The following is a 227473-nucleotide window of genomic DNA, read 5'->3' on the forward strand; positions in this document are numbered from 1 at the left end:
CTGCCTTGCCAATGCCATCGAGCCCTTCCGTGCGGCCAACACTATCTCCCGGCAGCGGCTCTATTCCTGGCAGCATGTGAGCCTCGACGGCGGCACGATAGCCTCCTCCAGCGGCCTGCCGGTTGCGACTTCCTCCTGGGCCGAAGCAGGTCCGCGGGGAGACTATCTTTTTGTCATGCCGAGCTACGGTTTCCAGGACTATGCCAGCGCAAGGATGCTGAGGGTTTTGCGGGCAGCGCGGCAGCGGTTCCAAACGCTCGTGGGTATGGATACGGGCGCGTGGCTGCTGGCTGCAGCAGGCCTTCTGGATGGCCGCAGGGCCACCATTCACTGGGACGAATTCACCGGGTTTGCCGAGAGGTTCCCGGACGTCCATGCGCTGGAAGACAGGTTCGTCCTCGACGGATCCATCTGCACCTGCGGCGGGGCGTCGACGACCTTCGAACTGGCGCTGGAGCTGATCAAGCGGCACCACAGTCCGATGTTTGCGCTGGAGGTGGCGGCGCTTTTCATGCATGGCGACAAGCTGGACATGCATGACCCCTATCAACGGCTCTCGGCCGACGCCCTGGTGCGCAGTGCGACGGCGCTGATGCGGCGGACGATCGAGACGCCGATGGCGATCAGCGATCTTGCCGACCGGCTGAAAGTGGACCAGCGATCGCTGGAAAAGAAGTTTCGTACCGAGATGGGGATGACGCCGCTCGCCGTTTACAAGGCCATCCGGCTCAGGGAAGCGCGGCGGCTGGTGGAGCTGACGACTCTTGGAATCGCGGAAATCGCCGAGCGCTGCGGGTACCAGAATGCGAGTGCCATGACCCGTGCTTACAGACAGGAATTCGGCCAGACGCCCCGGGCGCACAGGATGCGGCCGTAAGGCTCAAAAATGCGGAGCAACCGGCCGTCAGCGCTTGATCTGCAAAAGGTCCACCGTTCAGGCCGCTACCCTGGCCTCGACACCCGCAAGCCGGGCGTCGAGACGCTCGCCGCGGTAGTCCGACCAGTCCTCGTGTCCGTGAATTACTTCCTGGTCGGGAAAAGCCGCCGCTAGGACTTCGCTTGTCACGTCGTTGCACCAGCCTTCGGCGGGATTGAATTCCAGCACCGCCAGGACCTTTTCAAGCTGTCCGGCCTGAAGGTCCTCGACGATCCGGGCGAGGTTCATCTCCGCCAGATCGGTCTCCGGGGTGTAGAAGCAGCTTCCAAGATCGCAAATTACCGAAAAGAACGACATATCCAGGTTCAATGCCATAAACGCCTCCATATAATACGCACATAGGGTATACGCATAATGCGTATGCGTCAATCGATGCGTATGGATTCGAATGCTGGGTGCGTATATTTGGACAAGCTGCCGCCGACACGGAGACCCGGGTGTAAAGGGGCCCCTATCCGAGGCAAATAGTTCCGCCTCGAGGCCAGAACATTGCGCGGGCGACGGGTGGACGGGGCGTGATTTCAGTCAATCGGCCGGATGACACTCAGGATCTTTGAAATAATGCGAACCTCCGTCGCTTCCTCGTCATGTTCGGTGAAGATGACGGGGTCCTGAAAGCGGGGGTCGTTCGATTCCGGACGAAGCTCGATATCGCCGTTCCGGCGCACGATCCGCTTGGCGGTCCGTTCGATCGTGTGGCCGCCGTCACGGGAGCGTTCGACAACAACCAGGTCGCCGGACTTGATCTCGATCCCGGCGTCCAGATAGTCGAGGCAGAGGATCAGATCACCGTTTCTGGCAATGCGATTGAGGCTTTCGCCGTTGATTTGCAAAAGATATTGGTATTCACCCGGATAGCGCAGATCGCCGGCGATGGTCGATTGGCTGACGGTGTCCGTTTCAAAAAGCCCGGCTTCCATCCAGAGCCCGGCTGCCACCTGTCCCTTGATTTCAAGAGGTGCCGCCGCCCGCAAGGGCGCGCTCGCAGCTTCAAGGTCGGTGATGGACTCGGGCGCAAGCGCAAGAACTTCCTCACGGGTGATCGGCTGCTCGCCGGCGCCAACGAGGACGGGCAACAGCTTGGCGACGAAATCCGCGGGCAGGGCCGGTTTCGAATAGTCGTGGCTGAAATAGCGCTGGATGGACGAGGCGTTCTGATAACCCATGGCGCGGGCAATCGCACGGATCGACAGCCCGCTGCGATCCTTCAGATCCGCAAGCTGGCGCGAGACTGCAGATTGCTCGCCCGGTTCCATGATGCCGTTCACCTCAAATGTACGATTTCATACGTATTAGCAGAAATTTCGTATGTAGTCTACGTTGACTAACGTACGCAAAAAGCGTACGAACTTTATGTGTCAATTGTGAAGGTGTAGGAGTGACGATGACAACCGACGCAGCCCCCGCCCGGGGACGAGAATGCCGGAATCGCAACGATGCCGGCATGCGGATGGCCAAGCACACATGCCGGTTCCTCGCTGGCCGAAAAATCGCAAAAGCTCAGGAAGGCGTTCGAGAAACGACCTTCAGCCGGGAGGAGCTGTCTTGAAAGACTTCAGGGAAGAAATCGAGGAAGCCCGCGCAAAGGTCGCCCATCTGAGGATCCGGGCCGAGCGGCCGGGGTCGCGGCTGGAAGACGAGTTTGCGCTGGAAAAGGCAAGGACACGACTGCTGACCCTTGAACTGCGGCAATTGCGGCAGGGGCCGGAACAGCGCCGCGTCACGGACGCTGCTCGTTCCCAGCCCACTGCTCTGGTTTCGCGCCGGGTTGGATTGCGAGAAGGAATTAGAACAAAACATGAACATATGCCGAAATCCGCCCGAGAGCGTGCGGAGGAGGCGTTTTCCTCCCTGCAGCGGCAAAAGGCGGTCAAAAAGGAGCAGGGCTGATGGCGTCGGGCGGACTTGTGGACAGGATTGCCGGTGAGTTCGGTGTGCACTTCATCGCTCATACAAGGCGCACCGAAGGCCGGCACCAGTCCAAGGCCCGGCGCACCTGCCAGACCCTCTTGAAGAAACACGGGGAGGCGCATTTGCGGCTGGTTTTCGGGCTGATCAACACTGCTGGGAACAGGGGCAACTGGTCGGCGCCGTGTTTAACCGCCGTCTCCTGGCTGGTGCTGAACAAAGCGGACTGGGTCGAGCGACAGGGGTTTCTCGATCATTTCGACAGCATCGATCTCGGAGAATTGCTTGCACGAGCCAAACACATCAATCCGGCAGCACCGACTCTGACCATGGCGGTGCTGCTGTCCTACGAACTGGACAGGCGGCTGGAGGAGGTGCGGCTGGTGGAGGCAGCTTGACCCTGGGCAAAGGTTATCAGGCCGACAGAGCCTCAGGAGCGTTGCCCGGCACCCGGCCGGGCATTGCCGAAGGGCAAACCGTATCTTGCAACACGAAATCAGGAGCCCCAATGGCGTCGGAAATTCAGAACACTCACAACGCCGTCATGGCCCGGTTGATCGAGGCCGTCGAGGTGATCGCTGCAACAGGCAAAGGGGATGGCCCCAGCACGGTTCTGGCCAGTTGGCCGGAATATCGCCGCAAGATCGGAAAACGCCGGCGCTGTTTTCCGCCTCAGGCAGTCAGCCGGGCGGAAGAGGCGATTACCTGGTTTTCGCTCATCGACGATACGGACGCCCGACGCGCGCTGCAATTCGAGGTCATGTGCAAGGCGGGGGGAGGAAAGTTCAGCCGGGTTTGTGAGAAATACGGCTGGAAGCGGACCACCGTAACCAGCCGCAACAGGGCTGTTCTGAAAATGATGGCTGGAAAGGTTGAACGGGCAAGGCGAGGGCTGGACTAGCGCTTTCTCGGAATTGTTGATTGGAGACGGCGCGTTCCGGCGCGTCGCTCGACGCCAATGTACCGCATTCCGGCGTCCGGCATTTCCAGCGCCGGACTTTGCGCTTGTTTATCAATGCAAAAGCCCTTTGCGGTTGACGGTCAACTGAACTACAACTTTTTGCATTGATCTGGGTCCGGCCGGCAAACGGGAGATTTTCATGACCGACATGCAGATGCTGACTGCGCAGGATTTCGAGAAGTTGGTGGAAACGTCGTTCGAGGTCCGGTCGGTCGCGGCGGAGTTGCAGTTGTCCGTTGTCGAAGTGAAGCGGCTTGGGTCAGGCGAACGCGAAGGTGGAGCTTTTTCCGTGCTTTGGCAGGGGCCGAGCGAGCCGTTTCTGGAGCAGTCGATCTATAGGCTTTACCAGGAAGATCTCGGCGAGCAGGAGGTCTTTCTGGTGCCGGTGGCGGAGAAGGACGCCGGCATCCAGTACGAGGCCGTTTTCACCTGAGACCTAGTGGAGCGAATTTGACATTTGAGTCCCGCTCGCGGCTAGGCTGATGCTCAAATGTCAAATTCAAAAGCTCCACTAGAATCATATGTTTATTTAGTGGTTCTTATGATTCTGACATTTGCTCCAGCGCTAGCAGCAGGGGGATGCAAATGTCAGAATCGAACCACTAGATCAGCGGACGCACAACCGGAATCGGTTGAGCGTCCAAAAGCTGATCGATCTTAAAGTGGTAGAGCATCGTGCATTCTCCTGAACGCACAAAAGATGCTCTAGGCCTTTGTCGTACAGGGGTGACTCAGCAGGTCGTAGACACCCTTGTCTTCGCGCGTCTGGAAGCCGAGGCGCTTGTAGAGCCGCATGGCGGGATTGGCTTTTTCAACGTGAATGCCGAGCGACTTGCCGGCATCGCCTGCCTCGTTGATCAGGTCTGCCAGGATAGCTCCGCCGATGCCTTGTCCGCGGGCTTGTGGCATCAAGGCAATGTCGATGATGCGGTGCTCCCTGTTCCAGCGTTCCAGGTAGAGCCGGCCGACGGGCGTGTCATGCGCTTCGATGATCAGCCACAGGGCATCCGGATAATGGGTCCGGTAATGTGTGTGCTGGGCCTCGAACTGCATGGAGATGAAGGCGTGTTTTTCGGCTTCGCCCCAGGGTGTGCGGGCCAGTTCCTCTTCCCGGGTCGAGCGGTAGAGCGCGAGCAGGAACGGGAAGTCGTCCCGGCGAAGTTCGCGGTAGGCAATGGCATGCGCCGCCGCGCGTGCGCGCAGCGGCAAGGTGTTGGCCCCTGGTGGCGGGGGCAGGTCCAGCGCGGCCAGATCCATTCCGGTCGATCCCGTCAGGTGGCCGTGTTGGGTGTGATGTCCTGGGTCAGGTCGATCGCCGAGAGAGAGCTGCCAAGCGGTGTCCAGGTCGCTGCCCAGTGGTTCATCGAAGCCTGCTTCAGATAGGCGGCGTTGCCGCTGGAGGTTTCCAGGGCAAACAGGCTGAGAAGCGTATCGGCATTCGGTTGCAGGGCAAGTGAACTGTCCGCATCCACATGTGCGATGATCTGAGGCGCCGACCAGTTCTGGTCCGATCCGCCGGTCTGATGGCTGGCATAGACCGGGCTGTCGCTGCCCGAACCGACCTGGGCGACGAAATAGAGCCCGTCATTGGCCGACACGCCGATCGCCATGGACGCCACCGGAGCGCCGAATGAGGCGAAGAGGACCCAGTCGGTATAGGTTTCGCCGCCGACTTCCGTCTGCACCTTCATGTAGACCTTGCTGCCGATGCGGGCAAAGATGTGGACGAGAGCATTGCCGTCGAGACCGCAAAGCAGCTCCTCGAAGCCGGAGAGCGTGCCGCTGATGTCCTGCCAGCCCAGCCAGCCTTCCGGCAGGAGCGGACGGTCACTGGACTGCATGTTGAGATAAGGCGCGCCGGAACTGTTGATACCGGCCAGTATGATCCGGCCATCCGCATTCTGCGTTGACGTCAGGCTGCAGAGGCTGCCGTCGATCTGCTGCCAGTCCGCCCAGGGCTGGCTCGGCGGAACTTCAACGGGAACGGTGATCTCGACCGGCGTGTCGGTGCCGGGCGGGACCGTCGTGATGGTTTCCAGCTTGACCGTGTTGGTGTTCTGGAATTTCCACCAGATTGTGTTGCCGGCGGCCGAACTGGTGAGAAAGACATTCTGCCGGCCGGTAATGCCGTTCGTCAGCACCGTGTCGATGACATCGGGGACGCCGTCCGGCAGGCCGAGATCCAGCGGGTCCGCGAACCGGTCTGGCGCATCTTCGTGACGGCTTTCGCGGATATAGATCAGATGCTTCGATTGGCTGTCCTGTGCCAGCAGGGAAACAAAACCTTCCTGCGTTACAGAGGTGTTCAGTCGGCCGGCTGAAAAGTTTGCCTGTGAAAGCCGGGTGAAAGAGGCGCTGAAAGTCCCGTTCTCGGAGGTCTGGTCCTTGTATTCAAGGTCTCCCGCTTGCGAGACAGCGGCAAAAAAGATGCGGAAGTAGCTCGGCGCGGCCGCTACAATTCCTTCGAATTCCTCAGGAGCAGCTTCTTCGACTGACATGGTGCGTTTCCTTTGGCTGATCTGGGAGACGCGACGCATCGGGGCTGCGCCGGTGCCATCCTGTAATTGTTAGCTGCGAGAAGGGTAGAGACCCTGAAGCGCTATGATGAAATTCAGTGCCAGGTACGGCTGGACATTGTCGTGCGCCTGACCGCCTCCAGTAGTGGACAGGGTCTGCGAAGCCATGTCTCTCAGGTTTTGCGTCGTATCGGTCTGATAAAGGTTATCGAAACCGGTAGCCGCGATCGACGCAGTGTTACTGGGTGTGGTGGTGTTGCCGCTGCTGGTGTCTGCTCTCGCGGTATGGGTATGGGACGGGATCTGCGCCTCCGTCAGGGTGACGGTCTCCACGCCGACCTTTTCACCGAGCCGGCGGGATGTGAGGCCAGGGCCCCGGCCGGGATGCATCGGCGCACGTCCTTGCAGGTCGGGCAGCGCGGTTGTGGTGCGGCCGTCTCCGCCATAGGTCGTTCCGATGAGCGAGAAGAGTGCGGTGTTCTGTGAAATCGGCAGCAACTGGCCGTCACAAAACGCCCAGCTGCGAGGGGCAAAGTTGCCGGCGAAGATGCGGATCTCTGCAATGAATGGTTCAGACATGAACGCCTCCTAGTGCCGGCTCGGGTAAATACCGAACAGTGCGACAATGAAGTTCACACAAAGCGTCGGCATCAGGTTGGTGTGCGGCTGGCTGCCTCCGGTATTCGCAATCATCGAAAACGCCATGCTGGTGTTCTGATCCTGAAGTACGTACGCGGAAATGCCGACGCCCTGGGCCATGACCTGACCTTCGACGGTGGCACCCGTTGCAGGTTGGGTGTTGGCGTTGAAATCGTGACTGTGGCTGGCAAGCTGGTTGGTTGTCAGCGTTTCCTTTTCCGCCCCGCCCTTGGAACCAAGGCGGCGGGGACTGAGACCGGGACCGGTGCCGGCATGCAGCGGAATGCGGCCACGCATGTCCGGCAGCCCAAACGTGGTGCGGCCGTCACCGCCATAGATCGTCCCGAACAGGGAAAACAGGGCGTCGTTCTGGGAAACGGCCAGTAGCTGGCCATCGCAAAAGGCCCAGCCGCGCGGTGCGAAATTTCCGGCGAACATGCGGATTTCGCCAACAAATGGTTCTGACATCCTTTGTCCTCCGGAGGATCAATTGCGTGAGGGGAACAAGCCCTGCAAGGCAATGCAGAAGTTCAAGGTGGTGTATGGCTGCATGTTGTTATGTGCCTGCCCGCCGCCAGCATTGGTGATCGTACCGCTGCGCAGAGCCGTCATGTTTCCGGCTTCGGGCATCCGGTAGGCCAGGTCACTAGCAGGTGCGGCTCCCAGCAGGTGTTCTTGTGGCGACCTGTTGTTTCCGGCCGTGAATGAACCCTTGACGGCATGGGTATGTGCGGCAATCTGCGCAGCCGTCAGAGTGACTGTTTCGGCGCCGCCCTTTTGCCCCAGCTGATACCCGTCACCCTCGTGGATCGGAGTCCGGCTTCGGAGATCCGGCAGGGCGAATGATGTGCGTCCGTCCCCGCCATAGGTAGTGCCCAGGAGCGAATAGAGCGACTGGTTCTGGTTGATCGGCAGGATTTGTCCGTCGGTGAAGGCCCATCCCCGCGGTGCGAAGTTAAACCCGACAATGCGAATTTCGGCAAGAAACGGCTCTGACATGCCTCCCCCTTTTCCTCCAGCGTACCCGGGATGCATTTCTGATCACCGAACTGCCGGAACCAACCTGGTCTGAGCATGATTACGATCAAAAATAGAATCCATAGGTGTGACAATCTATAAGAGTCATTTTCGATACAAAATTATATGTCAGACAATTTTTCAAATAAAAAATTTTCAGTAAATAATATAAATATCTGAAATATTATCTAGAAGACTAAAATCAATCAAATTCATTCAGAATTTTGATTTTATTTATAGCAATATAGAAAAAGACTAGAATACTTATTTCCAATATTTGCACACTTTTGCGTATTTTTTTCGGCTATATTTTCGTCTAATGGTTTATTTTTTTTAGTGTCACAATTAAAAGTATGCATTTGCTGCAAATGTCAGATTTGGTCAGAATGCTGGAAATCTGGGAGTAGTTTGTCACTTTCTACCAGAATTACGCGTTCCGAAAACAAAAAACTCTTTTTGCGGGTGTTGCTGATTGGTGACGGGTTTCGAGAATTGTGTGCAACTATAGCGATATGTTTTGAATATAGTTGCCGCCGAGGTGCAAAGTGGTAAGTGTACCTGCGGTCATGCTGAGTGCAACGCCTGGATGGTGTTGATACTTGCAGATGAGGGAGCTGCAGGATGTTCCTTTGTCAGAATAACATCAATTTCTGATGGGATATTCTGATCTAATCGGAATTAAATTTGTCCTTCTTAGGAAAAGGGGAGACGTTTTGAGGGAGGTCGTCTTAAAATATCTCGCATTTTTGTTAATTTTGATGCCTTTGGCTGCATTTTCATCAGGCGATGCATCGGCATTTACTTGCGCGTTTTCCACGGTTCCTGCAACCGGTACCGATACTGCCAGTATCGGACTTGATTCCGGCGATTGCGCCACACCTTTCGATGGGGCTGACGAAATCCTCTTCATCAATGATCTGGATCAGGTTCCGAGTGAAGTCTTCATGCAGTTCCAGAACATCACTTCCGTTACGATTTCCGGTTCGCTTGCGCAGGATGGGGTCTACGGCAATGGGAATGTGGCGCCTCAGTGCGACACCTCAGCTGGTTGCGTTCTGTCCTTTTCCGGTACGGATGACGATGGTGATGCGTTTAGTTTCACTCTAACCAATGCGGCAGGGGCTGGAGATGAGGATCTCACCATTTCGACCGTGACGGTCGGAACACCCGAGATCAACGTCCAGGGCAACGGCATCGACATCGCCAGCGGGGATGACACGCCGTCTGCGACCGATGACACGGACTTCGGCAATGTCGACGTTTCGAGTGGTACTAACCCCAACACGTTCACGATCCAGAACACAGGGACGGGGCCATTGACGCTGACGAGCGTCTCGTCCGACAACACGCAGTTTGCGGTTAGCGGCACGACCAGCGGGACGATCAACGCGTCATCCTCCGCAACGTTCACGGTTACGTTCGACCCCTCATCAGTGGGGACACAGACGGCGACGATCACGATCGAATCCGACGATGGGGATGAAGGTACCTATACCTTTGACGTTCAGGGTATAGGTACGACCGAACCGACCTTCAGCAAGGCGTTTGCGCCCGATACCATCGTGGCAGGCGGCACGTCGACGCTCACCTTCACTATCGACAACACCGCAAACACGGTTTCCGCCACCTCGCTCGACTTTACCGACAACCTGCCGGCGGGCGTTACGGTCGCCTCGACGCCGAATGCGTCCACTACTTGTACCGGCGGAACGCTGACGGCGACCGGCGGCGCCTCGTCGATAAGCTATACCAGCGGGTCGGTCAGCGCTGCTGCAAGCTGTACCGTCAGCGCGGACGTTACGGCCGCCAGCGACGGCAGCTTTGTCAATACGACCGGCGACTTGACCTCGAGCCTCGGCAATTCCGGAACTGCGTCCGACACGCTGACGGTTGCCTCACCCGAGATCAATGTCCAGGGTAACGGCACCAGTATTGTCAACGGGGACAATACGCCGTCCGCGACGGATGACACGGACTTCGGCAACGTCGACGTTTCGGGTGGTACTAACCCCAACACGTTCACGATCCAGAACACAGGGACGGGGCCATTGACGCTGACGAGCGTCTCGTCCGACAACACGCAGTTTGCGGTCAGCGGCACGACCAGCGGGACGATCAACGCGTCGTCTTCGGCTACGTTCACCGTCACCTTCGACCCCTCATCGGTGGGGACGCAGACGGCGACGATCACGATCGTCTCCGACGATGGCGATGAAGGCACCTACACCTTCGACGTCCAGGGTGTCGGAACCAGCACGCCCGGATTCAGCAAGGCGTTTGCGCCCGATACCATCGTGGCAGGCGGCACGTCGACGCTCACCTTCACTATCGACAACACCGCAAACACGGTTTCCGCCACCTCGCTCGACTTTACCGACAACCTGCCGGCGGGCGTTACGGTCGCCTCGACGCCGAATGCGTCCACTACTTGTACCGGCGGAACGCTGACGGCGACCGGCGGCGCCTCGTCGATAAGCTATACCAGCGGGTCGGTCAGCGCTGCTGCAAGCTGTACCGTCAGCGCGGACGTTACGGCCGCCAGCGACGGCAGCTTTGTCAATACGACCGGCGACTTGACCTCGAGCCTCGGCAATTCCGGAACTGCGTCCGATACGCTGACGGTTGCCTCACCCGAGATCAATGTCCAGGGTAACGGCACCAGTATTGTCAACGGGGACAATACGCCGTCCGCGACAGACGATACGGACTTCGGCAGTGTAGCCGTCTCCAGCGGTTCGAATGCCAACACGTTCACGATCCAGAACACCGGGACCGGAGCCTTGACGCTGACGAGCGTCACATCCTCGGACAACACGCAGTTTGCTGTCAGCGGCACGACCAGCGGGACGATCAACGCGTCATCTTCGGCAACCTTCACGGTTACCTTCGATCCGACATCGGTCGGGACGCAGACGGCGACGATCACGATCGTCTCCGACGATGGCGATGAAGGCACCTACACCTTCGACGTCCAGGGTGTCGGAACCAGCACGCCCGGATTCAGCAAGGCGTTTGCGCCCGATACAATCGTGGCAGGCGGCACGTCGACACTCACCTTCACTATCGACAACACCGCAAACACGGTTTCCGCCACCTCGCTCGACTTTACCGACAATCTGCCGGCAGGCGTTACGGTCGCCTCGACGCCGAATGCGTCCACCACTTGTACCGGCGGAACGCTGACGGCGACCGGCGGTGCCTCGTCGATCAGTTACACCAGCGGGTCGGTCAGCGCCGCTGCAAGCTGTACCGTCAGCGCGGACGTTACGGCCGCCAGCGACGGATCCTATGCAAATACCTCCGGTGATCTTACCTCTAGTCTCGGCAATTCCGGAACTGCGACCGACACGCTGACGGTTGCCTCACCCGAGATCAATGTCCAGGGTAACGGCACCAGTATTGTCAACGGGGACAATACGCCGTCCGCGACAGACGATACGGACTTCGGCAGTGTAGCTGTCTCCAGCGGTTCGAATGCCAATACCTTCACGATCCAGAACACCGGGACCGGAGCCTTGACGCTGACGAGCGTCACCTCCTCGGACAACACGCAATTCGCTGTCAGCGGCACGACGAGCGGGACGATCAACGCGTCATCTTCGGCAACCTTCACCGTCACCTTCGACCCCTCATCGGTAGGGACGCAGACTGCGACGATCACGATCGTCTCCGACGATGGCGATGAAGGCACCTACACCTTTGACGTCCAGGGTGTCGGAACCAGCACGCCCGGCTTCAGCAAGGCATTTGCACCGTCCACAATTCTGAAGGACGGCACGTCGACCCTTACCTTCACCATCGACAATTCGGCCAACGGATCCGCTGCGACGTCGCTCGATTTCACCGACAATCTGCCGTCCGGCGTTACGGTCGCCTCTACGCCGAATGCGTCCACGACCTGCACCGGCGGGACGTTGACGGCGGCCGGCGGTGCCTCGTCGATCAGCTACAGCGGTGGGACCGCCGCAGCGAATGCGACCTGCACAGTCAGCGTGGATGTCACGTCAGCGAGCGACGGATCCTACGCCAATACGTCGGGTGACCTGACCTCGAGTTTCGGCAATTCCGGGACCGCGTCTGCTACGCTGACGGTGACTTCCCCGGAGATCGATGTGCAGCGGCCCGCGGCGACATCTATTTCAGATGGCGGTACGGATGCCCAGGGTAGCGTGACGGCCGGCGTGCAGCAGACCTTGACCTACACCATCGCAAACACCGGCTCGGCGACACTGACTATCACCGGGACACCGACCAGTGCATCGGCAACGAATGTCACCGTCGATGCCATCTCCGCTCCCGGATCAAGTTCCCTTGCAGGCGCGGCCACGACGACGTTTACAGTTCAATACACGCCGACAATCGCAGGCGCATTCTCGTTCGAACTGGACATTGCCAGCGACGATGCGGATGAAGCCGATTACGATATCACGGTAAGCGGAACGGCGACCGGCAACGCGGAAATCGACGTGAGTTCCTCTGCCAGCGGAGCAATTGCAGACGGTGGTACGGACACGGTGCCGGGAACCGCAACAGCCGGAACGGCGGCTGTCATTACCTATACAATCACGAATACCGGTACCGATACCCTGAACCTGACGACGCCGACGGTCGGCGGCAACGTCAGTGGGGCGAGCAACGTCACGGTCAACAGCTTTGCGCTGAGTTCCAACACCGTGGCAAGCTCCGGCGGTACGGCAACGCTGCAGGTCTCCTATACGCCGGCATCGTCAGGCGGATACAGCTTCGATTTCAATTTCGCCAATGACGATGCAGATGAGAATCCCTTCGACATTTCGGTCAGCGGCACCGCCAGCGGCGCTCCCGAGATCGGTGTCACTTCGTCCGAGAGCGGCGCGATCGCCGATGGCGGAACGGACACGGTTGCCAGTTCCGGTTCCCCTGGAACATCAGCGACCATCATCTACACGATCACCAACAGCGGTACGGACACACTTAACCTGACGACGCCAACTGTCGGCGGCAATGTCACCAGCACGACAAATGCAACCGTGGACAGTTTCTCCTTGAGTTCCACCTCGGTGAGCAGTGGCGGTGGCACGGCGACGCTCCAGGTGACTTATACGCCCACCGCCGCGGGTGCTTTCGGGTTCGACTTCAACTTTGCCAGTGACGATGCGGATGAAAATCCCTTCGACATTACAGTCAGCGGTACGGCTGCCGGCGGGGCAGCGGGTCTGAGCGTCACATCCGGCTCCGGCCAGTCAACTGAAGTCGGCACCCAGTTCGGGTCGGTTCTCGTTGCGACTGTTACCGATTCTTCCAGCAACGGCGTTTCGGGTGTCAGCGTGACCTTTACGGCGCCTGCTTCCGATGCCTCGCTGACCTTTGCCAGCACGGGCACGAATACGGAAACGGTCACGACGGCGGCCGACGGGACTGCGACCAGCTCGGCGATGACAGCGAATTCGACCGCTTCGACATATGGCGGCGGAGGCAGCCTGTCGGCCTACTCGGTTGTCGCAAGTGCCACGGGGCTGACCAGTGTCAGCTTCTCGCTCACAAACGACCGGAATTCGGAAGCCGATGTCCGCAAGACCCAGGAGGTCATCGCCTCTTTTGTCACCAACCGGGCCAATACGATCGTTTCAGGCCAGCCGGATATCGTCTCGCGGCTTACCAGCGGGCCGTTCGGCAACCAGTCCGGTCGCAATGGCTTCAACTTCAATGTGACACCCTATACCCGGTCGGGAAGCTTCCAGTTTTCGGCACGGGCTTTCGCCGAATCCTTGCAAAAGGGCAGAGCAGGGCACCACGGGGCGGCGGGCCAGGGGGCGGATCGATCCCAGGCGGGTTTGACCGCTCCAGCGGACCCTGACCGTTACGCGGTGTTCGACAAATTCAGTTCATCCGGGACCATGAGCTATACGGCTGCAGTGCCGGCGGTTGCGGAAGAAGACACGCTGGCGATCTTGAGCGGCACCAATGGCAGCGGCGCCACGGGCGGCGAGGGCGAATTCAGCCCGCAGTCCGGCTGGGATTTCTGGGCCGAGGGCACATTTGCCATCACCAACAACAACGAGAGTGACAGCCACACGGGACTGTTCTTCGCAGGGGTCGATTACCGTTACAAGGACAGAGCCGTATTCGGTCTGATGGGGCAGCTCGACATGACCGAGGAAACCAATGGATCCGCTGGATCTTCCGCCGACGGTGTCGGCTGGATGGCAGGTCCCTATGCGGTCTTGCGTGTGCACCAGAACTTTTATCTCGACGGGATCGCGACCTACGGCCAGTCCTATAACAGCGTCAACGCGCTTGGTCTTTTCGAGGACGACTTCCGTACGCAGCGCTTCCTGTTGCAAGGCGGGCTGACCGGAGATTTCAAGCTCACCGAGACAACACGGGTGAGCCCGTTTGCACGCATCACCTACTATTACGAAGAGCAGGAAAGCTACACAGACACGCTCGGACGCTTTATCCCCTCGCAGGACTTCGACCTTGGACGCCTTGAATTCGGGCCGAAGGTCTCCTGGGAAATGATGCTGGACGACCGGATCCTGTTCTCGCCCTATCTGTCTCTCTCCGGCATCTACGATTTCAACAAGCTTCAGGACGACACGCCGACCGATGCAACGCTTGCTTCGGCAGACGAGGACTTCCGCGCCCGTCTGGAAGCCGGTGCAGGTCTGCTCATCCCTGGACGAAACATCCGCATCTCCGGCGAGGGCTTCTATGACGGTATCGGCACGTCCGACTTCCGCTCTTACGGTGCGACGGTGAACGTCTCGATACCGTTCTGAGCCGTGGCGGTTCCACACCGCCACGGGATTATCGGTAGGTCACGGCGGTATGGACTGTGAGAACGGTCCATCAGGAACCTGCATTGACCTGGATGCAGCGTCAATCCCGGGACGCGACGCCGGTGATCATGGCGATGATCTCGTTCTTGTCCGTCTCGCTGGTCTTCCGGACGCCGATCTGCTGACCGCGGCGCAGGACGCAGATGCGGTCGGAGAGACGGAAGACCTGGTCGAGGCTGTGGCTGATGATCAGGATGGCAAGATTGCGCTGCTTCAGCGAGGCAACCAGCTCCTCGACCTTGGCCGTTTCGGCGACGCCGAGTGCGGCCGTCGGTTCGTCGAGAAGAACAAGCTTGCTGGCCCAGTGGGTGGCGCGGGCGATGGCGATGCCCTGGCGCTGGCCGCCGCTGAGGTCGCGGATGGTCGAGCCGGCGGAGGGAATGCGCACATCCAGCTCGTCCACCAGTTCCTGACACTCCCGGCGCATGCGTTTCTTGTCGAGGAGGCCGAAGGGCGGCTTGGTGAGTTCCCTACCGAGAAACATGTTCATATAGACCGGTTGCTGGTCGGCAAGGGCGAGGTCCTGGTAAACGACCTCGATGCCGAGACTGCGGGCCGAACTGGCGTCGGAAAAGCTGGCAGGCGACCCGTCCAGGCGAATTTCGCCGGAGGTCGGTTTGTGGACGCCGGAGATGATCTTGATCAGCGTCGACTTGCCCGCGCCGTTGTCGCCGACAAGGGCGACGATCTCACCGGCCTGAAGATCGAGCGAAAAGTCCTCGATGGCAACGACGCCGCCAAAGGCCTTGTGGATGTTCTTCAGGGAAAGAACGGGATTGGCTGTGCTCATTGCTGGTAGGCCCCCGGCCAGGCAACGGCATCGCCAAAACCGTTCTCGATGGTGGTTACGCTCGGAGTGCCGGTGCTGACACCGGTGATGCCGACGACGAGAGCCCGGGTGACAAAGGCCTGGCCACGGAAGCCGAAGACGACGGTGTCGCCTGCCTTCGGGGACTTCGGACCGGTTGCGTCGATCATGGCGTAATAGTCGATGGCCGAATAATCGGGGATCTCGACGTCAAGCAGGTCGGACCGGCTGGAGGTCGGAGCCGATGAGACGAGCGCCCGGACCTGATATTTCGGGAAGACGGGATCGATATAGAGCCCGCCGCCAAAGCAATAGGCCTTGCCGCCGTGATGGTGCGAAACCTCAGAGAGGTAGAGCACGGCCGGATCTTCCGGCAAATCCTCGACTGCATGAAGCGGCGTGGTGCCGTGAAGGCCGTTGCCCGGCTCGCACTGGGTTGCTCCCGCTTCCGCCAGCGCGCCGAGGACTGCGGAGGAGGTCGTGCCGGGGGCGTTGATCTCGATGCCGCTGCGGCCTGTTTTTGCCAGCGCCTCGGCGGCGCGGGCAAGGGTGGTCAGGTTCGGTGTCGGCTTGACCTTGCGGGTTTCGAGGTCGAAGAGAAGCGCCGGGAAGGTGGTGATGCCGGCAAAGGCAGCGCCATTCAGTGCGTCGAGCCGATCGGCGACGGCAACGATATCTTCGGCATCGAAACCGCCCTCGTGGCCGCGATAGAAGGTGTCGCCTGCGGCCTGGATGCGGGCGAGCAGGTTCTGGGTCCGGCCCGCCGCCTTGGCCGCTTCCGCTGCTTCAGCGGCCTTGGTATCGGAAAAGACCGTCCAGTAGTCCGGCTGCAGTTTTGCGGCGGCAAAGGCGGCTTCCCGCTTCGGCACCTGAACGAGATGGCCGAGATGGCCGGTTTTCAGGCCCGCGCGGTCGCAGGCAAGGGCACAGGCCATGTCGACGGCGACGGAGCGGTCGATGCCGCCGCGTTGAACCGCCTGGCAGAAACCGGAATGGCGGCCGACCTGTTTGGTCATGGCGAAGGTCTTGAGGCCGTGCCTGTCTGCTTCGCCCTTGAAGAGGCGGGCGTTGCGTTCGACGGCATCGAGATCGAGCACATAGGCGTTGGCCGGGATTTTTCCTGCCTGGTGCAGGGCCATCGCGGCTTCGATGAAGGCCGGATTGCGGCGGATGAGAACGTCGAGAAACATCAGTCTTCTCCGGGTTACCGGCTGGTGTCGCGCAAGGACACGGCGACGGCGATCAGGATGATGAGGCCGCGGACGATCATCTGGTCAGAGACATCGAGCCCCATCAGGATCAGGCCGTTGTTGAGCATGCCCATCAGGAGCGAACCCAGCAGGGCGCCAACGATGGAGCCTCTGCCGCCGCTCAAGGCCGTGCCGCCGACGATGACGGCGGCGATCACCGTCATCAGGTCGCTTTCGCCGAGCGTGTATTTGGCGGCCTGCAGACGGCCCGCATAAAGCAGACCCGCAAGGCCCGCCATGGTGCCGCAGAGGGTGAGGACGCCGAGACGGATCCGCGGCACCTTGATGCCGGAAACCTGTGCAGCGCGGGCATTGTCGCCGGTTGCCAGCACATGCGCGCCGAAGCGGGTGTTGCGATAGACGATATGGCCGATGACGACAGCGGCGATCGTCCAGAGCACGAGCGAGGGAATGGAGAAGAGGCTGCCGGAACCGAAGAAGCCGGTGAAGGTCTCGTTCAGCACCGGGATGGATCTGAGATCCGTCATGGAGCGGGCGATGCCGGCGAAGAGGCCCATGGTGGCAAGCGTCACCAGGAAGGACGGCAGGCGCAGATAGGCGACAAGAACACCGTTCATGGCGCCGATCAGCGCGCCGGCGCCAAGGCCCGCGACGACGCCGACCACCATCGGATAGGTCTGCATGACGACGGCGGCGGTGAGGGCCGCAACCGCAACGACGGAGCCGAAGGAGAGGTCGATCTCACCGGCGGACAGGGCAAAGACCAGGCCGATGGCCATGATGGTCGCGGGCGCTGTCTGCAGCACGATGTTGGTGAGGTTCCGGCTGGTCAGGAAGCCGTCATCGTAAAGCGTGACCGCAAAGAACAGGAAGATCGCCAGAAAGCCCAGATATATAACGGACTGCTGCAGATCGAGGCGCCGCAGGAGCGCTGCGTTGGGGGTCATCTCAGTCTCTTCGTTCCAGGAAAGGAGCCGGCGGACGGCTCAGACCATCCGCCGGGTGCCGGATCAATTCGCGGAGGTCACGCTTGCCGGCGCATCGATGTTGAGGGACTTCTTCCAGCCCTCGGCAACATTGTCCGCCGTCACGGTGATGGCCGGGGCTGCAACGAAGGCCGGAACGTCCTTGCCGGCAAGGCGCAGCGCAGCGGCAGCGGCCATGGCGCGGCCGAGCTCATAGGCTTCGTCGGCAACGATGGCGGCAACGTTGCCGCCGCGAACCATGTCGACGGCGACGGGCTCGGAAAGATCCAACGTCACGATCTTGGTGGTCTTGTTGCCGTTGGCGCGCAGTGCCGCGAGGACGCCTTCCGCGGGACCTGCCCAGGTAACATAGATGCCGCCGAGATCCGGGTTCTTCAACAGCATGGCATTGGCGATTTCTTCGGCGCGGGCCGGGTCGCTGATGCCCTGTTCGGCGACGATCTCGATATCCGGATAGTCGGTCTCGATGGTGGTCTTGAAGGCGTTGTCGCGCTGGTTTGTCACGTAATAATCGGCATCATGATAGATCCAGCCGACGGTGCCCTTGCCGCCCATTGCCGAGGCGAGTGCGTCGGCCGCCTGCTTGCCCATCTGGAAGAGATCGTCGGTGACGATGGCCGCATAGTCGCGCGGATGCTCATAACCGGCGGGCAGATTGGAGAGAAAGACGAGCGAAACGCCGCCGTCGCGCGCTTCCTTGAAGGCGGCGGCCGACGTGACCGGATCGAGCGGCAGCGACAGGATGATGTTGGGTTCCTTGGCCAGCGAGGTCTCGATGTCGCTGCGCTGCTTGGCGGCGTCGAAGCCCGCGCTCGTGGTGGCGACAACTTCGATGCCGAGGCGCTTGAACTCGTCCATTGCGCCTGCACTGACCGCATTCACGAAGTCTGACTGGTCGTGCCAGAGGAGGGCGGCCTTGTAGTTGGCTGCCTGGATAGCGGCGACGCTGTCGTCCGGAACGGTGACATCCGCAGAAAGGGTCGCGGTTTCGCCGTTCGGGCCTACGGTCTGGGCCATCGCGGAGACGGACATCAGCCCGAGAAGGGCGGAAGTAGCCAGTTTTTTGATAAGCAGTTTCATGTCTTACCCTCTGTTTGTTTGGTTCAGTCTGCTTTGTCTTCCAGGCCGCAATAGGCGGCGACGAAAAGCGCAAAAGCCCTGACGGCTGCCAGATAGCTTTCCACCTCGATGCGCTCTTCGAATGTGTGCGCCACGCTGATATCTCCAGGCGCGCAATAGACGGCGGGGCAGCCGATCTCGTTGACGAGAAACGGTGATTCCGACCAGTAGGGCGCGCCGCCGATGGCGCCGCCCGTCAGGTCCCTGCCGCCTTTTGCTTCGGCGACGCAGCCGGCAAGCTGCAACGCCGCAGGGGTGTCACGGGCAATTTCGACCGGCGAACCGCCGAAGCGGTGATCGCGGCCCGCGGGATAGGCAATGTTGATGGTTATGCCGTCCTCAATCGGAGCCCCGTGAACGGTCGCTTCGAAGGCGGCTACTGCCTCGTCCAGGCTTTCGCCCGGGCGCAGCTTGCGTATCAGGGAGAGTTTACACTCGCCCGGAACCGCGATGTAGCCGCCGCCACCGATATGGGTGACGAGAATGGAGGAGGCCCCGACAAGGTCGTGCTCAGGCCCGGTGGCGAGCTCAGCCTCATGTTCCCAGAGCTTGCCGAGAATGGCGTGAGTGGCCTTGAGTGCGTCGACCCCGAGCTCCGGTGTGCCGAAATAGGCGGATTTGCCCGTGATGGTGATGTCGGCGATGAAGAAGCCGATCTGGGCCGTATAGACATCGAGTTTTGTCGGTTCGACATAGACTGCGAAATCCGGTCTGGAGATTGTGCCGTCCTTGACGCGTCTGACCAGATCATGCGCACCGGCGCTGACGCCGGTACCGGGTTCGCCGCTTTCCTCGTCGCCGATGAAAGCAAAGGAAAGCGTGCCGGCCGGGCGGTATCCGGCCCTTTGCAAGAGCCGCAATCCGCCAAGCGCCGCGCAGATGCCGCACTTGAGGTCACAGGCGCCGCGGCCCCAGATCTCACCGTCGATCAGGGCACCGGCGAAGGGGCTCTCCTGAGCTGCACCGCGCCAATTCTCTTCCCAACCGCGGACATGGACCGTGTCTGTGTGACCGACGAACATCAGGCTGGGGCCAGACCCGGAAGCGTTGCGGCTTTCGCCCCAGACATTGAGGCGGCCGGGCAGGAATTCGCCGGAGCCGGTTACAAGGCCAAGCTCGTCCATCCGGTCTTGCAGGAAGCTTGCGAAATTGGTCTCGTTGCCGGTGACGCTTTCCCGGCCGATGGCGTCCCGCAGCAGTTTCTGGTCTGCTTCCCGGTCCTGCGCGGCGAGGAGCTTCTGGTGGAGATCGCCGGTCATCAGGCGGCTCCCTTCCGGAAAGTCTCGATGGAAGGCGGCGGCACGGCGATCTCGACGCCTTTCAGGCCCTCGGTGAAAAGGGAAAGATGCAGGCGGGAAAGGGCGACCGAGGCACCGCCGGCAAGGGCCGCATGATTGCCGAGGGTCGATTTCTCGATCATGACCGGGCGCGGGAAGCAGCGGGACATGAAGCCCTGAACCCGCACGAACAACTCGTCGCGGGTACCGATGGAGCCGCCGATGACGATGCAGGAGGGATCCATGACGGCGGCGAGGGCTGCCATGACCCGGGCAACCTGCCGGGCGGTTTCATCAAGGGTGTCTCCGGCTGCAATATCACCCTGGTTGGCGGCATCGAATATATCCGGAACGTCCAGGATCTTGCCGGTCTTGCGAGCATAAAGATCGGTGATGGCGTGGGTCGCCGCGACGCGTTCGAGGGCGCCGATCTTCAGGCTTTCCGGCTCGAACGGATCGGCGCCGAAGGGCAGGTAGCCGATTTCACCGGCGGCGCCGTTGAGGCCGCGATGCAACTGGCCGCCGATGACGATGCCGGCGCCAATGCCCGTACCGATGGAGACATAAATCAGATCGTCCCGGTCGCCGCGCTTCGTCAGCCAGTGTTCGCCAAGGGCGGCAAGGTTGACGTCGTTTTCGACGAAGATCTCGATACCGAGGGCTTCGCGCCAGAGAGCAGGCGCATCGATCTCGGAAATGCCGGGAATGTTCGGCGCCATGCGGATACGGCCGGTCGCCGGGTCCGGTGCGCCGGGAACGCCGATGACGGCAACGCGCGGAAGCTTCAACGATGCGCTGGCCTTTACGGCCGCGCGGCGGATCAGATCGGCAACCTGGTTGACAACGGCAACACCACCGGCCTTGTCGGTCGGCTCGACCAGTTCGCTGACGACGGCGCCGGTGAGGTTGCAGATGGCAACGCGGATCTTGGTACCGCCGAGGTCGACACTGGCAACCGAGGCCGCATCCGGAACGATCTCGTAGACGACGGCGCGGCGGCCGACATGGCCTTCGGTCTGGCCGACGGTCCGCACCCAGCCTTCTTCCTCCAGATTGCCGACGATTTCCGACACGGTCTGCTTGGAGAGCCCGGTGATCTTGGAAACGCTTGCCCGGGAAATCGGGCTGTAGCTGGCAATCGCCTGAACGATGGCGCTCAAGGACATGCGTCTGGAGATGTTCGAGGGATCCGCCAAGGCTACGCTCCATTAGTTCGTTCTATGACCGAACTAATTAGATTTCGAGGCGGGAGTCAAGGGGGAAGTGGGGAACGGGGGAAGCGGGGAGGGGGAAGCGGGGAGGGGGATACGTGCGATGGGGTGGGGAAGAAAGGGGAAGAGGATGAGGAAGTGAGGAAGTGAGGAAGAAGGGGGGCCGGGGCAAGCTTGCACGAGGAGGCTTGAGATGGAGACAGGAAGTGAGAACGGAGTGGGAAGACTCTTTGCGGGTGATGTGGGGCGTCGGGATGTGATGAGAACTGGGTGGGGAGGAGCTTCGCGGGCGGAGTTGCGACCTTGGGAGACGGGATGGGAAAGCGGCGGGAGGTGGGAGAGACAGAGGAGATGGAGCGGGGGAAAAGCGCTGAAAGCACAAAAGTTCATTGCCGATCTCTCAACGCGTCAGCCCGGCCAAGCGCAGCGCGAGCCGGATCCGGGGAGCCAAAAGCTTCTCAATTCTTGAAAGTGTCAACTCGACAGCCCTTGCCTCCCCTGTCCCGGATCTCCGCTGCGCTTCGTCCAGGATGACGAACCGAGGGGGTGTTCTTGTTTTTTTCGAATTTTTCGCTGAGGGCGCGCAATGCCGGCAGGAGAAAGAGGCCTGAGAAGTCATCGGGTTGACGGTAAACCCTGTCTAAACAAGGCCTTCAGGCAAGACGGCCTTCTAGGCAGGTTCGTCAAAACCGGATAAAAAGAGCCTCAGTCGATTTAGATTGGCGCAGTGCGGCCGGACATCCGGCAGTCATTTTCAGAACCAGAATTTCTCTTTGCCCGGGAGCGATTCTCAGGGCACGTTTCTCCGGGCGTGCTATCCCGCAGATCTTCGCATCCGGACCGGCGGGTTGCCCCTGCCGGCAGCCATTTAAACGCTTCCACCCACCTTGAAAATCGAAACGAGGCATGATGTTGCCTGACGACAAAGCACCCGCGCGCAAATTTGCGACGCGGACGGCGCGGCAGAAGCTGTGTGACGACTTCTGCGCCCATATTGCCGCCGGTTTCTCCATCGAGAGCTTTCCGGACGCGGACCGAAAGACGATCCGCTACCACGCCGAACAATTTCCCGAAGATTTCCCGCCGGAAAAGCTGGAGGAGGCGGCAAGGCGCGGGCTGCTGGAATGGGAAAAGATCGGCAAGGACGGCGCCAAAGGCGATCTGGCGAAGTTCAATGCCAGTGCATGGACCTTCACCATGAAGAACCGTGCCGGCTGGCGGGACCGGACGGAGCTGGAAAGCTGGACGCTTCTCGGCGGCATCGAGGATGCCGCCAGGATCGAGAGTTTCAAGCCGAGAAGTTCCGAGGAAATTGCCCTTGGCGTCATGGCGCTACTCACCGGGAAGGACAGAAGGACGGATGGCGACAGCCCTCAAGACACTGATTGACCATATTGACGGGATGCCGGCGCCAGAGCGGGTCGCCCTGCAGAAGCAGCTGGACGAAGCCGGGGTGCTGGACCAGTTTGCGGTGTGGCGGCCGCAACCGGGGCCGCAGACAGACGGCTATTTTTCCGAAGCGGACCTGACGCTTTACGGTGGGGCGGCTGGCGGTGGCAAGACGGACCTGATCGCGGGGCTTGCGCTCTTTGCCCACCACAAGGCGGTTATCTTCCGGCAGTCGCTGAAATCGCTGAAAGGCCTGATCGAGCGCATGAATGCGCTGATGCGCCAGGCGGGGCTGGGCAAGATCACCGGTGCACCGCCGCGCTGGGTCGGGCCGGACGAGCGCATCATCGAATTCGGCCATCTTGGCCTGCCGGGCTCGGAAGAAGACTGGCAGGGGCGGGACCATGACCTGAAGGCCTTTGACGAAGGTGCGCAGATGGACCCGCGCAAGATCATCTTCGTGCTCGGCTGGTTGCGTTCGACGCGGCCAGGCCAGCGCTGCCGCGGGCTGATTGCGACCAACCCGCCGCTTGGCGGGCAGGGGGATTTCCTTTCTGACTGGTTTGCGCCCTGGCTCGACCCGCTGCACTCGCTTTATGGCAAGGTGAAGCCCGGCGAGCTGCTCTGGGCGGTTTTCATCGACGACGGCGATGCCATCCGCACCGTCTGGGTGGACGGGCCGGAGCCGGTGGAGATCGAGGGCGAGATCCGCACGCCCAAGAGCCGGACTTTCATCCCTGCCCGCCGTCAGGACAACCGCTATCTCGGCGCAGATTATGACGCCCAGCTGGACCAGATGCCGGAACCGATGCGCACTGCGCTGAAGACCGGCGATTTCCTGGCCGCGCGGCAGGATCATGACTGGCAGGTGATCCCGTCCGACTGGGTGGATCTTGCCTTTCAGCGCTTTGACGAAGGTATCGACAGGGATGCGCCGATGTCGGTGCTGGGGGTGGATGTCGCCCAGGGCGGCAAGGACAGGACGGTGCTGCAGCCGCTGCATGGCAGGCGGTTCGAGCAAAGCATCGTCGTCAGGGGATCGGACACCAGGGACGGGGCGGATGTGGGCTCGCTGATCATTCGCGAACGGCGAGACAATGCGCTGATCGTGGTGGATTGCACCGGCGGCTGGGGCGGCGACACGGTGGGCTTTCTTTCGCGCGAAAACGGCATTCCGGCGGAAAAATGCATCTTTTCCGCCCAGTCCGGCGCCTGCGCCAGGGACAGCAAGATCCCGTTCTACAACCTCCGGGCCGAGCTTTTTTGGCGGTTCCGAGAAGCGCTGCATCCGAAGAGCGGACTTGGCCTCGCCATCAAGCGCTCGGCGACGGTAAAGGCGCAGTTGACGGCCCATCGCTGGAAGATGAAAGGCGGGCGAATCCTGATCGAGAGCAAGGAAGAGATACGGGAACGGCTGGGGTCGTCTCCGGATGAAGCGGATGCAATGGTCGAGGCACTTGGATGGAAAGACAGGGCGGAACTGAAAAAGGCGGTGCAGGCGACAAAGGGCAGCCGGATGATGGCGCTCGGCGATCCGCTCAACGACTTCTGATCAGGGAGCTGTGCGTGCGCGACGCCAGTTTCATCGCAGCCAACATGCGCGGTGAGGATTTTCGCGAGATCGCCTGCCTCTGGGAGGACTGGGACACGCGGGCGCTTGGGGTCTGCGCGCTGGAAACGGCGGTGCCGGGCATGGTCTGGTCGGTCTGGTATGACGGCCAGCCGGCGGCGGCCTATGGTTTCAGCCATGCTTCGGCCTTCGACCCGGATCACTGGCAGGCCTGGGCTTTCGGCACGGACAGATTTCGCCGCTGCGTGCCGCTGATCACGCGTCATCTGAGAGACTTGAGGCCGGTGCTCGAACGGGACTGCCGGCGGCTGCAGGTGATCTCCCAGAAAGACCACGACATCGCGCACCGGTGGATCCGGACCCTTGGCGGGGCGCTGGAAGGCGTGCTCAAGTCCTATGGCCGCGGGGGCGAGGACTTTTGTCTGTATGCCTGGACGCGGCCCGCGCGGCGGGATCAAGCCGCAGGATAGCGGAACTGGGCGCGATAGTCGGTCGGGCGGATGCCGACCTTCCTGCGGAAGTGATGGCGCAGGGCATGGGCGCTGCCGAAACCGACACGGACGGCGACACCTTCCATATCTTCCTGCCCCTGGCTGAGGAGCGACTTGGCCGCTTCGACGCGCTCCTGGACCAGCCAGTCACCGGGGGCAAGGCCGGTTGCCTCGGCGAAGCGGCGCTGGAAGGTGCGCGCGCTCATGCGGCAGGCCGCGGCCATCCTGCCGATTGTCCAATCCTCCGCGAGGCGGGTTTTGACCTGATCCAGCAGGGGCGCGATCTCGTGGCCGGGGCGCTGCGCGACGGGGCGCTCGAGAAACTGGGCCTGGTCGCCATTGCGATGGGCGGCGACCACCAGGCGCCGTGCGACAGAGTTTGCCTTTTCGGCCCCGTAGTCCTGGCGAATTATTTCCAGCATCAGGTCGATGCCGGCGGCACTGCCCGCGGACGTGCAGATCCTGTCTTCCAGGCGATAGAGCGAAGCTTCGTCGACGGTGATGGTGGGGTGCTTTTCGCGGAGCTTTTCCGCGTAACGCCAATGGGTCGTGGCAGACCGGCCGTCCAGAAGGCCGGTTGCGGCCAGTACAAAAGCGCCGGAGCAGATCGAGACGAGGCGGGCGCCGCGTTCATGGATCCGGCGGAGCCTTTCGGCGAGCGGCGGCGGGACGGCGCAGTCAGCGCCCTTCCAGCCCGGGACGACGATGATGTCGGCCGCGTCGATGAGATCCGGGCCGTTTTCCGGCGTAAAGGTGAGGCCGCCATGGGCGCGCAAGGGGCCCTCGTCTATGGCAGCGCTTTGAAAGTGGTACCAGTCGTTGCCGAATTCCGGCCGCGCCAGCCCGAAGATTTCGGCGGTGATGCCGAACTCGAAGGTGCAGAGGCCATCATAGACGAGGGCAACGACGAGCGGACCGGTGAGGGATGCGGAAGCTTCGGAGGGCGATGGGGGCAAGTTTGTCATGATCTTTACGTATAGTGTCATTCGCGCCAATTGCCAACAGGCCCTCCTTGCAGCGACAAAGGCAGGGAAAGGAGACCTTCATGACCAACAATGTGACCGCCGTTCCCGCCGCTCCGAGCGATCTTGCCAGAGAGCACTTTGCCGCCGAATTCACCTTCGAGGCCGATTGCTGGGATGTGCACGACGCGTTGCAGGCAGAGCCCGGCTTTGTGCTTCTGGACGTGCGCAGCCCGGCCCTGTTCGAAAGGGGCCACGTGCCGGGGGCGATCAACATGCCGCATGGCAAGATCATCCGCTCCAAGATGGCAAAATGGCCGGAGGACACCCTGTTCGTTACCTATTGCGCCGGCCCGCATTGCAACGGAGCGGCCCGGGGCGCTCTACGGCTGGCGGAACTCGGCCGCCCGGTGAAGATCATGGCTGGCGGGGTGACCGGCTGGATCGACGAGGGTTTCGACCTGGCGACCGGCCCGGAGTGAGCTGATCTGTTGGATGGATCCTGCCTGCCCCAATGGGGCAGGCGCATAAACGAGCCCACTCCGTCGCCGAAACCCTTGTGGTTTCATCTTCTCCGTGCGGCGGTGCGTACCCGGGGGAACGTCCGGCGCCTGAGGCTCAAAAAACGCATCTTGAGCGCTCAACGGCGGTTTGCCGGAAAGCTTTCAACGGACTGAGCTTTTCTGATTTTCCGGTCTGAAGACAGTTTTCAGACCGGGTGGCTTGCTGGACACGTCGTCAAAACAAGCCTAAAAACAGAGACATAACGTTACCTTGGAAATTTGCGCCTGCAGCCAGCCGGTCTGAAATCGATCGGGCCGGGAATGCGCGTTCTGTCGGGCGGCAATAGCAACAACGCTTTCGCTGGTTGTAGAACTGCGTTAGAACATTTCATGAACATTTTTGGTAAATTGAAAGCGGAACCGATGGCGGATTTTGATGACATTACCGGCTGGCGGGAAGAGCTGGCTGCCTATGAGGCGACGGAAGAGGGCAGGGCCTTTTTCGACAAATACAGTTCGTGGGATCGAACAAGACCCCGGGCGCCCAAATTGCCCTATGAAACAATCCTTCATTTCGCCGGGTTGCACCTCAGACACCCGGAAATTCTTGAGGCAATGAAGAAGTCAGAAGCATGGCTCGATTATCTGAATGCCAATCCGGACTTCGGCCGGGATGACGAGGGCTTTGATGAGCTTTGTCCCTGGGCCGACAACGAAACCGTGTACGACTTCGAGCGCTGGTATGCGATGAAAACGCAGATCCCCTATGACGACAACCTACTTCCTGGCCGCCGCTTAGCCTACAAGGTTGCGATCGGAGAGCTTCCGTCCCTGACGTCCCCAGAGACCCGGGCCTACGCGGAAAAAGAGTATTCGACGGATATCGCCTTTCCGGACAAGGGGGCGAAATGAGAGAGAAAATCATTCTTCTCGACGCTTCCGAACTTCTGGCTTTAGCTAACTTGCCTGTAATCGATCAGGTTGGGAAAGTGCGCTCTATCGGGCGGCAGTTGCAGTAACGCTTTCGCTGGTTGTAGAACTGCGTTAGAACATTTCATGAACATTTTTGGGAAATTGAAAGCGGAACCAATGGCGGATTTTGATGACATTACCGGCTGGCGGGAAGAGCTGGCGGCCTATGAGGCGACGGAAGAGGGCAGGGCCTTTTTCTACAAATACAGTTCGTGGAGCCCGGCAAGACCCCGGGCACCCAAATTGCCTTATGAAACAATCCTTCATTTCGCCGGATTGCACCTCAGACACCCGGAAATTCTTGAGGCACTGAAGAAGTCAGGTGCGTGGTTTGAATACCTTAACGCCAATCCGGATTTCGACCGGGATGACGAGGGCTTTGATGAGCTTTGCCCCTGGGTAGACAACGAAACCGTCTACGATTTCGAACGCTGGTATGCGATGAAAACGCAGATCCCCTATGACGATAACCTCCGTCCTGGCCGCCGCTTGGCCTACAAGGTTGCGAGCAGGCAATTTACATCCCTGACGGCGCCGGAAACTAGGGCGTACGCAGAAAAGGAATATTCAAAGTACATTGTCTTTTCAGACAAGGGGGCGAAATGAGAGAGAAGGTCATCCTCCTCGATGCCTCCGAATTTCTGACATTTCTAGGAAGAACGGGGTCTGGAGAGTATCCGGTTCAGGGGCTGAATGCGATCGCGAACCGGGGAGACAAGTTTTTCTTCAGCAAAGATTTTCGAGCTGAGCTGATTAAGTCTGAAGAGTGGGACAGTCCCAGCGGTAGGATTCTGCAGCAATGGCTTGAAGACAATGCCCACCGCATTGTGAAGGTCGATCCGGTCAGTGGAATTGACACGGAAACAGGCAGGCAAGAGGCGGATCTGTTCGACCCGGAGGGAAAGCGGCACAAGAGCGGCGGGGAAATCGCCGATATGTCGATCCGCAAGTTCATGTGGCAGAACAGGGACAAGTATGATTTTGAAGTTATCAGCCGCGACATCGGTCTGCTGGACAATAATTTTGGCGATAGCCACCCGTTGCGCCAACTGACATTTGACCGTTTGAGCACGCGATCCGCCCTGACGTGGCTGAGCGGCCAATCTCGTGGGCATTTTTCCCGTGAAGCCGCTTGACCGGAAAACTGACCGAGCAAATTGTTGCTGAGAACATAAATAGAACAAATTTGGATTTCATCTGAATGATGCAGATCAGATCGGGGAGAGCGAATTGAGTAAAGGCAAAATTGCAATTCTTTGCATATTCGACTTGTCGGTCATTCTACTTTTTCAGGTGTTGCTGTTCTGGTCGACGACAGCCAAAAATTATTGTGGTTCCGTCGAGTATACGAACTGTTTTTCGAATACCTCAGCGCTGTTTTTGATTGTGTCTGTATTTTTTGCGATTTTTTATGTGGTTTTCAGAAGTTTTAATAAGATAATTTCCTGGAAATTGGCCTCTCTGTTGATTTTGTCATCCATATATTTCGGATTTATTTTGTAGTTCTCCAAGTTCGATCCTGAGTTTATTAGAAAATACGGACGGCAGAGCACGGTGAAATATGTGTGCTGTTGCCTGCGCGCACGATGCAGCCCTAAGAAGCCAAGACTGGCATCCGCCTGTCCGTGGCCGAAGATCATCTGAAGATCTTGAAGACGGCAGCATCCCGGGAAATCAAAGACAAGACCGACGTGTCATTTTTCCCGCTAAAGGAGGCTGGCGAGCGCCACTCAATACGGGTTCGGCAAACGCCTGCGTTAGGACATTGCCCTTGGGCGGTTTCAAGGGTTGCTGCGATGGTGACTCCGATTCCGTTCGAAACTCACCACTCTCGTGTGCGAAACCATTTGATTGGTGCAATAGTCAGTATTCGCCTCATGCGATCTCCTGCCGCTCGCGATCTCCACTCGGCACCAGCTCTCCATCTTCATCGGAAGTGACTGACGTTCGACGGCATAGCGGTATTGCGCGTGGCCGTTCATCTCGCTTGCGGTGATTTTGGGCTCGGTTCTTTCGTTCGGAAGAAAGAACTTCATATCGAATACTTCGATTCCGAGAGCCGGATGATCGAAAACTCCGAGATGTAGTCCTGGATTCGCCGGAAACTGCGGCAGAGACAACGTTCTCTTTCTTCAAATCACAGAACAACTTCCGCGCCTTGGATTCTCAAGCTGCGCGTCGATCAGCCTTTCCCTCGAAAAATCGAGCAATTACGTATGGAGTGCTACCTTGGCAGATCTGCAAGATCATCACTTGATTCCACAAATATTATGGCCTGATGGAAAAGGAAATCACCACAAAATATTCGATATTCCGAACTTGCTTGACGAAATTCAGAGGGATAATCGCAAGTATAATATTATGGGTTTGCCTGAAGAATTTAATCCAATATTCCAAAAACACGTAGGGCGTCATGACAAATATACAGAGGTTATTGAAAAAAAAGTTAGATTGGATCCTCGCAAACAGTAATAACGATCCAAAAATAGCGAAAAGTTATTTGATTGGCCTAACAAATGTCTTGAAAGTAAATTTCGCAAATCCAAACTTTGCCGTACCGCTCAACAAAGATAATGCTGAGATAATACTCGAAGGATGGTCAAATGCGACTCAACTAGAAGACTATGTTAAAAAAAATACTCCCATCGTCAAATATGATCCTGCCAATCCGCAAGCATACATCGACAATCAGAACAAGCTCGCGAGCCAAACAGCCTTTCTTACCGGAAGCGAAATGGGACTTGCGTTCAGTGTAGCGCAGAATAAGGGTTTCGGCAGTGAGTTTGTCGATGAAGGATCGATCTTTTATACGATCGGGTACGAGTCTATCAGCCCAATGGAACAGGACGCGAAGCTGAAAAAGCTTGTCAGTGACATCGAGTTCGTGCGTGAGCTTTTTAATGGGGTTGAATATGATCCGACAAATATCCAACACCGAGAGAAACTCGCCGAAATTGTCAATGACACGATTTCTGACCAATTCGACCTTGAGGCCGTCAAGAGAAAAGTAGCATTGTTTCCCAACTTCCCAAGCGGCAGTCCAGATGAAATTGACACGACTGACCGTGCTACCACTTCTCGCAAGCCGACTGTGCTTCCCAGCGTTGCGCTAGCCGGATCGTCATTGGGTCTGGTTTCCGAACACTTCGTTGACGTTAAGCCCCCAGAATTCATCGGGCATTTCACGGACTTATTCAGCAACGGAGCGGATGCCACCTTGCTCGGTATTGCGGCAGTGCCTGTATTGATCAAGGTACACGAGCATTCGGAGAAGCGGAAAATTTCCTTCGGGCAGGCCGCGCGTGAATTGGGGCTGGAGTTCACCGAGGACTTTCTGAAGTCCATGGCAGCAGAAGTCGGCGTCGATCTTGCAGTTTCTCTGACGCCTGTCGGGGCGCTGAAGAAGGCCTGGAACATTCTCGGCAATCTCGACGACGTCATTGCCGTGACGCAGCTTTATGGAGAGGCCTTTCCGGACAACGAGATCATCCAGCAAATGGCCGCAATCGCCAGGGATGTGGAGCAGTCGGAAGCTTTTGGGGCCTATGTCTATGGCCGGGACGCGCTGACGGGGGCGATTGGAAGCGCCTTCGACTGGGCGTTCGGCGGCGAGGACGAGGCGGAAGTTGCCGCGCGGTTGGCGGGCGTGCGCGGGGCGCTCTCCGGTGAAGACGGCGCGGCCGCCAAGGTGGTGCGCGAGGGCGGAACCGCCGCGGAGCTAACGGATGCACTGATTTCCGAGGCGACGGCGGGGCTGGAAAGCGGGTTCGTGCCGCTCTCCAACAAGCAGATGATCCCCGGCGCCGCGCCTATCCTCGACCCCGGGTTCTCGCCGGCGAACGGCGGCCGTCCGGGTGAGGTGATGAGCGATGCGGCTGGTGCCGGCGGCCCGGCTCTGCCCGCCGAACCGGGCATCGGGCCGGAGGCGGCATCCGGCCAGGACGCAGGACAGATCCTGGAGGTGGTGCCCGCCGGATCAGCGGCTTCCATGCTGGGACAGGGTCCGGCAGGGGCGGCCGCCGTGGAGCGCAAGACGTCCTACGACCGGTTCCTCCGGCTTGGCACCACGCCGGAAGAAGAGGCGCAGGCGAAGCAGGATTACATGGACCTGCGTGAACGGAGCTATGTGGACATGAACGGCGACGAGGAAGCAGCGGATCTGCTGGCGACCGAGCGGTTTGTCGTCACATACGGGACGTCGAAATATTCCCCGTACGCAGAGGGAACGGTCTTCAAGTATCCGGCCGAAAACGTCTACCTGGATCTCCACGGTGACGGCCATGCCTATATCCGCGAGGACGCGGAAGCGCTTTTGAAGGAGCGAGGCATCAAGACCGGAAACTGGTATCTGTCGCCGAACGCCAGGACGGGTAGCGACTGGGAGCAGGGCTGGGCGGATGACGAGGGCTATGGCCCCCGCATGACGCTTTCCTATGACGACGAGGCGGGGAACCGCCGCACGCTGACCGAAAGCTTCCAGGCGGATGTGAAGACGGCGGCGGGCAGGAAGCCCGGCAGGCAGGCCGCAGGTCCGCGCGCCGAGGCGGCTGAGAGGGTGAGCGCGGAGAAGCCTCTGTCTGGACAGGTGTCTGCGAAAGCACCACAGAATGCTCCTGTCCCCGGGGCAAAATCCTTGCCGACGGCGCGAACGGCTGCTGCTGGCACCGGGCTAGTGGAGCGAATTTGACATTTGAGTCCCGCTCGCGGCTAGGCTGATGCTCAAATGTCAAATTCAAAAGCTCCACTAGAATCATATATTTATCTAGTGGTTCTTATGATTCTGACATTTGCTCCAGCGCTAGCAGCAGGGGGATGCAAATGTCAGAATCGAACCACTAGAAACGCCGTTCCGGACACCGCCGGTGCCACGGGAACGGCCCGCTGCCGGGCTTTGAAGAAAATCGCCCTCCGGGCGCTCAACGGCGGTCGGCGGCAAGGCTTTCAACGGACAGCGCTTTTTGGAAACACCGGTCTGAAGACGTGTTTCAGACGGGGAGGCTCGCTGGACACGTCGTCAAAACGGGCCTAAAAACAGAGACATAACGTTACCTTGGAAATCTGTGCCCGCCGCCAGCCTGCCTGAAAGCGATCAGCCGGCAAGGTGCAGCTGTGTCAGGTCTTCCATTGAGTGACGAGGACCGGTGCCATGGTCTTGCGCGAAGGCTCTGGTGGGTGTCCATCAGCCCGTTCCTCGCATCAAGAGCCGGTCCGTCAATTTCAAAAAAAGCATTTTTTGACGCGGGTGCGCAGCGCCCGCGTTCAAGCTGCCATTCACCGCAGAAAAGCAATTTCAAGTCAGTCGGGGGCCTCTTGCGATCAGGAGAACGCGGGAGGCCCTAATTCTTTGAGATCGATCAACTTTCGGGCGTTCGACTGGAACCGGTCGATCACCCTTTGATCCAGCCATCGCAGAAAGGAGCCGCCCATGTGCATGTTTGGTGGGGGCAAACAACCCGAGCCGGAACCGGCACCGCCGCCGCCGCGCGCACCAGACCCGCAGCGGCAGGCGCGAAACCTGCAGGAGAACAACCGGCGCCGCCGGGCCGCGGCCTATGGCACGCGCGCAACCAACATGACCAGTCCATTGGGCGTTTCCGATTTCGGTAGTGCCTCCCGGCCTGGCGTAACGCTGCTGGGGCGGGCTTGAGCCAATGGGAATTGTCGAGGATCTGAAATCGGAACTGCAGTCGGCCAAGGCCGAGCGGCAGTGGTACGAGGCGGACTGGCAGGACTATGTCACCTATACCGCGCCGGACATGGAGCGGGCCTTCAACCGGCCGGGCGGGGTTGCCGCCCCGGACGGGATGAGCGTCTTCAAGAACTCAGCGGCGCGGGAGCGCTCGCGCAAGCTCTTCGATCCGACGGCGGTGTGGCTGCTGGATCGGCTAGCCTCAGGCGTCGGCTCGCTGACGATGCCCGAAGGCTTTCCCTGGCACGGGGTCGGTTTCGGCGATCCGTTCGCGCCGCCGCCTGCGCAAGAGGACGAGGAGTTCTTCGAGCTCTTCCGCGATCATCTCTTCCGCGTGCGCTATTCCGGCCGCTCCGGATTTGCGCTGGCCAACCGCTCGCGCATCCTGTCGACGGTAAAGCTCGGGACGGGGGTGCTGTTTCCGCTGGAGAACGAGGACAATCTCGCCGATATCCGCACGCCGGTTCACTATCGCTATGTGCCGCTCTATGAGGTCTATCTGGTCGTCGACGCGCAGGGAAACGATTGCGGTTTCTTCCGCGTGCGCCGTCTGAAGGCCTGGCAGGCGGTGCGCGAATATGCCGGAAAGGTTTCGGAACGCGTTAAAGAAGATGCGGAGGACCCGAAGCGGCGGAACACGGAGCATGTCTTCGTGCATGCCTGCACGCTGCGCGAGGGCGGGCATGGCGGCGCGACGGACACCGGCAAATCGCTCTATGAAAGCCTTCATTTTGAAGAGGAAAGCGGGCATATCTGCCGCCGGGGCGGGTTCTTCGAATATCCGCTGGTGATCAGCCGCTGGGACCGGGACGGGCTGTCGCCCTATGGCTCGCCGCCGCAGGCCAAGCTGATGAGCGACATCAAGAGCCTGCAAAGCCTTGCCCGGGACGCGCTGATCGCAAGTTCGCAAGCCGTGCGCCCGCCGATCGCGACCCACCGGGAGGAACGTCAGCTCGATCTCAATCCCGGCCGGATCAACCCGGGCCTGATCGACGAGCAGGGCCGGCCGCTGTTCCGGCCGATGATCGACACCGTCAATCCAGGTGCCGCCGACCGGCAGATCGAGAATATCCGCGAGAAGCTGCGGGTCGGGCTCTATGGCGATCTGTGGCAGACGCTGCTGGAAGGCAACGGACGCACGGCGACTGAGGTCAATATCCGCCGCAAGGAAATGGCCGACATGATCGGCCCGTTCTCGACCAACATCATGGCCGGCAACGAAGCCCTTTTCGAACGGGAAGTCGGCATTCTCGGCCGGCGTGGGGCCTTTGTTTCAGGCTCACCGCTGGCGCCGCCCGAAAGCGTGTTGCGTGGTGATATCACCCTGACCTCGACCGCGCCGATCGACCAGATGCGTGAGGCAGGCCACTTCGAAGCGATCATGGGCTTCCAGGACTATCTCGGCATCGCAGCGGCAAGCGACCCGGCGATCCTGGATCTGCATGACCGGGAAGCGGAATACGACCTCACGCGGCGTTCGCTTGGCCTGCCGGCGAAGCTGAAACGCCGGCCGGAGGAAGTGGAGGCGCTGCGCGGCGAGCGCGAGGCGAAAGCCCAGCAGCAGGAACAGCTTATGGCCGGAGAAAGCATGGCGAAGATGGCACGGGACGGGGCGCCGGTGCTGAAAGCGCTGGGGGACCAGGGGGCGTTGGGAGACCTGAGCGCGCTCGTTGGGCAGGGAGCGCTCACCGGTCAGGGGGAGATAGATGGTCTGGCATAGCCTGAAGCGCATCGCCCGGCGGCGCAAGGACCGGGCGGCGGCACTGGAGCGGGCCTATCGGTCCGTTTTTTTGTGTGCCGAGGGCGAGGCGGTGCTGGCGGATCTGGCGGCCGAATGCGGGATCTACCGGGCGCCGCCGCCTTCGCTCGGGGCCCGCGAAAGCGGGTATCTGGACGGACGCAAGGCGCTTTATGCGCGCATTCTCTCCATGATCCGCATCCCGCCGGAAGAACACGCCGCGCTGCAGGAAGCCGCGCGGCTGGAAGTGCTGCCCGATTTTGACAAGGATAACGACTTTTGATGACGGACGATGGGTACGATCAGACCGGCGATGCCGGTGGCTTTCCGGAAAGCGGCAGCGGCGAGAACGGGTTCCTGGCGGCTTTAAGCGAAGGCAACCGCGAGTTTGCGGCGGCCAATGGCTGGGAAAGTGCGGACGGCGTATTCGACAGTTACCGGAGCCTTCAGAACAGCCTTTCAAGCTCGCTCAGGCTTCCGGATGAAGAGGCCAGCGCGGAAGACCGGGCGGCGTTTTATGCCGATGTCTCCAAAAGCTGGACGCCGAAGGACGGCTACCGGTTCAAGCTGCCCGAGACCCTTCCCGAAACCTTTCCCTATGACCAGGCTTTTGCCAGCGAGGCAGGGGAGTGGTTCCGGGAAGCGGGACTTCCGCCGGAAGCGGCGCAGCTTCTGCACGACAAATGGGTGGGCAAGATGGCCGGCCAGTTTGCCGAATATCAGGACGCAGCGCACGAGGCCGCGCAGCAGCAGGCCGAGGCCGCCGAAACCGCGCACCGGGCCCTCATCCGCGAATATGGCGATCCGGACAGTGACGGTTATCAGAATGCGGTCGCCAAGGCGGACCGGGCTTTGAGCACGCTGAAGACAGCCGGTGTCGATCTGACCGGCTGGTTCGCGGAAAAGGGCGCGTTGACGAAGGCGGACGGCAAGGGCCTGCAGCAGGTGGTCGATCCGGTTGCGGTCAAGCTGCTCGCCTTCATCCACGACAGCGCCTTTGCGGAAGACGGCATGCGCGGCTTCGGCACGGGAGACGAGGGCGGCAATCCCTTCGAAACCGGCAATTCGGATCTCAGGCAGCAGTCGCAGCTTCTGGAGAACAATCCCTTGCGGGCGCGGCAGATGATTGTCGCGGCGGGGCGGGACCCGACGCTGTTCGGGCTTTGAAGTCGTGGCGCCGTCGCAGATGCAAGGCGACAGGTGATTGCTCTCGTGAAAATTGCGTCACATTGAACCACATCCCGGTCGCAGGGTTAAACGCAGGAGAAAGTAATTTGGATCGCAATATTTCCGGAAATGGTGCCGAGTCTGGAGAAACTGAGAAACAGATCGCCGCTGAGCTGTCACAACTTCAGAAACATTTGATGCAAATTTACGGAGACCAAGGCCTCTGGAACAAAGAACTTCATGATGAATTGAGAGAGCTAGGTCGCAGGAAGGGCGATTACAAAGATGCCGAGTTGCTCCTGATGGGAATGGTAATGCGCAATGCAATTATGGCCAAGGATCCCAAAGACCAGGAGTTTGTCGATGGAGCCGTTACGGAAGGTGCGTTTACCGCAAATGCCGTGGCAAGTATGGGGAACACACAAGCTGCGCGCAGAAAGGCAAGGGAGTTTCTGGGGTTGGCGAAGCCAGTATTTACCGAGAAAGCCGAACCTTCAGCGCTACCCGGCATACCTGGCTCGCAACCTGCACTCGCCTCAAATTTATCTCCAGCGTCAAGTCAGCAACGACGTGAACCCGGGGCTCCAGTTCCAGCGGATTCCAAAGGACGATCTCATTCGAAAGCGGGTCAAAGGCCTAACAAAGTCAAGAACGGAGCGTCCGCAGCCCCAGCTTCAGCCAATCCCTTCTTTCTTGAAAACTCCGATCTCAAGCGGCAGGCAATTCTGATTGAGCGGAACCCGGGCCTGGCGCAGCAATTGATTCTGGCGGCCGGACGTGACCCGAAGCAATTTGGATTTGTCTGACATGAATGAACTTGAGCATGTTCAGGAGAGGCAGCAAATCTGCGATGGTTGGGAGTCGCGAGGGAGTTCCCAGAAATCCTGACCGCAAGCTGCGGGCGTGTTGAGGATGCCATGAAACGAAGAGGCAGCAACCTCGGGCTTTGATGCAATCATTGATTGATTTGGAACAAAAAATGAACATATTGTAGCCAGTTAGATGGGACCTGACAGTCCGCGGTTTTTTTAGCAAGGGTACAGTATGTCGGATTTTCTCAGCCGTATCTTCCAGGGAGCCTGTTCAATCTTCGCAATGGTCTATGTCGGCTTGATGCCTTGTATTGTCTCAGCAGAGGACAACTCGCTTGGTTCTGGAAAAGATGAGACCTTTGTTTTGAAAGAGGCAATCAAAGACTATGTGAATTTCAGATCTGAATATTGGAAGTCAGAGGCTAGGGTGGGTAGAGAAATACGAGTACTCTATCTAGGTTTTACTGAGGCTGAAATATCTGAGAATGCCAGGGCGTTTCCAGTCGTGCCGGAAGTGAAGTTTTTACATCTTCCATATGGGCGCACGGAGTATTACGAAACGCCGATCAATCTCGTTGACTACCAGAAAACGGATACAATTGTTGCACTCAATCTGGACCTCTCAAGAAAGGTTACGGATTGGGAGGCGACACCGGACCGGGAAAACGACGACATTGCCGGTTTACTCGATCCAAAAGGACGATTGATCCATAACTTGGCGATGGGAGTATTTCACTCCACCTTGAAGTTCCCGCGGGGCACTGCCGTTGAATTGGGCGCGCCTTTGGGCGATCTCAAAAATGAAGACGTGGTTTATAGAGAACACCTCTTCGAAGGAACGTGTTCAGCCGGGATTGAATACAATGCAGCCTATGACGATCGTCCTCAGCGCAATACGATGTCTGTCTATTCAAGTGCCGCGCCCGGTTCCAACGAACAAGTCGATTGCCTGGTTACACAGGCGATGATTTTTGTTCGACCTGAAGCTGTTCCCTACCGATCCATAGGCGACCTTCGTCCAGAATAGTGCCTTATCCGAAGATGGCATACGCGGCTTCAGCGGCGGGGAGGGCAATCCGTTCGAGTGCGGCATCCGGATCACAGGAGTCAGACTTTCCTTCTGGAAAGCAATCCCTTACGGGCACGGCAGATGATCTTTGCGGCAGGGAGGGGTCCGAGGCTCATCGGGCTCTGACGATGATGTGGCGCAACACAAAATCCCGGCTGATGCGAAGCAGAAGATAAAAGGTAGTAATGGACAAATATTGGGAAAAGAAACTCAAAGAAAATTTTATTGGGTCTCGGATCGAGGGGGCTTTCGACCGTTCAAAGCGAGCTTCTTTGAACGAAAAATACCCTGGCTACAGGCGTGATGATGAAAAGCCTCAAAATACGCTGTCCAAGATATTGAGGGAAAACGAAGAGTTCAGTCAAAAACAAGAGAGCCTCGCGGAAATCAGAGACTACCTGCACGAACAATACGGCTCGAGTGCCGTTGGAAACGAAGAACTGCAGGGTGTGCTTGACGAACTTGGGGACAAGGGTGGAGACCATATTCTCGCAAAAAGAATAATTGAGGCGCTGCTGGCATCCAATTCCGGGCGTACGGATCGCTGGTACAGTCAGATGATGAGCGGAAAATTCGGTCCGGGTGAGCAAGTAGGCCTTGCCCTTGCCGAGATATTCGCTGACGAGAAGTCCTTGCCGCTTGCGCGTGAATTTTTAGGCCTGAAGCAGGAACCTGCGAGCAAAGGGCAGGTTCTCGCGAAGTCGAATTTGCAAAAAAGCAAGCCCACAAACGTGAATTCCGAAAGGTTGGAACCTCGTCAGCCACTAAACCAGAACGGGCGTTTGCCGGTATCTGTCCTACATCAGGCCGAACTAAATGAGCCATACGCCAGCAATCCTTTTAACCTGAAGACCACCGATCTGAAACTGCAGGCAACGCTTCTGGAGCGGTCTCCCGCGCTTGCGCAGCAGTTGATCCTGGCTGCCGGACGGGAGCCGAGATTGTTCGGACTTTGATGCGGCAGCGCCATTACACAGGTAACGTCGGGAAGCTTTGCAATCGAAAGTTGACTAGGAACAAAAAATGAACATATGAATGAGGCGACAAGACTTCCAGATTTGCGGATCAAGACCAGATTGGGCATGGTATGACGGCTTTCTCCAAGCAGTATTTCAAACACATTTTTTCAGGCCTTTTTCTGGCTGGCATGAGCGTTTCTGTTGCTATCGCCTTCGCGGAAGATGGTCAGAAAGTTCCCTGGGAAGAGCAGCCGTTGGTTCTCAACAAGGCGGTCGATGATTATTTGAATTCGAGACCCGATGTTTCGAAATCGAAAATCAAAATCGGGAACGAAATTCGTATTTTGTATTTGGGCTTTTCTAAAGAAGAGATCGCGAAGAATGCTGAAAGCTTTCCGGAAGTTCCTGGATACAAATTTGTCCATTTGCCATACGGCAGAAAAAAATATTATGCAATTCAGATAGATGTAAGCGATTTTTTGCTGGGGGATACGGTTGTTGCCCTCAATCTTGATTTAGAAAGAGAGATTAGGGACTGGAGTGAGGGGCTGGACCCAACAAATGTTGAGCTCACAGAGATTCTTGATCCAAGAGGACAGTATATCCACAATCTAGCGCTGGCTTTGTACACGTTTAATGTGAAAAAATCTGCTGGAAATCGGGAAACCGTCATCGAACTTGGCGCTCCGCTCGACGATTTGAAAGATGCAGATCATGCCTACCGGAAAAGCAGGTTTGAAACGTCCTGTTCTTCTTCAATCGAATTCGTCGAATTTGAAGATGAGCGTCCTCAAATCAACGACATGTTTGTTTATTCGAGCGCTGAACCCGGTTCTGCAGAACAAATCGATTGTCTGGTAACGCAGACGATGATCTTCGTCAGACCTGAATCTGTGCCTTACCGCTCCATTTCTGTAGGCAAATGAGAAACCGGTAGTTCATATATCAGGCGGCCGTCTCAGGTTCTGGAAAGCAATCCCCTGCGAGCGCGGCAGATGATCGGCGCGACAAGGCGCGATCCTCGCTTGTTCGGCCTTTGATGAACCAAGGTATCTCCTTTTGAAACCTCAATTTAATTCGGCACCCGAGCCTTGATCCAGGGTTGGTGAATTGACCTTGTCACCAAAGCCTAGCACCAAATTTCTCTGACCGTTTCTCATCGAAACCGTGGTTTCAACTCCAGTAGCAAGCCGCCCGGCCTCTCGCCCGGCGGCTTTTTGCGTTTGTCCGGCGGTTCGTTGCAACCCAAACCGGCCGTACCCAACCGATTTCCGGTCCGGCCGAAGTAATTCTCCAAAACTCCAACAACAGGACTATCCATGACATCTCAGATTTCAGACATCGTCGTACCGCGCGTGTTCACCCCCTATATGGCGGAGAACAAGCCGGCGAAACTGATCCTTCTGGAAAAATCAGGCATTCTGGCCGCTCCGGCGCCCGAGATCGCCAAGCGTTTCAAGGCCGGTGGCAACCAGATCGAGGTGCCCTACTGGGAGGATCTCGACGATGCCGAACCGACCGTGATCGACGACAGCGACAACAAGATCAGTGCCGCCAAGATCACCGCCAGCGACATGAAGGCCTATAAGCACCGGCTGGCGAAGAAATACGGCGCCAAGACGGTCGCGAGCTATGCCGCGACGGGCCGGGGCGACAGTGCTATGAACCGGGTTGCCGAGCGGATCGGCGCCTATTGGGGCCGCCGCAAGGAAGAACGGATCATCGCGACAGCCGAAGGCGTGATTGCCGATAATGTCGCCAATGACGGTGGCGACATGGTCTATTCGATCTATTCCGACGTCGGCTCGCCGACGGCGGCCAATCGCATCAGCTACCAGGCCATCAACCGGGCACGGCTGACCATGGGCGAAAACCTGGACGACCTCCGCGTGATCGCCATGCACAGTTTCGTCTACGGCACACTTCTGGACGACGAAAAGATCGAATTCAAGAAGCCGTCCGAGGCTCCCTTCGAGGTGCCCTATTATGCCGGCATGATGGTGGTGCATTCCGAAATGATGCCGGTGACGGCCGGCAGCAATTCGGACGAATATTCCTGCTTCCTGTTCGCTCCGGGTGCGTTCATGCATATCGATGAAGTGCCGAACCGGTCGACAATCTACGGCAACGAGGGCACCGAAATCACCCGCGATCCGGATATCGGCGATGGCGGCGGTGCCGACTACCTGACCACCCGCCGTTTCGAACTGATCCATCCGGCCGGCATAGATTTCACCGCAAGCGCGCTCGGCAAAAGCCAGGGGGCCAGTCTCTCCGAACTTCGCAATGCGGCCAACTGGGACCGGAAATACCAGCGCAAAAACGTCAAGCTCGCCTGCCTGAAGGTAAACATCTGACAAGGCGAACAATCCGGCTTGCTTCGATCGACCAAGGGCGGCCGCAACCGCCCTTTTTCTTTTCATGAAAGGCTCAGACATGGACGAGATCATCATGCGCCGCTTGCGGCATCTACAGAGGCTGGAAGAAAACCACGCTCGCGTTTTCGAGGAACGATCCGCGAAAACGCGAGACGGCGGCAATCGGGCTTCGGAAGAGATCGCCGATACGTTGTCGGCCGACTGGAACTTGAAGCAACGGGCAGAACGGCGCGCAGCGGCAAAAAAACCGCTGCCGACCGGTTGGCGCAACGAACACTGGAAGACCCAGCAGGCGATCGCAACCGACTACGCCGGTGTGCAGGTGGCAAACAAGGCGGAAGCTGTCAGTGCGCTCGAAGCTTACGAAGAAACGCTGACGTTTTCGCCCGCAGCCTAACAAGAGAAAGGCGTAGCCTTGTCCGGCACCGTTCATACCGCAGTCGATATGGCCAACCTGGCGCTGTCTCATTTGAAAGAAGCGCCCATCCGCGATTTCGACTATTCCTCCGTCGCCTCCCGCTGGTTCCGCAATCATTATGCGGCTCATCGCAACGCCTACCTTGCCATGCATGACTGGGATTTTGCGACCGCCCTGGTGCGACTTCCGGCGGAAGTGGAAAAGCCACCCTTTCGCTGGGCTTATCAATACCGCAAGCCTTCGGATTGCCTGCGTCTGCCGCAGCAGAGCGTGAATGGCGCGCCAGATGGACGGCTGATCGCGTTTGAAATTGCGGGAGACCGGATCATGACCAATCAGGCACCGCCGTTTCCCCTGCGATACATCAGGAGGATCACGCGCGAAGCGGAGTTTCCGCCGCTCTTCGTTCAGGGTTTCGCGCTGTTCCTGGCTGCCGGTTGTGCCCATGTAATCACGGGCAAGAACAGCCGTGCGGAAGCCTTGAGAGAGGCAGCCCTGGAAGCCTTCGACAGGGCAGGGACTTTTGACGCTGCGCAGGGAACGCCCCTGCCGATGATCGACCTCGACATAATCACGGACCGATGACCTATCATTTACAAGCAACGTTCAGCCGCGGCGAGCTCGACCCGGAGCTGATCTACCGGTCTGACCTGGAACTCTTCCGGTCTTCACTGGCGGACTGCGAGAATTTCATCACGCTGAAACGCGGCGGCCTACGCCGGCGCGGCGGCACAAGATTTGTCGGCGAGTTGAAGGACAGCTCCAAAGTTGGCTGGCTTATCCCCTTCGAATTCGGCAACGGCCAGTCCTACATGCTGGAATTCGGCGACGAATATTTTCGTGTTCATACCAGTCAGGGTCGGGTCGGCACAGTCGAGGTCGCGACGCCTTATCCGGTCGAGGTCCTGAAAGACCTGAAATTCGTCCAATCGACGGACACCCTGTTTCTGACCGGAGGCGGGTTCCCACCGCAGGCACTGCAACGTCTTGGCGAAGAACAGTGGACGATGGAGCCGATCGCTTTCAAGGACGGGCCCTTTCTGGACGTCAACATCACGCCCACGAACCTGAAGCCTACCAGCACAGGCAATCCGGTGCCGCAGATGACTTCGAACGCAGCACCGAGCGGAACGGTCAGCGCCTCCAACGGCAGTGCAAATGCCTGGCAGGTCTTCAACAGGTCCGAGGGCAGGGTTGTGCTTTCGGGCGGAGCCAGCGGCTGGGTGCAATATGCGTTTCCAGGTGCGGTCGTTATCGACGGCTACATGCTGCAGGCGCCGAGCGACAACAGCCTGAACGACGACATGCCCTGGCAGTGGAATATCGAAGCCTCGAATGACGGTGCGACCTGGACCATCCTCGATACCCAGGACGGGCAGGATACCTGGGCTTCGAACGAGTGGCGGCAATATGAATTTCACAACGAGACGGCATTCTCCCACTACCGCCTGAGTTTTACCCAAGGCGGAGGAACAGCCTCTGACAACTCGGCAATTGGCCAGATTCTCTTTCATCAGGCTGGTGACAATCAGGTTCCGTTCAGCCTGACAGCATCCAGCAAAGAGGGGATCAATGGTGGTGAAGGGTTCAAAGCAGAGGATGTCGGCCGACATATCCGGTTCCGCGGATCGGACGGTTATTGGCGCTGGTTCAAGATCGCCAGCATCACTTCTGACATAGAGGTCAAGGTTCAGGTCCACGGGCAATCGTTGCCGGATACAAAGGCTCAGAGTCTTTGGCGGCTTGGGGCGTGGTCAGGCGAAACAGGTTGGCCCTCCACGGTCGGCTGGCACAAGAACCGGCTGGCATTCGCTGGCACCGACGAGGAGCCGCAAAAGATCTGGGAAAGCCAGACGGACGACTTCACAAATTTTTCCGTCTCGCATGTCTTGGAGGCGTCCGATGCTGTGACTGCCGGTATCCTTTCCGGCCAGGTGAACCGCATTCAGTGGCTCGTCGACGACAACGACCTGATTGTCGGAACCTCACGCGCCGTGAGGGCCGTCGGCAAGGCGACCGATCAGGATCCGTTCGGTCCGGAGAATGTGGACCAGAGGCCGGAAACCAATTTCGGCACCAACAGCATCAGTCCGATCAAGGTCGGCTCGGTTCTGCTCTATTTCGGTGCTTATGGCACCGACATGCGGGAGATGGCCTATGATTTCGCCGCCGATGGCCGCGCGTCGCAATCCGTCAGCGAATTCCAGTCCCATCTCTTTCGCACCGGCATTTCGGGTGCCTGTTACCAGCAGTATCCCGATAGCATTCTCTGGTTATGGGACAGGACCGGACGCTGCGTCGGCTTTACCTATGAGCGCCAGCAGCAGATCTACGGCATGCATCGTCATGATTTCGGCGGTGCAGTGGAATGCCTGGCGGATCTTTCCGGCGAGCGGTCGGATGAAGTCTGGCTGATCGTCAAACGGACGATCAACGGCCAAGAGAAACGCTATATCGAAATCATGCAGGAACCATTTTCCGGCGGCGCCGCGGAAGACGCCTGGCATCTCGACTGCGCCTGCAGATACACGGGGGTAGCGGTCAATACAGTCTCCGGTCTCGCCTATCTTGAAGGCGAGGACGTCGTTCTTCACGCCGATGGCAGCGATTACCGCACGAGGGTCAGTGAGGGCAGTGTCAGGCTGCCCAATGGCCAGACCGCCGGTAAAATTCTCGTTGGGCTGGATGTGACGGCGCGTGCCAGGACTTTGCCTTATCCGGTGAACGCCCAGGACGGAGCTGCGACCGGGCGGAAAATGAAAGTCGACAGCTGCCGGATTGCCGTTCTGGAAACAGGCACCCTGCAAGCCGGTTCCGATGAAACCTATCTGGACGAATTGATCCACTATCGGGCTGGTGACCTCTCTGGGGCGCCGGCTCCTTTGCGTTCCGGCGTATTGGACCGGACCATCGATACCAGGTGGGAAGATGGCGGCCAGCTGACGCTGGAAGCCGGCGGCGGCAAACCCTCAACCATTCTGGCCGTGAATTTCGGCCGAGATCTGGAGCCTTGATCCATGTGCCACCCAGCCGTTGTCGCGGCCATTTCCGTAGCGGGTTCGCTTGCGGGGGCTGCTGTGCAATCGAATGGTCTCCGGCAGCAAGCCGAGGCCAACGCCAAGGCGGAAGAACGAAGAGCCGAACTCGCCAACCGTCAGAAGGAAGTCAATCAGACCCAGACCTCTTTCGAGCGCCGCCGTACAATGGAGCGCCATCAGCAGATCCTGGCCAGCAACCGGGCCGTGGGGGCTGAGCGGGGCCTGTCCCCGACCGGTTCCCTGGTCGATGCCATGGACGACACTTCCAATGAAGCGGCGCAGAACATTGAAGCAATCCGCTACCGGGTGGAAGGCGAGCGGGACAATCTCACCTTTAAAGCCAAAACAGCCCTCCAACGGGCGCAATCTCACCGGCAGGCCGGCAAGTATGCCGTCGCCAGCACAATGCTTGGCGGCTTCACAAACGCCGCAACGACGCTTGGCGGCGCCATTTACAAAAGCATCGCGTGACCAACTGACGAACCCCGGAGATTGACTTGGCACGATTGGAAAAGTTCAGCGGCACTCAGACACTTCCCGGCACCCGCCAGCCGCAGGTTGTCGCGGACACTGCCGTCGGCGAAGCGACTGAAGGCTTCGGCGCACAGATCCAGAAAAGCGCGGGGGCTGCTGCGGGCCTCGCCGAGCTGATGCAAAAGCATCGAGACCAGGTGGCAAACCTCGAAGCTGAGCGCACGAAACAGCAGATCGTGGCCGCGCAAAAGCAAAGAGAAAGTGACGCCCGGAAAAATCTCGCACCGGGCGCGATGAATTTGACCGAAGCCATGCTGGCGAGTTTTGATGAGGCGGGCAAACTTTTGCTGAAGGACCAGCCGCCCTCTCTGAAGGATAGGCTCGCAGTGTTCCTTTCAGATAAACGATCGGAAGAAGTTCAGCGATATGCGGAAATGGAATATGACGAACGCCAATCCTATTTCCGAACGGAAGTTTCAAATGTTTTCCAAAGCCTGATTACCGGAGTTCGGGAAGAGCCAGGAAAATTCCAGAACGCTTATGCGACGATGGAAAACCTGGTTGCAGACACGCCATTGCCGGGGGCAGAAAAACGCTCTCTTCTTGCCTCCGGTGCTGAAGGACTGAGGGAAGCCTGGTTCAAATCCCTGCCGCCGGCTGAACAGCTGCAGCAATTCGCTGACTTGAATGGGACCTCTGAAAGTGATTCAGCGTTCGCCGAGAGAGACCTGCGGAAAAGAGAACCCATCGCAGACCGATCAGATTCCTCTGTCTCTGCACAAAGCGGAACGCAAGGTGAGGCCAAGATAGAGGCACGTGGTCTGTTAGCGGCATTGCCGCAAAATACCCGTGTCAGGCTGGAAGCCGAGGCACGCGAAGAAATGGCGCTAGCGGCTGTTGAAGAAAGCGCTCGCATAGCTGAAAGACTAGAAACTGACCATCGGCTGCTTGATCCTCTGGATATCCAAGAGAGCCAAAGGATCAGCAAAGCACAAAAAGCAGGGCTTCTGGATGTTCTGGAGAAAAGAGCCCGAGACGACCAAGCCAGTTTGGCTGCCTTAAACTCGATTTACCTTTCGGATGCATCCAACCCGTTTTCAAACCTAACCAGCCGGCAGATCGAGCAGGCTTATGCGCATCTAACCTCAAGAGGCGCAGATCCATACATCACTGCGCGAGAAATTTACCGGAGCTGCAAACAGGTGCCTGTAGGTTTTGCAGTCGGGCTTCGAAAAAGCCTGCGGAGTATGGACCAGTCACAAGTAGGTACTGGCTTTAAGAACCTGGCTGCGCTGGCGCGCATCGATCCGAATGGAGTTCGTTGCGGAAAAGGCGGGCGCGGCTTGAACGATGCGATGACGAAATGGCGCGTGTTGACTGAAATGGGGGGAGCTTCCGATTTGGAAGCTGCGAAGTTGCTGGCCCATGCCAACGATCCTGAGCGACGAAGCCAACTTGTTCTGGAAGCGAGAACGCAGAAGCAGATCGCCGGGGCTTCTTCAGGCTACGGCAACATTCTGGCTCGTCTCGCCGGTCGTTCAACTTGAGTTTGTGCTCTGAACAGCGTGGCGACATTGCCCTACCGTCGCGCGCCCAGTTTCGCGAATGACAAAACGATAATCCAGAACGCATTTTACCAAAGGTATTCCCATGACAATAGCAGCCTTGACCGAAGGCCGCGTCCAGATACTGGGCGACGGCGTGACGGATCGTGTCGACTTGCCCTTTCAGTTTGTCGACGAAAACAACCTTCAGGTAGTCCACACCGCGGCGGATGGGCAAACGACAGTTTGGATCTACCAGCAAAGCCCGGGCAACTGGACTTTTACGGGCGGCAACTTCACTGCCGGGACGGTGTTCTTTGACGCGGCTGCCTTGCTGCCTGGCGACACGCTCTCTGTGCAGCTCGTAAGCGCCTATGACCAGCCCTATAGCCTGGCTGGAGGGGAGATTGACCCTGCCGTCATGGAAAGGGCAATGGACCGCACCGCGATCAACATGCAGTCGGTAGCCTCCCGTGCGCTCATGGAAAAGGACGGCGGTTTTGACCTCGGCGGGCGGCGGGTTGTGAACGGCATTGAAGCCGCGACAAATACCGACATTCCGACGCTTCAACAGGTGCTTGAAATCGCGTCTCTCCCCGGCGCGCAGGGGCCAAAGGGGCCGACCGGCGATCAAGGACCGATTGGGCCGGTGGGTGCTCAAGGCCCTCAGGGTTTGCAAGGTCCGCAAGGTGAGCGCGGCCCGGTAGGATATCAGGGGCCGATGGGGCCGGTTGGAATTCAAGGCCCGGAAGGTCCGCGCGGCCCTGAAGGCCCGACGGGGGCACAGGGGCCGCAAGGCATTGTCGGACCACAAGGGCCGCAAGGTTTGCCCGGTGTGCAAGGTGTGCAGGGGGCAGCCGGCCCAACCGGCGCGCAAGGGCCGCAGGGCATTCAAGGTCCTCAGGGCGAGGAAGGGCCGGTAGGCAAGTCCTTTGATCCGGATGCGTCGGGCTTGACTGCCGACCGGGCAACCTGGGGCGCGGAGCCCGAGGGATTTTCCTTTCTCGATACCGAGCTTGGTATCATCTATTGGAAGCTCTCAAACACGGTCGATCACTGGTCGAGCGGCGTAAACTTCGGCCGAGGGCCGCAGGGCGTTCAAGGTCCGATTGGATCGCAGGGCGAACAGGGGCCGTTGGGGCCGGAAGGGCCGCAGGGCATTGATGGACCCGAGGGACCGCAGGGCGTTCAGGGTCCGCAGGGTATCCAAGGTCCGGCCGGGATAGAGCCGAAGGGCGGCTGGAACTCTGCAACCGCCTATCAGCCCCGGGACGCCGTTCACTATCAGGGCTCGTACTACATCTGTGTGCAGGCACACACGAACGTTGTGCCCAACGATGCTTCCAGCCAATGGGATATCATCGCCACCAAAGGCGAACAGGGTTTGCAGGGGCAGCAGGGTATCCAAGGGGCGACCGGTCCGCAGGGCATCCAAGGCCCAGAGGGTGTGCAGGGCATCAAGGGTGATACGGGGGCACAAGGCCCGACCGGCGCTCAGGGGCCGCAAGGGCCAGCGGGTGACCCGGGATTGGTTTACAAAGGCACGTGGAGTTCCAGCTCCGCGTACGTTGCAGATGACGTGGTTGTTTACAACGGGACTTCCTATGTCGCGCTGCTGAGCGGTACGAACAAGAACCCGTCAACCCAGACGACCTATTGGGGTTTGTTGGCCTCCAAGGGCGCGACCGGTGCCGCAGGGGCAACTGGTCCGGAAGGCCCGTCCGCTGCGCAAGACACTGCCGCCACGGCAAACACTTTGGTAAAACGCGATGGCAATGCGGATATCCTTGGCCGGTACGTCAAGGGCCAGTACATGAACATGTCCCATGGAGCGACCACCCGAAACAGCGACACGGTCTTCTTCTCGTCCTCCGACGATTACATCAGGAAGAACACCAAGGCGGGCTTCAGGGCTAGCTTGGGGGTCGACTGGACTTACGTTACTCCGCAGACCACCACATCTGGAACCGAGTTCGATTTCACTGGCATCCCTTCGGGAACCTCAGAAATTGAAATTGTTCTTGAGGATGTTTCAGTTGCTGGAGGTGAGGATATCCTAATTCAACTGGGTGATGCAGGGGGGCTTGAGACTACCGGATACGAGGCCGGGGCCGGTGAGATCGGGCCAGGTGCCTATAATGCTCAAACCTCAACCAATGGGTTTCGTGTCTCGTCTGGGGCCGTGGCAAGGACACACGCCAGAGTGAGCTTCAAAACCTTTGACGCCGGGGGGACGCACTGGACTTGCTCATTCGCCGGTATGCTATCAGATGTCAATTACGCGATTTACGGAGGTGGCACTAAGACTCTTTCGGCTCAATTAGATTGGCTGCGTATCACCAGAACCGGTTCATCTAATTTTGACGCAGGTCAAGTACATTTGAGGTATCGCTGATGACCTATCTCGCCATCGTTGCGGTTGCGGATAACCGCGTCTCCAAGTTTCAACCATTCGTCTACGAGTGGGACGCTGACACGCATGTTGCCGAATACGGTGGTTTTGTCTTTAATAACGAAGACGACCACCCGGCACATTTGCTTCATGTCGAGGGACAGAGCGTCACGAAGCTTGAACCGCCAGCGCCCGAGTTGCCGTCTCTGACCGCCCGACAATTCCGCCTAGGTCTTCTCGATGCGGGCAGAACGTTCGCCCAAGTCGGGTCTGCAATTGCTGCCATTGAAGATGAGGCAGACCGGGCAGAGGCAGAGGTTGAATGGGAATATGCGGCGACGTTCGACCGGACGCACCCGCTAGTTGTTTCGCTTTCGGCCGCACTCGGCTTCATCCCGGATGAGGTGGATGCGCTTTGGCAAGCCGCCCTGCAACTATAACCCGCCACACAGCACGCAATTTGCACCGCCCTTGAGGCGGTTTTTTGTGCCGGAAGGGACACTCATGCACCTGGCTCCAAATTGGCGCGCAGTCCTGCAAAGGGCTTGGAGCGTGCGCCTCATGCTGCTTGCTGCGCTGCTCTCTGGCGCGGAAGTGGCGCTGCCCTTCATGGGCGACTTCATTGCGCCGGGGCGGCTTGCGTTGCTCTCGGCTCTTGCAACTGCGGGTGCGTTCGTCGCTCGCATTCTCGCACAAAGGAACATGAACGATGGGACGTAAAACCCGCCTGGTCGGGACCGTCGGCGCGGCAGCAATCGCGCTTGTCGGTACCTGGGAAGGTCTGCGCCTGACTGCCTATCGCGACGTGGTCGGTGTGCCGACCGTCTGTTATGGCGAAACGTTCGGGGTGAAGCTCGGGGACACGCACACGAAGGCTGAATGTGACGCAATGCTCTTGGCCTCGCTGCAGAAGCATGAAGCCGGAATGCGGAAGTGCTTGAAGGCTCCGGACGCCATTCCGGCAAAGTCCTATGTCGCCTTCGTGAGCCTCACTTACAACATTGGGGTAGGGGGCTTTTGCCGGTCCACTGCACGCAAGCGGCTTGACCGGGGAGACCTTAAGGGCGCCTGTGACGCCGCGACATGGTTCAACAAGGCTGGTGGCCGGAAGATCCCGGGGCTCGCAAACCGCCGTGCGGCTGAGCATAGCTTGTGCCTGGAAGGGCTGAAGTGATGCCGGTAGTCGCCTGGATACTTCAAAGCCGCACCGCTTGTTCCGCCCTCGCTATTGCCGCCGTCCTGGGCGGCCTTTTTGTGTGGCATTGGGCCGACAAGTCGAGCGCGGTTCGAAGGGCTGTTGTCGAATATGTGGCCGACACGGAATTGACGGCCGCCCGGGTCCAGCTTGAAGAACTGAAACGGCGCAAGGTCGTTACGGATCGCGCCAACCGCCGGTTTCTTTCTCTCATTGATCAGGCCAACGCGGAAGCCGAGGCCGCAGCACAGGAGTTGGAACACTATGTTTCGACCGTGGAAGACGGTTGCACTGTGCAGCCTGGGCTTATTGACCGCCTGCGCAACCGCTGAAGACCGGTTGAGAATAGCTGCTTCGGCATCAGCGCAAATCGAAGCTGGGCGGCAGTTGCCGGACTATCCGGACGACTGCCGCCAAAAAGAAACATCCGGTGTCCGGATCGGTGAGCCGCTGGACGTGGCGCTTATCCGGACTGACCAGGCTCTAGGCCGGGCGAATGCTCGCGTCTTGCGATGCGGCCAGTGGTATGACCATGTCACCACGGGGATAAAAGGGGAAAGGCGTGACTGAAGAGGAACTCTTTGAATTATCGCGAAAAAGCGGCCGGGAAGGTGGGCGCGAAGCGGCTTGGGAGGTACTGCGAGCCCTTGGTGTCGATACGGAACACCCACTTGAAGCCCAAAAGGACATGCATTTCCTGCGAGATTTGCGCAAGGGGACGTCCAGCGTGAAAGGCAAGATAGTCAATACGATCGTTGGCGCATTGGCACTTGCAGGCCTCTACAAGTTGTTGTCCGGTGTCCGGTGGGGACCGTGAAACATTGGGTTTGGCCAATTCAATTGGCTCTGAAAGCGACATGCTATTCACAAAATAGAATCTAGTTGGAGCTTTTTTGAAAATTACCCCTGATGCGTGAGAAGCGAACCAAGGTTCGGTTGTGACTGTTTGGAGAGTACGATGTCAAAGTCGATCAAATCCATACTGCAGATCAACGCATCGGTACGCAAAGCCGGTTCCGTAACGCGGGAGCTAAGTGAAGCTCTGGTGACGTGTCTCTTGGACTAATATCCTTGAGCGAAGGTGATCGATCGGGATGTTTCCATGGGTTGCGGTTTCTTGACGAGGAATGGGTTGGTGCAACCTTCAACGAGCCGTCTGTAAGGTCAGCGGAACAGTGCGCAAAACTGGCACTTTCAGAAATGCTCGTCAGTGAACTGAAGGCAGCGGACACACTGGTAATTGCAACGCCCGTCTACAACTTCTCCGCCCCAGCAAACCTAAAGGCTTGGATTGACCAGATCGCCAGGGCAAGCGAGTCTTTCCAATACACGGAAAACGGTCCCGTCGAGCTCCTGGACGGCAAGAAGCCTCTGTCATTGTGGCTTCGGGCCGCACCAAGATCGGTTCGGAGATCGACTTTGCCGGTTCATATCTCAAACATGTTTTGGGCTTTGTCGGAAAAAGCGGTCTGACATTTGTGATTGCCGATCTGCTGATGAAGGACCCGACATTGTGGGGTGCTGCTCTGGTCGAGGCACCCAAGTTGGCGGCATAAGGTCTGCTCTGGTAAGACACGATAGGAGTTTTTTCAAACGCTAGCTTGACGTTAGGAATTAGGGCAGCCGGAACGATCTTCAGGCTGCCTGCCAACATTGTAGCGTCTTCCGTAAAACGGGTATCAGTTGCAATCAAAAATTGCGTCGGGCATTCCGAGGCGTGGCCAATATCTATGGACCGCAAAACGAGATGGCTGCCGGGTGGAATCAAGCGGGCAGCTGATAAGCTTGCACACGATCAAACCCAGCGTTCCGCCAAATCAAGAAGACTGGCGGAGCTGAATTTTCAAAGTTATTCTTGTTGTTGAATTGTCTAATCGCTGCGAATTCAGCGTGTTCCGGTCTTCGCCGTTGCCGTTGATCAGATAACGCCGACCACAATTGCAGCCAAAAAGACAAAAGCCGCAAAGAAGGCAATCATGTTCAGGTTCCGTACAAGGGTCATATGTCCGCTCCCGATTACCTCTGTTTGACAGGGCGATACTAAGTCAGCCTTTCGAGGAAGCGAAGCGAAAAAGTTGCTGCAGCGCAGCGATAGACTGCAGTCAAGGGTTGCAATAATTGAGGAATTGTTAATTAAGGCCTTGATCAGAAACACAAGACGCGTGACATGCGAAAATTAACTTTTTTCACAGCTAAGAAGACGAACTCGATCTCGAACGGTTTGTGAAGCGATCTCGAGCCTCGTCAACATGCTCTTTCGCGACGGCAAAGTTTAGCCTGAGTAGGCTAATGTTAAGAGCCTGATGCTAACTTTTGCAGCAACGCGATGCGGCGCGTCGGAGTGTCGATGATCAATCTGGCAAAACTTGCAGATCTGGCGAGGGATCCTAGCGCTTCAGGCCGTAAAAGCCTGATCGGGGTTCTGACGGATCTGTTTGTAGGCTCCGGCGACGATCGAGACGAACAGATCAGTCTTCTTTTTGGTGACATCGTCCTGAAGGTGTTGGGGCAATTGGAGGAAGAGACCAAGATCATCCTGTCCAAACGGGTTTGTCGGGAGAAAGATGCACCGCGCGAACTGATGGTAAAATTGGCGCAGGATGCTTTCCCGGTAGCTGAACCTGTTCTGGAACACTCTCCTGCTCTGACGTCCGAAGATCTTGTGGCGATCGCGTCGTCCGCTTCCATGGAGCATTTGGGTGCGATTGCGGGCCGTGAAACGGTCGACAAGGCGGTAACGACGGTTTTGGTCGATAGGGGTGATTCCGCCGTTCTGAGTAAAGTGGCCGAAAACAAGGGTGCGGAATTCGCCGACGCTTCGTTTCTGAAATTGGTAGAAAAAGCACGGTCGAACGAAACCATTCAGGCTGCTCTCATAAATCGCCGAGATTTGCCGGAGGAAGCTGCCGCGGCCCTTTTGCCGTTTTTGACAGAGGAGCTGAAAGAGCGTGTAAGTGCGCTTGGAGCGGACAGTACACTTGTGCAGCTTCTTGCAGAACGTGCTGCGACCGAAGTGGCAGCACGTGCTCACAAGCTCGAGGAAGCGCGTGAGCAGTCGAATGCCTTGATACGGGATGTTGTCAGCAAAAAGACAAAAATTGACGACGCCGTGACCTTGTTTGCACGTGCAGACAGGACTGCTGAGCTTGGTATGCTTCTGGCAAAGGTTAGCAATCTGCCGCCTGCTGCAGTTTCCCAACTTTTATTCAGCGCCAGCGACAAGCCGCTTATCATTCTCTGTAAGGCCAATGATGTCACATCCGAAGCCTATAAGGATATTCTGACCATGCGCGCCCGGCGGCTTCGGACTGGTGGTCTGGAGCTCAATGCTGCCATTCAGCGCTACGCGGCTCTAAGTGCTGACGGGGCCCGTCGATCACTTGAAACGCTGAAACAATCTGGCGCGAGCTTTGGCTTAAAGTCATCAGGTGGTAGCTCTACCGAGGACGAGACGCAGGTCAAGAAAAAGGATATTCCTTTCGCGTCTAGCAGGTCTTCGACCTGACCGGCTTATTGTTCATGCCGCAGATCTTTGCAAAGACGCAGTCATTGCCGCGGCAGAGATCAAAAAAACCCCACCGACCCTATTGATCAGGCGCAGCAGCGAGGGACTGCGCAGCTTTCGGCCTATGGCTGCCGCGGCGAGCGCATAAACTGCGGCATTGACAATCCCCAAAACCACAAAGGTTGTTCCCAAAAGCGTCAATTGAGGTACGACAGGTGCACTTGGGGCAATGAAATGGGGAAGGAAAGCGATGAAAAAAACGATGCCCTTGGGGTTCAGAGCCGTTACGACATAGGCATGCCAAAAAATCTTTGTTGCCGGAATATTGGGCATTGAATGAGGACTGAGCGACGAAGGGTGGCTACGCCACATTTTGATACCCAGCCAAACGAGATAGGCAGCACCGACCCATTTAAGCACGGCAAACGCTGTGGCCGAGGCTGCGAGGATCGCACCAAGCCCCATCAGTGAAGCCGTGGCTGCCGTGGCATCGCCAAGGCCAACTCCCAAGACGCTCGCAAACGCGGATTTCCTGCCCTGGGTCAGAGCATAGCTCACGACCAGCATGATTGTCGGGCCCGGAATCGCGAGCACGATCAGTGTTGCGATGACATAGGCAGAAAAGAGTTCGAGTGTCATACGAATGTTCCGAATTAGCCTTCCGGAACCATAGACGCGACAAGCGGGTTGTTCAATCATACTCCATGAAGTGGTCGCGACGGCACGGGGAACTGAATGCGCAAACTCCTGATACTCTTTTGCCTTACCCCCTTCGCTATCCAGAGTAACGCGACTGGTAAGCCGGTAGAGCCGCCACAAGCCAAACCTTTGCACCCGCAAATCCGTAGTGGTTTTGTTGAAGGGATCGACGTGCCGCCCTCAAAGCCCGGAGCTTCGTCTCAATCAGGTCTGCCAGTTGACGCGAAAGGAGAACAAATTCGAGAAGAGGTCCAACAGGATTGCCAAATCGAAGGAGCTGACTTCGAGAATCTCGAACCTCTATTCGACGAACCTAGCCAGGAAAAAGAGAACGTTTGCGGCATTGCCAATCCGGTGAAGCTGACAGGTCTGAGGCGGGGAAAGGAGATTCTTTCAATTTCAGGCCCCGTGATCATATCCTGCGACTTTGCCAAAATGCTGGCTCAATGGCTGCGCAATGACGTGACGCCAAGTGCTCGCAACCTTTTCGGTCAACCAGTCGCCACGATAACGACTGGACCGGGATATCAGTGCCGGCGGCGGAACAATCTGCCGGATGGCAAGCTGTCCGAGCATGCCTTGGGTAAGGCGATCGACATTCTGGGTATCCAGTTGCGCGACGGTACTCAGATTTCAGTCGAGGAACACTGGGGTGCCGAAGCGCAGCAAGGACAGTTTCTAACTGCAATTCATACCTCTGCCTGCAAACGGTTCACGACGGTGCTGGGACCAGCTGCCGATTTGAGCCATCAATCTCATATTCATCTCGATACCGGCTGTCATGGCAAGGACTGCACCTACATAATTTGCCAATGAGTCAATCCCGGTCTTGCAAAACACATTCAGGCTTGTTCCTTTAAGGCGTTGACTCCTAACGCCGGAACAGCTGATGGACCTTTACAAAACTGCCGTTGACGCCGCCCTTGAGCTCCGTCCAGATCAACCAGTCTATTGCTTTAGACCAGAAGTGCTGCGGGAGGACGCCAAGCAATTTCAGGCACTGTTTCCGGGTAAGACCGCTTACGCGGTCAAGACGAACGGCGAGCCGTTTGTTTTGGAGGAACTGGCGAAAGCAGGTATCGATTGTTTTGACGTTGCCTCGCCCGCGGAGTTCGCGGCGGTAAGACAGGCCGCGCCCAAGGCTGAAATGCTCTACATGCATCCGATCAAGGCTCAGTCCGATATCAGGCTGGCGCTTGAGACCTATGGAATCCGGACGCTTTCTCTCGATCACGAAGACGAAGTCGCAAAAATTCTGCGGATCGTCAGGGCACTTGATATCGATCCTGGTACAATAACACTGTTCGTGCGGATCGCCACGAAAGGTCACGCCGCTTACGAGCTTTCAAAGAAATTCGGTGCGGCTCCGGGGCACGCAGTGGAACTTCTTCAGCGCATTGATCGTATCGGTTTCAAATGCGGCCTGTGTTTTCATGTCGGGAGCCAAATCGAGGAACCGGAGACCTATGAGCGGGCGCTCGCGTCCGCTGACTGGATTCGTTCCCGTGCCGGAGTGCCGATCGTAGAACTTGATGTTGGAGGTGGCTTCCCGGCTGTCTATGGCCACGATCCGCGCCGCAAGGTTCCCGAAATGCCGTCGCTGGAGGAACTGATGGGGCAGCTCAAAGCGGATATTTCCGACTGGCAGTTCGATAATCTGCCACTTGTTGCCGAACCAGGCCGGGTCATTGTCGCCCGTTCCATTTCGCTGATTGTACGCGTGTTGCTCAAAAAAGGCCGACGCCTCTATATCAATGACGGCATCTGGGCCTCACTGTCGGACAGTTGGACAGGTAAAATCACCTTGCCTGCACGGTTTATCCCGGATCCTGCGCGCAAGACACGGGCCGGGCAGCCGGACAAGATTGTGCCGTTCAAGGTTTGCGGTGCGACTTGTGACAGTGTCGATATTCTGTCACGCCCATTCTGGCTGCCGGAAACCGTCGATACGGGCGACTGGATCGAGATAGGACATATCGGCGCCTACAGCCTGTCTTTGCGAACCCGCTTCAACGGTTTCTATCCGGATAAGGTAATTGCCGTGGAGACGCCATTCGATGCGGGTGACGCGCCGGAAGGATTTGCATCAATCGAGACAATGGCTGACTAGAAAAATCGGCAACGGGCGGTTGGCCAGTTCAGCTGACCTGTCGCTCGTTGCCCAAAGTTTACGTGCTTAGTTCAAAAGAGGCGGGGCCTGATGGCGCTAAGGCTATTGGCAGAAACGCTGTTCACCCTGGTATGTGGTGTAGGTTCCCGTCGACGGGTTGAATGAACGGTAGCGTGCCGAGCAGTATTGGTACCAGGCCGGACTCCAAGGCTGATAGCCAACGGTTTGGCTGACGCGCCCGGGATAGGGCGCCGGCGGATACGCATTGGCTGGCGGGTAGTAGTTCGCCGGGGGCGGGCCCGCGTAGCTCGGCTGGCTGGTGGCGCCAAGAAGGATTGCGCCTGCAGCAAGGCCGATAACACCCGCAGCGACAGCCGCTCCGAGATTGTCGTTGTTTTTGCGATGCTTCTTGTTGCCTTGATGGTGTTGGTGATGATGACCACCGCGATTGTCGCGCCAACCATGGCGCTGGCCGGCTTCTGCGGCTGCAACGGTCGGGAGAAGAAGTGCGCCCGTGAGGGCAGCGGCAACAAGACGTTTACTCATGGACTTCATCGGTTCTCTCCAAGGGCCTGCGCCTGTCTGGTTTGGCGCCGTAGCTGATGATGAGAAATTTGCACGAGTGCCCTGAACCGGTTCTGAGATGGCTGTTCATCTGGCGTTCAGATTTCGGATAGTCATTTCGGGGGAGGATCGGTTTTTGTCGGAAAATATTTCGTAATGCATTTAAAACGTTACACTTTTTGGGATTTCTTCCGAACGGAAAAAAGCCCTCAGGTTTGAACAAATATTGCTAAGATCGCCACATCTAAAGTGCAAAAAAGTTGGTGAGGCTGCGTGAGCGATCAGAACATGTCGGAGAAAGAGCCTAAATCGGTTATCCGGCCCACAGACGATCAGGCCCGGCGAGCCGGAAAGGAGCTGGTCCGCATTGCGAGATTCGGCTCACTCGCGGTTCTGGAGGCCGGTACGGGGCATCCGCTTGCGAGCCGTGTGGCGCTTGCGACCGACCTGGATGGCACCCCAGTCATTCTGACGAGCATGCTTTCAGGACACACAACAGCCATTCTCGCGAACCCTTCCTGCAGCTTGCTAGTTGGCGAGCCGGGGAAGGGCGACCCGCTTGCCCATCCGAGGATTTCGCTTTTTTGTACGGCAATCCAGGTGAAAAAAGGATCTGCTGACCACAATCGGTTGCGGAGGCGATACCTTGCGCGCCATCCCAAGGCCGAGCTTTATGTCGATTTCGGTGACTTCTCGTTCTTCCGGCTTGAATTGAAGCGAGCGAGCCTCAATGCCGGTTTCGGTAGAGCTTTTGAGTTGAGCCGGATCGATTTGGTCCCTGATGTTGTTCAGCAGGATCAATGGTCCGCGATGGAAGAAAGCGCCGTCGCCCACATGAACGAGGACCACAGGGAAGCCGTCAAGCTTTATGCCGAAACCCTGCTCAAGGGCAAGAATGCCAATTGGCGGCTTGCTTGCCTGGATCCCGAAGGCTTGGATCTCGTCGCCGGAGACGATTGTCTGCGCCTCTGGTTTTCGGCTCCTTTAGCAGATCCAGCGGACTTGCGACCGGCGCTTGTTGCCTTGGCCTTGCAGGCACGCAACAGTCAGATTGAAATCCAATAGGTTAGAGTAGGGACAGCTGTTTTGCAGCTTGCCTGATGACCGGGGGCTCGCTATGCAGGGTCGTCTTTTTCAATCTGGACGATTGTTTTGCCTACGTTCTAACCGGTCTACGATCCCGCCTTGCATTCAAACGAGTGCGCCTTATTGCTTGTTCGTCCAGGCGGCGGATCGGGACCGGTGTGGCTTGGCCCTCCGTATCTGATTTTCCGGTACGACGTTTTTTCTCAACTCTCCCAGCCAGACTGCGCGCCTGTGGTTGACACATTCAGGCCGGCCCGACTGCCCGTCGACGGACTTCCATTCCAGGGAAGACCGACGGAATGCTTTTTCCAACTGAATTTGAATGGACTATCACCACATCTGACCTGCCCAAGATCAATCGTCCCTGCGGCCGCTGCAGAGCAGTCAGGGCGTTCAGCTCAACCGGAAAATTTCGATTGAATGCCAACGGCTCCCGCCTGGATGCCTGGTTGATCTATTCCTGTACTTCCTGCGGCAAACGCTGGAACCAGACAGTCTTTGAACGAAGACCGGTCAGCAGTTTGACCGACGACTATCTTCAGGCCCTGCAGCAGAACGATGAGCATCTTGCCGAACGGATCGCCCGTGAAAATGCGAGAATATCTTCGGATGGCGAAACCACCAGCTTTCGCCTGGAACGGCGTGTCCACCGATTGCGCGGTGGGATGCCGGGAGACGTTACGTTAAAGATCCTTAATCCCCAGAGACTTCTGGTGAGATTGGATCAGGTCTTGGCAAAAGGTTTGTCCGTGCCGCGGCGAAGGGTGCTGCAGTTAATCGACCGGGATGTCTTGCTTCTGACGGCGACATCTTCCAAAGCGTTGCGGCGGAGAACTCCTGACAGCATTCACATTCAGATAAGACCAAATTTACTCTGCTCGGAGCAAGAATTTCGGGGCTTACTGCTCGGAGGCTATATTTCTGGCAGCGACTGATCAACGTTGCTCGCGGAGTTGATGGTGGGAGTCGACCGGTGCAAATAAACTGATATGGCTTCAATCCACTGCAACGCGTCGGGTGTCAGCGAATACCACATTGTTTCGGCCTGCCCGCTTGGCAGCATACATCGCAGCGTCGGCGGCGTTGATAGCCTCACCGACGTCTGCACCGTCATCGATTGGAGCAACAACAAAGGAGGCAGTCACAGAAAATGTGGTTGCAGCTTGCGCTTCAAACTGAAAATCCGCAATCGCTTGCCTTAGCCGTTCAGCCACACGGGCAATTGTTGCTTTGCCCACGTCGCTGACACAAAGCAGAAACTCTTCGCCGCCATAGCGGAAAAACAGATCGTCCGTACGAATGTGATCCCGGACAACCGACGCAAATCCCTTTAACACCTTATCGCCGAGTTCGTGTCCAAAGCGGTCGTTGATCGACTTGAAGTGGTCGAGATCGATCATCAAGAGCCAGGTACGGAGACCAGCCCTGATTGCCTCCTGACGCCGCTCTCTCAACTGCGCATCCATCAGGGATCTGTTTTCCGCGCCAGTTAGGGGATCAGTTGCGTTAATTGACGCAACAATTGCATCGTAGCTGGCTTCGATAAGTCCCGATAAATCTTGCGAGGATGCCAGAAAACTGTCGTAGATCTGTTCCTCGATTTTGCCACCAGACTGAATGGTAATTGCAAGATCGCGTGCCAGATCGTGAACTTTCTTGTGCCGCCGGGTCAGATCCTTGAGGGTCACCGGATCCAGGTCGAGCTCCAAAGCGCGTTCTTCAAGCCAGTTGCCAAGAGTGCAATGCGTATGGGCGTCACGCGCAATAATGACGTCCGCCGGTGGCAGGCCGCAGATAAGTGTCTTGTTGAGTTGGTACACCCAATCCCGATGGCTTTCGAGCATTGCATCAAGCTCCTGGGCCGTCTCGGTTTGTTTCTTTGTTTGCAGATGTGTCATCAGTTCGCCAGCACGTTTTGACGTGTCCTCGGGTTGAAAGCCGTCTGGACTTGTCGACCATCCTGTTTCTGTCAGGCTTTATTTGTCTGTAGAAACGTTAAATCCGCACTGAGGACAGCATTGTCTTTCCGCGCAAGCATGTTTCATAAAGATTTATTAATCGTTCAACAACTGGTCTTGTGGTTTTGGTTGGTTTTTCAAAAATACACCTATTGGTAAATGATGTATCCTAGTGTTCGTGCAGTTTATGCGCGAGTTGTCGTGTTTATTCCTTGGAGAAAGGTCTCGAAAGCCAATTCTAGACCCTTGCTGGCCGTCTATTTATAGCGCGTCGCGCCTAATCGGCATCGCTTTTCGCCGCTTGAATTCAAGGATTTCAACGCAAAAGCGATGCATGACTTTCCAGATGAACACGGCACGCTAGAGGTGAAACCAAGGGCTGGCGCTGGGCAAGATGAACCTGAGACAATAGTGGTCTCACTCGGTCCCATTGCCGCGTCGATAGAGACGAACCAGACGGGAGGCGTCTAGCATGCAGACGCCGCAGCCGGTTTGGGAAGAGACCGGAACATAGCTTCTGGTCCAGAAGCCTAGGCGGCGCGCAAGTGACCGAGAAAATCGCCCAATCCGTCGCGAATGGTCGAAATTTGCGAAGAAATATCCTGAATTCTGCTAACGACGTCCCCAACCTGATCACCGGAGAGTTGTGCAGCCCGGTTCACTTCGGAGATGTTCAAGGTAATATCGGCGCTGCCCATGGCAACGTCGCTGGCGTTTTTCGCGATTTCCGAGGTGACAGCATTCTGTTCCTCAATTGCAGAGGCAATGCCAGAAATCTGCTCGCGGATTTCAGCCATGGAACCGATTACGGCCATGATTGCCTCCGAACACGACGAAGCTCCTGACTGGACACCACTTAGCTGCAATCCAATCTGCTCGGTCGCGCCTCCAGTCTGGGTTGCGAGTGCCTTCACCTCGGACGCGACGACCGCAAAGCCCTTGCCTGCCTCACCAGCACGTGCTGCTTCGATGGTAGCGTTCAAGGCGAGCAGATTTGTTTGCGCCGCAATGTCGCTTATGAGCTTCAATACTTCCGTGATTTCTTCCGCTGACGCGGAGAGGGTGCCAACCGTGTCACCTGAACTGGATGCCTGCCGTGATGTCCTGCTGGTCGTGTCGTTTGCCAGTGTAACCTGACGGCTGATTTCCTGGATGGAACCAGCGAGCTCTTCGGAAGCCGATGCAACCGATTGCACACTGGCTGTCGCCTGTTCTGCAGCCGCGGCAACCGTGTTCGAACGCTCGATCGTTTCCTGGCTGTTTTGGGCAAGCCGGTCCGCGCCGGCCGTCAAATCCTCCAGCGCGCTGACCGCCGTGTCGCAGCTCGTCATGAGCAGCTTTTCCAGCTCATCTGCAAGACGCAACCTGGTTTCGCGCCGGTCTTCTTCCGCTTGAAGCTCTTCTTCACGGGCCTGTTCCTGCAGCCTCTTCATTTCAATCGTATTGGCACGAAAGGTTTCGAACGCACGGGCAACCTGGCCGATCTCATCTTTCGACCGCACATGAACTTCCACATCGGTGTTGCCGCCGGCAAGGGCCTGAAGTCCGGCTGTCACCTGGTGAAGCGGATTGGAAATCAATAACTTTGCGAACAGAACAGCCCCTAAGACACAAACGATCAGTGTGAAGGCCGACGTGAACGTGATTTGCCGGAAAGCCTGCTGCTCGTGATGTTCGGCCGCAAGGGCTGCTTCACTCGTGAAACGCTGGATCTCACCGAGCAATGCCAGAAGCTCATGATCAAGCTGTTGCTGATCGGCTTCTAGTTGAACAAGCAGCGAGGCTGCCGTGTCCAAGTCATTCTTCTCGACATGTTCCAATATGGATTGGACTTCCGAAACATATCGGTCGTATTCGTCATGGATGCGTTTCAGCTGCTGAAGCGCCGACGTGAACTCCGTCCGCTCTTCGTCCGAAGCCGCATTTGCAAGTGCTTTGCTGGCGAGACCTTCTGCCTTGGTGATTTCCTCTGCAACCTGTACTTCAAGTACTTTGAGAGTGTCTTTCAGGTTTGCAACAACATTGGCGTCTTCTCCTGTCTTCAGGCCAGCAAGGCGCATGATCCGTTCGACAAGCACGGCTTGTTCCAGCTGGTGGCTGGTGACGAGGCTGATGGCGTCGGTAAGCGGAATGTCTTTCTCCGCAATATTTTGGAGTTCTCTGCCGATCTGGCTCATTTGCAGGATTGCCACTGTCGCGACAATCAGCAGGCCAAGACTAAGAAATGCAACCAAAGAGAGGATCTTTGCTGCGACGGTGGTTCTCAGAAAGTTTGCTGCAATCATTTGGGAAGCCCAGCCTTAGCAATACGTCGCCGAATGAGTTGAAATTTAGACGCGCTCTGGTTGAAAAAACTGTAAACTTTGAACCGAAAAAGCAAAAAAACTCACGCATAAGTAGAAATCGCGAGGGCGTTTCCGCCGAGATGGGTTGTTGATTATCCTGGCCGGAACGGTATCGCCGGCAACGAGGCCGCATCGCAGAGAAAACCAATCTTCTAGCACCTGCGAGGAACGTGTTGCTGCAAGACGAGGACCGATTCTGACTTTGCCAACCCGATCCTGATCTCTCCTAACGTAGCGCCCGAAAAAATTGTACCTAAGGTGCGAATTGCCCCGCTGCAGTGAGGCCGAGCATCACAGAATAGAGAAAAACCGCAGAAATGTTCCAGAAGGACCATCGCGAATTATACTCGACATGCATCAGCCTGTTGTTGCGGTTAACCGCAAAAACCGCAGGCAGGAAACACAGTCCGGTGAGTAAGGGTATCGCTACATAAGCAGCAATGTCGGCTGGAAAGGTCTCAATGCCGGATAGAGCGGTGCTCGAGAGCTGCAGGATCAGACAGAAAGCAGCTGAAAATGCGCCAAGCCAGACGGGGAGCGGTCTTTTTTCCCGTTCAGACAGACGGTTATTGGCTCTTCGGAATGCAGGAAACAGCCAAAAATATGCGAACAGCGATCGCCAGACCGGCCAGATCCCAGCTTGCTCATAGTTGCGTGACCAAAACCAGAATTTCAAGCTCCAGAAAAGAGGGTAAAGCCCTAGAGTTACAACTGTCATCCCCAGGAACTTGAAAGCGGAAACCGGAAAATAGACCGCAACATCGCGATACTCCCGGTCCGCGATCAGGCCATGCCGGAGGGCGAAGACGACATAGGCCGCGAAGGCCACGAACATCAGGCCGATCAGGAAAAGGCCGAGATTTTCCTCCAGCTCAGGCGAGACCTCAACGGTTTCCTGTGTCACTTCTGCCTTTGCCGTCAGATCGCTGAAATATTTGCTGAAATCGTAGACCAGGTAGCTTTCGTCCGCAGCCTTCCTCTCGTCGGTCAGGTAGTTTTCGATCTGGTCCACAGCGATGGAGCGCCGTTTGATATCCAGCTGCCAGCGGATCCATAAAATTGGCCCTGTGCGTGGGGTGGTGCGGTGATAGGAAAAGGCGTCATTGTCGATATTGATCTCTTCCAGCGCTGCAAAACCGCGTAGCGGGTCAAAAATGTAAATGTCGTGCTCGTAAGAGATCGGCCCATCAAGTTTGAGAGGTGCTTTCCTCTGGTATCCGGACGGTGAGGGAAGCTTGTCGAGGACGGCATCGGCCCGGATCCGAAAGTCGGTCAACATGTTTCCTTTGGAAAAATCCTCAAGTTTAAGCTGGTAGGATTCGTAGATGCGGATTTCGTTGAGTTCGAAATTGTCGACGATGCGAAGATCTTCGCTTGGTCTCATGCCCGGATAGCGTTCTGCATAATAGGAGGCGTATCGCCTTGCCAGATCCGCTTTGCCTGACTGGGCCAGCGACTGGCGCATATAGTCCGCCTCGCGATCAGTGAAGACGGTTTTCACTTCGAAACGGACGGGCTGATCCGGGTTTGCAGGCAGCCGGTAGTCTTCCGATATCTTCACTTCCGGTCCGCCGGGCTGCCAAGGAGCCATGCGTTCGAGACCGTTAGCCCCTTCCGACAGCACAAGCGCGTAGCCGTAATCCGGTTGAACGATTTTTTTGCCGCGTCCGCCCCGATGAGTCCAGGTCGGGTCTAGCCAGAATGTTTCATCACCAATCTCCGCTCGCACAATGGCGTGGTCAAACCGGAACGGCGAAGGCAGACGATCAGGCAAGCCGTAGCCGGCGTTCGAGTTTACGAGAGCTACATCGGCGCCGATCCCAAGGTCGCGCAGGATCGCAGTCAGAAGCAGAGCCTTGTCCTTGCAATCGCCATAGCCCCTTTCGACAACAATGGCTGGCTGCCGTGGCACGTAGCCACCTGCACCAATTTCAATTCCGACATAGCGGATGTCGTTCTGGACAAGCTGAAGCGCTTCGCTCATCTGGAGCGGCTGGGAGGTATACTTGCTCCTGATGTCGTCAACCTTCGGGCTGTAGCTCGGCGGAAGCGTCTCCTGAATGTGGTAGCTGTCCAGCAGAGCGTCACGGACAGCGTTCCAGTCTTCCCAGCTTGAGACTTCCAGGTAGCTGAATAGCGGAAATTCCGAAGGCCGGTTTTCTTCGCTCGGGACAGGGCTAACGTTCCTTTCCTGCCATACATAAACGTCATGCGTGCCAGTCCTGAGGATGTCAGGACTTCGGTTGCTCCCGTGGACGGCATATTTCATTTCCGTTCCGGCGGGAACACGCAGTTTTATGCGACTGTCTACAACTGGAAACGTATAATTGAGATGATCGGTCAGACTGAGACTGTTCTCAAAAAATGGTCTAGAATCTGTCCAACTCCTGGAGATCTCGACGATATCGCCGACCTGGACGCCAGCGATATTGGCGTGAACCGTCAGTTCTCCATCCAAGATGCCATTATCGAGATCTTCCTCGCGTCGCAGGACTTCCAGCTTGATCTCTTCCGTCACATCGAGAGTTGCCCCGTCACGGTGAATGATCACCCGGTGCAGCGCCCAATCCTGTGTCTCTGGATCGAAGTTGGCTTCCAGAGTGGCCGCTGCTTCCAGACCTTGCCGGCTCAGAATTTTCAGTGCGCTGTGGTAATAGGCAACACGCGTCTCGCCGTCCCAGTCATATTGTATGTCGTCGAGAAGCCATGCGAGACCATTCTTGTGACGATCGTCGCGGCCTGCTTCCTCCACCGGGATCTGAACGTCCTCGACCCATGCCGGAATTGGCGTCTTCTGAACGGTTTGCGCACTTGTGTGTGTCGGCAAGTTTAAGACGATCAGGCCGAAAAGAATAACGAACAACCTGGTTCTCATCGAGGCGGATACCTGAATCATCTGGTCGGCAACCGGAAAACAGTCCCGGTGCGGACGGGTGGGATTTTTGAAATGTGTCTGTATTCCTCCTGTAATATCTATCAGGGGTAGATGAAGCAAAAAGATTGCCTCATTAGAAAACACATGCGCCAAGTTGCAAAAAAGCCGCATCCTTAGATGCGGCTTCTTCACATGAGTGCATGGATGATCTGGTGCAGTTCAGGCCTGTCCCCAGCCACCCGCTGTCGGTGTGATCACGGTAACCGCTTCTCCGGCTTCCAGGATCGTCTGGTCGCAGCCCTCGAGTTGCTGCACCGTTCCGTCGAGGCGCCTGACTTCTGTGCGCCCAAGTTCGCCGTCGCCGCCGCCTTCAAGGCCTTTCGGCGGATAGGTCCGGTGGGAGGCCAGGATGGCACAGTCCATTTTCTCCAGGAAGCGCAACGTCCGTCTGGTACCGTCACCCGCCGACCATTTGCCCTTGCCACCCGAGCCCTTGCGGATGTGGAAATCTTCCAGCAGGACGGGGAACCGGAATTCCAGCACTTCCGGGTCAGTGAGGCGGGAGTTCGTCATGTGCGTATGGACACCATCTGTGCCGTTGAAACCGGGACCAGCAGGAGAGCCGGAGCAGATGGTTTCATAATACTGGTAGGTGTCGTTGCCGAAGGTGAGGTTGTTCATCGTTCCTTGGGCATTGGCCATGGCGCCGAGCGCGGCGAAAACCGCGTTGGTGACATGCTGGGACGTTTCCACGTTGCCGGCCACGACCGCTGCAGGATAGGACGGCCGCAGCATGCAGTCGTCCGGAACGATGATGTTGATCGGCTTCAGGCAGCCGGCATTCATCGGAATATCGCCGTCCACCATCACGCGAAAACAGTAGAGGATGGCGGCGCGGGTGACAGGCTCCGGAGCGTTGAAGTTGTTCGGTTTCACGCCGGAAGTTCCGGTGAAATCGACCGTTGCCTCGCGCTGCTGCTTATCGACCGTGATCTTGACCTTGATCACCGATCCCTGGTCCGTCGGATATTCGTATTCGGAGTCCTTCAGAGCCTCGATCACGCGCCGGACGCTTTCTTCGGCATTGTCCTGCACGTGGCCCATATAGGCCTGGACAACCTCCAGCCCGAAATGCGCGACCATTTTCCTGAGTTCCTGGATACCCTTCTCGTTGGCAGCGATCTGGGCGGAGAGGTCGGCGACGTTCTGGTGCGGGTTTCTTGCCGGATAACGGTGATTGGTCAGGAGTTCGACCAGTTCCTGTTCGCAGAACCGGCCTTCATCGACGATCTTGAAATTGTCGAAGAGAACGCCTTCCTCATCCACATTGGTCGCCCGCGGGGTCATGGAGCCCGGAGCCGAGCCGCCGACATCGGCATGGTGGCCGCGGGAGGCCGACCAGAACAGGATTTCCTTGCCGTCATCGTCGAAGACCGGTGAAACCACCGTGATGTCCGGCAGGTGGGTGCCGCCGTTATAGGGCGCATTGAGAGCGAAGACGTCGCCCGGCTTGATCTTGCCCTGGTTGAGCTTGATCACTGTTTCGACCGAGCGGTCCATGGATCCCAGATGCACCGGCATGTGCGGCGCATTGGCGACCAGGGCGCCGTTGGCGTCGAACACGGCACAAGAGAAGTCGAGCCGTTCCTTGATGTTGACGGAATAAGCCGTGTTCTGCAGCGTCACACCCATCTGATCGGCAATCGACATGAAAAGGTTGTTGAACACTTCCAGCATCACCGGATCGGCATGAGTGCCGATGGCTTCCGCTCGCTTCAACGGCACGATGCGGCGCAGGATGACGTGATCCTTGGTGTTGATCTCCGCCTGCCAGCCATCCTCGACGGCGATGGTGGCATGCGGTTCGATGATCACCGCCGGGCCCATCACCTTCATGCCCGGCTTCAGGATTTCTCGCTTGAAGATACCTGCCTTGTGCCAGCTTCCATCCGAGTAAAGGCTGGAGGAACTTGCCGGATGCGGCTCGTCCGAGGAAAGCGACAGGTCGGGTTCGGTGAGCCCGGCGCCGCCGCCGGCCGTTTCGACTTCGAGGGCCTCCACGACAACCGGCTTGTTCTCATAGGCAAAACCGAACTGCTTCTTGTGAGCGTCCTCGAAGGCAGCCCGCATCTCCGTGACCGAACCAAGCGGGACAGGCAGCGGCGTGTCGGTGCCGTCATAGCGCAGATGTACGGTTGCGGTTGTCCTGCGGTCGGCAGCACCGATGTTTTGCCGGTCGAGTTCGGCCTCCGTCTGGCCTGCAAGCTGGTCGCGCAACGTTCCGAGTTCACCGAGCAGCTCTTTGGTGAGGGTCTTGACGACAGCCTGCTGCCGATCGGCGCGAATGTCCGCAAGTCCCATGCCGTAGGCCGAAAGGATGCCGGAGAAGGGGTGCAGGATAACGGTTTTCATCCCGAGGCTGTCGGCAACCCGGCAACCGGTCTGGCCGCCCGCGCCACCGAAACAGGTGAGGGCGTATTCTGTTACGTCATAGCCGCGCTGCACCGAGATTTTCTTGATGGCGTTGGCCATGTTCTCAACGGCGATCTTCAGGAAGCCGTCAGCGACCTCTTCCGGTGTGCGGCCGTCGCCGATGCGCATGGCAAGATCAGTGAAGCGTTTGCGTACGACATCGCCGTCCAGCGGTTGGTCCTGGTTGGGGCCGAAGATTTTCGGGAAGAATTCGGGTGCCAGCTTGCCTGTCATCAGGTTTGCGTCGGTGACGGTCAGCGGTCCGCCGCGTCGGTAACAGGCCGGGCCTGGATTTGCACCCGCAGAGTCCGGCCCGACCTGGAAGCGGCCGTCGGCATAATGCAGGATCGAGCCGCCACCTGCGGCAACCGTATGGATCATCATCATCGGAGCACGCATGCGTACGCCGGCAACTTCGGTTTCGAAGGCACGCTCGTAGTCGCCGTCATAGTGGCAGACATCGGTGGACGTCCCGCCCATGTCGAAGCCGATGATCTTGTCGAAGCCGGCCATGCGGGAGGTTTCGACTGCGCCGACGACACCGCCGGCCGGGCCCGATAGAATAGCGTCCTTGCCCTGAAAGAGGTCCGCCGCGGTCAGGCCGCCGGAGGACTGCATGAACATCAGCCGAGGGCCTTCACCGAGCTCGCTCTGCACCTGGTTTACATAACGGCGCAGGATCGGCGACAGATAGGCATCCACCACGGTGGTATCACCGCGTCCGACGAGCTTCATCAATGGCGAGACTTCATGCGAGACCGAGATTTGCGGGAAGCCGAGGTCTTCTGCAATCTTCCTCAGGATCTGCTCGTGCGCCGGGAAGGCGTAGGCATGCATCAGCACGATGGCGATGGAGCGGATGCCGTCGTCCCAGGCAGCCTGCATTTCACGGCGGGCTTCAGCTTCATCGAGTGGCCTTTCCAGCGTGCCGTCGGCGCGCACGCGCTCGGTAATCTCATAGACGCTCTCGTAGAGCAGTTCCGGCTTGATGATTTCCTTGGCGAAAATATGCGGGCGCGCCTGGTAGCCGATTTCCAGTGCGTCGCGGAACCCTTTCGTGATGAAGAGCGCGGTGCGTTCGCCCTTGCGCTCCAGCAGCGCATTGGTGGCGACCGTGGTGCCCATTTTCACCGTTGAAATCTTGTCCGACGGGATCGCGGCACCTTTCTCGACACCAAGCAATTCGCGGATGCCCTGGATCGCGGCGTCGCGGTAGGCTTCCGGGTTCTCGGAAAGCACCTTGTGCGGGTACAGGGTTCCGTCCGGTGCCCGGCCGACGATATCGGTGAAAGTGCCGCCCCGGTCGATCCAGAAATCCCACTTGGTCGTCATGATCTTCCCTCTGATGCTGCCGGCTTCCGGGATACGCATTTCCCTGCCGGTGATTAGCGTTTTTGATAGCAAGTGATTTTATGCTGACATTTTATCGATAAAATGTCGATGAAAAAATGTGAATGGGATGCCATTCAGGCTTTTTATCGAGCTTGCAGTCCCCATATGCATTTGAAGGGAAAGGGGAAAATCAAAAGTGAGGAACAATTTCAATGTCAGAGGAGAGTGACAACCGGGACCGCGAGCCGTCGTTCTATAAGGTTGTCGACTTTTTGGACACCGTCTTAAGCTTTCTCTTTGGCGATGTTTTGACCGCAGTTTTGATTTTGGTTGCTGTTGTTGCAGTAGCGGCCCTTGCAGCCGGCTTGGTGGTGGAGTTTGCGATCGGTCTGGCAATCATTGCGACCGGTGCCGCTGCAGTCAGGTTCTTGTCCGATTGGGCCTAGGCGTGATTACAGTTTTTCTGCTGACCGCTTCAGCAGCCGCAACCCACTGGTCCCCCAACCGAAGCGCTGGGCTACTATGACCTCTTCGTTGACGCCAAAGGCCTCCATGGCTTCTCGTGTTTCCATCTCGCTGCCGTGAACCAGCAGCAGCCAGCAGTTGCCTGTGGTGCAGTCTTCCGACAGACGTTTCAGGTCTGCCAGCGTCTCTGCTGGGGCAAATGCTTCAGTTCCACGTAGGTAATAGGCAAGGGCAGGGGCGGCAAAACCCTTATAGAGAACAAGCCGGTCACCGGCTTCCCGCCGTGCCTCATAGGCTTCTGCGATGCTGCGCCATTCCGGCCTGATCTTGTGCTGCAGCGTAAAGCGGAGTTCGGGGAGCGCCAGTATCAGCGCAACGGCGAAAAGTAGAAGTGGCACAATCCGCAATGGCAAACGGCACACTGCGCTTGAGGCGAGCAACAAAAGGCCGGGCCAGGCCGCGATCAGGTACCTGTCGAACAGGATCGGCTGTACCAGGACGGAATAGAGATACGCCAGCAAAGGCGGGCCTGCCGTATAAGCGATGCAGATGAGTTGCTCACGTCCCGTTTTAGTGCCTGTTCGGTCTCCGCACGCAGCGACGACAGTCATGCCAACGCCGACAAGTGCGAGGCCCGCCAGCAGCCAGAAGAGAACCAGCGAGCCGGCCATGCTGAAAGCGACTGTTCGCAGGAACGGCAAGTCGGGATAGGCGATCCAGAAGCCAGCCTCGGCGACGGAACGTGCGCGTCCTGCGAGAATGAGCAACCAGGGCAGAAACGCAAGAGCGCTTGCGCCCATGGCAAGGCAGGCTGCAAGGGCATTCGACATCCGCAAGTGTCCCGCCCTGGCGGTGTCGATCAAGACCAAGACCGCACATGCAAGACCAACCGCTCCAAAGCCGAGCAGCGCATAGAAGTGGCTGTAGAGAAAAAGTGCTCCACTCAGGGCGAGCGCGACGGCCCAATTTACCTTAGGTCTTTCCAGAACCTTCATCGCGGACAACAGGAACGCCAGGCCGGTCGTGGCAAGAAGCGCATACATCCGGGCTTCCGTCGAATACCAGATGTGAAAGGGAGAAACCGCAAGGAGGGCGGCGGCCAAAAGTCCGGCGGACCGGCCTGCCGTCTGTTTTCCAGCGAAGTAGCACAGCCAGACGGCAATGACCCCGAGCACTGCCGAAGGCAGGCGCAACGCGGTTTCGCTGTCTCCGATGACCGGCGTGGTCAGCCATAGAAGGATGTTGTGCAGCGGTGGATAATTGTCCGCCGCCACCAAGCCGAGCAGGTTGTCAAACGATCCTTGTGACTGGCTCCAACTGACGGCTTCGTCATACCAGATACTCGTGCGATCAAGCCAAGGCAGGCGCAGCGCCGCGGCGACGATCAATATTAGGGTCAGGGTCAGGCGGCTGGCATTCTCGCCGGTCAGATATCGTCCTGTGATCTGCTGCAAGAATGCGTATCCCCAAAAGCGTTGTGCAAACGCTAGTCAATCGTGCGCCAAGAGGGAAGGAGAATGCAGGTTCGGATCTGATAATAACAATTTATCGATAAAATGTTGATGTTTTCAAATTTTGAGTCTACTCTGGTTTCAGATGCGCTCTCCAAGGTGTTCGAAGAATGCACCGGAAGCAGCATCCCGACGGGCATGGCCCGCTTCCAAGAGGAGAAGAAAATGCTGCAATCTCGTTTCCTGACTCGCGCCGGTGTTCACCTGGCCGCCGCTGCCGCCTTCACCCTGGCTGGCTTCACCGCTGCTTCCGCCGAAACCAAGTGGGACATGCCGACGCCGTATGGCGACGGCAACTTCCACACCCAGAATATCGCTGCCTTCGCCGATGAAGTTAAGGACAAGACCGGTGGTTCGCTGGTCATCCAGATCCATTCCGCCGGGTCGCTGTTCAAGCATCCGGAAATCAAGAACGCCGTGCGCAAGGGCCTTGCCCCGATCGGCGAAATCCTGGTGTCGCGCCTTTCCAACGAAGACCCGGTCTTCGGTGTCGATTCCGTTCCCTTCCTCGCTCCGTCCTATGATCAGGCCTGGAAGCTCTACCAAGCCTCCAAGCCTGCCATGGAAGAAAAGCTCGGCGAACAGGGGTTGCAGCTGCTCTTCTCGGTGCCGTGGCCGCCCCAGGGCATTTATGCCCAGAAGGAAGTCACCAAGCTCGAGGACCTGAGCGGCCTCAAGATCCGTGCCTACAATGCCGCGACCGAACGCCTGGCCATTCTGGCAGGTGGCGTGACGGCACAGATCGAGGCGCCGGACATTCCGACGGCCTTCTCGACCGGCCGCGTCGATGCCATGATCACCTCTCCCTCCACCGGTGCCAACTCAAAGGCCTGGGACTTCGTCAGCCACTACCACGACACGCAGGCCTGGCTGCCGAAGAACATGGTCTTCGTGAACAAGGCGGCCTTCGATGCATTGAGTGATGAAGAAAAGGCCATTGTACTCGAAGCTGCCGACCTTGCCGAAAAGCGCGGCTGGGAAGCTTCCAAGGTGGAAACCAAGACGCAGACCCAGGTTCTGGCTGACAATGGCGTCACCGTCGTCCAGCCGTCCAGCGAGCTGATCGAGGAACTTGCCGCCATTGGCGAGACCATGGCAACCGAATGGCAGGCCGAAGCCGGCGACACCGGCGCGGAAATCCTCAAAGCCTACAAGAACTGACACAACGACGCCGGGCCAAGTGCCCGGCGTCTTTCTATCAGCAGCGCAGAGCAAGCATGCTTTGATTGAGCTGTTTGACGGTGGAGTTCGGATCACTCGCTTGAATAATGCCCAGGGGTGCTCTCCGCCACTCCCTGAATGAAGGGCTGTCACAGGCACTGTGCAAGCGACCAGTGGTGTACGGCAGGAAATGCCTCGCCCAAAGCCCGCGCAATTGCGATCCGGTCAAACGATCAACTACAAATAAAACTTGCTCTTACCGGTGGGGGAAGCCGATGCGAAAGGCTTTGAATACGCTTTACAAGACCTCGACGGCACTGGCCGCGTGTTGTCTGGTGACCATCGCCACTCTCGTGGCGCTTCAAGTGATTGGCCGCATTGCCGACTGGGCTTTAAAAGCAGCCGGATTAGAACCGCTGCAGTTCCAGGTGCCCTCGTTGGCGGAAATTGCCGGTTTCCTGCTTGTCGGGGCGTCGTTTCTTGCGCTCGCCGGCACGCTCCGCAACAACGATCACATCCGCGTCTCGATGCTGCTTCAGGCTGTGCCTGCCGGGGCTGCGCGCCTGCTCAACATCTGGGTAATCGCCGTCGCTTTGGCACTGGCCGTTTTCTTCACCTGGAATGCAGGGCTGCTCGCACTCGACAGCTACAAATACCATGAGACGTCCTTTGGCATCATTCCGATCCCGCTGGTCTTTCCACAAGGTGTGATGACTTTGGGTCTCGCGGTCTTTTCCATTTCTCTGCTGGACGACCTCATCCTGTCGCTGACCGGCGGAGCGCCGAGCTTTGAAACCGCTGTCAAAGCCGATCCGATCGAGGGGAAAGAATAATGGACCTCTCTCTCGTTGCATTTCTTCTCGGCCTCGGCATGCTGGCGGCGCTCGCCACCGGCATCTGGGTGGCCGTGGCGCTTTTCTCAGTTGCCCTTGCCGCGATGATGTTCCTGGTCTCCGCGCCCGCCGGTCCCGTCATGGCGACCACCGTCTGGGGTGCCGCCAACTCCTGGGATCTGACGGCCCTTCCCATGTTCATCTGGATGGGAGAGATCCTGTTCCGCTCGCGCCTGTCGGAAGACATGTTCACGGGCCTCTCGCCGTGGATGCGCAATCTTCCGGGCCGGCTGCTTCATGTGAACATTCTCGGCTGCGGCATCTTTGCCGCGGTCTCCGGGTCATCAGCGGCAACCACAGCCACCATCGGGCGCATGTCCCTGCCGGAACTGAAGCAACGCGGCTACGATGAGCACATGGCCATCGGTACGCTCGCCGGATCCGGCACGCTGGGCCTGCTCATTCCACCGTCGATCATCCTCATCGTCTATGGAGCGGCCACCGAGCAGTCCATCGCCCGCCTGTTCATGGCAGGTGTCCTGCCCGGCGTCATGCTCTGCGTTCTCTTCATGGGGTATGTTGCGATCTGGTCTGTGATGAACCGCCAGAAGATGCCCGGCAAGGAAGAGGCCGTTCCCTTCATGCAGCGGCTGGTGGCAACGCAGCGGCTGTTCCCGGTGATCGGGCTGATCGTTGGCGTTATCGGGTCCATCTATGCCGGTATCGCTTCGCCGACCGAAGCAGCCGCCATCGGCGTGATGCTGTCTCTTGTGCTGTCCTGGGCGAGCGGTACGCTCAACCGGGAGAGTTTTGTAGGCGCCCTCATGGGGGCGACGCGCACTTCCTGCATGATCGCCTTCATTCTGGCGGGGGCAGCCTTCCTGACGGTCGCCATGGGCTACACGGGCATTCCGCGGGAGCTCGCGTCCTGGATCGGCTCCCTGAACCTGTCGCCGCACGCGTTGCTCATCGCCCTGACGTTGTTCTTCGTGGTGCTGGGCTGCTTCCTCGACGGGATCTCCGTCGTCGTGCTCACGACGTCCGTGATCCTACCCATGGTGGAACAGGCCGGGATGGATCTCATCTGGTTCGGCATCTACCTGGTTCTGGTGGTGGAAATGAGCCAGATCACGCCGCCGGTAGGCTTCAACCTGTTCGTTCTGCAGTCCATGACCGGGCACAACATCTTCAAGGTCGCCCGCATGGCGCTGCCGTTCTTCCTGCTGATGATCCTGGCGATCGTTCTGCTCGTGGCTTTTCCGGGCCTGGCACTCTGGTTGCCACAGGCCATGTAAATCCGCAGGCAAAAGGAAGGCACAGGCGTACTCGGAAGACCCCGGGGCAACTTGCGTTCTTTTCGTTCGCAGACTAAGTGCACTAGAACCAATAAACGGCCGGGCGCCTGCAATCGCCTTGATTGCAGGCGCCGGGTTTTGCGACAATCGTTCCGGAGACTGGATGTGAGCGACAAGACCGATCCGAATGCCGAACTGCCCATCGGCCCCGTCGTCTCGGCCGCACATCTTGCTTCCGGCGCGATGCCGGCTCTGTCCGAGATCGAATTCGCCGTCACGATGATGGTCAATGCCTATCACCGCTGGATGGCGCGCTGCATGGCAGCCAGCGGCTCGGAAGGGCTGGGGCCTCTCGACGTCCTGGTGTTGCATTCGGTCAATCACCGCGGCCGTGCCAAAACGCTGTCCGACATCTGCCTGGTGCTGAATATTGAGGACACCCATACGGTGACCTACGCCCTGAAGAAGCTCGAGAAGGCCGGGTTGATCGCCTCGGGCCGCCGGGGCAAGGAAAAGACAGCCCAGATCACGGCGTCCGGCGAGGCGGCGTGCCTCGAGTACCGGCGTCTGCGCGAGGCTCTGCTGGTCAAGCCGATGAAGGCGCTGGGCCTTGATGAAAACGAACTTTCCCGCCTTGCCGCCACCCTGCGGCTCGTCTCCGGCAATTACGACCAGGCCGCCCGCGCCGCTGCAGCCATGTGAAGCTGCGGCAGAAGGTCCATCTACGGCTTACCTCGTTGTATATTCCAAAATTTCTTGTAGTATCGAAATATGGAAGATCAGGAAGCCATATCCGCGCTAGGTGCCTTGGCCCAGGAAGACCGTCTGGCGGCCTTTCGCCTGCTTATGGCAGAGGGACCGGCAGGGCTGCCTTCAGGCAGCGTTGCCGATCGCCTCGACATTCAGCCGACACGGATGTCGTTTCATCTGACAACGCTGGAACGGGTCGGCCTGCTGACGGCACGGCGGGACGGCCGGCATATCCACTATGCAGTGGACTATGCGCGGATGCGGGGGCTTCTGGCCTTCCTGATGGACGATTGCTGCGGCGGCAACCCGGCTGTTTGCTGTCTTCCCTCCAACAAGAATTCAACAGAGCCAGAGCTCAAAGGCGCTTGACAGGATTTTCGCCAATATGACCATCACCATCTATCACAATCCGGCTTGCGGTACGTCCCGCAACACGCTGGAAATGATCCGCAAATCCGGAGTAGAGCCCGAGATTGTCGAATATCTGAAGACACCGCCGAGCCGGGAAGTGTTGGTGGATCTCATTGCCCGGATGGCGATTCCGCCGCGCGACCTCTTGCGCCAGAAGGGCACTCCCTATGACGAACTTGGTCTTGGCGAAGACAAATGGACAGACGACGAGCTGATTGACTTCATGATGGCGCATCCGATCCTAATCAACCGGCCGATCGTGGTCTCGGACAAGGGCGTGCGGCTCTGCCGTCCCTCGGAGCTGGTGCTCGATCTGTTGCCGTCGGACATTGGCAGCTTCACGAAGGAAGACGGCGAAGTCGTATCTACAGGCAGCTCCGGTGTCTGACCTGGATATTGCCGGGACCGGCCTTCTGAACGTGTCCGGCGAGGATCTTGCCCCGGTCAGTCGCGAGATGTTGTTTGCACCTGACGCCTTGACCCACCCGCCACGGATATTGCTGCTTTACGGATCTCTAAGGTCACGCTCCTACAGCCGTTTTCTGGTGCTGGAGGCGCAGCGGTTGCTTGAAACCCTAGGTGCCGAGACGAAGATCTTTGATCCTTCAGGTCTGCCGTTGCCGGACGATGCAGGCGCCGACCATCCGAAGGTCGCCGAGCTCAGGGAATTATGCGCCTGGTCGGAAGGGCAGGTCTGGTGTTCGCCTGAGCGGCACGGCGCCATGACAGGTGTCATGAAATCCCAGATCGACTGGATCCCGCTCAGTGTCGGCGCCATCCGGCCGACCCAGGGCAAGACCCTTGCCCTGATGCAGGTCTCCGGCGGTTCCCAGTCCTTCAACGCGGTAAACCAGATGAGGGTGCTTGGGCGCTGGATGCGCATGGTCACCATTCCCAACCAGTCTTCGGTACCCAAGGCCTATCTCGAATTCGACGACGAGGGACGGATGAAGCCGTCGCCGCTCTACGACCGGGTCGTGGACGTGATGGAAGAACTCATGAAGTTCACACTGCTGGTGCGCGGCCGTTCCGATTACCTTGTCGACCGTTATTCGGAGCGCAAGGCTGAGAGGGAAAAACGGTCAGCGGCGGCCGAGGCCGCTGTTGGAGCCGTGCGTTGAAGACCGTTTTCAGCCCGTCGATTTAAGCGGCAGCACTGCTGCATCCGGCGTCTGGGATGGCTGTCCGGTCGCAGGGGCTGAAACGGCCTTCGCGCTCTGCGCCAATTTCGGAGCCAGGCGGATCTTCGGCGAAGCGGGCATGCTTCTGTGCTGCTGCTGCGGGAACCAGCGGCCGCCTGAAGTGTTCAGCGGGAAGATCGGATATTCGCCTTCATGCTTGGCAACCGTATCCGGCTTGCCGAACATATAGCCCTGAACCAGATCGCAGCCGGCAGCGCAGAGCAGGATCGCCTGATCCTCCGTCTCCACCCCTTCTGCGGTAATGGTGACGTCGAGCGAGCGGCCGAGACCGACAATCGAGGTCACGATGGCGTCCGTGCTGGCATCCTTGCCGAGATTGGCGATGAAGGCCTTGTCGATCTTGATCTTGTCGAATGGGAACAGGCTCAGGTAGCTGAGCGACGAATAGCCTGTGCCGAAGTCGTCCATGGCAATGGAAACCCCCATGTCGCGGATCTGGCGCAGGGTCTCGATGACGGCGTCGGTATTGGAGATCAGCAGGCTTTCGGTGATTTCGATTTCCAGACGCCTGGGGTCAAGTCGGGAATTCTGCAAGGCCTGGGCGACCCGTTTCTGCGTCTCGCCGGCGATGAACTGTGCCGGAGAGACATTCACTGCGACCCGGCGGCTCTGGTTGGGCCAAAGGGCCGCCTCGTGGCAGGCATGGTTCAGAACCCAGGTGCCGATCTCCTCGATCAGTCCGGTGTCCTCGGCGATCGGAATGAAAATGTCGGGCCGGATGGTGCCCTTTGACGGATGGTCCCAGCGGATCAGGGCTTCATAACCCTTCAGGGAACCGTCCTTCAACGCGTATTGGGGCTGATAGAGCAGCTTGAACTGGTCGAACTTCAAGGCTTTCACCAGTCCTTCCTCGATTTCCTTGCGCTTTTGCGCTTCGGCATCGAGCCCTGGCGTATACCAGGAGAAGGTAGACCGGCCGCTATGCTTGGCCCTGTAGAGCGCAAGGTCGGCGCAGTGCAAGAGGCGGGAAGCGCGCCAGGAGCCGTCAGTCGCCCGCGCCAGACCGATTGACAGCGAGATCTTGATTTCCTTGCCGTCGATCACGCAGGGCACTTCGGTCGCGGAAAGCATGTCGGCAGCCAGGCGCGTCATGCGGGCCGGGTCCGAAACTGAGGTCAGCATGACCGCGAATTCGTCGCCGGAAAGCCGTGCGACCAGGTGATTGCCGAACACGGCTTTCAGTCGCTCGCCGACAATCTGGAGGAAGACGTCACCGATGCCGTGGCCGTAGGTGTCATTGATTTCCTTGAACTTGTCGACATCGACCAGCATGACGCCGATATTCGACGCCTTCGCCTGGGCCAGGCGCAGCGCTTCCGTCAGCCGGGCGTTGAAGACGGCCCGGTTGGGCAATCCCGTCAGCGTGTCGTGGTGCGCAAGATACTGGATGTCCCGGTTGGTGCGCACCTGATCGTAGAACCGCATCCACAAAAGGATGCCCGCAAAGACGAAGGACGCGAGGCAAAGACCTCCGATTGCGGCGCTAATCGACCAGATCAGCGGCGACAGGCTTGCGAGTATGTCCGACTGGGTCACAAGCAGCAGCAAGCCCGGATAGTCCGGCTGAACATTGTTTGGACGGAACGCCACCAGCGCGTTTGCCCCGAACTTGCCCTGCCAGTTCATGTCCGGGATTGCGACGAGTTCCTTGTCGCTGTTAAAGGCGATTTTGGCAGTCGACAAGGTGTCCGAAGACAGGAGAAGTCCGTCGCTGTACCAGGGGATCTGGGCAAAACTTGTTGCCGGTTGCCCGTTCTCCGCCGGAGAAACCGGAAAGACGAGCGCGGCGTTAACGACAACGGAGATCCCGCCTTCGCGTTGGACGAGACCCCTCAGATACTCCAGGTCCGCGCTGCTCATATCGAATCCGGGTTGTTTGGCTTCGGAAAGCCGAAGGCCGGAAACCTCATGTGCGGCAGCCTTCGCATCGTTCAGCGCGAGGGTTTGCAGGGTGCCGCTAAGAGCTTGTTCTTGAGGAAGAAATGCCTGTTCCAGGCCGCGTACGACAAGCCAATGTGTCAACAGGCGGTTGCTCGCAAAAACTCCCAGCGCTAGTGTCAGCACCAGCGACATGGATATAAAGAAAATGACAATGTTGCTTCTTACCAGGGGAACGGCCATCCGGTGAGGCACCATCTTGCGAACGCGTGTCGTGAAAGCCTAGGCGGAATTCCTTTAACCATCATGAATCGTTGGCATCTGTCCCGTGTTAACAGGCCGGAGGGCACACGGGGCTGCGGCGTTGGGCCGTGCTGGCCAAATTCATTTCAGGCCGATATGAGTGGGGGCAGGATTGATTCACCCGGCTGGTCAAACAACCCGCCGGCCTATTCTCGTCTCCACGGGAGCTGATGTGTGAGTGTCTGGAGCAGCCTCGGCGCTATTGTAAGTTCGATCGGTAGCGGCAGCGCCCAGATCGTCGACCGGCTGGTCCAGCTCGTCCTGGCCCGGCCGGAAGGGACGAACAGCGTCGGTTTCACGGTCGCCATGATCGCGCTTTCCGCGAAGATGGCCAAGGCCGACGGCGTCGTGACAACGGACGAGATCCTGGCCTTCCGCGAGTTGTTCGACGTGCCTGCGGGCGAGGAGCGCAACGTGGAGCGGTTGTTCAACCTGGCGCAGGAAGACATCGCCGGGTTTGACGTCTATGCCAAGAAGCTGGCAGATCTCTTCCCCTATGATCGCAAGACACTGCTCGACATTCTGGATGGGCTTTTTCACATTGCGAAAGCTGACGGCGTCGTCCACGAGAGCGAAATAGGCTACCTTTCCCGGGTGGCTGAGGTTTTCGGAATCGATGACCGAGAATTTTCGAAGATTTTCGCCAGACATGTGCGCAACGACGGCAATCCCTATGAGGTGCTCGGACTGGGTCCCGAGGCGAGCGACGCGGATTTGAAGGCGCATTATCGCCGCGAGGTGCAGGAAACGCATCCCGATCGGCTTATCGCCCGCGGTGTTCCCGAGGAATTCGTGCGAATCGCCAACGACCGTCTCGCCGCACTGAACGATGCGTGGGCGAAGATCTGTGCGGAAAGAGGTCTATGAGCGTTGCGACTGATACCGGGGTAAAAGCGAGAATTCACCCTTCGCCCAACCATGGCCAGCGGGCCCAGGGGGCACCGATCGACATGGTGGTGCTGCACTACACCGGAATGCCGACCGCCGAAGAGGCCCTGCAGCGCCTGTGCGATCCCCGGTCCGAAGTGTCTGCGCATTATCTTGTCGATGAGAACGGCTCGATCCTGCAATGCGTCCCGGAGGCTCGCAGGGCCTGGCATGCGGGGCGCAGCTTCTGGAAGGGCGAGACGGATATCAATTCCAGGTCCATCGGCATCGAGATCGTCAATCCGGGCCACGAGCATGGCTACCGGCCGTTTCCGGAAACCCAGGTTGCCGCCGTTATCGCACTGGTACGCGATGTCTGCCTCCGGCACGGTATCCATCCCTGGATGGTACTGGCCCATTCCGACATCGCGCCGGACCGCAAGGAAGATCCGGGCGAGTTGTTCCCCTGGGACCGGCTGGCAGAACAAGGCCTCGGGCTATATGTCGGCCATCAACCCCAGGGCGGTGGCGTGCTCATGCAGGAAGGGGACAGCGGCCAGCCAGTAGAGGCCTTGCAGTCGATGCTGGCACTCTACGGCTACGAGGTCGATATCACGGGAGACTTCGATCAGAAGACACGGCAGGTCGTCACGGCCTTTCAGCGCCATTTCCGGCAGGAGAAGGTGGATGGTGTCGTGGACCTGTCGACGATCGAAACCCTTGACGCCTTGCTGCGCAAGCTGCCGTCGCTGAGGGGGTGACAGCAGGACGTTCGGCTGCGACGCGTGCCAGCGTGACATGTCAGCACGCAATACGTCGCCGCTTCCAGCAAAGTTCCTGCTATCCAGCCGGACTGAACGCGCAGGCGTCGAAAAAGTTTCCGCGCTGCAGCATTTTTTACCGGACAGACGGGCGGGGCGTCACAGAATTTCTCCTGAGGGTCCCCTAATCGACAAATTCCATGCTTATTGTCGCCATATTCTACCTGATCTGACAAGAATTCGCATGAATTATCTGTAATATTCAGTAACAATTTGAAATAATTCGTGATGGGAAAGCGCCCATTTTCGTCCCATACGTCCTTCATTTCTCCGCCCCGATTTCAACGCAACGAAAACCAAAAGGGTTGGACGAATGTTACGGTCATTCAAAACTCTGACTGGGGCGCTTTGCCTTTTCGCCTACGCAACTACTCTTGCTGCTCCCTCCGCAATGGCATCCAGCGTCGGATCCGGGTCAGACCCGATCCTGCATGTCATCGATCCGGAAAAAGCACGCGCGGCTGCCGAAACTAAGCCGTCTGTTGGTTCGGGCAACAAGCCGATCCTGCATGTCATAGAAGCGGACACGCAGGACAAGTCGGCCAAGACCACCAAGACCACCAAAACCACCAAGAACACCAAGGCCATCAAGACCGCCAGCGTGAAGCGTGCGACGTCGCCGAAGCGGGCGAGTGCGCCGGTTGCTGCGAAGATCAGCAAGGACAAATACGCGACCCTGATCCGCAAGGCGGCCGCAAAGCATGGCGTGCCGGTGCAGATCGCCAAGGCCGTTGTCCAGGTGGAAAGCAATTTCAATCCGCGCGCACGCGGCAGTGCCGGCGAAGTCGGGCTGATGCAGATCAAGCCGGCCACCGCACGCGGTATCGGCTATCGCGGTTCGACAACGGCCCTTTACGATCCGGAAACCAATCTGGAGTGGGGCATGAAGTATCTCGCCGGTGCACACAAGAAAGCTGGTGGCGATGTCTGTGGCACGATCCTGCGCTACAACGCCGGACACTTTGCGAAGCGCATGAACCCTGTCAGCAAGCGCTACTGCTCCAAGGTCAAGCAGATCCTGGCATCCAGCTGACCGGGAACTCTGTTGCCTGCAGGCTCTGTCGTGGGCCTGAAGACCCTGCCGGGAAACCGGCGGGGTCTTTTGCTTCAGGGGTGTTCAGGCGAATTTCTTGCGGGCAGCCGGAACGGACGCGGGTACGGGCACCTGGGCGGAAACGTCCGCTGCAGCCAACGGCTGACCAAGCGCGGTGACGACCGGCACGACGCCTGCCCAGATGTCGAGACCAAGATCCTCCTTGTCGTCGACCGGGCCGCCGGTGCGCACCTTGGTGCTGACATGTTCGATATCGAGCACCAGGACACCGGTCGCCTTGTGTTCCTTCGCCATCATTTCCCGGCACTCGTCCCAGCGGCCAGGCAGAAGATGATCGGTGATCGCCGCTAGAGCAGTGATCTGTTCGGCCTCGTCCTCAACAAGCCGGGCTATGCCATGAACAATGGCGCAGCGGTAGTTCATCGAGTGGTGAAAGGCCGAGCGGGCGACCACAAGACCGTCCACAAGTGTCACGGTTACACTGGCCGGCACACCGCCGGCATTACTCTTGATGATGCGCGTGGTGCTGGCGCCATGGATATAGAGCTTGTCGCCGATGCGCGCATAGGCCATCGGGATCACCATCGGACGGTCTTCGTGGATAAAGCCGCAATGGGCCACCAGTCCCGCGTCCAGGATCTCGTAGGCGAGGGTCCGGTCATACGCGCCCCGGTTCATCTGGCGGATCTTCGCATACCGGGGCAGATCGGCGCCGCTGCGTTTTTCCAGCGTGGACATGTGCGGTCTCCCTTTATCCGTCCATCTTGTGTTTTGCTGTTTGCCGGATAAATTGGACCTATGAAAGGTCCGGTTTTCAAAAAATGGCAGAACCAGTTTTTCCAGAAGGCATCCTGACGCTTGACCGGTCGGGTGCGGTCCCGTTGTCCGAGCAGATCTATCGCGGACTTCGGGACGCCGTGCGCGCGGGATTGCTGCAATCGGGCAGCCGGCTGCCGTCGACCCGGCGTCTCGCGTCGATGCTTGCGGTCGCCCGCAACACGGTCAACTCGGCTTATGAGCTGCTTCAGGCCGAAGGCGTCATAATTCTGCGCACAGGTGCTGCTCCCCGCGTCACCGAGGGCCTCGTTCTGGAAGGCAAGGGAGTGCAAAAAACCATGCCTGCCGATGGTCCGGAACTTTCCCGGCGTGGCGAGCTGCTGAGTGCCAGCACACGCGGCGACGGCTGGGCATTCCGCCCCGGGGCCTTACAGCCCGGATCTCCCGCACTCGACTGCTTTCCTTTCGAGGAATGGGCACGCACCTTGCGGCGGGCAGCCAGGCTCGAACGCAGCACGGACCTGCACTATCAGAATTTCTGCGGGCTGGAAGAGCTGAAGCGGCAGCTCGCCCGGCATCTTGCGGCTGAACGAGGGGTCCGGGCGGAGCCTGAGCAGATCCTGATCACCGGGTCCACCCAAGCCTCCCTGACCCTTCTGACACAGATCCTGACCGACCCGGGTGACACGGTGTGGCTGGAAGACCCCGGATATCTGGGCGCCAGGACTGCCTTTTACGGCGCAGGGCTGACGATCCGTCCGCTGCCGACGGACGAAGAGGGCGCGGATGTGTCGAAGATGACGGGGGAAAATACATCGCCGCGGATGATCTACGTCACCCCCTCGCACCATTATCCGCTCGGTGCACGCATGCCTCTCGCCAGGCGTCTGTCGCTTCTGGAGGCCGCATCGGCTGCCGGTGCGACAATACTTGAAGACGATTACGACAGCGAGTTCCTGTTCGAGGGGCGTCCCGTTGCCGCCCTTCATGGCCTCGCGGAAGCTGGTCGGGTGATCTATCTCGGCACCTTTGCGAAGAGCCTGCTGCCGGGCCTCAGGATTGCCTATTGCGTTGTGCCACCGGCTTTGGTGGAACCGGTCTCGCAGACCATGCGCAACACCGGCACCGCAGCGAATGTGCAGGCCCAGGCGGCCTTGGCCCGGTTCATGGAAAGCGGCGCCTACCTGAAACATTTGCGGCAGATCCGCCAGATCTATCGCGAGCGTGGCAACCTGCTCTTTGAAACTCTCACACGGCGGCTTGGCAACCGGGTGGAAGTTGCGCCGCCGACAGGAAATGTCCAGCTCGCCGTCCGGTTTCGGGAGCCCGTCGACGACATCGCATTGGCGCTTGCCATGCAGGCGCGCGGGTTCGCCGTTTCACCGCTCAGCAATTGTTATCTCGGGCCGGACAAACGTGCAGGGCTCATCATCGGGTTTGCCGGAGCCACTATGGCCCAGATCGACGGCGGCGTGGCAGCGCTTGGTGACCTGCTGCGGGCAGAACCCCCTCCTGTGTAAGTGCGCAAGATCCAGGCGGCTCAGGCCGCCCGGACTTTACTCAAGAACTCCTGCATGGCCTGGCGCAAGGTGTTGGACTGGTCATGCAATTCACTGACTGCACCGTTCATCTCCGAGCTCAACCGAGCCGTTTCTCCGGCCGCGCCACTGACTTCCGAAATGGACCGGGACACGCCTTCCGTTCCCTGGGCAGCTTCCGTGACGCTGCTTGCGATTTCCGTTGTCGCAAGGTTTTGCTCCTCCGCGGCACCGGACATGGCGAGCGTGTTTTCCGAGATCTTCCGGACCATGCCGGCGACAGACCCCGTCGCCTCGGTCGAAGCGTCCGCTGCCTGGCGCATTTCCGTGATCTGGCGGTCGATTTCTTCCGTTGCCTTGGAGGTCTGTTCCGCCAGCGCCTTGACCTCGGAGGCGACGACGGCAAAGCCTTTGCCGGCTTCACCCGCACGCGCCGCCTCGATCGTGGCGTTGAGAGCAAGCAGGTTGGTCTGTTCAGCGATGTCCGTGATGAGTTTGGTCACATCGCCAATTCGCGAGACAACCTGTTGCACGGTGGTCACGGCCTGGTTGGACCGGTCCACTTCCGTTTCCGCGGCCTGGGCAATTTCAGATGACGAGCGGACCTGATCGGTGATCGCCCTGATCGAGGCGGAGAGCTCTTCCGTGGCACTGGCGACCGTGTTCACATTCGTCGTCGCCTGTTCGGCCGCGGCCGAAACCGCGAGAGCCTGCTCCGTCGTCGTATTGGCAATCGCTGACAGGGATCCGGCAGACCCGTGCAGTTCATCCAGCCTGGCGATCATGATGTTGCAGATTTCCAGAACCGTGCTTTCGAATTCGCTCGCCACCCGCTCCATTTCCTCGCGTTTGGTCCATTCGGCGTTTCTGCGTTCTTCCTCGGCCGCTTCTTCCAGATCCCGCGTACGGATAAGGTTTTCCCTGAAGACGCCCAGGGCGCGGCCCAGAAGCCCGATTTCGTCCCCGCGCTCGCCGATGTCGACGGTTTGTGAGGTGTCGCCCGTGGAAAGCTTTTCGGTAACCGCGGACAGGCGTGAGAGGGGGGCGGAGACAAAGACATGGTTGATGAAACCCAGCACCATGGCGAGAACCGTGAGGGCGAGAGCGCTTGCAATGGCAACGATCTGGACAGTGTTGAGGGCGCTGTTCTGGGCGATGACGGATTTCTGCCGTTCTTCGCCTACTGCTTGCGTCAGTTTCCAGCTTTCCTGCTGTACGGCTGCCAGAAGACCGGCGCTTTCCGGCGTCAGATCGATGGCCCTCGCCATGTCAACGGTTTCAGGCGAGCGCATGTAGTCAATCTGCCGCTTTGCAATCTCGGAATACCATGTCTCCCAGCTCGACTTCAGGCCTTCAATGCCGTCATGGAACTCGGGCAGGGAGGTGTCGATCGACATTCCTACTTGTGAAAACCGGTCCGTGATCTCACGGTTCAGCTCTTCCGATCTTGCAAGCAGGTCGCGGTTTCCGGTGAGCAGGAACGATTTGACGGCGAGTGCCTGTGCCGCAATCTTTTCCGTCAACTGAGCGGTCTGGGTATTCAGGTCCGCAAGGTCGTTTGCGGATTTCACTTCCCCGAGGGCCGCGTGGGTTCGATAGGCGCTCATGCCGCCGGCAACAGCTCCGATGAGGGCAAGCGTGAGGAAGCCTGCGGCGATTTTCTTGCTGACTGAGAGATTGTTGAACATCGGTCCGGTTCGCTTATGAGTTCTTGTCCTGGCGGCGAATGAGTTCAGTCAAGTTGAACTCGACTGTGGCAGCGCCAATGGCCTTGCCGGAAGACGGGTCTTTGACCGTTAGATTGAGCTGTGCGCGCCAGATCTTGCTGTCCTCGTCCCATTCGGGGGCATCGATGAAGACGGCTTCCGGGCCGTTCGGAAATGTTTTCTGGAACTTGTCCTCGTCCCCCTGCCAATAGTCGCTGGTGATGGAGCTCTGGCCGACATTCAGGCCGTTTGCATCCATGACGAAGATTTCAGGATAAAGTCCCAGCGATCCTGCTTGAACCCGCAAGAGGTAGATCGAGAGTGGGGCCGACAGCGTTTCAGAGATCAGGGGTTTGTCCTCGGCCTCCCGTTCCTGCCGCCATTGTTTGTCGAGCGCGTCGATATCGGACTGAGTAAGGGAACCACGCACATTGTTCTGGGCGTTGATCGACAATGCGACGATCGGATTGGACAGCCAGGTACCGACATTCTCAATGACGGCCGGCGTGATGAGAGCCTTTGGGTCCGGTGGTGTTTCGTCTGCCACGGCGGAGGAAGCGGCCAGGACAGCCGGCACCAGGATGCGCCAGATGTGCATTTTGTTCTCCAGTTCGAATATGGGTAAATTACAATTTAATTTACTTAAAATCGTATGAATAATTGTTGATGTTTCAAAGTATTATTTATTGTAAAATATAACATTGTAATATCTTTTATTTGATATCTAGATAAATAAATCAGATATCGAAATATGAGTTCGGGCAAGAAAATTCATTGTTTCGAAGTATTGAATTAAGGTGGCGTGCCTGGAAGCGAAGTGCGATTTGAGCTCAGGGCGCCGGTCTGAGACTGCCTTCGCTTGAGAAACTGACCGGACCGCTTGCAAAACGCGCCAGGTGAGGAAACCAAAAAGGTTGTTCACTGATTGAGGTTCGGTCGACTGACGGTGTCTTGAAGTCAACGCCGTCCTGCGGGCGTTGCCAATTGCAGATGGCGAGCCATCTTGGCAGGGCAGCGTTTCTTTGTTCTGAAGTTCTTTACGGAACTCCATGAGGCCACTCTCTCAGCAGGGTCTGGATGTAGCGTTCCGCCTTTCCGTTGGTCTTTGACGTTGAACGGGGAAGGGGCGGGACGAAATCCGGCTGTTGCCGGATCTCGCCTACCGGATTCTGAAGCCGGCCCGATTGCCTGTGCAATCGGCCATCCTGCGCATCGGCTTTGCTTGACCTTGGACCCAAACCCTCTTAAGTCCCATGCGCCAGTCGGCCGGACAGCCGCTGCCGCAAGTGCCGAAAGGCCGCGGGGGAGGAAAGTCCGGGCTCCATGGGAACACGGTGCCGGGTAACGCCCGGCGAGGGCGACCTCAGGGAAAGTGCCACAGAAAGCAAACCGCCCCGGCCAAATCGAAAGATCTGCCCGGGGTAAGGGTGAAAGGGTGGGGTAAGAGCCCACCGCGCACCTGGCAACAGGGGCGGCACGGTAAACCCCACCGGGAGCAAAACCGAATAGGGACAGCACGGACCGGAGCAATCCGGTCCAGGCCGGTTTCCAGGCCGGCTGTCCGGGTTGGTTGCGATAGGCGCCTGGCAACAGGCGTCACAGATGAATGGCTGTCACGTCCGTGAAAACGGGCCATACAGAACCCGGCTTACAGGCCGGCTGGCTCCAAACCTCCCTATCCGGCCGCATAGTGCGGCGTGCTTTGAAGAAACGTTCCGTAGGAATCGGCATCCGGATAGGAGAACTGCTCGGCGAGCGGGTTGGCACGCTTGCGTCTTGCTGCCCCCATGTCGGCCAGCAATTCATCGAAATGCCGGAAGTGGAACGGAGCCGAGCACAGGCCGCCATAGACCTTTGCCGCCGGACGCTCCTGCCGCCGCCAGCGCAGGTTCTCTTCGATATCCCGCCGCATGGTCTCTTCGCTCGGCTGCTTGGCAAGCCGGCCGTCCGCATAGCGTACCAGCCAGTTGGCGATCATTTCGGCGGAAAGCACCGTGCAGAAACTGGAATTGAAGCCGACGAAGCCCATGTCGGGCAGGTCCGGGTTCACCGACAACCGGTAAACGCGGTATTGCCCGTCCGGCTCGATCAGCTTGTCCCGGTATTCCTTCGCAAGATAAGGAACACCCAGCTTCCAGCCGACGGCGAGCACCGCCAGATCGCAGGGCAGTTGCTCCCCCGTCGACAGCACCGCCTTGCCCGCTTCATATCTGTCGAAGGTCCCCCGGACCGGCCGGATGGAGCCATTCTCGAAGCCTTCGAAGAGACCGGGGGTCACGATCGGAAGAGAACACGAGGCGTCCTTTTCGATCGGAACTTCCGGCACCATGTCCCATTTCTTCAATTTCAGCTGAAACTTGAGCAGGGTTTCGAGGCCGCGGAAATTTGCCCAGATCAACGGCTTGAAGAGCGTGTAGAGCGCCTTTCCGGCCGGCGACCTGCCCCAGGAATTGAACTGCTGTTCCTGGGCGCGCATGTAGAGCAGGCGCTTGAAGTTGATCCCGCCGACAAAATACGGCACCCGCCAGACCGGTTCACGATAGACCAGCGTCACGGACCTGGCCCCGTTCCGGGCGGCATTGACGACAAGATCCGTCGCCGATTTCGAGCCGCCCAGAACAACGACATGTTTGCCTTCGGCGAGCTTGCTGTCCGTGTAGTCGGAGCTGTGCAGGACAGTGCCCCCGGCGGCTTCGAAAGCTTCCTGACCCGGATGCGAGATGATGTTCTTGTCGGAGAACTGGCCGGTGCAGATGGCGACGAAATCGACATCCTCGCACCAGGTCCTGCCGGCGGCTTCCAGCGTCAGCGTCCAGCCGGGCTTGCCGTCCTGCCGCCGCTCCATGGAAACCACGCTCGTGTTCAACCGGAACAGGCGTGCCAGTTTGTGCTTGCGGGCATAGGCGTGCAGATAGGCATGCACCTGAGGGCCCTTGGGCCATTCCGGATAGTCGTCCGGCATGGCCATGTCGGTAAAGCGGTATAGGTCCTTGGGCGACTGGGTCTGCACGTCCGGATAGGAGCGCGACAGTTCCCAGACACCGCCGAAATCGTGGCTGCGTTCAATGCCGAGCACCCGGTGGCCGCGCGCGTCGAAGGCTTTTGCGGCCGCAAGTCCGCTCACGCCGCCGCCGATCACGGCGACAGTCTTGCGTTTCGTCATGCTGTTGTCCTCCTGCCTTTCGGGTGCAGGCTCAGGCCTGATCGGGCGGGGGCAGGAAGTCGACCTCGTGCAGGGCCGACAGCCGGACGAGTTCCGCCGGATCGCTGACGCCGTTGAGCGCACCGAAGAGATCGAACAGCTTCCGGGTTGGCGCGACGCCGAAGACGCAAGTCGCGGTCTTGCCCGAGCGGTTGAAGATGCCGTGTGCCTCGCCCATCGGCATGCGGATCGTGTCGCCGGCCCCGGCCTTGTGGGTCTTGCCGCCCATCTCGACCTCCAGTTCCCCCTCCAGCATGACGATCCACTCGTCCTGGGTTGGATGGATGTGCGGCGGCACGAAAGTCTCTGCGGGAATGACCGCGTGCCAGATGAAAGCGTTGCCGCTCAAGAGTTTGGGCGTATAGATGTGCCCGACGACATTCCAGCTGATCCCGTCCAGTCCCGCGCCGGCCGCGGTGATGCCTGATCCGTTGTGCATGATTGTTCCCCTCCATGCGTTGGTCTTTCGACGGGAAAAGGCTAAGCCCGCGGGGCGGAAATGTTTTATCCGGAAAACGAAAATTCCTTGCCCGGTGCTGTAAAATGCCGCATCGGCTGTAGCCTCGCCCTTGATCGGATCGGCAGACAACGGCAAGCTTCTGTCATGATGGCAGAGGGAAACCGCAGACAGCCGCTCAACCGCTTCCGCAGCTTCGCGACGACCGACGTCGACGAAGCAAGAGAGATCGTTGCCCGGCATTTCTGCAATCATCGCCTCGGTCGCTTTTCCGCCGGCGACAGCTTCGACGCCTGCCAGAACCGTGTTGCCGGACACGGCCTATCGTTGAATTATCTGCGCTACGGCGCTGATGTTTCGATCGATCCGGGCGAGCTCTCGGGCTTCTATCTCATCCAGATCCCGCTTGCCGGTGCCGCATCGGTACGAAACGGCAGCCAGTGCGTGCAATCGACCCCGAAGGTCGGGTCCATCCTCAATCCGGACCGCGGAACGACCATGCGCTGGCATGCAGGCTGCGAGCAGGTTCTGCTGCAGGTTGATCGGAAGTTCCTGCAGCAGGTGGCGGAACGGATTGCCGGCATGCAGGTCGGGCCGGTTCGCTTTCAGGCTGCGTTCGATCTCCAGGGTACGCCGGGCTCCCTCTGGCGCCGCCGCCTGTGCGGGGCATTCGCGGCCGCGGAAGAAGGACAGGCCTTTCAGGGAAACGACCTCCATGCCGGGAAGCATCTGGAAGAAGGTCTCGTGATCTCTCTTCTTTACGCGCAGCCCAGCACGGTGACGCCGCTGTTGCAGCGCAGGGACAGTGGCAGCGTGCCGGCCATCTTGAAGCGGGCCGTCAGTCTGATCAACGAGCGCTATCCGGAAGACCTGGGGCTGCTGGACCTCAGCGCCGAGGCCCGCACCACGCCTCGCAATCTGCAAATCCTCTTCAAGCGGGAATATGGCGTCTCGCCGCTGCGCTATCTCCAGGAGGTCCGGCTCAACGTTGCAAGGCACCTGCTTTTGAGCGAAGGTGCGCATCTGTCGATCGCCGACATTGCCGACCGGTCAGGGCACCGGCATCCGGGGCGCTTTGCCCAGGCCTACAAGGCCCGGTTCGGTGAAGCACCCCGTGAGACGAGGCAATGTTTGCCTTTCGAATAAATTTCTTGTTCTTGAGGAAGAAAACGCTTCCTAAAGTGTTCATTTGAAATTCAATTTACAGCTTCAGAAATTCGGCAAAATTGCGGTCTGAAGTCACGGTATTATCTTGAAAATTTAATCTGACGTCCATCTTTCCGAACTTCGCTCCGCCTAGCCTTCGAGTGTTCTACTCAAAACAGGCGGGTAAAAAGATGGAAGGTACGTTCGAAGACTTCATGTCGGCTCTTCTGGCCTTTGAATCGGGTTGGGATCGGGAGCGTTACAATGCGGGCATCATTCAGGATTGGCAGCTCGACCAATGGGCAGGCGGTCCGGTGGGAGACTATTATCCGGGCTATTCCAGCTGGTCCGATCTGAGCGACGCCGAGTGGCAGACGATGGCCTACAGGTCGATGAATTCCCTCGGCTTTGTCGGGTTCCAGTTCGGTGAGGCGCTGCTGATCGACCTCGGCTATTACGACGACACGGTGTTCTACGGCAACGGGGCGGCCTCCAACACCTGGGATGGCACATGGACCGGCAAGAACGGCGTCAATTCCCTGGAAGACTTCATGACGGCGGAGGCGCAGACCGTCGCGATCCAGGAAGCCTTCGGCTACAATCTGCAGGTCCTGGAGACACAGCTTGCGGCCGGGGGCAAGTCGCTGGGAGACTTCATCGGCCAGACAGCCAGCTATGTACAGAACGGCCAGACGGTGTCGGTTGAGCTGTCGTTGACCGGCATTCTCGCCGCCGCCCATCTGCGCGGTGCCTGGGGAACCGCAACGCTTCTCCTCAGTGGCTCCGTCAGTACGGATGAATACGGCACGTCGATCCTGCAATATGTCGACCAGTTCGGCGGCTATGACGCGCCGTCTGTTGCCGACCTGATCTCCTATTTCGAGGAGCGGCTGACGGGCGATGAAGGCCTCGGCACGCCCGGTGGGGGAGCGCCTGGCACAGGCGGGAATGGCGGCGGCAATGGGGCTGCCGGTGTCGGGGAAGGCGATGCCGATGTGGTGATCACCTGGTCCTGGGGCCAGAACGAGGTCGTCAACGGCTTCGACCCGGCGACGGACACGATCTTCATCGACTGGATCGGCGCTGCTGATCTTGACGTAACGCAGACGGCGGCGGGTGTGGTCTTTGAAGTTCCTTCCAACAACCAGACAACCACCCTGGCAGGCATTCAGCTTTCCGACCTGAGCGACGCCAATTTCACCATTCTGGACGGCGGTGCGGCCGCTGAAGTTCTCGGGTTGATCGGCGGCAGTGCTCCGGACACGCCCGATGTGCCCGATACGCCGGATGTACCCGATACGCCAGATGAGCCGGATACGCCCGACGAACCGGATACACCGGACATGCCGCCGGTCTCGCCCGGCAGCTGGAACGGGACCGCCGGTGTCACGGCGGCGACCGCGAGTGTGGTGATCACCTGGGCCTGGGGTACCAACCGGACGATCACGGATTTCGATCCCGCCAGCGATACGATCTTCATCGACTGGTTCGGGCCGGACGCGATCGATGTCGCGGAAGTCAATGGCGACACGGTCTTCACCATGGCCTCCAATAACCAGACACTGACCCTGGCCGGAATTGGCCTTGGCGACCTGTCGCATGCCAATTTCACAATTCAGAGCGTGGACACCGGCCAGGAAATCCTGTCTCAGGTCGGATCCGTACCCACGCTGCCAGTTGAACCACCTGTACCCGAGACCCCCGATACGCCTGACGGCCCGCAGATGGTCATGATCACGCCGGACAGTCCTACGAGGGTCATCCTCGATTTCAACCCGGCGACGGACATGGTTCATCTGGAGGCCGGGGTGACTGCCGCGCGGCTGGAATTCGGTGACTTCCCGCTCACTGTCGCCGATGTTGACGCGGGGCTCTCCATCAGGGTCCTGGGTCTTTCGGGCGATATTGTCAGTGAAACGGTTCTGGTCGGAGTTACGGCGTCAGAGCTCTCCATGAACAATTTCATGGTCGCGGAGCAATCTGCCCTGAATGAAGTGGCGACACTTCTGGGAACGTCCGTGGTTACCCCGGACACTGGCGGCTTCGACATCATCTACGACACGGACGGGTCCAATCCGCCGGTCCCCACCGGACCGAGCGATCTTGGCGGCGTCAACTGGGCAGCCGATTTCGGATCGGATGACATTGTCGGCTTCAACCCGGCCACCGACACCCTCGACTTCGGCAATGCCTCCGTCCACGGCCTGATCCTGAGCATGACACCGGCCGGCGAGCCGGTGATCGACAATCCGTGGGGGCCGGACATGCAGATCCTGCAAGGCGTGCAGCTCTCGGAACTGTCCATCGAAAGCTTTGGAATTGTCGGCAACGAGCACCTTCGCCAGGATCTGGGCGGCATCCTCTCGTGGGAGAAGGGCATCGGGCCACGGGCGGCGGACACGGTCTATATCCGCTCGCATGAATACGGCGCTTCGCAGGTGATCGACGGCTTCGATGCGGCCACGCAGAAGATCAGTTTCCTCTATTTCGGCACGCGTGAGCGTCTCAGTGTCGAGGACACTCCAAACGGCATGGTGATCAGCTCGCTGCCGAGCGGCCAGAGTTTCACCTTTGCCGGCGTTTCCAAGGCGGATCTCATCGCCGGCAATCTTGAGTTCCATCATGATCAGGTCATGGAGGACAACCTCGAAACCCCCTTCGGCTTTGATCAGAACGACGTGTCGCTGGTTTCACGGGAACAGCTTCTGACGCCCGAAGCCCCTCCGGGCGAGACCACGGACGGTTTCCAGGTGCGTGAGGGGGCGGGCGTGTCGCCCGATCCGGACACTCCGGGGACACCCGAAACACCGGGTACGCCGGACGATCCCGTCGTGCCGCCGGCAACGTCCGATGCGATCGTGCTGCAGCCGGGAGCGGACACGGTGCAGCTCACTTGGGCCTGGGGCCGCGTCTATGCGGTGCAGAATTTCGATGTGAGCGAGGACGTGCTGAACTTTGGCAGCCTCTCCGCGCAGGACGTCTCGATCGAGGAGGTGGGCTCCGATCTCCTGATCACGATCGAGAACAATGGCGGCCACGCCTATGTGCTGGAAGGATTGCAGGCCGAGGACCTGTCGATCGCCAACCTGACCGCTGCGGGCTGGAATGGTGTCGTGACCGGGACCGGCGGCATCGCGGAGCAGCTTGAGGCGCTAGGCAATGCCGATCTGCTGATGTGAGCCGCTCCACACGAAGCGGATCCGGAACAGGATAATTTCCGCCCCGAACGGGGTGATGCAGAGCAGACAGCGCCGCGCTTTTGCGCGGCGTTTTCATTCTCCACAAGTCTTTCAGGATAGGCAGAAATTGCCGGGTTTCCGCAGGCTTGAGGGCAAAACCTCCGTATTCCTGCGAATCCGATTCTACATTTGTGTCAAGGCTTCATTAAGCATGTTCGGCGTAACCTCTCCCGACGGGGTCGTGTGCGATCAAATCGAGCCGGAATCCAAGAGATTCCATTGACCGCCCATGAAATCCCATGGTATCCCATAATTACCCAGAACGGGGAGTGCGGGCCCATTTCAGCAGGGTCATGGACATCGCCTTTACGGTCCGGCAAGGGCCGGTTTCGCAAATTGCATGTCCTGGCAGGTGCCGGCCTTCTTTCCAGTCATGGGTGATCAAGGGATCAGAACGGGTGGGGACCCGTTTCGAGGGGATGAATGGCCGGCTTTGTTTCTCACTTTACCAACCGGCTGGATGCCAAGGGTCGCGTGTCGATCCCGGCGCCCTTCCGTGCGGTATTGGCGAGAGATGGATTTGAAGGTCTTTATTGCATTGCTTCTTCCCATTGTGCGGCGGTTGACGCTGGCGGCGACGACCTGCTGGCCGAGATCAACAAGCGCTCGGAAGCCTTCGCAAAACTCTCTCCCGATCATGACGCACTGGCCATTGCCCTCTTCGGGGCCAGCGAGAACCCGCGGATCGACGGGGATGGCCGCATGACCATTTCAGACATGATCCGCGAGCACACGGGGTTGACCGACGAGGTCACCTTCGTCGGCATGAATTACAAGTTCCAGATCTGGGAACCGCAGAAGTTTCGCGAGTATCGCGCAGAGGCCCAACGGCGTGCGCTCGCGATGCTGTCGGGGCAAGTCCCCGCACCCTCTCAGGGAGAACCGGCATGATGGCGCTCGGCGACAGAGATCTATCTGCTGCCGCTGGCGGGCCCGATCGCCACGTGCCGGTTCTCCTGACGGAGGTGCTGGAATGGCTCGCTCCGCAGCCAGATGAGGTTGTTGTCGACGGCACATTCGGTGCCGGCGGCTATTCCCGCGCCCTTCTGGAGCGCGGTGCCCGTGTGATCGGTATCGACCGGGATCCGGACGCAATCGCCGGCGGGCAGGAGCTGGTCAAGGAATCCGATGGGCGGCTGACGCTCGTGCCGGGCCAGTTCGCGGATCTTGAGACCCATGCCCGTGACAGCGGTTTTGACGGTGTCGACGGCGTGGTGCTCGATCTTGGTGTGTCATCCATGCAGCTCGACGAAGCTGATCGCGGCTTTTCCTTCATGCGTGACGGACCTCTCGACATGCGCATGGAGCAGGCAGGGCCTTCCGCCGCCGATGTCGTCAACGAGTTGCCGGTAAGGGACCTCATCCGGATCATCGGTCTTCTGGGGGAAGAAAAACGGGCGACGTCCGTGGCGCATGCCATCGACAATGCCCGCAAGGAAAAGCCCTTCAGCCGGACGGTCGAACTGGCGAACCTGATCGAGAAGGTGCTCGGCCGGTCTCCCAAGAAGGCCCAGATCCATCCCGCGACCCGCACCTTCCAGGCGCTCCGCATCTATGTGAATGGCGAATTGCATCAGGCGGCAAGGGCGCTGGGCGCGGCAGAGCGCATCCTGAAGCCGGGCGGGCGCCTGGTTCTGGTGAGTTTCCATTCCCTGGAAGACCGGATCGTCAAGCGGTTCTTCCAGGATCGTACAAAGACCCGTGGTGGCGGGTCGCGTCACATGCCGGAGGAAGAGGTTCCGCCGGCAACTTTCGAATTGCTCACGCGCAAGGCGGTCGAGGCCGCTGCTGCTGAGACAAACAACAATCCGCGGGCGCGGTCCGCAAAGCTTCGGGCCGGGCGGCGGACCGAAGCGGCGGCGCGCGAACTGGACATCCATCAGGCGGGTGTGCCGCGTCTTGCGGATTTTCACGGACTAGGGGGCTGAAATGGTTCGAACACTGAACATCCTCTTCATCCTGGCGGTCGTGATCGGCGCCGCGACTGTCTATGACATGAAGCTGGCCGCGACGAAATCCGCGGAGAAGGTTGCCGAGCTGCAGCAGCAGATCGACGAAGAGCGCGACGCCATCCGGCACCTCAAGGCCGAATGGAGCCTTCTCAACAAGCCGGACCGGCTGCAGACCCTGGTCGAACGCTACAATGATTATCTCCTGCTGGAGCCTTTGGACGTGAAACAGATCGTGACACCGGAAGATCTGCCGGCCCGGCCGGTGATGCTGGAGCCGATCGGCGGAAATCAGATAGGCGGCTATGCCGGCGCCCCGTCGGTCATTCAGTGAGGAACCGGTCATGACCTTGGCAAGTGAACCGGCAAGCTTCCTTCAGGTGCGGCGTGCGCAGCCGCGGGTCTCCCGCAGCTCCGTCTCCTCCAGCGCGGTAAAGTCCCGCGTCTATGTGGCGATGCTTGCCTTCGCCTTTGTCTATGTCGCCATTGCCGGCCGGCTGGTGATGCTGGCGCAGATGGAAGAGGAGCCCTCGCGTGCCTGGATTTCGGCGCAGGATTCCGTGTCGGCTTCGCGCCCGGACCTGCTCGACCGCAACGGCGAGATCCTCGCCACCGATATCAAGACCGCCTCGCTCTACGCGGAGCCGCGCAAGATCATCGACGTCGACGAGGCCGTGGAAGGCCTGATCCGGATCGTGCCGGATCTCGACCGGAGCCTCGTTCGCCGCCGCCTGGAAAGCGGTGCCGGTTTCGTCTGGCTGAAGCGCGAAATGACGCCTCAGCAGGCCGAACGGGTTCATAATCTCGGACTGCCGGGCGTCGGCTTCCTGTCGGAAAACCAGCGGTTCTATCCGGGTGGGCCGACGGCGGGCCACATCGTCGGCTCGGTCAATGTCGACAATCAGGGTTTGGCCGGGATCGAGAAATACATCGACGATGCCTGGCTGTCGGATCTGCGCAATCTCGGCTTTACGGCTGACCGCACCATGGAGCCGGTCCGGCTTTCCCTCGATCTGCGCGTTCAGCATGTCGTGCGCGATGAACTCGTCAAGGCGATGGAGCGCTATCGCGCTATTGCCGCTGCCGGCATCGTTCTGGACGCAAAGACCGGTGAAGTCGTCGCCATGTCGTCGCTGCCCGACTACGATCCCAACGACCGCGCCCAGGCGCTGGAAAAGGACCGTCTCAACCGGGCGACCGGCGGCGTCTTCGAAATGGGTTCGGTGTTCAAGACCTTTACCACCGCCATGGCGCTGGATTCGGGCGCCGTGTCCATCAACGACAGCTTCGATGCCACGCGGCCGATTCGGGCAGGCGGGCGCACGATTTCGGATTTCCACGGCAAACACCGGATTCTTTCCGTGCCGGAAATCTTCATCTATTCTTCGAACATCGGCACGGCGAAGATGATGCTCGCGACCGGCATCGCCCGTCAGCAGGACTTCATGAAGCGCCTGCACCTGACCGATCGCCTGGTGACGGAACTGCCGGAGAACGCTGCGCCGCTGCTGCCGCAGAAATGGAATGAGCTGGCGGCAATGACCATCTCCTTCGGCCACGGCATTTCGGTGACACCGATGCAGACTGCCGTCGCTACCGCTGCACTTGTCAACGGTGGCATGCTTCTGCCGCCGACCTTTCTGCCGCGCAGTCAGGAAGATGTGCAAAGCCTTGGAAAACAGGTCGTTTCACCGGAAACCAGCCGCATGATGCGCTATCTCTTCCGGCTGAATGTTCTGTCCGGCTCCGGCCGCCGCGCAGACGTGCCGGGCTACACGGTCGGCGGCAAGACCGGTACGGCGGAAAAGATCGAGAACGGCCGCTATGTCAGCAACAAGCGCCGCAATTCGTTCCTGTCCGCGTTCCCGATGGACGATCCGCGCTATGTGGTTCTGGTGGTTCTGGACGAACCGAAGTCGGAAAAGGAAGGCGTCGGTGCAACGGCCGGTCTCAACGCCGCTCCCGTTGTCGGATCGATCGTTCGCCGGTCCGCTCCGATGCTCGGTGTCATGCCGCGTTTCGGCAAAGGGGATGAACCGATCGAGATTTCCTATTAAGGAGAGAGATTCGAAGCCTTGAGCACCGGCGGGGTCGCAGCCGAAATCCGGGTTCAAACAAGCTTCAGGAATGACGACGCACAACCGGATGATCGGGTGAAATGGATCTTGAATACATTGCCGCCGGCCTAGACCTGCCAGATGCGGCCAAGGGGCTCAAAATATCGGGGCTGACCGCGGACAGCCGCAAGGTACAGCCAGGATATCTCTTTGCCGCCTTCAAGGGCGCTTCCGTCGACGGGACACAGTTTGCCCCGGGCGCAACAGCGGCCGGGGCCGTTGCCATTCTATGTGCCGATGACGCGGTTGAAGCCGTGCGCGCTGCCTGTCCCGAAAAGGTCGCGGTGATCGGGGCTCATGAGCCGCGCCAGGCTTTCTCCTTCATGGCCGCAAGGTTTTACGGCGCCCAGCCGGACACGATTGTTGCCGTCACCGGAACGGCAGGCAAGACGTCCGTCGCCCATTTTACCCGCCAGATCTTTCAGGCGGCCGGCCACCCGGCTGCAAGCCTCGGTACGCTTGGCGTGGTCAAGCCGGACGGATCCAGCTACGGCGGCCTGACGACGCCGGACCCGGTCGCTCTGCACAAGCTGCTCGCCGGGCTCGAAGAAGAAGGCATCAATCACGCCGCCATGGAGGCGTCCTCACACGGTCTCGATCAGTACCGGCTCGACGGGGTGCGCCTGACGGCTGCTGCCTTCACCAATCTCGGCCGCGACCACATGGACTATCATCCGACGATCGAGGACTACCTGCGCGCCAAGCTGCGGCTCTTCGCCGTGCTGCTGCCGGCCGGCGGCACCGTGGTCTACGACCCGGGTGAAAAATATACCGATCATGTCTTGGCCGTCGCTCAGGAACGCCGTCTGCCGGTGCTGACAGTCGGCGAAACCGGCCGCGACCTGACGCTGACCGGATTGAAGCCTGTCGGCGCCGGTCAGGAGCTGACGATCCAGACCAAGCGCGGCGAATACAGGGTTACCCTGCCGCTGATCGGACGCTTCCAGGTGTCCAACGCTCTCATCGCGGCAGGTCTTGCCATAGCCGCCGGCATCGATACGGGAACGGCGCTCAGGGCCCTTGAGAACCTGAAAGGTGCTCCGGGCCGGCTGGAGCTGGCCGGCAAGACGCCGAAGGGCGGTCTGGTCTTTGTCGACTATGCCCATAAGCCGGATGCGCTCGACAATGCGCTGGCGGCTCTGAAACCCTTTGCAAGCGGCAAGCTCTCCGTCGTCATCGGAGCGGGCGGCGACCGGGACCCGGGAAAGCGCGAGTTGATGGGGGCCGCTGCCGCCCGGCATGCGGATCTGGTCATCGTCACCGACGACAATCCGCGCTCGGAAGACCCGGCGACCATCCGCAAGGCCGTTTTGAGCGGTGCGCCGGACGCGCTTGAGATCGGTGACCGCTATGATGCGATTGCCGAGGGTGTCCGCCGCCTCGGCCACGGCGATATCCTGTGTGTAGCCGGAAAAGGCCACGAAACGGGCCAGATTGTTGGCGACACAGTGATTCCCTTTTCCGATCACGAAGCCGTTAAGCGCGCGATCAGCCTTGAAGGAAACACATGAGCGAGCCGCTTTGGACCCTGGACGCCTTTGTGGAAGCTGCCGGTGGCAGCTCCAAAGGCGACGTTGGCGCTGAGGTCACCGGAATATCGATCGACAGCCGCAGCCTGGAGCCTGGCGATGCCTTCATCGCCATCAAGGGTGACCGGCTGGATGGGCATGATTATGTCGCTGCCGCGCTCCAAGCCGGTGCCTCGCTTGCCCTTGTTGCCGGGGATCGCCTGGCGAATCTGCCCGAAGACGGACGCTACGTGGTTGTCGACGACCCGCTGGAAGCCATGCGCAGGCTTGGCATTGCCGCGCGGGCGCGGACGAATGCCCGCATCGTCGCGGTTACGGGGTCCGTCGGCAAGACCGGCACCAAGGAAGCGCTGCGGTTGTCACTGGCGCCATCGGGCAAGGTGCATGCCTCTGTTGCTTCCTTCAACAACCACTGGGGCGTGCCGCTGACGCTGGCGCGCATGCCGGCGGATACGGATTACGGTGTCTTTGAAATCGGCATGAACCATGCCGGCGAGATCTCGCCGCTTGTGAAGATGGTGCGCCCGCATGCGGCCATCATCACCACCGTGCAACCGGTGCATCTGGAATTCTTCGACAGCGTCGAACAGATCGCCAAGGCCAAGGCGGAGATCTTCGACGGGCTGGAGCCAGGCGGCGTCGCTATCCTCAACAAGGACAATCTCCAGTTCGACCTCCTGAAGTTCCTGGCCGCGACCGCCGGTGTATCGAAGATCCACACCTTCGGGGAAGATCCGACCGCGGACAGTCACGTCGAGAAAGCCGTAAGCTATCCGGCCGGCTCCAGTGTCGATGCTGTCATTCTGGGTCAGGAGATGACCTACAAGATCGGGGCTGCGGGCAAGCATCAGGTAAAGAACAGCCTCGCGGTTCTGACCGCTGTCGTTGTTCTCGGTGCGGATCTCGCCAAGGCGGGCCTCGCGCTCGACACGATGCGCGCGCCCAGGGGCCGCGGCGAGGTAACTCGGCTGCCCATGCAGAAGGGTGAGCTCAACCTGATCGATGAAAGCTACAACGCCAATCCGGCCTCCATGCGGGCGGCGCTCTCGGTCCTTGGCGAAGCACCGGTTACGCGTCCGGGCCGCCGCGTCGCCGTGATCGGCGACATGCGGGAACTTGGAACCGATGCCGACCGGTTGCACGCGGAACTCATAAAGCCGATCACCGAGGCCGATATCGATGCGGTCTATTGTGCCGGCCCGCATATGCACGCGCTGTGGAAGCAGCTTCCGCACGATCTGCGCGGCCATTACTGCGAAGACGCAAAAGATCTGGAAGACGTGCTTTTGGGCGACGTACGGGCCGGCGATGTTGTTATGATCAAGGGATCGCTCGGAACCCGTATGGGCCCGCTTGTCGAGGCCTTGAAAAGAGAATATCCGCCTGCGGACGACACCGCGGCGGCATAAGGGGCATTGTATGTTTTACTTTTTGGGGCAATTCGCGGAGCAGATTTCGGCACTGAACGTGTTCCGCTACATCACGTTCCGGACGGGCGGTGCGATCATGACCGCGCTGTTTTTTGTTTTCCTGTTCGGGCCGAAGATCATCGCCAGCTTGCGCATCCGCCAGGGGCACGGCCAGCCGATCCGCGCAGACGGCCCGGAAAGTCATCTGCTCAAAAAGGGCACTCCCACAATGGGCGGCCTGATGATCCTCTCCGGTGCGCTCGTCGCGGCGCTGCTGTGGTCGGATCTCTCCAATCCTTACGTCTGGGTGGTCATTGGCGTCACGCTCGGGTTTGGCGGCATCGGCTTTTATGATGACTATCTGAAGGTGACCAAGTCCTCGCACAAAGGCTTCGGCGGCAAGGCCCGGCTCGGTCTGGAATTCCTGATCGCCGCCACAGCCGCTTTTGCCGTCACCCTGCTGGACGGGTCTGCCTCCTCCGAAGCGATCACCTTTCCCTTCATCAAGGATTTCACACTCAATCTCGGCCTGGTGTTCATTCCGTTTGCCGCCTTCGTCATGGTGGGTGCTGGCAATGCGGTGAACCTGACCGACGGTCTCGACGGTCTTGCCATCGTTCCGGTGATGATCGCCTGCGCTTCCTTCGGCCTGATCGCCTATCTTTCCGGCAACGCGGTCTTTGCCAGCTACCTGCAGATCCATCATGTCGCCGGCACGGGCGAACTGGCCGTTATCTGCGGCGCGGTGATCGGTGCAGGTCTCGGTTTCCTCTGGTTCAATGCCCCGCCTGCCGCCATTTTCATGGGCGACACCGGCTCGCTTGCCCTTGGTGGCATGATCGGTGCCATCGCGGTCGCCACCAAGCATGAGATCGTACTTGCCATTATCGGCGGTCTCTTCGTGCTCGAAGCCGTCTCCGTGATCGTGCAGGTCTTTTCCTACAAGCTTACCGGCAAGCGCGTCTTCCGAATGGCGCCGATCCACCACCATTTCGAGATCATGGGCTGGACGGAAAGTCAGGTCGTGATCCGCTTCTGGATCATTTCCGTCGTTCTCGCCCTTCTCGGCCTCGCCACGCTGAAGCTGAGGTGAGTGCATGATCCCTGTCACCACATTCGAGAACAGGAGGGTCGCGCTCTTTGGCCTTGGCGGGTCGGGGATGGCGACCGCGCGCGCGCTGAAAGCAGGCGGCGCCGATGTGGTGTGTTTCGACGATAGCGAAGCGCGGGTCTCGCAGGCCGAAAGCGAAGGCCTCAGGACGCAGAACCTGCGCGAGCTCGACTGGTCCGACGTTGCTGCCCTGGTGCTGGCGCCCGGCGTGCCGCTGACCCATCCGGTGCCGCACTGGTCGGTGGATCTGGCCCGCGACGCCGGTGTCGAGATCGTCGGTGATGTCGAGCTCTTCTGCCGCGAACGGCGCAAGCAGTGCTCTGCGGCGCCTCTGATCGCGATCACTGGCACAAACGGCAAATCGACCACAACGGCGCTTATCGCTCATCTCCTGAAGGAGCTTGGTCGCGACGTCCAGATGGGCGGCAATATCGGCACGCCGGTTCTGGAACTGGAGCCGCTGCAGCCCGGCCGCCACTATGTGGTGGAATGCTCCTCCTACCAGATCGACCTGGCACCGACGCTCGATGCGACCGTCGGCATACACATGAACCTCTCGCCCGATCATCTCGACCGGCATGGGTCGATGGAAAACTACGCCGCCATCAAGGAACGGCTGGTGGCCGGGGCCAAGGTTGCCGTCGTCGGGGTCGACGACCGCCTGTCCTCTGCCATGGCCGACCGGCTGGAACTGGCGCGCAAGCCCGTCTGCCGGATCGCGGGCGAAAAGGAACTCACCAACGGCATCTATGCCCGCCATGGCCACTTGATCGAAGCCCGCGATGGGGCGCAGGCCGAGGTGGCCCTGCTTGGCGGCATCGACAGCCTGCGCGGCGATCACAACGGCCAGAATGCGGCCGCCGCTTTTGCCGCCCTCCGGGCGCTGGAACTGCCGGTGGCGAAGATCGCAGCGGCTATGAAAACCTTCCCGGGCCTGCATCACCGCATGGAAGTGGTGGCCAAGCAGGGGCGGGTGCTTTTCATCAACGATTCCAAGGCGACCAACGCGGATGCCGCCGCGCGGGCCCTCGCCAGCTTCGAGCGGATCTACTGGATTGCCGGGGGCCGGGCCAAGGCGGGCGGAATTTCCTCGCTGGACGAATATTTCCCGAAGATCGCCAAAACCTTCCTGATCGGCGAAGCCGCCCAGGAGTTTTCCAAGACGCTGGAAAACCGCGTGCCCTTCAAGATAAGCGGCACCTTGGTGCAGGCGGTCAAGGATGCTGCGGCGGAGGCGGCCGAAGACGGGGCCGAGGAAATCGCCATCCTGCTCTCGCCAGCCTGTGCAAGCTTCGATCAATTCCCGAACTTTGAACTGCGGGGCGCTGCTTTTGTAGATGCGGTGCGTGCCTTGCCTGATGCTGAAAACACTCAGGAGGAGGTAGCGTAAGATGGTATCGCGCGCCGATCGCAGCCGCTTTGCCGAATGGCTCTGGACCGTGGACCACTATCTTTTGGCCGCCTTCAGCCTGCTGATGGTCGGCGGCGTGGTCCTGTCTTTCGCGGCGAGCCCTCCGGTGGCCGAGCGTATCGGCGTCGAGACCTTCTACTTTGTCAAGCGTCAGGCCATGTTCCTGATACCGGCGCTCGCCATCATGCTGGCGGGATCGCTGATGACGCCGCGCATGGTGCGCCGGGCCGCGCTGATCGTCTTCGTCGTCGCACTGTTACTGATGGTCGCGACACTCTTCGTCGGCTTTGAGGCCAAGGGCGCACGGCGCTGGATTTATCTCGCTGGTTTCTCGATGCAGCCTTCGGAATTCCTGAAACCCGCCTTCGTCGTTCTGATCGCGTTCCTGCTGTCGGAAAGCGGCCGCCGGCGCGAGGTTCCGGGCGTCCTTTTTTCCTTCGTCCTCTTTTCCATCTGTGCCGCGCTGCTCGTCGCCCAGCCTGACTTCGGCCAGACGATGCTTCTGGGGCTGGTCTGGGCGGGACTGTTCTTCCTGAACGGCATTTCCTGGCTCATCATCATGGCGCTCGGACTGATCGGCATTGTCGGCCTCTTTGCCGCCTATGCCTTCCTGCCCCACGTGACAAACCGCGTCGACAGGTTCCTGGATCCGAGTTCCGGCGACACCTTCCAGATCGACACCGCCAAGGATTCGTTTCTGGCCGGCGGCTGGCTGGGACGCGGTCCGGGCGAGGGGACCGTGAAGCGCATCCTGCCTGACAGCCACACCGACTTCATCTTTGCGGTGGTCGGCGAGGAATTCGGCGTTATTGCCTGCCTGCTGCTGGTGTCGGTCTTCGCCTTCATCGTGCTGCGTGGCCTGCGCCACGCCGGGCGCGACCAGGATGCCTTCAGCCGCCTGGCGACCGCCGGTCTGACTGTGCTCTTCGGCCTGCAGGCGACGATCAATCTCGCCGTGAACCTGCATCTGATGCCGTCCAAGGGCATGACGCTGCCCTTCATTTCCTATGGCGGCTCATCGCTGCTTTCTTCCGCCATGACGGCCGGCGCTATCCTGGCGCTCACCCGCAGGCGGCCCCAGCCGTCGCGCGGTGACGTGGTCACCGTCAGCCGGTTGTCACCCTCTTCGTTGATGTAAGGCCAAAAGCCGATCCATGAGCAAAACAGTTCTTTTGACGGCCGGCGGTACAGGCGGCCACCTATTTCCCGCACAGGCACTTGCCAGCGAATTGAACCGTCGCGGCTGGACCGTGGAGCTGGCAACGGACGAGCGCGCCGACAAATACGGCACCGCCTTTCCGGCCCGCAAGGTGCACATCATTGCGTCGGAAACCATCCGCGGCCGCAATCCGCTGCTGCTCGCCAAGACCGCGCTCCGGCTGTTTTTCGGCACACTGCAGGCGCGCAAGGTCATCAAGACCCTGAAGCCGGACGTGGTCGCGGGCTTTGGCGGCTACCCGACCTTTCCGCCAATGTTCGCCGCCCGCCTGACCGGCACGCCGTCGGTCCTGCACGAGGCCAACGGCGTCATGGGCCGTGCGAACCGGATGCTGGCCAAGGGCGTCACCGCCATTGCCACCAGCGTGCCCATTGAAGGCCTGCCGGATGACTTCACAGCGAAGCTGACCGAGACCGGCAATCCGGTCCGGGATGCAGTGCTTGAGGCCGCGGAACTGCCCTACGACGCGCCCCGCGCCGGTGGTGACTTTCGGCTGCTGGTCTTCGGCGGGTCCCAGGGGGCCAGGTTCTTTTCCGATCTCGTGCCGCCGGCTGTCGAAAAACTGCCCACCGAGATCCGAGTACGTCTGCGCATCGTTCAGCAGTGCCGGCCGGAAGACATGGAACGGGTGCAGGAAATCTACAAGGGCCTCGGTGTTCAGGCTGAATGCGCCCCCTTCTTCCAGGACATGCCCCAGCGCATCGCCCAGGCTCACCTGGTGTTCTGCCGCTCGGGCGCGTCCTCCGTCAGCGAACTCAGCGTGCTCGGACGCCCGTCGATCCTGGTGCCGCTTCCGGGCGCTATTGACCAGGACCAGGCGGCAAATGCCAAGGTTCTGGAAAAGGTTGGCGGAGCCTGGCCGATCCGCCAGGTGGATATGCATCCGGAGCGGCTCGCCAAGGAAATCACAAGGTTCATGAACGCACCGGAGATGCTCGGTGAAGCGGCGCACAATGCGCGCAGCGTCGCCCGGCCGGACGCGGTGAAAAGACTTGCCGACCTCGTCGAGAAGGTCGCTTTGAAACAAGGAGAACGGCCATGAAGATGCCGCAGGATATCGGCCCGGTTCATTTCGTCGGCATCGGCGGCATCGGCATGAGCGGTATTGCCGAAGTGCTGAAGACCCTCGGCTACACGGTTCAGGGCTCGGACATGGCGGAGAATGCCAACGTGCAGCGCCTGCGCGACAACGGGATCAAGGTCACGGTCGGTCATGCGGCCGAAAACCTGGGCGATGCCGAGGTTCTGGTGGTCTCGTCCGCGATCAAGAAGGACAATCCGGAGCTGGTCGCCGCGCGAGAGAAGCTGATCCCGGTGGTGCGCCGGGCGGAGATGCTGGCCGAGCTGATGCGCTTCAAGCAGGCGATTGCGATTGGCGGGACCCACGGCAAGACAACCACCACCTCCATGGTGGCGGCCCTACTGGATGCCGGCGGCCTTGATCCCACGGTCATCAACGGCGGTATCATCAACGCCTATGGTACCAATGCCCGCATGGGCGAGGGCGACTGGATGGTGGTGGAAGCCGACGAGAGCGATGGCACCTTCGTCAAGCTTCCGGCGGATATCGCCATCGTCACCAACATCGATCCGGAACATCTCGACCATTACGGCGACTTCAACGGCGTCCGCGCCGCCTTCCGCCAGTTCGTGGAGAACGTGCCCTTCTACGGTTTTGCCGTGATGTGCCTTGACCATCCGGAAGTGCAGACCATGATCGGCACCATCGAGGACCGGCGCGTCATCAGCTACGGCGCCAACCCGCAGGCCGATGTGCGCTTTACCGATGTCTCCATGGACGGTGGCAAATCGATCTTTTCCGTCACGCTGCGCGACCGGCGCAGTCAGGAGGTGATCGAGCTCAAGGATCTTGTGCTGCCGATGCCTGGACTGCACAATGTTTCCAACGCAACGGCTGCCATCGCGGTTGCCTCGCAGCTCGGCGTCGAACCGGAGGCGCTGCGCAAGGGGCTTGCTGCCTTCGGCGGCGTCAAGCGGCGCTTCACCCACACCGGCACGGTGAACGGCGTGCAGGTCTTCGACGACTACGGTCATCACCCGGTGGAGATCAAGGCGGTGCTGCATGCCGCGCGCGAATCCACCAAGGGCAAGGTGATCGCCGTGATGCAGCCGCACCGCTACACGCGCCTGCATAGCCTCTTCGACGATTTCTCCAACTGTTTCAACGATGCCGATGCGGTGATCATCGCGCCGGTCTATGCGGCGGGCGAACAGCCGATCGAGGGCGCAAGCCATGGCGATCTCGTCTCGGGCATGAAGACCCGCGGTCACCGGAACGTACGCACGATTGAGGGACCGGAAGAGCTTCCGGCAATCGTCAAGGAGCTGGCCGAACCGGGCGATTTCGTCGTCTGCTTGGGCGCCGGCAACATCACGCAGTGGGCTTACGCCCTGCCGAAGCAGCTCGAAGAACTTTAAGGGGAGGTCGCATGGAGTTCCCCGATCTGCTGGAGACGCATCCGGAGCTGAAGGACGGCATCCGCGGCAAGCTGACGGTCAACCAGCCGCTATCGGCGGTGACCTGGTTCCGTACCGGCGGCCCGGCGCAGCTGATGTACCAGCCTGCGGACGAAGACGACCTGTCGGCCTTCCTGAAGAAGCTGCCGAAGGACATTCCCGTTCTTCCCGTCGGCCTCGGCTCCAACCTCCTGATCCGCGATGGCGGTCTGGAAGGTGTCGTCGTGCGTCTCAGTGCCAAGGGCTTCAGCGCCATCGAGGAAATCGGAGGCAACCGCTTGAAGGCAGGGGCTGCGGTGCCGGACAAGCGCCTGGCAGAGGCAGCCGCCAATGCCGGCCTTGGCGGCTTTGCGTTCTACACAGGCATTCCCGGCGGCCTTGGCGGGGCCCTGCGCATGAATGCGGGCGCCCATGGCACGGAAACCCGCGAGCGCATGGTGGAGCTCACCGCAATCGACCGGGACGGCAACCGCCATGTCCTCGCCAATGCCGACATGGACTATGCCTACCGCCACTCGGGCGCTTCCAGGGATCTGATCTTTACCTCCGCGGTGTTTGAGGGCGTGCCACAGGACGAGGCTTCCATACGCCAGGAAATGGCCGATGTGGTTGCGCACCGGGAGAAGGCTCAACCGATTCGCGAAAAGACGGGCGGTTCGACGTTCAAGAACCCGTCCGGCACCTCCGCCTGGAAGGAAGTCGATGCGGCCGGTTGCCGAGGCCTGACCGTCGGCGGGGCGCAGATGTCGGAAATGCACTGCAATTTCATGATCAACACCGGTACGGCCACAGGGCACGACCTGGAGCTGCTGGGCGAGACCGTGCGGGCACGGGTGCTCGCCCATAGCGGCATCCGTCTGGAATGGGAAATCAAGCGCCTCGGCCGCTTCGGCGCAGAGGGAGCGGTCGCGCCGTTTCTGGGGCAAGCAGGGGAGGCCGCTTAATATGGCTGCAAAACATGTCGCCGTCCTGATGGGTGGATGGGTGAACGAACGTCCTGTCAGCCTTGCCAGCGGCAAGGGCTGCGCGGATGCGCTGGAAGAAGCCGGTTATCGGGTGAGTCGCGTCGATGTCGACCGCGACATCTCGGCTGTTCTTAAGAACCTGAAGCCGGATGTGGTCTTCAACGCCCTGCACGGTCCCTTCGGCGAGGATGGTTGCGTTCAGGGAATTTTAGAAGTTCTTAACATTCCTTACACCCACTCCGGCGTCATGGCATCAAGCCTTGCCATGAATAAAGTGAAGGCAAAAGCGGTGATGGCGGCAGCCGGAATTCCGGTTGCCGAGCACCTGATCGTTAACCGCCACGAGATCGGGCGGGATCATCCGATGGCGCCGCCCTACGTGCTCAAGCCCATCAACGAGGGGTCGAGCTTCGGGGTGCTGATTGTCAAGGAAGATCAAGAGTTTCCGCCTCAGGAACTGGGCCGGGCCGACTGGCCGTACCCGGACGTTCTCATGTGCGAAAAGTTTATTCGCGGGCGCGAACTCACCTGCGGCGTCATGAACGACACCGCCCTTGGGGTCATCGACATCGTGCCGTTGGGTCATGGCTTTTACGATTACGATGCAAAATATGCACAAGGCGGTTCAAAACACATTCTTCCTGCAAAAATTTCACCGATTGTTTACCAAACCGTAGAGACACTAGCGGTTAAGGCGCATCAGGCTTTGGGTTGCCGCGGTGTTTCGCGGGCTGACTTCCGATTCGACGAGAAAGAAGACGGAACCGGAACCCTGATTTGCCTAGAAGTGAACACGCAGCCAGGCATGACGCCGACTTCCCTTGTGCCCGAAATGGCGGCTCACAAGGGGATGAGTTTCAAGGACCTGGTCAGTTGGATGGTTGAGGACGCGAGTTGCTGTCGTTAGGTCGCAAACACTTTCGGGACGCTTTGACCCCGTTGGAAGCCGAGCTGGCTCCGCGCGGGCGCGGCGTATCGCGTTTGCACCGCCAGCCCGTCTGGCGCAAGGCGGGCCGCCTTGCCGAACTTCCCCAGTGGGCAGGCTCAGCTGCAGCGCTGGGTTTCTTAACCTTAACGATTGGTTATGGAATAGTCATAGGGGGGCATGGCCGTCTCGTTGCCGACAGCCTTCTTTCCGCAGCCGGCTTCGGCATCGAAGCCGTCAAGCTTTCCGGCCAGCGTGAAATCGACGAATTCCAGATCCTCGAGGCGCTCGAGATCCATGAGGGATCTTCGCTGGCGTTGTTCGACGTTGAAAGTGCCCGCGAACGCCTCAACCAGATGGCCTGGGTGAAGAATGCGTCCGTGATGAAGCTCTATCCGAGCACGCTGCAGATCAACATCGAGGAGCGGGTGCCTTACGTGCTCTGGCAGCGCGGCGATCTGGTCTCGATCGTCAACGAAGCCGGTGACGTGATCACCGATGAGGTCGACGGGCGCTACGCCAACCTGCTGCTGGTCGTGAACCATGGCGCGCATCGCCGGGCATCGGAAATCAACACGGCGCTGGAAAAGGTTCCGGCTCTGCGCCCGCGCGTGCGCGCCGCGTTCCTCATCAGCGACCGCCGCTGGGACCTGCAGCTTGAAAACGGCATTTCCGTGCGCCTGCCTGAAGAAAATATCGACGCGGCTCTGGCCGACCTGGTGAAAATGGATGAAGACAACGGGCTCCTGTCCCGGGATATCGTGGCGATCGACATGCGGCTGGGGGACCGGGTGACCGTGCGCCTTACCGATGAAGCCACCGAGCAACGCAAGGTGATGACCGGCGGCAAGGGTTCCTCGGCCAAGAAGGAGCGCGATACATGAGCCGCTCCGACAAAAGCCTTTACCTGCCGAAGATGCGGCCGCTGCCGAGCCGCCGCGCGGTCATCATGTCGGTGCTCGACGTCGGCTCGACCAAGGTCTGCTGCCTGATCGCCAAGCTGGTGCCGCAGGAAGAGAAGTCGATCCTCTCCAGCCGCTCCCACAAGGTGGAAGTTCTCGGCTACGGCTACCAGCGCTCGCGCGGTATCAAGTCCGGCGTCGTCGTCGACATGGACGCGGCCGAGCAGGCGATCCGCCTGGCCGTCGACAGCGCCGAGCGCATGGCCGGCGTGACGGTGGAATCCCTGATTGCCAACATCAGCTGTGGCCGTCTGCAGAGCGAGATCTACAGCGCCGGTGTGCCGCTGGCCGGCGACAGCGTTTCGGAAGCCGATATCCAGCGGGTTCTTTCCGCCGGATCCAGCCACTCCGTTACCGAGGGCCGGGCCGTCACCCATGCCCTGCCGATCTCCTATTCGCTGGACGGAAGCCGCGGCATTCGCGATCCGCGCGGCATGATGGGCCACAAGCTCGGTGTCGACATGCAGGTGGTGACCGCGGAAATTCCGCCGGTGCGCAACCTCGAACTCTGCATCAACCGCGGACACCTCCATGTGGAGACCATGGTGGCGACACCCTTCGCCAGCGGCCTGTCGACGATCGTCGACGATGAAGCCGAGCTGGGCGTTGCCTGCATCGACATGGGCGGCGGCACCACGACGCTGTCGGTCTTTGTCGACGGCAACATGGTGCATCTCGATGCGATCGCGGTTGGTGGCAATCACGTCACCACCGATATCGCCCGCGCATTCGCGACCCGTCTGCAGGACGCGGAGCGCCTGAAAACCCTTTACGGCTCGCCGCTGGCTTCCAGCGCGGACGATCGTGATCTTCTCACGGTGCCGCCGCTGGAAAGCGACAGCGACCTGCCGAACCAGATTCCGCGCTCGGCGCTGACCCGGGTCATCCGGCCGCGCGTGGAAGAAATCCTTGAACTTGTGAGAGATCGGCTGACGGCGTCCGGCTTTGCCGGGCGTGTAGGCAAGCAGATCGTTCTGACCGGGGGTGCAAGTCAGCTCACGGGTTTGGGAGAAGTTGCGCGTCACATCCTGGGGCGCAACGTCCGTCTTGGCCGGCCTCTGGGTGTCGCCGGTCTTCCCGAGGCCGCCAAAGGTCCGGCTTTTGCCGCCGCTGTCGGTCTCTTGATTTATCCGCAGGTCGCGCAGATCGAGCAGTTCGAGCACAAGAACCGGAGATCTGGGTGGGGCGGGCAATCTGGTTACCTGGCCCGTGTGGGCCAGTGGATCAGGGAAAGCTTCTGACGACATGAGCCAAGAAGACGACAGACAGGAATTGGAGCTGCCAGCGATGGCAGAGGAACTTAGGGAAGAAGAGGGCGCTCCCGTAGCGGGGGCACCAGTGGGTCGCGAGGAAAATATGACCATCAACCTGAAGATGCCCGACATTCAGGAGCTGAAGCCGCGCATTACGGTCTTCGGCGTCGGCGGCGCGGGCGGAAACGCCGTCAATAACATGATCACTGCAGGCCTCCAGGGGTGCGACTTCGTTTGCGCCAACACGGATGCCCAGGCTCTTGCCATGAACCATTCCGACAGGCTCATCCAGATGGGTGTGGCCGTGACGGAAGGTCTCGGCGCGGGCTCCCAGCCGGAAGTAGGCTCTGCCGCGGCTGAGGAAGTGATCGACGAAATCAACGATCACCTGTCCGGATCGCACATGGTGTTCATCACCGCCGGCATGGGCGGTGGCACCGGCACGGGCGCTGCCCCGGTTATTGCCCGGGCCGCGCGCGAGCAGGGTATACTGACGGTAGGTGTGGTGACCAAACCGTTCCAGTTCGAAGGCGCCCGGCGCATGCGCATCGCAGAATCCGGCATTGAGGAACTGCAGCGCAATGTCGATACGCTGATCGTCATTCCGAACCAGAACCTGTTCCGGATCGCAAATGCCCAGACCACCTTCGCCGATGCCTTCGCAATGGCCGACCAGGTGCTCTATTCCGGTGTTGCCTGCATCACCGACCTGATGGTGAAGGAAGGTCTCATCAACCTCGACTTTGCCGACGTGCGCTCCGTGATGCGCGGTATGGGCAAGGCGATGATGGGCACCGGCGAAGCCAGCGGCGAAAAGCGTGCGCAGCAGGCTGCGGAAGCGGCGATTGCCAATCCGCTGCTCGACGAATCCTCCATGAAGGGTGCCAAGGGCCTGCTGATCTCGATCACCGGCGGCAACGATCTGACATTGTTCGAGGTGGACGAAGCGGCGACCCGCATCCGCGAGGAAGTCGATGCCGACGCCAACATCATTCTGGGCGCGACGTTCGACGAGACCCTCGACGGCCTCATCCGCGTCTCCGTGGTTGCCACCGGCATTGACAGGGAGGAAGCCCTTGCGGCCAACACGTTTCCCGGCCATGCAGCACAGCCTCTGAAGGCCGCAGCACCGGTGGCTCCGGCCCGTACGCCGGAAATCACCACCAGCCGCCCGGCAGCGCTGACCGAAAAGGCCAACGCCGAAGACGCCGCCGCCAAGGCCGTTGCCAACCTGGAGCGGGAACTGGCCATTCCGGACCCGCAGCCGGTGTCTGTGGCCAGCGATCCGGCCGTCGAGATCAAGCGCGTGCAGCCGTCCACCGGCTCGCTTGCCGCCAAGGCTCCGATGATGGATCTGGAAGATGACACGCCTGCTTCGGTCGTTGATGAGGCACCTGTCAGCCAGCCCTACATCCCGCCGGTCGCCGCTGAACACAATCCGGCACCGCGCATGCCGCGCGTTGAGGATTTCCCGCCGATCGCTCAGCGTGAGATCCAGGCCCGCCAGCAGGCCGCAGCCACGGCTCAGCCGCAGGCGGCCGCTCCGAAACCGGCTGCGCCGATGCCGTCCTATGACGAGCACGGTGAAGACGACCGGCGCCCGATGGGTCTGCTGCGCCGTCTGGCCAGCGGCCTGAGCCGCCGGGAAGAGGACGACGAGCACGAACTGGAGGCACCGGTCGCCCGCGCACCGCAGATGCAGCCTGCCCCGCAGGCCGCTCCCCGCGCACCGCAGCAGCGTCCGGCAGCCCATGGTGCGGCCGGTCAGCTGGACAATACCGGCCGTGCAATGCCCAAGCCGGTGAGCGTCACCGAAGATGAACAGTTGGAGATCCCGGCGTTTCTCCGCCGCCAGGCCAACTGATTCCCAACGCGATCTTCTTCCCTGATCGCAGCAGCCCGGAGCGCACGCTCCGGGCTGTTTCCGTTGCGGAATGATTTCCCATGACAATTCAGTGTCTTGTGGGGCTGTGGATCGTTACAAAGCGTAATAAAGCTTTATTTCGCTCCTGCCGGTAACAGGACTATGTTCCCAGCCAACGTGAGATCGTTAAAAGTCCGTATCCAAACTTGGGCAAATCCCGGGCTTTTAGCGGTAGGAATCCGGAAGGGCAGGGGTTATGACCGCACATGTTGACCGACAGACGACTCTGGCCGATCAGGTAACCCTGACCGGTATCGGCGTCCATTCGGGCAAACCCGCCTCGATCACCCTTGTACCCGCCGAAGCTGGTGTGGGGATTGTGTTCACCCGGACCGACCAGGAAAATAGCGCAGAAGTCCCAGCTCTCTGGAACAAGGTGTCGGCAACGGCGCTCTGCACCGTACTCGGCGATCCCTCCAAAGAAGGCGTTGCCACGGTCGAGCACCTGATGGCGGCCCTATTCGGCATGGGCGTCGACAACTTGATCGTAGAGATCGACGGACCGGAAATGCCGGTGATGGACGGCAGCAGCGCGCCGTTCGTGGAAGCAATCGAGCAGGTCGGCCTGAAGCGCCTGGATCGCGGTCGCCGCTATCTGAAGGTCAAGAAGCCGGTGCGCGTCGACACCGGGTCGGCCTGGTGCGAGCTGCACCCCTACAACGGCACCCGGTTCGACATCACCATCGATTTCGACACGCCGCTTATCGGCCGTCAGAAATTCGACTCGGAAATTACCCCGTCTGTGTTCCGCGATGAACTCTCCCGCGCCCGCACCTTCGGCTATGTGAAGGATGTCGAGCAGCTTTGGAAGATGGGTTTTGCACTCGGCTCTTCGCTGGAAAACTCCGTGGCGATTTCAGAAGACAAGGTTCTCAATCCGGAAGGCACCCGCTGGCCGGATGAATTCGCCCGCCACAAGGCGCTCGATGCGGTTGGCGATCTGGCTCTTGCCGGCCTGCCGATCCTGGGTCTCTACCGTTCCTACAAGGGCGGTCACAAGATGAACCATGCGATCCTGGTGAAGCTGTTCGAAGATCCGAGCTCCTTTGAAATTGTCGAATCCCCGGCCTTCCGTCAGGTTGGCCAGGTCGACAAGGGCGGACTTGCCGCTGCGGCAGCTTTCGGGCCGGACGTTTCCTGATATTCTCCGCATCTGGCCGCCGCCTCAGGCGGCCGTTTTGTTTCGGCGGAAATCGGCCTTCTTTTGACCTCGTTGCCATAAAATTGCTCAAAAAAACCGGCAGATGGCGCATGAAGACGTGACGGGGACCGGTGATATCCGCTAAACACTCCTGTCGAAAAAATTAAGAGGCCGCCGGATGTCGGCCTGATGGGCCGCAAGGTCCGGGAGTATAGGCGTGAACGGAATGGATACCGGTTCTGAAACAAGCAGAACCCACCGTATGAAGAACCTTCTGATGCTTGCCGTTCTGGCCGTGCCGCTTGCTCTTGGTGCCTGCAGCAAGAAGGACGATCTGGACGATTTCGCCCTGAACGACACTCCGCCGGAAGTTCTGTTCAACGAAGGGCTGGCCCTTCGCGCGCAAGGCAAGTTGCGCGACTCGACCGAAAAGTTCGAGGAACTCGACAAGCTTTATCCCTATTCGGAATATTCCAAGAAATCCCTGGTCAACCTGGCGTTCCTGAACTACTCGCGCGGCAAGTACACCGAAACGGTGACGGCGGCAAAGCGCTTCGTGACGCTTTATCCGGGCGACGAAGACAGTGCCTACATGCTCTATCTGGCCGGCCAGTCCTATTTCCGCCAAATGCCGGACATCACCCGCGACCAGGCCGTGACGCGCAAGGCCGCAGGGGCTTTCAACGAGTTGATCCAGCGCTACCCGGAAAGCGAATACGTGCCGGATGCGGAGCAGAAACTGCGTATCGTGCATGATCAGCTTGGCGGCAAGGAGATGCAGGTTGGCCGCTACTATCTGGAACGGCGCAATTATGTCGCCGGCATCAATCGCTTCAAGACCGTCGTGATCGACTTTCAGACGACCCGCCACGTGGAAGAAGCCCTATTCCGTCTGACGGAAGCCTACTATGCGCTCGGCGTCGTCAACGAAGCCCAGACCGCGGCAGCGGTTCTCGGTCACAACTATCCGGACAGCCAGTGGTACAAGGATGCCTTCTCGCTCCTGAACAAAGGCGGCTATTCGCCGTCCGAAGACCGGGGCAGCTGGATCAGCCGCGCGTTCAAGCGCGCCTGACGGTCCGGCCGTTCGCCCGGCCTTGCAAATATGAGGTGGACGGCCGAAACAGGCCCTTTCAAGACGGTTCGCTCCTCCTATATTGTGGGCCGCGCCGAACTTTAAGGAGCTTGCCTGCATGCTGGTCGCGCTGTCTATCCGTGACATCGTTCTGATCGACCGTCTTGACCTTGAATTTGCTTCCGGAATGTCGGTTCTGACCGGCGAAACCGGGGCGGGCAAATCCATTCTTCTGGACTCTCTTTCCCTGGCGCTTGGCGCCCGCGGCGATGCGGATCTCGTCCGGCACGGCGAGGCTCAGGGACAGGTGACCGCCGTCTTCGATGTTGCGGCCGATCACCCGGTCCGTGCTTTCCTGAAAGAAAACGATGTCGACGACGACGGCGACATCATCCTGCGCCGTATCCAGACGTCGGATGGCCGCACACGGGCGTTTGTCAACGACCAGCCGGTCAGTGCCGGTCTCCTGCGCCAGGCCGGCGCTTTGCTGGTGGAAATCCATGGCCAGCACGACGACCGTGCTCTCGTCGATCCGGAAAGCCACCGGGCGCTGATCGACGTCTTCGGCGGACTGACGCCGGAGGCCGAGGCCATCGCCCAGGCTTATTCGGCCTACAAGGCGGCCGAGAAGGCCGTGAGCGATCACGAGCGGCGCATCGAGGCGGCCCGCAACGAGGCGGATTTCCTGCGCGCCGCCGTCGACGAACTGTCGCAGCTGAAGCCGCAGGCCGGCGAAGAAGAGCAGCTTGCCGCGCGCCGGACCGACATGATGGCGGTGGAAAAGATTGCGGGCGATCTCAACGAAGCCTTCGAGACCCTCAACGGCTCCACATCGCCGATCCCCGAACTTGCCAGTCTTCTGCGCCGCCTGGAACGCAAGGCCGATCAGGTTCCGGCTCTTCTTGGCCAACCGGTGCGCAGCCTGGCTGAGGCCCTGGACCTCCTTGAAGAAACCCGCGGCGGACTGGAAAGTGCTCTGCGCCAGACCGAATACGATCCGCGCGAACTGGAAACCGTCGAGGAGCGCCTGTTTGCCCTGCGCGCCGCCTCGCGGAAATATTCCGTGCCGGTTGATGACCTTGCCGCGCTTTGCGCCAACATGAGCGGCGACCTTGCCGATCTCGATGCCGGAGAAGACAAGCTTGCCGCCCTCGTTTCGGCGGCAGCAAAGGCGCGCGCAGACTATGACCGCAGGGCCGCAATCCTCTCCGACAAACGCCGCAAAACGGCAAAGGCGCTGGAAAAGGCGGTCGAAGCGGAACTGCCGGATCTGAAGCTGGAGCGGGCGAAGTTCATCGTCGAGCTTCAGAGCGATCCGGAAAGCCGAAGCCGCTCCGGCATCGACCAGCTGGAATTCCACGTGCAGACGAACCCGGGCACCAGGCCGGGACCGATGATGAAGGTTGCCTCCGGCGGCGAACTCTCCCGTTTCCTGCTGGCCTTGAAGGTGTCGCTTGCCGACAAGGGCTCGGCGCCGACGCTGGTTTTCGATGAAATCGACACCGGGGTCGGAGGAGCCGTGGCCGAAGCCATCGGCCTGCGTCTTTCCCGGCTAGCGGGCAGCGTCCAGGTGCTCACCGTCACCCATGCGCCGCAAGTGGCGGCCCGGGCGGAAGGTCACTTCCTGATCGCCAAGGAGGCGACGAAAAAAGACCGCGTTGCCACCCGCGTCCAGCGTATCGACGAGGATCACCGCAGCGAGGAAATCGCGCGGATGCTTGCGGGCAGCGTCATTACCGAGGAAGCAAGGGCTGCTGCGCGCAGGCTTTTGACGGCGGCGGAATAATCTCTCTTCAAACTGCAAAAAGGTGGAGCGCCCTCGGCACTCCACCCTTTTGGTCTGGACCTGTGGCCAGTATCAGTTGCCGGGTTCCGGAACCAGCGGGGCCGGCGCCTTTTCAAGGTTCACGTCAGGCACCTTCAATTCGATGCTGACATTGTCGTCCTGGGTGAAATAGCCGTTTGAATAGAGCAGGCCGCCTGCGATCAACGCGACGACCAGGCCACCGGCGATGAACCAGCCGGCACTGCTGCCGGATGACTTTTCGACATAGTGCGTTTCACGATCCTGATAGGCCATTTTGGTCTCCTGAAAGTCTCATACGTTCCAGCGTCATGAAAGCCGCCGGGATGTGCTATGAACGCTTGAGCACTTGATTTGGTTCCGCTATCCGGTTCGAACCGGTATTCAATCCGGCTCAGCCCGCCGTTTCATTTCGTGAAGACACCATGACCGACATTTCCGCAGCCTCGACCGATATTGCCAGCCTCACCCAGGAGGAAGCGCAGGCAGAACTCAAGCGCCTGGCAGCGGAAATCGCCGAGCACGACCGGCGCTATCACCAGGAAGATGCGCCGACGATCTCCGATGCCGATTACGATGCCCTGCGCCGGCGCAACGCGGAAATCGAGGCACGGTTTCCGAATCTCATTCTGGAGGAAAGCCCGTCCAACCAGGTTGGCGCGGCTCCGGCTTCCGGTTTCGGCAAGATCACCCACCGGGTGCCGATGCTGTCTCTGGACAATGCCTTTGCCGATGACGATGTGCGCGACTTTGTCGGCCGGGTGCGGCGGTTCCTCAAATTCGATCCATTGATGGGCGCATTGGCGGTGACCGCCGAGCCGAAGATCGACGGCCTCTCGCTGTCGCTGCGCTACGAGGACGGCACTCTTGTCTATGCCGCGACCCGCGGCGACGGCACGACGGGTGAAAACGTCACGGAGAACGCCAGGACCATTAGAGACATTCCGGCAAAGCTGTCAGGCGAGGTGCCCGATGTCGTCGAGGTGCGCGGCGAGGTCTACATGGCGCACAAGGATTTCCAGGCGTTGAACGAGCGCATGGCGGCCAATGGCGGCAAGATCTTCGCCAATCCGCGCAATGCCGCAGCCGGTTCCCTGCGCCAGCTCAAATCTGAAATCACCGCCTCCAGGCCACTGCGTTTCTTCGCCTATGCCTGGGGCGAGATGAGTGCGATGCCGCAGGACACCCAGTTCGGCATGGTGAAACAGCTGGAAGCGTGGGGGTTCCAGATCAATCCGCTGATGCAGCGCTGCGAGAGCGTGGAAGAACTGCTCGGCGTCTATCACGGCATCGAGGAAAGCCGCGCCCAGCTCGGCTACGATATCGACGGCGTCGTCTACAAGGTCGACCGGCTCGACCTGCAGGAGCGGCTCGGGTTCGTCTCCAGATCTCCCCGCTGGGCGATCGCGCACAAATTTCCGGCCGAGCAGGCCTTTACGATCCTCAACGACATCGAGATCCAGGTCGGCCGCACCGGGGCGCTGACGCCGGTTGCCAAGCTCGAGCCGATTACGGTCGGCGGTGTCGTCGTCTCCAACGCGACGCTGCACAACGAGGACTATATCAAGGGCATCGGCCAGGACGGGGAACCGATCCGTGGCGGCAAGGACCTGCGCGTCGGCGATACGGTCAAGATCCAGCGCGCCGGCGACGTTATCCCGCAAATCGTCGATATCGACCTGGAAAAACGTCCCACCGGCGCCCGGCCGTATGAGTTCCCGACCGTCTGTCCCGCTTGCGGCAGCCATGCCGTGCGCGAGGAAAACGAGAAGACCGGGCGGGTCGATGCCATACGCCGATGCACGGGCGGGCTGATCTGCCCGGCGCAGGCGACCGAGAAGCTGAAGCACTTCGTCTCCCGCAATGCCTTCGACATAGAGGGCTTCGGCGACAAGCAGGTCGACGCCTTCTACAGGGACGGCATGGTGATGGCCCCGGCCGATATCTTCACGCTGGAGGAACGTGACAAGCGCTCGCTCACCAAGCTGCGCAACCGCGAGGGCTGGGGGGCGGTTTCTGCCAAGAACCTCTTCGAGGCCATCGACGCCCGCCGCCAGATCGACCTCCACCGCTTCATCTTCGCCCTCGGCATCCGCCATGTGGGCGAGGGCAACGCCAAACTGCTGGCCCGCGCCTATGGTGCCTGGGAGGCCTTCTACGCGGCCATGAAAGCGGCGCACGACCCCCAGGGAGAGGCGTGGACCGAGCTCAACGACATCGACGGCATCGGCCACATCGTCGCCGAGGCGCTGGCCGAGTTCTTCGCCGAACAGCACAATCTTGATCAGCTTGACGCGCTGCTTCAACAGGTCACTCCGAGGGATGCAGAAAAGATCGATGCTTCCGGTTCGCCCGTCGCCGGCAAGACGGTGGTGTTCACAGGCTCTCTGGAACGCATGACCCGCGATGAGGCGAAGGCCATGGCCGAACGTTTCGGCGCCAAGGTGGCTGGTTCCGTCTCCAAGAAGACGGATCTGGTCGTGGCCGGCCCCGGGGCGGGGTCGAAGCTGAAAAAGGCTCAGGAACTGGAGATCGAGGTGATTTCCGAAGATGATTGGTTCGATTTGGTGGGGGCGTAAGATCCTTTCAGGACATCGCCATTGAACGCGCATTTCGGCAAAGGGGCGAAGCTGGAGGCCAGGATTGACCGATGTTCTGATTTGTGGTGCCGGACCGACCGGCCTTGCCCTTGGCATTGAGCTCGCCCGCCGGGGCATCGAGATCCGTGTGATCGATCGGGATCCGGTTCCTCCGAGCAATCCGCGCGCCTTCGTTTTGAAGCCGTCCACATTGATTGCCGCGGAGCGTATGGGTCTTCTTGAACAGCTGCTCAACGAAGGCGTTCCGGTCGAAGCGATGTCCTATTCCTTTGAAGGCCGGATCCTGGCAACCGCCACATCACCAAGCGAGCGCTGGCCGTGGCATATGAACCTCGGTGAGGACAAGCTGGTGCCGCTGTTGACGGCCCGGCTGGAAGCACTCGGCGTCGTCGTGGAACGGGGGCTCGATCTGACGGGGTTCGCACAGTCGGAAAACGGGATTGAGGCGACGCTCAGGAACCGGGCCGGTCGCGAAGAAACTGTTGAAGCAGGTTGGCTGGCCGCCTGCGACGGCGTTCACAGCACCTTAAGGCAGGGAGCGGGGATTGGCTTTGAAGGACATGAGCGTTCGCTGAACTGGCATGTCCTGGACGTCCAGATCGACGGTTGGCCCTACAAGGACACGCAGGGGATGCTGTTTTTCGATTCCCTCCTTGTCGCGGCATACCGGACCAGGGAAGTCTTCCGGATCTATTCGTTGTCGGCGGACCCGAGCCCGGACAGCTGGGGCCGGATCAGGGATTTCTTCCGCGCGCATCTGCCTTCCGTGCGTTTCGGACCTGCGCTGAACGACACGGCATTCCGAAGCGTGGCTAAACTGGCGGACAGGTTTCGCGAGGGACGCATTTTTCTTGCGGGCGACGCTGCCCATGCCATGTCGCCAAGCGGTGGGATCGGAATGAACAGCGGTATTCAGGATGCGCTCAATCTGGGCTGGAAGCTGGCCGCCGCCGTCAGGGGCGACGCGGGTGAAGCTCTGCTCGACACCTATGAAAGTGAACGGCGCCCGGCTGCGCGGGCGGCGATTGATCTCAGCCAGGGCAACGACGACCTGTTTTCAATTGCCAACCCGGCAGAACGATCCAGAGCGTTCCGGAAATTTGCGGTCAAGCTGTCGCACTACCTGCAAAACGGCGGTACGGGCTATGAGGCCGTTCTGGGAACCTATGCCGAAAGCGTGGCAGTCTCCGGCACCGCACCGGAGTTCGGTCCGGGACCCGGTGAGTTGCTGCCGACCGATGTCCGTGTTTCCCGGGCGGACGGACAATCTTGTTACCTGAGCAGTCAGCTTGCCGGCGTCGCGCAAACCCTTCTTCTGTTTATCGGTGATGGCGGCCTGGAAGCGGAACGGTTGGTCAGGTCGGCAATCGCGCTATGCCAATCGTCGGGGGATCGCCTGTCGCTCCGTGTCCTTGCCAGAAGTGTCGAGGGGGCCGCGGCGCGTACCGTCCTCGGCTATGATCAGACAATCCTCCTGACCGATCTCGAGTTGAAAGCTCATAACCGCCTCGGCGTGATCGAGCGCTGCGCCATGTGGGTACGCCCAGACGGACGCATCGGGACACGCCAGGACGATGCTGCAGACATCGCCGGCGTGCAGGGTGTTCTCAGCGCCGCGCTGCCGGGGCTTGGCTGCCTCAGGCCGGAATGACTCTGTAGTGGCTGGAAAACAGCAATATTTTCCCCACGAAATCGGCCAATCCCGCCTCGTCAGCGCCGCTTTGTTGCTATATTGTTCTCAAAACAAGCGCTTGAGACCGGACCAGTAAACCATGACCGACCCGGACGGGTACGACGATCCATTTGACGATCCCTTTCAGCCGATCGGAACGCGGGCCGAGCCCGCGCCTGCTCCGGTGCGGCCGCAGGGGGGGATTGCCGCAAGGGCCATGGCGGCGCGGCGGGCGCCGGACTATCTGACCGGTCTGAACCCTGAACAGCGGCTCGCTGTCGAGACCACCGAGGGACCCCTTCTGGTGCTGGCGGGAGCCGGTACGGGCAAGACCCGCGTGCTGACCACCCGTATCGCGCATATTCTGGCAAGCGGGCTGGCGCGTCCGTCGGAAATCCTCGCCGTTACCTTCACCAACAAGGCCGCGCGCGAGATGAAGGAGCGCATTGCCGGTTTTGTCGGTGGCAATGTGGAAGGAATGGCCTGGCTCGGCACGTTCCACTCCATCTGCGTCAAGATCCTGCGCAAACATGCCGAGCTGGTCGGGCTGAAGTCGTCCTTCTCGATCCTCGACACCGGTGACCAGATCCGCCTGATCAAGCAGATCATCCAGGCCGAAGGCCTTGACGACAAGCGCTGGACGGCGAAGGCATTTGCCGGGATGCTCGACGGCTGGAAGAACCGGGCACTTGGGCCGAAGGACATCCCGGAAGGCGAGGCGCGCGCCTTTGCCAACGGCAAGGGCCGCAAGCTCTACCAGGAATACCAGGAGCGCCTGTCGATCCTGAACGCAGCCGATTTCGGCGACCTTCTGCTTCATGTGATCACGCTGTTTAAAGCCCAGCCGGACGTGCTGAAGGACTATCAGCGCCGCTTCCGCTACATGCTGGTGGACGAGTATCAGGACACCAACATTGCCCAGTATCTGTGGCTGCGTCTGCTTGCGCAGGGCAATCCGAATGTCTGTTGCGTCGGCGACGACGACCAGTCGATCTATGGCTGGCGCGGGGCGGAGGTCGACAACATCCTGCGCTTCGAGCATGACTTCAAGGGCGCCGTCGTCATCCGTCTGGAGCGCAATTACCGCTCGACCAGCCATATCCTGGCCGCTGCCTCGCATCTGATCGCCTTCAACGAAGGGCGGCTCGGCAAGACGCTGTTCACGGATTTCGAGGAACCGGACCACGATCTGGTGTCGGTCGCTTCCGTATGGGATTCTGAAGAGGAAGCCCGCACCATCGGCGATGAGATCGAGGCGCTGCAGACGAAGGGACATGCGCTCAACGAGATGGCGGTGCTGGTGCGTGCGTCCTTCCAGATGCGCGAGTTTGAAGACCGGTTCGTCACGCTTGGTCTCAATTACCGGGTCATCGGCGGTCCGCGCTTCTACGAGCGCATGGAAATCCGCGATGCCATGGCCTATTTCCGCTGCACCGTGCAGCCGGCCGACGACCTTGCCTTCGAGCGCATCGTCAACACGCCGAAGCGCGGTCTTGGCGATGCGACGATGAAGCTCGTGCATTCCGTTGCAAGGGCGGAACGCATTCCGCTGATGCAGGCAGCCTCACAGCTTATCGACACGGAAGAACTGAAGCCGAAACCCCGCAATGCGCTGAAAACCGTTCTCGACAATTTCGAGCGCTGGCGGCGTCAGCTTGAGCAGATCAAGCATACCGAGCTTGCCGAGATCATCCTAGACGAAAGCGGTTACACGGAAATGTGGCGGATGGATCGCTCGGCGGAAGCGCCGGGGCGGCTCGACAACCTGAAGGAACTGATCCGGTCCATGGAGGAGTTCGAATCCATGGCTGGCTTCCTGGAACATATCGCTCTCGTCATGGACCGGGACAGCGCCGATGCCACCGATGCGGTCTCCATCATGACGCTGCATTCGGCCAAGGGGCTGGAATTCGACACGGTCTTCCTGCCGGGCTGGGAGGAGGGGCTCTTCCCCCACCAGCGTGCGCTCGACGAAAGCGGCCGGGCTGGCCTGGAAGAAGAGCGCCGCCTTGCCTATGTCGGCATCACCCGGGCCAAGAAGCGTGCCAAGCTCTATTTCGCCTCCAACCGCCGCATCCACGGCCTCTGGCAGTCGACCGTGCCGTCCCGCTTTTTGGACGAGCTGCCACCGGATCATGTCGAAATCGCCGAAGCTTCGTCCCGTTATGGCGGTTATGGCGGAGGCGGCTACGGTCCCTCGCGCTTCGACAGCCGCGATCCTTTCGACACAGGCAGCTATTCCACCCCGGGCTGGCAGCGGGCGCAAAGGGCCAAACAATCCTCAAGCGGGTTCTCGGACAGCGGTCGTGGCTATCAGTCCGCACGGCAAAAGCGCCAGGGTCCGCTGACCATCGAAGGCGAACTCATCGCCAAATCCGTCAGCGACACGCCGTCTGCCTATTCTGTCGGCGAGCGGGTGTTCCACCTGAAATTCGGCTATGGCGCCATCAAGTCGATCGAGGGCAACAAGCTGACCATCGATTTCGAGAAGGCGGGTTTGAAGAAGGTCATCGACAGTTTCGTCGAGAAGCATTGACCTTCGGCTGCCGTCCCGGCCGGCTCTCATCTTCTGAGTAGTGCTCCTTCGCTCAGCGTCACCCCGGGCGAGCACCGCGAGACCCGGGGCCTACTCGTTTCCAGAGCAATTTGACGGGAAAAAAGACCTTTCAGATATCCTAAGGTTTTGCCAAGGGGATTTGCGAGTGGGTCCCGGTTCTTCGCTACGCTCGGCCGGGGTGACACCGATTGACTTGTTTGAAAAGCCGATTGCGAATACGGCCCAAATTCGGACGCCCAAAACCAAACCGGCCACCCGAAGGTGGCCGGCCGGTCTTCCGGAAGAGGCATGCAATCGCCGGTATGTGGGCGCGAGAACAGGTTCCGGAAGCCTCGCCTGGTTTGACAGGGAAAGTGGCGTCCAGGCGATTTGGGTATCGCCGGGCTTCAGACCCTGAAGTCGGCCAGGAAGGAGGCAATTGACGACGAGGACTGGTCGCCGCTGTCGTCGTAGTTCGATCCGCTTTGCAGCTGCGCAAGGATGGAATTCATCAGGTCCTCCACGGAACTGCCGCCAGCGCTTTCACCTTGGAGCGGGGGAGGGCCACCGGCAGGCGGGCCGCCAAGCTCGCCGTCCTCGAACATTTCCAGAAGCCTGTCTGCCTGGTCCTGGTCGATCGTGCCCGCTTCGATCTGGTCTGACAGCAGGGATTCGAAGTTTGCCTGCATGTCCTCCTGCGAAGGAGGAGCGCTTCCCGGAGGCGGGGGGCCGGCCTCCATGCGTTCGGCATGGATCGCATCCAGGGCCTCCAGCATGGCGTCCTGGTCTTCGGTGGTGATTTCTCCCGCCTCGACCTGCGACTTGAGATTACTGACCACCTGGTCTCGTGGAGAGCCCCCCGGCGGCATCATGGGCATTGAACTTATCTGCATCTGTTCAACTCCTGAAAAACGGCAGTTTGCCTTGACTTTTTGCACCCTGCGGCCCGAATGGTTAACGAGGCCTTAACGGCCGGAGGGCGCTGGTTTCGGCTTGTTTCCTTGGGTTTTACGGGAAATGCAGGGAAACAATTTTCCAGTAGGCATCGGTCAGAAACGGGGTGAAAGTTCCGGCCGATCAGGCATAAGGTTTTCTCATGCAAAGACCGTCTCATATCCTGGTCGTGGAAGACGATTCCGAGATCGGACTGCTCATCAAGCGGCACCTTGTCGCCAGCGATTTCAAGGTGACGCTGGCGCGCAGCGGTGCCGAGATGGATCGCCTGCTTGCCAGCAACCGGGTCGACCTCATCCTGCTGGACCTGATGCTTCCCGGCGAAGACGGTATCAGCATCTGCCGCCGTCTCAGGGCATCGAGCGCGGTGCCGATCATCATCGTCTCGGCCAAGAACGAGGATATCGACAGGGTGGTCGGGCTGGAGGTCGGTGCGGACGACTACGTACCCAAGCCCTTCAATCCGCGTGAGTTGATTGCCCGGGTGCGGGCGCTGTTCCGCCGCATCGAACTTGGCAGTGCGGCACCGGCAGCCATCCGGGGGTGCCTGAGTTTCGAGAGCTGGCGGATGGATTGCCGGTTGCGTGTGCTGCACAATGCGGATGGTGCACTGATTTCCCTGACGCCGGCCGAATTCAATCTGCTGGAGGCACTTGCCGAACGCGGCGGCCATGTGCTCAGCCGGGAACAGCTGATCGATCTTACCCAGGGCCAGTTCGGCGCCACCAATGGCCGCAACATCGACATTCTGGTCAGCCGCTTGCGGGGCAAGTTCGAAGCCGGTGGTGCGCCTTATCCCTTCATCCGCACGGTCAGGGCAGGGGGCTATGAATTCGTGGCTCCGGTGACGCGCGATGAAGCGCCTGCTTGAGCGGCTGTGGCCGGATCGGTTGCTCACCCAGATCCTGGTGCTGCTCGCGCTGTCCGGTCTCTTCATGGTCGCGCTCAGCACCACAATGTTCTCTCTCCTGAAGGAGCGAGCCGATCGCAACCCTGCGATCATGCACAGTCACTTCATCAGTGTCGCCATCGGGAAGCTGAACGAGACGCCGGTTGAGCAACGCCATGCCGTTCTCAAAGCGCTCCGAGAGGAGCTTCCCGAGATAATGTTCGAGTTCGTCGGCGAGGACGCGCTGGCCGCTTACGGGGGCACCACCGACGGCAAGCGGTTCGGCCCTTTCCAGACGGGGGAAACGCTGCTCGGCATGCGCATCGAGCATGTGGTCTCGCCTCGGGAGCGCGGCGGCGACCAGCCGCCGCTTGTTATCATTCGGCTCCAGGATGGCGCGCTTCTGGCAGCCGAATGGGGAACGCGAGCGCCACCTCCACCGGCGCCCGCCGGCCCCTTCCTGTTATTCTTCGGATTTGTCGCGTTGAGCTTTTGCGGCCTGATGATCTGGGCTGCCCGCGGGGTGTCGGGCCCGATGGCGGATCTGGCGGCTTCCGCGAGCCGGTTTGGCGAGGGCTCCACAAGACCGGTTCCGGTGCGTGAGCATGGACCGCGCGAAGTGCGCGCTGCCGCACAGGCCTTCAACCGCATGCAGCTTCGGATCAACGAGTTTGTTGAAAAACGAACCCGCATGCTGGCGGCGATCAGCCATGACCTCAGGACACCGCTGACGCGGCTTCGGCTGCGCCTCGATCTGCTTGAAGACACCGATATCCGCGAGCGAAGCCTCAAGGATCTGCAATTGATGGAGCAACAGGTCGACTCGGCGCTGATATTTCTGCGTGACGGGGCGAGTTCCGAGCCAGTACAGCGGATCGACGTGCCGAGTTTCCTGCAGTCGCTGACCGACCAGTATGAGGACACCGGACAGCCGGTGCCGCTGTCCTTCGAAGGCAAATTGTCGGTGATGGTTCGAGGCGGCGAACTGGGCCGGGCACTCTCCAACCTGATCGACAACGCCAACAACTATGCGTCCGGTGCGGAAATCCGGGCCTATAGGGTCGGCGACCGGGTCGTCATCGATGTCATCGACCAAGGCCCGGGAATTGTGGCGGAGGATCGTGCGCGGCTGCTCGAGCCGTTCGAACGCGGCGATGCCGCACGCCGGATCAGGGAAGGCACAGGCTTCGGACTGGGGCTTGCCATCGCAAAGTCGATCGTCGAGGCCGCAGCCGGCACGCTCGCATTGCTGGAGACAGAAGGTGGCGGTCTTACCGTTCGACTGATTTTCCCGTCGGCTGGGCCTAAAGATCCACGCCCTGCGGCTTGATCAGCATGTCCCGTTCTTTCAGGAAGGGATGGATTTCGATCGCCTCCTTCAAGGCTTCCTGGCCGAGCTGCACCCGCCCGAGCGTCATGAAGATGATCGCCCGGCCCGACAGGGCGCCGAAGTGGCGGGGTTCGAGGGCCAGCGCCTTTTCGATATCGACCAGGCTATCTTCGTAGTTTCCCTGCAGGAACAGGATGAAGGCACGCTGGTTCCAGCCCTCCGAATAGTCCGGTGCTTCGCTCACGACGTCGTCGAGCAGTTCCTTGGCGCCTGCAAAGTCGTAGGAACCACGCTTGCGCATGGCGCTGTCGACTTTCTGGCGGATTTCCGGGGTCGGCGCCTGATCCAGCCAGGAACGCCAGATCGCGTCCTCGATCTTGCTCGCTTCTTCCTCATTGGTTGCGTTCTTCAAGGCTTCGAAGAGATTGTCCTGCTCAGGGGTTGCCTCGGCGGGCACTGTCATGGCCAGCAAGCACCAGAATAGTGCTGCTGCCAGCCCGGCTAAGACCACCCGGAAATGCGAAGTGTTGCAAACCGTCATGTCTCTCATCCTTCCACTTCCTGACAGAAATGGAGCGGAACCGGGTTTTGCCCAGTCCGATGGGCCGATCCGCCGGTTTCTGACTGGCAAGGCCGCCGTCTTCCCGCTATACCGCCGCCTTGACCCCAACAATGACAGGCACAAGCGGCGATGAAAACCATCCGGGTGCGGATCACGGCCGAAGAACTGGAAGCCAAGCGGATTTCCGACATTCTGGAAAGGGCCTTCGAGGACGACGGCAATCCGGTTGCCATTTACGAGGCGTCAGCGGACGGCCGGACCTGGGCGGCCGAAATCCTGATGTTCGACATGGAGCCGGAAGAAGCTGCTGCAGCCGTTCGCGACCGGGTCGGGTCGGACGCCTTTGCCGCGCCGATGGATGCCGAGGAACTGCCGGACATCAACTGGGTGGAAAAAAGCCTGGAAGGTCTGAAGCCGGTCAAGGCCGGCCGGTTCGTCATTCACGGCAGCCACGATCGCGGCAAGGTGCCGGGCGGCGCCATTGGCATCGAGATCGAGGCGGCACTGGCCTTCGGCACCGGTCATCACGGCACGACGGCCGGTTGTCTGGAAGAAATCGACCGGCTGCTTTCCATGCGAGAATATTACAGCATCCTGGATCTGGGTACCGGCACGGGCGTCCTGGCGATCGCCGCGGCCTTGAGGGCACGCCAGCCGGTCCTTGCGACGGATATCGATCCGGTCGCAACGCGCACCGCGATGGAAAACGCCCGTCTCAACGGTGCAGGGCATCTCGTGAGTGGCTTCACCGCCAACGGCATCGAGGACCGCCGGTTCAGGCTCTACGGTCCCTTCGATCTGGTGATCGCCAACATCCTGGCGCGGCCCCTGATGAAAATGGCCAAATCCATCGGTGAGCGCATGACCCCGACGGCAACACTGGTGCTCTCCGGCCTTCGGGTCGAGGACGGCCCGCGCATTCTCTTTGCCTATGGCTGCCAGGGCTTTGTTCTGGACCGGCGCGGCGAGAAAGACGGCTGGCTGACATTGACACTGGTGCGCGGCCGCAAGCAGGCGTGAGTTTCAGCTGATCTTTCCACTGCAGGTGAGCAATGCAATGCACCTCATCCTTCGAGACGCCGCCAGGCGGCTCTTCAGGATGGGGTGTAACCGCAACCGACCCATCGGATCAGCCTTGCTGAAAGCAAAAGGACCCGCCGATTTCCCGGCGGGTCCTTTCAATGTGCACAGTGCTTTCTTCAGAAAACCGTCCTGCGATCCTTAGAACGCGGTGGTGGAGGTGCCTTCGCGTTCCAGTTTCTCGCGGTCGTAGCCGTGAGCTGCCAGGGTCGCATCATCAAGCGACAGCAGGTAACCGTTGACATAACGGCGGGCCTGGATGGAGCGGGCTTCGATCATGCGATCGAAAGCGCGGCGCATGAAGCTGCCGCCGGCGCGGGTGGACGTGGTCGTTTTCATGGTCATCGTGATCATTCCCATTTGAAGTTTCAGAGCTTCCCTAGGGAGAAACGTCTTGTTCTTGTGTGACCCCTATATGCGCCTTCCCGTTTGCGTCAGGTAGACCCTTAAGTGCATGACTGCCCTGCGCTCTTCGCATATGCGAATTAAATTGCTGCATTGCAAAATCTGAGGAAAATCTTTTTACCGAACAGTCTGATTCGAAATCATTATCCGGCTTGATCCCGAGAGGCCGCCAAACTACCGTTCGGCCCATGTTCCAGACCTTCGACGATCTCAGCGATCCTTCCTGCGGGGCGCCGCATGCAGCGCTTCTACGGGCCGAACTCTCCCGCCGCGGCCTTGACGGCTTCCTGATCCCGCGCGCCGACGCCCACCAGGGCGAATATGTGCCGCCGCATGACTGCCGTCTGCAGTGGCTGACCGGGTTCACCGGGTCGGCCGGCGTGGCAGCTGTTCTGGGCGATGAGGCTGCGATCTTTGTCGACGGCCGCTACACCATTCAGGTGCGCGACCAGGTCGACATGGACGTCTTCCCGGCGCAGCACCTCATCAGCGAACCGGTGACCGATTGGCTGGCTGCACGTTTGCAGCCGGGCCACAAGCTCGGCATCGATGCGATGCTGCACACGGTGCGCGAAGTCCGGCGCCTGCGGGAGATCTGCGCGGAGGCCGGTGCTGAGCTGGTGACGCTTGAAGACAATCCGGTCGACAGCGTCTGGGAAGACCGTCCGGAACCGCCGGTGGGTCAGGTGTCGCTTTATCCGGTCGAACTGGCGGGAAGGGCGGCGCAGGACAAGATCACCGAGATCCAGTCGGCGCTTGCTGCCAAGAAGGCGGATGCCTGCGTGCTGACTCAGCCCGATTCCATTGCATGGCTTTTCAATATCCGCGGATCGGACGTCTCCCACACGCCCTTGCCGCTCTCCTTTGCAACTGTGCCTGCAAGCGGCAAACCGGCGATCTATATCGATGGCCGCAAGCTTTCCAATTCCGTGCGTGATGCGCTGTCGGACCTGACCGATTTGAGCGAACCCTGCGACTTCAAGGCTGGTCTCGAAGCCTTTGGCAAAGCCGGTGCGAAGGTCATGATCGATCCTGCCCTTGCGGGCATCGGCATTGCAGAGGCGATCACCTCTTCAGGCGGTTCCCTGATCGAGGCTCAGGACCCGGTGCTGTTGCCGAAGGCGGTGAAGAACGGGACGGAGCTGAACGGTGCGCGCGCTGCCCATATTCGGGATGCGGCCGTCTATGTGGCATTCCTCTGCTGGTTCGACGAAGTCGCGCCCAAGGGAGAACTCGACGAAATCGGTGCGGCGGAGAAGCTGGAGGAATTCCGGCGGGGAACCGGCGTTCTGAAGGATATTTCCTTCGACACGATTTCAGGCGCAGGGTCCAACGGGGCGATCTGCCACTACCGCGTCAGCCGCTCCAGCAACCTGAAAATTCCCGTCGGCAGGCCTTTCCTGATCGACAGCGGCGCTCAGTATGAGGACGGCACGACCGACATCACCCGCACGCTCGCCGTCGGCGAGATGAGCGCTGAAATGAAGAAGCATTATACGCTGGTGTTGAAAGGCCATATCGCGATCTCGACGGCAAAGTTTCCGGAAGGCACGACGGGCGCACAGCTCGATACGCTGGCGCGGATCGATCTGTGGAAGGCAGGGCTGGATTTCGATCACGGCACTGGCCACGGCGTCGGTGCCTATCTCAGTGTGCACGAGGGTCCGCAGCGGATTGCCAAGACGGGGACGCAGCCTCTGAAACCCGGCATGATCCTTTCCAACGAACCGGGCTATTATCCGACCGGCGAATACGGCATCCGGATCGAGAACCTGGAGGTGGTCACGCCTGCCAGGGACCTTCCGGGCGGCGAGCGGCCGATGCTGGGTTTCGAGACCATTACCCTGGTGCCGATGGACCTGAGGCTGGTCGAGCCGTCCCTGCTGACGGCGGCCGAGCGGGAATGGCTGAACCAGTACCACGCAAGGGTGCGGGAAAAGATCGGTCCGCTGGTCGGCGAGCGCGAGCGGATCTGGCTGGAAGAAGCGACGAAAGCAATCTAGGAATAAGCGGAGCCGGTTTCGGCTGGCTTCCTTTTCATCTATTGATTTGAACCGCCTGTGCGAGGTCCTGATGCGTGCCGCGGACATTCTGAAAATGCCCCTCTTTGCGGCGGCGCTCGCAACAGGGGCCAAATCATTCTGCGACAATCCGCTGATCGGCAGCCGCCGCCTGAACGAAGCCGGTCTGCACGTCAGGCGAATCCTTCTGGCAGAGCGCATGGCGGACACAAGGAGGCGGCGCCTGGAGCATCTGGTCTCTTCTGAGGACAGGGCCGCCTATGCCCGCGACGGCTACATTCAGACACGCGACCTGCTGTCTTCCGAAGACCTTGCCGGCATCCGGCAGGAAATCGAGACAACTCCGTTTAATGCCTGGGACATGCGCCAGGGCAACGCGGTAACGCGGTTCATCCCGCTACCGCCAAATGTCCTGAAGGATTTGCCCTTTCTGAAGGCCTTGGTCTGGAGCAAGCCCTTCCAGAACGGACTGCGCTATGTCGGGTCGACCAATGGCGATCCGCTGGTCTATCTCCACATCGTCATGACGAATCCGGAAAAAACAAAGAGGGCAGACCCGCAGACCGCCTTCCATTCCGACACGTTCCATCCGACAGCCAAGGCCTGGTTCTTCCTCTATGACATCGATGATGCCGACGGGCCGTTTACCTATATTCCCGGTTCGCACCGAATGACGCCGGAACGGGTCGCCTGGGAGCGGGAACAGAGCCTGACGGCGGCGACGGACAAGAACAAGCTGCATGCGCGCGGCTCGTTCCGCCTGGCCGCTACCAACCTCGGGCGCCTCAACTATCCGCAGCCCAGGCGCTTTGCCGTTCCGGGCAATACGCTGATCGTTGCCGATACACACGGCTTTCATGCCCGTGCCGCCAGCGAACGTCCTTCGGTCCGTGTGGGCATCTACGGGTCCCTGCGCCGCAATCCCTTCCTGCCCTGGACCGGGCTCGATCTTTTCAATCTGCCGGGCCTGCGGGGCCGGCAGTCGCGGCTCTACGTTGCCGGCAAGGACCTCGATACGAAAATCAAGGGGCGCCCGAACTCTCACCGTTATGCGGGCAAGGTTCTGGCAACGGAGCCGTCAAAGTTCTGAGCGGCCTCCAGGGTCCTGCACCCTAGTTGTGCTCTTCCTTCGTCGCCTTGATCAGGGCGGCGTTGAAATAACGCAGGCCCCGAACGTGGCGGGCAATGCCGATGATTTTGCTGGCGTCGCCGCGCGCAACGACGGGCAAGGCGGCCTTGCCGCAGGAATCGAAGCTCTTCAGTGCACTTTCCAGCGAATCCGTGTCGTGGAGATAAGGCCCGTCCTCGCCGGGGTTGAAGGCCCGTTCTTCTTCTGCCTCCGGCGGCGGGTCCATGAAATCGCGCACCTTGACCGTTTCGCTCAGGAACTGGTGCACACCCTCGTTGACGAAGCATCCGCGCATGCCGAGCTGCCAGTGGAAATAGGACTTGCCGTGAACGGCCTGTGTCAGGCCCGTGGCGATGGAGACAGCCAGAAGAAGTGCTATCGACAGCGCATAGCCGCCTGTGAGCTCGAATACGATCACCGTGGTGGAGAACGGCGCTCCGAGCACTGCGGCAGCTACCGCGCCCATGCCGAGAATGGCGTAGAGGCCATGGCTTGAGGCCATTTCGGGAAAGACCGAGGCGGCAATCAGGCCGAACGCCCCTCCGGTCATGGCGCCAAGATAGAGCGATGGCGAGAAAATGCCGCCACCGAAGCGCGAGGCCAGGGTGATTGCCGTTGCCGCGGTCTTGACCACCAGCAATGTCAACAGCGTGGTAATGGGCAGCGAGTGTTTCAGGGCCAGATCGGTTGCCTCATAGCCGACGCCCAGGATACCTGGAAAGAACACACCGAGAGCGCCGACGGCGAGGCCGCCGATGACCGGCCGCAGCCAGAGCGGCATGGTGATGTTGCGTGCTGTCCAGTCGGTGCCGATCAGGGCGAACTGGAAAATGATCGCAACGGCGGCACATGTCAGCCCCAGGAGGGCAAAGGCAGGGATTTCCAGATAGGAGGTGATTTCGTATTGCGGGATCTCGAAGGCGGCAACATCGCCGAACCACAGCCGGGACAACAACGTTCCCATCACCGAAGCCAGCACGATCGGCACGAAGGCCGAAACGGCGTAGTGGCCGAGGATAACCTCATGAGCAAAAAGCACACCGGCAATGGGGGCATTGAACGAGGCGGAAACGCCACTGGCAACCGCGCCAGCTAGAAGAATGCGCCTTCCCGCATCAGGCAGCCTGAAATAGTTGCAGACCGCGGTGCCGAGCGTCGCCCCCAGATGGACCACGGGGCCTTCACGGCCCGCGCTGGCACCGCTGCCGAGCGAGATGGTCGTCACGAGGGCGGACCATAGACCGGCCTTGAGCGGCAGGCCGCGGCCACCATGGGCACGCGCCTCGATAACGTCGGCGACACCGCCAGCCCGCTGCTGCGGGTGAAATCTTTGCAGGATCCAGCCCACAATAAGTCCGCCGGCTGCCGGTGCCAGGAGGATGACCCACCAGGGCTGCTCCGTAGCGGCTTGCCAGGTCCGCTCGGTAACGGTCTGCAGCCATGGCCATTGAAAGAGACCAATCGCGGTACGGAAGGCGATGGCCGCCAGGGCAACGAGGGCACCGACCAAAAGGGAGAGCACCCAGATCAGCGGCAGCCGGCTCGACCTGAACTGGCGAAGGTTAGGTGTTATCCAACTGACAAGGATTTCGGGAAGCTGAGCGGCTGTTTCCAGGATTTTGCGCATCAGAACGGGCGGCCGGGAGCAAGAATTCAAAGATATTCATCATTGTGCCCGAGTCGGAGCGAATGAACAGGGCTGCAGCGCCTCGTGAGCGCCTATTCACGACCTTTTGCTTCCGCGAGCGTGAAAACAGTGGAATTCAGCTTTTCCTGCGGATGCCGATCTGCCTTCCGGCGCGTGCCGGCCGGGGAAGGCCGGAATGCGCCTTCTGCAGCGCGGAGAGGTTGGCGAAGATATCCTCCGGCCAGGGCGCGACCTTGCGGCTGTTCATATCGACATGCAGGCTCAGCTGTTCGGAGGTCGCCGACAGCCAGCCCTCCTCCGCATGGCGCAGTTCCTGGTAGAAATGGGCACGCTTGGCGTCAAGATCGACAAGCTGCAAGGTGACGGTTACCTTCATGCCTGCACCGAGTTCCCGCAGGTAGCAGACATGCGCCTCGGCGGTGAAGAACGACCCGCCGCGGGTTTCGACATAGTCTGGTCCAAGTCCCAGGCGTTCAAAAACCTGATCCACCGCCTTGTCGAAGAGCACGTTGTAATAGGCCATGTTGAGGTGGCCGTTATAGTCGATCCATTCATCCAGGACCGTCATCACTTCGCTTACGACAGGCTCCGTCTTCCAGGTCACCTACTTCTCCCCGTTTAAACTTGCCGGCGGCCAGGCGCGTAAACCCGTTTAGGCTTTGACCTTTCGGGCGCGGGCTAACATATTCGGTTTTCGACATCGCAGCCAAGGCTGCGGATCTTGGAGGAATTGGAATGGCGGAATTGGCAAGCGAGCCCGGCGAGGCGCAAGCCCTTGAGAGAACTGGTGAGATCGCCGCCGCCGTGGAACAGCTGAAAGCCCTGTTCAAGGATCGCTGCTCCACCTCGCTGGCTCTGCGCGAACAGCATGGCCACACCACCACCTGGCTGAAGAACCAGCCGCCCGATGCGGTGGTTTTCGCTGAAACGACGGAGGAGGTGGCTGAGGTGGTGCGTATCTGTGCTGCCTTGAAAGTGCCGATCATTCCTTTCGGCACGGGCTCCTCGCTGGAAGGTCATGTGAATGCACCTTTCGGCGGCGTCTCCATCGATTTGTCCCGCATGAACAAGGTTCTGGAGGTGAATGCCCAGGATCTCGACTGCCGGGTCGAGGCAGGCGTCACCCGCAAGCAGCTCAACAGTTTTATCCGTGACACCGGGCTGTTCTTTCCGATCGATCCGGGGGCCGATGCCAGCATCGGTGGCATGGCGGCCACCCGGGCCTCCGGCACCAATGCCGTGCGCTACGGCACCATGAAGGATGCGGTTCTGGGGCTCACGGTCGTGACCCCGGACGGGCGCATCATCCACACGGGCGGGCGGGCACGGAAATCCTCCGCCGGCTATGACCTAACGCGGCTTTATGTCGGCTCTGAAGGAACGCTCGGGATCATCACCGAGCTCACCTTGAAGCTTTTCGGTCAGCCGGAAGCGATTTCCGGTGGCGTTTGCCCCTTCCCGGACGTGGAATCGGCTTGCAACGCCGTGATCATGACCATCCAGATGGGACTTCCGGTTGCCCGCATCGAGCTGCTCGACGCGGTGCAGGTACGGGCCTGCAATGCCTATTCCAAGCTTGAGCTTGCCGAAACGCCGACGCTCTTCCTGGAGTTCCACGGGTCCGAGGCAAGTGTCCATGAGCAGTCGGAGACCTTTTCGTCGATTGCCGAGGAATTCGGCGGCGGACCCTTTACCTGGGCAACTGCAGCGGAACAGCGGACAAAGCTCTGGGCTGCGCGGCACGATGCTTACTGGGCGGGCAAGGGCCTGAAGCCCGACTCCAGCATCATGGCGACCGATGTTTGCGTGCCGATCTCGCGCCTTGCCGAATGTGTCGTGGCAACCGCCAGCGATCTCGAGGCGGAAGGGTTCCTGGCGCCGATCGTCGGTCATGTCGGCGATGGCAATTTCCATGTGCAGGTTCTCGTCAATGTGGACGACCCGGATGAAAAACGCCGGACGGAAGCCTTTGTGGAGCGGCTGGCGATCAGGGCCATCGGCATGGGCGGTACCTGCACCGGCGAGCACGGCGTCGGCCAGGGCAAACAGAAGTTTCTCGCTCGCGAACACGGCGAGGCGCTAGAGGTGATGCGGGCGCTCAAGCAGGCGCTCGATCCGGACAATATTATGAATCCGGGCAAGATCCTGCCGCAGTCATGATATTGTATCGAATCAGGTCAATAAGCTCGACCTGTCCTGCCGGACCGCGTTTTGCAAAAGGGCGGCAGGCGGCGCCGGAGCTGTGTTTTGGGCACAGCGGTGTTCGGCGACACCACTCCGGCACGGTTTCCGGTGACTTTGGAGAACAAGGAGACAGAGCCTGAACTCCGTCTACATCACTTTGGGAATAACCGTCATTCTGGTGCTGGTCGCAGCGCTGGTGGGGCCGTTTTTTATCGACTGGACGGTTTACCGCTCCACTTTCGAAAGCTATGCGGAACGGGCGCTCGGTCACAAGGTCACCGTGCTTGGCGAGGCCGATCTGCGGCTTCTTCCCGCGCCGTCGATCAGTTTTTCCGATGTCCGGGTGGGCGAAGCCGAAGACCCGTTGCTCGTGGTGTCGCGCTTCGACATGCGCGTCGAACTGCCGCCACTGCTGAAGGGCGAGATCCGGGTCCTCGACATGGAGCTGGACCGGCCGCATCTTTCCCTGTCGCTTGACGAGGATGGCCGTCTCGACTGGCTGACCGCCAATACCTCCTCAGGTGCCATTGCCAAGCTGGCGGCGGAAGATCTCACATTCGAAAACGTTACCATCCGCGATGGAGCTCTCTCCATCGTCGACGCCAGATCCGGAGAGATCCACAGGATCGACAACGGCAACTTCTCCGTTTCGGCTCGCTCGCTCGCCGGCCCGTTCAAGGCTGCGGGCAGCCTGACGATCGACAACGCGCCCTATTCGGTGAACATAGCCACCGGTCGCGCCCAGGAGGAAGCAGGACTGCGGATCAAGGGGGAGGTGACGCCGACGAACCGGCCGGTCAACTTCACCTTCGACGGCATGCTGAAGGAAGCCGACGCGGCACCTGCCTTCGAAGGCAGCTTCAACATCGCTTCAGTCGCACTGGAGGAAAACGATCCCAATCTCTGGCAGGCCGAAGGCGCTTTTTCGGCGGATATCGCCGAGGTCGCAGTGCCGGAGTTCGAGTTCCGCTATGGACCGGAAGACCGGCGCCTCAGCATGACCGGCAACGCGGATCTGGTTTATGCGGGCGACAAGCGCTTCGAGATCAGGGCGAAGGCGAAGCAGGTCGACCTCGACCGTCTGCTTGGCGGCGGTCCTCAGGCGCCTGTCGATATCAACGCGGCAGGCTCCCAGTTGATCGCGGCCCTGCGCGCAGTGCCGCTGCCAGCCATAGATGGTGCCATTTCCATGGACGTGCCGGCACTGGTTGCCGGTGGCGGCGTGATCCAGAATGTCCGTCTGGACCTTGAAACCATGCTCGGCGGCTGGCGTGTCGCCCGCCTGGCCGGCCGCATGCCGGGGCGTACAACTGTCGCGACCCAGGGGGATCTCGGGCTCGTTCCGTCGCTGACCTATCGCGGTGCCGTCTCCATCAGTTCCGACCAGCCCGGAGCGCTTCTTTCCTGGTGGCAGAACAAGGACACCGGGGCCAGCACCATCGATCCGGTGGCGCTGGAAGGACGGTTGAACCTGTTGCCGGAAGGGGCCGCGCTCGACAACCTGCGGCTGACCCTTGCCGGATCGGAAGCGCGGGGCGGGCTCGCCTACCGCAAGCCGCACAGCGGCAATCCGGTGTTTTCGCTCAGTCTCGACGCCGACCGGCTCGACCTCGACCAGGTGGAAGGTCTCGCTGCGCTGATCCGCCCCGAACCGGGAACTGCCGGGGATGCCGAAGATCCGGCGGGCCTCGACGTTTCCGTGCGTATGCGTGCCAAGCAGGTCGTCGCCAAGGGCGTTGAAGGTGAAGGCCTTGCCTTCGAAGCCGAATATTCAGACGGTGGTGTGCGCATCGACCGGCTGTTTGCCGAAGACCTCGCCGGGGCGCGGCTCGATGTCTCCGGCGAGATCAGGAGCCTTTTCGCCGCGCCGGAAGGGGCCGTCTCCGGCACGCTCGACGCACGCGATCTTTCCGGGCTCGTTGCACTTGCAGGCAGCCTTTTCCCGGACACTGCCTTTGCCGAGCGGCTGGAACGGGCAGCGGCCAGCCTGGTGCCGGCGAAATTCGATGCGGAGCTGAAGGCCGCCGCGGCGGGCGATGCCACCGACATGACCCTCAGCCTCAAGGGCTCGGCAGGTGGTGTCGATACGTCGCTTGATGCCGATCTGAAGGGCCGGGTCGACCAGTGGCAGGAGGCAGATATCGACCTTGCGCTTGCCTTGCAGGGACCGGACGGCGGCAAGCTCTTGAAGCAACTCGGGCTCGACGTCATTCCGCTGGAGGCCGCCGGAAGCGGTCGCCTGTCGCTGGCTGCCGCCGGCGTTCCCGCGGAAGGGCTCGCAATCGATGCCGAGACAAGTGTTGGCGCATCACGGCTGATGGTAAAGGGTACGCTCACGCTCAAGCAGGGCGAAGAGGCGGACTATAAGGGCATCGTCACCGCGAAAACGGACGATCTGGCGCCGCTGGCGCTGATGGGCGGGCGTGTTCTGCCGGTCATGAGCGGAAGGATACCGGCCGACCTCACCGTCGAAATCGAGGGGGTCGGTACGGCGCTTGCCGTTCCGAAGGCGTCCGGCACAATCGGCACGACCGGCTTCGAAGGCCGGCTTGAGGGCGACCTGGAACCGGCGCCGGGGGAACGCACGCGGCGCTTTTCCGGCGAACTCTCCGTCACTGACGCGGATCTGCGCAACCTGACGGAACTTGTCCTGGGTCCCGACCAGTGGTTCTCCGCCGGCGACGGCTCCAGCATCTGGCCAGTCGCCCCCTTCGGCTCGCCGCTTCTGGAAGGTGTTGACCTGACACTCCAGTTCCAGGCTGACCGGATGCTGCTGGACGAGGAAACGGCGATTGCCAATCCGCGTGCCGAGTTGCGCCTGTCACCTGCACTATTGCGCCTGGACGGGCTCAGCGGCGCCTTTGCAGGCGGTGCGCTGACCGGCAGCCTGTCGATCAAGAGGACCGAGGCGGAAGCCGCGCTCTCCGGCCGGATCAAGCTCGACAAGGCTGATCTGCGTCAGCTTGCCTGGCGGCCGGACGAGCGCGCGGTCGCTTCCGGAACGCTGGACCTTTTTCTCGAGTTCGAAGGCGCCGGGCGGTCGATTTCAGCCATTGTCGCCGGTCTCAACGGGGGCGGCACCTTCTCGATGCGGGAAGGTGATTTCCGCAGCCTCAATCCGCAGGCCTTCCCGCTGGTGACACGGGCAGTGGACGCGGGGTTGGATCTTCAGGACGACAAGATCCGCGATGTTTTCGTCAGTCACATGGCTGCGGGCAGCTTGCCGTTCGAGCGGGTTGACGGAACCCTGACCCTGGTCGGCGGCCGTCTCAGCGCGCGCAACGTGGTGGTCGATTCCGAAAAGGCGGAGATTTTCGGCTCCGCCGAGGTCAATCTCGGCAGCTACGCTCTGGACGCGGATTTCTCGCTGAAGGTGGATCCGGGCGAGGATGCGGTAACGGGCGCCGAACCGCAGGTCGGGCTGCTCTTCGAAGGTCCGGTCGATGCGCCTGTCCGGCGCGTCGATATCGCGCCGTTTACGGCGTATCTCACTCTGCGTGCCTTCGAGCAGGAGGTCGAGCGGGTGGAGAAGCTGCAGTCCGAGATCATGGAGCGGGACCGCCTGATCCGCGAAATGAAGGTTCAGCGGGAGGCTGAAGCCCGCCGCGTGCGCCTTGCCGCGGAAGCTGCCCGGGCCGCCGAGGAAGAGCGGCTTCAGCTTGAACAGGAGCAGCCCGGCGGAGAAGCACCGGCAGAGCCGCAGCAGGAAAGCGCCGTCAAACCGCCGGAAGCCAAAAAGCCGCCGCAGCGCGAGACGCGCGCTGCTCCAGCCGAACCTGCGGCCGCGCCTTTTTCCGAACGCATCCGTGCGGTTCTTGGCTCGCCGGAGACAACCGCCTCGACGCCGTCGAACTCCGTCCCGGCTGCAAAGCCCGGCAGCGACCTGCCTCCGCTCGATCCGCCGATTTCGATCGAGGATCTTCTGACCCGGGATGTCGGCTCACCGCTGGTTCTGCCGGGTGCGCAGTAGGCCAATCTTCCTCCAAGACCTCATCCTGAGGAGGGACGTAAGTCCCGTCTCGAAGGATGGGCCGCTTGCGCTGGAGTGTTCGGCCCATCCTTCGAGACAGCGCTCACGCGCTTCCTCAGGATGAGGTTGAGATTGAGGGAAGTGCAGAAGGCAAGGTCAAAAACGCCGAGCTAACCCGCTGCCTGTACCCGCCTCAACACCCACACACGCACCGCAGAGGACAGCGGGTCATCCGGATCGCGGTTGTCGTCGATCTCGGCAATCAGGCCGGCGAGGGAGCGGTTCTTGGCTTCTGCGTGGGCATCCACCACTTCCCAGAAATCAGGCTCCAGCGCCAGGCTGGTGCGGTGGCCGTGGAGGGAGAGGGAGCGTTTGAGGAGGGCCATGACGGGTCAGCTTTCGCTGCCGTCAGGTGTCCCGGAATTGTTCAGAAGGTGCCCGTCGACATGGGCTTCCAGGCTCTCGCGGCGCTTGCGGGCGGCATCGCGTTCGGCTTTGGTCCGGCCGTATTTGCGCCGGTTGTCTTCGGCGGCCTTGTCCTTGTCCTGGCGTTTTTTGTCCTTGCGCGCTATGCGCAGATTGATGATCTCCGCGCTCATGGAAGTCTCCGGAAAAATCAGGTTTTCTTGCGGAATGCGTCCAGGGAAACGACTTCGCCGCCGCCGTCGCCCTGAGGCACCGGCGCCGCCGGTTTGGCCTTGGCATCCGCGGATGCGGCTTCCTTGCCGCCGGCTTCGTCGTCGTTCTTTGCTTCGCTCTCGGCGTGCTCCTGCTCGGCGCGGGCAAGCTCCTCGACCGCTTCCAGAAGCTCCTCGGGCAGCTCTTCCGCCGTCTTGCCCGGATCGAATTCCAGCGCGAACTGGACCGACGGGTCGAAGAAACCCTTGATGGCGGAGAAGGGCACCAGCAGCTTTTCCGGCACGCCGCCGAAGGAGAGCCCTACCTCGAAGGCGTGCTCGCCGATGGCCAGATCCCAGAACTGGTGTTGCAGGACGATGGTCATTTCCTGCGGATAGCGTTCCTTCAGGCGCTGGGAAATGCGCACGCCGGGAGCGTTTGTGTCGAAGGCGATGTAGAAATGATGGTCCCCGGGCAGCCCGGTGCGTCCGACTTCGGCAAGGATCTTCTTGACCGCGCCACGCAGCGCGTCCTGGATCAGAATGTCGTATCGCAGAAGGTCTTCAGACATCAGTTTTCGTCGAATCTCGCTGGAAATATCCACTATCAGGAGCACATTGACGGGCCGGGATCAAAAAGAAAAGGGCCTTTTCCGAGTGATACCAGATTAATGTGCCGCTGCCGGCGGAGTTTGCCCCTGCTGCTACCAGAGCTATGTAGGTCTTGGAATTTGCAAGGGAAGATCAAGTGGAGGCTTCTGTTGCCAGGTGCCTCCGGACCCCGCCTGACGGTGCTACCCGCCGGGACTTAGTGGACTACCGGCGCAGCATTACGCTGCGACAGCGTTGTCCATAGCATAGTTGTCGTTTGCAACTATTAAGAAAGCCCGATAACGGTGGTACAATGCCGAGCAAAAGCACAGTCTTTACGCCCTCGTCGATCCTGTTTCGCCCCCGCCGAAACCCATGAGGTTTCCAGCTGTTAGCCTCATGGACTTGGGTGGAGGCGCCGGGTACCGCCCCCGGGTCCGATAGGTTTATTGCACTGACCATTTATTGCCATAGCTGGTTGCCCAGCACGCCTGATATAAGGTCTCCGGCGGTGAAAGGGAAGGGGCTTTAGGAACTCGGGATGGTTTGCCGGCTTGTCTGCCGCGCGGTCTTCCACAGTCTTCCCAAGTTGGGGAAAGTTCATGTCAGGGGCTGCGTTTTCGCGAAAATCTGCGAAGTTAAGCGCAAGCTCCGAAACCGACCGACGTCAAAGGCCCTGCCGTGCAGCAGTATCTCGATCTCCTGGCGAAAATCCTCAAGGAAGGCACCGACCGGGGCGACCGCACCGGCACCGGCACACGCTCGATCTTCGGCCACCAGATGCGCTTCGACCTCTCTGAAGGCTTTCCGTGTGTCACGACCAAGAAGCTGCATCTGAAGTCCATCATCCACGAGCTGCTCTGGTTCCTCGCCGGCGACACCAATATCCGCTACCTCAAGGAAAACGGGGTGAAGATCTGGGACGACTGGGCGGATGAAAACGGCGACCTCGGTCCGGTCTACGGCTACCAGTGGCGCTCCTGGCCGGCACCCGACGGGCGCTCGATCGACCAGATCACCAAGCTGCTCGAAATGATCCGCACCAATCCGGAAAGCCGACGGCTGATCGTCTCGGCCTGGAACCCGGCGCTGGTCGACGAGATGGCGCTGCCGCCCTGTCACTCGCTTTTCCAGTTCTATGTCGCGGACGGCAAGCTCTCCTGCCAGCTCTATCAGCGCTCGGCCGATGTGTTCCTCGGCGTTCCCTTCAACATCGCCTCCTACGCGCTGCTGACGATGATGGTGGCGCAGGTCACAGGGCTTGAAGCGGGTGACTTCGTCCACACCTTCGGCGACGCGCATCTCTATGCCAACCATTTCGACCAGGCCCGCGAACAGCTCGCGCGGTCGCCGCGCCCACTGCCCGAAATGAAGATCAATCCGGACGTGACCGATCTCTTCGCCTTCAAATTCGAGGATTTCGAGCTGACGGGTTACGATCCGCTCCCGCATATCGCGGCGCCGATCGCGGTGTGAGGTCGTTGGTCAGTTGAGGTGAATACCAAATATTGGTAATGTTGCGCTTGGAGACAGCCATGGCACGCAACACGTCCTTGCAAAAAGCGATGCAAGACATTTCCAGTTAAGCGCGACACGCTCTAGTCCATTGCATCATTCAATTTGATTAGTTGCTGTTTGCTGTGTGTTCTGATTCCCTTTTCCGGTTCGAGCACCGGGAGACATGTTTTGGCAAACATCAAATATGTGGTTGAGCTCACGTTGGATGAGCGCGAGGCGCTGCTTTCGAAGATCAGGAAGGAGACACTGTCGGCGCGTGCCAATTCCAAGGCTCGCATCCTTTTGAAAGCCGACAGGGGACCGCACGGCGAAGGCTGGACGGATCGCGCAATCTGTCAAAGTCTGGAGACATCGCCGTCTACGGTCGCCCGCGTGCGCGAGGCCTTCGTGATGGAAGGGCTGGATGCGGTGTTTGCCCGCAAGCAGCGCACCCATCCGGCCATCCAGCGCATTTTCGACGGCGAGGCGGAGGCGAAGCTGATCGCGCTGGCCTGTTCGCAGCCGCCGGAAGGTCATGCGCGCTGGACCATCCGGCTCCTGGCCGAAAAGGTGGTCGAGATGAACATCGTCGAGGCTGTCCACTTCAACACCGTCGGGCGCGCGCTTAAAAAAACGAACTTAAACCTCATCGAAGCCGCTACTGGGTAATCCCGCCTAAACAGAACGCGGCCTTCGTCGCCAACATGGAGAACGTGCTGGCGATTTATCAGCGCCCTCGTGACCCGAAGCGGCCATTGGTCTGTCTGGATGAAGCGGCCAGGCAGCTGGTCAGCGCGACGCGCTTGCCGATCTCCATGACGCCGGGACACATTGCCCGGCACGACTATGAGTACAAGCGCGCAGGAACGGCCAATCTGTTCATGGCCTTTGCACCGCTCGAAGGGGTTCGATACGTCAAGGTCACGAGCCATCGCGGCAAGTCGGATTACGCGCACTTCCTCGCAGAACTCGCCGACATCCATTTTGCCGACGCCGAAAAGATCGTGCTGGTTCAGGACAATCTGAACACTCACAGCCCGGCTTCACTCTATGCCACCTTCGAACCGGTGAAGGCCAGACGCCTCGCCGAAAAGTTCGAATGGAACCATACGCCCAAACACGGATCCTGGCTCAACATGGCCGAAGCGGAACTATCGGTCCTGTCGCGACAGTGTCTGAAAGAACGTATCGCCAGTCAGGAAGACCTGGCGCGCGACGTCAACGCATGGGTCGACGCACGCAACACAAAACAATGCATTGCCGAATGGCAATTCAATAACCAGGACGCGCGCGTCAAACTCAAAAAACTATACCCGTCAGTCTGATTGATTCAGAGGACTAGGGTAACGCCTGAAACCAGTCACGCCGCGCTCCCAACCTCAAACCACGTCATCATGCCCGACGCCGCGTGGCCCAGCATGTGGCAATGGATCAGCCATTTGCCGGGATTGTCCGCCACAAAGGCGATCTTTACCGTTTCCCTCGGGGCGGCGATGAAGGTGTCGCGCCAGTCCTGATGCTCCAGCTTGCGGCCATTGCGCTCGATTTCACGGAAATGATGCCCGTGAAGATGAATGGCGTGTGGAAAAGCCGTGTCGTTGCGGCTTTCCAGCAGGATCGTGTCGCCGGGCGTGGCTGTGAACATCGGGTCCTGCTCCATGCCGCCAATACCGTTGAACGCCCAGAAAATGCCGTCGGCCATCATCTGCCGCATATCCATTTCCGTGCCGTTCCGCATCATCGTCTGCATCCCGCCCATGGCGCCACCCGCCATGACCAGCGGAAGTTCCCAGGGGGCGGTGAGGTCGGGTTCCGGCAGTCTGTTGGGCGGCGGCAATATCAGGGTGCCGCCTGGAGCTGACGCTTCGCCCACCTGGAAACTGGCGAAGGTGAAGGGTTTGCCCGTCATCATCTCGAAAGGGATCGTGCCGGTCTTCTCCGGCCGCATCACAAGATCCATGCGCTGCGCCGGGGCGAGCTGAACAGTGCCCTCAAGCTCGCGGGGCGCGTCGAGCATCTGGCCGTCGAGGGCAACAAGTTTCGCGCCAAAGCGATCAGGTGCGATGTCCAGGATGCGTGCTGATGACGCGTTGATCAGGCGCAGGCGGTGCCAGTGGCCAGTCTTTAACGGAATATCGGGCAGTGAAGCACCGTTGACGGTCAGCCAATTGCCGAGGCGGCCGGCATGGGCAAAGTCGTGCATGGCGCCGAAGCTGGCGGTTTCCAGGACGCCGGTGTCGTCGAGCCGCCAGTCGGCCAGCATCAGGGTGATGTCTGTTTCGGTATCGAATTGCGGTTCGTCGTCCTCCACGATCAGGGCCCCTGCAAGGCCGCGCGGCACCTGGTTCCAGCTCATGTTGTGGGCGTGGTACCAGAAGGTGCCGGCGTCGGGGACGACGAAGTCGTAGTCGAAGCTGGCGCCCGGAGCGACGGGCGGCTGGGTCAGGCCTGCGACGCCGTCCATGGCATTGTCGATGCGGATGCCGTGCCAGTGGACGGAGGTGGGCTCGTCCAGGCCGTTGAGGAAGCGCACCTTGACGCGCTCGCCGCGCTTTACCCGGATTTCGGGGCCGGGCAGACGATTGTTGTACAGCCAGAGATCCGACAGGTCGCCGTCCGCGCCATAGAGCCGTGCCTGGCCTTTGGCTGCGATGAGCTCGAAGAACCCGTCATCCGTCTTTGCCAGCGAAAAGGACGGCGCAGCCAGGCTTGCACTGCCTGCGGCCGTCATTTTCAGAAATGTCCTGCGATCCACGCGTCCACCTTCCGCGATTGCGCCTTCCCACCCATTCAGGACTATGGTGGTTCCAGCAGGCGGAAGGTCAAGTCCGGAACAGTGCTCACCGCCGACAAAGGGAGCTCGCATTTGGCGATGAGATCGCCGACACTGACCTCCGGTTTCAAGAAGACGGATTTTCCCCCAATGGTTTCGCACGGTCCCGTTTCCTTTTCGCCTCACTCGGCCGTCGCCGAAAAACGGGGTTTTGATCCTGCGGTCGGCCGCAAGCTTTGCGCCGGTGTGGAAGCCGGGCTCCTCCCGCACCTGCATGTGGTGCTTGCGGAGCGCGGCGGCGAGACGGTGCTGGAAAGCTATGGTTCTGGGCCGGACGAGAACTGGGGCCGGTCCATCGGCGATGTGACGTTCGACGCCGGCACGCTGCACGATCTGCGCTCGGTCACGAAGTCCATCGTCAGCCTGCTCTACGGCATCGCGCTGGAACGCGGCGAAGTCCCAAAGCTCGACACACCGATCCTCGACCTCTTTCAGGACTATCAGGACCTTGCCGCCGACCCGGACCGGCGGCGGCGGACGGTCGAACATGCGTTGACCATGTCTCTCGGTATGGAGTGGGACGAGAACCTGCCCTATACGGACCCTGAAAACAGTGAAATAGCCATGGAAATGGCGGCGGACCGCTACCGCTACATTCTGGAGCGGAAGCTCATTGCCGAGCCGGGCACGCAGTGGACCTATAGCGGCGGTGCGACGGCGCTTGTCGGCGAGATCCTGCAGCGCGGCACCGGCAGGAAGCTGGCGGATTATGCGGAGGAGCACCTCTTCACACCGCTCGGCATCACCCGTTATGACTGGTCGGTCGGCCGTGACGGCACCCACTCACCGGCCTCGGGCTTGCGTCTGTCAGCGCCGGACTTGTTGAAGATCGGCCGCCTCGTTTTGAACGATGGTCTTTGGGAGGGGCGCTCGATCGTCCCGGAAGCCTGGCTTACCGCGTCGCTCCGGCCTGTCATCGCGACGGGGGAGGGGCCGGACTACGGTTACTTCTGGTTCTGCGGCCAGGCACCTGTGCCGGCATTCGGCGGCCCTGCGCAATGGTTTGCCGGCTTCGGCAATGGCGGCCAGCGCCTGTGGATCTGCCCGAAAGCGGATGTCGCCGCCGTCATCTATTCCGGCAACTACAACAACTGGATGGCCTGGATCCCGCCGACACGGGTCTGGAGCGAGATCATCCTGGCGAATTTGCGTGAGGTGTAGCGGAGGCTGCATAAAGCCGCTCTTAGCCTGATCCCCCGTCATCCTGGACACGTGCGGCAAAGCCGAAAGCAGATCCGGTATGACGGGTTTGCCTGGACATCCAGGCAACAGATCCGGCAACAAAAACACCTCATCCTGAGGAGGACCGCCAGGTCCGTCTCGAAGGATGGGCCACTTGCCCCGAATTTGCTGCCCATCCATCGAGACGCGTACGAGCACGCTCCTCAGGATGAGGTCGAATGGGTAGGCAAGTTCTCTTAAGAGTCGCAGCCGCGTATCACCGCGCTCCTTTATGCCCCTCGACCAGTTCCCGGTACCAAAGTGCGCTGTTTTTCAGCGTGCGAACTTGCGTGTCGTAATCGACGTGAACCACGCCGAAGCGCATGCGGTAGCCTTCCGCCCATTCGAAATTGTCCATGAGGCTCCAGAGGAAATAGCCCTTCACCGGCACGCCGGCGTCCATCGCATCGGCAACCGCTCCGAAGTGCTTTTCCAGATAGGCGATGCGGCGCCGGTCGTCGACGACGCCATCCACCAGCCCGTCATTGTAGCAGGCACCGTTCTCTGTGATGTAACAATCGGGGAGGGGATAGCGGGCATGGAGGTCCTTCAGGAGGTCCGACAGGCCTTTTTCGTAGACTTCCCAGCCGATGTCGGTGAGGTCCGGTCCCGGTGCAGGCGGCACGGTGTCGGCCTGCGGAAAGTTTGTTTCTGGAGACGCTGCTGTCCTGACGCGCAGGGGCGTATAGTAGTTCAGGCCCCACCAGTCGAGTTTCTGGTTGATGGTCTCAAGATCCCCATCGCGGATCTTCATGGCTTCGCCAAAGGCTTCCAGAACGCCGTCCGGATAACTGCCTTCGAATATCGGCTGGAAGAAGATGCCGTTGTTGAACTGGAAGGCACGTTCCGCGGCTTGCCGGTCGGCAGCTGTTTCGCTGGCCGGATAAACGGAGTGGGCGTTGATGACGATGCCCGTCGGCAGGTCCGGCCGCACGGCGCGCGCTGCCTGCGCGCTCTTGCCGTGGGCGAGGTTCAACGTGTGCACGGCGGCGGCAAAGGCTTCAGTGTTTTTCTCGCCTGGGGCATGGATGCCGTAAAGATGGCTCAGATGACAGATGCACCAGGGTTCATTGATCGTCGCGAGCGCGTCCATGCGGTCGCCGAACCGGCGGACGACAATCTCGGTGTAGTCGGCAAAGGCATCCGCGGTGTCGCGGTCGGTCCAGCCGCCGAAACCTGCGAGCGTTAGCGGCAAGTCCCAGTGATACAGGGTCGGGTAGACCTTCAGCCCGCGGGCGACCATGCCGTCGATGAGCCGGTCATAGAAGTCGAGGCCTTTCTCGTTTACCTGCCCGCGTCCGTCCGGCAGAATGCGCGGCCAGGCGATGGAAAAGCGGTAGGCGTCGACGCCAAGCGACCTGATCAGGTCGAGATCGTTTTCCCAGCGATGATAGTGGTCGCAGGCGACATCTCCGGAATGGCCCTGATAGACCCGGCCCGGCATCTTGGAAAAGGCGTCCCAGATGCTCGGCTTGCGGCCGTCCTCAGTCGCCGCGCCCTCGATCTGATAGGCGGCGGTGGCGGCACCGAAGAGAAAGTCCCGGGGAAAGCGCTGCGAAAGGTCGTTGGGGGAGGACATCTGAAGTCAGCTCGCAAGATAAGAGTGATGCGACGGTCATAAGATCCAAAGCGCTTTGGATCAAGCAAAAACGTTGCGCTTCAACATCAGGAATGCTGCCACGGATAAAGGTCAGTTGCCTTCGTGCAGATCCATCAGCCAGCGCCACACCGGCATGGCTGGTTCCAGAGCCGCCATGACCGCATTCGCGCCATCGGGGCCCTGAACGTCACGCACATCGCCGAGGTCCTTCCAGACGGCGAGGCCCTTGTGGCGGGCAAGGTTGCTGTTCGGATGCTCCTTGGGGAAACCGCGGGGCACCTTCGCAAGATCTGGAGCGGAAATGTCGAAGCCGAGCGACCGGGCCTCCGACAGAAGACCGGCGATTTCATCGCCTCCACCGGTTTCCAGCCGGCTCAGAAACCGGCCGAGCACCGGTTTTGCAAAGGCCATGCAGCCGGCGCCGACACGGATATGATCCGCCTCGACCGACAGAAAGAAGCTCGGCGGCTGAGCATCCTTGCCCTCGAATGCGCCGCCCGAAGGCCAGAACGCCATGCGGATATTGGTGTTATAGGGCGTCTTGTCGTTGGAAAAACGCAGGTCCCGGTTGATTCGGAACTGCTTGGAGCTGAGGTCCCGTCCGGTCAGCTCCGCAAGCCGGGCGGAAAGATCGGAGCGGAAGCCGTCGGCGGGCTTCTTGACAAACGTCTGATAGGCCGCCTTATGCGCGTCGAACCAGTCTCTGGAATTGTTGGCGGCAAGGTCGCCCAGGAACCGGAAGGTCTCCGGCTGAAATCCGTTTCCGGTCATTTGGCAGCCTTTCCGGCTTTCGCCTTTTTCGGCTTGGCCGTCTTCGGCGGCAGGGTGGAGACATAGGCGCGCGCCATGTCGATCCAGGCCTTCAACTCGTCGTCCGAGGTGATGCCGTCCGGTTCGACGCGGATATACCCCGCCATCGGCCGTCCGCCCATGATGCAGATCGAGGCATGCGGCTTTTCGGTTGCCGCCAATTGCTGCTCGTTTCCGACGCGGGCCATCAGGCCGCGTTTGGAGACGCAGACCAGCATATTGCCGTCGACCATGAAACAGGTGGCGCCGAACATGCGCTTCTGCTCGACATTTTCATCCGGGATCAGGGCACGGGTGCGCTCGATCAGAACGGTTTCCATCAAGTCCGGCATCTTCAGGATCTCTTGGTTGAGGGTGTCTGCATTCCAGGACGAGACAGGCGGGCGAAATCCGACAGGCGCGCTAAAGAATTCTCATCGGGTTGTTCAACGAACCCTTTTCCATGTTAGGAGGCATTCAGTCCTAGGAAAACCGGATTCGGAGAGAGATTTGCCCGAACTCGTCCTGATCGCCGCCGTTGCCCGAAACGGAATTATCGGTGCGGAGAACGACATGCCCTGGAAGCTGTCGTCGGACCTTAAGCATTTTAAGCGCCTGACGTTGGGAAAACCGGTGATCATGGGCCGCAAGACCTTCCTCTCCTTCGGCGGCAAGCCGCTGCCGGGGCGACCGCACGTGATCATTTCCCGAGACCCGGCCTATGCGCCGCAGGGGGCGGAAGCGGCGACCTCGTTCGAGGCGGCACTGGAACGCGGCCGGGAGCTGGCGTCAGATCTCGGCGTTGACGAGGTGATGTGCATCGGTGGCGGTCAGATCTACGGTCAGGCAATCGCACAGGCCGACCGTCTGGAAATCACCGAAGTGGACGCGGAGCCGGCCGGTGACACGCGCTTTCCCGATATCGACCCGGCTCTCTGGGTCGAGACGATGAGAGTGCCCGGCGAGCGTGGCGAGAAGGACAGCGCCGATTTCACCTTCGTAACCTACCGCCGCAAGGCGTGACCCGGATCTCATACATGACACTTCCCGACACTGCGACGGCCAGATGGGCTGCGTTCAACGATCTCAGCCTGCAGGACCTCTACGATCTTCTGAAGCTTCGCCAGGAGGTTTTCATCCTGGAACAGGCGTCGTTCTATGCCGATATTGACGGCAAGGATCAGGACGCCCAGCATTATTTGATCCGGAACAGCGCAGACGCGGCACTACTGGGTGCGATCCGTCTGTTTGCAGATCCTGCGGAAGGCATTGCCCGGATCGGCCGGGTGGTGATTGCACCGGCTGGACGAGGCGCCGGGCTTGGCCGCATCATGATGCGGGCCGGCATCGACAAGGCCGAAGAACTTGCGCCCGGCTGCCAGATCCATGTCTCCGCCCAGTCGTATCTGGAGAAGTTTTACGGCTCGCTCGGCTTCCGTACGGTCTCCGCGGAATATATCGAAGACGGCATCCCGCATGTCGACATGATCCGCAGCCGGTAGGCGGTCCGGCTGCCTGGTGCGGCCAAATGTACCCGGAGCCTTGACAAACGCCGGTTCCCAACCCACCTGCGGCACGGGAAAACATGCGAGTTTGGCGAGGTTTGCTGCCGGTCTTTCCGTTGAAAGCGCGCGGTAACCTCCCTATAACCAACGGTGAGTCAGAACGGGTGAAAATCCCTGTCCGGCAAAGCCTGCCGGATGTCGAAGAAGGAAGTCTTGATGCCTTGGAGCAATCAGTCAGGTGGCGGTGGCCCCTGGAAGGGTGGCGGAAACAACGGCGGCCCATGGGGCGGCGGTGGTAACAACAATGGCCCTTGGGGGGGCGGCCCGAACAGGGGCGGCAACAATCCGCCGGATCTGGAAGAGCTCCTGAAACGCACCCAGGACCGCATGCGCAACGTCCTGCCGGGCGGCGGTGGCGGCAGCCTCGGCTTTATCGGCTTCCTGATTGTCTTCTGCGTCGTTGCAGTTATCTGGCTCTTCACCGGCTTCTATGTGGTCGATGAAGGCGAAGTCGGCGTCGAACTGGTGCTCGGCAAGGTCGAAGACCAGACGCCTCCGGGCCTCAATTACAACTGGCCCTATCCCATCGGCGAGGTCGAGACGCCGCAGGTTTCGCTCCAGCGCGAGACCACCGTCGGAACCGAAGAGAGTGTCAGCAGCGGCGGTGTCGTCCGGGCGCGTGACATTCAGGAGGAAAGCCTGATGCTGACCGGCGACGAAAACATCGTCGATGTCGGTTTCAAGGTTCTGTGGCGCATTCGGGACACGCGAGAAGGTATCACCAACTATCTTTTCAACATCCAGGATCCGGAAAGCACCGTGAAGGCCGTGGCCGAAAGCGCCATGCGCGAGGTCGTGGGCAGTTCCAAGATCGACTCGATCCTGACCGAGAACCGCGTCTCGATTCAGAACGACGTCGCCACCCTGATGCAGAAGACCCTCGACAGCTATCACGCAGGTGTCGAAATCGGCGAGGTGCAGATGCAGCGGGTCGACCCGCCGGCACAGGTCATCGATGCCTTCCGCGATGTGCAGGCCGCGCGCGCGGATGAAGAGCGTATCAGCAACGAAGCCAAGGCCTATGCGAACCGGGTGGTTCCGGAAGCCCGAGGCGAGGCTGCCCGGGTGCTGGAAGCGGCAAATGCCTACAAGGACCAGACGATCGCGGAAGCGACCGGTCAGTCCCAGCGCTTCACCAAGATCTATGAAGAATACAAGAAGGCCCCGGATGTGACCCGCGAGCGTCTCTATCTCGAAACACTGGAAAAAGTCTTGGGTTCCAACAACAAGATCATCATCGACAGCGCCTCGACAGGGTCCGGCGTCCTGCCGTTCCTGCCACTCAATGACCTGAACGGGCGCTCGTCCGCCCCGGCACAGCGCGCGGGGAGCAACTGATCATGCGTAGCGGTATCCTGGCAATTGTCCTGCTGATCGTGGCCGTGATCGGTTACCTTTCAGTTTTCATCGTCAACCCGACCCAGCAGGCTCTGGTCCTGCAGTTCGGTAAGATCGTCGAAGAGCCGAAGAAGGATCCTGGTATCTATTTCAAGATCCCCTTCGTGCAGAATGTCGTTTATTTCGACAAGCGCATCCTGAATCTCAATATGCCGCCATTGGAACCGATCACCGCGGACAAGAAGCGGCTTATCGTGGATGCGTTTGCGCGCTACCAGATCTCCAATCCGGTGCTCTTCTACCAGCGCGTCCAGAACGTACAGACCGCCAACCGGCGCCTGTCGACCTTCCTGCAGTCTTCGCTGCGCTCAGAAGTCGGCCGGACAAGCTTCGCCGCGCTCGTTCGTGACAACCGCACGGGTGTCATGGAAAACATTCGCAGGGATATCGATGCCAACGCCGATCAGCTTGGTATCGAAGTGATCGACGTCAAGATCCGCCGGGCCGATCTGCCGGACGCCAACTCGCAGGCAATCTATGCCCGGATGCAAACCGAGCGTCAGCAGGAAGCGACGGAAATTCGCGCACAGGGTGAGGAAGCTGCCCGCCGTATCCGCTCGCGTGCGGATCGTGACGCGACCGTTCTGGTCGCCGAAGCGCGGAGAGATTCCGAAATCATGCGCGGTACCGGTGACGCCGAGCGGAACAAGATCTTTGCCGAGGCCTTCGGCGCCGATCCGGAGTTCTTCGCCTTCTACCGTTCCATGCAGGCCTATGAAGCGGGCCTGAAGTCCGGCGATACCAGCCTCGTGCTGTCGCCCGATTCCAGCTTCTTCCGCTTCTTCAAGGATCCGTCCGGCGTGGTCGCGCCACCGGCCGCCAATGACAACGGCAGCCAGGGCATTTCCGACCGGGCACCGTCGCTCGCCGCACAATGAGCGATCTGGTCACCGCACTGGGTCTGGTCCTGGTGCTTGAAGGGGTTCTCTACGCGCTTGTGCCAGGTGGCATGAAAGCCATCATGCGCAGCGCGCTGGAGAGTTCCGACCAGACGCTGCGCCTCACCGGCCTTGTTGTGGCCGTGATCGGCGTATTTCTTGTGTGGATCGTACGCGGATAACGAAAAGTTTTCGGGCGGGACGCGCAAAAAAGTCCCGCCCGTTCTATATTCTGGTTCAGAACCAGAACGAAACCCATCGGCTGCCAGCTCCTAGGATTTCAGCTGAGCGGCAGTCCATCGGCTGGGATGAGGAGAAAGCCCTATGGCTCCAGAAATGACACGCCGACGGATGTCCCGGATCGCTGCAGCTGCAGCGGGGATCCTGCTTGGCGCAATCGCTGCCGTGCAGCCAATCCACAGCGCCTTGGCGCAAGGCCCGGTGTCTGTCGCCGATCTGGCAGAGAACCTTGCCGACGCGGTGGTGAACATTTCCACTGCCCAGACCGTGCAGGGCCAACGCACTGTGCCGATGCCGCAGGTGCCCGAGGGTTCGCCCTTCCAGGAATTCTTCGAGGAATTTTTCAACCGCCAGAACCGGGAAGACGATCAGCCGCGCCGCGTCCAGTCGCTGGGCTCCGGCTTCGTCATCGACGGAACGGAAGGCATCATCATCACCAACAACCACGTCATCGAAGGGGCGGATGAAATCACCGCCAACTTCAATGACGGCACCAAGCTGAAGGCCGAGCTCATCGGCACCGACGAGAAGACGGATCTTGCGGTGCTGAAGGTGAACCCGAAGACGCCGCTGAAGGATGTCAATTTCGGCGACAGCGATGCCATCCGGGTCGGAGACTGGGTGATGGCAATCGGCAACCCGTTCGGCCTCGGCGGCACGGTAACCGTGGGTATTGTCTCGGCCCGCAACCGCGACATCAATTCCGGCCCCTATGACAACTTCATCCAGACCGACGCCTCCATCAACCGGGGCAACTCGGGCGGTCCGCTGTTCGACATGGACGGCAACGTCATCGGCATCAACACAGCGATCATTTCGCCGTCCGGCGGCTCCATCGGCATTGGCTTTGCCATACCGGCGAACACGGCCATGAACGTCATCCAGCAGCTGCGTGACTTCGGCGAAGCCCGCCGCGGCTGGCTGGGCGTGCGCATCCAGGAAGTGACCGACGAGATCGCCGACAGCCTTGCCATGGATGAAGCCATCGGTGCGCTCGTTGCCGGCGTGACCGAGGATGGGCCGGCCGCCAAGGCCAAGATCGAGCCGGGCGACGTCATCATCAAGTTCGACGGCCGCGAGGTCGAGACGATGCGCGAACTGCCGCGCATGGTCGCTGAAACCGATATCGGCAAGGAAGTCGAGGTGGTGGTGCTGCGCAAGGGCGATGAAGTCACCATCAACGTGATCCTCGAGCAGCTCGTTGAAAACGAGGTCACCGAGGCGAGCGCCAAGACGGACGACCAGACCGAGGAGAAGCCGGTCGCCAAGAGCGAAGTTCTCGGCATGATGCTCGCTGAACTCGATGACAGCCTGCGCCAGCAATTCTCCATCGACGAGGACGTGACCGGCGTGGTCGTGACCGAGGTCAAGCCCGGCTCTTCGGCCGAAGAAAAGCGGGTGACTGCAGGCGACGTGATCAAGGAAGTCGCCCAGGAAACGGTTGAAACGCCGGAAGACGTTGCCGCCGAGATCAAGAAGCTGAAGGAAGGTGGCCGCCGCTCCGCGCTGCTGTTGCTCTCCAACCCCACCGGCGACGTCCGTTTCGTGCCGGTGCGGATCGAGGACGAGTGATCCGAAAGTTGAGCACCTGAATTGAAAAGGGCGCCGCGAGGCGCCCTTTTTGCAATTGGGTTCTTCCTTCACACCTCATCCTGAGGAGCCGCGACAGTGGCGTCTCGAAGGATGGGCGGCACACTCCGGAGCTAGCGGCCCATCCTTCGAGACAGCGCTCACGCGCTTCCTCAGGATGAGGTGATGGGAAGGCAAGTCCGGACCTCGGATACAGGCGCGCGGTAGACGGCACAAAGCGTCTGCTCAGCTCAAAACGAAGTCCTGTTCCGCGTAACCCTGCAGATAGAGCAGGGCGGTCAGGTCACCGTGGTCGATGCGGAAGTCGGCGGCAGCGGCAACGGCGGGCTTGGCCCGGTAGGCGACACCTGCGCCGGCGCGCTCGATCATGGCAAGGTCGTTGGCCCCGTCGCCAACAGCAAGGGTCTCGTCGAAGGACAGGCCCTGGTCGGCGGCCAGAAACTCCAGCCGCTCCCGCTTGGCGTCGCGACCGAGGATTGGTTCGCTGACCTTGCCAGAAAGCTTTCCGTCTTCTTCCAGAAGAATATTGGCCTGGTTCTCGTCAAAGCCGAGCAGGGCGGCGATGGACTGGGTGAAATGGGTGAACCCGCCGGAGACCAGGGCGCAATAGGCACCGTTCGCCTTCATGGTCTGCACCAGGGTGCGGCCACCCGGCATCAGCTGGATACGGGTGCTCAGAACCGTTCCGATGGCCGAGACCGGCAGACCGGCCAGCAGGCCGACGCGCTCGCGCAGGGCCGGTTCGAATTCGATCTCACCGCGCATTGCGCGTTCGGTGATCTCCGAAATCCGGTCCTTGAGGCCAAGTTCGGCCGCCAGCTCGTCGATGCATTCCTGGCGGATCATGGTGGAATCCATATCGGCGATCAGCAGGCGCTTGCGGCGGCCGGCTTCCTTCTGCACAAAGACATCGACGGGGGCCCGGCCGATACAGTCGCGAAGAAGCGCGTCGGCAACACTTGCGTCCGGGCCGTCAAAGCGGATATCGGCTGCAACACCGGTGCTGAGGACAGTCGCCGGGCCGGAGGTGCCGAGGGCATCTTGCGCCCGCCTGATGAGGTCCTCGTCGACGGCGGGCGCAGTTGGAGTGGATACCAGGGTGGCAACGAGCGGCATGGACGGTTCCTTGGAAGGCGAGGGCAGGCAGATGACAGGCAAACGCGCCATTCTGATAGCCGGGCCGACGGCAAGCGGCAAGTCCGCTCTCGCCCTTCGCCTGGCGAAAGAGCGCAATGGGGTGATCGTCAACGCCGATTCCATGCAGCTTTATGAAGATTTGCGGCTGGTCAGCGCACGCCCGAGCGCGGAGGAAGAGGCGGCAGCGCCGCACCGGCTTTATGGCGTGCTGCCATCCTCGACCGCCTTTTCGACCGGAGCCTGGCTGCGTCTGGCGAAATCCGAGCTTGTGGCTGCCTGGGGTGAAGGCCGCCTGCCCATTCTGGTCGGTGGCACCGGTCTCTATTTTAAGGGACTGACCGAGGGCTTTGCCGAAATGCCGGAAATTCCCGATGGCATACGCGCGCATGCCAGGACACTCGCTGATAAGGAGGGGATAGACGGGCTGAAACGGGCGCTTGTTGCCGCGGGCGATGAAGAGGCAGCGAAGGCTCTCTCGGACCCGCAGCGCCTTGCCCGGGCGCTGGAAGTGATGGAGGCCACCGGCAAACCGCTCAGCCACTGGCAGAAGGTGCATCAGGCACCGCCCTTGATGGCGTCGGATCTCTGCCACCGGATCGTGCTGGCACCACCCCGGCCCTGGCTGCATGACCGCATCGCGCGCCGGGCCGAACTGATGCTGAGCGACGAAGGTGTCGCCGAGGTGCGGGCTCTCCTTGCGAAAGAACTTTCGGACAAATTTCCGGCCATGCGGGCGATCGGCGTCCCGGAAATTGCCGCCTATCTTGCCGGCGAGGCAACTTTTGCAGAAACCGTCCACAGGCTCACTGTTGCAACGCGGCAATACGCCAAGCGCCAGGAAACGTGGTTCCGGAACCAGATGATCGCCTGGCAACGGGTTGATCCCTCAGATGAAATCACAATGGAAAACTTTCTAAGGAAACTATAGCAGTGTCTCAGCAACCTCTGGGGTGTGCGGTGCAGCGAGGGTATCTCGATAACCTGTTGGTAATACGAATATATTTTTGCCTCTTTTGTTCTTATACTTTTGTCTGCCATCGGGTTGGCACAATTCTGGGTTACATGGGTTTTTGCTGCAGCAATTGCGGTTCACGTGACCGAAGCGGCGGCGAAACATCCAAGACTGGGAGGACACGGTGCAGACGATCTTTCTCGAATGCGGCTCAGTGCGGCTTGTCCCTTTCTCTCCGGCCGATATCAACCTCGTAAAAGACCTTCACTCCGATCCCTTTGGCAACCGATGTTCAGAATATTCCACCAATTGCACCGTCGTTGACGCGGCCGAAATGGTTCGCTCCGCGCTGCAGCACCAGGACGATCTCGGCTTTGCCAAGTGGAAGGCCGTCTCCGCCAATGGTGAGTTTCTTGGCTGGGCCGGTTTTACGCCTGTCAGCGAAACGTCTGAAATCAGCCTGAGCTATTGCCTGCGCCGGGATATCCTGGAGGAGGACGTCGACTTGCCGCAGCGCCTGTGCCAGGCCCTGTCGGACTGGTTTTTTGAAAACACCTATTTCTCCCATCTCGTCGCGGTGGTGCGCACGGACAACAGATCCATGCGCGACGTCGTCCGGGAAACGGGTTTCTATCATCGCGAGAGCAGGGTGATTGCCGGCATGCAGGCCGATGTCTTCCAGTTGCTCAGCCCCTCCATGCAGTCCTACCTCATGAGCGCTTAGCCAAGGCTCAGGAACGGGACGTCACCACTGAGTGGGATCGCAGTTTCGCGGTCCCTTTTTTCTTAAAGAGCTGATTTTGACCCAGTCGATTCTGACCCCACCAGTCTTGAGCCCACCGATCTTGACCACGGGCCGGCTTCGGCTGTTGCCATTCACCGAGGCCGATTTTCCGCTGCTTTTCGACCTTCATTCGGATCCGGAGGTCAACCGCTACCTGTCGCCCGGGCCGGCCGCCATGGGGGCCGACGAGGTGCACCGGCGGCTCGGCGATTACGTTCGCGATCACCTCCATTCCGGGATCTCGAAGTGGAAACTGGAGACGAAGGAGGGGAACTTCATTGGCCGGGCCGGATTTTCCTGGCTGTCGGATCCGGATGGCTATGAGCTTGGCTACAGTCTGAAACGCTCTGCCTGGGGACAAGGATATGCCACCGAAATCTCGCGAGCGCTCGTCGGCTGGTTCTTCGAGCAAAGACCGGACCCTCATCTCATCGCCTATGCGGTTGCCGAACATGCGGCCTCGCAGCATGTGATGCAAAAAGCCGGCTTCAGCTTATGGCAGGAGCGAAGGAAACACGGACTGGATTGCCGTTTTTACCGGATCACCCGATCGGGCTATCTGGCACAGCGCAGCGCAGGCGAGGTCTCCGCGGCCGGGTGACAGGCATGTCCAGCAGACTTCAGGTACCCCTGGCTGCCTTGATGGCGGCGGGCATTGCGGCCGCGGTCAGGTTTTCCGCCAGGGTCTCGTCGGACATGGCCCTTGCCGTCGTCAAGGCGCCGATCAGGATGCTGAGGAAGGCCCAGGCGCGGTTCAGCCGCGCGGCGCCGAGATAGTAGTTTGCGAAAGCCTCCACCCAGTCGCCGCCGAAGGCCGTCTGCCGCGCGACCGCATCTATTCCAACGTGGTCCACACCGTTGACGGGACCTAGTGGTTCGATTCTGACATTTGCACCCCCCTGCTGCTAGCGCTGGAGCAAATGTCAGATTCGCTCCACTAGAACATGGACGGCGAAGCCATGACCAACGGCCAGCTTGCCGAGCGGATCTCGCAGGGCTGAGGACTTGAAGACCTGCATCTGGCAAACGAAGAGGGGCCGCGAGAGCGGCCCTTTTGCGGAGGCCCTGCCGGGATCCCTTCACCCGCGGGACGATCCCTTCAGGTCGGCGATGAACCGGTTCAGTTGCCTGGGGCGGGTAAACACATGGCGGTCGCCCGAAAAGTCTCTGATGCTTGCGAAGTCGCGATTACGACGGGTTTTCCGGTAATTGAGAACGAAGCGGAAGAACGGCCAGTCAAACCGTTCCAGGCAGCCGTCGGGGAGTTCGCCGCCGCGTGTTCCCCCGAGACCGGCAAGTGTCCGGCGCAGCACACGTGCCGCACAGAGGAAGGTCGAGAAGTCCAGATAGATAAGGGTGTCGGCTGCTCCCAGGCGCATGTCCAGGGTGCTGCCGTAATTGCCGTCCATGATCCAGCGCGGGCGGGCGACAAGCTCCTGGATCGTGGCGCGCCAGGTCTCGGGAGATGGGCGCTGCCAGCCCGGTTGCCAATAGTGACTGTCCAGATGAATGACAGGCAGGCCTGTGAGGTCGCTCAGGATCCGCGCAGCCCTCGACTTGCCGGAGCCGGGGCATCCGGCAATCACGACGCGCTTCATGCCCTCCGATGTGCCTGCGCTTGTCACCTGTTCCTTGCCCGCCTCACCGGGTACGTGAACCGTCCGCCAGACAGCATCAATGCGTGACTGCAGACACTTTTCCTTTACCGTTCATAACAGAGATGGCGCTTGATGCGAAGGCAACCGGCTGGGACAGGGGTCTAGAGGACTTCGAGCCGGGCGCCGAGTCTCTCCGAGATTTCGCCTGCCATATCCGGCAGGAGTGTCGCCCAGTGGCCGGAGTGCGGGGCCCGGACGACGTCAAGGCTCGGATACCACAGGCTCCGTTTTTCCGCGGCGTGCCAGTACCAGGGCGCGACATGCGGGACGAGGGCGAGACCCGGCGTGCCGGCGGCACCGGCGGCATGGAGCACGAGGCCGTCGGGGCCGATCACGAAGTCGAGGACATGCAGCAGTGCTGCGAGATCCTCAAGGTGGCCGACATGCAGGCCGGCATCGATGATGCCCTTGTGGCCACTCAGCTGCTGCCGGCTCTGATCCCAGATGGTGCTGACAAGGGTCCCTTGCATTGGTGGCAGCGCCGGAAGCAGGGTTGCCAGGGTCAGGCCTGGAGGGGCTTCGTTCCAGGAAAGGCCTACCCAGGGGCGGGGAAACTCCGCCAAAGCGTTTCGCCACCGCGTCGCCAGATCTTCACGAACCGGCAGGTAGGGAACGGGTCCGGTAAGCCCGCCCCGGATGGATGCCGGCAGGCCGAGCAGCCTTGAGACAGGAAGAGCGCAGGTAATCTCCGGTGCCGGCGGCATTTCGCCGGACATGTCGGTTGGCAGGTATGTGTCATAACCAAATAGCCGGGCCAATTGGGAAAGCGCTGCAGGGCCGGCAACAGGTGTTTGCAAGCCACGACCTGAAGCACCCAGAAAGCGGGCGAGCAGCATGAATTCCAGATTGCTGAGTCCCGGCTCGATCACCAGTGCCGCCGTCTTCAGACGATCCGTCAGTTCATCCGGGGTGATGGACACGTCTTCGGGGAGGTCAAGACTGGCGGCGATCTGCGGCCACTGGATTTCCGGCAGTTTCTCCAGCTGTCCCGTCGAGAGATAGGCTTCCTGCAACAGGCCGAACAGCCGCGTCTGGTCCTGTTCGCTGAGGCGGGCGGTCTCCTGGCAAAGGGGTTCAAGCAGTTGAAGGCTCTTCTCCGTCTCTCCTGCCAGTCCGTAGGCCGTTGCCAGGGCAAACACGGCCTCCATGCGGTTCTTGGCTGTCTTGGCGACGGGGGCAAACTCCCGCAGCGCCTCGTCCGCCTCGCCGCATTCGGTCTTGATCCGCACATAGCTCAACCAGACCGGCAACAGGTCCGGGAACAGGGTCTTTGCGCGTTTTGCCACACGGACGGCTTCGCTCAACTGTCCGTTCGCTGCCGCGTTGTTCGCGAGGGAAAGCATATAATCCGCATTGGCCGGATCCTGCAGATGCGCCGCTTCCAGATAGGGCGCAGCCTTGCCGTGGTCCTGCAGGGCTGTGAGCACCTGACCGACAAGCGCATTGACCGCCGCGTTCCCGGGTGCAAGCGCATGCGCGTCCTGAGCGGCTGACAATGCCGGGCTGAACATGCCATGGGCAAGGTAGAGCCGGGCAATGCCGGTCAGGATTTCCTGCGTCTCGTTCTGCGCCCGGACCGCATTCAAAAGGTCCTCGACCTCGGCAAGGGCGCCGGTGGCGGCGAGGAATTCGGCCTTCAACAGGGCCGCCTGCACGTGCAAGGGATCGAGGGCACGGGCGCGGTCGACGAGACGTTCGGCCTCTTCCGCCTTGTCGCCGATAAGAGACACCCTGGCGGCAAGGGTCAGAAACCCCGCATCCTGCTGGCTGAGCGCCGTTGCCCTGGAAAGCAGCGTCTGAGCGGCTTCAAAGTCGCCATGGGCAAGGCGGGTCTCGATCAGGCCGGACAGGGCTTCGGGATGGCCGGGGGAGACATCCAGAACGCTTTCGAAAAGCAGGGCGGCGTTGTCATGCCGGCCGGCGGCTGCATGGTCCTTTGCCGCCTTCAGCCGGTCGTCCACAAGTAGCATTCAGGCAGCCTTGTTCAAGCAGGTCGGCGTCACACGGTACACCTAGCCGACACTGACGCGTTTGCCGTCGAGACGGACATCTTCTTCGGCAGTGATCAGCGATATCTCGCTGTTCTGTGTCGCGACGCTGTCGATCGTCTGTACCAGGACGCCGGCCTTCAGGGTCTCGGTTTCCTTGATGGCACTGCTCCGGCTTTGCGCCGTGGTGGTGACCGTCCTGGCGTTCAGGATCCGGTCGACGCAGGTTTCGAGCGACTTTGAGAAATTGTTGACCAGCTGCTTTCCGGTCTGCATCAGGCTTTCGGTGAGGACCGTCATCCGGCGTGCGCTGACATTGATGTCCGGCGCGGACAGGGCAAGCGTGCCTTTCGTCTTGAGCGCGACATCCTTGACCCCGGCGACGCCGATTTCGGCGGTCACGGTGGCTTGCCTGGTCAGGACCGACAGCATGAACGCCTGTTCCGGGCCCTGGTAGACCAGCACGGTATCGCCGATCACCGGGGCCAGCAGGCAACTGGTTGCCTGGAGGGCATGGATTTCCTCGCCGTCATGCAGCGTCACCATGGCTTCCTGCTCAGTGACAAGCGCCATGACGGTGCCGGTTGCCAGTCCGGCATCGGCTGGAGGGGCGACGGTTGCCGTGGTGACGGCCGTTTTGGCCTCGATTGATTTTCTCGTGCTCATCAGCGGCTCGCTGTCTTGCGGGAGGGGGCCGGGTCACGCCGGTTTGCCGCGACCTTAGAGGATTGGCCTTACTGTGGCCTGAACGGTAGATCCTGCAACCCACTTATACCTCCGGGAAACGCCGGGGAAAATGCGTTTGCGTTTGTCTCGCTCAGCCACTCGGATTGAGAAGGCGGATCTGGGAGGGGACCAGCGTGGTGCCGACCGAATTCGGTGACAGGCCGTTCTGCGCGGTCGGGTCCATCAGGGCCCGGGTCGCCGGTATGCACTGGATGAAGAACTTCACCGACCCCTTGATGTTGCGGCTGTTGGAACAGACCATGCCGGAGGCAACGCCCGGTCCCGGGCCGCTGATTGTCACAGGCGCGAGGTTGGTCATGTTGTGAGCCGGCATGCACATGATCAGGGTGCGGAAGCAGGTCGGTATCTCCGTCGAGCGCAAACCCATGGAAAAGAGAGGAATCGGAACGGGACCGGCCGGAGTCGTCTGCAGGTAGACATCCGGAACCGCGAAATCCATGCCCGGGATAGGCCCCTGGGAATTGACGAAAGGCATCAGACTGTCCCTCCATTGAGCGGAGCCTCGCCATCGAGGGCGACTTTCTCCGTCCGGTATAGTTCCGCTTTCAAACGTTCAGTATCGGTTTCGATCCGGCTTCCGGATGTGCCGAGCATCACAGTCTGTTCGGTTTTGGCACCATGAAACTTGGTGTAGCTGAAAGCGCTCGCCGCGAGCGAAGCACCGGACAGATCGGCATGCGAGAATTCCGCCTGCCTCAAGTCGCACTCATCGAAAAGGGCGGCCCGGCAATCGGCCTCCTGAAGGACGGCGGAAAACATCTGCGACCTGGCAAAGCGCGCGCCCGGCAGGCTGGCGCCGGCAAAGTTCGCCATCGACAACTGGCTGCCGGACAGATCGACACCGTCCAGCTTGCTCTTGACGAAGCCGGTGGAGTTCGCCGTCACTCCTCTTAAAGATGCGCCCTCAAAATCGCATTCGGCGAAGATGGAGGCGGTAAGGTCGGCGCCGTCGAAATTCGTGCCCTTGAAAGTGCCCTGATGGAAGGTGCAGTGCTGCCAGGCTTGTCCCGACAGATCGAGCCCGGAGAGGTTGGCCTCGGCAAAGAGCGCGATATCGATATGGACGCCGGACAGATCGACGGGCCTCAGGTCCGCTTCGGTCAGCATGAAGTTCGTCAAGGCTGCGCCGGTAAGGCGTGCGCCTCTTATATCCGGCGCGACGAGCGCTGCCCGGTAGAAGCCGCAGCCCGAGAAATCCGCGTTTTCGAGTTTCGTCTGCGCGATTGAAACTTCCTCGAAGGTGCTGCCTTCGAACATGCAGTTGCTGGCATCGCCGCCGACGATCTGCAGCTTCTCGACCAGTGTCCCGCGCATCTCGGAGCCCGACATGTCGCAACCGATGAACTGGGTCTTCTTCAGGTCGCAGCCGTTGAAATTGGTGTCTTTGAGTTCGCACGAAATCATCTGTGCATCGGACAGGACGGCATTCGAGAAATCGCAGCCCGACAGGTCGCATTGGATGAAGCGAATGCCGGCCAGGTTCAGTCCGGCAAAGGAAAGCCCGGGCGCTGTCCTCAGCATAATCGGCTGCTCGTGGGCGTGGAACGCCAGGATGTCTTCCAACGATACCGGTTTCTTTTGTGGCGCGTCAGACATTTGCCGGTTGCTCCAGGAGTGTAAGGCCGAGATTGGCCCCCGTCAGATCGCAGCCTGTCAGCTTTGCTTCAAGAAGGTCGGCGGCATAGAGATTGGCGGCGCGCATGGAACATTGCCGCAGATCGACACCGGTCAGGGCCGCCATGAAGAGATTGGCACCGAAAAAATCGCTTCCCTTGAAGTTCGATCTGCCGAACAGGGAATTGCGGAACGACGCAAGGCGGAAGTCGTTGGACTCCAGGTCGCAAGCATTGAAGAAGCAGGCATTGCCCTGTGCCCTGAGGAAACAGCATTCAGCCATCTTTGCGGTGTTGAAGGAGCTTTCCATTGCGTTCAGTCCGGCAAATCGGGACCCTGTCAGATCGCACGCCCCCATCACGCCGACGGACAGCCACTTGCCGTTCCGCCCATTCATTCCGGGAGCCTGGGTTTCCACGAAAGCGACGCGCTCCAGGTCGCTGTCTGAAATGTCCATGCCCTTCATGGACATGAGCACGAACGCGGAGCGCAGAAGCCGCGAAGCCGAGGCCTCGAACCCGTCGGCGCTGCCGGAGAGAAACTGGCAATCCGTGATGCGGCTCTGGTGGAGCTTGAACCCGTCGAGGATGGTTTCCAGAAAGCGCACCTTCTCCAGGTCCGCATTGTTGCCGGTTGCGCCTGCGAAGTCGGATTGAAAGATATGAATGTCGTTCAGCTTCGCGTTATCGAGCCGGAGGTTCCTCGCTTTGACCCTGCTCAGGTTGGCGTGGGTAAGATCGGTACCCGACAGGTCCGCGTTGTCCAGTGTTGCACCGGTGAAAACAGCTCCGGTCAGATTGCATCCGGCAAATCGTGCACCGGTCAGATCCGCGCGTTCAAAAAAGGTGTCGGCGAGATCCCGGCCACTGAAATCGAGCCCGCGCAGATCCGCGCCGGCCAGGTCTGCACCCTTGAAATCGTACCCTTCCCGCAGTTTTCCGGCAACGAAGGCACCGAGACGGATTGCAACGCCCTCCGGCAGCTCCTCCAGTGGAAAAATCGGTGCGGGCGCCTGCTGGCGCGCCATCGCCATGTTTTCATCGATCATGCTCTCCGACTTGTCGAGCTGTTCCAGGGCCGTGGCGATGGAGGAGGGCGCGCCTTCGGCGGGCGATTGATCTGCCGTGGGCTTAAGGTGCCTGGCTTCGGTCGCCTTGCCACTTTCCAGCAACGCATCCAGAAGGTTGTCGAAGTCTTGCTGCGAGCTTTTGGAGGCGCCGGGGCGGGTCAGGCCCTGTTGCAGGCGTTCGGTGACCGCGTTTTTCGCATCTTCGTCCAGAGGGACGGCGGTCGGCAGCACCTCGGTCGGCGCTGCACCCGGGTCGGCCTCCGGCCCTGCGTGATCGAGCCCGGAAAGGTCCATATCCCGGATTGCCTTGCGCATGTCTGCCAGCAGGCTGCCCTCCGGCAGGCGCTGGGCGCGTGCTACGGCTTTCTGGTAGGCTGTTTCGGCCGCCTCTTCCTCCGATGGCGTTCCGAAAAGGTCATCAAGCCCCGTTAGTGCCGCCAGCTGCCTGTCGTCCCCTTCGGAGGCGCCCGAGAAGTTTCCCGATAGACGGTCAGGCGAAGACAACGATTGGCTGCCGATCTGTGCCAGGCTCTCTGCGAACTCCGGTTCGATGCCGATATCGGGAAATCTTGCGACAAGGTCGTCCTCGACGATCGGAACGGCCATTTTCGGTGGCAGGCGATCGGGCGGGAGGGAAGCAACGACTGCCCGTCGCCGCAGTTCGGCCTTCACCATTTCGCGGTCGCGTTTTTCCAGAAGCGCGTCTTCAACAGCCTGGATGTCGTCGAGCAGGGCCGCGAGATCGACTTCGCCATTTTCCAGTTCCTCGGCAGTCGGCTGTGCGACCAGGGGAATGTCGTCCAGAATGTCATTCGGCTGCGGTTGGACCAGATCGCCGGGTAGGCCTTCGTCTTCCAGCATCTTGCGCAGGGCCCAGGTCTGGTTGTCGCTGAATTTCTGCCGGTCGGCCGCCGCCTTTTCCAGCTTGGCCTGGCGTTTTGCACTGAGCACCGCAGGATCGACTTCCGGCATCAACTGGTAGTCGGCAAGCGCGTATTTGTGGCCTTCCTCCTTGGAGGTGCGTTTCTGAAAGACGTCGGCGTAGAAGCTGCCGTCCCGGCGAGGTGCATCGGTGTGCTCCAGGGCCACCATGATGGCGCCGATGTCCTCGGCAAAGCGGTCGGTGCCGCGCACCAGTCCGCGGAAGGTGAGAACCGCTTTCTGCACGTTCGGGAAGAGGGTCACCGTATCGCAGCGCATGGAGGTTTCCATCAGCGCGTCACCGGGGATGTCCTTGTAGAAACAGCGCGCGGTGAGGCGCGGAAGCGCTCCGCCGACAGAGGCTTCGCCCCGGCTCATGCCGGTGATCATGAAGGTTTCGCCGCCGCTGAAGAACTTGTCGAAGCGCTGTTCGGCTGGAGCCTCGCAATGATAGAGGGGATTGAAATCCTCCGGTTTCAGCGGCGAGACATTTTCCATCCAGTACTGGTCATAGGTGCCGAGATACCTCAACCGGGCCGGATCGTCCGCCTGGATCGGGCCGAAATGCACCGGGACCGGGCGGTCGTCGAGGGATTTGATGAGCTGCGCCGGATTTTCCACATTGGGAAGCGGTGCATCGTAGCCAGCATCGACCAGGTTCCGGGCACTGAAGCCCTTGCCGCGCGGATTGGGGGCGTAACCGGCTCCGCCGAAGGCCTGTACGTCGCCGATCGGCATCTTCAGGAAAGGGGCAGGCCGGCTGATCTGCAGGCCCCGGTCGGTCAGCTGCCAGTAGCGGTCACCAAAGACCGCCAGCTGTTTCTGGAATGCGCCGAAGCGCGCCGTGACCGTGATGCCTTCAATCGGGGCGTCGGTTGGCGAGAGCGCACAGCCGGCGATGATGACCTCGCCCTTCGGTTTCAACTGGCCCTTGTCGAAGATGGCACCATTTGGCATCTGCTCCGTCACCATCGGCCAGAGAGCCTGTTCCGTCAGCAGGCGACCTGGATCGGCGAAATCGAAGAGGGCATAGGCGGAAACCGTGGTCAGGGCACCGTCCCGAGACGGTTCAGTCTGGTAGGCTACCGAAACGCGGGTCGGTTTGATGATTGCTGGCAAGCTGCTCTCTCACCGTTTGTTGTCTTTGGACCGATTGCTAACTTCTAGCGTTCCAACTCTCGGTCATGAAGCCCAGTGTGGTGAATTTGAAAACCGCCTCATTTCAGCAGCATCCGCCGGAGCGTTTTTCAAGTTCGAAAACCGCACTAGAAACATAAACTTGCTGGTCACCTTCCTGAAGCTGAAGTTTGTCCGGAGCGTGCCGGCAAATGTGACGAACTTCAGGTTCAGGTGACTGGGGTCAGGTTCGGATCAGACATAGCAGGTGAGGTTGCCAAGCTTGACGTCGCAGCCGGAGTTCTTCAACTCGGCCGTGACAGTCTGGACCTGAAGATTGCCACACATGCCTTTCATGGTGCTGTTCTCAACTTTCAGGCCTTCCAGGCCAACCATGATCTCGTTCAATTCGGCCTTGCAATCGGTCGAGCCGAATTTTGCAGTGACTTTCTTCATCACGATCGTCTTCAGGTCGATCTGGACGCCCTTCCAGTTGAAGCACACCCAGTCGGAGAAGAAGTTGAACTTGTCGAACTGCATCCGTACGCCATAGACGGACTCCATGATGCCACCATAATAGGAGGTCATGTTGAAACCGTAGATGCTCTGGAAATCCCAGCCGTATTTATGGCTCTCGTAGGAATCCTTGTATTTGATCAGGTGCCACTTGTCGTAAGTGTGCGTGGACTTGCCCTTGATCTTGCGCTCCTCGGCATTGCACTCGACCTTCAGCTTGCTGGCGCTGGTTACGGTCATGTCACCTTTTTCGGTGGTGAGGTTGAAGTTGTTCTGGACGGTTGCATTCATGTTGCCGTCGACATCCAGATCGTAATTGCTTGTCTTCTGGTGATAGTCGCCGCTTTCCACATACATCTTTTCGGCGGTCTTGATCAGAAGACGCCCGTCGCAGGACATCAGGATGCCCTGGGAACCTCCGGCAGCGTTGGTATAGACGGAGCTGTCGTTGCCTTCATCGGAGACGTGTTTCGCAGGATAGAGATCCGACTGATGGCCGTGGTCAAAGACCCGCTTCTCGACGTCGGAATATTCCCCCAGCCGCAGGAAGGTGCCGATATTGTCGGACGTCGTGCTCTGGGTGCCTGAGGGAACCAGGTAGAAGATGTTCCGGCCCGGAGGGGGAGCATTGAGGCGGTGAGGGTGAGCGTGTGGGGGCATTGCTCGATCTCCGTGTCGGTTCTTATGTTGTTGGGACCTGACAGCCGAAGCCGCCTTTTCCTTGAAGTGCAGCATGCTCCTCGCCGCATGCGGGAAACGTGATCTACATCACAGATGCGCAAGATTGCATCCAGTCTGTGACAGGGAAGGTTAAAATCCTGTTCGTGTCTACCCGGTCGACCCGCAGACGATCACAGAAAATAACCTTCTGAGCAGTGACTATAACCTTCGTTTATTCGCCAGATCAGCAGACACACGACCGGAATCGGTCGAGCGTCCAAAGCTGATCGACCTTAAAGAGGTAGAGCATCTTCGATGTGGACACATCCGGAGACCTTGTCACAGACTCGTATTATTGCAGTTGAGAGTGGCGACTGGTGTTTTCAAGATGAAGAAATATTCGGAAACAAAAGCGCCGGTTGATTTTGAATTCGTCTGTGGAATAGGGATTTTAAACTTTCAGGTTCTTGAAAACACTGGCCTGAACCTGACCCCTCGTGAGGGTCCGGAGCGTGAACCCAAGACCATGTCACCAGACCGGAAATGACAAACCCCTGAAGGGAACCTTCAGGGGTTTGACTGTTTCATTCATGAAGGCCGCGTCCGGTTTTGCCGGGTCGGGTCATTTGGCCAACGCCCTATTGCTTCCTCAGACGGCGGCCAGGGCGCCCGGGTTGCTGGTCTGCTGGCGCAGGGCCAGCTTGTTCATGGCCGACACATAAGCGCGTGCGGAGGCGACCAGGGTGTCGGTGTCCGCACCCTTGCCGGTGGCAATGCGCCCGCCGGCTTCCAGCCGCACCGAGACTTCCGCCTGGGCGTCGGTGCCTTCGGTAACCGCATGCACCTGGTAGAGGGACAGCTTGGCCTCATGCGGCACGATCAGCTTGATGGCGTTGAAGGTCGCGTCGACCGGGCCGTCGCCGGTGGATTCCTTGGTGATGTGCTGGCCGTTGACATCCATGGTCAGGATGGCCTTCTGCGGACCGCCGGTGCCGGCGATGACTGTCAGCGCGATCACCTTGGTGCTTTCGCCCAGGATGTTGATCTCGTCCTCGACCAAGGCTTCGATGTCCTCGTCATAGACGTGCTTCTTGCGGTCGGCGAGATCCTTGAAACGGCGGAAGGCGTCCTGCAGGGCGTTGTCGCCCAGTTCGAAGCCCAGTTCCTTCAGCTTGTCTCGGAACGCATGGCGGCCGGAATGCTTGCCCATCACCAGCGAGGTCGACTTCACGCCGACATCCTCGGGCCGCATGATCTCGTAGGTCTCGGCATTTTTCAGCATGCCGTCCTGGTGGATACCGCTTTCATGGGCGAAGGCGTTCTTGCCGACGATGGCCTTGTTGTACTGGACTGCAAAACCGGAGGCACCGGCCACCATCTTGGAGGCTCGGACCATGAATTTCGGATCGATCCCGGTCACATAGGGCAGCACGTCCGCGCGGGTGCGGATTGCCATCACGATCTCTTCCAGCGCCGCGTTGCCGGCCCGTTCGCCGAGGCCGTTGATGGTGCATTCGATCTGGCGCGCACCGCCGGTGACACCGGCCAGCGAGTTGGCGACAGCCAGCCCCAGGTCATTGTGGCAGTGCACGGAGAAGATCGCCTGGTCGGAATTCGGCACCCGCTCGCGGATCTGCTCGAACATGGCCTTGTATTCGTCCGGCGTCGCATAACCGACCGTGTCCGGCAGGTTGATCGTGGTCGCACCGCATTTGATGGCGGCTTCAACGCAGCGGCACAGATACTCGATCGGCGTGCGGGTGGCATCCATTGCCGACCATTCGACATCGTCGATCAGGTTGCGCGCACGGGTCACCGTGTCGGTGATGATCGCCAGAACTTCCTCTTCCGTCTTGTTCATCTGAAACTTCAGATGGATCGGCGAGGTGGAGACGAAAGTGTGGATGCGGCCCTTCTCGGCATGCTTCACGGCTTCGCCGCAGCGGTCGATATCGGCGTGGATGGCCCGGGCGAGGCCGGCAATGACGGAGTTTTTGGAGCGCTTGGCGATCTCGCTGACGGCCTCGAAGTCGCCGTTGGAGGCGATCGGGAAGCCGGCCTCGATGATGTCGACGCCCATTTCGTCGAGGATCTCGGCGATCTGCAGCTTCTCTTCCAGCGTCATGGACGCGCCGGGCGACTGTTCGCCGTCGCGCAAGGTGGTGTCGAAGATCCGGATCTGGTCCTTCTCGGAGGTGGCAGTCATGTCGTTTCGTCCCTGGCTTGGATCGGGCCTTTGTAGTCGCAAAGTGGAGAAAAGGCGAGGCGCGATCCGATGTCTGATGCGGTTCTTTAGAAACTCTCCCCTAAGTGCCCGTTCCGCCTAATTCAAAGCGGAGCAGCCGACGCTCAGGGGCATCTAAGAAGGAGGAGATCGCCAAGTAGAATAAGGCCGCCGCGCAGGGGCTGCGCGCTGGTGCAAGAACCGGAAATGTCGCAAACCGCGATCATGGGTCTCAACTGGCCTTTGGTCGTCTTCAACAAACGTACCGTCAAAACTGGCTCAAAAGCGTGACCTGACGGTTAACGGGTTCTGTTCTTAAGTCAGGTTTCACGATGATGCAACCGGCTTTTCCGGAGCTTACACAAATGGCGGGCCGGCAAGGGACCAAGGTCGGCAGAAACGACAGGGCGAGGGCTCAGCCGGATGTCATCCCGCCGCCCTCCGGCTGGCCATAGTCCGCAATGAAGGTTTTCATCACCGCTTCGAACCGGTCTGCGTCAACAATCTCGTCGAAATTCTCCAGGAGGATCGTCAGAAGATAGTTGTTGCCGTAGTGCCAGTCTGCGTTGAGTGCACGGAGCCGTTCGTAGGCCTTTTCGCTGAGCGCCGCATTGAAGCGTTTGGGCAGCGGCAGGCGCTTAAGGTTCCGCTTTTGTGTCCCCGGCATCGTCTTCTCCACATCCCGACACCGGTTCGGTCGACCCGGCGCCGCTCTCCTCGATTTCCTTTGTCCGGCGCCAGAAGACGGCGTGGAGGCCTTGCATGCTCCCGGGTTCGGCCTTGCGCACTACGGCCATGCGTTCGGCATAGTCGGCGATATCCGGAAAGCTTGTGGTGTCACCATCGCCACCGGCGGCCATCTTCAGTCCCGCACATTGATGGCAGATGCCGCCCTTGCCGACGAGGGCGCAGAGGCCTTCAAATTTGTCCTGCATGGCTGATCGTGCTGCGGAGAGGCGGTGACGGAGGACCGCATCGGAAATGCCGAGCACGGTCGAAGCCTCGCGCGCCGAGAGATCAAGCACATCGCGCAGAACAAGCGCCGCCTGTTCGTCCGGCGGCAGAGACCGGCCGACACAGGCAAAGCAATAGGCAATGTGTTCACGCACTTCGTAGGCGAATTCCGGGTTGGACATGGCTCCCATGACTTCGCCGGACAGCTCTTCGGACTGGAAGCAAAGATTGGCATAGGCCACCTGCGCTTCCGTCCGCCAGCGTTTCTGGGTTCTGAGATGATCGACGGCACAGCGGCTGACGATCGAGGTTACCCAGGTGGAAAACTGCGCCCGTTCTTCGAAACGGCCGATCCCGGACCAGGCTTTCGCCAGCGCTTCCTGCAGCACGTCTTCCGCATCCTGCCTGTGGCCGATCATGCGCCCGACGATCCGGCGCAGTTTCGGCAGTTCCGCCTCGACAAGTCTGGAAAAGGCAGCATGGTCGCCGCGCCTGGCCTTGGCTGTCAGGTCGCCGGGCGCGTCGTCACGCATGGCTTGGGCTCCTGTTGCAGGCGATGCCGCCGAAAAGAGCTGCCAGGGCAAAGAGAACGAAGCCCGGCAGGGCATCCGGAACCGAAAGATAGCCGGGGATGATCAGAAAGAGAATGAGCCCCAGTTCGACGGCGGCGATCAGCCCGGTGTTGATGGCAAGTCCGGTCTGAGAGTTGGTCCGGTTCAAAGTGGCGGCAATGGCGAGCGAAGCGACCCCGGCCAGGATCAGAAGATAGGCGAAATAGGCGAGCACGGCACCGGCCTGGCCGGGAAGGGCGCTGCCGTCGTGGCCATAGATCGTGTAACCGGCACCGGGGCCGGAGAGAAGAGCCGCCGACAGAATATAGCCGCCTCCCGCGATATGCAGCAGCCCCCAGAGGCCGAAACACACCGCACCCAGTTTTGCAAAAGACATCATGGACCCTCCTGTTGTTTCCATGATGTTGGACGGAGCGACAGAAAATTTCCGCCAAAGAGCTGTTTTTGTTGGTTTTTCAGGAGGTAGTGTCTTGTGCCCAACCGTGGCCGGGATCGCGGCCTGAACGGGTTGGCAGCAAGCTTCAACCTCATCCTTCGAGACGCGCTTCCGCGCTCCTCAGGATGAGGTCGTGAGAGACTGCATGTGATTGCCTGCTACCCCTCATCCGCATACCTGTCCCGCCGCCGGACCCAGGCCATCGGCCAGGGGAGGTTTTCTTCGTGCCGGCCGAGGGCAGTGAGATCGAGGAGGTTGTAGGCCATGTTGAGCATGTCGAGGCCGCGGCCATAAGTGGAATAGGTGTGGGCGATACGGCCGTCGTCCAGCTTCAGGAAGGTGCTGACACCCGGCATTTCCTCGCCATGGATTGTGGCTGTGTAGTTGTAGCCCTTGCCGTCGCGGATTTCCTTGCCGGGAAACGTCACCCTGAAATCGACGCCGAAGCCGTTGCCGGCGGTCGAGACCCAGGGGAACGTCCAGCCCATACGCTTCTTGTAGGCTTCCAGCTTTTCCAGCGGCGCGTTGGAAATCGCGACAAGGGCCGTATCGCGGGCGGCGAGATGCACGTCGAGGCGCTCGAAATTGTCGGCCCAGAAGGAACAGCTCGGGCAGCCCTCCGCCCAGGTTTCGCCGAACATGAAGTGGTAGACGACAAGCTGTGCATGCGGGCCGAAAAGATCGCTGAGCGTCTTGTTTCCTGCCGGCGTTTCGAACACGTAGTCCTTGTCAACGATCGTGACCGGCAGCGTCCGTCTCGCGGCGGAAAGCGCGTCTCGTTCCTTCGTGAAAGCCTTCTCCTGCTCCAGAAACGCCTTGCGGGCCTCCAGCCAGTCTTCCCGGCTGACGATAGTCGGCGTGGTCATGTTGCTCTCCTTTCAGACGTTTTTCTCGGTGTCACCCCGGGTCTCGCGTTGCTCGCCCGGGGTGACACCCGAGCGCGCCGCGCAGTCCGGTAGAATTCGGTATTTACCGCCTTCGGTTCCTCAAGCCGCGACCAGTTCCGCCAGGCGGCCGAAGCAGTCGAGCCCAAATTTACCTCTCCCGTTGGGAGAGGTCGGCGCAACTGCGCCGGGTGAGGGGGCAGACGTTCGCTTCATTCTGAGAAGTTTGTTCCCTCACCCCAACCCTCTCCCAATGGGAGAGGGGGCCGCCCTTGCCTTATGCGATTGTCCTGTCTGTTCACGGCGCAAGACGTCAGGCCGCGACCAGTTCCGCCAGGCGGCCGAAGCAGCCGTCCCAGCCGCCGCCGACACCGCGGCGCGCGTCTTCGGTCTTGATGGCCTCGTGGCGCAGTTTGACTTCCGTCGCCTTGCCGGCTTCAGTGAAGGTCACCGAGACCCTGGAACTGTCGGTGGACTCGCGCGTTCCGTCGGCGAATTCCTGGACATGACGCCAGGAGAATTCGAGCCGGTTCGGGGCGTCGATGGCGAGGTACTCGCCCTCGAAATGGATCTGTTTTTCTGCCGTTTTCTCGATGACGAAGCACCAGCGGCCGCCGACCTTCAGGTCGATCTCCGCCGAAACCCGATTGCCGCCTTTTGGCAGAAACCAGCAGCGGACTTCCTCAGGCTCGGTAAAAGCCCGGAAGATACGTGCGGGAGCTGCCCGAAAAAGGCCCTCGACAATGACCGGCTCGTGGCCCGGTTCGGATTTGAGAAACTCTCGGGCAGGCTGTTGAACGGTCATTGGTCATTCTCCTTGGCCAGGTGTCGTGCAAGGGCATCGAAACGGTCGATCCAGAAGGCTTCGTATTTGCTCAGCCAGTCGACGGCTTCCTTGATCGGAGCACCGCGCAGGCGGCAATGGCGGGTGCGGCCGCGCTTTTCGATATCCACCAGTCCGGCATCGGACAGCACGCGCAGATGCTTTGAGACCGCCGTCAGCGACATGTCGAAGGGTTCGGCGAGGTCGGACAGCGAGGTTTCGCCATCGGCGAGCCGGGCGACGATCGCACGGCGGGTGCCGTCGCTGAGGGCTGCAAAGGTGGCGTCGAGTTGGGGCATATGCGTCACAGTCATAAAGTGAACCTTTTGGTTGACTATCACCTAATTCCATTATAGTCAACTAATCGGTTGAGTAAACGTGGTGCGCGCTCACGGAACTCAATTCTTTTGGCAACCGGATAGCCGGTTTCCCATTTCCGACAGGAGAGACGGACATGAAACTCTATACAGCACCCATTTCCCCCAATTGCCGCCGCGTCGAAGCGGTGCTGCATCATCTTGGCCTGTTTGGCGAGGTGGAGGTTCACCGATTGAACCTGAAGGACGGCGAGCATATGCGTGACGACGTCCGGGCTGCCAATCCCAACTGCAAGGTGCCGACCCTGGTCGTTGGCGACATGAACCTGTGGGAAGCCAATCCAACGATGGTTTACCTGTGCGACCGGGCTGGGGCGGAGGAGTTCTGCCCATCGGACCGGAAGGCCCGTTTCGAAATCCTTCGCTGGATGTCCTGGGAAGCGCAGCACTACAACCGCGCCGTTGCCGAGATTGCCTGGGAGACGATTGCCAAGGGGATGTTCGGCATGGGCGAGCCGGATCAGGCCAAGATCGACGAGGGTCTGCAGAACTTCCACCGCTTTGCCGCCGTTCTCGACAACCAACTGGCCGGCCGTGCCTTTATTCTGGGAGACAAGGTGACCGTCGCCGATTTTGCGGTCGGTGCCTATTCGGCTCTGGTGCTGCACCCACAATCGCAGATCCCGCTGGACAGCTATCCCAACATCAAGGCCTGGTATCTGCGCCTGGAAAGCCTGCCGAGCTGGGCAAAGACCGCGCCGCAGCCGCAGGCGGAAGCCGCTGAATGAGATCTGCCCGCGGCGGTCCTTTCCGGGCCGCCGCGGGTCATTTTGGAAATAATAGTTGCCGTTCGAGGGTCAGAGGTTCTGGCCGCCCGACACCTCGATGCGCTGGCCGGTCATCCAGCCGGTTTCTCCGCTGAGCAATGCCGAGATCGCACCGCCGATATCGTCCGGCAGACCCGCGCGGCCCATGGCCGTCGTGGAGGCGATGTATTCGTTGACCTGCGGATTGTCGCGTACGACCCCGCCGCCGAAATCCGTTTCGATAGCGCCGGGTGCCAGCGTGTTGACGGCGATGCGCCGGGGGCCGAGTTCCTTGGCCAGGTAGCGTGTCAGCACCTCGACGGCGCCCTTCATTGAGGCATAGGCGGAATAGCCGGGCAGGGAGAAGCGGGCAAGACCGGTGGAGATGTTGACGATCCGTCCGCCGTCGGCGATCAGCGGCAGCATCCGCTGGGTCAGGAAATAGACCCCCTTCACATGCACGTTCATCAGCTGGTCGAAATCATCTTCGGAGGTCTCCGCGAAGGGCTTGTGAATGCCCATGCCGGCATTGTTGATCAGGTAGTCGAACGTATCGCGCTGCCAGGTGTCCTTCAGTGCTGCGGCAGTCGCGTCGGCAAAGGCGCCGAAGCCCGATGTGGACGATGTGTCGAGCGGCAAGGCAACGGCGCGCCCGCCAAGAGCAGCGACGTCCGCGACGACTTTCTCGGCCTCCGCCTTGCCGGAGCGATAGGTCAGGATCGTGTCGATGCCGCTCCGGGCAAGGTGCAGGACGGTGTTGCGGCCAAGGCCACGGCTGCCGCCGGTGACAAGGGCGATTTTGCGATCGGTGGTCATTTTTGGTCTCCGGTGAGTTACGGGATCGGTGATGATCAGGAGATAATCCCGGCGACACCTCTGTTCCTGCTTGTTCCTCCGCAATTCATGCCTATTTCTCCAGATGTAGGATATGAGTGCATTGTCAGGCTTCGTCCGGTGCCGTACCAAGGAGGGATCTTGGAGCCCGACATGCAGACTGACAGGTTGATCCGAAAAGTCGTTGACTTTGCAGATGCAAGAAACGCTGGAAGCGATCCGTTTCCGGTGGGTGTTACCGGTTTGACGCTGGTGCGGCAACGCCGGCCAACCCTGATCTATCCGGTCGTCTATCAGCCGATTTTCTGCCTGGTTCTCCAGGGGGAGAAACAGACCTATCTTGGTTCGGAGACCATCCGCTTCGGCAAGGGGCAGTCGCTGATTGTCGGATTGGATCTGCCGGCCCAGGCAAAGGTGGTCACGGCAAGCCGGGAGGAGCCCTATGTTGCGTTCGCCATTCCGCTCGACATGGGGTTGATCCGGGAACTGGCAGCTGACATTGGCCCGCAGGATCAGGACGGGACTCAAAGGTCAGGGCAGGGGCGAGCACGGGCCGTGACCAGCGGCAGGGCGGATGCTGCCATCATCGATGCCATGCGGCGCCTGTTCGAGCTGACGGAAATGCCTGAGGCAGCGCCTGTGCTGGAACCTCTGATCCTGCGGGAAATCCATTTCTGGCTGCTGACGGCAGGCCATGGGGCGATCCTGCGCCAACTTGCGGAGCAGGACAGCCATGCGACGCGCATTGCCAGGGCGATTGCGGCGATCCGGAAAGACATCTGCTCCGTCTTCCGGGTGGACGATCTGGCACAGGTGGCGGGCATGAGCGTTTCGGCCTTTCATGCCCATTTCAAGGAGATTACGGGTGCCACGCCGCTGCAGTTTCAAAAGCAGCTGCGGTTGATGGAGGCGCGCAGGCTGCTGCAGGCAGAGCGGCTGTCGGTTGCAAGGGCAGCCTTCCAGGTCGGATATGAAAGCCCGACCCAGTTCAGCCGCGAATATTCCCGTGCTTTCGGCGTGTCGCCGCGAACCGACAAGACAGCCGAGGCGATTTCAGCACTGGTCTGACGGTCAGAGAAACAGTTCGCCGCGGGCGACCAGTGTCGCCTGGCCGCCGATCCGGACAGCATGCATCTTGCCTCCGGCAATGTCGATTTCCAGATCGATCAGCGACGGCCGGCCCATTTCGAAACCCTGTTCGATGCGGATGTGGTGAGTGCCGTTGGGCAGGTCGTCGTAATAGTCGACAACGCCGGCAAAGGCGGCTGCCGCCGAACCGGTTGCCGGATCTTCCATGATGCCCATGTCGGGCGCGAAGAGTCGTGCGTGGAAGGCGCTGTCATGGGAGCGCGTCTCGCGGCAATAGACATAGGCATCGCCGTGCCCGTTCTTGCCGAAACCGGCCTTCCACATGGAGAGCATCGGCTTGGCGCGTGCCAGCGCGTCGAGATCACGCACCGGCACGAAGGTGAAGGGTGGGCCCACGCGGAAGCAGGACGGGGCGTGGTTCTCGAAGCCGATGTCGGACGGTTCCAGGTTGAGCGCGGCGGCAATCAGCTCGACATTATGGGTCGGGCCGGACGGTTCCGGCAGGCTGGGCACGTCGAACTCGGCAAAGGCGGCCGCGTGTTCGCGCAGGATCACGGCGCAGCGCACGGTGCCGATCTTCTGTTTCAGCACGACGACGGCATCCTGCTCGCCTGACACATCGCCGAAACGCTCGGTCGCCAGGAGGATCGCGGTGCCGACGGTCGGATGCCCGGCGAAGGGCAATTCCACCTTCGGTGTGAAGATGCGCATGGTAGCGGACTGGCCCGGATTGTCGGGCGGGAAGACAAACACGGTCTCGGAGAGATTGAATTCGCCGGCGATCTTCTGCATCTGCGTGTCGCTGAGGCCTTCGGAATCCAGAACCACCGCCAGGGGGTTCCCTGCAAGGCTTGTGTTGGTGAAGACATCCAGGATCGCGTAGCGTCGGCTCATATTTCTTGTCTCCCTAGGCTGACCCGTCTACATGCGAAACCGCATGTCGGCGGGCGCCTTGATGGTTCCTGTGCTGCCGGACCCGTTTCACCGCGCTCCCCCGGCACTGACGGTTCCTCAGAAATCCGTGACCAGATCCCGATTCTGAGCGGACCCTGGTCAAAGGTGAGCGGACTTTTGCATTTTCGGGCAAGACCTGCCAGTGATTAGTGCGCATTCGTGGTGAACAAATTATTGCCTTCCGGGGGCGTGCTTTAAGCCTTTTGCGCCAGCAGGCAGGCACCGACGGCGCGGGCATATGCGACGATTGCAGGGTCCTGAAGATCCTCCAGGGTTTGGATGATGCGCATGTCCGACAGCTCCTGTTCTTCGGTTTGATCCGAAAACCGCATGATCTCGGTGCGCAACTCATCGGCAGGACGCGATACATCCATGACCTGGCTGATCGAAATGCGCGGTCCGTCGAAGGCGACCAGCAGTTCCGCCGGGCGGATGTCTGCCTGGGTCAGGCCCGTTTCCTCCTCCAGCTCGCGATAGATCGCGCCGATGACATCCACCTTGCCGTCGGGCCTCAGATCCGTCGGGTCAAGATTGCCGCCGGGTGGATATATCATGCCGGCGGTTGCGGTCTTTTCCGACATGACGCCATAAAGAAGCGCGCCGTCAGACGAGCGCAGGATGGCCGAGCCGAAGAGATTGTTTGAGGTAAGGTCTGGTGCGCCCCAATCCCGCCAGGCAAGAAAGGCGGCATAGGAACATTCGGCGCAGGTACCCCTGAAGATGCCGTCCTTGAAAGAGTGACCTGTCAGCTTCAGCGTCCGGCCGTTCCACAGAAGCGGGATGCGCTTTTTCGCGTCTTCGAAATAGGCCTCGATTTCTGCCCGGTGCTCGCTCTCGAATTGCCAGGGATAGGGCGAAACGGAAATCTCGAGTTCGCTGATTTGGTGGACACCCGGCAGCAGGGTCTTTTCCATCAAAGGAATGTCTTTGCCGGGCGACATCTCGCTTGGCCGTGTTGCGAGGGTTTTGAAACCGCGCCGTTCGTAGAAGGCGCGGGCGTGAGCGTCGCTTTCCAGGTAAAGGCGTGTCAGCCCCTCGGACCGGGCGTGGTCTTCTGCGCGTCTCAGAAGCAGGTTGCCGACGCCCGTTCCCTGGACGTCGGGATCGACGAAAAGAAAATCGACCATCAGCGTGTCATCGCCCTGCCGGGACAGGCCGGAAAAGCCGACCGGCCGTCCGTTACGCTCGGCGACGGTCATCTTCAGGGACCGGATAGTGGCTTCCGAGATACGCCAGTGTTCCCGGTATTCGGCCATCCTGTCCTCCGGATAACCCCAGGAGGCCTTGGCACGATGCAGGATGTCTGTGAGCGCAGATGCGTCGGCTTCGGTGGCGGCGCGCAGTTTCAAAGGCATGGGCAATCCGGATCTGGTAAGACCCGGACAGCCGTAGCCAGTGATTGTGAAAGTTGCAAGGCATGCCGGGACATCGGCCAGCACCGATGGTTTTAGGCTCCCACGGGTTTGAACAGTTCCATCAGATCGGTTTCAGTCATTGCAAGAGGCCCGGAACCGGTTTCTTCGAAGAGGTTGTCGGCTAGCGCCTGCTTTTTGGTCTGAAGAACCTGGATGGCCGCTTCCACCGTTCCTTCAGCGACCAGTTTGTAGACGAAAACGGATTTCTCCTGTCCGATGCGGTGTGTACGGTCCATGGCTTGGCGTTCGACCGCCGGGTTCCACCATGGATCGTAGAGGATCACGGTGTCTGCGGCGGTGAGGTTAAGCCCGACGCCACCGGCCTTCAGGCTGATCAGAAAGACAGGGACTGTACCGGTCTGGAATTTCTCGACCAGCTGCGTTCGGTTCCGGGATTGTCCGGTCAAGGTCAAGAATTCCCAACGGCGATCTTTGATGTCAGCCTCAATCAGGTTCAACATTTCGACAAACTGGGAGAAGACCAGAACCCGGCGGCCTTCGGATATCAGCTCTTCCAGCATCTCCATCAGCCTTGCGCGCTTCGCGCTTTCACGCACCTTTGAAGCCGCATCAAGCTTGACCAGGGCGGGGTCGCAGCAGGCTTGCCGGAGCTTGAGCAGGGCATCCAGTACAGTTATCCGGCTCCCGTTCAGGCCCTTCTCGCGAATGGCTTGCCGGACGCGGTCGTCCATCGCCGATCGGATGGATTCATAAAGAGCTGTTTGACCTTGGTTGAGCGAAACCAATTCGGTGATTTCGGTTTTTTCGGGTAGTTCCGGCGCTACCTGCTCCTTGGTGCGGCGAAGAAGGAATGGCCTGACCTTTGAAACCAATTTCCGGTGCGCGGTTAGGTCCATTTGTTTTTCAATCGGAGTGCGGAATATCTGATTGAAATTCTTCCGGTTTCCCAACAAGCCGGGCACGAGCCAATCGAACAGCGACCAGAGTTCCTCCAGATTGTTTTCCAACGGCGTGCCGGTCAGCGCCAGACGCTGGCGGCAATCGACCTCTCGAATACGCTTCGCCACCGCCGAGGCCGGATTCTTGACAGCCTGTGCCTCATCGAGAATGACCAGGTTGAAGACATGCTTCTGCAAGGTTTCGATGTCCCGGTGCAGCAAGGGATAGGTCGTTACGACGACGTCGTGGTCCGGAATTGCGGCGAAGAGATTCTTTCTGTTCAGTCCGTGGAGAACCAGCATCTTGAGCCCAGGCGCAAACGTTGCCGCCTCGCGTTGCCAGTTGCCGATGAGACTGGTCGGAACGATCAGCAGACTGGGCCGGTCGCTCTGCCGTTCCACGTGCAGGAATGCAAGCAGGGCGAGGGTTTGAACGGTTTTGCCCAGTCCCATGTCATCGGCCAGTACACCGCCGAAGCCTGTCTCGCAAAGAGCGCGCATCCAGCCGTAGCCGGCAAGCTGATAGGGACGGAGTATGCCGTGAAAGGCCTCAGGTGCTTTCAATTCCTGAGGATTTGCCAGGCGCCGCAGTTTCCTTCCCAGCTCCAGCAACGCTTCTCCGCCCGCAAAAGGTATCCCGCACCCGTCGAGCGCGTCCGCCAGTTCGGCCACTCTGGCTGATTCTGCCCTGTGGAACGAACCACCCAGCCCGTGGACGGAAAGCAACGCCTTGATCAACGGAGCGAGTGCCGCGGCTTCCAAACGCAGATATGAGCCGTCGGGAAGGAGCGGGTAGAGGATCAACTCGTCGAGGAAATTTTCGATATCGAAAGGGTCTGGTACTCCCTCAGCGGTATTCTCCGAACGGTCATCCGTCAGATCCGGCGGCAATGCATCTATCAGGGACAGCGCCAGCGGAAGAATGTCGATGATCTCTCCATTCACTTCCATTTTAAGCGCAAAGTCGAACCAATCGCTTTTTTCCGGTGCACCAGGCCCTTCCGGAGTTGCGGCTTCAATGCCGGCCGTAATGGTTGATGGTCCCGAATGCAGCCTGAATGGCCAGCTCTTGTCGATTTCCACGATCCAGCCGGATCGTCTCAACTCCGGGATCGCCTCCGCCATGAATTCCAGAAGTGTTTCTTTTCCGAAAGTCCGGCCGTCTCCCACAATGCTTGCGTATTCGGCCGGAGCGGTCCTGTCCGGAAACGCCAGGTCGCCATCCTTCATCGCTTTGCAGTCGAAATAGGGTGAACGGCGCAAGGGAACCGCACCATAGGTGCCCAACCGGTCTATCGCGGCATCTTCCAGCTTCTTGTTGCGCCTGAGCGTTATCAGCTTTCCACCTTCGCGGAACATGACCTCCTGCTGAGAGGACTGGGGAACAAAGTGCTCCTCATAGTTGAAACCCAGTCGCAGTATCTGGATGGTTTGCTGATTTTGCTGGTGTTTGGAATAGTCGAACAGATTTCTGCCGGCTTTCAAACTCAGTAATTTCAGGACAGGCACGGGTGTACAGTCCGTCCGGACTTCCTGCGTCAGGACGTCGGGAAGGGGGATTTTTCCGCCCGCGAGAGACTGCAGCGTTTGCGCCACTTGCGACGCCTTGTCGGGAGGAACATCCGGCGCACCGAACAGCAGGCTGGCCGTGTGCGGCGGAACGTCGAAGTCCAGTTCTCCGCAAGTGCCGGTTTCCGGGTCGATATAATAGGGCACATCGATGATGACGGTGCAAAGGTCCATGCCCGACTGATCAACCGCGCAAAGAGCCTGCGACCCGGACGCCTTGGTCCGCCACTCGAAGCGGCCTTTCCGGGACGGGCCAAGGTTCAGCGCCGGCCCGTCCGGCCGCATCCAGCAAGCCCGGCCGGTTTCGATCATTTTCCGGAAGGCCAGTGCCAGATCCTCCGGATGAGCTTTGGAGCCGAAATCCCACTTTTCGATGAGGTTGCACCGGTCCAGCAAGATGCAGACCCGCATGTCCGACGGCAGCACGAATTTGGGGCGTTGCCGGCTCCGGAAGAACATCGGCTCGTAAGGCCGGTTGTTTTCCTTCAGCGTGCCGTCCTTGCGCATCGTCATCTTGAAGAGCGTAACATCCATGGAGCCCGAAGCATCCGGGGAAACCACGTAGTACAGTCTGTCCCTGACCTGCGGCGGATGAACCTCCGGATCGTCTTCGCCAGGCAAATTGTCCGCCTCCAGACTGGCGAGCCAGGATTTGACCGGAGAATCGACTTCTTCGGTCGTTTTCAGAAGCGTTGCGACTTCCTGCGACAAGGGTTTCGAGGGTGAGGACGGACCGGCGAGGCGCTGTGAGGCCTCAAGCATGAGAGCGGCAACGTGCTTGCAGTTGAACCCGACCGGACAACTGCAGACGCCTTGGATATCGATAAGCGCTCCCCGGCTGTTCCACTCAAGGGTAACGTTCTGCGTGTAGGCTAATTGCCTGCTTCCGAGCACCGAACCGATAATATGGGTGTTGCTGAGGATTTTGCAGGAGGAAACCCGGTCTTTCCTGTAGTAATCGAGACCCCTGGAATAGTCCGGGTCCTCAATCAGATCACGTATGGTTCCTTGGCTGACCGGCATGTGTGGAGGTATCGCACTCGAGGATTGGATGGTCGAGGTCCGCACACTGGAGCGGAATCGGAACTCGATCGATTCCTACCCTGTATTGGCGACACCCCCAACACCCTTGGCTCGGAAAAATCCGGCTGGGGCGAACCCAATCCGCCAGCCAGAGAGGCAACACGGATTTCAGCTCCGGAACCGCATGGTTTCCGTTGGGTGGCTTAACGGATAAATGTCCCGCTCTGCAATTCCCGCACGGCCTGAACCAGCTCCTCGCGTGTGTTCATGACGATCGGACCGTGCCACGCCACAGGTTCCTTGATCGGCGCTCCGGAGACAAGCAGGAAGCGGATGCCTTCGTCGCCCGCCTGCACGACGATTTCGTCGCCGGCGCCAAAGATCACGAGCGAACGGTTGCCGGTCTCGTCGCGGATCTTCAGTTCCTCGCCGCCGAATTCCTTCTCCGTCAGGACACCGAAGGGATCGGAGGCGCTCTCGAAGCTGCCGGAGCCTTCGAAGATATAGGCAAAGGTCTGCTTGTGCGTGTCGACCTTGAAGCGCTTCTTTCTGCCCGCAGGCACATGGATGTCGAGATATTGCGGATCGGCGGCGATGCCGTCGACCGGGCCGCGCTTGCCCCAGAACTCGCCGCAAATGATGCGGGCGGAGGTGCCGTCGTCCTCGGTCACGACCGGAATATCTTTCGCGGTCACATCCTGGTAACGCGGCGTGGTCATCTTCAGCGATGAGGGCAGGTTGGCCCAGAGCTGGAAACCGTGCATGCGGCCGTTTTTGTCTCCCTTGGGCATCTCCTGATGCATGATCCCCCGGCCGGCGGTCATCCACTGGACGTCGCCAGCGCCAAGGTTGCCCGTGTTGCCGAGACTGTCGCCGTGCTCGACCGTGCCGGCGAGAACATAGGTGATTGTCTCGATGCCTCTATGCGGATGCCAGGGAAAGCCCTTCAGATAGTCCTGCGGCCGTTCGTTTCTGAAGTCGTCCAGCAGCAGGAAGGGATCGAGCATTTCCGGGTCCTGGAAGCCGAAGGCGCGCTCAAGCCTGACGCCGGCGCCTTCCATGGTTGCCTGGGTCGTGCCGATATGGGTGACAGGGCGGATGGACATCTTGGTTTCCTTTGAACGAGGTTCTTGCCGCAAAGATAGCGGCTGGAATGTCAAAACCCAGCCCAGGCCCCGCAGACGCAGTGTTTCCGAAGAGGAAACAATGTCCTGAAGCGCCGCCGATCGACCGCGAAGCTGTCGCCGTCAGGGACCGGGCCTTGCATCTTGCGGGCGATCCGCCCACATGCGAGGGTGCTCGCCTGTTTGGCCGTCTGGTCAAATCCTGAAAAATTGAACCGGTTGAATTGATGGCTCCGATACTGTCCGTGCGCGATCTGGAAAAGACCTATGACGGTGGCTTCCAGGCGCTCAAATCCGTTTCTCTCGACATAAGCCAGGGCGAGGTGTTTGCGCTCCTGGGGCCGAACGGTGCCGGCAAGACGACGCTCATCAGCACCATCTGCGGCCTTGTCCGGCCCACCTCCGGCAGCATTCATGTCGGTGGGCATGACGCCTTGAAGGAGTACCGGGCCGCACGGCAGCTGATCGGCCTGGTGCCGCAGGAAATGCCGACGGCTCCCTTCGAGATGGTCGGCGACACGGTCGCCTTCAGCCGCGGCCTTTTCGGTCTCAAACCCGATCCCGATTTGGTTGAGCGGATCCTGAAGGACCTGACCCTCTGGGAGAAGCGCAACAACCCGATCATGGCGCTTTCCGGCGGCATGAAACGGCGGCTGCTGGTTGCCAAGGCGCTTGCGCACGAGCCGCAGATCCTGTTCCTGGACGAACCGACGGCCGGTGTCGATGTGGAACTGCGTCATGACATGTGGCGCATCGTCGGCGAGCTGAAGGCCAAGGGCGTCACCATCATCCTGACGACCCATTATATCGAGGAAGCCGAGGAGATGGCCGACCGGGTCGGGGTGATCAACAAGGGCGAGATCATCCTGGTGGAGGAAAAGGCGGAGCTGATGCGCAAGCTTGGCCGCAAGCTTTTGACGCTGAGCCTCTCCGAGCCGATCAGCGCCCTACCGGAAGCGCTGACCCGGTACGACCTGCAGCTGGAGGACGAGGGCCGCAGCCTCGTCTACACCTACGACACCCAGGCCGACAGGACCGGCATCACGGCGCTTCTGACCGACCTGTCCCAGGCAGGCGTCCGCTTCCACGATCTGCAGACCGACCAGTCGTCGCTGGAAGACATCTTTGTCGGTCTGGTGCGGCAGGGGTGAAGGGCCATGGGGGCAGAGTTCACAATTCGTGTTGCAACGCTTGAGGACAGGGATGCACTGACGGAGCTCTGCATGCGCTCCAAACAGTCCAACGGGTATGACGATGCCTTCATGGCGCAATGCGCGGAGGAGCTGAAGGTCCGCGACAGCTGGATCATGGACGACGATTTCTGGGTCGCGGAAAGCACGGAGGGTGCGCTCATCGGCTGCATCAGGCTTTCGATGGAAGACGACGGCGAGACCGGCGAACTGGAAACCTGTTTCGTCGATCCCGACTGGAAGGGGAAGAAGATCGGCCGGGCGCTGTTCGAGGTGCTGCATCGGCGCGCAAGAAGCCTCGGCCTTTCTAAGGTCGGCCTCGACGCCGACCCCTTTGCCGAACCCTTTTATGCCCGCATGGGCTTTCGAACCGTCGGCAGCGCGCCGTCCGGTTCGATCCCGGGACGCACGCTGCCCCGGATGGAACTCATTCTGACGACGGGGCATTGAGACACATGAATTTCGAAGCGATCAAATCCATCTATGTGACGGAAATGGCCCGCACCCGGCGCACCATCATGCAGAGCATCATCTCGCCGGTCATTTCCACGGTGCTCTATTTCGTCGTTTTCGGTGCAGCCATCGGCTCGAGGATTTCCGAAGTGGACGGTGTCAGCTACGGCGCGTTCATCGTGCCGGGGCTGATCATGCTGTCGCTGATGACCCAGAGCCTCTCCAACGCCTCCTTCGGCATCTACTTCCCGCGCTTTACCGGCACGATCTTCGAAGTCCTGTCCGCCCCGGTGTCGTTCCTGGAGATCACCATCGCCTATGTCGGAGCGGCGGCAACCAAGTCCATTCTGGTGGGGCTGATCATCCTGGCGACGGCGAGCTTCTTCGTGCCGCTCGAGATCCAGCATCCGGTCTGGATGGCGGCCTTCTTCCTGTTGACGGCGATCACGTTCGCGCTGCTCGGCTTCATCATCGGTATCTGGGCCGACAATTTCGAAAAGCTGCAATTCGTGCCGCTGCTGATAGTCACACCTCTGGCTTTTCTCGGTGGCAGCTTCTATTCCATCCACATGCTGCCGGAATTCTGGCAGAAGGTGACGCTGATCAATCCGGTCGTCTATCTGATTTCAGGGTTCCGCTGGAGCTTCTACGGTCAGGCGGATGTCAGCCTGTGGCTGTCGCTGCTGGCGACGGGGTTGTTTCTGGGCGGCTCCCTGGCCGTCGTGCACTGGATTTTCAAGACCGGATACCGCCTCAAGGCTTGAGGCGGGCATTCGCCAACAAGCGTGAGAGCTGGAATGCGCTGGACTGAGTTTACGAAAAAGGCCTCTGTATTCCTTCTGGCCGGCTTGCTGGCTGCCTGTCAGACTGCCCAGGGTCCGAGTTCTCCCTCCGCCTCCGCGGTGACGCCAGCTGCCCCGACCGCGCCTGTCGTGCCGGTCTCCTACGCGCCTTCAACCGCAGTGGAACGGGGCTTTTCCGCCCTCGTCATCGATGCCTCGACGGGTGCGGAACTTTATGCGGTCGATGCCGACGCACCGCGCTTTCCGGCGTCGCTCTCCAAGATGATGACGCTCTATCTCCTGTTCGAGGCCGTCTCGGAAGGGCGTTATTCCCTCGCTTCGCCGCTCACCGTCTCTGCAAACGCCGCATCGCAGCCGCCGGCAAAGATCGGCCTTCAGGCCGGGTCGACGATTACCGTGGAACAGGCGGCAAAGGCGATTGCGGTGAAATCGGCCAATGATGTCGCGATGGCGATCGCCGAGAACCTTGCCGGCAGCGAAGCCGCCTTTGCCAGCCAGATGACGGCAAAGGCGCGTGCGCTCGGTTTGTCGCGCACCCGCTTCGTCAACGCCACCGGCCTGCCGGACCCGGCCCAGGTGACCTCGGCGCGGGACATGGCCGTCCTGGGCCTGGCGCTCAAGCAACGCTTTCCGCAATACGGCAGCTATTATCGGGCAACGTCCTATTCCTATAACGGCCGCACCTTCCGGGCGACCAACAACCTCGTCGGCAAGGTGGCCGGTGTCGACGGCCTGAAGACCGGCTATATCCGCCTCTCCGGCTACAATCTTGTTGCCACCGCAAATCGCGGCGGCAAGCGGCTTGTGGTGGTGGTGATTGGCGGTGCGAGCGAAGCGGCCCGCGACAAGGAAGTCACGCGGCTGATCGAAGCCTATTCCTGAACCGGGACGAGGTCGTCCCCGGCGACGGTCTCCGACAGTGCCTCGACAAAGGAGATGCGGTTGCGCCCGGCTTCCTTGGAGCGGTAGAGGCTCTTGTCGACGCGCTGCAGCAGCTCGGTCGAGGCAAGGTGGTTGCCATCGCCGTGATAGACGCCCGCTGATGCTGTGAGGCTGAAGCCTTCCGGGGCGAATTCGAACTTGAGGCCGGCAATGCATTCACGCAGCCGGTCAGCGACCTTGAAGGCGTTGTCCCGGGAAATGCAGGGCAGGAGCACGGCGAATTCCTCGCCGCCGAGCCGGGCAAAGCAATCGGCCTGGCGCAGATGCGCCTTCACTTCCGTACAGACCTTCACCAGCGCTTCGTCGCCGGCCACATGACCGAAGCGGTCGTTGACCTGCTTGAAATGATCGAGGTCGAAATGGACCAGGCCGAAGTCGGCCTTCGGTGCTGCTTTGAGGATGTCTTCCAGGCGGCTCTGGAATTCGCGGCGGTTGAAGGCGCCGGTCAGCGGGTCGCGGCGCGCTGCTTCCCTGTTCCTGTCCGCCACCAGCTCGAAGGAGAGCGCCAGGGCGAAGGCCCCGCTCAGGCTGATGAACACCAGGGCGCACATCAGGTGAATGTCCAGGATCATGTCGTTGATCATGCCCGGTCCCTGCGGTCCACCCGAGACAAGCCCGTGCACGGTTCTGAGCACACCTTCGGCGGCAAGGAAGAAGAACGCCAGGATCATCCCGATCGGCGCGACCAGCCCCCGGAAGGTCTTGGAGGCATAGGCGCTGATCGTTGCAACGGCGAGAACCGTGAACACCACATTGGAGGCCGTATAGGCCAGCGCATAATTGCCGAAAAAGTACGCAGCGAGGGCAGTCAACAGATAGGCGAAGGCCGGTGCGGCCACCGTGTTCAAGCCTGTCGGCAACTGCGCCAGCTGACGTGCCGCATGCCAGTGGAAGCCGAAGCCAAGCAATAACAGCGTGTTGGGCAGCAGATAGACGGCAAGACGGGGCAGGGCCGTGTCGAGTGCAAAGCAAAGCAGCGCTGCGGCCAGCAGGGCATTGGCCGCTGCCCAGCTGATCCAGTGACCGCGCGGGGCAGCCTGAAAGGCGATGGCGAGGTAAGACGTGGCAAATATCGACAGCAGCAAAACGTTCGCCAGAAAGAGTGTCGACAGATCCATCAGCCCAGTCCCGAAAGGGTCCCCGTATCAATGACAGTTCAAAATGACGTTACGGGAGAAGGTCTTGAGATCGGGTTATTGGGTGCCGAAAAAATTTCGTCAAATGAGGCACTTGCCCGTTATCTTTCATTCACTTTTATCGCGATTTTTATCAGGGTGATAATTGCGGCTGAAAACCCCGTGCACTGATCGCCCGGTGCGTCATCTCCCGAAAACGAAAGAAAAGGCCGGGCATTGCTGCCCGGCCTTTCCAATCGATCGATGAGGCTGAAACTTAGTTCTTGGTCTTGTCGACGAGGGCGTTGGACTTGATCCACGGCATCATGCCGCGAAGCTTTTCGCCGACTTCCTCGATCTGGTGAGCGTCGTTCAGGCGGCGGGTTGCCTTGAACTTGGCAGCGCCGGCCCGGTATTCCTGCATCCAGTCGGAGGTGAACTTGCCGGTCTGGATGTCGGTCAGGACGCGCTTCATTTCCGCCTTGGTTTCCGGCGTCACGATGCGCGGGCCGGTGACGTACTCACCCCATTCCGCGGTGTTGGAGATGGAGTAGTTCATGTTGGCGATGCCGCCTTCGTAGATCAGGTCCACGATCAGCTTCACTTCGTGCAGGCACTCGAAATAGGCCATTTCCGGAGCGTAGCCGGCTTCGACCAGGGTTTCGAAACCGGCGCGGATCAGCTCGACGAGACCGCCGCAGAGAACGGCCTGTTCGCCGAAGAGGTCGGTTTCGCACTCTTCCTTGAAGGTGGTTTCGATAATGCCCGAGCGGCCGCCGCCGACGCCGCAGGCGTAAGACAGACCCAGGTCATGGGCATTTCCGGAGGCGTCCTGGTGAACGGCGATGAGGCACGGCACGCCGCCGCCCTTCATGTATTCGCCGCGAACGGTGTGGCCCGGGCCCTTCGGCGCGACCATCAGGACGTCGACGGTGGACTTCGGCTCGATCAGGCCGAAATGGACGTTGAGGCCGTGGGCAAACGCGATTGCTGCACCGTCGCGGATGTTGGCGGCGATGTGGTCGCGGTAGATGTCGGCCTGGAGTTCGTCCGGGGTGGCCATCATCATCAGGTCGGCCCAGGCGGCTGCCTCGGCGACGTTCATGACCTTGAAGCCGTCGGCTTCGGCCTTGAGGGCGGTGGTGGAGCCTTCGCGCAGGGCAACGGCAATCTCGGTGCAGCCGCTGTCCTTGAGGTTCATGGCATGGGCGCGGCCCTGCGAGCCGTAGCCGATGACGGCGACTTTCTTGGATTTGATCAGGTTGAGATCAGCATCACGATCGTAATAAACGCGCATGGGTTCCTTTCTCCCGTCTGCATTTGCTTGTTTGAAAATGCCGGCTTTGGGTCCGGCTTGTTGTTCTGTCTTGTCTTGCCGCTGGCCGGGACTTCAGGCCCCGAACAGCCGGTAGAAGCGATCCACGGCCGCAACGGCCTGGGATTTGAGATCCTTCTCGGCGGGGCTTGCCGCATCGCCGAGAAGAAGGCGGATATGGACGTCGCGGATCGCCAGGCCATAAAGCACCTGGTAGGCGTCGTCCGAATTGTCGAATTTCAAAAGACCATGGCGGCGGCCGCTGTCCAGCATGGCGCGGGCGCGGGCGGAGATCATGTGCTTGCCGCGCACCAGAAGCAGCTGGCCGAGCCGGTTGGAATTGGTGTTGCTCTGGCCGATGGAGAGCCGGTTGAGCGCCAGCGACGTTTCCGAGAAGAGAACACCAAGCAAGGCCTCGACAAAGGCGGTGACATGGGCGCGGAACGTTGCCGCATCGGCGGTTGCACCGGCCTCCGAGGGAAACTGCACCTGGCTGGCCTGATAGGCGACGACGGCGGCGAGCAGCCCGTCCCGGTCGCCGAACCACTTGTAGAGGCTTTCCTTGGAGCAACTGGCGGTGCGGGCAAGACCTGCCGTCGTCAGTGCTTTCTCGCCACCATCCACCAGCAGCGTCAGCGCATGCTGCAGCACCACCTGCTGGCGCGGCGAAAACTCGGGCGCGGCGTCGGCGCGGGAGGTGGCGATGTCAAAGGCGGCTGCGGGCATTTTGGTCGGGTCGGCTGGTTTGAAAGAGCGTGCTCGGGTGGTGAACCGTACCGTACGGTTCGGCCGTGGTTATGGCACCGGCAGCGGGTGAGGTCAAGGGGGATTTTGGGATTTTGATGGGGGGTGAGCAGAGATGAGGGTGAAGCGCTATCGGCTTGCGTTTCTCTTCTTCCTTGCCAGCAGGGCTGTCGCATTTCCAAGGAAGATGCGGAAAGCAAGAGGCGTCACCCCGGGCGAACAGCGCGAGACCCAGGGCCTACTCGTTTCCAGAGAATAGACGTGCAGTCAAAATGGTACAAAACCGCATCCTTCTACAAGTTGCCTTGCGAGTAGGCCCCGGCTCTTCGCTTCGCTGCGGCCGGGGTGACACTGAAAAATGCTGCAAAATTTGGTCATATGCGGAGCGCTTCCTGTTCAAAGATCGGCAGACAAGGAGTTCCGTCGAGACCTCTTGGAAGGACGGCAATGACAGTGATTGCAGTACGAGAGGATCTGCGAACCCCGGTCTTTTACCAAACCGTTTCCAACACGCATTCAATTTTACCTAGGGGAAACTTGTGTTTGTAGAGATTTTTTCCGTAGGATTTCAAAAAAAAAGAGTTCTGAATTTTATTGAGGGGCAATGACATGGTGAATTGGAAGAAAATCATTCTCGCGCCGCTTGTGCTGGCGTTTCTGGCACTGACAATGGCCGGTGCCAATGCAGCGCAGCGTGTTACCGCCAAGATAGATCTCTCCGAGCAGCGGCTTTATCTTTATGTGGACGGCCGCTTGCGTGACAAATGGCCGGTCTCGACCGCGCGCAAGGGCTACCGCACGCCGACGGGCAGCTGGAAGCCGACACGGCTGGAACGCAACTGGCACTCGCGCAAATACAACTGGGCGCCCATGCCCTATTCCGTCTTCTTCTATGGCGGCTACGCCATTCACGGCACCACCGACATCAAACGCCTCGGTCGCCCGGCCTCCCACGGCTGCATCCGCCTGCACCCGACCCATGCGGCAAAGCTTTTCAACCTGGTCCGGAAGGTGGGGCGCAGCGATGCAAGGGTTGTGATCGTGCGTTGAGATCCGGTATCGGTATCGTGATCCGGGATCAGGTCGATGCCAACAAGCCAGCGGCGGCCACCCCCTTCAACCACCCCACCACCACCTCCGCCGTTGCCCGGTTGCGGCTGCGGTGGGAGAGGACGGCGTGATAGGCATTGTTCGGCTGCAGGGGCGGCAGGCCCGCAGGCACCAGGTTGCCCTTTTCGACGTGATCGCCGGAGATCGAGCGCCAGCCGAGCATGACGCCGTGGCCGGAGAGGGCCGCCTGCGTCGCCTGGACATAGTTTGAGAACCTCAGCCCCTTGGCAGACCCTGCCGCCTTCTGGCCGGTGCGGGCGAGGTAGTCCGGCCAGGAGATCCATCGCCGATCGTTGTTCTCCACGTGGATGAGGAAGGCCGAACCGAGGCTGCCGACCTTGTCATGGAGCCGTTTGAGATAGCCCGGCGCGCAGACCGGTTCCACTGTCTCCCTGAAGAGCAGCTCCACCGTGCCGTCGTCCCAATTGCCGTCGCCGTAGCGCATGGCGATATCGGTGCTCGGGCCAAGGCGCGGCACTTCATGCGGTGTCGTCTCCACATTCACCGCGACGTCCGGGTGGTCGAGGTAAAAGGCCTCCAGCCGCGGCATCAGCCAGTAGGTGGCAAAGCCGATGGTGCTGGCAACGGTCACCGACCGGCTTGCCGGATCCGACAGCGTGCGGATGGTGTCGAGGGCTTCCTCGAGCCGCTCCCGGTTCTCAACGACTGCCTGCAAGAGCACGTTGCCGGCTTCCGTGAGGCCTGCCGGCCGTGTGCTGCGGTCGATGAGGGGCGTGCCAATATGCTCTTCCAACTGCTTCAGTGCCTGGCTGATCGCCGACAGCGAGACATTGAGCTCGGCCGCCGCCGCCTTGCTGCCTCCGGCGCGCTGGACGGTTTCAAAGACACTGAGAAGCCGGGGAGGGGGAAGCCGCTGCATGTCAGACTTTCAAGTTTAGTCATGGCTTAAGTTAAGTTTCGTTTTTATCGCCTTTTCAAATCAGGCGCACAAGCGCACTTTCGGAAAAACTTATTGAACACTGGTGTCTTGAGCCGTTCGGCTGATGTCCGGCCGGCCGGGACTAAACTTAAGTTAAAGGAAGACCAAATGCTCGGAACCGGCGATGCGGGAGTGCTCTTGCAGGAAAACGGCCTCGATGTGCCGTTGAAGGATGGTGAAACTGTCTATTTCAATTATTACTGGCTGCGCGACAATTGCCCGGGCTCCTTCGATCCGGAGACCCGCGAACGGGTCAACGACATCTTTGCTCTGGAGGCCGCACCGAAAGCGGCTTCCGCGGCTATTGTGGGCGGTGATCTGGAGATCAACTGGATTGGCTCTGGTGACGTCTCCCGCCTGCCGCTGTCGCTGCTGGCAGCCTATTCCGGTGGAGAAAAGCGACCCGACATCGCCAACCTGCCGCGCGTTCCCTGGTACGGAGATCACTATCCGAAGATTGCCCGCTTTGCCTATGACGATGTGATGGCGGACAAGGGCCGCCGCTGCGACTGGGCGAAGGCGATGCTGACCGACGGCGTTGCCCTTTTGACCGGCCTGCCGGACTCGGATGAAGCGCTACTGGATACCGCCGGCCTCATCGGCCATGTGCGGCCGAGCTATTTCGGTCTCACCTTCGAGGTGAAGACCCATATCAAGCCGACCAACCTGGCGTTCACGTCCAAGGCCCTGCCGCTGCACACGGACCTGCCGGACGAGGACCTGGCACCTGGCGTCCAGTTCCTGCATTGCCGCGCGAACTCGGTCGAGGGCGGCAACAGCATCTTTGCCGACGGACTGGCGGTCGCCGAGGATTTCCGGACATTCTATCCGGAAGACTTCGAGCTGCTGGTCACGACCGACGTGCCTTACTATTGCGAGCACGACACTTTCGACATGCGTGCCCGCCAGCGCGTGATCGAGCTGGACGAGCACGGCAATATCTCCGGTGTCACCATCAGCCAGCACCATGCGGATATCTTCGACATGCCGCAGAAGGAACTCGACCGCTACTATCCGGCCTTTTGCCGCTTCGGCCGAATGATGCGGGAGGACAAATACCTGATGCGCTTCCGTCTCAATGCCGGCGAATGTATCGTCTTCGACAACCACCGCATCGTCCATGGCCGCGCCGCCTATTCGGCCACCAGCGGCAGCCGGCATCTGCGCGGTTGCTACACCGACCGGGGCGAACTGCGCTCCACGTACCGGGTTCTTTCCGGGGAAGGAAGGTTCAAATGAGTGTCGTCACCGATGTCCGCTTCCGGGCTCAGGCTGAAAACCAGAGCGAACAGGCATTGCGCGAGGATCTTGCCGCCGCCTTCCGCCTGACGGTGAAGTTCGGCTGGAGCGAATCCGTCGGCAACCATTTCAGTGCCGCCGTTTCCGAGGACGGAACGAAGTTCCTGATGAACCCGAAATGGCGCCACTTTTCGGAAGTGAAGGCGAGCGACCTTCAGTTGCTTGACGCCAATGACGACAGTGTCATGGAACGGGAGAACGCGCCGGACCCGTCTGCCTGGTGCATCCACGGCACGGTGCACCGGACAAATCCGAAGGCACGGGTGCTGTTCCACTGCCACCCGCCCAACGCGACGGCGCTTGCGACACTCAAGGACCCGTCGATGAAGCCGATCGACCTCAACACGGCGCGCTTCTTCGGCAAGGTGGCGATGGATCTCGGCTTCGGCGGCATGGCCGACGAGGCCGAGGAGGGGCGGCGGATCGCCGAGACTCTCGGCGACAAGTCCGTGCTGGTGATGGGCAACCACGGTGTCTCGATTTCGGCGGTCACGGTCGCCGAGGCCTTCGAGCATCTCTATTTCTTCGAACGCGCCGCCGAAACGCTGCTGAAGGCCTATGCGTCGGGGCAGGAACTCTCGATCATGTCCGACAACCTCGCCGCCAAGACGGCCGCCGAATGGGAACCCTATGTCGGCATGGGCTATGCCCATTTCGACTACTGGAAGCGGCAGCTGGACCGGAGCGAGCCGGATTACAGGGATTGAGACCAGGGCATTTACTTTGGAATTCTCTCCTGCCGGCTCGGGTGAAAGCAGCAGGAAGAAAGGCGCGACGTTGTTTTCAGTGTCACCCCGGGCGAGCGACGCGAGACCCGGGGCCCACTCATTTCCAGAGAGGTGATAGAGTCGTGTCAGCGCATCAGATGAAGTCACCGCTATTCGAAAGCTGCAAAGCGAGTAGGCCCCGGATCTTCGCTTCGCTCGTCCGGGGTGACACTATTATTTGCAGCAAATACAGTCAGCTAACCTGAACCTCTTCGATCTTCTGCGGGCTGCTAAAATCTGCGCAAAAACAGAAATTTCCCCTGTAGTACTCCCCTAATACCCGCTCGGGTCCTTCGCCTGCTAGCGTTTCTCCATCGCGAATTGCCAAGCTGGAGGACGAAGCATGAGTGCGAAGACAATCCTGATGATCACCGGGGATTTCACCGAAGACTACGAGACGATGGTGCCGTTCCAGACGCTGCTCGCCATGGGCTATAAGGTAGATGCCGTGTGTCCGGGCAAGAAGGCCGGCGAGACGGTTGCCACCTGCATCCACGATTTCGAAGGCGACCAGACCTATACCGAAAAGCGCGGCCACAATTTCACGCTGAACGCGACCTTTGCCGACGTGGATGTTGCAAGCTACGACGCGCTTCTGATCCCGGGCGGCCGGGCACCGGAATACCTGCGCCTCGACGCGGGCGTGCTGGATGCCGTGAAGCATTTCATGGACGCCGGCAAGCCGGTCGCCGCCATCTGTCATGGCGCACAGATCCTGACGGCGGCGAAGGTCATCGAGGGACGAACAGTCTCTGCCTATCCCGCCTGCCGTCCTGAGGTGGAACTCGCCGGTGCCACCTATGCCGAGATCGCCATCGACGGCGCCGTCACCGACGGCAACCTCGTCACCGCCCCTGCCTGGCCGGCCCATCCGGCCTGGCTTTCGCAATTCCATGCGGTGCTGAGTGGTGCTGCCGCGGGGTCGATGGCGGCGTAAGCGGCTATTTGGGCTTCGCAGCAAAACAAACCTCATCCTGAGGAGGGCCGTCAGGTCCGTCTTGAAGGATGGGCGGCACACGTTCATGAGCAAGCGGCCCATCCATCGAGACAGCGCTGACGCGCTTCCTCAGGATGAGGCGGAGTTCTAGGGCCTGAGCTTAGCAGCAGACGATTCCCCTCCCCCTTTGTGGGGAAGGGCTAGGGGTGGGGGTAAATACCGCCTCTGCCAAAGGTACGGCTTTGCCGTGCACCCCCATCCCTAACCCTTCCCCACAAGGGGGAAGGGGACTAGGCTGCATCCGTGGCGAGGTCTGCGCTTTCACGCGGGGGCAGGCAGCCCGAAAACCCACCGGATCGAGAACACCGTGAGGAAACCCATGTGCAAGCTCTTCATCGATGCCGATCCCGCGCTCTGGGAAAGCACGACGAAATCCCTGCGCATCGACGGCATGGTGACCTCGGTGCGGCTGGAAGCGTTTTTCTGGAAGGTGCTGGACGAGATCGCCGGGCGGGACGGCATGAATGTGGTGCAGCTCATCACGCGGCTGCATCACGAAAGCATCGATGCGGGGCATGACCTCGGCAACTTCACCAGTTTCCTGCGGGTCTGCTGCGGCCGCTACCTTGCCCTGCAGCTTTCCGGCGACGTGCCGACGGACAAGCGGCTGCCGATCGCCGGGCTGGATGCAGATGGTATTCTTGAAGCGGAAACGGCCCGGATGCATTGAGGCGCGGGGCGCACGGCTCCGATTTCCCAACCTCTCCGTGGTCATCCCGGCCAAGCGCAGCGCGAGCCGGGACCGGGTAGCCACTATGCGGCGGGCCAGCAGCTAGCTAATGTGAAATACAGTGCTTCCCCGGTCCCGGATCTACACTTCGCTTCGTCCGGGATGACGATGGAGAAGGTCTCCCTGGACGGCATGTGCGCGTAGACTCCCGTCACGCAGCCTGCTGTTCCAGCGCAAGGTGCATGTCGCTGGCGACATCGACGGGGCGCATGTCCGTCGGCACCGCGAAGAGACCGAGTTTTCGCGTCAGCTTGCCCAGCCACACCGAGGACGTCAGCCAGACCAGCAGCGGGGCAAAGACCAGCGGCAGGGTGATCGGCAACAGCCAGTAGAAGAGTTCCGGCACATAATAATGGGAGAACGCGGTTGCGGCAGTGCCGGCGATGCTCATCCACCAGGTGGCGGAAAAGGCTGCGCCAAGTGGCAGTGAGCCGTCGTCGCGGTCGGCCGCCGGCCAGCCGCTGTCGGCTCCGGTCATCACCTGGAACACCGAGCGGCAGTGGAACATCATGTGGATCGGCGCCAGGATCGAGGTCAGCAGGATTTCCAGCAGGAAGCTGAGCGCAAGGCGTCCGGCCCCGCCGAAATCCGAGGTTCTGCCGCCGAGAAGCGCGCGGGCAACCAGCAGGAACTTGGGCAGGATCAGGAGCGCGACCAGGCCGAAGAGAAGCGCCAGCGCCGTTGTGGTCTCCGGATGCGGGAACACTGGAAACGGCGAATGGCCGTCGAAATAGACCGGACGCGAGGCGACCAGCGGCGCGGCAAGACTTGCCAGCAGGAAGAGCAGCCAGATCGGCGAGGCGAGATAGGCGAAAATGCCCTGCAGGATCGAGATGCGGCTCCAGAAACGGAAGCGGGGCGCGGCGAGGATCCGGCTGTGCTGCAGGTTGCCCTGGCACCAGCGCCGGTCGCGCTTGGCATAGTCGACCATGTTGGCCGGGGCTTCCTCGTAGGAACCCGTCAGGTCCGGATCGAGACGGACCTTCCAGCCGTCGCGCGCAAGCAGCGCGGCCTCGACAGTATCATGACTGAGAATATGTCCGCCGAAGGGCGGCTTGCCGGTCAACGCCGCCATGCCGCAGCTGGCGGCAAAGGCGCGGGTGCGGATCAGGGCATTGTGGCCCCAGAAGGAGCCTTCACCGCCCTGCACCGCGGCAAGGCCGCGGGCAAAATAGGGGCCGTAGAGGCCGGTCGCGAATTGCAACAGGCGGCCGAAGAGGGTGTTGAGGCCGATGATCTGCGGCAGCGACTGCAGCAGGCCTAGGCGCGGGTCGGCCTCCATGCGCCGGACCATCTCCTGGATCGTCGCACCATCCATCAGGCTGTCGGCGTCCAGCACCAGCATGAACTCGTAAGCGCCGCCCGAGGTCTGCAGGAAGTCGGCGATGTTGCCGGCCTTGCGGCCGATATTCTGCTCGCGCCGGCGGTAGAACAGATGTCCGCCGGCCTGACGGCGGGCAAGCAGGCGCTGATAGGCCTGCCTTTCCTTCTCGGCCACATCCAGCTTCGTCGTGTCGGAGAGGACGAAAAAGTGGAACCGGTCCGCCGTCGGCAGGCGGGCAACCGATTGCATGATGGCTTCGAGACGGGCAAAGACCGGGCCGGTCGCCTCGTTGTAGATCGGCATCAGGATGGCAGTGCGGCCCTGGTGGCGGCGTTGCGATCCCGGATAGTCCTCCGGCGGAAACAGCAGGCCGAACAGGGCGATGCACCCGCCCCAGGCCAGCCAGAAGGCGGCAATCGTCATCAGGCCGATGCGCACCACATCCAGCCAGTCGAAGCCGTCCGACTGCACCACGATGGCGAACATGTAGGATGCCGCGGTGGTGAGGCAGACGGCTATCAGAAGCATCGCCAGACGCCGGGAGACGGTCGCCCAGATCCCGCTTTGCGGGACGCTATTTCCCGGGACGCCACGCCCCGAGATTTCCGGCCCGCGTGACATGTCAGTGATCCTTGAAGGGAACCGGAAGGCGTTTCAGCTGCGGAGCGATCGGCTGCAGCATCCGCTGCCAAAGAGCGACGACCGGGGCAAACCGGACGGCGAGCGGCGGATTGAGGTCGTGGGCAGGCATGTCCAGGCCATGGCGCGGCGCCGGGAGGGCAAGCGAGCGCAGGGCGCGGGACCGGGCGCCGGGCGCCGCGGTGAAAACGGCAAGCTCATGCCCGCAAAGTGCTTTCTCCAGGTCTGCGTCCGAAAGATCCGGCCGTTGCAGTTCCGTCCGGATCTCTTCGTAAAGCTCTGCCGCAAACGGGACAGGATACGCGTCCCGCTGCAGGCTTACATGCGATGTCATCGGTTCCCACTCCACTGATACATCCAGGTTTCGGTAACGTCCGCGCCGTCGAGCTGCAGGGCGAGGATGAATTCCACCGGAACCTCCTCGTCGTCCCGCTCGATATCGAGGACAACACGCCAGCTGCCGCCCTCGAGCCGCTGGGCGAACTGGTGTCCGACCTTGCCGTTCCGGACCTGAAGACGCGGGGTGAGCGGTGCTTCCGCTCCCATCTGCGACAGGTTTTCACCGGCAAATTCCACGACGAATTTGCGCAGTTTCGGATCGGGGTCGGAGGCGGCCGCACCGCCATGGCCGGTGCTGGTGGCAACGACCTGCGCCAGTTCCGTGCCCGGCTCCGGTTCGCGGCCCCAGATCATGCGGTAGGCGAAGCGGTGTTCGGAGCCGGCCTTGATGCCGTTTTCCGGAACCCAGAAGGCGACAATATTGTCGTAGATTTCCTTCTCGGCCGGGATCTCCGCCAGCATCACCTGGCCGGTGCCCCAGTCGTTGATCGGCTCGATCCACAGCGACGGGCGGCGCTGATACTTGGCTTCCGTGTCCTGGTAGTGGTCGAAGTCGCGATCCCGCTGCAACAGACCGAAGCCGGCCGGGTTTTCTTCCGCAAAGAAGGAAAGCGCCAGCGCTTCCGGATTGCGGACCGGGCGCCACAGACGCTGGCCGTTCTGGCGCAGGATCATCAGGCCGTCATTGTCATGCACTTCCGGACGGTAGTCGTCGAAGCCGAACCGGTCGTTCTCGCCGTAGAGGAACATGGAGGTCAGCGGCGCAATGCCGAGACGCTCGATGTCGTCGCGCAGGAAAATGCGCGCGTCGACCTCGACGATCGTGTTGAGGCCCGGCTTGATGGTGAACTGGTAGGCACCGGCGACGCGTTCGCTTTCCAGCTCCGCATAGAGCCGCATTTCGGGCGCGCCGGCAGCCGGGCGCTCCAGGTAGAAGCGTGTGAAGCGCGGGAATTCCTCGGGACCGCTGATCGCCGTGTCGATGGCAAGGCCGCGGGCGGACAGGCCATAGACGTTGCCCTTGCCGAGCGCCCGGAAGTAGCTGGCGCCCAGAAAGACCATCAGCTCGTCGAAATAATCCGGGGTGTTGAGCGGGTGGTGCAGGCGGAAGCCGGCGATGCCGGGCAGGTCCACATTGTTGAATGCCTGCTGGTCCAGCGGTTCGCGGTATTCGAAATCCGCACCGGTAAAATGCAGCGGGGTGACGACACCCTCGGCGATCTCGAACAGCTCGATCGGCTCCTTGAAGAGCCAGCCTGGATGAAAGGCCTGGAGCTGGTAATTGCCGCCACCCTCCTGCCAGAGCGACCGCTCGGGCTGGAAATTGATGGCGCGGTGCTGGTCGTAGGTCAGCTCGGCGAGGAGTTTGGGAAGCTCCGGCACCTCGGGATCGAACGCCTTTCCGGCCTTGTCTTTCATCCGCTGCACGAGTGCGGAAAAGTCGAATGCCTCGCCGGACGAAAAGACGGCACCTGATTGTGCGGGTGCGGAATCTTCGGCCAGGGCAAGCGACGGAACGCTGCCCGTGGCAAGGGCTCCGGCCGACAGGGCCGTTGCAGAGAGAAACGTGCGCCGATTGATCACGACGATTGGTCACCTTGTTGAATTTAAAGTGTTCTTCTTGGTCGATTTCTGAATGAGCACGCGCACTGCAGCGATTTTATGAAGAAATGCGGACCAAATGATGGCATTCCTGTGCGCTGCAGCATCGAGTGCGGATTATTCTCTGATCTCAAACGCGTCTGGCGTCAATTGGTTTCGTATTTTTTGAAAGAAAATCAGATTGGTAATGCTGAAGGGGCCAATTTGGAGGCGATTTCGGAAGGGGAAAACCCGCGCCGGTGGTGCGACGAACGGGCCGAGGTCAGGCGGTCGGAGCTTTTGGCGCACGTCGCGAAAAAGTGGGTTCCGGGTTTTCGCAAAAAGTCGTACGTCAAAAAAGAGAGAAAGCGGGCCACGTGAATTCAAATGAACGCGACACGCTTCAAGTGCCTTAGAACCAGATCGGCGATCGCCAGGGCGGAGGTCAGACCGGGGGACTCGATGCCATAAAGTGCAACCAGCCCGCCAAGGCCATGTTGCTCGGGTCCGTCGATGCGGAAATCGGCCGCCGGTTCGCCGTGGCCGGAGATCTTCGGTCTTATGCCGGAATAGTCCGGAATGAGCGCGCCGTCCGGCAGGCCTGGCCAGTAGTGGCGGATGGCGGCATAGAATTTTTCGCCGCGGGCCGGGTCGACCGGGTAATCGAAAGTTTCGACCCATTCCACATCGGGGCCGAAACGGGCCTGGTGCTGCAAATCCAAAGTCAGATGGACGCCAAGCCCGCCGGGTTCCGGAACGGGATAGATCAGCCGGGAAAACGGGGCCTTGCCCTGGAGCCTGAAATAGCTGCCCTTGGCGAGCAAGGCCTTCGGCGCTTTGGCTTGCGGAAAGGCCTTCATCAGCTCGGGAGAGGCATGGCCGGCCGAAACCACCAGCTCGCGGCAGGTGAGGGCATAGCCGCCTGCATCCCCGGTCGCGACATGGACACGGTAACCGCCACCGGCGAACGGCTCCAGCATTTCGACGCGTGTGTTCAGCACCACCTGGCCACCGGCCGCTTCCAGGCCACCCTGAAGCGCCAGCATGAAGCCGTGGCTGTCGAGAATGCCGGTGGAGGGGGAAAGGAGTGCGCCGGAACAGGCGAGCGCCGGTTCCAGTTCGCTCAGCTCGTCCCGGCCGACAAACACCAGATCGGTGACGCCGTTCGCAGCAGCCTTTTGCCGGATCGTCTCCAGTTCCGGCAATTGATCTTCGTTTCCGGCGACGATCAGCTTGCCCATGCGTTCATGGGCAACGCCATTTGCCAAGCAGTACCGGTAGAGCTTCTCCTTGCCTTCCACGCAGAGCCGGGCCTTGAGGCTGCCGGCCGGATAATAGATGCCGGCATGGATAACTTCGGAATTGCGGGCACTCGTCTCGGAGCCGATCAGACCGTGCTGCTCCAGCACCATCACCTCACGGCCGGAAAGCGCGAGCGCCCTGGCTACGGCCAGCCCGACCGCTCCGGCACCGATCACAAGGGTTTCGATGTCATGCATGGGTCTGTTTCTCCCGGCAGTTCCAGCGAATGGCTCGAAAGAAGGAGGCGCTCAGGTCACTTCGGTTACGGCTTCGCCGTGTACCCCCATCCCTAACCCTTCCCCACAAGGGGGAAGGGAATTCGGCTGCGGTCAGCGGACGGATACCTTGCCTCTCTCAGACCCCGGGCGTTCCCGCATTTCGAAGCAGCGTTGCAGCGTGGTCCCCCTCCCCCTTGTGGGGAGGGGCTAGGGGTGGGGGTATCTCGTTTCGCTAACGAGATTGGAAGTTAATCAGCCCCACCACTTTTCCGGTTCGAAAGAACCGGCAGCATCCTCGATGACCTGGCCGATCTGGAACAGCGTGCTTTCCTCGAACGGCTTGCCGATGAGCTGCAGGCCGAGCGGCAGGCCGTCGCCGCTGAGGCCGGCGGGAACGGCGATGCCCGGCAGGCCGGCCATGTTCACCGTCACGGTGAAGATGTCGTTGAGATACATCTTTACCGGGTCGGAATGAAGGTCCTGGTCGGCGACGCCGAAGGCGGCCGACGGGGTAGCCGGGGTCAGGATCGCATCGACGCCGTTTTCCCAGGCAAGGTCGAAGTCGCGCTTGATCAGGGTGCGGACCTTCTGGGCCTTCAGGTAATAGGCGTCGTAATAGCCGGCAGAGAGCACGTAGGTGCCGATGAGAATGCGGCGCTGTACCTCTTCACCGAAGCCTGCGGCGCGGGTGTTCTCGTACATCTCGACAATGTCCTTGCCGGGCACACGCAGGCCGTAGCGGACGCCGTCATAGCGGGCAAGGTTCGAGGAGGCTTCCGCCGGGGCGACGATGTAATAGGCCGGCAGGGCGTACTTGGTGTGTGGCATGGTAAGGTCGACGATCTCTGCGCCTGCATCCTTCAGCCAGGCAATGCCCTTCTGCCACAGCTCCTCGATCTCGGCAGGCATGCCGTCCATGCGGTATTCCGCCGGAATGCCGATCTTGAGGCCCTTCACGGACTTGCCGATGGCAGCTTCATAATCGGGAACCGGCAGATCGACGGACGTGGTGTCCTTCGGATCGACGGAGGCCATGGACTTGAGCAGAATGGCGCTGTCGCGCACGGTGTGGGCAATCGGGCCAGCCTGATCGAGCGAGGAGGCGAAGGCGACGACGCCCCAGCGGGAGCAGCGGCCGTAGGTCGGCTTGATGCCGACGGTGCCGGTGAAGGCGGCCGGCTGGCGGATGGAGCCGCCGGTGTCGGTTGCCGTCGCGCCCATGCACATGCGGGCCGCGACCGCGGCAGCGGAACCGCCCGAGGAACCACCCGGAACCAGGTCCTGGTTCGAGCCGTTCTTGCGCCACGGGTTGATGACCGGGCCGTAATAGGACGTCTCGTTGGAGGAGCCCATGGCGAACTCGTCCATGTTGAGCTTGCCGAGCATGACGGCGCCGTCGGCCCACAGGTTCGAGGTCACGGTGGATTCATAGGGCGGCTTGAAGCCGTCGAGGATGTGGCTGCAGGCCTGGGTGTGGACGCCCTTGGTGGCGAAAAGGTCCTTGATGCCGAGCGGGATGCCTTCCAGCGCGCCGCCTTCGCCCTTGGCGAGCTTGGCGTCGGAGGCTTTCGCCATCTCGCGGGCCTGGTCCGCGGTGACGGTGATATAGGCGTTGAGCTGGGCATTGGCCGCCTCGATGTTGCCGATGAAGGCATCGGTCAGCTCCAGGGACGTATAGTCCTTGTTCTTCAGCCCTTCGCGGGCCTCGGCAATCGTCAGTTTGGTCAGGTCGGTCATGGATGTGTCTCGGTCAGGGCCGCGATCGGCCGGGAATAGAAGATGGAATAGGGACTGTCGGGATAATCGAGCACCGGTCCGCAGCGTCTGAAGCCGGCGCGCTCATAGATGCGCCAGGCCGCAGGGTGTTTGTCGCCGGTTTCCAGCACCAGTTCGGCAAAGCCTTCTTCCTCGGCCAATGCGACGATACGGTCCAGGATCCGGCCACCCAGTCCCATGCCCTGAAAGGCGGGGCGGGTGTACATGCGCTTGACTTCGGCGATGCCGTCCTCGTGCCGGTGCAGCGCGCCGCAGGCGGCAAGGCTGCCGTTGATGCGGGCGGTGAAGACCGTGGTGGCTTTTCCCGCCATCTCGTCAGGCGTCATATGATAGCAGGCTTCCGGTGGCGACAGGGTCAGGAGCAGCGCGTTCAGCTCGGCAATCATCACCCCCATGTCTTCGGAGAGGGGCGTTTCGATGCCGATGACCGGTGCGTCCGTGCTCATTCCGAAGGGTCCGTTATTCGACGACTTTCGGCACCATGAAGAAATTGTCTTCCGATGCCGGGGCGTTGCGGGTGATGTCGGCGGCCTTGTTGCCGTCGGTGACACCGTCTTCGCGCTTCTTCATGGTCTGCTCGACGACAGAGGTCAGCGGCTCGACGCCATCGATATTCACTTCGTCCAGCTGTTCGACAAAGCCCAGGATGGCGTTCAGCTCGCCGGTCATGCGGGTGGCGTCGTCTTCGCTCACCTTGATGCGCGCCAGGCGCGCGACGCGTTTCACCGTATCGGTATCGACAGACATATCTTCCTCGTTTGTTCGGTCCTGCGGGCAGGCTTGGCTTTGTTTGCGGCGCTTTCCGGCGAAAGGCAAGCGCGCTCGCTTGCGCCACTGAAGATTTCGATTTAATACGGTACCAATTATAACCGTAATTGAGATATGCGCATGTCTCCTGTCCCGGAAACGATCCGCCCGCTGCCGATGGCAGCCATCGTCTACCTTGCCTTCGAGCCGGCCTGGCTCGCCCTGTCACGGGAGGAGCGGGGGCGGTTTGCCGCCAAGATCGGCGGCATCCTCGCGTGCCATCAAAAGGTGACCTTCGAGTGGTTCGACGCTGATGCCCTGGCAGGCGGCTTCTCTGATTTCGCCATCTGCCGTTTCTGCGACATGCGCGCCTATCATCACCTTTGGGAGGAGCTGCGTGACACGGAGATATTCGCCAGACCCTTCGCGCGGATCGTCAATGTGACGATCGGGATTGAAAACGGCTTCCGGGACTATGAGGCAACAATGGCGACTAATGCCGATGCCTGAGCGCGGCACAGCCGGGCGGCCACAGGAAAGCCGGGTCAGCAGCGCGCTTCTGGAGGCAACGCTTCGGGAGCTTGCCGACCACGGCTACGAGAAGACCACCATCGCGGCAGTGGCGGCTAGGGCGCGCACCAGCAAACAGGCGGTCTACCGGCGCTATGCCGACAAGGGCGCGCTGATCGCGGCGGCCATCGAAGAAGCGCTTGCAAAGGTCAATCCCGGTCCGCCACTGCGCGGCAGCGTCGCAGAAGACCTGCGTCACTGCCTCGGCAACACGGTGAAGGCCTTGCAGGAAACGCCTCTTGGCCGCGCGATCCGGGCGCTTGTACCCTATCGACATCTGCCCGGGCTGGCGCGGGTGCTGGACGAGGCCGAAGCGAACCGCCGCCTGGTCCTGCGCCAGATCTTCATCGCCACCGCCTTCGAAGCGGACATGGAAACGCGGATCGATCTGCTGCTCGGGCTGATCTATTTCCGGCTGCTGATCCGGCATGCCGGGATCGGCGAGGGGGATATCGAACGGGCGATCTATCTGGTGCTCGGACTGGTCGCGCCGCGCGATCCCGATGTTACAACCGGTCTCCCCGGAATGTGATCCAACGCCTCATCACGTTTTTCTCGCTCGCCGTTAGCGGCTCTGTGATTAAGGGTGATTGGCCAATCCTCGCGGCAGAAGACATCTTGCGGATCGCAGGAGCTTCGGGCTCAGCGCCAATGAATTTTCAAACTCCCGAGGGAGACGTCCATGCCGCTCTATACCTCCAAATCCGTCCTGATGGGCCTGACCGCACTCTTTTCCGTTACCGGCTTTGCCGCCCTTGCCGACGAAATTACCACTTTCACCAAGGACGGAACCGCCATCGGCGGTACCGATCCGGTTGCCTATTTCACTGAAGGCAAGCCAGTGGCGGGCACGGACGACTTCACCGCCGAATATGACGAAGTCACCTGGAAATTCTCGTCTGCCGAAAACCGCGACAAGTTCGTTGCAGACCCCGCCAAATACGCCCCCCAATATGGCGGCTTCTGCGCGTTCGGTGCCGCCATGGGTTTCAAGGTGCCGGTGGTGCCGGAGGCCTGGTCGATTGTCGACGGCAAGCTCTATCTCAACAACTCGGCGAAGGTTCAGGAACGCTTCGAGGAAGACGTGCCGGGCTATATCCGCAAGGCAACGCTCAACTGGGACATCATCAAGGACAAGAACCCGGGCGATCTCAAAGAGCCGATCATCCAGGAGTGATCTTGGCCGATAGATTGTTCTCCTCCCGGAAAGCCCGCTGCGAAGCGGGCTTTTTGCCTATCTACATCCTTCACCGTCATTCCGGACAAGCTCGGCGAAGCCGGGCGCTGATCCGGAAACCAGCGTGTCAGCGTGAGCGCAGCGAACTCTCCAGAAACAAAAGCCGCGCTTGCAGCGCGAAATATGTCTGGGTTCCGGATCGGCGTGCAGCTCTGCTGCACTTGTCCGGAATGACTGTGGAGAGGCAAAACCGAGCCGCTCCCGGACACCCCGTTACACTTTTCCTTCGCCCCGGGTCTTCAAATTGAACCCCCGCGATGTTAAATCCTGATTTCAGTACTCAAGATTTAGAGGTGCCCCGTGGCCACACCGCCGAAACGCCGCCCCCGCTTTCTAACCGTCAAGTCTGCCCGCTACCTCAGTCCGAATTTCATTCGCGTCACCTTCGCCGGCCCGGAGCTGGAAGGCTTCCCGGAGAAGCACGAGGGCGCTAACTGCAAGCTGCTGCTGCCGAGGGACGGCGAAAGCCGGCAGGACTTCGAGGCCTATTTCGAGCCGGATGCGCCGTCGGAGAAGATCCATCCGGTGCGCACCTACACGGTCCGTTCCTTCCGCGCAGATGTGCTTGAGCTCGACATCGACTTCGTGGCGCATGGCGACGAAGGACCGGCGACGCGCTGGGCGCAGCGGGCCGGACCTGGATCGTTCCTCGGTTTCTTCGGGCCGAGCCAGCCGAAGATCACCGGGTTCCATGCCGACTGGTACCTGCTGGCGGCCGACCTTTCGGCAATGCCGGTGGTGGAGGCAACACTCGAGGCAATGCCTGCGGACGCAAGGGGCATTGCCGTTTTTGAAGTGCCGTCCGACGCGGATATCCGTGAGATTGCGGCGCCTGCCGGTATCGAGATCCGCTGGCTTGTCAAGGAAAACGTCCATGCGGCTTCCACGGCCCAGATCGACTTCGTCAAGGCGATGCAATGGCCATCGGGCACCGTTCAGACCTGCATTGCCGGGGAAAGCTCCGTCATCCGCGCCCTGCGCGATCATCTTCACAACGAGCGCAAGGTTCCGAAGGCCGACACCTATATCTCCGGCTACTGGAAGATCGGTCTGGTGGAAGATGAACACCAGCAGATGAAACGGTCGGAAGCTGCCTGACGGACCTTTTCTCCTCTCCCAAATCTTGCCATCAACCTGAGCTTCGCTACTTGCATGGTTTCGGTATTGAATTGGGAGGTTTCCGCAATGCATCGATTTGCAATCTGTCTGAGCGTGTTGATCGCCTGGTTCGGTTGGGGTCCGGCGGCCTTCGCCTCCGATCCCACCTTCGACTGTTCCAAGGCCGAAAGCTCGGCGGAAAAGCTGATCTGTTCCAACGACGATCTGGCGGCGCTCGACCGGAAACTCTCCGACGTCTACGAGGGCGCGGTCGGTGTTGCGAAATCGCTCGATGCCGGGGCGGAAGAAGAACTGAACACCCTGAAGGCCTATCAGCGCGGTTGGGTGAAGGGGCGGGACGAGTGCTGGAAGGGCGAGGATGAACTGGCCTGCATCCGTGCCTCATATGAGCGCCGCGTGGCGGAACTGACCGCCCGTTATCAGCTGATCGAGGGGCAGAAACCGGTCTTCTACACCTGCAATGATAATCCGGCGGACGAGATCGTGGCGACGTTCTTCCCGACCGACCCGCCCTCGGCGCGGCTGGAGCGGGGCGATACGACCGAGATCGTGGTTCAGGGCCTGAGCGGTTCCGGCGCCCGCTACGAGGGCGATTTCGGAATTCTCTTCTGGATCAAGGGCAACGAGGCGACGGTAGACTGGCCGCAGGGCACGTCTTTCACCTGCAAGACGACGGGCTGACAGGACCCTGCGGTCCTGTCTCCTTCCGTTCCAAGCGCCTGGATGCCGGCCTCAGCCGTCCTTGTAATAGTAGCTGTAGCCGTTGATCGCAGGCGCGCCGCCGAGATGGGCGTAAAGGACCTTTGAACCGGTGGGTATTTCACCTTTTTGGATCAGGTCGATCATGCCCTGCATGGATTTGCCCTCGTAGACGGGGTCGGTGATCATCGCCTCGGTCTTTGCGGCAAGCCGGATGGCCTCGTTGGTTTCTTCCGACGGCACGCCATAGGCCGGGTAGGCGTAGTCTGTCTTGATGACGATCTCGTCGTTGCGGACGGATCGTCCGAGCACTACAAGATCTGCCGTGTTGTCGACGATCTGACGCACCTGCTGACGGGTCTGTTCCGGCGTTCCGGATGCGTCGATGCCGATGACGCGGTCTGCCCGGTTCTGATCCGCAAAGCCGACGATCATTCCGGCCTGGGTGGAGCCGGTGACGACGCAGACGACGATATAGTCGAAGGTCACGCCCATGTCCGCTTCCTGCTGCCGGACCTCCTCGGCAAAGCGGACATATCCGAGACCGCCGAATTTATGTACGGAAGCGCCTGCCGGAATGCCGTAGGGCACACCTCCGGCGTCGCGCACGGACTGAAGCGCATCCTCCCAGCTCTGCCTGATGCCGATGTCGAAGCCATCATCCACGAGGCGGGAATCCGCTCCCATCAGACGTGTCAGCAGGATGTTGCCGACCCGGTCATAGACGGCGTCGTAATGGGGCACCCATTTTTCCTGAACCACCACGCACTTCATGCCGATCTTGGCCGCGGTCGCGGCGACCATGCGCGTGTGGTTGGACTGGACGCCGCCAATGGAAACCAGCGTGTCCGCACCGGAGGCAATCGCGTCCGGCACGATATATTCAAGCTTGCGCAACTTGTTGCCGCCGAAGGCAAGACCCGAATTGCAGTCGTCCCGCTTGGCATAGATCTCCACCTTGCCGCCGAGGGCTGCGGACAGGCGGGGGAGATGTTCAATCGGGGTCGGGCCGAAGGTGAGGGGATACCGGTCAAACTTGTCGAGCTTCATGGGGCACCTGCGTTGATTGATGATGCTCCAAGCCTTGCAGAAATCAGGTGAAAGGTGCTCTCATAGTTTCTTGGAAATTTTCTGAAGTTGAGAGCGTTGAAGTTGGTTTGTGAAACGAGTGTTCATCATGATGTTAATTTGTGGAAGATTCTTTCATGAGTGAAGATCTGGACAGGATAGACAGGAAAATTCTCAAGCTTTTGCAATCAGATGGCCGCCTCAGCAATGCCGATCTCGCCGCGCAGGTGAATGTCAGTCCGGCGACCTGCCATAGGCGAACGCAGCGGCTTTTCGACGAGGGCTATGTTCAGGGCGTGCGTGCGCAGATCGATCCCGTCAGGGTCGACCGTTCCGCTCTTGTCATCGTCGGGGTGGTGCTGGACCGCTCGACACCGCAAAGCTTCGCCGAATTCGAGGAGGTCATCCGCAAGGCCGATTTCATTCTGGACTGCCATCTGGTGGCCGGCGATTTCGATTACTTCCTCAAGATCCGGGCGCGCGACATGGCCGACTTCAACAAGCTACACGGCGAAAAGCTCATCGCACTGCCGGGTGTGCGGCAGACGCGCACCTTCTTTGTCATGAAAGAGGTAACGGACAATGCGCCGTTACAGTTCTGAGGGACTGCCTATTTCAGCCCTTCATAGGCATAGCGTGTCTTTGTGGTTGCCTCCGCATCGAACCAGCCCGGCTGTTTCTGCAGGAGCCGGAAGAGATCGTTGCTGCGCCTCACCTGATCGAGGTCGAAATGCTCCGTGTCCTCATCACAGGCGAAATCGAAGGCGCATTCGGCGATCAGGGGCCAGTTCGTTGCCTTACCGGCATACCAGAAGCTCAGTCCCATTTTCACCGGTTCGCCGGTACCGAAATCGATCTTGCAGAGCTTGCGGAAAATCTCGGTCGGTCTGAAGCGATTGACCGTGGCGAGCTTCGTCTCGCCCGGCAGGTCCAATGCGGAGAGTGCCGGAAAGATGTCCCTGGCCCTGGCCAGGTTGGAAACATCCGGTTCTTCACTGAAGCGGACCGCGCTTGAACGCGAGAAGACGCTCCTGAACGGCGGCATCAGGTCTTCCTCAAATTTCTCGTCGGCATCCAGCCCGTCTGCTGTCTCGAGGGAAGCCGCTTCGGCGAGGATCAGATCCGGATCGCGGTACTTGAGCGTCAGCTTGTGCACATTGTCGCCGGCTTCGAACCGCAGGCGAAATGCATAGCCGGCCTTGTGGAGTGCGAAATCCTCCGTGTCGAGATAGGAGGTCCTGCGTTCATCCTCCTTGGCCTGGCGCTTGATTTCGCCGCCAAGTCTTTCAGCGAGAAAACCGACAAGATCCTGAAGGGCATTGCAGGCCGCTTTGCGGTCGAGGAAACGGCCGGGATTGAGGATCAGCTTGTATTCGCGGGAGGTGATGGTCTTCATTGTCGGCTCCTCGCCTCGCAGTCCGGCCAAGAGTGCGGCCTTCCCGCAAAAAGGTCAAATTGCCGGAACTTCGCTTCAGGATTGCGTCAACAAGGCTGACTGGAAGCGCAGAAGCCCTTCCCGGACAATCGAGGCGAGGTTCGGGTCGTTGATGACCTTCTCGGCTGTCAGCGCATTGCTCGTGAGGCAGAGGTTGAAGCAGGCATCGGCACGGAACTGCGCAGACATGGTTTTAAGCACTTCCTCCAGCTGAACCGGAGCAAAGCCGTGCCGGGCAGTGACGTGGGCAAGGGCAACCGGCTTGCCGGGAAACCGCGTGCAGCCAACCATCCAGTCGAGTGCATTCTTCAGGCTGCCCGGCAGGGCATGCATGTATTCCGGCACGGCGAACAAGAGCCCGTCAGCTGCCGCCACCCGGTCGCGCAGGTCGCGCACGCTCTCCGGCAACAGGCCATCGTCATCGAGATCCGGGGTGAAATGCGGTAATTCGGCGATTGCCTCGTATCGGACAAGCGTCATTCCCGCCGGGGCCAGGCGCTCGGCGGCTTCCAGCAGCGCCAGATTGGACGACGCAGCACGCAGGCTGCCGCAAAAGGTCAGGATCTTGAAAGGCAATGACGGCGGGTTCCGGTTGAATGGCAGTCCCCAGCCTAACGGATTCGGCAGTCCGGGTGAGCCCCGCCGGATTTCCTACCTGCTTGCCGCTGCGAGTGCCGTGCCGAAGCCCACGAACAGCCCGCCGGTGACGCGGCGGACCCAGCGCATGCGTCTGTCCGAGGTCAGGAAACGGCGCATATGGCCGCCGGCAAAGGCGATGGCCGCGTGGTTGGCAAAGCACAGGGCGGCATAGGTGAAGGACAGGATCGAGGTTTCGACCATGTCGATGCCGTCGTGGTGCATGAATTGCGGAAAGAGAGCTGTGATCACCAGGATGGCCTTTGGATTGGTGATCGAGACGACAAAGGCTTCCAGAAACAGCTTCCAGGCGCTCTTGCGCGCCGTCAGCACGCCGTCCTGCAGCTGAAAGGTGCTTTTGTCGCGCCAGAGCTTGATGCCAAGGAAGATCAGATAGGCCGCGCCGACAACCTTCAGGATCGTAAAGGCGAGGGCCGAGGTTGCCATGAGAGCACCGAAGCCGAAGGCGACGGCATAGCCGAGCAAAACGAGGCCAAGCGCGTTGCCTGTGGCCGAGGCAAGCGTCGCGTTGCGACCGAAGCGCAGTGTGTTGGACAGCGCCAGCATGACGCCGGGGCCGGGGCTGACGGCCGGCAAGAGCGACAGGGCGACGAACAAAAGCCAGAGATCGAACGGCATTTGGATAGCTCACGCTGGAAAGCACCGCGAATGCGGCAGGAAGATATTTCAGGGCAGGAGACGGCCGTCCCGGACGGCACGCCGGAGAAGATCCTGGGCATAGGCCCACAGGTCCGGGAAGGGAGCGAGGCGGGATTCCTTGGTCAGGCGCATGGTCTCGGCGGATAGGGGTTCGTGGGTCGGTTCGTCCTGGCCGGAGGCAAAGACCAGCACCATCGGATGCAGCGCATCCATGGCATTGGCAAATTGCGCTTCCCTGGTCTCGCATGCCTCGAATTCCAGCCACAGGGACCTGAAGTCCTGGCCCTGCACCTCGGGCAAAAGCGAGAACAGGCGGCCGGCGGCGGTCATTTCCCGGTCCTTGACGTCGCCGCGATTGTCATCGGTCACCCAATGATCGCCGGCGTCGATCTCGACGATGTCATGAACCGCAAGCAGGCGGACGACATGGCTGATATCCGTGCCTTCATGGGCGTGACCGGCAAGGGTCAGCGTCTGCAGGATCACATGCCAGCAATGCTCTGCCGTCGTCTCGCGGCGGCTTCCGCAGGCAAGCTGGTTCAGCCGCACGACTTCCTTCAGCTTGTCCGTCTCGAGCAGGAAGGCGATCTGCCGGTCCAGCGTCTCTTGCATGGAGGCGTCCCTCAGATCTCGCCCATGGACCGGCGGAAGCGTTCGACACTGCCCGCAAAACCATGGATCAGCGCATCGGCGGTGAAGCCGTGGCCGATGGACATTTCCCGGATGAACGGTGCCCGGGCCAGAAGGGCGGGTATGTTTTCGACGGTCAGATCGTGACCGGCATTGACGCCGAGACCGGCAGCCCTGGCTGCTTCCGCCGTTGCGACGATCTTGTCGAGCTCCCTGCCCGCCCTTGCCGGATCGTCGTAGCAGCCGCCATAGGGGCCGGTATAGATCTCGATCCGCTCGGCACCGATGCAGGCGGCATGCTCGGGGGCTGCCGGGTCCGGGTCACAGAAGAGCGACACGGTGATCGCCCATTCCTTGGCGGCCGCGATGGCTTCTTCAAGGGAGCCCGTGTCCTTTGAAAAATCCCAGCCATGGTCGGAGGTGGACTGGCCCGGCTCGTCGGGCACGAACAGAACCTGTTCCGGGCGTGCTTCCTCGACCAGCTTCATGAAGTCGGGTGCGGGATAGCCTTCCAGGCACAGCTCCTTGTTCGGGAACCGGTCCTCGATCAGCTCGGACAGCTCGAACACATCGCTCTTGCGGATATGGCGCTCGTCCGGGCGCGGATGCACGGTGATGCCTTTTGCGCCTGCTTCCATCGCAATCGCCGCAAGGCCCGTCACGCTCGGCCAGGGCAGGTCGCGGCGGTTGCGCAGCATGGCGACGGCATTGACATTGACGGACAGGCGCGAGGGGGCAGACATGGCTGATAATCCGGTGAAAGCGGTTTTGATTTTGCTTTAGGGGTTTGGGTCAGTTTCGCAAGATTGTTGCAAAGGTCTTTGAAGTCAAACGGGAAATTGTCACTGAGGACAATGTTTTAGCAACTTGCTGGCAGCGTTCCCCGCAAACATCCCGCGGCAAAATGCATGAGGACCACGCTCACAACCCAGGTTGAAAGATAGGGCAATTCGCAAAAGACGCTCCAGGCCGTATAGGCTCCGAATACTGTGCCTAAAACCGGAAAAAAGATGGTTCCTATGATCGCTCCACCCAGCAAGGGGCCGATAAAGGATACGAAGCCGGTGACAAGGATACCTGACAGTCCCCGGTGTCCGTACCATTCGCCAAACAGGACGCCGCTTGTCGCCCCGGACAATGCTCCTGCAGCAGTGAAGAACGTGACTGTATCCGCACTGATGCTAGTGGCACTTGCCGCCAGCATCTGTCTGGCGATGATGTATGCTGCAAGCGTCGAGACCAGGACAACAACAAGATAAGGTGCCGCCCGTCTTTCGTCAGGATTTCGGCTTGGTTTTGATCTGGACATTGAGAGCTTCCACATCAGATGCTTGTCCGGAAATGAAGGCCGGGTCATCGGGTACCAGCCAGCCCCGATAATGGACAAGAGATCCGAGACCTGGCAACGAGATCTTCACGTCAAAGTTAAAGCGGCCGCTATCGTTAAACTCCGTCGCCGCGCTGATCGGTAGCAGCCAATGCGGCAGCGGGATGCCGAGAAATCTTCCCCGGCCAACCGGATAGGCGAGGGTGCCACCTTCAAGTCGCAAGTGAATGTCGAAGGCAATCGGACCGAAGCATTCCTGCACGATGCCGGTGCCGGGCGCGCCCCTCAGGCTGAGAACGGACTTGAACCGCTTGCCGCCGAAGTCGCGCAGCCAGTGTTCCTTGCTACCCCGCCGCTCGATCGTTACCGTGACCGGCGTCGCTTCGCTTTCGGGAGGAAAGCCGATGAGGCGGCAGAGGAGATTGCCGAGGGTCGTGCCGCCGCGCGTCACCCTGGCTTCGCCAGACCAGCGATGTTTGTCGAAGACGGTGTGCAGGGCCTGAACCGAAGCGGGCAGTGCCTCGAATAGGTCGCCGAGAGCTTCCTGGAATAGCGCCGGTTTGAGATCTTCCGCCTCGAAGGTCGCGACCTTGAGATGGGCGGTCGCGGCCGTGATGTCATCGAGCGTCACCTCGCCGAGGCAGGCCCGGGCGCCGGGCAGAACTTTGCCATCGCAAAGGTGCCCGCACAGGATGGCGGCAGCGACAGCCGGGATATGCGGGCCGTCGCCGGCTTCGGCGATCAGTGTCCAGGTTTTCACCAAGGGCTGCCCGTCCAAACCCGGTCCCGCCAGCCGGACTTCCATGCCGCCTCGGTCCGATCCAAAAGGTTCAAGCCAGCCGGCAATCATCCGCAGGAACTTTGCGGCGGGCTCCAGCGAACGGACAAGGCCGAGGCGGACGGGCCAGGCGAGCAGCCACAGGCCAAGATGCAGGAGCGGCAGTTCAAGCCCGGCCCGGAAGAGGACGGTGCGGGCGCCATAATGCTCGGGGAAGAGCGCCAGATCCGGTGCGCCGATGAAGCTTGACCAGCGGGGCGGCAGGCCCTCGGCTCCCGCCGGTCCGATCCTGCGCCTTGCAAGCCCGGACCAGCCGGAAACCGTGTCCGGTACTCCGTCCCGCGTGACTGCGACGGGCTTGCCGGTCTGCGCCAGAATGGCCCGGATGACGGAAAGCCCGCGCGGAGCGCGGTTGCCGGGAAGGATGGTGCTCTCGATCAGGTCCAGATGGCTGAAGTCACCCTTCATGGCCTCGACCGCAGCCGAAGAAAGCGCCGGGACGCTGGAGACACCGGAAATGACCGCCAGGTCCGCATCACGCGCCTGCGCGTCCAGGCTGGAAATAGATCTGGTGAAAGCGGCATCGTCGGAGAGATCGAGATAATGGCTGCCTGCCGCAAGGGCTGCCTTGGCGACCGAATAGGCCTTGCGGTGATAGGCCTGGAAGGGCCCCGCCGCATCGACGGTGACAAAGGGCGCAAGTGCGGCAAGAGACGCTGCGAAATCCGGTGCCGTCCGGTCTAGCCGGGCAGGCGTGCCGCCATGGATCCGGCAAAATGCTTGCGCGCTTTCAAGGCTACGCCCGGCGACAACCACATCGAACCGGGGATTGCGCAGCAAGGCTTCCGCCAGCTTGCCGCCGAAGACACCGTAGCCGCCGAGAAGGACGATCCGTTTTCGGGAGATTTTGTCAGTCAAGAAGCCGATCCTTCAGTGCGGCGGAAGGTAGCGGGCAACTGCGCCGGCCGAACCGGTAGCGGTTACGGGCAATCCTGTCGTAGAGCCAATTGGCCACCGGCCGGGGCAGAAGGTCCAGAACCGCCAGTGCCTTCCACGGCCAGCCGACACTTTTCATGGCGGCCGTGAAGGACGCCATTTTCGTATGCGCCTTGCCGTTCAGGATAACGATGTTGGTTTCCATGAGGTCCGGGTCGAGCCGGAAATGGCGATAGAGTGCGCAGCCTGTTTGCGAATGCGCGTCGACGAACCTGAAGCCGGCTGCCGTGTTATGGATTGCCATGAACCGGGCGAAACCCGAACACAGGATGCAGACACCGTCGAAGACGATCAGGTTGCCTCCTGGAAGTCCGGCTTCCGGAGGAATGCTGCGATCGAGCTGGTCGCCGGTACTTGCGGGCACGCACTGCTCCGGGTCGGGTTACCGTGGTTGTGTCCACCAATAGCACCACTCCTGAAGTTTTTCGGCGAGCCCGCAATTTGCCGCAGATCTTCCTTTCGGGATGGTTCTGTTTCTTTGCTCCGCGAAAGGGAAATTGGACACGGGGGCGGCCTTAGCCTCCCTGGCGGACCACCAGGACGTCGCAGCCGGCATGCATGACGACATGGCCCGCGGTGGAGCCGATGAAATAATCGCGGATGCGCGGGTTATGGGAATTCATGACGATCAGGTCGCACTTCATTTCTTCCGCCGCCCTTGGAATGGCCCTGTGGGACGTGCCGGTCCTGAAGTCGACAGCCAGCTCGACGCCCGAGGTGTCGAAGCGGCCGACGAATGTCTGCAGCTCCGGCAGGGAGTCTTCGGGCAGGACCTTGAGATTGTCGTCGATTTCCGGAACGATGGTGACGACATTCAGTTTCGCCCCGTTGGCCCTGGCGACGGAAATTGCCTTTTCCATGAGGCTCGTGGATTTGGGGGCATGGGCCAGTTTGATCGGCACCAGAATGTTCTTGTACATGCCTGCTCTCCAGACGGTCTGATCTTTGAGGAAAAGAGGGAGGCAACAAAGTTGCCTCCCCGCAGTTGGGCTACTCGGCAGGGACGTCTGCGAGTTTGCCTAGGAGAGTTTCGTTCATGAGCGAGCGCACCAGGCCCCACATCATGATGAACATGATGATGGAGAAGGGCAGGCCGGCTGCGAGCGATGCGGTCTGCAGGGCTTTCAGACCGCCCGAGGCAAGGAGAACGGCGGCGACAGCACCTTCTCCAAAACCCCAGAAAATCCGGTAGCTGACCGGAGGCTCTTCCCGGCCCATGGAGATCAGCGTGGTCACCACCAGCGTGCCGCTGTCGGACGAGGTCACGAAGTAGGTGATGATCAGGACCAGTGCGACTAGGGACAGGAAGCTGCCAAGAAAACCCAGACCGAAATTCTCGATGACGAGGAAGAGCGGCTTGGAGATGTCCTCGTTGACGGCCGCGACGATGCCGCCCGGACCCATCAGTTCCTGATGGATCGCCGTGCCGCCGAAAACCGCCATCCAGAAGAAGGTGATGAGGGTCGGCACGATGAGGACGCCGACGGCGAATTCCCGGATCGTGCGGCCACGGCTGACGCGGGCGATGAACATGCCGACGAACGGCGCCCAGGCGATCCACCAGCCCCAGTAGAAGACCGTCCACCAGCCCTGCCACTGGGCCTCGGGATCGGGATCGACCCAGAACCCCATCGGGATGAACCCGATGATGTATTCGCCGAGATTGGTGACGAAGAAGCCGAGGACGAAGACGGTCGGCCCGACAATCACGAAGACGGTGATCAGGAAGATCGACAGCCACATGTTGAGCTCGGACAGGATCTTGATGCCCCTGCCGACGCCAGAGACAGCCGACAGCGTGGCGATGGCGGAGATGATCATGATGAGCAGGTACTTCACCCAGGGATCGTCCGGTACGCCGAAGAGGTGATTGAGCCCGGCCAGGATCTGCCCGGCCCCGAGACCGAGCGTGGTGGCAACGCCGAAGACCGTCCCGAAGACCGCCAGGAGATCCGCCGCATGCCCCCAGCCGCCGTAGATGCGATCGCCGAGAATGGGATAAAGCGATGCGCGGATCGTCAGGGGCAGCCCCTTGCGGTAGCTGAAATAGGCGAGCGCCATACCGACGATCACATAGACCGCCCAGCCGTGCAGGCCCCAATGAAGGAAGGTGACCTGCATGGCAATGTTGGCGGCGGCCAGCGTGTTGGCCTGTCCTTCCTCCAGGAACGGATTGTTCTGGATGTGATAGATCGGTTCGGACACCGACCAGAAGAGAAGGCCGATGCCCATGCCGGCTCCGAAAAGCATGGAAAACCAGGCAAAGGTCGAGAATTCCGGTCTGTCCTCGTCGCGCCCCAGTCGGATGGAGCCGTATCTGGAGAAGATCAGCCAGAATACGAAGAAGATGAACAGCGCCATGGAGACGATGTAGTACCAGTTGAGATTGGAATTGATCCAGGACTGAACCGCCGTGAAGAAGCTTCCCATTGCCTCCGGCGCGAGCACACCGGCGGCCACGAAGCCGATGATTATGGCTTTGGAGAGGGTCGCCATGGGCGGGTTCACATCGCGGAAGATTCCACTGGTCCCCAATTTCAATCGTGATTCATCAACCTTGTGATCCATGGTGCCCCACTTTCCTTGGTTCTGGTCAGTCACCCTTAAGCTCACGGCACAAACGTCGCCTGCCGTTCCGGCGTGTGAAACACTGGACAAGGAGGATCGTCCGTCCGCCCCTCACGGCGGACGCTGGAAATCCCTTGGCGAGGAACCTTCGTTTCCTGCTTGCCATTCACAAACTGAATATAAGCGTTTACCTTGAGGCAGGATTTTCAAGGTTTCCAGAGATTATTCGTTATGCAAGACATAACTCAGGCTTATACGATCCTGCGGCGCTACAGCGTCGAGCTATGCGCCTTCGTGCTGGTCGCACGGCATGGCCAGCTCTCCTCGGCGGCGGCGGCGCTCAACCTGTCGCAGCCCGGGCTCAGCCAGAAGATCAAGAACCTGGAGCTTTCGCTTGGCGTCACGCTGTTCAAGCGGGTGCACAGGGGCGTGGAGCTGACGCCGGACGGGGCGGATCTCTATGCCCGGGTCGAGCTGCCCATGAACCAGCTGGCGACGGGCTTTGCGGACTTCCAGCATCGCAAGGCCAATCCGAGCGTGCTCGTTTCCGTCGACTATGCCTTTGCCGCATTCTGGCTGCTGCCGCGTATTCCGAGATTGCGGGCTCTTTTCCATCCGCTGGATATTTCCGTGCTGACCTCTCAGGATCCGACGGAAGCCAATTCTAGGGATGCGGATCTGATCGTCCGCATGGACGGTCCGGACGCTGTGGAGCGCGGGGCTGTCAGGCTGATCGACGAGACCGTGTCGGCCGTCTGCAGCCCGTCCTTCCTTGAGCGGCATCCGAACCTCGCTCATCCGGCAGACCTGCTTGCCGTACCCTTGCTCACACTCAAGACGCCGGCGAAGGCGAGCTGGTTCAGCTGGCAGGAATGGTTCGCGGCCTTCGGCGTCAGCGGCAAGGGCACCGCCGAAATGACCAGTCTCGATACCTATGACCTGGTAATCCAGGCCGCTCGTGACGGCATCGGCGTCGCGCTGGGGTGGCACGGGCTGATCGACGATCTCATCACCCAGGGCAAGCTCGTCAAGGCGATGCCGCATGTCGCCTCCAGCCGGCGCGGATATTTCCTGAGTGTCCTGAGCGAGAAGGGGGAAGCCTTCTCCCGCGCCATGCAGGCCTTGATGCCCCCGTCGCCTGCCTCCCTGCGCTGGGAGGTCCGGGATGCAGATACCGTAGTCTGACTAGGTTTTCAGTCAGGGCGGTTTTCTCTAAGACGGGGGAAGGGGCCCCCGAATCACCAACGCTCAGGTGCAAACCGTTTTCGGTTTCGTGCCGGGCGGGAATCTATGCATACATTGAGGGCTCGATAGAAATTACGAGTCGTCCATGGCCCTTTCCAACACGCTTCTCCTTTTCGCCCAGGCGGGTGTCTATTTCGCCGTCATGATGAGCCTGCTCAGAGCCCGGCAGGTGATCGGCATCGGTGTCTTCATGTGCGCCCTCGGCGTCATGCACTTCCTGGAGACCTATCTCGCCAGCGTGTTCTACATCCAGCTGCCCTTCGGCATCGTCTCGCCCGGATCGACGGTGCTTTTTTCCGGCAAGCTCCTGATGATCCTGCTGCTTTACATCCGCGAGGATGCGCTTGTGGTGCGCCAGCCGATCTATGGGCTTCTGATCGGCAACTTCCTCATCGTCGCGCTGGTGATGATCCTCAGGAACCACGACACGATCATGGTCTCCGACGGCCGCAATCCGGACTTTGCCTTCATCGACGAGATGGGGCTGCTGATGGTCTGGGGCACCATTTTGCTCTTCATCGATGCGATCGCCATCGTCGTGCTCTACGAGCGGATCGGCGACCGGTTCGGCCGGCATCTGGGGCTGAGGTTCCTGATCTGCGGTGCCGTCGTGCTGACCTTCGACCAGGCCGGGTTCTTCCTGGCACTGCATTACGTGTCAGGCGCGCCCTGGCATGTCTTCTTCGGCGGCTGGGTGGCCAAGATGGTGGCGACTGCCGTCTATACGGTTCTGTTCGTCATCTATCTCAAATATTTCGACAATGAGGAAAGCTGGCTGATCAACCGGCCCCTGAAGGACGTCTTCCAGGTCCTGACCTATCGCGAGCGCTATCAGAAGTTGCTGGAGACCTCGAACCGGGATCACCTGACGGGCGCCCTGCACCGGCGGCAGTATGACGAGCAGGCTCCAGCGATCCTGGCGAAGAACCTTGCCGAGGGCAGGCCGTTGTCGCTGCTTGTCATCGACATCGATCATTTCAAGCAGGTGAACGACCGTCACGGACACCAGGCGGGCGATGAGGTTCTGAAGACCATCGCACGCCTTCTGACGGAAAACCTGCGCTCGGACGACCACCTCTACCGGGTCGGCGGCGAGGAATTCGTGCTGCTGTGCGAGAAGCTTCCCGTTGATGGTGCCCTCTCCATGGCGGAAAGGCTCAGGAAGACCATCGACCGCTTCTCGAAGGTTTATCTGCCGGAAAAAGTCACCGTCAGCATCGGGCTTGCCGGAGCGCCAGAGGCCGGCGATACGTTGGACGCCCTTTTCAAACGGGCGGACGAGCGACTTTATGAAGCCAAGAAACAGGGCCGCAACAGGGTCGTCGGACCGGCCGCGGCGGGTTAGCAAGGCAAAGAAAAACCCCGCCACAATGTGGCGGGGCATGCGTTGGTATAGAACCGCTGCAGCTTTACACCCGGTTCAGCAACCGTGCCCGGATCGTGTTCGGCAGCGCCCGGATCTCTTCCAGGATCCCGACCGGATCGCTGACGGGGCTGTCGACGTCCAGCACCACATAGCCGATGTCCTGATGGGACTGCATGTACTGGGCAAAGATGTTGAGGTCGTGCCGGGTGAAGAGGTCGTTCAGCGTGCGCATGGCGCCCGGTGCGTTGTGGTGCACCTGGATGAAGCGCGTGGCGTCGGTGCCCTTGGGCAACTGCACCTGCGGGAAGGACACGGAGCCGAGCGTCGAGCCGACGTCGGAATATTCCACCATGCGACGCGAGACTTCCTCGCCGATCCGGTCCTGGGCTTCTTCCGTGGAACCGCCCACATGCGGCGTCAGGATGACGTTGTCGAGACCGCGCAGCGGCGAGACGAATTCGTCCTTGTTGGATTTCGGCTCGACCGGGAAGACGTCGATGGCAGCGCCTCCCAGGCGTCCGGATTTCAGCGCCTCGGCCAGGGCATCGATGTCGACCACCTTGCCGCGGGCGTTGTTGATGAGGAAGGCACCCTTCTTCATCTTGGCGATCTCGGCAGCGCCGAACATGTTCCGGGTTTCCGTGGTGTCCGGAACATGCAGGGATACCACGTCCGAGTCCGCCAGAAGCGCGTCCAGGCTTTCGGCCGGCATCACGTTGCCGTGCTGCAGCTTGTCGACCATGTCGAAATAGATCACGCGCATGCCCATGGCTTCGGCCAAGTTCGACAGCTGGGTGCCGATATTGCCGTAGCCGATGATGCCGAGCGTCTTGCCGCGCACTTCATGCGAGCCGTCCGCGCTCTTGATCCAGCGGCCCTGGTGGGCGGCGGTGGACTTGGTGAAGACGCCGCGCATCAGCATGACGATCTCGGCAACAGTCAGTTCCGCCACCGAGCGCGTGTTGGAGAAGGGGGCATTGAAGACCGGAATGCCACGGGTGAGCGTGCCTTTCAGATCCACCTGGTTGGTGCCGACGGAAAAGCAGCCGACGGCGACGAGGCTTTTCGCGGCGTCGAGGACTTCTTCGGTCACCTGGGTGCGGGAGCGGATGCCGAGCATCTGCACGCCCTGCAGCTTCTCGATCAGGGCTTCCTTTTCCAGCGCGCCGGGCAGGACTTCCACATTGGTGTAACCGTGCTTTTCAAGAACCGTGCGCGCGGTCGGCGAAATGCCTTCCAGCAGCAGCCAGCGGATCTGGTTTTTCGGCCGGGAGAGACCGTGAATCATGGCGAAACGCCTTTTGATCTGAATGGTTGGACTCACGCCGGAGAGGCGCGATGAGCGCGGGTGTCGTATACGCGCTCGTTCACGTCGCGTCTAGGGCGCCGTTGCCGAAGCACACCTGATTGGGGCAGGTTTTTTGTCGCGTCGCTAGATCGCATTTAAGTTGCGGCCGGACCTATGGCGATGCTTAATGCGTGCAGGCGAAGCATTGCGCCGAACAGCTGATTTGTTTTTGACTTTCAACCAATCTCCGCAGCAGGAGCTATGACAGATGCTGAATTTCAGCGGTCCTTGTTTCGACTACGAGCCCTATCCGGTTTGCTATATCAAGAATGTTCTCGATCAAGGTCTGTATCACCAGCTCGTTGCCTCGTATCCTGGCAAGGACCTTTTCAAATACATGCCGAATCTCGGCCACAAATATTCCCTGTCGGAGGTCAACAACCCCGGCGACTACCAGGCTTTTCTGGCGCGAACACCTGACTGGAAGAGTTTCCACGATCACGTGAAGTCGCCGGACTTCGTCCACGGGGTCCTGAAAATGCTGGCCGGTAACTTCGTCGATCTCGGTCTCAGGAGGATCAAGGTGGTCAATGGTGCCGGTAGACGCAGGGCAAGCCTCTTGAGCCGGTTACGCGGCCAGCTCGAACTCAGCGCCCGGTTCGAATTCTCGATGATGCCGGCCAATGGCGGCCAGATCCTGCCGCACACGGATGCACCCAACAAGCTCATCACGCTCGTCATTTCGATGGCGGAGCCGGGAAGCTGGGACAGCAACTGGGGCGGAGGCACTGCCGTCTGCGTGCCGAAGGACAGGACAAAGGTCTTCAATCATCTCAACAAGGCGATGCCGTTTGACGAGGTGGAAACATTGAAGACCTTCCCGTTCGAAGAGAACCAGTGCGTTCTCTTCGTGAAGACCTACAATTCCTGGCACCACGTTGCACCGATGACCGGGCCGGACGATGCGCCCTTGCGCAGGACCTTGACGATCAACATCGAAAGCAGGCACTGAACATAATCAGGCAACTTCGAAGCCCTGGCGTGTCGAATATGCCTGCAAAGGAAGAAACAACACAAAAAACCCGCCGCTGGTTGGCGGCGGGTCGTGAATTGGAGCGGAGAAGTAACCCTCAGAGCCCTTCCGGGCCCCGCTGCACGGCGGCAACGCCGGTGCGGGAGACTTCCACGAGGCCGAGCGGCTTCATGATGGAGATAAACTGCTCGATCTTGGAAGTGCGGCCGGTGATCTCGAAGACGAAATGCTCGGTCGTGGCGTCGATGACCGTGGTGCGGAAGGCATCGGCAAGGCGCAGGGCCTCCAGGCGCTTTTCACCGGTACCGGCGACCTTTACGAGGGCCAGTTCCCGCTCCAGCGGCTTGTCCTGGTTGATCCGCTTGGCGCGGACCGTCAGGTCAGTCACCCGGTGCACCGGCACCAGCCGGTCGAGCTGGTGGCGGATCTGCTCGATGATCATCGGCGTTCCCGTGGTCACGATGGTGATACGGGACAGGTGCTTCTCGTGTTCGGTTTCCGAAACGGTGAGGCTGTCGATGTTGTAGCCGCGGCCGGAAAAGAGACCGATCACGCGGGCAAGCACGCCCGGCTCGTTGTCGACGAGAAGCGATAGGGTATGGGTTTCGATTTCATTGCTGACTTCGGCCAGGAAATAGGCGGAAGGCGCATCGACGTTCTGTGCGTTCATTTCTTAAAGTCCTTGAACCTATTCACCTTAAACGAGGGATTTGCCTTCGGCGCTGATGGCGTTGGCAACCGCTTCGTCATTGGCTTCGTCCGGCAGCAGCATTTCGTTGTGGGCCTTGCCCGAGGGGATCATCGGGAAACAGTTGGCGAGGTTGGCAACCCGGCAATCGAACAGCACCGGCTTGTCAACGGCGATCATCTCCTCGATGGCGCCGTCCAGGTCCGCCGGTTTGTCGACGCGGAAGCCGACACCGCCATAGGCGTCCGCCAGCTTGACGAAGTCGGGCAGGCTGTCGGTGTAGGAGTGGGAGAGGCGGTTGCCGTGCAGCAGCTGCTGCCACTGGCGCACCATGCCCATATACTGGTTGTTGAGGATGAAGACCTTGACCGGCAGGCCGAACTGCACGGCGGTCGACATTTCCTGGATGTTCATCAGGATCGAGGCGTCGCCGGCAATGTCGACGCAGAGCGCGTCGCGGTGGGCAACCTGTGCGCCGATGGCAGCCGGCAGGCCGTAGCCCATGGTGCCGAGACCGCCGGAGGTCAGCCAGCGGTTCGGCTCCTCGAAGCCGTAGAACTGGGCCGCCCACATCTGGTGCTGACCGACTTCGGTGGAGATGAAGGTCTTGCGGTGCTTGGTTAGCTCATAGAGCCGCTGGATCGCGTATTGCGGCATGATGACGTCGCTGTTCGGCTTGTAGGCCAGCGAGTTGCGCGCCCGCCACTTGTCGATCTGGGTCCACCAGTCTTTCATGGCAGTAGGGTCGGACTTCATCGACGACGACCGCCAGATCCGGACCAGATCCTCCAGCACATGGCCGACATCGCCGATGATCGGCAGGTCGACATTGATGGTCTTGTTGATGGAGGAGGGATCGATGTCGATATGGATCTTGCGCGAGCCCGGCGAGAAGGCATCGGTGCGGCCGGTGATGCGGTCGTCGAAGCGGGCGCCGACGCAGATCATCAGGTCGCAGTCGTGCATCGCCATGTTGGCTTCGTAGGTGCCGTGCATGCCCAGCATGCCGAGCCAGTTGTCGCCGGAGGCCGGGTAGGCGCCGAGGCCCATCAGCGTGGAAGTGATCGGGAAGCCGGTGAGCGAGACCAGTTCGCGCAGCAGCTGGCAGGCCTGCGGGCCGGAGTTGATGACGCCGCCGCCGGTATAAAGCACCGGCTTCTTGGCGGCGGCCATCAGTTCGGCGGCCATGCGAATGCTGGCAGCATCGCCCTTCAGCTGCGGCCGGTAGCTCTTGTGGGCAGCCGCCGGGTTCGGCGTCGGGCCCTGATAGGTACCGGTGGCGAACTGGACATCCTTCGGAATGTCGACGACGACCGGGCCCGGACGGCCGGAGGTGGCGACATAGAAGGCCTCGTGCAGGATGCGCGGCAGGTCGTCGACATTGCGCACCAGCCAGTTGTGCTTGGTGCAGGGGCGGGTGATGCCGACCGTGTCGCACTCCTGGAAGGCGTCGTTGCCGATGAGGTGCGTCGGCACCTGGCCGGTGATGCAGACCAGCGGAATGGAATCAAGCATGGCGTCGGTCAGCGCGGTGACCATGTTGGTCGCGCCGGGGCCGGAGGTGACGAGCGCGACGCCCGGCTTGCCGGTGGAGCGGGCATAGCCTTCGGCCGCGTGGCCTGCGCCCTGTTCATGGCGCACGAGAATATGTTCCAGACCTTCCTGCTGAATGATCTCGTCATAGATGGGAAGCACTGCGCCGCCCGGGTAGCCGAAGATCGTGTCAACTCCCTGGTCTTTCAGCGCCTGGATGACCATTTCGGCGCCGGTCATTTCCCGTGTCATTCGTTTCGTCCTTGCATCGCGTGCCTGTGGGTCAGGCCTGGCTCATTTCGATTTTGTTGTCTGGCAGACGCATGCGGCGTCAAAGTCCGGTCCGTCGACGGGAAAGCGGTGTCAGGAGGCGGGTACAAAAAAAGGCCCCTTTGGGAGCCTTGGTCGCGCGCCATCCTGTCCGTACGGGGTCATCCCGCCGCGGAGGCGCGCTTTCCTACTACGATTAGAATGAGCGACATCATCATGCCGTCCCGGTCCTTTGATGCTGCAGGTAATCTGCCCTGGCTGACGTTTTTTGGAAAATCCCGGTTTCGGGAGCCCCGCCCGCCTTACCGTGGGTCGCCGCCAAGATGTTGATCCGTCAGCGTCTTCCGGTCCGAAAGGCTCAAGCCCGTCACGTCCGTCCGGTCTTGATGCGCCGCACCCTAGTGAGGCGGATATGACCGGTCAAGCCTTAATTTCATTTATTGCGCAAAACTTGCCGTAGGTTTCTGAAAGTTTCCTTTTGTCCGTGGTTTTTGTGCATTCCTTCCGCATGCGTCATCTGCAGTGAGGTCTGCGTTAACCGCATGACGGCCTTGAAAAAAATTTGTCATAAAAACCATTGCGCCCACGCTTCACTCGCTATATACACCCGCCATCCGACGCGCCGCGCACCAAAGCGGCCTTCGCGCCGCGCATCAACGCGGCCACGTCGAGAGTGGGTGTGTAGCTCAGTTGGTAGAGCAGCTGACTCTTAATCAGCGGGTCCACGGTTCGAGCCCGTGCTCACCCACCATTCTTCTCCCTTCCCGAAGATTGAACAAAATCCAGGCGCCGTCTGCGTGCCGCGCCGCCGTGTTTTCCACGACTTGTCCACGACCGAAAAGCTTCGGTTGAAAACTCCCGTTCGACCGGTCCTTGCCCCGCAAGTTTTAACCTTGTCAGTTTTTCTTGTTTGACCGCTTTGGCAGACAACTTAACGTGCTGCCGGGCAAGGAAAACAGCTGCCTAACTAATCGATTGGCAAAAAAGGCGGCAGTTGCGGTGGGCGCAGCCGTTCTTTGCAGGATGCGGATGAAGGGCGACATCACACGGGACATCCATGCACAAACTGGATTTCGAGTTGGACAAGGCACAGCTGAAACGTGCCTGGGGCGTTATAGACAGGGAGTTTCAGCGCCTGGGGCTGATGCTGCGCCGCGGATCGGATTTCGATGTCGTCGAGGCGATGGCGGCGGCGAGCGGGCTGAAGCGGCTGGAAGGGCATTTCACGCCCAGCCTGAACACCTATACGCCGTCACAGGCGTTCTGGCTGGCGCTGGTCGATGACGAGGACCGGATGGTCGGGCGCGTGTGCGCGCGATTCGACAAGATGGCCTATCCGATGACGCTCACCGATTTCTGGCGCAAGTATTTTCATCGCTGCTATCCGAACGCGGAAGGCGGGCAGGTGGTGCTGAGCGAAAACCAGCCAAGGGTTGGCCGGCGGATCACCGGCGACGTCGTCTATCTCGGCGGGACGGAAGTCGCCAAGGAATGGCGCGGCTCCAAGCTCGGCGGTCTCCTCAACCAAATGGCCCAGATCGAGGCGCTGGACGAGTGGGGCGCCGGTTTTTACTACGGCTGGGTCCAGGGGTTCAATTTCATGGACGGTTTCTGGCGCGACTGCGGTTTCACCCGGGCCCATTTCCATGCATTGAACTGGCTGGAACCGCTGCCTGGTACGCTGGATGCCAATCTGATCTTTGTTGCGAACACGGCTGACGATGTGTGCGATCTGATCGATAGGATCGCGAGTGGACTTCCAGCAAAGTCATGAGGCAGAAGATCCGCGAGAACCCGGCATTGGTGCGGAATTTCACCAGAAGCCGCTGCAGCGTCATGTCCGGCACACCTTCTCCCAGCCTGTCGCCGGTGCGCTGGATGTCGAAGGACGGTTCGCCCTCCATGGCGATGCGGTAGGCGTCGGATACCCCCTTGCGGTAGACTGGCGGCAGGAAGCTGGTCGGCGGGCGCGCGGCCTCCGGTTCCATCGCCTGCGGGAAGAACCGCCGGAAGGTGCTGTGCTTGCCGGCAAAGGTCAGCAGCGGCACATCGCCGGGCTCGGCCGTCGGCAGCGTCATCAGCAGATAGGGGCTGAGCCGGGTCATCC

At 60.3% G+C, this 227473-nt stretch carries 206 protein-coding genes, 1 tRNA gene, 2 other RNA genes and 2 pseudogenes (1 of these 211 only partly in view); 122 read left to right on the forward strand and 89 right to left on the reverse strand.

What is annotated here, in order from left to right; genetic code table 11:
* On the forward strand, positions 1-877 hold the 3' portion of the coding sequence (locus ACX3M4_RS27360; RefSeq protein WP_459359509.1) for a GlxA family transcriptional regulator. Its footprint begins 71 nt before the window's first position; 877 of the gene's 948 nt are visible here — the last part of the coding sequence; the start codon falls outside the window, past its left edge; it ends in the stop codon at positions 875-877.
* A 57-nt stretch (positions 878-934) separates the two neighbouring features.
* On the opposite strand, the gene ACX3M4_RS27365 is transcribed toward ACX3M4_RS27360, so the two are convergent.
* Both ACX3M4_RS27365 and ACX3M4_RS27370 read right to left on the reverse strand, forming a co-directional pair.
* The gene (locus tag ACX3M4_RS27365) at positions 935-1252 is read right to left on the reverse strand and encodes a hypothetical protein (protein WP_459356087.1); all 318 of its coding nucleotides are present in this window, start codon (positions 1250-1252) and stop codon (positions 935-937) included.
* A 206-nt stretch (positions 1253-1458) separates the two neighbouring features.
* Positions 1459-2193 carry a LexA family protein gene (locus tag ACX3M4_RS27370; protein WP_459356088.1) on the reverse strand — a complete coding sequence of 245 codons (735 nt, stop codon included), beginning with the start codon at positions 2191-2193 and terminating at the stop codon, positions 1459-1461.
* A gap of 289 nt (positions 2194-2482) precedes the next feature.
* Here ACX3M4_RS27370 and ACX3M4_RS27375 point away from each other — a divergent pair, with 289 nt between their 5' ends.
* From ACX3M4_RS27375 to ACX3M4_RS27390, 4 genes are all read left to right on the forward strand, one after another.
* A complete protein-coding gene (locus tag ACX3M4_RS27375; protein ID WP_459356089.1) occupies positions 2483-2827 on the forward strand; it encodes a hypothetical protein in 345 nt (114 codons plus the stop codon).
* Positions 2827-3243 (forward strand): hypothetical protein, encoded by a 417-nt coding sequence (locus ACX3M4_RS27380; protein WP_459356090.1) that lies wholly within the window; start codon positions 2827-2829, stop codon positions 3241-3243. Before ACX3M4_RS27375 ends, ACX3M4_RS27380 begins: the two co-directional genes overlap by 1 nt.
* A gap of 110 nt (positions 3244-3353) precedes the next feature.
* Positions 3354-3746, forward strand: coding sequence for a DUF6362 family protein (locus tag ACX3M4_RS27385; RefSeq protein WP_459356091.1), 393 nt, complete (start codon positions 3354-3356; stop codon positions 3744-3746).
* A gap of 199 nt (positions 3747-3945) precedes the next feature.
* Complete coding sequence (locus ACX3M4_RS27390; protein WP_459356092.1) at positions 3946-4239, forward strand: DUF6916 family protein; 294 nt, start codon at positions 3946-3948, stop codon at positions 4237-4239.
* 272 nt (positions 4240-4511) lie between these two features.
* Here ACX3M4_RS27390 and ACX3M4_RS27395 read toward each other — a convergent pair whose 3' ends face one another.
* From ACX3M4_RS27395 to ACX3M4_RS27415, 5 genes are all read right to left on the reverse strand, one after another.
* Positions 4512-5063, reverse strand: a complete 552-nt coding sequence (locus ACX3M4_RS27395) for a GNAT family N-acetyltransferase (protein ID WP_459356093.1) — start codon at positions 5061-5063, stop codon at positions 4512-4514.
* 14 nt (positions 5064-5077) lie between these two features.
* The gene (locus tag ACX3M4_RS27400; protein ID WP_459356094.1) at positions 5078-6304 is read right to left on the reverse strand and encodes a PLL family lectin; all 1227 of its coding nucleotides are present in this window, start codon (positions 6302-6304) and stop codon (positions 5078-5080) included.
* A 69-nt stretch (positions 6305-6373) separates the two neighbouring features.
* A complete protein-coding gene (locus ACX3M4_RS27405; RefSeq protein WP_459356095.1) occupies positions 6374-6901 on the reverse strand; it encodes a phage tail protein in 528 nt (175 codons plus the stop codon).
* Between the two features lie 9 nt (positions 6902-6910).
* On the reverse strand, positions 6911-7429 hold the full coding sequence (locus ACX3M4_RS27410; protein ID WP_459356096.1) for a phage tail protein: 519 nt from the start codon (positions 7427-7429) through the stop codon (positions 6911-6913).
* Between the two features lie 18 nt (positions 7430-7447).
* Complete coding sequence (locus ACX3M4_RS27415; RefSeq protein WP_459356097.1) at positions 7448-7960, reverse strand: phage tail protein; 513 nt, start codon at positions 7958-7960, stop codon at positions 7448-7450.
* A 962-nt stretch (positions 7961-8922) separates the two neighbouring features.
* Between ACX3M4_RS27415 and ACX3M4_RS27420 the strand changes: the two genes are divergently transcribed.
* Positions 8923-14739, forward strand: coding sequence for a DUF7933 domain-containing protein (locus ACX3M4_RS27420; RefSeq protein WP_459356098.1), 5817 nt, complete (start codon positions 8923-8925; stop codon positions 14737-14739).
* 100 nt (positions 14740-14839) lie between these two features.
* On the opposite strand, the gene ACX3M4_RS27425 is transcribed toward ACX3M4_RS27420, so the two are convergent.
* From ACX3M4_RS27425 to ACX3M4_RS27450, 6 genes are all read right to left on the reverse strand, one after another.
* Complete coding sequence (locus ACX3M4_RS27425; protein WP_459356099.1) at positions 14840-15589, reverse strand: ATP-binding cassette domain-containing protein; 750 nt, start codon at positions 15587-15589, stop codon at positions 14840-14842.
* Positions 15586-16797 (reverse strand): alanine racemase, encoded by a 1212-nt coding sequence (locus ACX3M4_RS27430; RefSeq protein WP_459356100.1) that lies wholly within the window; start codon positions 16795-16797, stop codon positions 15586-15588. Before ACX3M4_RS27430 ends, ACX3M4_RS27425 begins: the two co-directional genes overlap by 4 nt.
* A gap of 14 nt (positions 16798-16811) precedes the next feature.
* Positions 16812-17765, reverse strand: coding sequence for an ABC transporter permease (locus tag ACX3M4_RS27435; protein WP_459356101.1), 954 nt, complete (start codon positions 17763-17765; stop codon positions 16812-16814).
* A gap of 63 nt (positions 17766-17828) precedes the next feature.
* A complete protein-coding gene (locus ACX3M4_RS27440; protein ID WP_459356102.1) occupies positions 17829-18884 on the reverse strand; it encodes a substrate-binding domain-containing protein in 1056 nt (351 codons plus the stop codon).
* Between the two features lie 23 nt (positions 18885-18907).
* Entirely contained in the window at positions 18908-20182 is a 1275-nt protein-coding gene (locus ACX3M4_RS27445; protein WP_459356103.1) for a M20 family metallopeptidase, read from the reverse strand.
* The gene (locus ACX3M4_RS27450; RefSeq protein WP_459356104.1) at positions 20182-21396 is read right to left on the reverse strand and encodes an ROK family transcriptional regulator; all 1215 of its coding nucleotides are present in this window, start codon (positions 21394-21396) and stop codon (positions 20182-20184) included. The genes ACX3M4_RS27445 and ACX3M4_RS27450 overlap by 1 nt, the downstream gene beginning before the upstream one ends.
* A gap of 927 nt (positions 21397-22323) precedes the next feature.
* Here ACX3M4_RS27450 and ACX3M4_RS27455 point away from each other — a divergent pair.
* The 3 genes from ACX3M4_RS27455 to ACX3M4_RS27465 are packed head-to-tail and all read left to right on the forward strand — an operon-like array spanning position 22324 to position 24840.
* Positions 22324-22800, forward strand: a complete 477-nt coding sequence (locus ACX3M4_RS27455) for a hypothetical protein (protein WP_459356105.1) — start codon at positions 22324-22326, stop codon at positions 22798-22800.
* Positions 22772-24352, forward strand: a complete 1581-nt coding sequence (locus tag ACX3M4_RS27460) for a hypothetical protein (protein WP_459356106.1) — start codon at positions 22772-22774, stop codon at positions 24350-24352. The genes ACX3M4_RS27455 and ACX3M4_RS27460 overlap by 29 nt, the downstream gene beginning before the upstream one ends.
* A gap of 14 nt (positions 24353-24366) precedes the next feature.
* Positions 24367-24840: a hypothetical protein gene (locus ACX3M4_RS27465; protein WP_459356107.1), complete on the forward strand. Its 474-nt coding sequence runs from the start codon at positions 24367-24369 to the stop codon at positions 24838-24840.
* On the opposite strand, the gene ftrA is transcribed toward ACX3M4_RS27465, so the two are convergent.
* Entirely contained in the window at positions 24825-25826 is a 1002-nt protein-coding gene (gene ftrA, locus ACX3M4_RS27470) for a transcriptional regulator FtrA (protein ID WP_459356108.1), read from the reverse strand. The two genes, ACX3M4_RS27465 and ftrA, sit on opposite strands and share 16 nt — an antisense overlap.
* An 80-nt stretch (positions 25827-25906) precedes the next feature.
* Between ftrA and ACX3M4_RS27475 the strand changes: the two genes are divergently transcribed.
* From ACX3M4_RS27475 to ACX3M4_RS27615, 29 genes and pseudogenes are all read left to right on the forward strand, one after another.
* Complete coding sequence (locus ACX3M4_RS27475; RefSeq protein ID WP_459356109.1) at positions 25907-26305, forward strand: rhodanese-like domain-containing protein; 399 nt, start codon at positions 25907-25909, stop codon at positions 26303-26305.
* Between the two features lie 411 nt (positions 26306-26716).
* Complete coding sequence (locus tag ACX3M4_RS27480; protein WP_459356110.1) at positions 26717-27238, forward strand: hypothetical protein; 522 nt, start codon at positions 26717-26719, stop codon at positions 27236-27238.
* 144 nt (positions 27239-27382) lie between these two features.
* Positions 27383-27904: a hypothetical protein gene (locus ACX3M4_RS27485; protein ID WP_459356111.1), complete on the forward strand. Its 522-nt coding sequence runs from the start codon at positions 27383-27385 to the stop codon at positions 27902-27904.
* Positions 27901-28434: a hypothetical protein gene (locus ACX3M4_RS27490; RefSeq protein ID WP_459356112.1), complete on the forward strand. Its 534-nt coding sequence runs from the start codon at positions 27901-27903 to the stop codon at positions 28432-28434. The genes ACX3M4_RS27485 and ACX3M4_RS27490 overlap by 4 nt, the downstream gene beginning before the upstream one ends.
* Positions 28435-29527: 1093 nt before the next feature.
* Positions 29528-29770: a hypothetical protein gene (locus ACX3M4_RS27495; protein WP_459356113.1), complete on the forward strand. Its 243-nt coding sequence runs from the start codon at positions 29528-29530 to the stop codon at positions 29768-29770.
* Positions 29712-31985: a hypothetical protein gene (locus ACX3M4_RS27500; protein WP_459356114.1), complete on the forward strand. Its 2274-nt coding sequence runs from the start codon at positions 29712-29714 to the stop codon at positions 31983-31985. The genes ACX3M4_RS27495 and ACX3M4_RS27500 overlap by 59 nt, the downstream gene beginning before the upstream one ends.
* A gap of 738 nt (positions 31986-32723) precedes the next feature.
* A complete protein-coding gene (locus ACX3M4_RS27505) occupies positions 32724-32945 on the forward strand; it encodes a hypothetical protein (protein ID WP_459356115.1) in 222 nt (73 codons plus the stop codon).
* Positions 32946-32949: 4 nt separating this feature from the next.
* Positions 32950-34707, forward strand: a complete 1758-nt coding sequence (locus ACX3M4_RS27510) for a portal protein (RefSeq protein ID WP_459356116.1) — start codon at positions 32950-32952, stop codon at positions 34705-34707.
* A complete protein-coding gene (locus ACX3M4_RS27515) occupies positions 34694-35008 on the forward strand; it encodes a Bbp19 family protein (RefSeq protein ID WP_459356117.1) in 315 nt (104 codons plus the stop codon). Before ACX3M4_RS27510 ends, ACX3M4_RS27515 begins: the two co-directional genes overlap by 14 nt.
* On the forward strand, positions 35008-35892 hold the full coding sequence (locus ACX3M4_RS27520; protein ID WP_459356118.1) for a hypothetical protein: 885 nt from the start codon (positions 35008-35010) through the stop codon (positions 35890-35892). Before ACX3M4_RS27515 ends, ACX3M4_RS27520 begins: the two co-directional genes overlap by 1 nt.
* 107 nt (positions 35893-35999) lie before the next feature.
* Positions 36000-36698: a hypothetical protein gene (locus tag ACX3M4_RS27525; protein ID WP_459356119.1), complete on the forward strand. Its 699-nt coding sequence runs from the start codon at positions 36000-36002 to the stop codon at positions 36696-36698.
* Positions 36699-36936: 238 nt separating this feature from the next.
* Positions 36937-37731: a hypothetical protein gene (locus tag ACX3M4_RS27530; protein WP_459356120.1), complete on the forward strand. Its 795-nt coding sequence runs from the start codon at positions 36937-36939 to the stop codon at positions 37729-37731.
* Between the two features lie 227 nt (positions 37732-37958).
* Positions 37959-38729, forward strand: a complete 771-nt coding sequence (locus tag ACX3M4_RS27535; protein ID WP_459356121.1) for a hypothetical protein — start codon at positions 37959-37961, stop codon at positions 38727-38729.
* A gap of 131 nt (positions 38730-38860) precedes the next feature.
* Positions 38861-39658, forward strand: a complete 798-nt coding sequence (locus ACX3M4_RS27540; RefSeq protein ID WP_459356122.1) for a hypothetical protein — start codon at positions 38861-38863, stop codon at positions 39656-39658.
* A gap of 393 nt (positions 39659-40051) precedes the next feature.
* Positions 40052-41089, forward strand: a complete 1038-nt coding sequence (locus ACX3M4_RS27545; protein WP_459356123.1) for a hypothetical protein — start codon at positions 40052-40054, stop codon at positions 41087-41089.
* Between the two features lie 79 nt (positions 41090-41168).
* Positions 41169-41507 carry a hypothetical protein gene (locus ACX3M4_RS27550; protein WP_459356124.1) on the forward strand — a complete coding sequence of 113 codons (339 nt, stop codon included), beginning with the start codon at positions 41169-41171 and terminating at the stop codon, positions 41505-41507.
* A gap of 18 nt (positions 41508-41525) precedes the next feature.
* Complete coding sequence (locus tag ACX3M4_RS27555) at positions 41526-42113, forward strand: hypothetical protein (protein WP_459356125.1); 588 nt, start codon at positions 41526-41528, stop codon at positions 42111-42113.
* Positions 42110-44542 (forward strand): phage tail protein, encoded by a 2433-nt coding sequence (locus tag ACX3M4_RS27560; RefSeq protein WP_459356126.1) that lies wholly within the window; start codon positions 42110-42112, stop codon positions 44540-44542. The genes ACX3M4_RS27555 and ACX3M4_RS27560 overlap by 4 nt, the downstream gene beginning before the upstream one ends.
* 3 nt (positions 44543-44545) lie before the next feature.
* Positions 44546-45037 carry a virion core protein, T7 gp14 family gene (locus ACX3M4_RS27565; protein ID WP_459356127.1) on the forward strand — a complete coding sequence of 164 codons (492 nt, stop codon included), beginning with the start codon at positions 44546-44548 and terminating at the stop codon, positions 45035-45037.
* A gap of 26 nt (positions 45038-45063) precedes the next feature.
* A complete protein-coding gene (locus ACX3M4_RS27570) occupies positions 45064-46587 on the forward strand; it encodes a hypothetical protein (RefSeq protein ID WP_459356128.1) in 1524 nt (507 codons plus the stop codon).
* A gap of 103 nt (positions 46588-46690) precedes the next feature.
* Entirely contained in the window at positions 46691-48979 is a 2289-nt protein-coding gene (locus ACX3M4_RS27575; protein ID WP_459356129.1) for a hypothetical protein, read from the forward strand.
* A complete protein-coding gene (locus tag ACX3M4_RS27580; RefSeq protein WP_459356130.1) occupies positions 48979-49416 on the forward strand; it encodes a hypothetical protein in 438 nt (145 codons plus the stop codon). The genes ACX3M4_RS27575 and ACX3M4_RS27580 overlap by 1 nt, the downstream gene beginning before the upstream one ends.
* Before the next feature lie 64 nt (positions 49417-49480).
* Positions 49481-49696: a DUF7940 domain-containing protein gene (locus tag ACX3M4_RS27585; RefSeq protein WP_459356131.1), complete on the forward strand. Its 216-nt coding sequence runs from the start codon at positions 49481-49483 to the stop codon at positions 49694-49696.
* Positions 49686-50150, forward strand: coding sequence for a lysozyme (locus ACX3M4_RS27590; protein WP_459356132.1), 465 nt, complete (start codon positions 49686-49688; stop codon positions 50148-50150). The genes ACX3M4_RS27585 and ACX3M4_RS27590 overlap by 11 nt, the downstream gene beginning before the upstream one ends.
* Positions 50150-50503 carry a hypothetical protein gene (locus ACX3M4_RS27595; protein WP_459356133.1) on the forward strand — a complete coding sequence of 118 codons (354 nt, stop codon included), beginning with the start codon at positions 50150-50152 and terminating at the stop codon, positions 50501-50503. The genes ACX3M4_RS27590 and ACX3M4_RS27595 overlap by 1 nt, the downstream gene beginning before the upstream one ends.
* 230 nt (positions 50504-50733) lie before the next feature.
* The gene (locus ACX3M4_RS27600) at positions 50734-50988 is read left to right on the forward strand and encodes a hypothetical protein (protein WP_459356134.1); all 255 of its coding nucleotides are present in this window, start codon (positions 50734-50736) and stop codon (positions 50986-50988) included.
* 233 nt (positions 50989-51221) lie between these two features.
* Positions 51222-51509: pseudogene (locus ACX3M4_RS27605) on the forward strand (NAD(P)H-dependent oxidoreductase); the annotation flags it as partial.
* Between the two features lie 41 nt (positions 51510-51550).
* Entirely contained in the window at positions 51551-51727 is a 177-nt protein-coding gene (locus tag ACX3M4_RS27610) for a hypothetical protein (RefSeq protein WP_459359527.1), read from the forward strand.
* A 791-nt stretch (positions 51728-52518) separates the two neighbouring features.
* Positions 52519-53676: a DUF2336 domain-containing protein gene (locus ACX3M4_RS27615; RefSeq protein ID WP_459356135.1), complete on the forward strand. Its 1158-nt coding sequence runs from the start codon at positions 52519-52521 to the stop codon at positions 53674-53676.
* A gap of 12 nt (positions 53677-53688) precedes the next feature.
* Here the strand turns inward: ACX3M4_RS27615 and ACX3M4_RS27620 are convergent, their stop codons facing one another.
* Complete coding sequence (locus ACX3M4_RS27620; protein ID WP_459356136.1) at positions 53689-54315, reverse strand: LysE family translocator; 627 nt, start codon at positions 54313-54315, stop codon at positions 53689-53691.
* A gap of 96 nt (positions 54316-54411) precedes the next feature.
* On the opposite strand from ACX3M4_RS27620, the gene ACX3M4_RS27625 reads away from it, so the two are divergent.
* Together ACX3M4_RS27625 and ACX3M4_RS27630 are read left to right on the forward strand one after the other, a co-directional pair.
* On the forward strand, positions 54412-55191 hold the full coding sequence (locus tag ACX3M4_RS27625; protein WP_459356137.1) for an extensin-like domain-containing protein: 780 nt from the start codon (positions 54412-54414) through the stop codon (positions 55189-55191).
* A gap of 73 nt (positions 55192-55264) precedes the next feature.
* On the forward strand, positions 55265-56485 hold the full coding sequence (locus ACX3M4_RS27630; RefSeq protein ID WP_459356138.1) for an alanine racemase: 1221 nt from the start codon (positions 55265-55267) through the stop codon (positions 56483-56485).
* Between the two features lie 102 nt (positions 56486-56587).
* On the opposite strand, the gene ACX3M4_RS27635 is transcribed toward ACX3M4_RS27630, so the two are convergent.
* The gene (locus ACX3M4_RS27635; protein WP_459356139.1) at positions 56588-57040 is read right to left on the reverse strand and encodes a BA14K family protein; all 453 of its coding nucleotides are present in this window, start codon (positions 57038-57040) and stop codon (positions 56588-56590) included.
* Positions 57041-57322: 282 nt separating this feature from the next.
* Here ACX3M4_RS27635 and ACX3M4_RS27640 point away from each other — a divergent pair, with 282 nt between their 5' ends.
* Positions 57323-58114: a HugZ family pyridoxamine 5'-phosphate oxidase gene (locus ACX3M4_RS27640; RefSeq protein WP_459356140.1), complete on the forward strand. Its 792-nt coding sequence runs from the start codon at positions 57323-57325 to the stop codon at positions 58112-58114.
* A 320-nt stretch (positions 58115-58434) separates the two neighbouring features.
* Positions 58435-59070 carry a DUF1062 domain-containing protein gene (locus ACX3M4_RS27645; RefSeq protein WP_459356141.1) on the forward strand — a complete coding sequence of 212 codons (636 nt, stop codon included), beginning with the start codon at positions 58435-58437 and terminating at the stop codon, positions 59068-59070.
* Between the two features lie 60 nt (positions 59071-59130).
* Here the strand turns inward: ACX3M4_RS27645 and ACX3M4_RS27650 are convergent, their stop codons facing one another.
* The 4 genes from ACX3M4_RS27650 to ACX3M4_RS27665 all read right to left on the reverse strand — a co-directional run bounded on the left by ACX3M4_RS27650 (position 59131) and on the right by ACX3M4_RS27665 (position 69117).
* Positions 59131-60033 carry a diguanylate cyclase gene (locus ACX3M4_RS27650; RefSeq protein ID WP_459356142.1) on the reverse strand — a complete coding sequence of 301 codons (903 nt, stop codon included), beginning with the start codon at positions 60031-60033 and terminating at the stop codon, positions 59131-59133.
* Positions 60034-60623: 590 nt separating this feature from the next.
* Positions 60624-62378: a methyl-accepting chemotaxis protein gene (locus ACX3M4_RS27655; RefSeq protein WP_459356143.1), complete on the reverse strand. Its 1755-nt coding sequence runs from the start codon at positions 62376-62378 to the stop codon at positions 60624-60626.
* 313 nt (positions 62379-62691) lie between these two features.
* On the reverse strand, positions 62692-65301 hold the full coding sequence (locus ACX3M4_RS27660) for a DUF3857 domain-containing transglutaminase family protein (protein ID WP_459356144.1): 2610 nt from the start codon (positions 65299-65301) through the stop codon (positions 62692-62694).
* Between the two features lie 231 nt (positions 65302-65532).
* Positions 65533-69117, reverse strand: a complete 3585-nt coding sequence (locus ACX3M4_RS27665) for a hydantoinase B/oxoprolinase family protein (RefSeq protein WP_459356145.1) — start codon at positions 69115-69117, stop codon at positions 65533-65535.
* A gap of 212 nt (positions 69118-69329) precedes the next feature.
* Here ACX3M4_RS27665 and ACX3M4_RS27670 point away from each other — a divergent pair, with 212 nt between their 5' ends.
* Entirely contained in the window at positions 69330-69563 is a 234-nt protein-coding gene (locus ACX3M4_RS27670; protein ID WP_459356146.1) for a hypothetical protein, read from the forward strand.
* Positions 69564-69569: 6 nt separating this feature from the next.
* Here ACX3M4_RS27670 and ACX3M4_RS27675 read toward each other — a convergent pair whose 3' ends face one another.
* Positions 69570-71036: a glycosyltransferase family 39 protein gene (locus tag ACX3M4_RS27675; protein ID WP_459356147.1), complete on the reverse strand. Its 1467-nt coding sequence runs from the start codon at positions 71034-71036 to the stop codon at positions 69570-69572.
* A gap of 222 nt (positions 71037-71258) precedes the next feature.
* Here ACX3M4_RS27675 and ACX3M4_RS27680 point away from each other — a divergent pair, with 222 nt between their 5' ends.
* The 7 genes from ACX3M4_RS27680 to arsH all read left to right on the forward strand — a co-directional run bounded on the left by ACX3M4_RS27680 (position 71259) and on the right by arsH (position 76664).
* A complete protein-coding gene (locus ACX3M4_RS27680) occupies positions 71259-72254 on the forward strand; it encodes a TRAP transporter substrate-binding protein (protein WP_459356148.1) in 996 nt (331 codons plus the stop codon).
* Positions 72255-72529: 275 nt separating this feature from the next.
* The gene (locus tag ACX3M4_RS27685) at positions 72530-73087 is read left to right on the forward strand and encodes a TRAP transporter small permease (RefSeq protein WP_459356149.1); all 558 of its coding nucleotides are present in this window, start codon (positions 72530-72532) and stop codon (positions 73085-73087) included.
* Entirely contained in the window at positions 73087-74382 is a 1296-nt protein-coding gene (locus tag ACX3M4_RS27690; protein ID WP_459356150.1) for a TRAP transporter large permease, read from the forward strand. Before ACX3M4_RS27685 ends, ACX3M4_RS27690 begins: the two co-directional genes overlap by 1 nt.
* Before the next feature lie 243 nt (positions 74383-74625).
* Complete coding sequence (locus tag ACX3M4_RS27695) at positions 74626-75084, forward strand: winged helix DNA-binding protein (RefSeq protein ID WP_459359510.1); 459 nt, start codon at positions 74626-74628, stop codon at positions 75082-75084.
* A 69-nt stretch (positions 75085-75153) separates the two neighbouring features.
* Positions 75154-75501 carry an ArsR/SmtB family transcription factor gene (locus tag ACX3M4_RS27700; RefSeq protein WP_459356151.1) on the forward strand — a complete coding sequence of 116 codons (348 nt, stop codon included), beginning with the start codon at positions 75154-75156 and terminating at the stop codon, positions 75499-75501.
* A 16-nt stretch (positions 75502-75517) separates the two neighbouring features.
* Positions 75518-75931 carry an arsenate reductase (glutaredoxin) gene (gene arsC, locus ACX3M4_RS27705; RefSeq protein ID WP_459356152.1) on the forward strand — a complete coding sequence of 138 codons (414 nt, stop codon included), beginning with the start codon at positions 75518-75520 and terminating at the stop codon, positions 75929-75931.
* A 31-nt stretch (positions 75932-75962) separates the two neighbouring features.
* A complete protein-coding gene (gene arsH / locus ACX3M4_RS27710) occupies positions 75963-76664 on the forward strand; it encodes an arsenical resistance protein ArsH (RefSeq protein ID WP_459359511.1) in 702 nt (233 codons plus the stop codon).
* 9 nt (positions 76665-76673) lie between these two features.
* Here arsH and ACX3M4_RS27715 read toward each other — a convergent pair whose 3' ends face one another.
* Positions 76674-78605 (reverse strand): putative bifunctional diguanylate cyclase/phosphodiesterase, encoded by a 1932-nt coding sequence (locus tag ACX3M4_RS27715; protein ID WP_459356153.1) that lies wholly within the window; start codon positions 78603-78605, stop codon positions 76674-76676.
* Positions 78606-79100: 495 nt separating this feature from the next.
* Between ACX3M4_RS27715 and ACX3M4_RS27720 the strand changes: the two genes are divergently transcribed.
* The 3 genes from ACX3M4_RS27720 to ACX3M4_RS27730 all read left to right on the forward strand — a co-directional run bounded on the left by ACX3M4_RS27720 (position 79101) and on the right by ACX3M4_RS27730 (position 81647).
* The gene (locus ACX3M4_RS27720) at positions 79101-79793 is read left to right on the forward strand and encodes a TerB family tellurite resistance protein (protein WP_459356154.1); all 693 of its coding nucleotides are present in this window, start codon (positions 79101-79103) and stop codon (positions 79791-79793) included.
* Complete coding sequence (locus ACX3M4_RS27725; protein ID WP_459356155.1) at positions 79790-80554, forward strand: N-acetylmuramoyl-L-alanine amidase; 765 nt, start codon at positions 79790-79792, stop codon at positions 80552-80554. Before ACX3M4_RS27720 ends, ACX3M4_RS27725 begins: the two co-directional genes overlap by 4 nt.
* A 451-nt stretch (positions 80555-81005) precedes the next feature.
* On the forward strand, positions 81006-81647 hold the full coding sequence (locus ACX3M4_RS27730; RefSeq protein ID WP_459356156.1) for a lytic transglycosylase domain-containing protein: 642 nt from the start codon (positions 81006-81008) through the stop codon (positions 81645-81647).
* Between the two features lie 84 nt (positions 81648-81731).
* Here the strand turns inward: ACX3M4_RS27730 and ACX3M4_RS27735 are convergent, their stop codons facing one another.
* Positions 81732-82406, reverse strand: a complete 675-nt coding sequence (locus ACX3M4_RS27735; RefSeq protein WP_459356157.1) for a pyridoxamine 5'-phosphate oxidase family protein — start codon at positions 82404-82406, stop codon at positions 81732-81734.
* A gap of 83 nt (positions 82407-82489) precedes the next feature.
* Here ACX3M4_RS27735 and pdxR point away from each other — a divergent pair, with 83 nt between their 5' ends.
* A complete protein-coding gene (gene pdxR, locus ACX3M4_RS27740) occupies positions 82490-83965 on the forward strand; it encodes a MocR-like pyridoxine biosynthesis transcription factor PdxR (RefSeq protein ID WP_459356158.1) in 1476 nt (491 codons plus the stop codon).
* Between the two features lie 20 nt (positions 83966-83985).
* Here pdxR and ACX3M4_RS27745 read toward each other — a convergent pair whose 3' ends face one another.
* The 3 genes from ACX3M4_RS27745 to ACX3M4_RS27755 all read right to left on the reverse strand — a co-directional run bounded on the left by ACX3M4_RS27745 (position 83986) and on the right by ACX3M4_RS27755 (position 86740).
* The gene (locus ACX3M4_RS27745) at positions 83986-85671 is read right to left on the reverse strand and encodes a methyl-accepting chemotaxis protein (protein ID WP_459356159.1); all 1686 of its coding nucleotides are present in this window, start codon (positions 85669-85671) and stop codon (positions 83986-83988) included.
* 13 nt (positions 85672-85684) lie between these two features.
* Positions 85685-86287: a hypothetical protein gene (locus ACX3M4_RS27750; protein ID WP_459356160.1), complete on the reverse strand. Its 603-nt coding sequence runs from the start codon at positions 86285-86287 to the stop codon at positions 85685-85687.
* Between the two features lie 126 nt (positions 86288-86413).
* Positions 86414-86740 (reverse strand): hypothetical protein, encoded by a 327-nt coding sequence (locus ACX3M4_RS27755; protein WP_459356161.1) that lies wholly within the window; start codon positions 86738-86740, stop codon positions 86414-86416.
* A gap of 207 nt (positions 86741-86947) precedes the next feature.
* Between ACX3M4_RS27755 and rnpB the strand changes: the two genes are divergently transcribed.
* Positions 86948-87356: RNase P RNA component class A (rnpB, locus tag ACX3M4_RS27760), an RNA gene on the forward strand.
* A gap of 8 nt (positions 87357-87364) precedes the next feature.
* On the opposite strand, the gene ACX3M4_RS27765 is transcribed toward rnpB, so the two are convergent.
* Together ACX3M4_RS27765 and ACX3M4_RS27770 are read right to left on the reverse strand one after the other, a co-directional pair.
* Positions 87365-88852, reverse strand: a complete 1488-nt coding sequence (locus tag ACX3M4_RS27765) for a flavin-containing monooxygenase (RefSeq protein WP_459356162.1) — start codon at positions 88850-88852, stop codon at positions 87365-87367.
* Between the two features lie 31 nt (positions 88853-88883).
* The gene (locus tag ACX3M4_RS27770; protein ID WP_459356163.1) at positions 88884-89330 is read right to left on the reverse strand and encodes a cupin domain-containing protein; all 447 of its coding nucleotides are present in this window, start codon (positions 89328-89330) and stop codon (positions 88884-88886) included.
* 165 nt (positions 89331-89495) lie between these two features.
* Between ACX3M4_RS27770 and ACX3M4_RS27775 the strand changes: the two genes are divergently transcribed.
* The 21 genes from ACX3M4_RS27775 to recN all read left to right on the forward strand — a co-directional run bounded on the left by ACX3M4_RS27775 (position 89496) and on the right by recN (position 116987).
* Positions 89496-90494: an AraC-like ligand-binding domain-containing protein gene (locus tag ACX3M4_RS27775; protein ID WP_459356164.1), complete on the forward strand. Its 999-nt coding sequence runs from the start codon at positions 89496-89498 to the stop codon at positions 90492-90494.
* A gap of 191 nt (positions 90495-90685) precedes the next feature.
* The gene (locus ACX3M4_RS27780) at positions 90686-93673 is read left to right on the forward strand and encodes a hypothetical protein (protein ID WP_459356165.1); all 2988 of its coding nucleotides are present in this window, start codon (positions 90686-90688) and stop codon (positions 93671-93673) included.
* 483 nt (positions 93674-94156) lie between these two features.
* Complete coding sequence (locus ACX3M4_RS27785) at positions 94157-94624, forward strand: division/cell wall cluster transcriptional repressor MraZ (RefSeq protein WP_459356166.1); 468 nt, start codon at positions 94157-94159, stop codon at positions 94622-94624.
* The gene (gene rsmH / locus ACX3M4_RS27790; RefSeq protein WP_459356167.1) at positions 94621-95661 is read left to right on the forward strand and encodes a 16S rRNA (cytosine(1402)-N(4))-methyltransferase RsmH; all 1041 of its coding nucleotides are present in this window, start codon (positions 94621-94623) and stop codon (positions 95659-95661) included. Before ACX3M4_RS27785 ends, rsmH begins: the two co-directional genes overlap by 4 nt.
* A 1-nt stretch (position 95662) precedes the next feature.
* A complete protein-coding gene (gene ftsL / locus ACX3M4_RS27795; protein ID WP_459356168.1) occupies positions 95663-96016 on the forward strand; it encodes a cell division protein FtsL in 354 nt (117 codons plus the stop codon).
* A 10-nt stretch (positions 96017-96026) separates the two neighbouring features.
* Positions 96027-97739 carry a peptidoglycan D,D-transpeptidase FtsI family protein gene (locus tag ACX3M4_RS27800; protein ID WP_459356169.1) on the forward strand — a complete coding sequence of 571 codons (1713 nt, stop codon included), beginning with the start codon at positions 96027-96029 and terminating at the stop codon, positions 97737-97739.
* 101 nt (positions 97740-97840) lie between these two features.
* The gene (locus tag ACX3M4_RS27805) at positions 97841-99310 is read left to right on the forward strand and encodes a UDP-N-acetylmuramoyl-L-alanyl-D-glutamate--2,6-diaminopimelate ligase (RefSeq protein ID WP_459356170.1); all 1470 of its coding nucleotides are present in this window, start codon (positions 97841-97843) and stop codon (positions 99308-99310) included.
* Positions 99307-100737 carry a UDP-N-acetylmuramoylalanyl-D-glutamyl-2,6-diaminopimelate--D-alanyl-D-alanine ligase gene (locus tag ACX3M4_RS27810; protein ID WP_459356171.1) on the forward strand — a complete coding sequence of 477 codons (1431 nt, stop codon included), beginning with the start codon at positions 99307-99309 and terminating at the stop codon, positions 100735-100737. The genes ACX3M4_RS27805 and ACX3M4_RS27810 overlap by 4 nt, the downstream gene beginning before the upstream one ends.
* Positions 100738-100747: 10 nt before the next feature.
* Positions 100748-101830: a phospho-N-acetylmuramoyl-pentapeptide-transferase gene (gene mraY, locus ACX3M4_RS27815; RefSeq protein ID WP_459356172.1), complete on the forward strand. Its 1083-nt coding sequence runs from the start codon at positions 100748-100750 to the stop codon at positions 101828-101830.
* A 4-nt stretch (positions 101831-101834) separates the two neighbouring features.
* A complete protein-coding gene (gene murD / locus ACX3M4_RS27820; protein ID WP_459356173.1) occupies positions 101835-103238 on the forward strand; it encodes a UDP-N-acetylmuramoyl-L-alanine--D-glutamate ligase in 1404 nt (467 codons plus the stop codon).
* A 1-nt stretch (position 103239) separates the two neighbouring features.
* Positions 103240-104397 carry a putative lipid II flippase FtsW gene (gene ftsW, locus ACX3M4_RS27825; RefSeq protein ID WP_459356174.1) on the forward strand — a complete coding sequence of 386 codons (1158 nt, stop codon included), beginning with the start codon at positions 103240-103242 and terminating at the stop codon, positions 104395-104397.
* A gap of 16 nt (positions 104398-104413) precedes the next feature.
* Positions 104414-105520: an undecaprenyldiphospho-muramoylpentapeptide beta-N-acetylglucosaminyltransferase gene (gene murG / locus ACX3M4_RS27830; RefSeq protein ID WP_459356175.1), complete on the forward strand. Its 1107-nt coding sequence runs from the start codon at positions 104414-104416 to the stop codon at positions 105518-105520.
* Positions 105517-106917, forward strand: coding sequence for a UDP-N-acetylmuramate--L-alanine ligase (gene murC, locus ACX3M4_RS27835; protein ID WP_459356176.1), 1401 nt, complete (start codon positions 105517-105519; stop codon positions 106915-106917). The genes murG and murC overlap by 4 nt, the downstream gene beginning before the upstream one ends.
* Positions 106918-106928: 11 nt before the next feature.
* Positions 106929-107900 (forward strand): UDP-N-acetylmuramate dehydrogenase, encoded by a 972-nt coding sequence (gene murB / locus ACX3M4_RS27840; RefSeq protein WP_459356177.1) that lies wholly within the window; start codon positions 106929-106931, stop codon positions 107898-107900.
* Between the two features lies 1 nt (position 107901).
* The gene (locus ACX3M4_RS27845) at positions 107902-108828 is read left to right on the forward strand and encodes a D-alanine--D-alanine ligase (protein WP_459356178.1); all 927 of its coding nucleotides are present in this window, start codon (positions 107902-107904) and stop codon (positions 108826-108828) included.
* A gap of 23 nt (positions 108829-108851) precedes the next feature.
* Positions 108852-109730, forward strand: coding sequence for a cell division protein FtsQ/DivIB (locus tag ACX3M4_RS27850; protein ID WP_459356179.1), 879 nt, complete (start codon positions 108852-108854; stop codon positions 109728-109730).
* Positions 109727-111049: a cell division protein FtsA gene (gene ftsA, locus ACX3M4_RS27855; RefSeq protein WP_459356180.1), complete on the forward strand. Its 1323-nt coding sequence runs from the start codon at positions 109727-109729 to the stop codon at positions 111047-111049. Before ACX3M4_RS27850 ends, ftsA begins: the two co-directional genes overlap by 4 nt.
* A gap of 115 nt (positions 111050-111164) precedes the next feature.
* On the forward strand, positions 111165-112925 hold the full coding sequence (gene ftsZ / locus ACX3M4_RS27860; RefSeq protein ID WP_459359512.1) for a cell division protein FtsZ: 1761 nt from the start codon (positions 111165-111167) through the stop codon (positions 112923-112925).
* Positions 112926-113181: 256 nt separating this feature from the next.
* A complete protein-coding gene (gene lpxC / locus ACX3M4_RS27865; protein ID WP_459356181.1) occupies positions 113182-114126 on the forward strand; it encodes a UDP-3-O-acyl-N-acetylglucosamine deacetylase in 945 nt (314 codons plus the stop codon).
* A gap of 262 nt (positions 114127-114388) precedes the next feature.
* Positions 114389-115201 carry an outer membrane protein assembly factor BamD gene (locus ACX3M4_RS27870; RefSeq protein WP_459356182.1) on the forward strand — a complete coding sequence of 271 codons (813 nt, stop codon included), beginning with the start codon at positions 114389-114391 and terminating at the stop codon, positions 115199-115201.
* Positions 115202-115319: 118 nt separating this feature from the next.
* Positions 115320-116987, forward strand: coding sequence for a DNA repair protein RecN (gene recN / locus ACX3M4_RS27875; protein WP_459356183.1), 1668 nt, complete (start codon positions 115320-115322; stop codon positions 116985-116987).
* A 72-nt stretch (positions 116988-117059) separates the two neighbouring features.
* Here recN and ACX3M4_RS27880 read toward each other — a convergent pair whose 3' ends face one another.
* The gene (locus ACX3M4_RS27880) at positions 117060-117281 is read right to left on the reverse strand and encodes a hypothetical protein (protein WP_459356184.1); all 222 of its coding nucleotides are present in this window, start codon (positions 117279-117281) and stop codon (positions 117060-117062) included.
* Between the two features lie 149 nt (positions 117282-117430).
* Between ACX3M4_RS27880 and ligA the strand changes: the two genes are divergently transcribed.
* The 3 genes from ligA to ACX3M4_RS27895 all read left to right on the forward strand — a co-directional run bounded on the left by ligA (position 117431) and on the right by ACX3M4_RS27895 (position 123813).
* Positions 117431-119584 (forward strand): NAD-dependent DNA ligase LigA, encoded by a 2154-nt coding sequence (gene ligA, locus ACX3M4_RS27885; protein ID WP_459356185.1) that lies wholly within the window; start codon positions 117431-117433, stop codon positions 119582-119584.
* A 64-nt stretch (positions 119585-119648) separates the two neighbouring features.
* A complete protein-coding gene (locus tag ACX3M4_RS27890) occupies positions 119649-121256 on the forward strand; it encodes an FAD-dependent monooxygenase (protein WP_459356186.1) in 1608 nt (535 codons plus the stop codon).
* A gap of 121 nt (positions 121257-121377) precedes the next feature.
* The gene (locus ACX3M4_RS27895) at positions 121378-123813 is read left to right on the forward strand and encodes an ATP-dependent helicase (protein WP_459356187.1); all 2436 of its coding nucleotides are present in this window, start codon (positions 121378-121380) and stop codon (positions 123811-123813) included.
* A 407-nt stretch (positions 123814-124220) separates the two neighbouring features.
* On the opposite strand, the gene ACX3M4_RS27900 is transcribed toward ACX3M4_RS27895, so the two are convergent.
* Positions 124221-124706, reverse strand: a complete 486-nt coding sequence (locus ACX3M4_RS27900) for a hypothetical protein (protein WP_459356188.1) — start codon at positions 124704-124706, stop codon at positions 124221-124223.
* Between the two features lie 203 nt (positions 124707-124909).
* Here ACX3M4_RS27900 and ACX3M4_RS27905 point away from each other — a divergent pair, with 203 nt between their 5' ends.
* Both ACX3M4_RS27905 and ACX3M4_RS27910 read left to right on the forward strand, forming a co-directional pair.
* Entirely contained in the window at positions 124910-125638 is a 729-nt protein-coding gene (locus tag ACX3M4_RS27905; RefSeq protein ID WP_459356189.1) for a response regulator, read from the forward strand.
* Positions 125622-126986, forward strand: a complete 1365-nt coding sequence (locus ACX3M4_RS27910; RefSeq protein ID WP_459356190.1) for a HAMP domain-containing sensor histidine kinase — start codon at positions 125622-125624, stop codon at positions 126984-126986. Before ACX3M4_RS27905 ends, ACX3M4_RS27910 begins: the two co-directional genes overlap by 17 nt.
* On the opposite strand, the gene ACX3M4_RS27915 is transcribed toward ACX3M4_RS27910, so the two are convergent.
* The gene (locus ACX3M4_RS27915) at positions 126961-127527 is read right to left on the reverse strand and encodes a tetratricopeptide repeat protein (RefSeq protein ID WP_459356191.1); all 567 of its coding nucleotides are present in this window, start codon (positions 127525-127527) and stop codon (positions 126961-126963) included. The genes ACX3M4_RS27910 and ACX3M4_RS27915 overlap by 26 nt on opposite strands.
* A 150-nt stretch (positions 127528-127677) precedes the next feature.
* Here ACX3M4_RS27915 and ACX3M4_RS27920 point away from each other — a divergent pair, with 150 nt between their 5' ends.
* Entirely contained in the window at positions 127678-128568 is an 891-nt protein-coding gene (locus ACX3M4_RS27920; protein ID WP_459356192.1) for a 50S ribosomal protein L11 methyltransferase, read from the forward strand.
* A gap of 201 nt (positions 128569-128769) precedes the next feature.
* Here ACX3M4_RS27920 and ACX3M4_RS27925 read toward each other — a convergent pair whose 3' ends face one another.
* Complete coding sequence (locus tag ACX3M4_RS27925; protein ID WP_459356193.1) at positions 128770-128973, reverse strand: hypothetical protein; 204 nt, start codon at positions 128971-128973, stop codon at positions 128770-128772.
* 248 nt (positions 128974-129221) lie between these two features.
* On the opposite strand from ACX3M4_RS27925, the gene ACX3M4_RS27930 reads away from it, so the two are divergent.
* Together ACX3M4_RS27930 and ACX3M4_RS27935 are read left to right on the forward strand one after the other, a co-directional pair.
* Positions 129222-131036 (forward strand): aminopeptidase P family protein, encoded by a 1815-nt coding sequence (locus ACX3M4_RS27930; protein WP_459356194.1) that lies wholly within the window; start codon positions 129222-129224, stop codon positions 131034-131036.
* Positions 131037-131106: 70 nt separating this feature from the next.
* On the forward strand, positions 131107-132144 hold the full coding sequence (locus ACX3M4_RS27935) for a phytanoyl-CoA dioxygenase family protein (RefSeq protein ID WP_459356195.1): 1038 nt from the start codon (positions 131107-131109) through the stop codon (positions 132142-132144).
* 22 nt (positions 132145-132166) lie between these two features.
* Here ACX3M4_RS27935 and ACX3M4_RS27940 read toward each other — a convergent pair whose 3' ends face one another.
* Both ACX3M4_RS27940 and ACX3M4_RS27945 read right to left on the reverse strand, forming a co-directional pair.
* Positions 132167-133810, reverse strand: coding sequence for a chloride channel protein (locus ACX3M4_RS27940; RefSeq protein ID WP_459356196.1), 1644 nt, complete (start codon positions 133808-133810; stop codon positions 132167-132169).
* 136 nt (positions 133811-133946) lie between these two features.
* Positions 133947-134399, reverse strand: a complete 453-nt coding sequence (locus ACX3M4_RS27945) for a thioesterase family protein (protein WP_459359513.1) — start codon at positions 134397-134399, stop codon at positions 133947-133949.
* Between the two features lie 167 nt (positions 134400-134566).
* Here ACX3M4_RS27945 and ACX3M4_RS27950 point away from each other — a divergent pair, with 167 nt between their 5' ends.
* Positions 134567-135991 carry an FAD-binding oxidoreductase gene (locus ACX3M4_RS27950; RefSeq protein ID WP_459356197.1) on the forward strand — a complete coding sequence of 475 codons (1425 nt, stop codon included), beginning with the start codon at positions 134567-134569 and terminating at the stop codon, positions 135989-135991.
* A gap of 181 nt (positions 135992-136172) precedes the next feature.
* Complete coding sequence (locus ACX3M4_RS27955) at positions 136173-139985, forward strand: AsmA family protein (RefSeq protein WP_459356198.1); 3813 nt, start codon at positions 136173-136175, stop codon at positions 139983-139985.
* A 170-nt stretch (positions 139986-140155) separates the two neighbouring features.
* Here the strand turns inward: ACX3M4_RS27955 and ACX3M4_RS27960 are convergent, their stop codons facing one another.
* From ACX3M4_RS27960 to ssrA, 4 genes are all read right to left on the reverse strand, one after another.
* Positions 140156-140371, reverse strand: coding sequence for a ribbon-helix-helix domain-containing protein (locus ACX3M4_RS27960; protein ID WP_459356199.1), 216 nt, complete (start codon positions 140369-140371; stop codon positions 140156-140158).
* A 6-nt stretch (positions 140372-140377) separates the two neighbouring features.
* Positions 140378-140584, reverse strand: a complete 207-nt coding sequence (locus ACX3M4_RS27965) for a DUF4169 family protein (protein WP_459356200.1) — start codon at positions 140582-140584, stop codon at positions 140378-140380.
* Positions 140585-140601: 17 nt separating this feature from the next.
* The gene (locus ACX3M4_RS27970; RefSeq protein WP_459356201.1) at positions 140602-141174 is read right to left on the reverse strand and encodes an SspB family protein; all 573 of its coding nucleotides are present in this window, start codon (positions 141172-141174) and stop codon (positions 140602-140604) included.
* 175 nt (positions 141175-141349) lie between these two features.
* Positions 141350-141719: a transfer-messenger RNA gene (gene ssrA, locus ACX3M4_RS27975) on the reverse strand.
* Between the two features lie 155 nt (positions 141720-141874).
* On the opposite strand from ssrA, the gene ACX3M4_RS27980 reads away from it, so the two are divergent.
* Positions 141875-142669 carry a thymidylate synthase gene (locus ACX3M4_RS27980; RefSeq protein ID WP_459356202.1) on the forward strand — a complete coding sequence of 265 codons (795 nt, stop codon included), beginning with the start codon at positions 141875-141877 and terminating at the stop codon, positions 142667-142669.
* Positions 142670-142888: 219 nt separating this feature from the next.
* A protein-coding gene (locus ACX3M4_RS27985) for an IS630 family transposase (RefSeq protein WP_459359420.1) occupies positions 142889-144015 on the forward strand; the annotation gives its coding sequence in 2 pieces (ribosomal slippage) (positions 142889-143318 and positions 143318-144015; 1128 coding nt in all).
* A 35-nt stretch (positions 144016-144050) separates the two neighbouring features.
* Here ACX3M4_RS27985 and ACX3M4_RS27990 read toward each other — a convergent pair.
* Positions 144051-145421, reverse strand: coding sequence for a multicopper oxidase family protein (locus ACX3M4_RS27990; RefSeq protein ID WP_459356203.1), 1371 nt, complete (start codon positions 145419-145421; stop codon positions 144051-144053).
* 141 nt (positions 145422-145562) lie between these two features.
* Here ACX3M4_RS27990 and ACX3M4_RS27995 point away from each other — a divergent pair, with 141 nt between their 5' ends.
* On the forward strand, positions 145563-146684 hold the full coding sequence (locus ACX3M4_RS27995; protein ID WP_459359514.1) for a serine hydrolase domain-containing protein: 1122 nt from the start codon (positions 145563-145565) through the stop codon (positions 146682-146684).
* Positions 146685-146961: 277 nt separating this feature from the next.
* Here the strand turns inward: ACX3M4_RS27995 and ACX3M4_RS28000 are convergent, their stop codons facing one another.
* The 3 genes from ACX3M4_RS28000 to ACX3M4_RS28010 all read right to left on the reverse strand — a co-directional run bounded on the left by ACX3M4_RS28000 (position 146962) and on the right by ACX3M4_RS28010 (position 149486).
* The gene (locus ACX3M4_RS28000) at positions 146962-148323 is read right to left on the reverse strand and encodes a GH1 family beta-glucosidase (protein ID WP_459356204.1); all 1362 of its coding nucleotides are present in this window, start codon (positions 148321-148323) and stop codon (positions 146962-146964) included.
* A gap of 111 nt (positions 148324-148434) precedes the next feature.
* Positions 148435-149115, reverse strand: a complete 681-nt coding sequence (locus tag ACX3M4_RS28005) for a DUF2461 domain-containing protein (RefSeq protein WP_459356205.1) — start codon at positions 149113-149115, stop codon at positions 148435-148437.
* The gene (locus ACX3M4_RS28010) at positions 149112-149486 is read right to left on the reverse strand and encodes a TfoX/Sxy family protein (RefSeq protein WP_459356206.1); all 375 of its coding nucleotides are present in this window, start codon (positions 149484-149486) and stop codon (positions 149112-149114) included. Before ACX3M4_RS28010 ends, ACX3M4_RS28005 begins: the two co-directional genes overlap by 4 nt.
* 157 nt (positions 149487-149643) lie before the next feature.
* On the opposite strand from ACX3M4_RS28010, the gene ACX3M4_RS28015 reads away from it, so the two are divergent.
* The 6 genes from ACX3M4_RS28015 (at position 149644) to ACX3M4_RS28040 (ending at position 154786) form a co-directional block, all read left to right on the forward strand.
* Positions 149644-150156, forward strand: a complete 513-nt coding sequence (locus ACX3M4_RS28015) for a dihydrofolate reductase (protein WP_459356207.1) — start codon at positions 149644-149646, stop codon at positions 150154-150156.
* Positions 150157-150170: 14 nt separating this feature from the next.
* The gene (locus ACX3M4_RS28020) at positions 150171-150635 is read left to right on the forward strand and encodes a GNAT family N-acetyltransferase (protein WP_459356208.1); all 465 of its coding nucleotides are present in this window, start codon (positions 150171-150173) and stop codon (positions 150633-150635) included.
* 219 nt (positions 150636-150854) lie between these two features.
* On the forward strand, positions 150855-152036 hold the full coding sequence (gene hflK / locus ACX3M4_RS28025) for an FtsH protease activity modulator HflK (RefSeq protein WP_459356209.1): 1182 nt from the start codon (positions 150855-150857) through the stop codon (positions 152034-152036).
* Between the two features lie 2 nt (positions 152037-152038).
* Positions 152039-152974, forward strand: coding sequence for a protease modulator HflC (gene hflC, locus ACX3M4_RS28030; protein ID WP_459356210.1), 936 nt, complete (start codon positions 152039-152041; stop codon positions 152972-152974).
* Positions 152971-153156: a DUF2065 domain-containing protein gene (locus ACX3M4_RS28035; RefSeq protein ID WP_459356211.1), complete on the forward strand. Its 186-nt coding sequence runs from the start codon at positions 152971-152973 to the stop codon at positions 153154-153156. The genes hflC and ACX3M4_RS28035 overlap by 4 nt, the downstream gene beginning before the upstream one ends.
* Before the next feature lie 142 nt (positions 153157-153298).
* Entirely contained in the window at positions 153299-154786 is a 1488-nt protein-coding gene (locus ACX3M4_RS28040; RefSeq protein ID WP_459356212.1) for a Do family serine endopeptidase, read from the forward strand.
* A 243-nt stretch (positions 154787-155029) separates the two neighbouring features.
* Here ACX3M4_RS28040 and serB read toward each other — a convergent pair whose 3' ends face one another.
* The gene (serB, locus tag ACX3M4_RS28045; protein ID WP_459359515.1) at positions 155030-155920 is read right to left on the reverse strand and encodes a phosphoserine phosphatase SerB; all 891 of its coding nucleotides are present in this window, start codon (positions 155918-155920) and stop codon (positions 155030-155032) included.
* Positions 155921-155951: 31 nt separating this feature from the next.
* On the opposite strand from serB, the gene miaA reads away from it, so the two are divergent.
* From miaA to ACX3M4_RS28060, 3 genes are all read left to right on the forward strand, one after another.
* Positions 155952-156869: a tRNA (adenosine(37)-N6)-dimethylallyltransferase MiaA gene (miaA, locus tag ACX3M4_RS28050; RefSeq protein WP_459356213.1), complete on the forward strand. Its 918-nt coding sequence runs from the start codon at positions 155952-155954 to the stop codon at positions 156867-156869.
* 208 nt (positions 156870-157077) lie between these two features.
* Complete coding sequence (locus ACX3M4_RS28055) at positions 157078-157617, forward strand: GNAT family N-acetyltransferase (RefSeq protein ID WP_459356214.1); 540 nt, start codon at positions 157078-157080, stop codon at positions 157615-157617.
* Between the two features lie 76 nt (positions 157618-157693).
* Positions 157694-158278 carry a GNAT family N-acetyltransferase gene (locus ACX3M4_RS28060; protein ID WP_459356215.1) on the forward strand — a complete coding sequence of 195 codons (585 nt, stop codon included), beginning with the start codon at positions 157694-157696 and terminating at the stop codon, positions 158276-158278.
* Positions 158279-158297: 19 nt separating this feature from the next.
* Here ACX3M4_RS28060 and ACX3M4_RS28065 read toward each other — a convergent pair whose 3' ends face one another.
* From ACX3M4_RS28065 to ACX3M4_RS28100, 8 genes are all read right to left on the reverse strand, one after another.
* Positions 158298-158531 (reverse strand): hypothetical protein, encoded by a 234-nt coding sequence (locus ACX3M4_RS28065; protein ID WP_459356216.1) that lies wholly within the window; start codon positions 158529-158531, stop codon positions 158298-158300.
* Between the two features lie 225 nt (positions 158532-158756).
* On the reverse strand, positions 158757-159275 hold the full coding sequence (locus ACX3M4_RS28070) for a P-loop NTPase family protein (protein WP_459356217.1): 519 nt from the start codon (positions 159273-159275) through the stop codon (positions 158757-158759).
* A 161-nt stretch (positions 159276-159436) separates the two neighbouring features.
* Positions 159437-161305, reverse strand: coding sequence for a tetratricopeptide repeat protein (locus ACX3M4_RS28075; protein ID WP_459356218.1), 1869 nt, complete (start codon positions 161303-161305; stop codon positions 159437-159439).
* 42 nt (positions 161306-161347) lie between these two features.
* On the reverse strand, positions 161348-161989 hold the full coding sequence (locus tag ACX3M4_RS28080) for a DUF3540 domain-containing protein (protein WP_459356219.1): 642 nt from the start codon (positions 161987-161989) through the stop codon (positions 161348-161350).
* 151 nt (positions 161990-162140) lie between these two features.
* Positions 162141-162545, reverse strand: a complete 405-nt coding sequence (locus ACX3M4_RS28085; RefSeq protein ID WP_459356220.1) for a PAAR-like domain-containing protein — start codon at positions 162543-162545, stop codon at positions 162141-162143.
* Positions 162545-163666: a pentapeptide repeat-containing protein gene (locus ACX3M4_RS28090; RefSeq protein WP_459356221.1), complete on the reverse strand. Its 1122-nt coding sequence runs from the start codon at positions 163664-163666 to the stop codon at positions 162545-162547. The genes ACX3M4_RS28085 and ACX3M4_RS28090 overlap by 1 nt, the downstream gene beginning before the upstream one ends.
* On the reverse strand, positions 163659-166793 hold the full coding sequence (locus tag ACX3M4_RS28095) for a DUF2169 family type VI secretion system accessory protein (protein WP_459356222.1): 3135 nt from the start codon (positions 166791-166793) through the stop codon (positions 163659-163661). The genes ACX3M4_RS28090 and ACX3M4_RS28095 overlap by 8 nt, the downstream gene beginning before the upstream one ends.
* Before the next feature lie 252 nt (positions 166794-167045).
* Positions 167046-167966: a hypothetical protein gene (locus ACX3M4_RS28100; protein WP_459356223.1), complete on the reverse strand. Its 921-nt coding sequence runs from the start codon at positions 167964-167966 to the stop codon at positions 167046-167048.
* Positions 167967-168354: 388 nt separating this feature from the next.
* Here ACX3M4_RS28100 and ACX3M4_RS28105 point away from each other — a divergent pair, with 388 nt between their 5' ends.
* Positions 168355-168513, forward strand: coding sequence for a hypothetical protein (locus tag ACX3M4_RS28105; RefSeq protein ID WP_459356224.1), 159 nt, complete (start codon positions 168355-168357; stop codon positions 168511-168513).
* A gap of 102 nt (positions 168514-168615) precedes the next feature.
* Here ACX3M4_RS28105 and ACX3M4_RS28110 read toward each other — a convergent pair whose 3' ends face one another.
* The 7 genes from ACX3M4_RS28110 to ACX3M4_RS28140 all read right to left on the reverse strand — a co-directional run bounded on the left by ACX3M4_RS28110 (position 168616) and on the right by ACX3M4_RS28140 (position 174173).
* Complete coding sequence (locus ACX3M4_RS28110; protein ID WP_459356225.1) at positions 168616-170172, reverse strand: 2-isopropylmalate synthase; 1557 nt, start codon at positions 170170-170172, stop codon at positions 168616-168618.
* Between the two features lie 433 nt (positions 170173-170605).
* Positions 170606-170857: a hypothetical protein gene (locus ACX3M4_RS28115; protein ID WP_459356226.1), complete on the reverse strand. Its 252-nt coding sequence runs from the start codon at positions 170855-170857 to the stop codon at positions 170606-170608.
* Positions 170829-171677: an RNA polymerase sigma factor gene (locus tag ACX3M4_RS28120; RefSeq protein WP_459356227.1), complete on the reverse strand. Its 849-nt coding sequence runs from the start codon at positions 171675-171677 to the stop codon at positions 170829-170831. Before ACX3M4_RS28120 ends, ACX3M4_RS28115 begins: the two co-directional genes overlap by 29 nt.
* Positions 171670-172092 carry a hypothetical protein gene (locus ACX3M4_RS28125; RefSeq protein WP_459356228.1) on the reverse strand — a complete coding sequence of 141 codons (423 nt, stop codon included), beginning with the start codon at positions 172090-172092 and terminating at the stop codon, positions 171670-171672. Before ACX3M4_RS28125 ends, ACX3M4_RS28120 begins: the two co-directional genes overlap by 8 nt.
* 218 nt (positions 172093-172310) lie before the next feature.
* A complete protein-coding gene (locus ACX3M4_RS28130) occupies positions 172311-173018 on the reverse strand; it encodes a DUF899 domain-containing protein (protein ID WP_459356229.1) in 708 nt (235 codons plus the stop codon).
* A 331-nt stretch (positions 173019-173349) separates the two neighbouring features.
* Positions 173350-173841 carry an SRPBCC family protein gene (locus ACX3M4_RS28135; protein ID WP_459356230.1) on the reverse strand — a complete coding sequence of 164 codons (492 nt, stop codon included), beginning with the start codon at positions 173839-173841 and terminating at the stop codon, positions 173350-173352.
* Positions 173838-174173: an ArsR/SmtB family transcription factor gene (locus tag ACX3M4_RS28140; RefSeq protein WP_459356231.1), complete on the reverse strand. Its 336-nt coding sequence runs from the start codon at positions 174171-174173 to the stop codon at positions 173838-173840. The genes ACX3M4_RS28135 and ACX3M4_RS28140 overlap by 4 nt, the downstream gene beginning before the upstream one ends.
* A 140-nt stretch (positions 174174-174313) precedes the next feature.
* Between ACX3M4_RS28140 and ACX3M4_RS28145 the strand changes: the two genes are divergently transcribed.
* Positions 174314-174964, forward strand: a complete 651-nt coding sequence (locus tag ACX3M4_RS28145; RefSeq protein ID WP_459356232.1) for a glutathione S-transferase family protein — start codon at positions 174314-174316, stop codon at positions 174962-174964.
* A gap of 69 nt (positions 174965-175033) precedes the next feature.
* Here the strand turns inward: ACX3M4_RS28145 and ACX3M4_RS28150 are convergent, their stop codons facing one another.
* Positions 175034-175798, reverse strand: a complete 765-nt coding sequence (locus ACX3M4_RS28150; RefSeq protein ID WP_459356233.1) for an SDR family NAD(P)-dependent oxidoreductase — start codon at positions 175796-175798, stop codon at positions 175034-175036.
* Positions 175799-175969: 171 nt separating this feature from the next.
* On the opposite strand from ACX3M4_RS28150, the gene ACX3M4_RS28155 reads away from it, so the two are divergent.
* Positions 175970-176884: an AraC family transcriptional regulator gene (locus tag ACX3M4_RS28155; RefSeq protein WP_459356234.1), complete on the forward strand. Its 915-nt coding sequence runs from the start codon at positions 175970-175972 to the stop codon at positions 176882-176884.
* Between the two features lie 3 nt (positions 176885-176887).
* Here the strand turns inward: ACX3M4_RS28155 and ACX3M4_RS28160 are convergent, their stop codons facing one another.
* From ACX3M4_RS28160 to ACX3M4_RS28180, 5 genes and pseudogenes are all read right to left on the reverse strand, one after another.
* A complete protein-coding gene (locus ACX3M4_RS28160) occupies positions 176888-177799 on the reverse strand; it encodes a PhzF family phenazine biosynthesis protein (RefSeq protein ID WP_459356235.1) in 912 nt (303 codons plus the stop codon).
* 254 nt (positions 177800-178053) lie between these two features.
* Positions 178054-179214 carry a GNAT family N-acetyltransferase gene (locus ACX3M4_RS28165; protein WP_459356236.1) on the reverse strand — a complete coding sequence of 387 codons (1161 nt, stop codon included), beginning with the start codon at positions 179212-179214 and terminating at the stop codon, positions 178054-178056.
* A 92-nt stretch (positions 179215-179306) separates the two neighbouring features.
* A complete protein-coding gene (locus tag ACX3M4_RS28170) occupies positions 179307-181916 on the reverse strand; it encodes a DEAD/DEAH box helicase (protein ID WP_459359516.1) in 2610 nt (869 codons plus the stop codon).
* A gap of 579 nt (positions 181917-182495) precedes the next feature.
* Positions 182496-182765, reverse strand: a pseudogene (locus ACX3M4_RS28175) (SWIM zinc finger family protein); the annotation flags it as partial.
* A gap of 203 nt (positions 182766-182968) precedes the next feature.
* A complete protein-coding gene (locus tag ACX3M4_RS28180; protein WP_459356237.1) occupies positions 182969-183871 on the reverse strand; it encodes a pirin family protein in 903 nt (300 codons plus the stop codon).
* A 245-nt stretch (positions 183872-184116) separates the two neighbouring features.
* On the opposite strand from ACX3M4_RS28180, the gene ACX3M4_RS28185 reads away from it, so the two are divergent.
* From ACX3M4_RS28185 to ACX3M4_RS28200, 4 genes are read left to right on the forward strand one after another with little or no spacing between them, the layout of a single operon-like run.
* Complete coding sequence (locus ACX3M4_RS28185; RefSeq protein WP_459356238.1) at positions 184117-185040, forward strand: ABC transporter ATP-binding protein; 924 nt, start codon at positions 184117-184119, stop codon at positions 185038-185040.
* 6 nt (positions 185041-185046) lie between these two features.
* Positions 185047-185529: a GNAT family N-acetyltransferase gene (locus tag ACX3M4_RS28190; protein ID WP_459356239.1), complete on the forward strand. Its 483-nt coding sequence runs from the start codon at positions 185047-185049 to the stop codon at positions 185527-185529.
* 5 nt (positions 185530-185534) lie between these two features.
* Positions 185535-186296 carry an ABC transporter permease gene (locus ACX3M4_RS28195; RefSeq protein WP_459356240.1) on the forward strand — a complete coding sequence of 254 codons (762 nt, stop codon included), beginning with the start codon at positions 185535-185537 and terminating at the stop codon, positions 186294-186296.
* Between the two features lie 33 nt (positions 186297-186329).
* Complete coding sequence (locus ACX3M4_RS28200; protein ID WP_459356241.1) at positions 186330-187217, forward strand: D-alanyl-D-alanine carboxypeptidase family protein; 888 nt, start codon at positions 186330-186332, stop codon at positions 187215-187217.
* Here the strand turns inward: ACX3M4_RS28200 and ACX3M4_RS28205 are convergent.
* The 3 genes from ACX3M4_RS28205 to ACX3M4_RS28215 all read right to left on the reverse strand — a co-directional run bounded on the left by ACX3M4_RS28205 (position 187208) and on the right by ACX3M4_RS28215 (position 190433).
* Complete coding sequence (locus ACX3M4_RS28205) at positions 187208-188395, reverse strand: GGDEF domain-containing protein (RefSeq protein ID WP_459356242.1); 1188 nt, start codon at positions 188393-188395, stop codon at positions 187208-187210. The genes ACX3M4_RS28200 and ACX3M4_RS28205 overlap by 10 nt on opposite strands.
* A gap of 274 nt (positions 188396-188669) precedes the next feature.
* Positions 188670-189689 (reverse strand): ketol-acid reductoisomerase, encoded by a 1020-nt coding sequence (gene ilvC, locus ACX3M4_RS28210; RefSeq protein ID WP_459356243.1) that lies wholly within the window; start codon positions 189687-189689, stop codon positions 188670-188672.
* A gap of 93 nt (positions 189690-189782) precedes the next feature.
* Positions 189783-190433 (reverse strand): TetR/AcrR family transcriptional regulator, encoded by a 651-nt coding sequence (locus tag ACX3M4_RS28215; RefSeq protein ID WP_459356244.1) that lies wholly within the window; start codon positions 190431-190433, stop codon positions 189783-189785.
* 627 nt (positions 190434-191060) lie between these two features.
* Here ACX3M4_RS28215 and ACX3M4_RS28220 point away from each other — a divergent pair.
* Complete coding sequence (locus ACX3M4_RS28220; RefSeq protein WP_459356245.1) at positions 191061-191501, forward strand: L,D-transpeptidase; 441 nt, start codon at positions 191061-191063, stop codon at positions 191499-191501.
* Positions 191502-191529: 28 nt separating this feature from the next.
* Here ACX3M4_RS28220 and ACX3M4_RS28225 read toward each other — a convergent pair whose 3' ends face one another.
* Positions 191530-192441 carry a LysR substrate-binding domain-containing protein gene (locus tag ACX3M4_RS28225; RefSeq protein ID WP_459356246.1) on the reverse strand — a complete coding sequence of 304 codons (912 nt, stop codon included), beginning with the start codon at positions 192439-192441 and terminating at the stop codon, positions 191530-191532.
* A gap of 168 nt (positions 192442-192609) precedes the next feature.
* On the opposite strand from ACX3M4_RS28225, the gene ACX3M4_RS28230 reads away from it, so the two are divergent.
* From ACX3M4_RS28230 to ACX3M4_RS28245, 4 genes are all read left to right on the forward strand, one after another.
* Positions 192610-193740 carry a TauD/TfdA family dioxygenase gene (locus ACX3M4_RS28230; RefSeq protein WP_459356247.1) on the forward strand — a complete coding sequence of 377 codons (1131 nt, stop codon included), beginning with the start codon at positions 192610-192612 and terminating at the stop codon, positions 193738-193740.
* Positions 193737-194507, forward strand: coding sequence for a class II aldolase/adducin family protein (locus tag ACX3M4_RS28235; protein ID WP_459356248.1), 771 nt, complete (start codon positions 193737-193739; stop codon positions 194505-194507). The genes ACX3M4_RS28230 and ACX3M4_RS28235 overlap by 4 nt, the downstream gene beginning before the upstream one ends.
* Positions 194508-194910: 403 nt before the next feature.
* Complete coding sequence (locus ACX3M4_RS28240; RefSeq protein WP_459356249.1) at positions 194911-195504, forward strand: DJ-1/PfpI family protein; 594 nt, start codon at positions 194911-194913, stop codon at positions 195502-195504.
* Positions 195505-195883: 379 nt separating this feature from the next.
* Entirely contained in the window at positions 195884-196234 is a 351-nt protein-coding gene (locus ACX3M4_RS28245; protein WP_459356250.1) for a ribbon-helix-helix domain-containing protein, read from the forward strand.
* Between the two features lie 211 nt (positions 196235-196445).
* Here the strand turns inward: ACX3M4_RS28245 and mdoH are convergent, their stop codons facing one another.
* Genes mdoH through ACX3M4_RS28260 form a run of 3 tightly spaced genes read right to left on the reverse strand, consistent with a single transcriptional unit; the run spans position 196446 to position 200180 of the window.
* Positions 196446-198239, reverse strand: a complete 1794-nt coding sequence (gene mdoH / locus ACX3M4_RS28250; protein ID WP_459356251.1) for a glucans biosynthesis glucosyltransferase MdoH — start codon at positions 198237-198239, stop codon at positions 196446-196448.
* Between the two features lies 1 nt (position 198240).
* Complete coding sequence (locus tag ACX3M4_RS28255; protein ID WP_459356252.1) at positions 198241-198591, reverse strand: hypothetical protein; 351 nt, start codon at positions 198589-198591, stop codon at positions 198241-198243.
* On the reverse strand, positions 198588-200180 hold the full coding sequence (locus tag ACX3M4_RS28260; protein ID WP_459356253.1) for an OpgD/OpgG family glucan biosynthesis protein: 1593 nt from the start codon (positions 200178-200180) through the stop codon (positions 198588-198590). The genes ACX3M4_RS28255 and ACX3M4_RS28260 overlap by 4 nt, the downstream gene beginning before the upstream one ends.
* 78 nt (positions 200181-200258) lie before the next feature.
* On the opposite strand from ACX3M4_RS28260, the gene ACX3M4_RS28265 reads away from it, so the two are divergent.
* Entirely contained in the window at positions 200259-200558 is a 300-nt protein-coding gene (locus ACX3M4_RS28265; protein WP_459356254.1) for a hypothetical protein, read from the forward strand.
* A 2-nt stretch (positions 200559-200560) separates the two neighbouring features.
* Here ACX3M4_RS28265 and ACX3M4_RS28270 read toward each other — a convergent pair whose 3' ends face one another.
* The 4 genes from ACX3M4_RS28270 to gatC form a co-directional block, all read right to left on the reverse strand.
* Positions 200561-201676: an NAD(P)/FAD-dependent oxidoreductase gene (locus tag ACX3M4_RS28270; RefSeq protein WP_459356255.1), complete on the reverse strand. Its 1116-nt coding sequence runs from the start codon at positions 201674-201676 to the stop codon at positions 200561-200563.
* 273 nt (positions 201677-201949) lie between these two features.
* On the reverse strand, positions 201950-203434 hold the full coding sequence (gene gatA / locus ACX3M4_RS28275) for an Asp-tRNA(Asn)/Glu-tRNA(Gln) amidotransferase subunit GatA (RefSeq protein ID WP_459356256.1): 1485 nt from the start codon (positions 203432-203434) through the stop codon (positions 201950-201952).
* Positions 203431-203919 carry a GNAT family N-acetyltransferase gene (locus ACX3M4_RS28280; RefSeq protein WP_459356257.1) on the reverse strand — a complete coding sequence of 163 codons (489 nt, stop codon included), beginning with the start codon at positions 203917-203919 and terminating at the stop codon, positions 203431-203433. Before ACX3M4_RS28280 ends, gatA begins: the two co-directional genes overlap by 4 nt.
* A gap of 13 nt (positions 203920-203932) precedes the next feature.
* Complete coding sequence (gatC, locus tag ACX3M4_RS28285) at positions 203933-204220, reverse strand: Asp-tRNA(Asn)/Glu-tRNA(Gln) amidotransferase subunit GatC (protein WP_459356258.1); 288 nt, start codon at positions 204218-204220, stop codon at positions 203933-203935.
* Between the two features lie 141 nt (positions 204221-204361).
* Here gatC and ACX3M4_RS28290 point away from each other — a divergent pair, with 141 nt between their 5' ends.
* The 5 genes from ACX3M4_RS28290 (at position 204362) to ACX3M4_RS28310 (ending at position 207827) form a co-directional block, all read left to right on the forward strand.
* Positions 204362-204730, forward strand: coding sequence for a darcynin family protein (locus ACX3M4_RS28290; protein ID WP_459356259.1), 369 nt, complete (start codon positions 204362-204364; stop codon positions 204728-204730).
* Positions 204723-205322 carry a TetR/AcrR family transcriptional regulator gene (locus ACX3M4_RS28295; protein ID WP_459356260.1) on the forward strand — a complete coding sequence of 200 codons (600 nt, stop codon included), beginning with the start codon at positions 204723-204725 and terminating at the stop codon, positions 205320-205322. The genes ACX3M4_RS28290 and ACX3M4_RS28295 overlap by 8 nt, the downstream gene beginning before the upstream one ends.
* A gap of 150 nt (positions 205323-205472) precedes the next feature.
* A complete protein-coding gene (locus tag ACX3M4_RS28300; protein WP_459356261.1) occupies positions 205473-205967 on the forward strand; it encodes a YHS domain-containing (seleno)protein in 495 nt (164 codons plus the stop codon).
* Positions 205968-206327: 360 nt separating this feature from the next.
* On the forward strand, positions 206328-207125 hold the full coding sequence (locus ACX3M4_RS28305; protein ID WP_459356262.1) for a siderophore-interacting protein: 798 nt from the start codon (positions 206328-206330) through the stop codon (positions 207123-207125).
* 87 nt (positions 207126-207212) lie between these two features.
* Positions 207213-207827, forward strand: coding sequence for an MliC family protein (locus ACX3M4_RS28310; protein ID WP_459356263.1), 615 nt, complete (start codon positions 207213-207215; stop codon positions 207825-207827).
* A gap of 51 nt (positions 207828-207878) precedes the next feature.
* On the opposite strand, the gene ACX3M4_RS28315 is transcribed toward ACX3M4_RS28310, so the two are convergent.
* The gene (locus tag ACX3M4_RS28315) at positions 207879-208895 is read right to left on the reverse strand and encodes a 1-aminocyclopropane-1-carboxylate deaminase (RefSeq protein WP_459356264.1); all 1017 of its coding nucleotides are present in this window, start codon (positions 208893-208895) and stop codon (positions 207879-207881) included.
* A 155-nt stretch (positions 208896-209050) separates the two neighbouring features.
* Between ACX3M4_RS28315 and ACX3M4_RS28320 the strand changes: the two genes are divergently transcribed.
* Entirely contained in the window at positions 209051-209515 is a 465-nt protein-coding gene (locus tag ACX3M4_RS28320) for an Lrp/AsnC family transcriptional regulator (protein WP_459356265.1), read from the forward strand.
* A gap of 8 nt (positions 209516-209523) precedes the next feature.
* Here the strand turns inward: ACX3M4_RS28320 and ACX3M4_RS28325 are convergent, their stop codons facing one another.
* From ACX3M4_RS28325 to ACX3M4_RS28370, 10 genes are all read right to left on the reverse strand, one after another.
* On the reverse strand, positions 209524-210309 hold the full coding sequence (locus ACX3M4_RS28325) for a hypothetical protein (RefSeq protein WP_459356266.1): 786 nt from the start codon (positions 210307-210309) through the stop codon (positions 209524-209526).
* Positions 210310-210384: 75 nt separating this feature from the next.
* Positions 210385-210924, reverse strand: a complete 540-nt coding sequence (locus tag ACX3M4_RS28330; RefSeq protein WP_459356267.1) for an NADPH-dependent FMN reductase — start codon at positions 210922-210924, stop codon at positions 210385-210387.
* A 75-nt stretch (positions 210925-210999) separates the two neighbouring features.
* Positions 211000-211623, reverse strand: coding sequence for a LysE family translocator (locus tag ACX3M4_RS28335; RefSeq protein WP_459356268.1), 624 nt, complete (start codon positions 211621-211623; stop codon positions 211000-211002).
* Positions 211624-211671: 48 nt separating this feature from the next.
* Entirely contained in the window at positions 211672-212256 is a 585-nt protein-coding gene (locus ACX3M4_RS28340; RefSeq protein ID WP_459356269.1) for an HD domain-containing protein, read from the reverse strand.
* Positions 212257-212267: 11 nt separating this feature from the next.
* The gene (locus ACX3M4_RS28345) at positions 212268-213017 is read right to left on the reverse strand and encodes a pyridoxine 5'-phosphate synthase (protein ID WP_459356270.1); all 750 of its coding nucleotides are present in this window, start codon (positions 213015-213017) and stop codon (positions 212268-212270) included.
* A 116-nt stretch (positions 213018-213133) separates the two neighbouring features.
* Positions 213134-213583 carry a hypothetical protein gene (locus ACX3M4_RS28350; RefSeq protein ID WP_459356271.1) on the reverse strand — a complete coding sequence of 150 codons (450 nt, stop codon included), beginning with the start codon at positions 213581-213583 and terminating at the stop codon, positions 213134-213136.
* Positions 213552-215297, reverse strand: a complete 1746-nt coding sequence (locus ACX3M4_RS28355; protein ID WP_459356272.1) for a DUF4166 domain-containing protein — start codon at positions 215295-215297, stop codon at positions 213552-213554. The genes ACX3M4_RS28350 and ACX3M4_RS28355 overlap by 32 nt, the downstream gene beginning before the upstream one ends.
* Complete coding sequence (locus ACX3M4_RS28360; RefSeq protein WP_459356273.1) at positions 215290-215739, reverse strand: thiol-disulfide oxidoreductase DCC family protein; 450 nt, start codon at positions 215737-215739, stop codon at positions 215290-215292. The genes ACX3M4_RS28355 and ACX3M4_RS28360 overlap by 8 nt, the downstream gene beginning before the upstream one ends.
* 151 nt (positions 215740-215890) lie before the next feature.
* Positions 215891-216295 carry a universal stress protein gene (locus ACX3M4_RS28365; RefSeq protein WP_459356274.1) on the reverse strand — a complete coding sequence of 135 codons (405 nt, stop codon included), beginning with the start codon at positions 216293-216295 and terminating at the stop codon, positions 215891-215893.
* A 70-nt stretch (positions 216296-216365) separates the two neighbouring features.
* Positions 216366-217871, reverse strand: coding sequence for a BCCT family transporter (locus tag ACX3M4_RS28370; protein WP_459356275.1), 1506 nt, complete (start codon positions 217869-217871; stop codon positions 216366-216368).
* Between the two features lie 303 nt (positions 217872-218174).
* Between ACX3M4_RS28370 and ACX3M4_RS28375 the strand changes: the two genes are divergently transcribed.
* Both ACX3M4_RS28375 and ACX3M4_RS28380 read left to right on the forward strand, forming a co-directional pair.
* Positions 218175-219128, forward strand: a complete 954-nt coding sequence (locus ACX3M4_RS28375) for a LysR substrate-binding domain-containing protein (protein WP_459356276.1) — start codon at positions 218175-218177, stop codon at positions 219126-219128.
* 145 nt (positions 219129-219273) lie between these two features.
* Positions 219274-220533: a GGDEF domain-containing protein gene (locus ACX3M4_RS28380; RefSeq protein WP_459356277.1), complete on the forward strand. Its 1260-nt coding sequence runs from the start codon at positions 219274-219276 to the stop codon at positions 220531-220533.
* A 64-nt stretch (positions 220534-220597) separates the two neighbouring features.
* Here ACX3M4_RS28380 and serA read toward each other — a convergent pair whose 3' ends face one another.
* The gene (gene serA, locus ACX3M4_RS28385) at positions 220598-221842 is read right to left on the reverse strand and encodes a phosphoglycerate dehydrogenase (protein WP_459356278.1); all 1245 of its coding nucleotides are present in this window, start codon (positions 221840-221842) and stop codon (positions 220598-220600) included.
* A gap of 268 nt (positions 221843-222110) precedes the next feature.
* Here serA and ACX3M4_RS28390 point away from each other — a divergent pair, with 268 nt between their 5' ends.
* Positions 222111-222854, forward strand: a complete 744-nt coding sequence (locus ACX3M4_RS28390) for a 2OG-Fe(II) oxygenase (RefSeq protein WP_459356279.1) — start codon at positions 222111-222113, stop codon at positions 222852-222854.
* A gap of 118 nt (positions 222855-222972) precedes the next feature.
* On the opposite strand, the gene ilvN is transcribed toward ACX3M4_RS28390, so the two are convergent.
* Together ilvN and ACX3M4_RS28400 are read right to left on the reverse strand one after the other, a co-directional pair.
* Positions 222973-223545 (reverse strand): acetolactate synthase small subunit, encoded by a 573-nt coding sequence (gene ilvN / locus ACX3M4_RS28395; RefSeq protein WP_248157397.1) that lies wholly within the window; start codon positions 223543-223545, stop codon positions 222973-222975.
* A 27-nt stretch (positions 223546-223572) separates the two neighbouring features.
* Entirely contained in the window at positions 223573-225348 is a 1776-nt protein-coding gene (locus ACX3M4_RS28400; RefSeq protein ID WP_459356280.1) for an acetolactate synthase 3 large subunit, read from the reverse strand.
* 693 nt (positions 225349-226041) lie between these two features.
* Here ACX3M4_RS28400 and ACX3M4_RS28405 point away from each other — a divergent pair.
* A tRNA-Lys gene (locus ACX3M4_RS28405) sits at positions 226042-226117 on the forward strand.
* Positions 226118-226423: 306 nt separating this feature from the next.
* Positions 226424-227140: a hypothetical protein gene (locus tag ACX3M4_RS28410; RefSeq protein ID WP_459356281.1), complete on the forward strand. Its 717-nt coding sequence runs from the start codon at positions 226424-226426 to the stop codon at positions 227138-227140.
* Positions 227141-227473: the final 333 nt, after the last annotated feature.

It is taken from the genome of Roseibium sp. M-1, from assembly GCF_054515675.1.

Coding starts and splice junctions, on each gene's coding strand:
- ACX3M4_RS27365 (WP_459356087.1), bottom strand. CDS start 1,252: ATGGCATTGAACCTGGATATGTCGTTCTTTTCGGTAATTTGCGATCTT.
- ACX3M4_RS27370 (WP_459356088.1), bottom strand. CDS start 2,193: ATGGAACCGGGCGAGCAATCTGCAGTCTCGCGCCAGCTTGCGGATCTG.
- ACX3M4_RS27380 (WP_459356090.1), top strand. CDS start 2,827: ATGGCGTCGGGCGGACTTGTGGACAGGATTGCCGGTGAGTTCGGTGTG.
- ACX3M4_RS27385 (WP_459356091.1), top strand. CDS start 3,354: ATGGCGTCGGAAATTCAGAACACTCACAACGCCGTCATGGCCCGGTTG.
- ACX3M4_RS27390 (WP_459356092.1), top strand. CDS start 3,946: ATGACCGACATGCAGATGCTGACTGCGCAGGATTTCGAGAAGTTGGTG.
- ACX3M4_RS27395 (WP_459356093.1), bottom strand. CDS start 5,063: ATGGATCTGGCCGCGCTGGACCTGCCCCCGCCACCAGGGGCCAACACC.
- ACX3M4_RS27400 (WP_459356094.1), bottom strand. CDS start 6,304: ATGTCAGTCGAAGAAGCTGCTCCTGAGGAATTCGAAGGAATTGTAGCG.
- ACX3M4_RS27405 (WP_459356095.1), bottom strand. CDS start 6,901: ATGTCTGAACCATTCATTGCAGAGATCCGCATCTTCGCCGGCAACTTT.
- ACX3M4_RS27410 (WP_459356096.1), bottom strand. CDS start 7,429: ATGTCAGAACCATTTGTTGGCGAAATCCGCATGTTCGCCGGAAATTTC.
- ACX3M4_RS27415 (WP_459356097.1), bottom strand. CDS start 7,960: ATGTCAGAGCCGTTTCTTGCCGAAATTCGCATTGTCGGGTTTAACTTC.
- ACX3M4_RS27420 (WP_459356098.1), top strand. CDS start 8,923: ATGCAGTTCCAGAACATCACTTCCGTTACGATTTCCGGTTCGCTTGCG.
- ACX3M4_RS27425 (WP_459356099.1), bottom strand. CDS start 15,589: ATGAGCACAGCCAATCCCGTTCTTTCCCTGAAGAACATCCACAAGGCC.
- ACX3M4_RS27430 (WP_459356100.1), bottom strand. CDS start 16,797: ATGTTTCTCGACGTTCTCATCCGCCGCAATCCGGCCTTCATCGAAGCC.
- ACX3M4_RS27435 (WP_459356101.1), bottom strand. CDS start 17,765: ATGACCCCCAACGCAGCGCTCCTGCGGCGCCTCGATCTGCAGCAGTCC.
- ACX3M4_RS27440 (WP_459356102.1), bottom strand. CDS start 18,884: ATGAAACTGCTTATCAAAAAACTGGCTACTTCCGCCCTTCTCGGGCTG.
- ACX3M4_RS27445 (WP_459356103.1), bottom strand. CDS start 20,182: ATGACCGGCGATCTCCACCAGAAGCTCCTCGCCGCGCAGGACCGGGAA.
- ACX3M4_RS27460 (WP_459356106.1), top strand. CDS start 22,772: ATGGCGACAGCCCTCAAGACACTGATTGACCATATTGACGGGATGCCG.
- ftrA (WP_459356108.1), bottom strand. CDS start 25,826: ATGACAAACTTGCCCCCATCGCCCTCCGAAGCTTCCGCATCCCTCACC.
- ACX3M4_RS27475 (WP_459356109.1), top strand. CDS start 25,907: ATGACCAACAATGTGACCGCCGTTCCCGCCGCTCCGAGCGATCTTGCC.
- ACX3M4_RS27480 (WP_459356110.1), top strand. CDS start 26,717: ATGAACATTTTTGGTAAATTGAAAGCGGAACCGATGGCGGATTTTGAT.
- ACX3M4_RS27485 (WP_459356111.1), top strand. CDS start 27,383: ATGAACATTTTTGGGAAATTGAAAGCGGAACCAATGGCGGATTTTGAT.
- ACX3M4_RS27490 (WP_459356112.1), top strand. CDS start 27,901: ATGAGAGAGAAGGTCATCCTCCTCGATGCCTCCGAATTTCTGACATTT.
- ACX3M4_RS27500 (WP_459356114.1), top strand. CDS start 29,712: ATGACAAATATACAGAGGTTATTGAAAAAAAAGTTAGATTGGATCCTC.
- ACX3M4_RS27505 (WP_459356115.1), top strand. CDS start 32,724: ATGTGCATGTTTGGTGGGGGCAAACAACCCGAGCCGGAACCGGCACCG.
- ACX3M4_RS27510 (WP_459356116.1), top strand. CDS start 32,950: ATGGGAATTGTCGAGGATCTGAAATCGGAACTGCAGTCGGCCAAGGCC.
- ACX3M4_RS27515 (WP_459356117.1), top strand. CDS start 34,694: ATGGTCTGGCATAGCCTGAAGCGCATCGCCCGGCGGCGCAAGGACCGG.
- ACX3M4_RS27520 (WP_459356118.1), top strand. CDS start 35,008: ATGACGGACGATGGGTACGATCAGACCGGCGATGCCGGTGGCTTTCCG.
- ACX3M4_RS27530 (WP_459356120.1), top strand. CDS start 36,937: ATGTCGGATTTTCTCAGCCGTATCTTCCAGGGAGCCTGTTCAATCTTC.
- ACX3M4_RS27535 (WP_459356121.1), top strand. CDS start 37,959: ATGGACAAATATTGGGAAAAGAAACTCAAAGAAAATTTTATTGGGTCT.
- ACX3M4_RS27540 (WP_459356122.1), top strand. CDS start 38,861: ATGACGGCTTTCTCCAAGCAGTATTTCAAACACATTTTTTCAGGCCTT.
- ACX3M4_RS27545 (WP_459356123.1), top strand. CDS start 40,052: ATGACATCTCAGATTTCAGACATCGTCGTACCGCGCGTGTTCACCCCC.
- ACX3M4_RS27550 (WP_459356124.1), top strand. CDS start 41,169: ATGGACGAGATCATCATGCGCCGCTTGCGGCATCTACAGAGGCTGGAA.
- ACX3M4_RS27560 (WP_459356126.1), top strand. CDS start 42,110: ATGACCTATCATTTACAAGCAACGTTCAGCCGCGGCGAGCTCGACCCG.
- ACX3M4_RS27565 (WP_459356127.1), top strand. CDS start 44,546: ATGTGCCACCCAGCCGTTGTCGCGGCCATTTCCGTAGCGGGTTCGCTT.
- ACX3M4_RS27575 (WP_459356129.1), top strand. CDS start 46,691: ATGACAATAGCAGCCTTGACCGAAGGCCGCGTCCAGATACTGGGCGAC.
- ACX3M4_RS27580 (WP_459356130.1), top strand. CDS start 48,979: ATGACCTATCTCGCCATCGTTGCGGTTGCGGATAACCGCGTCTCCAAG.
- ACX3M4_RS27585 (WP_459356131.1), top strand. CDS start 49,481: ATGCACCTGGCTCCAAATTGGCGCGCAGTCCTGCAAAGGGCTTGGAGC.
- ACX3M4_RS27590 (WP_459356132.1), top strand. CDS start 49,686: ATGGGACGTAAAACCCGCCTGGTCGGGACCGTCGGCGCGGCAGCAATC.
- ACX3M4_RS27595 (WP_459356133.1), top strand. CDS start 50,150: ATGCCGGTAGTCGCCTGGATACTTCAAAGCCGCACCGCTTGTTCCGCC.
- ACX3M4_RS27615 (WP_459356135.1), top strand. CDS start 52,519: ATGATCAATCTGGCAAAACTTGCAGATCTGGCGAGGGATCCTAGCGCT.
- ACX3M4_RS27620 (WP_459356136.1), bottom strand. CDS start 54,315: ATGACACTCGAACTCTTTTCTGCCTATGTCATCGCAACACTGATCGTG.
- ACX3M4_RS27625 (WP_459356137.1), top strand. CDS start 54,412: ATGCGCAAACTCCTGATACTCTTTTGCCTTACCCCCTTCGCTATCCAG.
- ACX3M4_RS27630 (WP_459356138.1), top strand. CDS start 55,265: ATGGACCTTTACAAAACTGCCGTTGACGCCGCCCTTGAGCTCCGTCCA.
- ACX3M4_RS27635 (WP_459356139.1), bottom strand. CDS start 57,040: ATGAAGTCCATGAGTAAACGTCTTGTTGCCGCTGCCCTCACGGGCGCA.
- ACX3M4_RS27645 (WP_459356141.1), top strand. CDS start 58,435: ATGCTTTTTCCAACTGAATTTGAATGGACTATCACCACATCTGACCTG.
- ACX3M4_RS27650 (WP_459356142.1), bottom strand. CDS start 60,033: ATGACACATCTGCAAACAAAGAAACAAACCGAGACGGCCCAGGAGCTT.
- ACX3M4_RS27655 (WP_459356143.1), bottom strand. CDS start 62,378: ATGATTGCAGCAAACTTTCTGAGAACCACCGTCGCAGCAAAGATCCTC.
- ACX3M4_RS27665 (WP_459356145.1), bottom strand. CDS start 69,117: ATGACGACCAAGTGGGATTTCTGGATCGACCGGGGCGGCACTTTCACC.
- ACX3M4_RS27670 (WP_459356146.1), top strand. CDS start 69,330: ATGTCAGAGGAGAGTGACAACCGGGACCGCGAGCCGTCGTTCTATAAG.
- ACX3M4_RS27680 (WP_459356148.1), top strand. CDS start 71,259: ATGCTGCAATCTCGTTTCCTGACTCGCGCCGGTGTTCACCTGGCCGCC.
- ACX3M4_RS27685 (WP_459356149.1), top strand. CDS start 72,530: ATGCGAAAGGCTTTGAATACGCTTTACAAGACCTCGACGGCACTGGCC.
- ACX3M4_RS27690 (WP_459356150.1), top strand. CDS start 73,087: ATGGACCTCTCTCTCGTTGCATTTCTTCTCGGCCTCGGCATGCTGGCG.
- ACX3M4_RS27695 (WP_459359510.1), top strand. CDS start 74,626: ATGCCGGCTCTGTCCGAGATCGAATTCGCCGTCACGATGATGGTCAAT.
- ACX3M4_RS27700 (WP_459356151.1), top strand. CDS start 75,154: ATGGAAGATCAGGAAGCCATATCCGCGCTAGGTGCCTTGGCCCAGGAA.
- arsC (WP_459356152.1), top strand. CDS start 75,518: ATGACCATCACCATCTATCACAATCCGGCTTGCGGTACGTCCCGCAAC.
- ACX3M4_RS27715 (WP_459356153.1), bottom strand. CDS start 78,605: ATGAGCAGCGCGGACCTGGAGTATCTGAGGGGTCTCGTCCAACGCGAA.
- ACX3M4_RS27725 (WP_459356155.1), top strand. CDS start 79,790: ATGAGCGTTGCGACTGATACCGGGGTAAAAGCGAGAATTCACCCTTCG.
- ACX3M4_RS27730 (WP_459356156.1), top strand. CDS start 81,006: ATGGCATCCAGCGTCGGATCCGGGTCAGACCCGATCCTGCATGTCATC.
- ACX3M4_RS27735 (WP_459356157.1), bottom strand. CDS start 82,406: ATGTCCACGCTGGAAAAACGCAGCGGCGCCGATCTGCCCCGGTATGCG.
- pdxR (WP_459356158.1), top strand. CDS start 82,490: ATGGCAGAACCAGTTTTTCCAGAAGGCATCCTGACGCTTGACCGGTCG.
- ACX3M4_RS27745 (WP_459356159.1), bottom strand. CDS start 85,671: ATGTTCAACAATCTCTCAGTCAGCAAGAAAATCGCCGCAGGCTTCCTC.
- ACX3M4_RS27750 (WP_459356160.1), bottom strand. CDS start 86,287: ATGCACATCTGGCGCATCCTGGTGCCGGCTGTCCTGGCCGCTTCCTCC.
- ACX3M4_RS27755 (WP_459356161.1), bottom strand. CDS start 86,740: ATGGAGTTCCGTAAAGAACTTCAGAACAAAGAAACGCTGCCCTGCCAA.
- ACX3M4_RS27765 (WP_459356162.1), bottom strand. CDS start 88,852: ATGACGAAACGCAAGACTGTCGCCGTGATCGGCGGCGGCGTGAGCGGA.
- ACX3M4_RS27770 (WP_459356163.1), bottom strand. CDS start 89,330: ATGCACAACGGATCAGGCATCACCGCGGCCGGCGCGGGACTGGACGGG.
- ACX3M4_RS27775 (WP_459356164.1), top strand. CDS start 89,496: ATGATGGCAGAGGGAAACCGCAGACAGCCGCTCAACCGCTTCCGCAGC.
- ACX3M4_RS27780 (WP_459356165.1), top strand. CDS start 90,686: ATGGAAGGTACGTTCGAAGACTTCATGTCGGCTCTTCTGGCCTTTGAA.
- ACX3M4_RS27785 (WP_459356166.1), top strand. CDS start 94,157: ATGGCCGGCTTTGTTTCTCACTTTACCAACCGGCTGGATGCCAAGGGT.
- rsmH (WP_459356167.1), top strand. CDS start 94,621: ATGATGGCGCTCGGCGACAGAGATCTATCTGCTGCCGCTGGCGGGCCC.
- ftsL (WP_459356168.1), top strand. CDS start 95,663: ATGGTTCGAACACTGAACATCCTCTTCATCCTGGCGGTCGTGATCGGC.
- ACX3M4_RS27800 (WP_459356169.1), top strand. CDS start 96,027: ATGACCTTGGCAAGTGAACCGGCAAGCTTCCTTCAGGTGCGGCGTGCG.
- ACX3M4_RS27805 (WP_459356170.1), top strand. CDS start 97,841: ATGGATCTTGAATACATTGCCGCCGGCCTAGACCTGCCAGATGCGGCC.
- ACX3M4_RS27810 (WP_459356171.1), top strand. CDS start 99,307: ATGAGCGAGCCGCTTTGGACCCTGGACGCCTTTGTGGAAGCTGCCGGT.
- mraY (WP_459356172.1), top strand. CDS start 100,748: ATGTTTTACTTTTTGGGGCAATTCGCGGAGCAGATTTCGGCACTGAAC.
- murD (WP_459356173.1), top strand. CDS start 101,835: ATGATCCCTGTCACCACATTCGAGAACAGGAGGGTCGCGCTCTTTGGC.
- ftsW (WP_459356174.1), top strand. CDS start 103,240: ATGGTATCGCGCGCCGATCGCAGCCGCTTTGCCGAATGGCTCTGGACC.
- murG (WP_459356175.1), top strand. CDS start 104,414: ATGAGCAAAACAGTTCTTTTGACGGCCGGCGGTACAGGCGGCCACCTA.
- murC (WP_459356176.1), top strand. CDS start 105,517: ATGAAGATGCCGCAGGATATCGGCCCGGTTCATTTCGTCGGCATCGGC.
- murB (WP_459356177.1), top strand. CDS start 106,929: ATGGAGTTCCCCGATCTGCTGGAGACGCATCCGGAGCTGAAGGACGGC.
- ACX3M4_RS27845 (WP_459356178.1), top strand. CDS start 107,902: ATGGCTGCAAAACATGTCGCCGTCCTGATGGGTGGATGGGTGAACGAA.
- ftsA (WP_459356180.1), top strand. CDS start 109,727: ATGAGCCGCTCCGACAAAAGCCTTTACCTGCCGAAGATGCGGCCGCTG.
- ftsZ (WP_459359512.1), top strand. CDS start 111,165: ATGACCATCAACCTGAAGATGCCCGACATTCAGGAGCTGAAGCCGCGC.
- lpxC (WP_459356181.1), top strand. CDS start 113,182: ATGACCGCACATGTTGACCGACAGACGACTCTGGCCGATCAGGTAACC.
- ACX3M4_RS27870 (WP_459356182.1), top strand. CDS start 114,389: ATGAAGAACCTTCTGATGCTTGCCGTTCTGGCCGTGCCGCTTGCTCTT.
- recN (WP_459356183.1), top strand. CDS start 115,320: ATGCTGGTCGCGCTGTCTATCCGTGACATCGTTCTGATCGACCGTCTT.
- ACX3M4_RS27880 (WP_459356184.1), bottom strand. CDS start 117,281: ATGGCCTATCAGGATCGTGAAACGCACTATGTCGAAAAGTCATCCGGC.
- ligA (WP_459356185.1), top strand. CDS start 117,431: ATGACCGACATTTCCGCAGCCTCGACCGATATTGCCAGCCTCACCCAG.
- ACX3M4_RS27895 (WP_459356187.1), top strand. CDS start 121,378: ATGACCGACCCGGACGGGTACGACGATCCATTTGACGATCCCTTTCAG.
- ACX3M4_RS27900 (WP_459356188.1), bottom strand. CDS start 124,706: ATGCAGATAAGTTCAATGCCCATGATGCCGCCGGGGGGCTCTCCACGA.
- ACX3M4_RS27905 (WP_459356189.1), top strand. CDS start 124,910: ATGCAAAGACCGTCTCATATCCTGGTCGTGGAAGACGATTCCGAGATC.
- ACX3M4_RS27910 (WP_459356190.1), top strand. CDS start 125,622: ATGAAGCGCCTGCTTGAGCGGCTGTGGCCGGATCGGTTGCTCACCCAG.
- ACX3M4_RS27915 (WP_459356191.1), bottom strand. CDS start 127,527: ATGACGGTTTGCAACACTTCGCATTTCCGGGTGGTCTTAGCCGGGCTG.
- ACX3M4_RS27920 (WP_459356192.1), top strand. CDS start 127,678: ATGAAAACCATCCGGGTGCGGATCACGGCCGAAGAACTGGAAGCCAAG.
- ACX3M4_RS27925 (WP_459356193.1), bottom strand. CDS start 128,973: ATGACCATGAAAACGACCACGTCCACCCGCGCCGGCGGCAGCTTCATG.
- ACX3M4_RS27930 (WP_459356194.1), top strand. CDS start 129,222: ATGTTCCAGACCTTCGACGATCTCAGCGATCCTTCCTGCGGGGCGCCG.
- ACX3M4_RS27935 (WP_459356195.1), top strand. CDS start 131,107: ATGCGTGCCGCGGACATTCTGAAAATGCCCCTCTTTGCGGCGGCGCTC.
- ACX3M4_RS27940 (WP_459356196.1), bottom strand. CDS start 133,810: ATGCGCAAAATCCTGGAAACAGCCGCTCAGCTTCCCGAAATCCTTGTC.
- ACX3M4_RS27945 (WP_459359513.1), bottom strand. CDS start 134,399: ATGACGGTCCTGGATGAATGGATCGACTATAACGGCCACCTCAACATG.
- ACX3M4_RS27950 (WP_459356197.1), top strand. CDS start 134,567: ATGGCGGAATTGGCAAGCGAGCCCGGCGAGGCGCAAGCCCTTGAGAGA.
- ACX3M4_RS27960 (WP_459356199.1), bottom strand. CDS start 140,371: ATGGCCCTCCTCAAACGCTCCCTCTCCCTCCACGGCCACCGCACCAGC.
- ACX3M4_RS27965 (WP_459356200.1), bottom strand. CDS start 140,584: ATGAGCGCGGAGATCATCAATCTGCGCATAGCGCGCAAGGACAAAAAA.
- ACX3M4_RS27970 (WP_459356201.1), bottom strand. CDS start 141,174: ATGTCTGAAGACCTTCTGCGATACGACATTCTGATCCAGGACGCGCTG.
- ACX3M4_RS27990 (WP_459356203.1), bottom strand. CDS start 145,421: ATGACGGCCGCAGGCAGTGCAAGCCTGGCTGCGCCGTCCTTTTCGCTG.
- ACX3M4_RS27995 (WP_459359514.1), top strand. CDS start 145,563: ATGAGATCGCCGACACTGACCTCCGGTTTCAAGAAGACGGATTTTCCC.
- ACX3M4_RS28000 (WP_459356204.1), bottom strand. CDS start 148,323: ATGTCCTCCCCCAACGACCTTTCGCAGCGCTTTCCCCGGGACTTTCTC.
- ACX3M4_RS28005 (WP_459356205.1), bottom strand. CDS start 149,115: ATGACCGGAAACGGATTTCAGCCGGAGACCTTCCGGTTCCTGGGCGAC.
- ACX3M4_RS28010 (WP_459356206.1), bottom strand. CDS start 149,486: ATGCCGGACTTGATGGAAACCGTTCTGATCGAGCGCACCCGTGCCCTG.
- ACX3M4_RS28020 (WP_459356208.1), top strand. CDS start 150,171: ATGACACTTCCCGACACTGCGACGGCCAGATGGGCTGCGTTCAACGAT.
- hflK (WP_459356209.1), top strand. CDS start 150,855: ATGCCTTGGAGCAATCAGTCAGGTGGCGGTGGCCCCTGGAAGGGTGGC.
- hflC (WP_459356210.1), top strand. CDS start 152,039: ATGCGTAGCGGTATCCTGGCAATTGTCCTGCTGATCGTGGCCGTGATC.
- ACX3M4_RS28035 (WP_459356211.1), top strand. CDS start 152,971: ATGAGCGATCTGGTCACCGCACTGGGTCTGGTCCTGGTGCTTGAAGGG.
- ACX3M4_RS28040 (WP_459356212.1), top strand. CDS start 153,299: ATGGCTCCAGAAATGACACGCCGACGGATGTCCCGGATCGCTGCAGCT.
- serB (WP_459359515.1), bottom strand. CDS start 155,920: ATGCCGCTCGTTGCCACCCTGGTATCCACTCCAACTGCGCCCGCCGTC.
- miaA (WP_459356213.1), top strand. CDS start 155,952: ATGACAGGCAAACGCGCCATTCTGATAGCCGGGCCGACGGCAAGCGGC.
- ACX3M4_RS28070 (WP_459356217.1), bottom strand. CDS start 159,275: ATGAAGCGCGTCGTGATTGCCGGATGCCCCGGCTCCGGCAAGTCGAGG.
- ACX3M4_RS28075 (WP_459356218.1), bottom strand. CDS start 161,305: ATGCTACTTGTGGACGACCGGCTGAAGGCGGCAAAGGACCATGCAGCC.
- ACX3M4_RS28080 (WP_459356219.1), bottom strand. CDS start 161,989: ATGAGCACGAGAAAATCAATCGAGGCCAAAACGGCCGTCACCACGGCA.
- ACX3M4_RS28085 (WP_459356220.1), bottom strand. CDS start 162,545: ATGCCTTTCGTCAATTCCCAGGGGCCTATCCCGGGCATGGATTTCGCG.
- ACX3M4_RS28090 (WP_459356221.1), bottom strand. CDS start 163,666: ATGTCTGACGCGCCACAAAAGAAACCGGTATCGTTGGAAGACATCCTG.
- ACX3M4_RS28100 (WP_459356223.1), bottom strand. CDS start 167,966: ATGCCCCCACACGCTCACCCTCACCGCCTCAATGCTCCCCCTCCGGGC.
- ACX3M4_RS28105 (WP_459356224.1), top strand. CDS start 168,355: ATGAAGAAATATTCGGAAACAAAAGCGCCGGTTGATTTTGAATTCGTC.
- ACX3M4_RS28110 (WP_459356225.1), bottom strand. CDS start 170,172: ATGACTGCCACCTCCGAGAAGGACCAGATCCGGATCTTCGACACCACC.
- ACX3M4_RS28115 (WP_459356226.1), bottom strand. CDS start 170,857: ATGCCGGGGACACAAAAGCGGAACCTTAAGCGCCTGCCGCTGCCCAAA.
- ACX3M4_RS28120 (WP_459356227.1), bottom strand. CDS start 171,677: ATGCGTGACGACGCGCCCGGCGACCTGACAGCCAAGGCCAGGCGCGGC.
- ACX3M4_RS28125 (WP_459356228.1), bottom strand. CDS start 172,092: ATGTCTTTTGCAAAACTGGGTGCGGTGTGTTTCGGCCTCTGGGGGCTG.
- ACX3M4_RS28130 (WP_459356229.1), bottom strand. CDS start 173,018: ATGACCACGCCGACTATCGTCAGCCGGGAAGACTGGCTGGAGGCCCGC.
- ACX3M4_RS28135 (WP_459356230.1), bottom strand. CDS start 173,841: ATGACCGTTCAACAGCCTGCCCGAGAGTTTCTCAAATCCGAACCGGGC.
- ACX3M4_RS28140 (WP_459356231.1), bottom strand. CDS start 174,173: ATGACTGTGACGCATATGCCCCAACTCGACGCCACCTTTGCAGCCCTC.
- ACX3M4_RS28145 (WP_459356232.1), top strand. CDS start 174,314: ATGAAACTCTATACAGCACCCATTTCCCCCAATTGCCGCCGCGTCGAA.
- ACX3M4_RS28150 (WP_459356233.1), bottom strand. CDS start 175,798: ATGACCACCGATCGCAAAATCGCCCTTGTCACCGGCGGCAGCCGTGGC.
- ACX3M4_RS28155 (WP_459356234.1), top strand. CDS start 175,970: ATGCAGACTGACAGGTTGATCCGAAAAGTCGTTGACTTTGCAGATGCA.
- ACX3M4_RS28160 (WP_459356235.1), bottom strand. CDS start 177,799: ATGAGCCGACGCTACGCGATCCTGGATGTCTTCACCAACACAAGCCTT.
- ACX3M4_RS28165 (WP_459356236.1), bottom strand. CDS start 179,214: ATGCCTTTGAAACTGCGCGCCGCCACCGAAGCCGACGCATCTGCGCTC.
- ACX3M4_RS28170 (WP_459359516.1), bottom strand. CDS start 181,916: ATGGACCTTTGCACCGTCATCATCGATGTGCCCTATTATATCGACCCG.
- ACX3M4_RS28180 (WP_459356237.1), bottom strand. CDS start 183,871: ATGTCCATCCGCCCTGTCACCCATATCGGCACGACCCAGGCAACCATG.
- ACX3M4_RS28185 (WP_459356238.1), top strand. CDS start 184,117: ATGGCTCCGATACTGTCCGTGCGCGATCTGGAAAAGACCTATGACGGT.
- ACX3M4_RS28190 (WP_459356239.1), top strand. CDS start 185,047: ATGGGGGCAGAGTTCACAATTCGTGTTGCAACGCTTGAGGACAGGGAT.
- ACX3M4_RS28195 (WP_459356240.1), top strand. CDS start 185,535: ATGAATTTCGAAGCGATCAAATCCATCTATGTGACGGAAATGGCCCGC.
- ACX3M4_RS28200 (WP_459356241.1), top strand. CDS start 186,330: ATGCGCTGGACTGAGTTTACGAAAAAGGCCTCTGTATTCCTTCTGGCC.
- ACX3M4_RS28205 (WP_459356242.1), bottom strand. CDS start 188,395: ATGGATCTGTCGACACTCTTTCTGGCGAACGTTTTGCTGCTGTCGATA.
- ilvC (WP_459356243.1), bottom strand. CDS start 189,689: ATGCGCGTTTATTACGATCGTGATGCTGATCTCAACCTGATCAAATCC.
- ACX3M4_RS28215 (WP_459356244.1), bottom strand. CDS start 190,433: ATGCCCGCAGCCGCCTTTGACATCGCCACCTCCCGCGCCGACGCCGCG.
- ACX3M4_RS28220 (WP_459356245.1), top strand. CDS start 191,061: ATGGTGAATTGGAAGAAAATCATTCTCGCGCCGCTTGTGCTGGCGTTT.
- ACX3M4_RS28225 (WP_459356246.1), bottom strand. CDS start 192,441: ATGCAGCGGCTTCCCCCTCCCCGGCTTCTCAGTGTCTTTGAAACCGTC.
- ACX3M4_RS28230 (WP_459356247.1), top strand. CDS start 192,610: ATGCTCGGAACCGGCGATGCGGGAGTGCTCTTGCAGGAAAACGGCCTC.
- ACX3M4_RS28235 (WP_459356248.1), top strand. CDS start 193,737: ATGAGTGTCGTCACCGATGTCCGCTTCCGGGCTCAGGCTGAAAACCAG.
- ACX3M4_RS28240 (WP_459356249.1), top strand. CDS start 194,911: ATGAGTGCGAAGACAATCCTGATGATCACCGGGGATTTCACCGAAGAC.
- ACX3M4_RS28245 (WP_459356250.1), top strand. CDS start 195,884: ATGTGCAAGCTCTTCATCGATGCCGATCCCGCGCTCTGGGAAAGCACG.
- mdoH (WP_459356251.1), bottom strand. CDS start 198,239: ATGTCACGCGGGCCGGAAATCTCGGGGCGTGGCGTCCCGGGAAATAGC.
- ACX3M4_RS28255 (WP_459356252.1), bottom strand. CDS start 198,591: ATGACATCGCATGTAAGCCTGCAGCGGGACGCGTATCCTGTCCCGTTT.
- ACX3M4_RS28265 (WP_459356254.1), top strand. CDS start 200,259: ATGAAGAAATGCGGACCAAATGATGGCATTCCTGTGCGCTGCAGCATC.
- ACX3M4_RS28270 (WP_459356255.1), bottom strand. CDS start 201,676: ATGCATGACATCGAAACCCTTGTGATCGGTGCCGGAGCGGTCGGGCTG.
- gatA (WP_459356256.1), bottom strand. CDS start 203,434: ATGACCGACCTGACCAAACTGACGATTGCCGAGGCCCGCGAAGGGCTG.
- ACX3M4_RS28280 (WP_459356257.1), bottom strand. CDS start 203,919: ATGAGCACGGACGCACCGGTCATCGGCATCGAAACGCCCCTCTCCGAA.
- gatC (WP_459356258.1), bottom strand. CDS start 204,220: ATGTCTGTCGATACCGATACGGTGAAACGCGTCGCGCGCCTGGCGCGC.
- ACX3M4_RS28290 (WP_459356259.1), top strand. CDS start 204,362: ATGTCTCCTGTCCCGGAAACGATCCGCCCGCTGCCGATGGCAGCCATC.
- ACX3M4_RS28295 (WP_459356260.1), top strand. CDS start 204,723: ATGCCTGAGCGCGGCACAGCCGGGCGGCCACAGGAAAGCCGGGTCAGC.
- ACX3M4_RS28300 (WP_459356261.1), top strand. CDS start 205,473: ATGCCGCTCTATACCTCCAAATCCGTCCTGATGGGCCTGACCGCACTC.
- ACX3M4_RS28310 (WP_459356263.1), top strand. CDS start 207,213: ATGCATCGATTTGCAATCTGTCTGAGCGTGTTGATCGCCTGGTTCGGT.
- ACX3M4_RS28315 (WP_459356264.1), bottom strand. CDS start 208,895: ATGAAGCTCGACAAGTTTGACCGGTATCCCCTCACCTTCGGCCCGACC.
- ACX3M4_RS28320 (WP_459356265.1), top strand. CDS start 209,051: ATGAGTGAAGATCTGGACAGGATAGACAGGAAAATTCTCAAGCTTTTG.
- ACX3M4_RS28325 (WP_459356266.1), bottom strand. CDS start 210,309: ATGAAGACCATCACCTCCCGCGAATACAAGCTGATCCTCAATCCCGGC.
- ACX3M4_RS28335 (WP_459356268.1), bottom strand. CDS start 211,623: ATGCCGTTCGATCTCTGGCTTTTGTTCGTCGCCCTGTCGCTCTTGCCG.
- ACX3M4_RS28340 (WP_459356269.1), bottom strand. CDS start 212,256: ATGCAAGAGACGCTGGACCGGCAGATCGCCTTCCTGCTCGAGACGGAC.
- ACX3M4_RS28345 (WP_459356270.1), bottom strand. CDS start 213,017: ATGTCTGCCCCCTCGCGCCTGTCCGTCAATGTCAATGCCGTCGCCATG.
- ACX3M4_RS28350 (WP_459356271.1), bottom strand. CDS start 213,583: ATGTCCAGATCAAAACCAAGCCGAAATCCTGACGAAAGACGGGCGGCA.
- ACX3M4_RS28365 (WP_459356274.1), bottom strand. CDS start 216,295: ATGTACAAGAACATTCTGGTGCCGATCAAACTGGCCCATGCCCCCAAA.
- ACX3M4_RS28370 (WP_459356275.1), bottom strand. CDS start 217,871: ATGGCGACCCTCTCCAAAGCCATAATCATCGGCTTCGTGGCCGCCGGT.
- ACX3M4_RS28375 (WP_459356276.1), top strand. CDS start 218,175: ATGCAAGACATAACTCAGGCTTATACGATCCTGCGGCGCTACAGCGTC.
- ACX3M4_RS28380 (WP_459356277.1), top strand. CDS start 219,274: ATGGCCCTTTCCAACACGCTTCTCCTTTTCGCCCAGGCGGGTGTCTAT.
- serA (WP_459356278.1), bottom strand. CDS start 221,842: ATGATTCACGGTCTCTCCCGGCCGAAAAACCAGATCCGCTGGCTGCTG.
- ACX3M4_RS28390 (WP_459356279.1), top strand. CDS start 222,111: ATGCTGAATTTCAGCGGTCCTTGTTTCGACTACGAGCCCTATCCGGTT.
- ilvN (WP_248157397.1), bottom strand. CDS start 223,545: ATGAACGCACAGAACGTCGATGCGCCTTCCGCCTATTTCCTGGCCGAA.
- ACX3M4_RS28400 (WP_459356280.1), bottom strand. CDS start 225,348: ATGACACGGGAAATGACCGGCGCCGAAATGGTCATCCAGGCGCTGAAA.
- ACX3M4_RS28410 (WP_459356281.1), top strand. CDS start 226,424: ATGCACAAACTGGATTTCGAGTTGGACAAGGCACAGCTGAAACGTGCC.